This is a genomic window from Kitasatospora sp. HPM-01-4, assembly GCF_051374625.1.
Taxonomy (GTDB): domain Bacteria; phylum Actinomycetota; class Actinomycetes; order Streptomycetales; family Streptomycetaceae; genus Kitasatospora.
Window position 1 is genome coordinate 7,140,873 of record NZ_JBPQGP010000005.1, and the last position, 230,686, is coordinate 7,371,558.

Sequence of the window (230,686 nt, forward strand, 5' to 3'; positions counted from 1 at the left end):
GATGTGGGACTTCGGGCGGACGCTGGTCAAGCAGGCGGTCGGAAACCGGTAGGCGTACCGCTCCGTACCCGGCAGGGGGCGGTCGCGACGGCCCCGCGACGGTCTTGTGGCCGGCCGGCTCCGGGCTGACCTCCCGTCACGACCCGCTCCGGCCTCCCGGCACGGCTTCGGCCGGGCTCCGGTCACAGCTCCGTCCGGCGGCGGCGGATCACCACCCAGAGGTCGATCGACGCCAGCAGCGTGAGCACACCGCAGCACACGGCGAAGAAGGTCAGGGTGCCGCTGCTCGGGGCGGCGGTGGCGGAGCTGTGGGCCGCCCAGACCGCGAACAGGGCGGTGAGCAGGGCGAAGAACGGGGTGAAGGTGACGGACAGCAGGAAGCGCAGCTTGAGGTCGCTCCGGGCCGTGGCGGGCTCGGTGCCGCTGTGCCATTGCCGTGGGGTCTTCGCCGGACGCATACCAGATCGCCTCCACCCCGCCCGGCCGTGGTGGCCGGTCTACGATTCCAGCGTACGTCCGAGGACGTCCGGGGACCCTGGTGACCGTGGGGAGAGCGGCTGTGGACGAGCAGGTGGAGTACGTCGGGATGCCGGTGGAAGCCGCGGAGGAACTGGCGGCCGAGCAGGGGTGGAAGATCGTGCGGGTGCTGGCACCCGGAGAGCTGATCACCCTGGAGTACCGCACGGGCAGGCTCAACCTCGCCGTCCGGGACGGCGTGGTCGAGCGCTGCTGGGAGGGCTGAGGGGCGGGCGCCCCGGGAGCGCGCCGGATGATCGGCCGGGCCGCGCCGGGCATCGCGCGGCCCGCCGCCGAGGCGCACGGCTCCGCGCGCCCGGGAAGCGCCCGCCGCGCTACCGCGCCCCGCGCCAGAGGGCGGTGATGCGTTCGTCCACCGCCGCGATCAGGGGTTCGAAGAGCGGCATCGAGAGCAGGACCAGCGCGCCCGCGGCCCAGCCGGCCAGGACGTCCGAGAACCAGTGGGTGCCCAGGTAGACGGTGGTGAGCCCGATGGACACGGCGGTGAAGGAGGCCAGCAGGACTCCGGAGCGGCGCCAGCGTTCGGCGAGGTAGGCGAGGACGCCCCAGGTCACCACGGCGTTGGCGGTGTGCCCGGAGGGGAAGATGGTGCCGCCGGCGAACAGCTCGGGTGAGCCGAGGTAGTGGGCGTAGTGCGGGCCGAGACGGCCGGTGACGATCTTCACGCCGCCGACCGTGATGTTGAGGAGCAGCAGAGCCGCCCCCATCGCCAGCAGCGGCCGCAGGGTCTTGCGCCGGAAGCAGCGCCACCCCAGCCAGGCGCAGGCGATGATCGCGGAGGGGCCGCGCTGCCCGGCGACGATCCAGACGTTCAGCAGCGGCTGGACCTCGGGCCAGCGCTTGTAGGGCCTGAGTTGCTTGAGCGCCCAGTCGAGCTCGACGAGCTTGGTGTTCAGCACCACGGCGACCACGACCAGCAGGTACGCCAGGCCGGTGAGGCCGAAGACGATCGCGTGGCGGCGGCTCATCGGCGGCCACCCTGCCTCGGCGGATCCCCCGTCCACGGGGGGGTCGGTCCGGTGGCCGGACGGTTCGATATGAGCTTGCACGGCTTCGACATTACCCGCTCCACCTGGGCACTTTTGCCCGGTACCGGTGGTCGCCATCCCGCAGTGACCAATCACTCCCGGCGCACTCCGATGCGCTGTCCGAGAAGGTTTGGGGACGGAGTGCCGCCCGCCTCCGCAGGGTGGGGGGCCTGCGGAGACGGGCGGCGGTGCGGGGTGGCCGTGGGGCGGGCGCCGGTGCGGGGTGGCGGCGGGGGCGGATGGGCAGGTCAGCCGCCGTGGAACCGGGCCCCGGCCGGCCCGTGCGGTCGCCGGTCAGGGCACCGGGCGGGTCGGCCTTCGGATGGACCCGGACCGCGGTCCGGTGCCCGTGGGGGCGGCCGGCCGCCGGCGAAGGAGTGGTGAGGTCCACCGTGTGCGCCGGGCGGCCGCCGACGAGACTGTCACCGAACCGTAGCCGTTCCGCGGGGCCGGCCGGTCACCGGGCGGCCCGACCGCCGACCGCGCTCGCGCCGTCCAGCACCAGCCGGAAGCCGGTCGAGGTGGAGAGCGCCGCCGTCTTCACATGGATCACACCGCCGCGGTCGCCCTGGTCGTACCACCAGCCCTGGCTGGCCCGGTCGAAGGCGGCCTGGCCGGACAGCTTCGGCAGGGCCCGCCCGCCGAGCGCGACCCGCTCCGGCGCGGTGCCGCTGTGCACGGTGAACAGGTACGGCCGAGTGGCCTGCTTGCCCGCGAAGTCGCCCTCGCTCGCCGAGATGTCGATCCGTACCTGGCCCCGCCCGGCGGTCGGCGCGGTCACCCGGGCGGTCTGGGTGGCGTACCCGCCGTCACGGTACTGACGGGTGACCCCGTCGTCCTCGTAGAGGCTGAAGTCGCTGCGTCCCTGCGGGTAGACGTCCCAGGCGAGCGGGGAGTCGGCGGTGCGGTCCTGGTAGGAGCTGATGCCGGGCCACATCGGCACCGTGGCACCGGCCTTGACGAACAGCGGCAGGGTGTCGAGCGGTGCGTGGTACCCGTTGACCGTGGTCGGGCCCTGGTAGCTGCGGCCGGTCCAGTAGTCGATCCAGGTGCCCTTGGGCAGGTAGATGCCGTCGCGCACCGAGGTGTCCGAGTAGACCGGGGCGACCAGGAAGTCCTGGCCGCTGAGGAACTCGTACTTGACCGCGTCGGTGGCCGTCACCGGGTCGTCCGGGTACTCCAGCGCCAGCGGCCGTACCGGGCCGACGCCCGTGCGGTGGGCCTGAGTCGCGTAGCTGTACATGTACGGCAGCAGCGACTCCTTGAGCTTCAGATACGTCCGGTTGATGGTGGTGTACGGCTCGCCGTAGCGGAAGGGCTGCTTGTCGCTGGGTGCCCAGCCGTCCATCGACATGACGGCCGGCAGGAAGGACTTCCACTCCAGGTCGCGGGTGTAGGTCTGCGCACTGCCGCCGAAGATGCCGTCCACGTCACCGGTGTTGTACGCCATGCCGGACATGGTGGAGCCGGCGTAGGTCGGGATCTGCCAGCGGATGTAGTCCCAGCCGCCGGACTGGTCGCCGCTCCACTGGACTCCGCAGCGCTGCGCGCCGGACCAGCTCTCGGGGGCCCAGGTGAAGCCGCGGGCGTCGCTGTTGTCCTCGATGCCCCGGTAGGCGTCCTTGCAGCCGTCGAGGGCGAACTTGTAGCCGTCGCCGACCCAGGCGACGTCGAGTTTGGCCACCCGCTGACCGGCCTTGACCTGGTCGGCCAGCTGGCTGAGGCCGTTCTCGGTCCACAGGCCGAGCTGCATCTTGTGCTGCTGGAGGCCCTGGGCGGTCTGGGCGAGGTTCTCGTAGCCGCAGCCGTAGCCGTCGTTGACCAGCATCCAGCCGGTCGGCATGTCGTTCCTGCGGTAGTCGTCGGCGACCTTCAGCGCGTCCAGGGTGTGCCGCTCGCCCCGGTTGGCGTTGTGCAGATAGCAGTCCGAATCGCCCATCTCCAGACCGTAGATGGGCGGAAGGAACGGCTTCCCGGTCAGCGAGGTGTACTGGCCGATCACATCCTTCAGGCCGGGCCCGGCGAAGTAGTAGGCGTCGAAGCGCTGTTCCTGCTCGGTGGTGGTGACCGGGTCGTCGAAGGCGTAGGTGCCGGGGGCGTAGGTGTTGCGGTAGACGCCGTAGCCGGCCGAAGAGAGGTAGAAGGGAACGGAGTTGGGGTGGCCGCCCTCGTCCCAGTTGTAGTCCACGCCGACCTGGACGGTCTTCCCCCGGTGGGAGAAGGAGCCGTTCTGCTCGCCGCCGCCGAAGTACTGCTCGTCGGCACCGCGGTCGAGGGTCTGGGTGGTGGCCTTGCCGTCCCAGGAGATCGGCTTGGCCTCCTCCCAGACCCTCGTGCCGTCGGACCGGTAGAGCGCGAACCGCAGCACCGACTTGTAGACCCGCAGGGTGACCTTGTCGGTGGACAGTTCGTAGCGGTCGCCCCGGTCACGCCATCTGGTGGCGGGCGCGGTGCCCTGGGGCAGGACGATATCGCTGCCGACCGGGTCGGTGAACGGGCCGGTGGGGGAGAGTTCGATCCGGAAGACCTGGTCGGTGACGAAGCTGACCCGGGCCTTGGCGCTGCCTGCGGAGAAGGTGTAGACGGCGCCCTTGGCGGTGAAGCCGGTGACGGCGCCGGCCGATCCCGCGCCCGCCGTGGCGGCCGGGGCGGCGGCGAGGGCCGGGGTGATGGCACCGGTACCGAATGAGAGGACGGCGGCCAGGGTCAGCACCGCGGTACGGGAGCGTCGGAAGTGTTGTACAGTTCTGCGCATATGAGCTCCTCATCATGCAAGAACGAACACTGATGAGCAGGTATAGCGCAAAGACCTTCGATTGACCACACCCCCGGAATGGCCGGAAAACACTCAGGCCCCCGCGTGGTCGCGGGGGCCTGAGAGGGGGCGGAGATGACCGGACCGACCGGCAACAGGGCCCGCGACGCCGCGGGCCCTGTAGCCGGTCGGTCTCAGGGGCAGAGTCGTTCGACCGCGGCGGCGCCGTACTTCTCCAGGTCCTGCCGGGCCTTCTCGATGAGCGCCGGGGTGGGGGTGCGGCCCGAGGCCATGACCAGGTCCTCCGGGTCCACCGGGTGTTCGCCACCCGAGTGGAGGAGACGGTCCGGCGTCGGGCGGAACTCGCTGTCGGTGGGCTCGTTCGTCATCTGGTGCCTCCCGGAAGATGCGGCCTTCTGATCCCCGAGTCTCCTCCCAGCGGCCGCCGCGCGCATCGTGAGCGGGCGCCCCGCCCGGCGGGGCGGTCAGTCGAGCGGGCCGCCCGCCACGTAGATCACCTGGCCGGAGACGAAGCCGGCCGCCTCGCCCGCCAGGAAGGAGATGGTGTTGGCCACGTCCTCGGGCGCGCCGACCCGGCCCACCGGGATCTGGGTGGCGGCGGCCTGCTTGAAGGCCTCGAACTCCATGCCGACCCGGGCGGCGGTGGCGGCCGTCATGTCGGTCGCGATGAAGCCGGGGGCCACCGCGTTGGCGGTGATGCCGAACTTTCCGAGCTCGATCGCCATGGTCTTGGTGAAGCCCTGCAGACCGGCCTTGGCGGCGGAGTAGTTGGCCTGGCCCCGGTTGCCCTGGGCCGAGGAGGAGGAGAGGTTGACGATCCGGCCGAAGCCGGCGTCCACCATGTGCTTCTGGCAGGCCCGGGTCATCAGGAAGGCGCCCTTGAGGTGGACGCTCATCACGGTGTCCCAGTCCGATTCGGACATCTTGAACAGCAGGTTGTCGCGGAGCACCCCGGCGTTGTTGACCAGGACCACCGGCGCGCCCAGCTCGGCGGCGATGGTCGCCACGGCCGCCTCCACCTGCCCGGCGTCCGAGACGTCCGCGCCCACGGCCAGGGCCCTGCCGCCCGCGCCGGTGATCCGGTCCACGGTGTCCTTGCCCGCCTCGGCCGTCAGGTCCACCACGGCCACCGCGTAGCCGTCGGCGGCCAGTCGCTCGGCGGTCGCGGCTCCGATGCCGCGGGCCGCACCGGTGACGACCGCGACCCGGGGGGTGCTGCTCTGCTCGGTCATGCTCGTACTCGTCTCTCTCGGTGGGGTGACGGACACGGCCGCTGCCGAGAGCGGCCCTGCTCCAAAGGGTGGTCAGGAGGACGCTGCGGCGGACACCCTACCGGCGGGTAGCCTCCCGGACCAGAGCACAGAGTCGCAGGTGACGGAGGGTGAGGGCATTCAGTGAAGATCAATCGCCCAAAACGGTAGTCGCGCCCACGACATACTGCGGAAATATGCCAACTTTGACGAACAGGCGTCTACTCTCGGCCCCTGCCTGCCAGTGCGGGCCCACCGTTTGTATAGTGTGCGCCAGCAGCCACCGGCTGCACGGCTGGCGTGCCTACCCTCACAGCGGGACGCTCACTCGCCGTTACTGCCCCGCCCGGGTGTCCCACACACACCGGGTGTGACATCGGGACGGTTTTCATGGTGCTGGGGGAGATCCCGACGACCCGTGTGCCCGCGCGACTTCAACAGTCGCCCGGTCACCTCATCCGCGTGGCCCAGCAGGTGCACACCCGCCTGTGGTCCGAGTACGTCGGCAGTGAGCTCACGGCTCCGCAGTTCGCGGTGCTGCTCGTGCTGGCGCTCGAACCCGGAGCCGACCAGCGCACGGTCGGCGAGCGGGCCTCGCTCGACAAGGCGACGATGGCGGAGATGGTCGCCCGCCTGGTGCGGCGCGGCCTGGTGCTGCGCCGCCGCGACCCGGCCGACGGCCGCCGCAAGCTGCTCGCGCTCTCGCAGAGCGGTGCGCAGGCGGTGCGCGAGGCCACCGGTGGGGTGGTCCGCGTGCAGCGGACGCTCTTCGAGCCGCTCACCGCCGAGGAGCAGATCGAGATCGTCCGGGTGATGGCGAAGATAGCCCGTCTGGAACCGGCCGCCGTGGCCGTCATGACGGACGCCCGGCCGATGCTGGACGCCCAGCGGGCGATCGGCTATCTGATCCGGGTCGGCCAGCAGATGCACACCAAGCTCTGGTCGGAGAAGGTCGGCGCGGAGCTGACGGCCCCTCAGTACGCGGTGCTGGACGCGCTGGAGACCGAGCCGGGTGCCGACCAGCGCACCGTCGGCGAGCTGGCCTCGCTGGACAAGGCCACCATGGCCGAGATGGTCAGCCGGCTGGTCCGGCGCGGTCTGGTGCTGCGCCGCCGGGACCCCTCGGACGGCCGGCGCAACCTGCTCTCGCTCTCGTCGGCCGGGCAGGACCTGCTGCACCGTTCGGCGGCAGCGGTGCGCGAGGTGCAGGAACTGCTGCTCGCCCCGCTGGAGCCGGAGGAGCACGAGCGGGCGCTGGCGCTGATCGCCAAGGCCGCCAGGCTGTGACGATTCGCCGGTGATCCGGTGGAAGTAACGATTTGCCACCGCTGCGACGGGCTCTGACATCGGAGCGCGTACGGGCATGGCGATATGACGAGCGGCCGGTCGCCTCCGACTCGGGGGAAGTGACCGGCCGCTCGTCGTCCGGCGCCGCCGGTGGCAGGCGCCTTCGAAGGTCAGCTCCAGTCGAAGTCCTGCGGGTCGGGACCGAGGCGCTTGCCCGTCGCCACACCGGCGATCGCGCTCAGGTCCTCGGCGTCCAGCTCGAAGCCGAGGACGTCGATGTTCTCCTTGATCCGGGACGGGGTGACCGACTTCGGGATCGCGATGACGCCGCTCTGCAGGTGCCAGCGCAGCACCACCTGGGCCACCGTGCGGCCGTGCTTCCCGGCGATCCGCACCAGGGCGGGGTCGGTGAGCAGCTCCTTGCCCTGACCCAGCGGGCTCCACGCCTCGGTCGCGATGCCGTGCTCGGCGTGGTACTCGCGCAGCTCGAGCTGCGGGAAGTGCGGGTGCAGCTCGACCTGGTTGAGCACCGGCACGACGGAGCTCTCCTGGCGCAGCGCCTCCAGCTGCTGCTGACCGAAGTTGGAGACGCCGACCGCCTTGACCCGGCCCTCGGCGTACAGCTTCTCGAAGGCCTTCCAGACGTTGAGGAAGGTGCCGTGCATCGGGCGCGGCCAGTGGATCAGGTACAGGTCGAGGTAGTCGAGACCGAGCTTGGCCAGCGACTCGTCGAAGGCGCGGAGCACGGCGTCCTGGCCCTGCTGGCCGGACCAGTCCCTGGTGCCGGAGTTCCACAGCTTGGTGGTGATGAACAGCTCCTCGCGCGGCACCCCGGCCGCCGCGATCGCCTGGCCGGTGCCGGCCTCGTTCTCGTAGATGGCCGCGGTGTCGATGCTGCGGTAGCCCGCCTCGATGGCCGTGCGGACGGCGGTCGCCGCCTCGGCGTCCGGGACCTGCCAGACGCCGAAGCCGAGCTGCGGGATCCGGACGCCGTTGTTCAGGGTGACGCTGGGGATGGTGCTCACGGGGAAGGTGTGCCCTCCGGTCTGACGGATAGTGCCGCTGGGGAGCAACCCTGGACGGAATCAGGATGTTCCCGACCCTCCAAGAATTCACCAAAATTGATGAACCCCTAACCCAAGTTACGCTCCGTGTCCTGATTCTGAGCGCTCGGCGCCGGAAAAACCTGTTGCGTACGTCACAGCGCCACCGGCACGCTCGGTGCCCATGACGTCCTGATGACCAGCACCGCCGTCACCCGGACCGGCCGGCACGCGACACCGCGGGCCCCGTCGCCGGCAGGTCCCGGTCCCGCCCCCCGGCTGATGGATCGCGCCGGGCGGCCCCGCCGCGCCCAGGATCTGGGCCGCGTGCCCGAGCACTCTGCCCGTACCAGCCCCGCAACGGAGCGTCATGTCGCTCAAGTCCCTACCCGTGCCCGATCCGGGCGTCCCCGATCTGAGTTCACCCCCCGCCTTCCTGCGCTGGATGCGGCGCAGCCAGCGGCGCGGCCAACTGCTCGCCACCGGCTGGGGGGTGCTGGAACTCACCTGCCAGGCGGCGCTTCCGCTGGCGCTCGGTCTCGGTATCCAGGCCGCCGCGGCAGGTGACCTGGCCGGGATCTGGCGGGCCGGCGGCCTCGCCCTGCTGCTCGCCGCGCTCCAGTCCCTCGGCGGCGTCCAGTTGCACCGGCAGGCGGTGTGGAACTGGATCACCGCCGCCTCCCAGCTGCGCCAGCTGGTGGCCCGGCAGACCTCCCGGCTCGGCGCGGGGCTGTCCCGGCGGATCGCCACCGGCGAGATCGTCGCGGTCAGCAGCAGCGACGTGGAGCGGATCGGCTGGTACGTCGAACTGCTCGCCCGGGTACGCGCCGCGGTGCTGGTCTGGCTCGGCCTCAGCGCGGTCGTCCTGGCCCGCAGGCCGCTGCTCGGCCTCGCCGTGCTGCTCGGCGTGCCGGTCCTGGCGGCCTCCGTCTGGCCGCTGCTCGCCCCGCTGGAACGCCGCTACAGCACCCAGCGGGCCTTCGCCGGCAAGGCCACCGAGCTGACCGCCGACACGGTGGCGGGCCTGCGGGTGCTGCGCGGCATCGGCGGCGAGGAACTGTTCCTGGAGCGCTACCGGGCGGCCTCGCAGCAGGTCCGCGGCGCCGCCGTGCGCACCGCCAGGATCTGGTCGCTGATGCAGCTGCAGCAGGTGCTGCTGCCCGGCCTGTTCGTGGTCGCCACCACCTGGTACGGCGCCGAGCTGGTGATCCGCGGCCGGATCGGCGTCGGCGAACTGGTCGCCGTGTACGGAGCGACGGCCTTCCTCGCCTCCCCGCTGCGGATCCTCGGCGAGGCCGCGCACGCCTGGAGCGTGGCCCGGGTCGCGGCCGGGCGGGCGGTCCGGGTGCTCGCCCTGAACCGGACGGCGGACGGCGGGGCATTCACCGCCTCCCTCACCCGCCCCGAGCGGGCGGACCTGTACGACCCGCTCACCGGGCTGACCGCCCGTGCCGGCCGGATCACCGCCGTGGTCTGCGGCGACCCGGACACCGCCGGCCACCTGGCCGGACGCCTCGGCGGGCATCTGCCGCTCGCCGAGGACGAGCGGCCCGAGCCCTCCGTACGGCTCGGCGGCACCCCGCTGGACGAGGTCCCGCTGGAGGAGGTGCGGGCGGCCGTCCTGGTCCAGGACAAGGAGCCGGTGCTGCTCTCCGGCACCCTGGCCGAGCTGTTCGACGTCCCGGGCGCCGGGCGGGTCACCCCCGACCGGGCGCTGGGCGCCGCCCACGCCGGGGACGTGCTGGACGCCCTGGTCGACGGCTCGCCCGAGAGCCAGGGCGACCCGATGCGAGCCAAGATCACCGAGAGGGGCCGTTCGCTCTCCGGCGGCCAGCGCCAACGCCTCGCCCTGGCACGCTCGTTGGTGGCCGACCCGGCCGTGCTGGTACTGGACGAGCCCACCAGCGCGGTGGACGCCCACACCGAGTCCAAGATCGCCGCCGGGCTGCGCGAGGTGCGGGCCGGCCGCACCACCGTGCTCTTCGCGACCAGCCCGCTGCTGCTCGACCGGGCGGACACCGTCCTGCTGGTGCACCGGGGCCGGGTCGTGGCCGCCGGTACCCACCGCGAACTGCTGCACGGCTGCCCGCGGTACCGGGCCGTCGTCACCCGCGACGAGGGCGCTGACACCGCCGACGAAGCCGCGGCGGCCGATGCCCCGGCCGCGCCCGCACCTGCCGAGGAGAAGGTATGAAGCCCCCGTCCGTCCGGCAGCACGGGCCCGCTGCCATGCTCCCGGTGGCCTCGCCGGCCACCGTGCGCTCCTACGTCCGGCTGCTGGCCCGCCGGCACCGGTCCGGCTTCGCCGCCGTGATCGCGCTGAACGCCACCGCCACCGTGGCCGGCCTGGTCGGCCCGTGGGTGCTCGGCTCGCTGGTGCAGGAGCTCAGCGCGGGGACGACCGAGCGCCGGATCCTCTCCGCGATCGGGTGGTACCTGCTCTCGCTGCTCGTGCAGGCCGCCTTCATCGGCTGGTCCCGGCTGCGCGGCAGCATGCTCGGCGAGCGGATGCTGGCCGACCTGCGCGAGGACTTCCTGGTGCGCTCGGTCGCCCTGCCGCCCGGCGTCCTGGAGCGCGCGGGGACCGGCGACCTGGTCTCCCGGGGCACCACCGACATCGACCGGCTCGCCAAGTCGGTCCGCGAGGCGGTGCCCGAACTCGCCGTCGCCCTGGTGTCGGTGGTGCTGGTGCTCGGCGCCCTGCTGCTCACCTCGCCGCTGCTCGCCGCCACCGCGGTCATCGGGCTGCCACTGCTGCTGGTCACCTCCCGCTGGTACTTCCGCCGCGCCCCGCAGTCCTACCGCAACGAGTCGGCCGGGTACGCGGCGGTCAACACCGTGCTCGCGGAGACGGTGGACGCCGGCCGTACGGTCGAGGCGCTGCGCCTGGGCGGGCAGCGGGTCGGGCTGACGGACCGCCGGATCGGCGAGTGGGTGGCCTGGGAGCGCTACACCCTGTGGCTGCGCACCGTGTGGTTCCCCAGCGTCGACGCCACCTACGCGCTGGCGGTGCTGGCCACCCTCACCCTGGGCGGCCTGTACACGGCCTGGGGCTGGATCGGCATCGGACAGCTGACCGCCGGGGTGCTCTACGCCCAGGCGCTGACCCACCCGGTGGACCTGATCCTGCGCTGGTACGACGAACTCCAGATCGGCCAGGCCTCCTTGGCGCGGCTGGTCGGGGTCCGCGAGGTGGTGGACCCGGAGACCGACGAGAGCGTGCGCCCGGCCGGGCGCGAGGTCTCGGCGAGCGAGGTCGGCTTCGGCTACCGCGAGGGCCTCGACGTGCTGCACGACATCAGCCTGGACGTCGAGCCAGGCAGCCGGGTCGCGCTGGTCGGCCCGTCGGGAGCGGGGAAGTCCACGCTGGGGCGGCTGTTGGCGGGGATCTACGCGCCGGGGCGGGGCAGTGTCACCCTGGGCGGTGCGCCGCTGGCGCGGATGCCCGCCGAGCGGGTCAGGGCACAGATCGCGCTGGTCAACCAGGAGCACCACGTGTTCGTCGGCACCCTGCGGGACAACCTGCGGCTGGCCCGGTCCGGCGCCGATGACGCCGAGCTGCACGCGGCGTTGGAGGCGGTGGACGCCGGGGAGTGGGTGGCGGCGCTGCCGGACGGGCTTGACACCGAGGTCGGTTCGGGCGGCACCGGCCTGACACCGCCGCAGGCACAGCAGCTGGCGCTGGCCCGGCTGGTGCTGGCGGACCCGCACACGCTGGTGCTGGACGAGGCGACCTCGCTGCTGGATCCGCGGGCGGCCCGGCATCTGGAGCGTTCGCTCTCCCGCGTGCTGGAGGGGCGTACGGTGATCGCCATCGCCCACCGGCTGCACACGGCGCACGACGCCGACGTGATCGCGGTGGTGGAACAGGGGCGGATCAGCGAGTACGGGAGCCACCCGGAGCTGGTGGCGGCCGGTGGGGCGTACGCGGCGCTCTGGCGCTCCTGGCGCGACGAGGGGCAGGAGGCCGTCGGGTAGGCCGGCCGGGCGCGGGGAACTCGGCTCATCGGCAAGGGAGTTCCGCGCGCCCGGGCTCGCGCTGTGCGGGGCGGCGGGGAGCCGATCGGGAGGCCACCGGCAGCGGTGGGTGGTCGCTCCGGTCTGCATCGGGATGTGCCCGCTGCTCTCCTGGCCGGCCCGCCGGGCCGAGAGCGCACCAGGCGCAGTCCCAGGGCCAGGCGCAGTCCCAAGGCCAGGGGCGGTGCCCCGGTCGCCGGGGCGGGAGTGGTGACGGGACTGTCGCCGGAGGCGCAGCAGTAGCCCTGGGATGCCCGGACATCAAAGCGAAGACTGGGGTATTGCGGACGGCACTCCAAAATCTGCTTATGATTCAGGGGTGTTCGACTCACGGCACATCCGGACGTTCCATGAGGTCGTCAGCACCGGATCCTACTCAGCCGCCGCCCGCGCTCTCGGCTACACCCAGCCCGCCATCACCCAGCAGATGAAGGCGCTGGAGCGCGACGTCGGCGTACCGCTGTTCACCAGGTCCGGGCGCGGACTGCGGCTCACCGAGGCGGGCGAGGCCCTCTCCCGGCACGCCCGGACCATCCTCTCCAGCATGGACGCGGCCCAGCAGCAGCTGGTCGCGCTCGCCCGGCTGCGGGCGGGCCGGGTACGGGTCTGCGCCTTCCCGAGCGCCAACGCCACCCTGATCCCGGAGGCGATGGCCCGGCTGCTGACGGAGCACCCCGGGGTCCGGGTCGAGCTGCTGGAGGCCGAGCCGCCCGACTCCGTCCAGCGCCTGCTGCGCGGCGAGTGCGACATCGCGCTCTCCTTCAGCTATCCGGGCGCGCGCATCGACACCCCGCCCGAGCTGGTCGAAGTCCCTCTGATGGAAGACCAGTTGACCGTGCTGCTGCCGGTCGGCCACCAGCTCGCCCGGCGGCACGCGGTACGGCTGACCGACCTCGAGACCGAGCGCTGGATCGCGGGGTGTCCGCGTTGCCGGGCCAACCTGCTCCATGTCTGCGCCGAGGAGGGCTACGCCCCCGACGTGGTCTTCAGCACCGACGACAACCTCGCCGTGCAGAGCCTGGTCGCGGCCGGGGTCGGCATAGCCCTGATGCCCGCGCTGGTGCTCTCCTTCATGTGCCACCGCAAGGTCACCGGCCGCCTGGTCGAACCGCACCTGCGCCGCAAGGTCTGCGCGTACGTGCTGCGCGAGCACCAGCGGATTCCGGCCACCGCGCTGGTCCTGGACGAGCTGCGGCGGGCCGGCGCCGCACGGGTCGGGTGCTGACGGCCGTAGGGCCTGACCGGGGCGGGCGGCGGCCCGGGCACCGATCCATAAGCTGACGTTGGGATAGAGTGAAAAGACTGTCGTTGGACGTAATGGCTTGATCGGCTGACGCTCAAGATATGAACACTTCCGCCACCGTTACCGCCGACCGGTGTACGGAGCGTATGCACCGCCTGATCGGCGCACTGCGCGAGGTCATCGATCGCGGCCTCCCCCCGGACCTGACCGCCTACCTGGTCGGTGAGCAGCTCGCACCGCACCTGGGCACCCCCGACCTGCTCACCCCCGACCAGCAGCTCGGCGACCCCGACCACTACCGCCAGCACCTGATCCACGCCGAGGCCGACGGCAGCTTCTCCCTGGTCGCCCTGGTCTGGCTGCCCGGCCAGCACACCTCCATCCACGACCACGTCTCCTGGTGCGCCACCGGTGTCCACCAGGGCGTGGAGAGCGAGCGCCGCTACCGGCTGGTCTCCGACGGCCGGACCGCCCGGCTGATCGCCACCCAGGACGTCACCAACCCGGTCGGCGCCGTCTGCGGGTTCGCCCCGCCCGGCGACATCCACCAGGTGCGGAACTGCGGCAGTGACACCGCCATCTCCCTGCACGTCTACGGCGCGGACGTCTCGAGGCTCGGCAGCAGCGTCCGCCGGGTCTACCGTCTGCCCGCAGACGAGCGGTGAGCGGGCCCGTGGCACTGACCGTCCGCACCGCCGGAAGCTCCACCGAATCCCCCGCCGGTTCCCCCGCCTTCGGGCCCGCGTTCCGGCGCAACGGCCCGGGTCTGGCGCTCGCCGCACTCGGCGTGGCCGCCGCCTGGGCCGTGCACCAGCTGATCCCCGCCATCCCGCGGCTGACCGCGGCCGTGGTGCTCGGGGTCGCGGTCGCCCACGTACCGTGGCTGCGCCCGCTGGTCAAGGGCCCGGCCAAGGCCGGGCTCTCGCTCGCCGGAAAGCGGCTGATGCGGGCCGGGATCGTACTGCTCGGCCTCAAGCTCAGCCTGGGCGACGTCCTCGGCCTCGGCTGGGCGACCGTCGCGATGGTGTTCGCCGTGGTCACCGCGACGTTCTTCGGCACGCTCTGGCTCGGCCGCAAGCTCGGCCTGCGCGGCGACCAGCCGCTGCTGATCGCCACCGGCTACTCGATCTGCGGTGCCTCCGCGATCGGCGCCGTCAGCCAGGTCGCCGAGAGCGACGAGGAGGACGTCGCCACCTCGGTGGCACTGGTCACCCTCTGCGGAACGCTGGCGATCGCGGTACTCCCGCTGCTGCAGCACCCGCTGGGGCTCGGCGGCGTCGAGTTCGGCCGCTGGGTCGGCGCGAGTGTGCACGACGTCGGACAGGTGGTCGCCACCGCGCAGACCGGCGGAGCGGATGCGCTGCGCGAAGCCGTCCTGGTCAAGCTGATGCGCGTGGTGCTGCTGGCTCCGCTGACCGCGGGTGTGGCGCTGGCCCTCATCCGGCGGCGCTCGGGCGGGAAGGCCGCGCGGGAGAGCGGTGCGAAGCGGCCGCCGCTGGTGCCGCTGTTCGTGCTCGGCTTCCTCGCGATGATCGTGCTGCGTACGGTGGTGACCGTCCCGGCGGAGGTACTGACGCTCGCCCAGAACGGGCAGGAACTGCTGCTGGCGGCGGCCCTGTTCGGCCTCGGCAGCGCCGTCCACCTGCCCACCCTGGCACGGACCGGCGGCCGGGTCGCGGCGCTCGGGCTGGCCTCCTGGGTGATGGTCGCCGGCGTCTCCTACGGCGGAGTGCTGCTCACCACCTGAGCGGGCAGTCGGCGGTGTCCGCCGCGGGTCGGCGAGGACGGGCCTGGCGTAGAGTGGCGCGATACCGCCGACCACGCACGATCTCGCCGACCGCGCACGATGAGGATCACGATGGCTGTGCTGCCCGACCGCGACGGACTGGACGCCCCTGTCACGCTCGACCGGCGTGAGGGCCCGTACGGCGAGGTGGTGCTGCGGCAGCGAGGCGGGCACTTCGAGATCATCGCCAACGGGTGCTTCCTGATGGACACCGCCGACGGGCGTTCCGAGCGGCTGCTGATCCAGGCGGCCCTGGACCGGCTCGGTCCCGTCGAACGCCCTTCGGTGCTGATCGGCGGCCTGGGCGTGGGCTTTTCGCTCGCGTACGCCGCCGCCGAGCCGCGCTGGGGCCGGATCGCGGTGGCCGAGCGGGAGGGCGCCATCATCGACTGGCACCGCACCGGTCCGCTGGCCGTGTTCTCCGGGCACGCCCTGGATGTTGACCCGCGGGTCACCGTGGTCCACACCGACCTGGTCGAGTACCTGAGTGCCGAGGGCGAGACCTACGACGCGCTCTGCCTGGACATCGACAACGGCCCGGACTGGACGGTCACCGACTCCAATCTCGGCCTCTACGGCCCCGCCGGACTGGCTGCCGCACAGCGGCGGCTGACGCCCGGCGGGGTGCTGGCGGTGTGGAGCGCACAGCCCTCCACCGCCTTCGAGGAGGCGCTGCGGACGGTGGGTTTCGCCGATGTGCACACGCTGGAGATCCCGGTGCTGCGCGGTGTGCCCGACGTCGTCCACCTCGCGCGGCGGGGCTGAGGGGCCTCGGGGCCTCGGGCGTCGGCCTTGGGTTCAGGAGGCCTTGGGGTGGCGACGCTTGAGTGTCCGCCAACTGGCGGTCCCCTCAGGGCTGTTCCGGGGGCGCGGATCGGTTGTCGGCGGTATGACCGATGACGGTGGTCGGCGCGGAAGGTCCGGCAGAGCCGGGAACGAGACGGCCGGACTGACCCGGGGACGGGTCCGTCCGGCCGCTGTCGTCTCCGCTCAGCCGAAGGGGTTGTTGGCGGGCGGCTCCGGTGCGGCCGGGGCAGCGGGTTCCGCCGCCGTGGACGGGGCGGAGGCGGCGGCGAACGGGTTGAAGTCCGGCGGGGGAACGTTGACCGGCGTGCCCTTGGTCGGCTGGGCCTGCTCCTCGGCGGCGGCCGGTGCGTCAGCGGACGGCGCCGGGGGCGCGAAGGGGTTGAAGTCGGCCGGCGGGACTGCCACCGGGGTGCCCTTGCCCGCGGACGGGGCGGGAATCGTCGGCGGGTTCGGCGGCGGCGGGGGAACGGTGAACGACTGCGCCTGGGTAGGCGCTGGGGCCGGGGCAGGCGAGGAACCGGTCATCACCGTGCCGAACGGGTCGGCGGGCTGGTTGTTCATCACCGTGCCGAACGGGTCCGCTGTGGCAGCCGGTTGCGGCGCGGGAGCGGGCGCGGCGACCGGCGGAGCGGTGACCGGAGTTGCCGAGGTGTCGGTGGACGGTGCCGGAGCCGCGAAGGGGTTGAAGTCGGCTGGGGGGACTGCGACGGGGGTGCCCTTGCCGGGGGTGGGTGCTTCGGTGGCCGGTGCGGGGGTTGGGGGTGCGAAAGGGTCGAAGTCGGCTGGGGGGACCGCGACCGCAGTGCCCTTGCCGGGGGCGGGGGCTTCGGTGGCTGCTGTGGCTGCCGGGGGTGCAAAGGGGTCGAAGTCGGCTGGGGGGACCGCGACGGGGGTGCCCTTGCCGGGGGTGGGTGCTTCGGTGGCTGCTGTGGCTGCCGGGGGTGCAAAGGGGTCGAAGTCGGCTGGGGGGACCGCGACGGGGGTGCCCTTGCCGGGGGCGGGGGCTTCGGTGGCCGGTGTGGCTGCCGGGGGTGCAAAGGGGTCGAAGTCCGCCGGGGGGACCGCGACCGCAGTGCCCTTGCCCGGGGCAGGTGCTTCGGCGGCCGCCGGGGCAGCGAAGGGGTTGAAGTCCGCTGGGGGGACTGCGACGGGGGTGCCCTTGCCGGGGGCGGGTGCTTCGGCGGCTGCTGCGGGGGTTGGGGGTGCGAAGGGGTCGAAGTCCGCCGGGGGGACCGCGACCGCAGTGCCCTTCCGTGCCACGGACTGCTCAGCGGCCGCTGCCGGAGCGGGAGCGGGAGCGGAAGTGGGAGCGGGCGCGGTGGCGGGAGCGGGCGGGGCCATGGGAGCACTGGCCGGCTGCGGCTGCGGCTGCGGCTGGGCCGGGACGGAGGCGTACGGGTCCGCGGCGGGGGTCTGGGTCCGGGCGGGAGCGGCGGGCTGGGTGGCGTACACGCCGTCCCAGCCGAGCTGGATGCTCTTCAGGACGTCGGCGAACGAGGTCATGTACAGCTCCCAGTCCTCCGGCTGCGCGACGGAGAGCTGGACGACCAGGACGGAAGCACCGTCCGGCAGCGGTATGAGAGCCTGGGCCACCGAGCTGGAAGTCCGGTACGGCTGACCGTCGTTCGACAGCGCGGCCGGGACCGGGGAGGTCCGCCCCTCGACCAGGACGGCGGCCGGACCGGCGGGCAGCAGAACCGTCCACACCTCCGCCTGCGGCCGGGCGTCGGCGAGCTGGGTGGCGAGCTCGGAGATCTGGACCGGCCGGTTCGCCAGCGACACGACCAGTGAGGCGTGGCTCGGGCGATCCGCCACACGCAGCGCGGACACCCCGGCGAACACCGTCCCGGCGGCGCCCAGCTGCCGGGCCAGCGACGCCGTCAGTACCGCCCACTCCTTGCGGGCCCCGGCCCCGGCCCCGGCGAAGAGCTCCTCGGCGACCTCGGCGAGCTGCGCCGCACGGGCGGCGGTGCCGCCCCGGACGGCGAGTGCGTGGAAGACCGAGGGCAGCACCAGCCGGACCTCGGTGCCGGAGCCGGTGGACAGCTCCTCCGGGGCGACCGTGGGGCGGTCGGCGGCAAGCTCGGCGAGGGCGGCGGGGAACGCCGGGCGCGGCGCGTCCTCGCTGCGCTCCACATCGACCGGCAGTCGGAACTGCCCGGCGTCCAGGCCGTGGGCCGGGACGGGGACGCCCCGGACGGCTCCGCCGCCGAAGCGCGCCAGCAGCTCGGCGGCCACGGCGGTGTCCGGGGCGGTCGGTCGGGCGGTGCTGCCCTCGACCACCGTGCCCAGGCCGCGGACCGTCAGGGCGCCCGGGCCGTTGGGGCTCAGCCGCAGGCCGAAGAGGGCGGAGGCCGAGGGGTGGCCGTCCCGGCGGAAGCCGGTCAGGGAGGTGATCGGGTAGCGGGTCGCGCGCGCGTCGAGCAGGGCCGCGGCCAGTACGTCGAGTGTGGCTCCGACCTGCTCCGCGGCCGCGAGATTGTCCTGAGTCATGGTGCTGAGCCCCCCTCACCCGAAAGCCGAAATTCCGTCCACTTTCTATCAGAAACCCAGGACAGTCCGAGACGGGCGCCATGCCGGACAGGGTGGGCTCCGGGCCGGGCGGTAGGGCCCCGCGGGCACCGAGTGCGGGACGGCCGGGACGGGAAGGCGCCGGTGGAGCCCGGGAGGTGCGGGAGGCAGGGCGAGGGCCGGTACCGGTACCGGCCTGAGGGGCGGCGGCTTCGGGCCGGGAGGCCGGTGGCGGAAGCGGCGTCAGGAGGTGGCGAGGCGGGTGAGGTGGGATCCGAGGCCGGGGACGGAGAGGAGACCGGCCAGTTCTCGGACCAGTCGGCCGGTGGGGCCCTCGGGGCGTTCGCCGGCGAAGAAGCCGGCCAGTTCGACGGCGAGGGCGGGCTCGCGGGCGGCGGTCAGGGTCAGTGCGGCCACGAACTCCTGGACCAGCTGGAGTTGGAGCTCCTCGCGCGGTACGGACCGGTCGGTCAGCCAGTCGAGGGAGGTGATCTCCGCGTTGGCGATCCAGGCCCGTACGGTGCGCCGCAGCCCGGCGCTGGGCTCGGCGACCGCCAGGTGCACCAGGATCTGCTCCTGCGCCGCGCGCCGGACCTCGTCGATGACCGCCGTCGTCCCGGGGCTGGCGGCCACCGAACCACCGCGCAGCAGTGCCGCGAAGCCGGGCCCGTGGCTGTCCACGAAGTCCAGGTAGCGGCCCATCACCCGGTACAGCCGCTCGGAGAGCGGGCCCTGGGCGTCCTCCTCGAAGCGGCCGGCCAGCTCCCGCCCGGCGCGCCGCAGCGACTCCTCGTACAGCGCCTGCTTGCCCGGGAAGTAGTGGTAGACCAGCGGTCGCGAGGCGCCGGCGGCCGCCGCGATGTCGTCGATGGACACGTCCTCGGGCGGGTACTTGCTGAAGAGGTCCAGCGCGACCGCGATCAGCTGTTCCCGGCGCTCGTCCACACTGAGCCTGCGCCGCGGAGCGCGTTCGCCGCCGGCACCGGCAGCAGCGGCGGTAGCGCCGGCACCGGCGGCACCGGCACCGCGCCGGGCACGTCCGGTGCGCCCGGCCCGGGCCGTAGCGTGCTCGTCCTCGGCGCGGTCGTCCGACACCGCCGGTGTAGGGGAGGAAGCCATGCCGGTCACCCTATCCGGGCGGGAGACGATCCGGCCGGGAGACGATCCGGGCCGCAATCCCCGCACCCGCCTCCGCGGCCGGGAACGCGGCCCTCGGGTCCACCGGATGCGTCAGACCGGCCGCCGCCGGGTCGGCCGGAATCTCCCGCCCCCGACGGGAGCGCGGTTCGGAAGCCGGCCGGGCGGCTCGGGCCGCGCGGTTCCCCGCGCCTTCGGAGCGTGGCGCTGCGGGCGCTCAGGCCGAGCGGTACTCCAGATAGCGGCGGTAGGCCTCGCGGCCGTCGGAGACGAACTCCCACTCGCCGTCGGCGAGCCGCCGGGCGAGCTCGTCCTCGGTGAGCCAGTCGTGCCAGGCCACCTCCTCGGCCTGCGGGGAGACCGGGCCGTCCCAGCAGGCCTCGTACGTGTCGCACCACCAGGACAGCTTCGATCCGTCCTGGAAGAGGAACTTGAACAGCGGTACCGGCCGGACGCCGCTTACTCCGAGCTCCTCCTCCGCCTCCCGTACGGCGGCGTCGGCGTAGCTCTCGCCGGTGCCGACCACACCCCCGACGAAGCAGTCGTAGGCGCCGGGGGAGAAGAGCTTGGTGTCGGTCCTGCGGTGGGTGAAGATCCGGCCCTGCGGGTCACGGACCAGGATGAAGACGCAACGGTGTGTCAGCCCTTCGCGGTACACCTCGGCGCGGGTGGCGGTCCCGATGACGTGGTCCTGGGAGTCCACCACGTCCAGAAGTTCTTCGGCAGGGTTCGTCATACCGCTCACGGTAGTGGCGTCACGGGGACGCCTGACACCGGCTCGGCAGGGGATCGATGATCCGACTATCGTTCGAGAGGTAGGCGTCGAGCGAGAAGGTGACACGCGGTGGTCGAGATCTGGGGCGAGGCGGCGGAGGGCTTCGAGCCGGTCCGGAAGGCGTTCGCGCAGAACTTCCGCGAGAACGGTGAGCTCGGCGCGGCCTTCGCGCTGTACGTGGACGGCCGCAAGGTGGTCGACCTGTGGGGCGGCGACGCCCGTCCGGAGGTCGGCGGTCGCCCGGCCCCGGCCGTCCCCTGGACGGCCGACACGGTGCAGGTGCTGCGCTCGGTCACCAAGGGGCTGACGGCGGCCACCGCGCTGCACCTGGTCCAGCAGGGGAAGCTCGACCTGGACGCGCCGGTCGCCTCGTACTGGCCGGAGTTCAAGGCCGAGGGCAAGGACCGGGTGCCGGTGCGCTGGCTGCTCTCGCACCAGGCCGGCGTGCCCGCCCTCGACACCCCGCTGCGGGTCGAGGACGTGATCGCCTGGGAGCCCGCCGCCGCCGCCGTCGCCGCCCAGGAACCCGCCTGGGAGCCGGGCACCGCGCACGGCTACCACCCCTTCACCTTCGGCTGGCTGGTCGGCGAGGTGGTCCGGCGGGCGAGCGGGCGCTCGGTCGGCCAGTACTTCGCCGAGGAGATCGCCCGACCGCTCGGCCTGGACCTGTGGATCGGCCTGCCGACCGGGGCGGCTCCCCGGGTCGGCCGGCTGGTGGACCTGCCGGCGCCCCCGGCGGCCCTGAACAGCCCGACCGGGCTCAGGATGCGGCCCAAGCGGTCCGTGGTCGACGCCTACCAGGACCCGCACTCGCTCACGGCGCGCGCCTTCGCCTCGGTGCGCCCTGCGGTGGACCTCAACGACCCCGCGGTGCAGGCGGTGGAGATCCCCGGCGCGGGCGGGATCGGCACCGCGCGGTCGGTGGCCCGGTTCTACGCGGCGCTGATCGGTGCGGCGGACCGGCACGGCGGCACCCCGGGCGAGCTGCTGCCGCCGCTGCTCAACCCCGAGCTGATGGACGAGGCGATGGGTCCGGCCGTCAGCGGACCGGACCGGGTGCTGGTCGTCAGGACCACCTTCGGCCTGGGATTCTTCCGGCACTCCGCCACCGCGCCGATGTCCTCCCCGGCCGCCTTCGGCCACCCCGGGCGCGGTGGGTCGCTGGGTTTCGCGGACCCCGAGCTCGGGATCGGGTTCGGCTATGTCACCAACGGGATGCAGCCCGGGGTCACGGGTGACATCCGGTCGCGGACGCTGATCGCGGCCGTCCGCAAGTGCCTCGGGGTGTGACGGCGGGGGTGGTTCCGCCCGCGCGGGGGAGTCGTGTGCGCGGCCGTGCCGACCGTAGCCGGCAAGTGCGGAGCTGCCTGACGTGCTGTCATATTCCGTATGTAGCGGGAGAGTTGTAGCGAGCTGAGGGCTCCTCTGGAGTGGCGGGAGCGGTCATCGGCCGTTCTCCATGGCCCCGGCCGGTCGGGGTCGGTGTTGCCCGACAGCCGGCTCCGGTCGCCCTCTGTTGCACCCGGCCCGTCCGGGGAGTGTCGCACCGGACGGGTGGTGTGAGCCGGGCTGCGGCCCGGGTGGCCGAGGGTGTCCCGCGGTAGGGCACCGGCCCGCTGTCGATGATCTTCGTATGCCGCCGGTGCCGGGGGTCGGGCGGGACGGTTGCTCTGCGAGCCCGTCCCGGGTGGTGTGACGGCGGCCATAGACAGTATGCGAAGCATCGGGCAAAAATCCGGTCACCCGGCGCCGTCCAGCCCCGAAAGCCAGCCGCCGCGCCGCAGGCCAGGTCGTTCGATCGCCTCCGTGGTGGCTGCGTGGCCGGTCGTGCGCCGGGCCCAGAGGCCCCTGCCCCGGCACCCTCCTGCCCAGTTCCACCCTGCCGTGCCCCACCGTGTCCGCCCAGCGACCCGGAGGCCTATGCCAGAAAGCTCCCGATGCCCGGTTACACCCGTCCACCGTCCCTCGCCCCTCCTGCCCGTGCCACCGCCCTCGGTGTGCTCGGTGTGCTGGCCGTCCTGGTCACCGCCGGCTGCGGCAGTACCGCACTCCAGCTGTCCGCCGCCCCGACCGGCAGCGCCGCACCCCGGCCCGCTGCCGTCCCGGCCGGTAGCGCTGTACCCCGGCCCGCTGCCGCCCCGGCCGACAGTGCTTCGCCCGCGGCCGCCGTCGCGCCAGCCGGAGCCACTGCCTCGGTGCGCCTCTCGGCGGCGCAGCTCCCCAACGGCGCCGCCGAAGGATGGCAGCCGCTCGCCCCGCCCCGCAGTCAGGCGGCGGCCGGCGACATCCAGCTCAACGAGTGCGCGTCCGTGGCCGGTGCCACGACCTGGCAGCAGCAGGGCTTCATCAGCGTGTACCGCACGCCGGCGGAGCAGGACCTGTTCACCTTCCCCGACGGCTCCGCCGCACAGGCCGCCTACCAGCGCGTACTGGCGCAGATGGACGGCTGCCAGAGCCAGTCCCGCGCCCTTCAGGCCAATGCTCTCGGCACCGCGGACGCGCAGGTCACCAGGACCGCCGTGACCGGCCAGGGCGCCGCCTGGTCACGCCAGTGGACCGGCGTCGAGGGCCTGTCCGCGCCCGGCCCGCAGACCGACCACCTGTACGCCGTCCAGCAGGGCGCCGACCTGGCGGTCGTCCACTACGACGAATGGCCCGGCGCCCACGCCGCTCCCTACGACACCCGATCCGACGGCGCCCTGCTCACTGCGGTCGCTCAGCAGCTCGGCTAGCCCACACGCCTGCCCCCTCATTCCCGGAGACTCCCATGCCCAAGTACGGACCGCTCTTCCGCCGCTGCCTCGCCGGCCTCCTCGGAGCCGGCGCCACCTCGCTGATCGTCGCCGCTCCCGCGCACGCGGCCTCCCCCGTCGGCGGCGGCATCTCGCGCGACGAGGTCATCCAGCGGGCCAAGAGCTGGGTCGCCGAGGGCGTGCCCTACAACCAGGGCGCCACGCACACCGACGCCAACGGCAGCTATCGCGAGGACTGCTCCGGCTTCGTCTCCATGGCTTGGCACCTGGGCTCCAGCCTGGTCACCTCCACGCTCCCGAACGTCGCCACCAGGATCTCCACCTCCGAGCTCCAGAGCGGCGACGCCCTCGACTACACGGCCGATCACGTGGTCCTCTTCGGCAACTGGATCGACAAGGCCGCCGGGACCTTCACCTACTTCTCGGAGCAGAACCGCGGCGTGCTCACCAACGAGTACCAGGGCAACATCAACGCCAGCTCGCTGGCCGGCTGGCCCACCAGCTACTACACCCCGCTGCGCTACGAGAAGATCACGGGCTCCGGCACCACGTCGAGCACCTCCGCCGGATCGAGCTCGTCGAGCTCGTCGAGCTCGTCGAGCTCGTCGAGCACGTCGAGCACGTCGAGCACCTCCACCACCCCCGCTCCCGCGTCGGGCTGGTACCACCACGCCCGCTGGTAGCGGGAGCGCGCCTCGCGGTCCTGTGAGGAGCGACACGGTCGAGAGCCGGTCCCCGCGTCATGGGGACCGGCTCCCGGCATGTCCGGGCGCGGCCGCAGGCCGGGCCTGGGGGCCCCGGCCGTCCGCGATGTGAGACGGCGCGGTGTGAGGCCGCTTACAACGGCCCGGCCGGACCGTGGCTCGGCCCGACTGTGATTCGGTCGGAGCGAGTCGGTCGGAGCGAGTCGGTCGGAGCGAGTCGGCCGGGGCGGCCCGGCCGGAGCGAGTCGGCCGGACCGTGATTCGGCGGGGCGCCGGCGCGCGCTCGCGGGATTCACCGCCCGGCGGATCCGGACCGGTGGCAGCTCAGGACTTCGGGCCGAGGCCCTGGTCGCGCAGCCACTCCAGCTGGCGGCGGTCCTGAGTACCCTGGCCGCCGGCGTGGTCGGCGAACTCCCAGACCTGGATGGCCTTTTCGCCTCCGTAGCGGTTGTAGGAGGCGAAGACGGTGGAGGGCGGGCAGGTCGAGTCCATCAGGCCGACGCTGTAGAGGGCGGGGACGGCGGCCCGTCCGGCCAGGTGCACGCCGTCGAAGTAGGAGAGGGTGCGGAAGGTCTGCTCGACCCTCTCCCGGCCGTTCCTGCGCAGATAGTTGACGATCTCCGGGTACGGCCCGGTGCCCGAGATCTCCGTCGCGCGCCGGAAGTGCTGCAGGAACGGCACGTTGGCGATGACCCCGGCCACTGCTTCGCCGGCCAGTGCGGCGGTGGCCAGCGCGACACCTCCGCCCTGGCTGTCCCCGGAGACCACCAGCCGCTCCGGGTCCACCAGGTCGAGACCGCGCACCGCGTCCACGGCCCGGACGGCGTCGGCGAACAGGCGGCGGTAGTAGTAGTTCTCGGGCGCGTCGACGCCCTTGGTCATGAACCCGGCGTACCACTGCGAGGCCGGGCCCTCGTGCCGGTCCGGCGTGTCGTGGCCCTGGCCCCGGGTGTCCATGACGAAGTACGCGTAGCCGGCCGAGGGGTAGAGCAGCCGCTCGGTGGGCAGGCCGCGGCCCTGGCTGTAGCCGAGGTACTCGATCACGGTCGGCAGCGGGCCGGTGGCGCCGCGCGGGGTGAGCAGCCAGCCCGCGATCGGCTCGCCGCGCCAGCCGGGGAAGCGCACGTCGTACGCGTCCACGGTGGTGAGCAGCGAGTCGGTCACGGGCGTCAGCCGTACCTCGCCGCCGGCCGCCCGGGCTTCGGCCAGCGTCCCGGCCCAGAAGGCGTCGAAGTCGGCGGGCTCGGTCAGGGCCGGACGGTAGGTCACCAGGTCCTGGTACGACATGTCGGTCAGTGGCACGGTGGTCTCCTGGAAAGGGGAGTGCGACAGTGACGATCTTGTGCTGGCGCCGTCAACGTCCAAGTGCCACCCGATTGTTCCGAAGGCCTGGGAGGTGCGGTCGGTCGGCGGGGATCAGGCCTGGCCGGTCTCGAAGCGGCTGATCCTGCCGTCGCTGACCACGAAGCGCCAGGCGGTGCGCATCTCGCCCCAGGTCTCGTTGGTGAAGTCGGCGATCAGCGCGCGGCCGCCGTCGGACTCGGTCTGGACCTCCATGTGGCCGTGGGAGGAGAAGATCTCGCGGTCGATCCACGGCAGCAGGTCGCGGTCCGAGCCGTCGTCCGACATCGTCGCGTCATCGGTCAGCAGTGCGAGGAAGGCCTTGCGGTCGTTGGCGTTGATCGCGGCGACCGCGGCGCGGACGGTCGGGTCGGACAGTTTGGCCACGGCGATGGTCATCTGACGGCTCCTCAGATTCGGGAGGGGTTGGACGGATCGCCAGCACTGTCGCACACCGCGGTGGGCCGCGCACTCTCCGTCCGAGGTGTCGTCGCGGGTGCGGCGGACACCTCCGGTGAATCGGCGTAACGGTGTGCTTAGATCCCGATATGGGGTGATTCCGACCGGAAGGGAGCCTCGGATGGGGCCGGCCGAACTGCTCGTTCTGACGTTTCCGCAGGAGACCATCACCGTCGAGGCGGCGTCGGCGCTGTGCAAGCTGCGGACCGGCGGCGACATCCGGGTGATCGACTCGCTGGTCGTCACCCGGCACCCGGACGGCGAGGCCAGCTACGGGGAGCTCGCCGACTTCGAACACCTCAGGGGAGTCGGGGGCGGCGGCCACGCGAACGTGCTGCCGCTGATCGGTCCGGAGGACGCCCAGGTGGCCGCCGGGATGCTGGAGCCCGGCACGGTGGCGCTGCTGGTGCTGATCGAGCACGTCTGGGCGCAGGCCGCGGCGGACGCACTGCGCGGGGTCGGCGGGCGGATCGCCTCGGGCGTGCGGATTCCGCCGGAGAACATCGAGAAGGCCGTGCGGGTGGCCAAGGCCCGTGCGGTGAACGGAGAGTGAGGGAGTCGTGGTCCGTGCACTGGATCCGGTGCGGTCGGTCCGTGCGATGGGGGTCGCCAGGCCGGCGGGGGCACCGCTGATGCGGGGACCGGCCGCCGGCGACCCGGCCGGGCGGCTGGGCGAGCTCGGCAGGCTGGTGGAGCACGGGGTGCTCACCCCGGAGGAGTTCGAGCTGGTGAAGGCGCGGCTCCTGGCGGAGTGAGCCACCGCCGTGCGGGCGGACACGGGCGGGCGGCCGGTGGCGCGGGTCCTCCGTGCCGCCCTGGCCTCAGCCGTCCAGGGCGGCCGCCTCCTCGTCGGTGAGGAGGCGGGAGCGGGTCAGGAAGCGCCGGCCGGTCGGGGACTCCAGGGAGAAGCCGCTGCCCCGGCCGGGCACCACGTCGATGGTGAGGTGGGTGTGCGACCAGTACGCGAACTGGTCCCTGGCCATCCAGACCGGGATCGGGTCGAGCCCGTCCACCTCCAGTTCGCCGAGCAGCCGGTCGGTCTCCGGGGAGACCAGCAGTTCCCCGGCCGGGTAGCACATCGGCGCCGAACCGTCGCAGCAGCCGCCGGACTGGTGGAACATCAGCGGTCCGTGCTCGCCGCCGAGCTGCCGCAGCAGCTCGGCGGCCTGCGGGGTCACCGAGACCCGGGAGGGGCGCATCCTAGAAGAACCCCTGCGCCTGTCCGCTGTAGCTGACCAGCAGGTTCTTGGTCTGCTGGTAGTGCTCGAGCAGCATCTTGTGGGTCTCGCGGCCGATGCCGGAGTTCTTGTAGCCGCCGAACGCGGCATGGGCGGGGTAGTGGTGGTAGCAGTTGGTCCACACCCGTCCGGCCTGGATGGCCCGCCCTGCCCGGTACGCCGTCGAACCGTCGCGGCTCCAGACGCCCGCGCCGAGTCCGTACAGGGTGTCGTTGGCGATGTCGACCGCGTCCTCGAAGTCCTCGAAGCGGGTGACCGCCACGACCGGGCCGAAGATCTCCTCCTGGAAGATCCGCATGTCGTTGGTGCCCTCGAAGACGGTGGGGGCGACGTAGTAGCCGCCGGACAGTTCCCCGCCGAGGTCGACCCGCTCACCGCCGGCCAGCACCTTGGCGCCCTCGGCCTGGCCGATGTCGATGTACGAGAGGATCTTCTCCAGCTGGTCGTTGCTGGCCTGGGCGCCGACCATGGTCTCGGTGTCCAGCGGGTTGCCCTGGCGCATCCCGCGGACCCGCTCCAGGCCGTCGCCGAGGAAGGAGTCGTAGATCGAGGACTGGATCAGCGCCCGGCTCGGACAGGTGCACACCTCGCCCTGGTTGAGGGCGAACATGGCGAAGCCCTCGAGTGCCTTGTCGTAGAAGCCGTCACGCCGGTCGGCGACGTCGGCGAAGAAGAGGTTGGGGCTCTTGCCGCCCAGCTCCAGGCTGACCGGGATCAGGTTGCCGCTGGCGTACTGCATGATCAGGCGGCCGGTGGTGGTCTCGCCGGTGAAGGAGATCTTCCGGATCCGCGAGCTGGAGGCCAGCGGCTTGCCCGCCTCGACGCCGAAGCCGTTCACCACGTTGATGACGCCCGGCGGCACCAGGTCGGCGATCAGCTCCATCAGCAGCATGATCGAGGCCGGGGTCTGCTCGGCGGGCTTGAGCACCACGGTGTTGCCCGCCGCCAGTGCCGGGGCCAGCTTCCACATCGCCATCAGCAGCGGGAAGTTCCACGGGATGATCTGGCCGACCACGCCCAGCGGCTCGTGGAAGTGGTACGCCACGGTGTCCTCGTCGAGCTGGGAGAGACCGCCCTCCTGGGCGCGCAGCGCACCGGCGAAGTAGCGCAGGTGGTCCACGGCCAGCGGCAGGTCGGCGGCCAGGGTCTCGCGGACCGGCTTGCCGTTCTCCCAGCTCTCGGCGACCGCCAGCTCGTCCAGGTGCTGCTCCATCCGGTCGGCGATCCGCAGCAGCAGCCCGGCGCGCTCGGCCGGAGCGGTGCGGCCCCAGGCCGGTGCGGCGGCGTGCGCGGCGTCCAGGGCCGCCTCGACGTCCTCGGCGGTGCCCCGCGCCATCTCGGTGAAGGTCTCGCCGGTGACCGGTGTGGGGTTCTCGAAATACTGCCCGCGGACGGGCGGGGTCCAGGCGCCGCCGATCCAGTGCTCGTAGCGGGGGTGGTAGCCGACGATGCTGCCCGGTCGGCCCGGGGGCTGGTAGACGGTCATGTCGATGGTGCTCCTCGCTGCGTCGGGTGCCGCCCGCGGGTCGGCCGGACGGCGCACGGGCCCGCCGAGCCCGTGCGGACCGGCCGGGCACGTACTCGGAGAACGGCGCCGGCCCCAGGGCTCGGTGCTCTCGCGCTGCACCCTAGCCGTGCCCGGCCCCGGCCGCCATGGTGCGCACTTGATCAAACCAGGGGCGTACAACCGGAGTTGTGCGCCCGATTGCCTCTAAGGGGTGACCGCGGTGAGCCGTGTGGGCGAGCCCGCGGCCGCGGCGGGCGCGGTCGGCCGGACCGCGCCCGGTGCGCCCGGCGGGGTTCAGCAGTGGTGGTAGCGGCCGGTGTGGGACTCCCAGTGGAGGTAGCCCGCGAGCCAGAGCGCCATGCCGTCGGCGTAGCGCTCGGCGGCCAGCCGCTGGGCCGGGTCCAGCGCCATCGAGCGGCAGACGTCCGGGAGTTGGTCGCGCAGGTCGCAGAACCGGTCGGCCATGCGCTGGGCCTCGTCCCAGACCACCGCGCAGGCCTCCTCGGTGGAGCAGCAGCGGTCCCGCCGGACGATCATCACCAGGTTGGCCACGTCGCCGCGCTCGGACTCCTGCGCGAAGGAGCGCACGTCATTGGTGAACGACGGGATGTCGGCCGCGAGTTGGCGAAGCTGCCGGAACAGCGGGTGGTGCATGACGTGCTGCGGCACCTCGAAGTGGCCGAGCCGCTCGATCATGTCGAAGATGCTCTCCATCGCCGCGGTACCGCGTCTGAGCGTGAGATATCCCTCCCGGTCCGGCGGCTGACCGATGGTCCGGCCGGCGGCCTCCGCGGGGTGGCAGGCGAAGTAGTACTCCCAGTTGCAGGCGGCCCGTGCGCGCCAACGGTCCGTCATGCCGAGGGTGATGCGCCGCCAGAGGTCGGCGAAGGCGTGTTCGGAGGGTGAGGTGACAGCCGTGAGGGTGCCGTGCGCGATGGCGGAGAGCCGTTCGCAGATCAGGGCCACCTGCTCGGGGCGGCGCCCGAGCGGGCCGTCGAACTGGTCGTCGAAGAGGAAGTAGAACCCCATGAGGTCGGCGGCCAGGGCCAGGTCCTCGGCGGAGCTCTCGGGGTAGACCAGGGAGGCGAGTTCCGTGATGTCCCAACCGGTGTAGGTTGATCCGCTGACGACGGCGGCCAGCTCGCGGTGGCGTTGGAGCCATTCGAGATGGCGGTCGGCGGCCTCGGTCTGATGGGGGTTGCGGCGGTGGGTGAACGGAAGCTCAAGTGAGGTGTCGTCGGACATCGGACTCCCGGTGCTGCTGGGGTATCGGTGGTGCTCTCTGAGCTGGCGGACCTGCTGGACTCCTGTGCGGTGACGATCGAATGGCGAAGATCAATTGCCATTACCGGGCGGAACAGTAGTCGATCCGATCATCAGGTGTTAGAGATAACAGGGCATTTGCCCTCGCCGCCAGTTTCGAATCCCGAAAGCCCGTCGCAGCCTGCGGGAATGGTCCACACTTGGAGGTTTGCGGGGATAGTCTCGGCAGCGGACCGACAATCAGGTGAGGCGGAGGGGAACGGTGGCCGAACAGCAGAACGGACCGGCGGACGAGGGCGGGTGGGGAGGAGGTGTCCCGCCGGTTGATGCCGAAAGGCCGCAGCCGCTGCACGAGCGCGAGGCCGAACTCCGATCCGCCGAAGAGGCGTTGGACCGGCTCTGCCGCCGCTTCGCGGCCGGCGGCACCGAGATCGGCGAGCTGCTGGTCTACACCGCCCCGGGCGGTGGCGGCAAGACCAGTGTCCTCGACCAGGTCCGGCGGCTGGCCGGACTCCGCCCGGGGTGCACCGTGCTCTCCGGCCGAGGCGGCCAGCGGCAGACGACCGAACCCTTCCACGTGCTGCGGCAGTTGCTGCTTCCGGTGCTCGGCACGCTCGACAAGGAGGACCTGGCCGAGGTCTTCGGGGCCTGGTACGGCATCGTCGGCCCGGCCATCGGACTGGTCCCGCCCTCCGACGAGGTCGAGCGGCTCGACCCGCAGGGCGTGCAGGACGGCCTGGACTATCTGCTCAGCCAACTCGCGCCCCGCCGTGCGCCGTTGGTGATGGTGGTGGACGACCTGCACTGGGCCGACCAGGAGTCGCTCGGCTGGCTGGCCTCCTTCGCGGCCCGCACCCGCCATCTGCCGGTCCTGCTGGTCTTCGCCTACCGCGACGAGTACGCGGACGAGGCCCGGGTCCTCCAGCAGCAGATCGAGGCCCAGGCCACTCGCCGCCACGAACTGCGCCCGCTCAATCCGGCCTCCGTCGCCAAGCTGGTCCGCGCCGCCCTCGGCGAGGACGCCGAGGACGCGTTCTGCCGCCAGGTCTGGGCCGTCACCGCGGGCAACCCCTACGACACCACCGCCCTGCTGCGCGAGGTGCACGACCAGTGCCTCGACCCCGTCGAGGCCAACAGCCCCCAGCTGCGCGACCTGGCCGCCGCCGCCAAGGGCATGACCCTCCAGCACTGGCTGGCCAAGCTCGGCCCGAGCACCCTGCGGTTCGCCTGGGCCGCGGCGCTGCTGGGCACCGACATCAAGCAGAGCTTCGCCGCCAGCATCTCCGCCCAGGGCACGGCCGAGGCCGACGAGTCCGTCCGCCAGCTGCGCAAGCACCGGATCCTCACCAGCACGCCCAGCGGGCGGCTGGAGTTCGTCCACCCGCTGATCGCCACCTCGATCTACCAGTCCATGCCCGCCGGTACCCGCACCGGAATGCACGGCATGGCCGCCACCATCATCGAGAACAACGGCGGCTCCCTGCTGGAGGCCTCCCGCCATCTGCTGGAGACCCACCCCGAGGGCGACGACCGGATGGTCCGCAAGCTGCGCGCCGCTGCCGCCGAGCACCTGGCGATCGGCGCGCCCGAGGCCGCCCAGCGCTGCCTGGCCCGGGCACTCTCCGAGCCACCGGACGACGACGACCGGGCCGAGGTGCTGTACGAGGCGGGCTGCGCCGCCCTGCTCACCGACCCGGGCGCCACCGTCAACCAGCTGAAGCTGGCGCTGTCACTCGATCCGGGCCTCAGCCCCGAGCTCCGGGTGGACGCCGCGTTCCGGCTCTCCGAGGCGCTCGCGCACTCGGGCGAGGTGGTCGAGGCCGCCGAGGTCTGCCGCCGCGAGGCCGAGATCACCGAACCCGGGCCCGGCAAACTCCGGCTCCAGGCCCTGCACTTCATGTGGGTGGCGTGGCAGCGCGACGAGGAGGACGGTCAGGGCCGCTCCCGCAAGCTGAACGAACTGGCCAGCACGCTGACCGGCGACACCGTGCCCGAGCGGGTGGTCCGCGCGATGTGCGCCTGGGACCTCACCCTGCGCGGCGAGTCGGTGACCAAGGCGATCGAGCTGGCCGACCGGGCCCTGGAGAACGGCCGGCTGCCTAAGGAGATGGGCTGGACCAACACCATCTGGGGTTTCGAACTGCCCGGGCTGATCGGCCTGACCTACGCCTACACCGACCAGCTCGCCCGCGCCGAGAAGCTGTTCTCCGACGCCGTCCTCGGCTTCGAGATGTCCGGCTGGAGCGGCGCGCACAAGGGCTTCGGGTACTTCCTGATGGGGATCACCCGGTTCCGGCGCGGCTTCCTGGTCGAGGCCGAGGACTACCTGCGCCAGGGCCTGCGGATCTCCGAGCGGATCGCTCCGGACATCCCGCTGCAGTGGGACGTCGTCGGCGTGCTGGCCGACACCCTGCTGGCCCGCGGCCGCAGTGACGAGGCCTGGCAGCTGGCGCAGAAGTACCACTTCGCGCCGCCCTACCACCCCACCGCGATGGTGCTTCCCGACGCGCCGACCCTCTACGGCAAGCTGCTGCTGGCCAGGGGCGAGCACGCCGCCGCGGTCAAGGTCTTCGAGGAGGTCGGCGAGCAGCTCACCCGGCGCGGCTGGCACAACACGGTCTGGGCGCCCTGGGTCGGGCACCTCGCGCTGGCGCTCTATCCCACCGAGCCCGACCGGGCCCGGGTGCTGGCCGCGCGGGCCGTCGCCCTGGCCGAGGACTTCGGTTCGGCGTCCGCGATCGGCACCGCGCTGCGGATGCAGGCCGGTCTCTGGGAGGGGCACCGCGCCGTCGAGCTGCTGGAGCAGGCCGTCCGCTGGCTCTCGCAGTCCCCGGCCAGCTACGAACTGGCCTGCGCTCTGGTCGATCTGGGCGCCGCACTGCGCAAGGCCGGACAGCTCACCGACGCCGCCGAGTACCTGTACCAGGGCATGGAGCTGGCCCAGACCTGCGGTGCCGACGGGCTGGTCGACCGGGCCAGGGCCGAACTGGCCAGCTCGGTGCTGCGCCCCAACCGCCTGCGCACCCTGAGCAAGGAGGGCCTGAGCGCGCCCGAGTGGGACGTCGCCAGGCTCGCCGTGCGGGGCATCCCGCCGCAGCGGATCGCCGAACAGCTCGACCTCCCGCTCAGCCTGGTGCAGCGCCGGCTGGCCGCCGTGCACCGCAAGGCGGGCAGCGGTCCGGAAGGTCTGGCGGAGGCGCTCGGCCTGTCCGATGCGGAACTGTCGGAGGACGGGCCGGGGAGGGGCGGAGACCAGCCGGGGGAGTAAGACCGATCGGCAATAGGGAGCGTGGGTGAAGGTCGGCACGCGACGCCGCGGGCCCTATTGCCGGTCGGTCTAAGTCTGACGAACCGTCGGGCGCGGGAGGGTCGCAGCCGAGCCGGGTACCGCGGCCGGAGCTAACCTGGCACGCGTACAGGTCCCGAACCAGGGGCGGCCGTCGGGCGGCGGCCGCAGGGAGGAGCGAGCCATGACGGAGTCGTCCGAGACCACCGAGGTCAGCCGGGCGCAGTTCGCCACCGGAGGCGCGGGAGCCGCGATCGAGCGCTGGACGCTGCGCAACGGCCCGATCACGGCCTCCGTGCTCACCCTGGGGGCGACCCTGCACACCCTCACCGCACCCGACCGCACCGGTGCCGACGCGCAGCTCCTGCTCAGCACGGAGGAGCTCGGCGCGATCCTCGGCCCCGCCCGCAACTACGGCACCGTCGTCGGCCGCTATGCCAACCGCATCGCCGACAGCCGGATCACCGTCGACGGCGAGGAGCACCAACTCGCCTCCACCGGCGGCGGAGTCACCCTGCACGGCGGCCCGGACGGCTTCGCCCACCGGATCTGGACCGCCGAGGAGGTGCCCGGCGGCGTCCGGCTCCACCTCCACAGCCCCGACGGCGACCAGGGCTTTCCCGGCGCGCTGGAGGTGTGGGTCAGCTACACCCTCGACGCCGGCGGCGTCACCATCGACTACCGGGCCACCACCAACCGCCCCACCGTGGTCAACCTCACCAACCACGCCTACTTCAACCTCTCCGGCGAGGGCAGCGGCGACGTCCTCGGCCATCTGCTCACCCTGGACGCGGACCAGTACACCCCCGTCGACGAACGGCTGATCCCCTACGGCCCGTGCGAGCCGGTCGCCGGCACGCCGTTCGACTTCACCACCGCCCGGCCGATCGGCAAGGCGATCCACGACGAGCACCCCCAGCTGCGCGCGGGCGGCTACGACCACAACTGGGCGCTCAGGCCCCGTCCCGCCGACGGCACGCCGACCCGCGCGGCCTTCCTGGAGGACCCGGTCACCGGCCGGACCCTGGAGGTGCTCACCACCGAACCGGGCATCCAGGTCTTCACCGCCAACAGCTTCCGTGGTGCGGTCACCGGCGCGAGCGGCGCGCCGTACGGCCGGTACGCGGGCGTCGCCCTGGAGACCCAGCACTACCCGGACTCCCCGCACCAGCCCTCGTACCCCTCCACCGAGCTGCGGCCGGGGGAGGAGTTCCGCTCGACCACGGTGCTCCGGCTGGGCGTGGCCGGGTGAGCGGACCGGGTGCGGGGGAGCGCGCCGGAAGGCCCCGCGCCCGGGAGGCCGCGGTGCGCGGTGGCGCGCGCCCGGGTGCGGGGGCCGCCCGGCCGGCCGCGGCGTCGTGAGCGCCGATGGTCTCCCGGCCCGTCCGCCGTAAGATTGGCTGAATGGAGAGTTCGGACCCCGTTGTGCACAAGGCCCTCGCGTTGCCCGCGCGGCGGGCGCTGCTTGAGGCGCTGACGGATGCGGCCGAGCCGATGGACAACCGGCAGCTGGCCGAGCTGGTCGGGCAGCACGTCACCACGGTCCGCCACCACCTCACCGCCCTGGTCCAGGCCGGTCTGGTCGAAGTGCGGCAGGAGGAGCCGACGGGCGGCCGAGGTCGCCCCCGGCTGCTGTACGCGGCGGCGCCCGCGCGCGAGCAACTGGCCGCCTACCGCACGCTGGTGGAGGTGCTGGCGCTCGGTTTCGGCGGGACCAGCGGCGAGCGGGCCCGGCGGGCGGCGGAGGCCGGGCGGATCTGGGGCGCCTCCGAGGAGGGGGCGGCCGGCTCGCTCACCGAGCAGGTGCTCGCGGCTGCCGACAGCTGGGGCTTCGAGCCGGAACTGCGGACCGACGAGGGCTCGGGCGGCGGCGAGGTGCTGCTGCACGGCTGCCCGTTCCAGCACAACGCGGAGCGCCACCCCGAGGTGGTCTGCTCGGTGCACCAGGGTCTGCTGGACGCGATGGCGGAGCGTGCCGGACAGCCCGGCACGCTCCGTCTGCACCCCTTCGTCGGCCCCCATGTCTGCAGCATCTCGATCGCCAAGCCCGGGAGCTGAGCGTCGGAGCGACCGGCAACGATCGCACCGAACGGCACCGGGGAACGCGGATCGCCGCGTTCCCCGGTGCCGTTCGGTCTCGGTGGATGCTGTGAACCACTCAGGCCGGGGCCCGTACCCCGGCCGGACGGCTCAGTTGCCCGAGGCGAGCCAGAGGTCGGGGCCGAACACCTCGTAGTGGATCGACTGGGCCGGGACACCGCGCCGCAGCAGTTCGGCGCGGGTCGCGCGCATGAAGGGCAGCGGTCCGCACAGGTAGGCGCGGACGCCCTGCGGTATCTCGATCTGCGCCAGGTCGACCAGGCCGGTGCGCACCTCGCCGTCGGCCTCCGCCGGCTGCTCGTACCAGCGGTGCAGCTCGGCCTCGGGCAGGGCGGCGACGAGAGTGCGCAGCTGCTCGGCGTGGGCGTGGTCGGCCGGTGAGCGGTCGCCGTGCACCACGGTGACCGCCCGCTCGGAGCCGGTGGCCGCCAGGTGGTCGAGCATGCCGATCATCGGGGTGCAGCCGATCCCGGCGGAGGCCAGCAGCAGCGGTTCGTCGCCCTCGGCCAGGGTGAGGTCGCCGAACGGGAGCGAGACGGTGAGCAGGTCGCCGCTGTCGATGTTGTCGTGCAGCCAGTTGGAGACCTCGCCCGCGGGGGTGTCCCCGCCGTGCATCCGCTTCACGGTGATCCGCCACTGGGCGCCGTCCGGGCCGGCGGAGAGGCTGTACTGGCGGATCTGCCGTGTGCCGTCGGGCAGTCGGACGGCGACGCTGACGTACTGGCCGGGCCGGAAGGCCGGGGCGGGGCTGCCGTCGGCGGGGCGGAGGGTGAAGGAGACGGCGTCGCGGGACTCCTGGGTACGGGCGACCACGGTCATCCCGCGCCAGGCCTGGCCCGGCTCGACTCCCGCCTCGGAGTACAACTTGGCTTCCAGGGCGATGAGTTCACCGGCCATCAGCCAGTAGACCTCGTCCCAGGCGGTCGCCACCTCGGGGGTGACGGCCTCACCGAGCACCTCGACGATCGCGGCGAAGAGGTACTTGTGCACGATCCGGTACTGGTCCTCGGTGATGCCCAGCGACACGTGCTTGTGCGCGATCCGGGCCAGCATCGCGCCCGGACGCACGTCCGGCTGCTCGACCAGCATGGTCGCGTAGCCGGCGACCGCACCGGCCAGCGCCTTGGGCTGGTCGCCGGCGGCCTGGTTGCCGCGGTTGAAGAGGTCGCGCTCCAGCTCGGGGTGGTCGGCGAACATCCGGCGGTAGAAGAGTGTGGTGATCTCGCCGATGGCGGCGCCGACGGCGGGGAGGGTGGCGCGGACGATCGCGGTCGATTCGGGGGAGAGCACGGATTCCTCCAGCACGGTCTGACGGAGTGGCTGCGGTTCGGCAGCACCATCAATATATAGGAGGTTCATCCTTTTAAATGGAAGCGGGGGCCTGTCTGGCGCCTCACATAGCGCCCTGTGGGGTGGAAAATGCCCTGCAAATCGGACAATTGCCAAGATCTCGCCCGTAGATCGACTACCTTGCGGCAACGCAGAGGACACGCGGGCGTAACGATCGCAGGATCTTGCAGAAACTTGCTGCAAGACCTTTCTTCAGGGATTGCGTCCCTGTTACGTTCCTGCCCAAGCCCGACGGCCGCAACGGCGCAGTCGGCATGGGAGAGCCATTATGCGCGCTCCCTACACCATCTCGGGCACCCCCACCTCCTAGGAGTTCTCATGCGGCGTGGCATCGCGGCCTCCGCCCTCATCGCGGCCCTCGCGGTCACGACTGCTGCGTGCGGCAGCAGCGGCGGTTCCGGCTCGGACGGCAAGGCCGACGGCCCGGTGACCATCACCTACTGGGACACCTCCAACGCCACCAACGAAGCGCCGAACTACAAGGCGCTGATCGACAAGTTCCAGGCCGCGAACCCCGACATCAAGGTCACGTTCGTCAACGTGCCCTTCGACCAGGCGCAGAACAAGCTGCAGACCGCGATGGGCGCCAAGGGTGCGCCGGATGTCTTCCGCTCCGAGGTCGGCTGGACCGCCGCCTTCGCCAAGGCCGGCTTCCTGGCACCGCTGGACGGCACCGACGCCGCCAAGGACGTCTCCGCCTTCCAGCCCAGCCTGATCAAGCAGGCCACCTACGAGGGCAAGCTGTACGGCGTGCCGCTGGTCACCGACACCCTCGGCCTGCTCTACAACAAGGACCTGTTCGCCAAGGCCGGCATCGACAAGGCCCCCGCCACCTGGGACGAGCTGAAGGCCGACGCCGCCCAGATCAAGGACAAGACCGGCGCGGACGGCCTGTTCATGCGGGCCGGCGACGGCTACTACGCGATGCCGTTCCTCTACGGCGAGGGCACCAACCTGGTGGACGCCGCCAACAAGAAGATCACCGTCAACACGCCCGAGGCCGTCAAGGCGATCGACACCTACAAGTCGATGTTCACCTCGCCCGGCACCGTCAAGGCCGACGTGACCACCGACTCCTACGCGCACATGATGGACGCGTTCAACAACGGCAAGGCCGCGATGATCATCCAGGGACCCTGGGAGATCACCAACATCTACAAGGGCTCCGCCTTCGCCGACAAGAAGAACCTCGGCATCGCTCCCGTCCCGGCCGGCTCCACCGGCAAGGCCGGCGCCCCGACCGGTGGCCACAACGTGTCGGTCTACGCCGGTTCGGACAAGGCCCACCAGGCCGCCGCCGAGAAGCTGGCCGCGTTCCTGACCTCCGCCGAGAGCCAGACCTTCCTCGCCCTGAAGAACTCCACCCTGCCGACCCGTTCCGACGCCTACACCGCGGACGTCAAGGCCGACCCGGGCATCGCCGGCTTCCAGACCATCCTTCCGGTCGCCCAGCCGCGGCCCGAACTGCCCGAGTACAGCTCGATGTTCGCCCCGCTCGGCACCGACCTGACCAAGGTCGCGCAGGACCAGGCCACCACCCAGTCCGGCCTGGACACCGCGGCCACCGACTTCGCCAAGCTGCTCCCCGGCTTCAGCAAGTAACGCCATCGGCCGCCCGGTTACACCACCCGCAGTGGTAGGCCGGGCGGCCACTGGGCTCTGCGACACCCGTCCGAGAAGGTGTCACCGGTGACTCCGTCCCGGCCAGGCCGAGGACTTCCACGCGCCGGCCGGAGCCGGCTCCCGGCGGTCAGGGCCTGACCGCCCAACGGCGGGGTTCAGCACACGTATTCCAACCGGCTGAAGTCGGTGGTTCCCGAAAAGAGGATCGATGGCAGTCGCCGTGCAGGGCGCTTCCAGCCAGGGCAGCCGCGACCGCGAACCGCGGCCCGGTCTCCTCCAGCGCGTCAGGCTCTCGTACAGCAGACACTGGTACGCCTACGCGATGGTCGCGCCGGTGGTCATCGTGCTCGGCGTACTGGTCGGCTACCCGCTGGGGCGGGGCATCTACCTGACCCTCACCGACGCCAACAGCCTCAACGTGGGCCGCCAGATCGGCGTCAACCACATCCCGGACAGCTTCAACTTCGTCGGCCTGCACAACTACGCCGACGTGCTCTGGGGCCCGGGCTCCTACGACCGCTTCTGGTCGCACTTCATCTGGACGGTCCTGTGGACGGTCCTCTGCGTCACCCTGCACTACACCCTCGGCCTCGGCCTCGCCATGCTGCTGAACCAGAAGCTGCGCGGCCGCCTGGCCTACCGGATGCTGCTGATCCTGCCCTGGGCCGTGCCCACCTTCGTCACCGTCTTCTCCTGGCGGCTGATGCTCTCCGACAGCGGAGTGGTCAACTCCTTCCTCGGCTTCCTGCACCTGCCGCAGCCCTCCTGGCTCAGCGACCCGCTCGCCTCCAAGGCCGCCGCCGTCATCGTCAACACCTGGTGCGGCGTGCCGTTCATGATGGTCTCGCTGCTCGGCGGACTGCAGTCCATCCCGGCCGAGCTCTACGAGGCGGCCGAGATGGACGGAGCCACCCCCTGGCAGCGCTTCCGCTACGTCACCCTGCCCGGGCTGCGCACCGTCAGCAGCACCGTCGTCCTGCTCGGCGTGATCTGGACCTTCAACCAGTTCGCCATCATCTTCCTGCTGCTGGGCAACGGCTCGCCGGACGCCCAGATCCTGGTCACCTGGGCCTACCGCCTCGGCTTCGGCCAGCAGCCGCGCGCCTACGCCGAGTCGGCCACCTACGGGGTGCTGCTGCTCTCGATCCTGGTCGTCTTCACCAGCTTCTACCGCCGCTGGCAGGTCCGCAACGAGGAGAACGCGTGATGACGCGGACCGCCGCAGTCCCCACCGACCACGACGAGGCAGGCCAGCGAATGAGCGTCTCCACCGAACTCCCCACCGACGCCGCGCAGTCCGCGCCGGCCGCCGAGCCCCCGAGAAGGGCGCGCGGCGAACGCGGACCGGCCCGCACGGCGCTGCTGCACGGACTGCTCACCGTCGCCTCGCTGATCGCGCTCTTCCCGGTGCTGTGGATCGCCTGGATCTCGCTTGGCCCGGACAAGACCGACTACCTGCACCCGGGCGACATCCTCGGCAAGATGAGCCTGACCAACTACGGCTTCGTGCTGCAGCACACCGACTTCCCCGTCTGGTTCGGCAACTCGCTGCTGGTCGCGCTCGGCACCACGGTCTTCTCCGTGCTGGTCGCCGCCACCACCGGCTACGCGGTGTCCCGGATGCGCTTCCCCGGCCACCGCCAGCTGATGTGGACCCTGCTGCTCACCCAGATGTTCCCGATCGCCGTGGTGATCGTGCCGATGTACACCATCCTCTCCAGCCTCGACCTGCTGGACAGCTACCTCGGTCTGATCCTCACCTACGCGGGCACCATCGTCCCGTACTGCGCCTGGCTGATGAAGGGCTACTTCGACACCATCCCGGTGGAGATCGACGAGGCCGGCCGGGTGGACGGGCTCACCCCGTTCGGGACGTTCTGGCGGCTGATCATGCCGCTGGCCCGCCCCGGCCTGGCGGTCGCCGCGTTCTACTCCTTCCTCACCGCCTGGGCCGAGGTCCCGTTCGCCTCGACCTTCATGCTCAGCTCCGACAAGTACACCCTGGCGGTGGGCCTGCAGACCTACATCAGCGAGCACGACGCGCAGTGGCAGCTGATGGCCGCGACCTCGGTGCTGATCGCACTGCCGGCCGCGCTCTTCTTCTACCTGGTCCAGAAGCACCTGGTCACCGGCCTGACCGCCGGTGCCGCGAAGTCCTGATCCCTTACCAGGCCGATCAGCAACCGTTTCCTCTGATTCCTCAAAGGATGACTTGTCCGATGACCCAGAACCTGGCCGACACCTCCCGGCCCGCCGCAGCGCCGACCGCCGCGAACGCCGGTGAGAGCAGAGGCTGGTGGCGCGACGCGGTCATCTACCAGGTGTACCCGCGCAGCTTCGCCGACTCCAACGGCGACGGTATGGGCGACCTGCCCGGTATCCGCAGCCGCCTGCCCTACCTGCGCGACCTCGGCGTGGACGCGGTCTGGCTCTCCCCGTTCTACGCCTCCCCGCAGGCCGACGCCGGGTACGACGTGGCCGACTACCGTGCGGTGGACCCGATGTTCGGCACCCTGCTGGACGCCGACGCGCTGATCCGCGACGCCCACGCACTGGGGCTGCGGATCATCGTGGACCTGGTCCCCAACCACTCCTCGGACCAGCACGAGTGGTTCCAGCGCGCGCTGCGCGAGGGCCCCGCCTCCCCGCTGCGCGACCGGTACCACTTCCGCCCCGGCAAGGGGGAGAACGGCGAACTCCCGCCCAACGACTGGGAGTCCATCTTCGGCGGCCCGGCCTGGACCCGTACCGAGAACCCCGACGGCACCCCGGGCGACTGGTACCTGCACCTGTTCGCCCCCGAGCAGCCCGACTTCAACTGGGAGAACCCGGCCGTCGCCGACGAGTTCCGCTCCATCCTGCGGTTCTGGCTGGACATGGGCGTGGACGGCTTCCGGATCGACGTCGCGCACGGCCTGGTCAAGGCCGAGGGCCTGCCCGACATAGGCGCGGGCGACCAGCTCAAGCTGCTCGGCAACGACGTGATGCCGTTCTTCGACCAGGACGGCGTGCACGAGATCTACCGCTCCTGGCGGAGGATCCTCGACGAGTACCCGGGCGAGCGGATCGGCGTCGCCGAGGCCTGGACCCCGACCGTCCAGCGCACCGCCAACTACGTCCGCTCCGACGAGCTGCACCAGGCCTTCAACTTCCAGTACCTGAGCACCTACTGGGACTCCGCCGCACTGCGCGAGGTCATCGACCTCTCGCTGGACTCGATGCGGCCGGTGGACGCCCCCACCACCTGGGTGCTCTCCAACCACGACGTCACCCGGCACGCCACCCGCTTCGGCAACCCGCCCGGCAATACCCAGATCCGCACCCCCGGCGACCGCGAACTCGGCCTGCGCCGCGCCCGCGCCGCCACCCTGCTGATGCTCGCCCTGCCCGGCTCCGCCTACCTCTACCAGGGCGAGGAGCTCGGCCTGCCGGACGTCACCGACCTGCCCGACGAGGTCCGCCAGGACCCCTCCTTCTTCCGCAAGGCCGGCCAGGACGGCTTCCGCGACGGCTGCCGGGTGCCGATCCCGTGGTCCGGCACCGAGGCCCCGTACGGCTTCGGCCCGACCGCCGGCGGCCCCAGCTGGCTGCCCCAGCCCGCCGAGTGGGCGGCACTCAGCGTCGAGGCGCAGACCGGCGACCCGACCTCCACCCTGGAGCTCTACCGCTCCGCCCTCGCCGTCCGCCGGGCCCAGCCCGCACTCGGCGGCGGCACCGAGGTGACCTGGCTGGACAGCCCCGAGGGCACGCTGGCCTTCCGCCGGGACAGCGCCACGGGCGAGGAGGGCGGCTCCTTCGTCTGCACCGTGAACACCACCGCCGAGGCGGTCACCGTCACCGCGCCCGGCAGGGTCCTGCTCTGCTCCACCGGGAACACCGAGGTCACCGGTGACCAGGCCGTACTGCAGGCGGACAGCACCACATGGTGGGCGGTCTGACATGGTTGCAATAGGCTTCGGGACCGTGACTACGGCGCGACTCTCGGACATCGCGGCGCAGGCGGGGGTCAGCGAGGCCACCGTCAGCCGCGTCCTCAACGGCAAGGCAGGCGTCTCCGCCACCACACGGCAGAACGTGCTGGCGGCGCTCGACGTGCTCGGCTACGAGCGGCCGACCCGGCTGCGCCAGCGCAGTGCCGGCCTGATCGGGCTGATCACCCCGGAGCTGAGCAATCCGATCTTCCCCGCGCTGGCGCAGGTGATCGAGCAGGTGCTCAGCCGCCACGGCTTCACGCCGGTGCTGTGCACCCAGACCCCGGGCGGGTCGACCGAGGACGAACTGGTCGAGATGCTGGTCGACCGCGGCGTCGCGGGCATCGTCTTCGTCTCCGGGCTGCACGCGGACACCACCGCCGACCACGACCGGTACAACAGACTGACCGGTCGCCAGGTGCCGTTCGTCCTGATCAACGGCTACAGCGAGAAGATCTCGGCGCCGTTCATCTCGCCGGACGACCGGGCCGCGATGTGGATGGCCGTGCAGCATCTGGTCGAGCTCGGGCACGAGAAGATCGGCCTGGCCGTCGGCCAGCGCCGGTACGTGCCGGTGCTGCGCAAGATCGAGGGATTCACAGCGGCCGTCCAGGAACTGCTCGGCAGGACCCAGGAGGAGGCCGAAGCCCTGGTCCACCACACGCTGTTCAGCGTGGAGGGCGGGCACGCGGCCGCGGGCGCCCTGCTGGACCAGGGCTGCACGGCGATCGTCTGCGGCAGCGACATGATGGCGCTCGGCGCGATCCGCGCGGTCCGTCAGCGCGGCCTGTCGGTGCCGCAGGACGTCTCGGTGGTCGGCTTCGACGACTCGCCGCTGATCGCCTTCACCGAGCCGCCGCTGACCACCATCCGCCAGCCGGTCGAGGCGATGGCCACGGCCGCGGTGGACGCACTCCTCGAGGAGGTCGGAGGGAACCCCGGGCAGCGCGCCGAGTTCATGTTCCAGCCGGAACTGGTGATGCGCGGCTCCACGGGGGCCAGGGCGCACTGAGGTTCCCGGGAGGTCCCGGACCACGTCGGCCCGTCGGGTGTACTGCCCGGCGGGCCGACGTGCTGCCGTGACGTGCGGATGTGCGGACGTGGGGTTCGGGGATCCGGGGTCGCCCGGATGGAGTAGCGCCGGTCCGCCGGTGTTCGACCGGCCGCTGGGCCCGTCCGCCGTCCTCGGGAGGGCAACGGTCCTCGGCTCGCGCTGCGGGCGGGGGCCGACTGTGGCCAGCATCGAGACATGAGAGCTGGTCGGACTCCCCGGACGGTGGAGAACGCCGCGTGGCCGATCTGGCGCAGGCGGCTGCTGCTCGGCGTGGGACTGGTGGTCGCCGGGGTGATCGTCTACTTCGGCTGGGCCGCGACGGTGCCGCGCTGGTGGTCGCAGCGGGTGGGCTCCATGGTGAACGGGCACCTGAGCGTGGGACTGCTGCTGGGGCTCGTCTTCGGAATCTGCTTCACGCTGCTGCCGCTGCTGGCGGCCTGGGCCGGTCTGCACCGGCGACGGTCCTGGAAGGTGACGCTCAGCTGGCTGATCCTCGCGCTGGTGCTGGCACTGCCCAACCTCTGGACGCTGGGCGTCGTGGTGGGCACCGGCAGCGGAGCACACGCCGGACAGCGGGTGATGGACGTCAGGGCGCCCTGGTTCCGCGGCTCGACCCTGATCGGCGCGGTCATCGCGGCAGTGATCTTCGCGGGTCTCATGGTCTTCACCCGCGCCCGCTGGCCCCGGCACGACAGGAGACGGGGCAAGGGCGGGAGCACGGACCGCGCGGAGGAGGGCGAGGCGGAGCCGGGAAAGGCCGGATGACCGCTGCTCAGCCCTCCTGCGGGGTGCGCCTCTCCTCGCCGACCCGGTGTGCGTCGGCGGCATCGCCGGTGCGGGCCTCGGTACGGCGGCCGGCGGCCAGATAGTCGCGGACGACCAACTCGACCGCATCCTGCGGACTCCTGGTGCCGGTCAGCAGCATGACCTCGATCGCCAGATCGCTGTCGAGACTGATGGTGACCCGTGCCATGGCCGTTCCCCTCCCCTGCGGCAGTTGGGTGCGACCACGCACTCTAGGGGCGCGGGAACCGCTTGGCCAGCCTGCCACCCTGACGCGGACTCGCCGAGTGCCCGCGCTCCCCTCCTCGCAGGGCGCGGGAACCGCCCGGAGGGAGCCCCTGCCCGGGCCGGGGGGCCTTCGTGGGACTCCCCGCGCCGGCAGCCGTACCGGCAGAGGCCGCTGTCCCCGGCGCCGACCAGAGCACCGGGGACAGCGGCCTTGCGGTGGAACCGCTCAGGGAGTGTCCGGAGACCGTCAGACGCGGCCGGCGAAGTCCGGGGCCCAGTTGGCGATGGTCTCGGTCTTCACGCCCGACTTCGGGTTGGCGGCCTCGACGTACTTGCCGTCACCGATGTAGATGGCGACGTGGTAGACGCCCGAGTTGCTGCCGTTGTTGGACCAGAACAGCAGGTCGCCCGGCTGCAGGCTGTCCAGCGAGACGCGGGTGGAGGCATCGGCCTGGTCGGCGGCGACTCGCGGAAGCGAGATGCCGGCCTGGCGGAACGCGGCCTGGGTCAGGCCGGAGCAGTCCCAGCCACCGTCGCTGCTGCCGCCGTAGACGTAGGCCTGGCCGACCTTGGAGAGCGCGAAGTTGATCGCGGCGGCCTTGCTGCCGGTCGCGGGCGCGGCCGGAGCGGCGGGCTTGGCCGGGGCCGGGGCCGGAGCCGGAGCCGGGGTGCTGGGGCTGCTGCTCTGCTTGGGGGCCGGCTTCGGGGCGTCCTGCTGCGGCGCGGCGGTGGCGGTGCCGCCGAGAGCCAGCTGCTGGCCCGGGAAGATGACGTCCGGACCCTGGGTCAGCACCGACCGGTTGAGGTCGTACAGCTTCTGCCAGCCACCGTCGACGCTGTTCTTCGTGGCGATGCTCGACAGCCAGTCGCCGTCCACCACGGTGTACTTGGTGCCGTTCGTGGCCTGCCCGGCGGCGGCCGGGGCGCTCTGCCGCTTGGCGGCGGGAGCCTGCGCGGTCTTCGGCGCGGTGGTCGCGGCGGTGCTCGGGGCGGCGGCCGGAGCGGAGGTGTCGACCTGGGCGGCGGCGCCGCCCTTGGTCAGACCGGCCTTCACCGAGCAGACCGGCCAGGCGCCGGGGCCCTGCGAGGCGAGAACCTTCTCGGCGACGGCGATCTGCTGCGCCTTGGTCGCCTGGTTGGCCTGCGGGGCGTACTGGGTGCCACCGAAGGCGGCCCAGGTGGAGGAGGTGAACTGGAGGCCGCCGTAGAAGCCGTTGCCGGTGTTGATGCCCCAGTCGCCGCCGCTCTCGCACTGCGCGACCTTGTCCCAGGTGGAGACGGAGGCGGCGGACGCGCCGGACGCGACGAGGGCGGGGATCGAGAGGCCGAGACCGACCACACCGGTGGCGGCGATCAGACGGCGGGCACGCTTGTTGGCGTTGATGGGCAGCATGAAGGTGTGCGTTCCTCTCCCACGCCTGCGAGGTGAGCTGTCGGATTCGGGCTGGAGTTGCCCGGCCGTGCTGCGCACGGCTTCACCCCAAGCCCGGAGTCGGCCACTGCTGACCGCCTCTCGGGCGACTTACCTGGTTCCCCCGCCCCTGCCGTAGGTGCGTTCTGCGGTACCAACTGCTCCGGCGGCAGGACTCGGCGTTCCGGATGAGCTGGGTCCGTGTGTCAACGAACGGGGAGCACGTTAAGCAGACTTAAGTTGAAACTGCAAACACCTGTGAGTTCCCTCACAGGCTATTCGCCGATTCCTCAAGATCGAATGCGAATGGACATTTCCTGGAAATTCGATGGGCCTCTCTCAGGCGATCTGCACGGGTTGCGATCTGCCTGCCTTTCAGGTGATGCCACGGCAATTTCGGCCCGGATCGGGCAACCGGTTGTGAAACTTTTGAGAAGTCCCCGGGGGAGCGGAATCCGGGTCGGCGCCGCCCGATGAAGAGGGTGGTGGCAAATGTCCGAATTGTGAGTTGATGGGGTGGATGTCGCAGTGAGTTCACCAACTCTCCACCCGCCCCCGGCCGTACGGCTCTCGGAGGCGGGACCGGCGGACGGGCGCGCCCTTGGGGTCCCGGGTGCCGGATGGCCCCCGGCGGGCCCGGAAACGCCGAGAGGCCCCTCGGAGGGGGCCTCTCGAACGGGTCTGTCGGGCGCTCAGCCGGCGGGCTGTTCCGCGACGGCGGCAGGGGCCTCACCCGGGCCCGGGATGTTCAGTGCGCTCAGGTAGGTGGAGGCGATCAGCTGACCGACGGTCGGGTAGGCGCCGAGCGGGGCCGCGCTCGGGCAGCCGGTCTCCTCGGCCGCCGTGGCCAGCAGCTCGGGGTCGGCCTCCGGGCCGATGACCAGTGGGGCGAGCGCGGGACGCTGTGAACCGGTGGCCTTCAGGTGCTCGACCGCGGCGGCCACCGAGCCCGGTACGTCCAGGGCGGCGGCCACCACGGGCACCGCGAGCCGGGCGGCCAGCAGTACACCGGTGATTCCGGCCGCCGCGGCGGCCTCCTCGCCGCCGACGACGGTCAGTACCACACCGTCGGCCGCGGTGGTGATGGCGAACAGTCGGGCGCGGTCGGCGCGGGCCAGACCGGCCTCGGAGAGCCGCACGTGCACGGCTTCGGCCAGCAGTGGGTGCGGGCCGAGCGCATCGGTGACGGCGGCTCCCGTCTCGTCGGCCAGCCTGTACAGAGCCGTCAGGAAGTCGTGCGGGCCGGCCAGCAGCGGGATCACGACGGGTGCCGGCAGGCCCGCCTCGGCGGCCTGGGCGAGTACTGCGGCCACGGTGGGGGCGGCCTGGTCGCCGTTCTCCGTGTCGCCCTCCGGCGCACCGGCGGCAAGGTGCTCGCCGACCAGGTAGCCGGCGGCGGTCTCGGTGCCCGGCTGCTCGCCGCGCACGATGGACAGCAGTTCCTCGACGATCGGGCTTGCCTCGGGTCCGGCCGCGGCGGGGACGGCAAGCAGCAGGGCCGGGGAACCGGCAGGGACCTCGGGGCGCTCAGGACGGCGGTGGCGCCCCCGCGCACGGGAGCCTGGAGTGCGGACGGGCAGTGGCGCGCCCGGGATGGCTGCGGTGCTCATGGCGGAGATCGTAGGACATTCGGCAGGCAGGACTGCATCCGGATCCCGAGAGTTGACATCGAACCTGCTAGTAACCGGGACAATTACCACCAAATTACCCAATCCTTGCTGACGGTCGGTCGCATCACGCAACCGAAACCCCGTCAGCTCCCGTCCCTGGTGACGTGTCTCACAGGTGATCGCGGGCGGCGGACCGTGCGTCCGACGCCCGGCCTACGAAGATCAACACGGTGGCGCAGGCCCGGTACGGGCAGTCATCGGCCGGGCTCCGATTCGCCGGGCTATGTCCACTTACGTTCCGTCAAAGACGGTCAAGCGGAGTGGTTGGCGTACATTCCGACACGCTCGGCTGCACAAGCAATGTCCCGTGCTGATGCACGTGCACTGGAGCTATCATCGCGTCAAGTAGGGCGTAAGCCCGGCAGGTCTGGAGAATCCGGTGCAAGAGATGCAGGAAACGTACAACGGCATGGCGGCCACGGACCTCGATGGTGTGGTCTGGCAGAAGAGCCGGTACAGCAATTCGCAGGGTAACTGCGTGGAGTTCGCCGCACTGCCGGGCGGTGAAGTGGCGATGCGCAACTCGCGGTTTCCCGAGGGGCCGGCGCTGATTTACACCCGGGCGGAGATCGCCGCGATGCTGCTCGGCGCGAAGGACGGGGAGTTCGACCATCTGGCGGGCTGAACCACCCGTCAACTCTCTTGCTACAGGCCGTCGTGGGATCGATCACCACGGCGGCCTCCATCGTTTCCGGGGGCTGTTCGCTTCGGGGCTGTTCGCTTCGGGGCCGCTCGCCTCGGGGCCGCTCGCCTCGGGGCCGCTCGCCTCGGGGTCGCTCGCCTCGGGGTCGCGCGGAGTCGGCGGTGGCCGTTCGGGGCCGTCCGCGGGCCGGCGTCCGTCCGCCGCCGCGGGTGGCGGTCCCGGGTCGCGGTCGAGGAGGGTGGCCGTGGGCGGTCGGTCGCGGGGTGCACCGGCGTGGTCGGGTGCTCGGGTCGCCGGGGTTGCGCGGGTCCGGTCCTGGAGGCTTCGTCCCGGTCCGGGGATCGGGGTGGCGGCTCACGGGCTACGGCCGCCGGGTTCCGGTGGGCCGCGGCAGAGCGGTGGCTCGCCTCGGCCGGCTCGCCCTCGGCTGTCGTGCCGGGCGGTTCAGGCAGTTCAGGCGGAGCGGCGGTGCCGGCCTGACGGTGCCACAGCCGCGGTCACGGGCTCGGCCTCGAACAGGGCCCAGACCACCTTGCCCGCACCCGCCAGCGGATGCCAGCCCCAGGAGCGGCTGAACGAGTCGACCAGATGCAGCCCCCGGCCGGACTCGGCGACGAAGTCGGGCTCCCGGGCGACCGGTCCGGCGCTGCTCGGGTCGCTCACCGCGCACACCACCTGAGGTGCGCGGTGCACCAGGCTTATTCGGATCGGCAGCGCCCCGTCGGCGACCGGCCGCGTACACGTCGACAGCCGCCCGGGCACAGGGGCGGAGCCCTCGTCCCGGCGGGCGCCGAGCGCGTGGCGCAGCGCGTTGGTCACCAACTCCGAAGCGACCAGGGAGACATCGTCGAACAGTTCGCCAAGACCCCAGCCGTACAGAGTCGATCTGGCGAACTCCCTGGCGGTTCTGACGGCTTCGAAGCGTGGCGCGAGCGTACAGGTGACCACGTGGGGGTCGGCCAGGACAGCCGTACCGGTGCTCATGAAGAGCTCCTCCCATAAGGGGGCGGACACGGCTGGACCCATGGGGGTCATGCCGGTCACCTCCGACTCGCTCGGCCGCGCGCCAGCTTCCTCGACGGTCGCACGCGCGCACGTGCGCCCGACCGCGCGGGGACGCGGCCGAGCGGTTGTGCGGATTCGCGCGCGGGGTCGAACGCGAAGCCCGCGGGATTGCCAGGGACGTGCAGGTGCACGTGCACCATGGTCCTCTGCGCTCACTGCAGATGCAAGAGTCGATTCACGTGCAGTCGCACTATTGGCATATGCAAGCGCCGGATGCACGTGCATCATGGTGTCTCAGCGGAAGATCTGATAGATCGTTCTGCTGGTACCGGCACCCTGAGCGCTCAACTGATGGCAGACTGTGCCCTGTTTGCCCTAGGTGGAGGTTTCGACGGCATGACCACAGCTCAGCCCAACGGTGGCTCGATGGTGCGCCGTATCCTCCTGGGCTCCCAACTGCGCAGGCTGCGCGAGGGGCACGGGATCACCAGGGAGGATGCCGGCTACCAGATCCGGGCCTCCGAGTCGAAGATCAGTCGCATGGAGCTCGGCCGCGTCAGCTTCAAGGAGCGCGACGTGGCCGACCTGCTCACCCTCTACGGTGTGCACGACGGCACCGAGCGGGAGGCGCTGCTCGGCCTGGTCCGCGAGGCCAACAAGCCCGGTTGGTGGCACAGTTACAACGACGTGCTGCCCGGCTGGTTCCAGACCTACGTCGGCCTGGAAGAGGCCGCCGCGCTGATCCGCACCTACGAGGTCCAGTTCATCCCGGGCCTGCTCCAGTCCGAGGAGTACGCGCGCGCCGTCTTCGGCCAGACCCGGCCCGTCCTCAGCGGTGACGAGCTCGAACGGCGGCTCAGTCTGCGGATGCGCCGCCAGAAGCTGCTGACCGAGGGCCAGAGCCCCCGGCTGTGGGCCGTCATCGACGAGGCCGCGCTGCGGCGTCCGGTCGGCGGGCACGGCGTGATGCGACGCCAGGTCCAGTACCTGATCGACGTGGCCGAGACGTCCAACGTGGTGATCCAGGTCATGCCGTTCCGGTTCGGCGCGCACGCCGGTGAGAGCGGCGCGTTCAGCATCCTGCGCTTCCCTGAACAGGACCTGGCCGACGTGGTCTACCTGGAACAGCTGACCAGTGCGCTCTATCTCGACAAGCGCGACGACGTCGACGCGTACGTCCAGGTCATGGAGCGGCTCTGCGTCGACAGCCTCACGCCCGACCAGACCATCGACCTCTTCAAGTCGATCCTCGCCGACAACTGACGTCCTTCTGGGGCGCGGGGTTGCGGTCAGGAGCGCGGGGAAGCGCGTGAGCGACCCCGGATCCGCAGGGAGCCGGCCGTGCGCCCCCCGCGCGGCCCGTCCGGCATCCCGGGGGCTGCGGCGGATCAGGCCCGGACGGACGGATGGGGCCGGGGCGGGGCCTGCGGCTGCGGGGGAGTGCCGAGCTCCCAGGCGAGCCCGTAGCGGGCGAAGAGGTCGGCCCGGATCGGGGCCAGCGGCAGCGCGGCGCCCGGCAGCAGCACCCCGATACAGCCGCCCATCAGCGCGCTGCGCAGCACCGCGTGCTCCGCGACCGGGTCGACCGCGCCCCAGTCGCGCAGCAACTCCCGCAGGATCACACCGAGTTGCCGCTGTTCCGGGTCCTGGACGAAGGCGCCGACGTCCGGGTCGATGATCAGTGCGAGGTGCGAGCGCATCACCCGCGGATGGTCCATCGCCAGGCCGAGCACGGCGTCGATGGCGCGCGCCAGTCGGGCCTCGGGGCTTGAGCCGACGGGCAGCGCGGCCAGCGCCGCGGCGAGCTCCCGGTGCATCAGCTGGTGGGTGGCGGCCTGCATCAGCAGTCGTTTGCCGTCGAAGTAGTACGACAGCAGCCCCCTGGCCAGCCCGGCCCGCGCGGCTATGTCGCTGAGTGTCGTGCCGGCGTATCCGTGCTGGTCGACCAGTTCGATGGTGGCGCGCATGATGCGCTGACGGGAGCGGTGACGCATCTCCTCGTTGACCGATTCCCCGCGAGGTGCCATCGTGTCTGCTCCGTACGTTGACTGGCTCCCGGCCAATATACTGGCGGGGTCAGGTCCGCCGTGCCCGAATCCGGGGAGATCCGTATCCGGAAGGCCCTCGCGGCTTCGAGCAGACCGGACCCGTGCGGCGAGCCGATTCCACCAACACGGGGGTTTGGTGGAATCGGCTCTCAACGTTGGGAAGGCGGGCCGGTGTTCAGGCCCGCACCGTCCGGCGGACCGTTCGTTCGCCGGAGGGCTGCTGCGGCCGCGGTGCGACACCGGGGCGGCCGGAGGGCTGCTGCGGCGGCCCGCCCGCGCTGACGGGCCGCTACGGCGGTGGCCGGTACCACCGACGCCCGTCAGCAGGACGGTGTGACGGAGGCGGCGCGGGAGAGCGGCCGTCGAGCCGTACCCGCGGGCTCGCGTCGCGGCGCCCGGAGCCGGGGCCGACCAAGGCTGTCGGGGCGCCGCAGGATGCTCAGAACAGGGTGGACAGCCCCGGTGTGACGGCCAGCAGGATGGCGGCGGCAGGTGCCGCGAGGGCGGCGACGGTCAGCCGTAGCCGGTGGTGGACGGGCAGCCGTGGCTCGCCGGCCAGCAGACGGTCCACCCGGCGTGGCGACTGGGCCAGTTGCCGGGGCGGACAGGACCCGAACACCCCGCGGCCGGAGTTGATCTCGGCCAGGGCCAGGGCCGTGGTCACCCGGCCGTGACGGCGGGCCGCGCGGTCGTCCGCCGCCAGTTCCACCAGCTCGCCGACCTGGTCGCGGAAGGCGCTGAAGACGCCCACTCCGGGGAATCCGGTGGCCAGTGCCCCGGCGCACTGCGCCAACCAGTGGTGCCTGGCCCGGACATGGCCGCGCTCATGGCTGAGCACGGCGGCCAGCTCGTGGTCGCTCAGCTGCCGGAGCGCGCCCGTGGTCACCACCAGCCGGGCGCCGGGGCCCGGCAGCGACCATGCCTCCGGTCGCGCGTTCTCCAGCACCACCAGCCGCTCCCGGCGGCTCCTGGCCCGGGGCTCGGCCAGTTCGGCCGGCAACTCCGGGGCACGGTGGCGTAGTTGGGCGTGCCGGTAGTCGCGCAGGGCGCGGGCCGAACGTACCTCACGGGTCAGTGAGACCGCCGTCCACAGCCCGCCGAGCGCCAGCAGCCCGGCGCACAGCCGTCCCCAGCCCTCCGCACCCGCCAGACCGTAGGCCGCCTCGACCTCACTCGGCGCCCCCGTGAAGAGCAGCGTACGAAGCTGGGGCAGTGCGGCCGAGGCGGCCAGCAGCAGCCCGAGCACGCAGCAGAGCAGGACGGCGATCACCAGGCACTGCCAGGTCAGCAGGGCCAGCACGGGTTCTCGCTCGGCCCAGCGGGCCCGGGCCAACCGCCCAGGAGCCACGGTGGCCAGCAGTGTTCCGAGCAGCAGCAGGCTGAGCAGGGCCGTCATGTCGAAGTGCTCCCCCAGGAACGCACGGGAGCGCGGCATCGCGCTGTCCCAAACCTATGCGCTGCCGAGCCCTCGGGGAACGCCCTCGCAGCGCAGGTGACCAACACCACTGAGCCCGGAGACCCGGACGTGCGGGTACCGGGGCGCCGACCGCGTCCGGGGCGCCCCGCCCGCGCTCGGCCCGCCCGCGCCGACTGTCAGTTCCGGCGGCAGAGTCCGGTGGCGAACCAGGGCGGCATCCGGGCCGCCGCCGTTCGGGGCGCCCCTCCCGTTCTCCGGTGCGAGCCGGGCGGCAGCGGCGTCGCAGGGCGGCTGCTCCGGCGTCACATGGACAGCAGCATCGCGAACATTCCGACGCCCATGGCCAGTCGACAGGCCCGGGACACCCCGTCGGCGGTATCCGGAGCACCCGCCGACACCACGGTCCCGCTCGGCAGGGTCAGCAGCCGGCTGCCGCCCCAGAGCGCGAAGCCGCCGAAGTAGAGCAGTAACGCTCCGGTCAGAAGCGGCAGTCCGGAAGGTGCGCCGTGGTGCGCATGCATGTGATCGTGCGCGGGCGCATCGCCCATGGCGAGCGTCATGTACGTCATAGCGAGTGCTCCGATCGCATGGTGCAGCCGGTGTACCCGTGAGGACGCGCCGCCGCGGCGGAGAATCGCGAACAGCTGGGCGGCGCCGAGCAGTGCGAACGGCCAGCCCCAGTAGGCACTCGGCCACAGGGCCATGCCGGCCATGCCCAGGCCCATCAACGCCTCGGTGAGGTCGGTCCGGTGGGCGAGCCGGGGGCCGGTCCCGTCGGGCGCTGCGCAGGAGGCGGCCGGGCTGCGCAGGCGGGCCAGGCAGTACGCGCTGGACGCGAGCGCCAGCGCGGCCAGCAGCCAGGTGACGAGGGCGGGTCCGTGCATCGGTGCACCTCTCGGCCGATCACGTGGGTCACCGTCCACGATCACCGATCAGCGGTGGGCGTAGCAGGGCGCGTGCGGGGGCGCACGGAGGTGTGGAGCGCCGGGGGAGTCGGGCAGCGCCTCAGGGGGCGCGAAGTTGCGCCAACGGCGCTGCACAGAGCACATCTGATTTTCCGTCAGAAAAAAACCCCGAAGGGCATGGGGAGCCGCGTGGGAGACCCACCATCGAGTCGTACGGCTCCCCGTGTCCTTCGGGGGGTCGCCCCGGACGGTCGGGAGAGTCAGGGGGTGAGGCGCCCGGCGGCGACGATGCGGCTGAGGAACCGGCGGGTGCGCTCCTGCTCCGGGGCGCCGAAGACCTGCTCGGGCGGGCCCTGTTCGAGGACGACCCCGGCGTCCAGGAAGCAGACCTGGTCGGCGACTTCGCGGGCGAAGCCCATCTCATGGGTGGAGAGCACCATGGTCATGCCCTGCTCCTTGAGGTCCCGGACCACCTCCAGCACCTCACCGACCAGTTCGGGGTCGAGTGCCGCCGTGATCTCGTCCAGGAGCAGCAGCCGGGGTCCGGTGGCCAGGGCCCGGACGATGGCGACGCGCTGCTGCTGCCCGCCGGAGAGCCGGTCCGGGTACTCCTTGGCCTTGGCCGCCAGGCCGAGGCGGTCCAGCAGTTCCCGCGCCCGGTCCTCCGCCTCGGCCTTCGGGACGCCGTGCACCCGGCGCGGGGCGAGGGTGATGTTGTCCAGCACGGTCATGTGCGGGAAGAGGTTGTACGCCTGGAAGACCACGCCGATCCGGCGCCGGACGGTGTCCTGGTCGGCGCGCGGGTCGGTGATCTCCTCGCCGTCGAGGAAGATCGCGCCGTCGTCGATGTCCTCCAGCAGGTTGGCACAGCGCATCAGGGTGGACTTGCCGGAGCCCGAGGCGCCGATCAGCGCGGTCACCGAGTGGGCGGGCACGGCGAGTTCGACGTCGCGCAGCACCAGGTGCTCGCCGAAGCTCTTGCGGACGGCCTCCAGCCGCAGCACGGGCTCGGTCATACGGTGCCTCCCTGGTGCTGGCGGCGGTTCATCCGGGCCGTCGTCCAGTCGGTGAACCGGGTCATCGGGATGGTCAGCACGATGAAGACCAGCGCCGAGACCAGGTAGGGCGTGTAGTTGAAGGTCTGCGCGGTGATGATCTTCGCGGCGTAGACCGCGTCGATCACACCGCCGATGGAGACCAGTCCGGTGTCCTTCTGCAGCGAGACCAGGTTGTTGAGCAGCGGCGGCACCACCCGCCGGACGGCCTGCGGGAGCACCACGTAGCGCATCGCCTGCGCGTTGCTGAGCCCCAGCGACCGGGCGGCGGCGCGCTGGCTGGGGTGCACCGACTGGATCCCGGCGCGGAACACCTCGGAGACGTAGGCGGAGTAGGTGAGCACCAGCGCCGCGCCACCGAGCAGCAGCGGATCGGTGGTGACCCCGGTCAGCCGCAGCGCGGGCACACCGGTGATCATGATGAGCAGGCAGATGATCATCGGCAGGCCGAGGAAGAAGTCCACGTACGCGGTGGCCAGCAGCCGTACCGGCAGGAAGACCGGCCCGCGCAGGGTGCGCAGCACCGCCAGCAGCAGGCCGAAGACCAGGATCAACGTCCCGCAGACCAGCATCAGTTCGAGGTTGACCCGCAGGCCCTTCAGTACCTCCGGCAGCGCCTGCCAGGCGTAGTGCGCGTTGAAGAAGGTATCCCGAGTGCGTTCCCAGCCAGGCGAGTTGACCACCAGCAGATAGAGCATCAGCGCGGTGGCGGCCGTGCTGAGCGCGGCTATCAGCGCCGAGCGCCTGGCCCGCTGCCGACGGTACGTCTCGCGGGCCAGCCGGCGGGCGGACGGGCGGTACGGCTCGGCCGCACCGCCCGTCCGCATCTCACCGCCGGCGTCCGTCTCGCCCTCCGCCGTACGGGTACTCACTTGAGCACCGGTGCCGAGACGGCGTCGGACAGCCACTGCTTCTCCAGCCGGGCGAGCGTGCCGTCGGACCGCAGCGCGTCGACCGCCTGGCTGACGCAGCCGGTCAGCGCGCTGCCCTTGTCCAGTACCAGGCCGAACTGCCCGGCACCGCTGCCGCCTTCCAGCTGCCCGACCACCTTGGCGTCCGTGATCTCGGCGCCGGTGATGTAGAAGGCGGTCGGCAGATCGACCACCAGGGCGTCGATCTGACCGTTCTTCAGCGCGGCCTTCGCCAGACCGTTGTCGTCGAAGACGGCCGGCTGGTCGCTGGGCTTGATCTGCTCGTTGACGGTGGCCAGGCTCGTGGAGCCGACCTGCGCGCCCAGCTTGGCGCCCTTGAGGTCGGCCAGGCTGCCGGCGGACGCGTACTTGGAGCCCTTCAGCGCCACCACCGCCTGCCGGACGTCGTAGTAGCCCGAGGAGAAGTCCACCGACTTCCTGCGGTCGTCGTTGATCGAGACCTGGTTGATGTCGAAGTCGAAGTCCTTGGCGCCGGGCGCGAAGGCCTTGTTGAACGGGCTGACCACCCAGCTGACCTTGTCCTTGGGGTAGCCGAGCCGGTCCGCGACGGCGTACGCCACGGCGGACTCGAAGCCGTTCCCGTTCTCCGGCCGGTCGTCGGAGAACCACGGGGCGTAGGCGGGCTTGTCGGTGCCTATGGTCAGGGTCCCCGCCTTCCTGGTGGCCAGCGCGCCCTTGGCGCACCCGGCCGAGGCCTGCGCGGAGGAGGTGGCGGCCGAGGAGGAGGCGTCGCCGGTCTTGGCGTCCTGCGGGGCGCAGGCGGTGAGCGCCGAGGCTGCGACGAGCAGTGCGGCGAACGGCGCCAGGCGGGCGACGCGCGGGCCGGTGGCAGGGGTCATGACTGGACTCCAGGAGAGGGCGGAGGAGTGAGATCGCGGAAGGGTTGCCTCCGGGACAGAGTGCCCACCACGCGCGCGGTGAATCCCAGTCTCCGGCAGGGGATGCCCCCTCACCGGAAGCCCCCGGTGGCGCCGCTGCAGGGCACGAGGCAAGGTCGGCGTACGGCACCGTCTCCGCGGTGCCTCCCGAACCGTCGTCACCAGCGACAGCTGCAGCAGTCGTATGTGCGGCAACAGGAGCACACCCGGAGCAGGTCGCGGTGGCGGTACGCCACAAGATCCGCCGGGAGCATGGCGGGAGATTCGCATCCCACCAGGACCTTTGTCCACAGCCATCCGCAAGGTGTCCGGATAGCGGACAGCCGGTGCCCTCGCATCCGTCCACCGAACGACCCCCCTTGAACAGGAGAACCTTTCGAATCTATGGTGGCCATGTCGAAATAACTCCTGTCGAAGTGAGTCTGAGATGCAGAATCTTTCGCCTAGGCTCGCTGTGGCGGCCGACCTTCCCGCAGCGACCTCGACCACCGGGCCCTGTGGCCACGCGGCACATCCCGCCTGGCTGCGACTCAAGAACGCCGTCGAGGCCCTGCGCCCCCTCCAGTCCAAGGACGGCTCCATCGACCTCGCCGCAGTCCAGCGGCAGACGGTCGACCCGCTGGTCGACACCGTGCTCAGCGCGATCGAGGAGCTCGCCCCGCTCTTCCCGCACGACGCCGAGTACCTCACCGCGGTCCAGGCGGACCTGCGCAAATGGGCCGACACCGGCTACCGCGAGCCCGACTTCCTGGACTCGCTGCTCGCCTTCCAGCCCGCCGCGCAGCGTGTCGACGGCCTCGAGCACCTCGTGGTCTTCCCGATGTACACCCAGAACGGCAACCCGAACCGCAACCTCGAAGCCGTCCTGCTCCAGGTGGTCTGGCCCGAGTGGCTCGCCGAGCTGGAGCGCACCCGCTTCGACAACCCGATGTTCGTGCCGATCACCTTCGCGGACTTCACCGCCGGGTACGACACCAACTCGGCCGTGCTCTTCCCCGAGACGGTCGCCGTCCGCAAGGCCCCCGAGCGCTTCACCTGGGGCGGCATCTTCTGCGACCGCGAGGCCGCCCGCTTCCGCGCCGTCTCCACCAGCGCCGTCGAGCTGCTCGGCCTGGAGATCCCGGCCGACGCCGAGGGACTGCTCGCCGACCAGGAGCGCGCCCAGCAGACCTTCGTGCTCTGGGACCTGGTCCACGACCGCACCCACAGCCACGGCGACCTGCCCTTCGACCCGTTCATGATCAAGCAGCGCAGCCCGTTCTGGATGTACGGGCTCGAAGAGCTCCGCTGCGACCTGACCGCGTTCAAGGAGGCCGTCCGCCTGGAGGCCGAGGGGTACCCGCAGGGCCGCGACGTCCAGTACGCGATCCTCTTCGACCGCCTCTTCCGCTTCCCGGTCAGCGGCGACCGCGTCCGCAACTACGACGGCATGGGCGGCCAGCTGCTCTTCGCCTACCTGCACAAGCACGACGCGCTGCGCTGGCGCGACAACCGCCTCAGCATGGACTGGGCCCGCGTCGCCGAGGTCACCAACCAGCTCTGCGGCGAGATCGAGGCCCTCTACCGCGACGGCATCGACCGGCCCAAGACCGCCCACTGGATCGCCGCCTACCAGCTGGTCTCCCGCTACCTCACCCCGCACCCGGCCTCCACCTGGGCCAAGGGCCCCGAGGCGCTGCCGCTGGACATCACCGACGGCAAGGCGCTCAACAAGGCACTGTGCGACGCCGTCCTGCCCGACGAGTTCCCGCTCAGCATGTTCTACGAGGCCCTCGCCAAGAAGATCGGCGGCGTCATCGCCGCCACCGCCGGCATCACCGGGGCCGGCATCCAGGGGGCCGCCGCGTGAGCGCCTCCCGTCTCGACGGCAAGGTCGTAGCCGTCGCAGGGGCCACCGGCCCGGCCGGTCGCGCCACGCTGCGCCGCCTCGCCGCCGACGGTGCCACGGTCGTCGCCGCCGGCAGCGACGCGCGCCGACTGGACGCGGCGGTCGACGCCGTCCGCGCCTCGGTCTCCGGCGCCCGGATCACCGGCCAGGTCATCGACCTGCTCGACCCGCAGGAGGTCCACGACTGGGCCGACCACCTGGAGGCCGAGCACGGCCACGTCGACGGCGTGTTCCACCTGGTCGGCGGCTGGCGGGGAAGCAAGACCTTCTTCGAAAGCCGGATAGACGACTGGGACTGGCTGCAGGACCGGGTCGTCCGCACCCTCCAGCACACCTCGCTGGCCTTCCAGCCCGCGCTGGTCCGCAGCGGCTCCGGCCGCTACGCGATGATCTCGGCCACCGCCGCCCACAAGCCGACCGCGGGCGGCGCCGCCTACGCCGCGGCCAAGGCCGCCAGCGAGGCCTGGACGCTCTCCATGGCGGACTCCTTCAAGAAGGAGACCACCTCGGCCGACGGTGTACCCACCGCGGCGGCTGCGATCCTGGTGATCAAGGCACTGGTCACTCCCGAGATGCGGGCCGAGAAGCCGGAGGCGAAGTTCGCCGGCTTCACCGACACCGCCGACCTTGCCGAAACCCTGGCGGGCCTGTGGGACCGCCCCGCAGCAGAACTGAATGGACAGCACCTGTGGCTGACAGCCCGATGAGCACCACCGCCGGCGCCTTCGCCGGCGCGACGGACGCGGTACGGCGGCACGACCCCGCCGTCCGCGGCTTCGCCAGCGACAACTACGCGGGGGTCCACCCCGAGGTCCTGGCCGCGATAGCCCTGGCCAACGAGGGCCACCAGATCGCGTACGGCGAGGACCAGTACACCGAGCACCTCCAGACGGTCTTCCGCAGGCACTTCGGCGACCGCGCCGAGGCGTACCCCGTCTTCAACGGCACCGGCGCCAACGTGGTCGCGCTGCAGGCCCTGCTCCCGCGCTGGGGCGCGGTCATCGCCGCCGGGACCGCTCACATCAACGTGGACGAGTGCGGTGCCCCCGAGAAGGTCGCGGGCATCAAGCTGCTCACCATCCCGACCCCGGACGGCAAGCTCACCCCCGAGCTGATCGACCAGCAGGCCTGGGGCTGGGGCGACGAGCACCGTGCCCAGCCGCTCGCCGTCTCCATCACCCAGAGCACCGAACTCGGCACCCGCTACACCGCCGAAGAGGTCAAGGCGATCTGTGACCACGCCCACGAGCGCGGCATGCTCGTCCACATGGACGGCTCGCGTCTCGCCAACGCCGCCGCCTCCCTGGACCTCCCGTTCCGCGCCTTCACCACGGACGCGGGCGTCGACGTCCTCTCCTTCGGCGGCACCAAGAACGGCCTGATGTTCGGCGAGGCCGTCGTCGTCCTCAACCCGGACCGGGTCCGCGACATCAAGTACCTGCGCAAGATGTCGATGCAGCTCGCCTCGAAGATGCGCTTCGTCTCGGTCCAGTTCGAGGCCCTGCTCACCGGGGACCTCTGGCTGCGCAACGCCGGCCACGCCAACGCCATGGCCAAGCGCCTGGAGGCCGCCGTCCGCAAGATCGACGGTGTGACGGTCGTCCGGCCGGTCCAGGCCAACGCGGTCTTCGCGGTGCTCCCCCGGGAGGTCAGCGAGCGTCTGCAGAAGCGCTACCGCTTCTACTTCTGGGACGAGCACACCGGTGAGGTGCGCTGGATGGCCGCTTTCGACACGACCGAGGCCGACATCGACGCCTTCGCGGCAGCGATCGCGGAGGAGATGAGCCGGGTCTGACCTTCGGGTCGGGCTCGCCGTCGCCCCTGTCCGGGACCCGTGGGGGGCTCCGGGCGGGGGCGATTTGCTTGTCGGGGGCCGTACCCGTAGAGTTCCGGAGTCGCACCGAGAGGGGCGAAGAAAAGCGAGTCCGATGAATGAAACTCCGGAAAACGGAGCGGAAAGCATCTGATAAGCTCGAAACACGAAAGAACGAAGCGCCCGGAGGGCCCGCTGGAAGGCGGCTCGAAGGAAGCGTCCGTTCCTTGAGAACTCAACAGCGTGCCAAAAGTCAACGCCAGATATGTTGACATCCCCGGCGAGACCATCCGGTCTTGTTGGAGATTCCTTTTGTAATACACAGCGAGGACGCAGTGCGCGGGATCACCTCATTCCGGTGGTTGCCGTGCCGCTCAACGCGAGTGTGAACCGGCTGCTTTTAATCGAGCAGGGCCGGGTAATCATTCACGGAGAGTTTGATCCTGGCTCAGGACGAACGCTGGCGGCGTGCTTAACACATGCAAGTCGAACGGTGAAGCCCTTCGGGGTGGATCAGTGGCGAACGGGTGAGTAACACGTGGGAAATCTGCCCTGCACTCTGGGACAAGCCTTGGAAACGAGGTCTAATACCGGATATGACCTTCCTCTGCATGGGGGTTGGTGGAAAGCTCCGGCGGTGCAGGATGATCCCGCGGCCTATCAGCTTGTTGGTGGGGTAATGGCCTACCAAGGCGACGACGGGTAGCCGGCCTGAGAGGGCGACCGGCCACACTGGGACTGAGACACGGCCCAGACTCCTACGGGAGGCAGCAGTGGGGAATATTGCACAATGGGCGAAAGCCTGATGCAGCGACGCCGCGTGAGGGATGACGGCCTTCGGGTTGTAAACCTCTTTCAGCAGGGAAGAAGCGAAAGTGACGGTACCTGCAGAAGAAGCACCGGCTAACTACGTGCCAGCAGCCGCGGTAATACGTAGGGTGCGAGCGTTGTCCGGAATTATTGGGCGTAAAGAGCTCGTAGGCGGCCTGTCGCGTCGGATGTGAAAGCCCGGGGCTTAACCCCGGGTCTGCATTCGATACGGGCAGGCTAGAGTGTGGTAGGGGAGATCGGAATTCCTGGTGTAGCGGTGAAATGCGCAGATATCAGGAGGAACACCGGTGGCGAAGGCGGATCTCTGGGCCATTACTGACGCTGAGGAGCGAAAGCGTGGGGAGCGAACAGGATTAGATACCCTGGTAGTCCACGCCGTAAACGTTGGGAACTAGGTGTTGGCGACATTCCACGTCGTCGGTGCCGCAGCTAACGCATTAAGTTCCCCGCCTGGGGAGTACGGCCGCAAGGCTAAAACTCAAAGGAATTGACGGGGGCCCGCACAAGCAGCGGAGCATGTGGCTTAATTCGACGCAACGCGAAGAACCTTACCAAGGCTTGACATACACCGGAAACTGGCAGAGATGTCAGCCCCCTTGTGGTCGGTGTACAGGTGGTGCATGGTTGTCGTCAGCTCGTGTCGTGAGATGTTGGGTTAAGTCCCGCAACGAGCGCAACCCTTGTTCTGTGTTGCCAGCATGCCTTTCGGGGTGATGGGGACTCACAGGAGACTGCCGGGGTCAACTCGGAGGAAGGTGGGGATGACGTCAAATCATCATGCCCCTTATGTCTTGGGCTGCACACGTGCTACAATGGTCGGTACAAAGGGCTGCGATGCCGTGAGGCGGAGCGAATCCCAAAAAGCCGGCCTCAGTTCGGATTGGGGTCTGCAACTCGACCCCATGAAGTTGGAGTTGCTAGTAATCGCAGATCAGCATGCTGCGGTGAATACGTTCCCGGGCCTTGTACACACCGCCCGTCACGTCACGAAAGTCGGTAACACCCGAAGCCGGTGGCCTAACCCGTAAGGGGAGGAGCCGTCGAAGGTGGGACCAGCGATTGGGACGAAGTCGTAACAAGGTAGCCGTACCGGAAGGTGCGGCTGGATCACCTCCTTTCTAAGGAGCACATAGCCAGATCTGAGCGAATGCCTCAGATTGGTTGCTCATGGGTGGAACGTTGACTATTCGGCACGGTTCGGAATCTTCCGCTAGTACTGCCTCTTGGGGCGTGGAACGTGGTGTGTGACTGGATTGTGTCGGGCACGTTGTTGGGTCCTGAGGGAACGGCTGTATGGCTGTTACCTCGAGGATGCCGGTCTCATGTGATGGAGCCCTGTGGGGTTTCGGAGTGTGGGTGACTGGTCGTTGTTTGAGAACTGCACAGTGGACGCGAGCATCTGTGGCCAAGTTTTTAAGGGCGCACGGTGGATGCCTTGGCACCAGGAACCGATGAAGGACGTGGGAGGCCGCGATAGTCCCCGGGGAGTCGTCAACCAGGCTTTGATCCGGGGGTTTCCGAATGGGGAAACCCGGCAGTCGTCATGGGCTGTCACCCGCTGCTGAACACATAGGCAGTGTGGAGGGAACGCGGGGAAGTGAAACATCTCAGTACCCGCAGGAAGAGAAAACAACCGTGATTCCGGGAGTAGTGGCGAGCGAAACCGGATGAGGCTAAACCTTGAGCGTGTGAGACCCGGCAGGGGTTGCGCTTGAGGGGTCGTGGGTTTTTTCTTGATCGGTCTGCCGGCCGGTCGGCGAGTCAGAAACCGTATGGGTAGTCGAAGGACATGCGAAAGGTCCGGCGTAGAGGGTAAGACCCCCGTAGACGAAATCTGTACGGCTCGCTTGAAGAATACCCAAGTAGCACGGGGCCCGAGAAATCCCGTGTGAATCTGGCGGGACCACCCGCTAAGCCTAAATATTCCCTGGTGACCGATAGCGGATAGTACCGTGAGGGAATGGTGAAAAGTACCGCGGGAGCGGAGTGAAATAGTACCTGAAACCGTGTGCCTACAAGCCGTGGGAGCGTCGTCACTTCGGTGGCCGTGACTGCGTGCCTTTTGAAGAATGAGCCTGCGAGTTTGCGGTGTGTAGCGAGGTTAACCCGTGTGGGGTAGCCGTAGCGAAAGCGAGTCCGAATAGGGCGTTTGAGTTGCATGCCCAAGACCCGAAGCGGAGTGATCTAGCCATGGGCAGGTTGAAGCGTGGGTAAGACCACGTGGAGGACCGAACCCACCAGGGTTGAAAACCTGGGGGATGACCTGTGGTTAGGGGTGAAAGGCCAATCAAACTCCGTGATAGCTGGTTCTCCCCGAAATGCATTTAGGTGCAGCGTCGCGTGTTTCTTGCCGGAGGTAGAGCACTGGATAGGCGATGGGCCTTACCGGGTTACTGACCTTAGCCAAACTCCGAATGCCGGTAAGTGAGAGCGCGGCAGTGAGACTGTGGGGGATAAGCTCCATGGTCGAGAGGGAAACAGCCCAGAACACCGACTAAGGTCCCTAAGCGTGTGCTAAGTGGGAAAGGATGTGGAGTCGCAGAGACAACCAGGAGGTTGGCTTAGAAGCAGCCACCCTTGAAAGAGTGCGTAATAGCTCACTGGTCAAGTGATTCCGCGCCGACAATGTAGCGGGGCTCAAGCACATCACCGAAGTCGTGTCATTGCAGCAATACTCCTAACGGGGGCTGTGATGGGTAGGGGAGCGTCGTGTGCCGGGTGAAGCGGCCGAGGAATCGAGTCGTGGACGGTATACGAGTGAGAATGCAGGCATGAGTAGCGATACAAGAGTGGGAAACTCTTGCGCCGATTGACCAAGGGTTCCTGGGTCAAGCTGATCTGCCCAGGGTAAGTCGGGACCTAAGGCGAGGCCGACAGGCGTAGTCGATGGACAACGGGTTGATATTCCCGTACCCGCTTTGAAGCGCCAACGCTGAACCCTCTGATGCTAAGCCCGTGAAGCCGTCCCGGAGTCTTCGGACAAAGGGAAGTGGTGGAGCCGGTGACCCGAGGTGGTAGTAGGTGAGCGATGGGGTGACGCAGGAAGGTAGTCCAGCCCGGGCGGTGGTTGTCCCGGGGTAAGGGTGTAGGACGTAGGGTAGGCAAATCCGCCCTGCAATAGTCTGAGACCTGATGCCGAGCCGATTGTGGTGAAGTGGATGATCCTATGCTGTCGAGAAAAGCCTCTAGCGAGTTTCATGGCGGCCCGTACCCCAAACCGACTCAGGTGGTCAGGTAGAGAATACCGAGGCGTTCGGGTGAACTATGGTTAAGGAACTCGGCAAAATGCCCCCGTAACTTCGGGAGAAGGGGGGCCATTCCTGGTGATGAGTCTTGCACTCTGAGCTGGGGGTGGCCGCAGAGACCAGCGAGAAGCGACTGTTTACTAAAAACACAGGTCCGTGCGAAGCCGTAAGGCGATGTATACGGACTGACGCCTGCCCGGTGCTGGAACGTTAAGGGGACCGGTTAGTCCGATTTCGGTCGGGCGAAGCTGAGAACTTAAGCGCCAGTAAACGGCGGTGGTAACTATAACCATCCTAAGGTAGCGAAATTCCTTGTCGGGTAAGTTCCGACCTGCACGAATGGCGTAACGACTTCTCGACTGTCTCAACCATAGGCCCGGTGAAATTGCATTACGAGTAAAGATGCTCGTTTCGCGCAGCAGGACGGAAAGACCCCGGGACCTTTACTATAGCTTGATATTGGTGTTCGGTTCGGCTTGTGTAGGATAGGTGGGAGACTTTGAAGCTGTGACGCCAGTCATGGTGGAGTCGCCGTTGAAATACCACTCTGGTCGTGCTGGATGTCTAACCTGGGTCCGTGATCCGGATCAGGGACAGTGTCTGGTGGGTAGTTTAACTGGGGCGGTTGCCTCCTAAAGGGTAACGGAGGCGCCCAAAGGTTCCCTCAGCCTGGTTGGCAATCAGGTGTTGAGTGTAAGTGCACAAGGGAGCTTGACTGTGAGACTGACGGGTCGAGCAGGTACGAAAGTAGGGACTAGTGATCCGGCGGTGGCTTGTGGAAGCGCCGTCGCTCAACGGATAAAAGGTACCCCGGGGATAACAGGCTGATCTTCCCCAAGAGTCCATATCGACGGGATGGTTTGGCACCTCGATGTCGGCTCGTCGCATCCTGGGGCTGGAGTAGGTCCCAAGGGTTGGGCTGTTCGCCCATTAAAGCGGTACGCGAGCTGGGTTTAGAACGTCGTGAGACAGTTCGGTCCCTATCCGCTGTGCGCGTAGGAGTGTTGAGAAGGGCTGTCCCTAGTACGAGAGGACCGGGACGGACGAACCTCTGGTGTGCCAGTTGTTCTGCCAAGGGCATGGCTGGTTGGCTACGTTCGGGAGGGATAACCGCTGAAAGCATCTAAGCGGGAAGCCTGCTTCGAGATGAGCACTCCCACCTCCTTGAGAGGGTAAGGCTCCCAGTAGACGACTGGGTTGATAGGCCGGATATGGAAGCCTCGTGAGGGGTGGAGTTGACCGGTACTAATAGGCCGAGGGCTTGTCCTCAGTTGCTCGCGTCCACTGTGTTGTTCTGAAACAACGACCCCGACCCTGTGTGGGTTGGTGCGGTTGATAGTTTCATAGTGTTTCGGTGGTCATAGCGTGAGGGAAACGCCCGGTTACATTCCGAACCCGGAAGCTAAGCCTTACAGCGCCGATGGTACTGCAGGGGGGACCCTGTGGGAGAGTAGGACGCCGCCGAACAATTTTTCTGAGAAGCCCTTCCCGGGATCCCCGGGGAGGGCTTCTCGCATTTCCGGGTACGACCGACGCGGGAAAGCCCGGGAGGTGCGGTACGGGTCGGCGCGGCAAGCGGGAAGCCGAGCCGGAGCGGCAAAGGGGGCCGAGACTCACCGTGGAAGGAGTCTCGGCCCCGCAGAGGGTTCCGACAGGATGCGACCCGGATGGATCGGACGGGCGGTCAGCGCTGGGCGCGCTGCTCGGCCTTGGCGGCGGCCTTGGCCTCGTCCTCGGCCTCGGCGGCCTCCAGGGTGGGGGCGGTGCCGCCGAGGTGGGCGGGGAGCCACCAGGTGTCGTGGGGGCCGGCGGGCTTGCCGGGGTACTCGCGCTGGGCGCGGTCGAGCATCTCGGACATGACGGACCGCAGACGGCGGGTGACCATGACCGGCCTGTCCTCGGGGGTGAGCTTGATGGGCTCGCCGATCATGATGGTGATCGGGACGTGACGCTTCGTCAGGGTCTTCGGACGGCCCTTCGTCCACAGCTGCTGGGTGCCCCAGAGCACGACCGGGAGCAGCGGGGTGTCGGAGTCGGCGGCCATCCGGGCGGCGCCGGTCTTGAACTTCTTCAGCATGAAGGAGCGGCTGATGGTGGCCTCGGGGAAGACTCCGACGACCTCGCCTTCCTTCAGGGCCTTGACCGCCGCCTCGTACGCGGGCTGGCCGTCGGTGCGGTCCACGGGGATGTGCTTCATGCCCCGCATCAGCGGACCGGAGATGCGGTGGCGGAAGACGTCGTCCTTGGCCATGAAGCGGGTCTTGCGTGCGCCGCCCCGGTAGGCACCCATGCCGGCGAAGAGGAAGTCCAGGTAGCTGATGTGATTGCTCACCAGGACCGCCCCGCCCTTGTCGGGGATGTGTTCGGCGCCTTCGATTCTGATCCGCAGGTCGAGTGCCCGGAAGACGGTGAGTGCCGTTTGGATCACCGGCGGGTACACGAACTCTGCCATGGTCAGCCCTACTTCCCGCGGGCCTTCCGCCCGGTCTGGTGGTACCCGGGGCGTGGGTGGTGGCCGACGGAAAGGGCGGCACGCCGCGTCGGCCACGGGTGATACACGGAGATAATCCCCCGAAGGGGTGCCCTCTGTCATCTGAGGGCGTACAGAGGTGACGAATGCCGCACTCGGGGCGGGCCGGACTGTGGGCCGCAGCGGCGCAGGGTGGTACCGAGGGCGGATCGGCCGTGCGGTGGGAGCGGGGTGTCTCGGCTGTGGAAAGGGGTGTGGCGGTCCACAGCACCTTCTGGGCGCGAGTATCCCGGCGTACGGCACGCCGAGCGCCCGTCGGCGCGGGCCTGGCCGTGGGGTTCCTGCCGGGGCCACCAGGGCGGGCGGGAACGGTGGTGGCGCACACTGGGGCGATGACCGGCTTGGTGATGTGCGGTGCGGTGCTCGCGTCGGCGAGTGCGTTCGGGCGCTGCGGGCCGGACGTGACGGGAGGCTGAGGGTGTTGCAGGGGCGGACGAAGGACGCGGTGGTCCGGCTGTCGGCGGGCGAGCTGGGCCAGGAGCTGGGGGTGCGGGCGACTCTGGTGCAGTTCTCGACGGCGTTCTGTCAACCCTGCCGGGCGACCCGGCGGGTGCTGGCGGAGGTCGCGGGGATGGTGGCCGGGGTGGCGCACGTGGAGATCGATGCCGAGGAGCGTCTGGAACTGGTGCGCCGGCTGGAGATCCTGGGTACGCCGACCGTTCTGGTGCTGGACGCGGACGGTCTGCTGGTGCGCAGGGCCTCCGGCCAGCCGCGCCGGGTGGATGTGATCGCGGCGCTGGGCGAGGCGATCTGAGCGGCCTCCGGAAGTCCCATGGGTCGATCGGCGCCGCCGCCGGGCCCGGCGAGAGGTGCTGCGCGTGCCGGCCGGGGCTCTGAGGTCGGCGCCAGGCGGTACCGGAGCACCCCTGTGCACCATTCGTCCGGTTCTGACGGGCGGCACCCGGGACCCCGCGCACCGCTTGTCCGAGGCGCGGGCGGAGGGCTCCGGGAAGCCCGCGCGCGCAGACCGTCCGGCCAGGTGAATCTTGTCAAGACCGTTCAATCTCACAGTGGATCTGCTGCGCAGTCAGGTGGAGTGGGGCCCGGCCTGGGGCAGGATGGGCGCAGACGGCAGTGCAGCCGTCCCGCACCTCTTCCGGCCAGCGCGCCAGGAGGGTGCGGGACGCTCGGCCGGTGTCCGGCAGCGCTAAGCTACTGGCCAGTAGTGACGGCTAAGCTACTGGCGAGTATGCTGCCAGGAAGTTCCGGACGGGCACAGCTTTACCGCTGCCCGGAGTGGGCACTGGAGTGTGTCTGCAGCCCACTTGCACAGCCGCAGCCGCCGGACGAGACCAGTACAGGAGACAGGCCGTGAGCTTGAGGATCGTTGTCTGTGTGAAGTACGTGCCCGACGCGACCGGTGACCGTCGCTTCGCGGACGACACCACCACCGACCGGGAGGCCGTGGACGGCCTTCTTTCGGAGCTGGACGAGTACGGGGTGGAGCAGGCGCTCAAGATCGCCGAAGCTCACGGTGACGCAGAGGTGACCGTCCTGACCGTCGGCCCGGACGACGCCAAGGACGCGCTGCGCAAGGCCCTCTCGATGGGCGCCGACAAGGCCGTCCACGTCAACGACGAGGACATCCACGGCACCGACGTGATCGGTACCTCGGCGATCGTCGCCAAGGCGCTGGAGAAGACCGGGTACGACCTGGTCGTCTGCGGTATGGCGTCCACCGACGGTTCCATGGGTGTTCTGCCGGCCCTGCTGGCCGAGCGCCTGGGCCTGCCGCAGGTCACCCTGCTCTCCGAGGTCTCGCTGGAAGGCAACACCGTCAAGGGCCGCCGCGACGGCGACGCCGCCACCGAGCAGCTCGAGGCCGAGCTGCCCGCGGTGATCTCGGTGACCGACCAGTCGGGCGAGGCGCGCTACCCGTCCTTCAAGGGCATCATGGCCGCCAAGAAGAAGCCGGTCCAGGAGTACGACCTGGACGACCTGGGCATCGACGCGGACGAGGTCGGCCTGGCCGGCGCCTGGACGGCCGTGGAGACCATCACGGCCCGCCCGGCCCGCAGTGCCGGCACCGTGGTCAAGGACGAGGGCGAGGGCGGCAAGCAGCTCGCCGCCTTCCTCGCCGAGCAGAAGTTCATCTGATCCATCTGACCCATTGACGTGGTGACTGTCCACACTGAGAGTGGCGGGCAGTTCGGAGATACAGGAGACATTGAGCGATGGGTGAGATTCTCGTCCTCGTCGACCACGCCGACGGTGTGGTCCGCAAGCCGGCCCTGGAGCTGCTGACCCTGGCCCGCCGCATCGGCGAGCCGTCGGCGGTCGTTCTGGGTGCTGGTTCCGCCGCCGCCGACATCGCCGCCAAGGCGGGCGAGTTCGGCGCGGCCAAGGTGTACGTCGCCGACGGCGCCGAGTTCGCCGACCAGCTGGTCGTCCCCAAGGTGGACGCGCTGACCCAGATCGCCAAGGCCGCCGGTGCGGCCGCGGTGCTGGTCACCTCCTCCGGTGAGGGCAAGGAGATCGCGGCCCGCGTGGCGCTGCGTCTGGAGTCGGGCATCATCACCGACGCCGTCGACCTGGAGGCCGGCGACGGCGGTCCGGTCGCGACCCAGTCGGTGTTCGCCGCCTCGTTCCAGGTGAAGTCCAAGGTGTCGCACGGCACCCCGGTCATCACCGTCAAGCCGAACGCCGTCGCCCCCGAGGCCGCCCCGGCCGCCGGCGCCGTCGAGAACGTCACCGTCGAGTTCACCGGCAAGGCCGCCAAGGTCGTCTCCCGCACCCCGCGGGTCTCCTCGGGCCGCCCGGAGCTGACCGAGGCCGCGATCGTGGTCTCCGGTGGCCGCGGTGTCGGTGCCGCCGAGGGCTTCGGCGTGGTGGAGGAGCTGGCCGACTCGCTCGGTGCCGCCGTCGGTGCCTCGCGTGCCGCCGTCGACGCCGGCTGGTACCCGCACAGCAACCAGGTCGGCCAGACCGGCAAGCAGGTCTCGCCGCAGCTGTACATCGCGGCGGGCATCTCCGGCGCGATCCAGCACCGCGCGGGCATGCAGACCTCGAAGACCATCATCGCGGTCAACAAGGACGAGGACGCGCCGATCTTCGAGCTGGTGGACTACGGCGTGGTCGGCGACCTGTTCACCGTGCTGCCGCAGCTCACCGCCGAGGTGAAGGCCCGCAAGGGCTGACGGTTCGCCAGGTCGTACCGCGGACTCCGTACGACAGCCGAAGGGCGTGGCCACCCGGGACCCCGGGGGCCGCGCCCTTCGGCGTCGCGGGGCTCCCCGATCATGCTGATCCGGGGCGGCGTAGAGTCCGGGGCATGGGACTGCTGACGGCACTTGAGGGCGGCTACGGCGACGCCGCCGACGCGCTGCGGATCGACGGGTACCGGATGTCGCGCGAGCGGTTGCTGGCCGCCGCGACGGCGGTGGCCGACCGGATAGCCGGCGCGCCGGCGCTGGCGGTGCTCGCCCGGCCGACCGCGGAGACGGTCACCGCCGTGGTGGGCGGGCTGCTGGCGGGCGTGCCCGTGGTGCCACTGCCGCCCGACTCCGGCCCCAAGGAGCGGGACCACATCCTGCGGGACTCGGGCGCGACCCTGCTGGCCGTCCGGCCGGGGGAGGAGCTGCCGGAGGAAGGGGCGGGGGCCGGGATCGAGGTGCTGCCGGTCGAGCTGACGGCGCGGGCCGCGTGGTCGCAGCGCGCAGGCGGCGCCGGGAGCGCGTACCCGGAACCCGCGCCGGAGCGTACGGCCTTTGTGCTGTACACCTCGGGTACCACCGGCGCGCCCAAGGGGGCGCTGATCCCGCGGTCCGCCGTCGCCGCCGACCTGGACGCGCTGGCCGAGGCCTGGCAGTGGACCGCCGAGGACACCCTGGTGCACGGCCTGCCGCTGTTCCATGTGCACGGGCTGGTCCTCGGGGTGCTCGGCGCGCTGCGGACCGGCAGCAAGCTGGTGCACACCGGACGCCCCACGCCAGGGGCGTACGCCCAAGCGCACGGCAGCCTGTACTTCGGGGTGCCGACGGTCTGGGGCCGGGTCGCCGCCGACGAGTCCGCCGCGCGGGCGCTGAGCACGGCCCGGCTGCTGGTCTCGGGCAGCGCGCCGCTGCCGGTGCCGGTCTTCGAACGGCTCGCGGCCCTCACCGGCCAGGCCCCGATCGAGCGCTACGGGATGACCGAGACCCTGATCACCGTCAGCACCAGGGCCGACGGCGAACGGCGGCCGGGCAGCGTCGGGCTGCCGGTCGAGGGGGTGCGCACCCGGCTGGTCGGGGAGGACGGCTCGCCCGTCCCGTCCGACGGCGAGACGGTCGGCGAGCTGCAGTTGTCCGGACCGACGCTGTTCACCGGCTACCTCAACCGGCCCGAGGCCAGCGCCGAGGCATGGACGGAGGACGGCTGGTTCCGTACCGGGGACGTCGCGGTGATCGGTCCCGACGGCTTCCACCGGATCGTCGGGCGCGCCTCGGTCGACCTGATCAAGAGCGGTGGATATCGGATCGGCGCGGGTGAGGTGGAGGCGGCCCTGCGGGACCACCCGGCCGTCGCGGACGCGGCGGTGGTCGGCGCACCCGACGAGGACCTCGGCCAGGCGGTCGTCGCCTTCGTGATCGCCGACGGCGCGGTGACCGGTGACCAGCTGACCGCCTTCGTCGCCGAGCGGCTGTCGGTGCACAAGCGGCCCCGGAGGGTGGTGCTGGTGGAGGAGCTGCCGCGCAACGCGATGGGGAAGGTGCTGAAGAAGCAGCTGCTCGAACGGGTCTGAGGTCCGCCGCGCACTCGGCGGCGGCACCGGCACAGGGATGTGGGGAACCGCGCGGACGGCCGTGCGCCGGTGCGGTTCCCCGAGCCCCGGGTGGTGCCCGCACGCCGTGTGGCCGCCCGCCGGGGCGGGGAACCGGCGGACATGTGCCGAGCGGCCGGGAAGCGACGGTGCGGTAGGGGGCCAGGTATGGCCGGGGCCCCGGCGCGGGTACCACCACGATTGGCGCGAGGCCGGGATCGAACGGACCGCGCCGCCCGGTGCGTACGGCATCGGGCAGCGCCGAAGGCAGGGGACGCTGTGATCGTCTGGGTCAATGGCACATTCGGGGCGGGCAAGACGAGCGCCTGCCGCGAGCTGGTGGAGTTGCTGCCCGGGAGCGTGCTGTACGACCCGGAACTGGTCGGGTCCGGGCTCCGGCGGATGCTGCCCGCGGACCGGATGGCCACGGTCGCCGACTACCAGGACCTGCCCTCCTGGCGGCGCCTGGTGCCCGAGGTCGCGGCGGCGCTGCTGAGCGAGGTCGAGGGGCCGCTGGTGGTGCCGATGACCCTGCTCAGGGAGGACTACCGGGACGAGATATTCGGTGCGCTCGCCGCCCGTGGACTGGCTGTGCACCACTTCGTTCTGGATCCTGCGGAAACGATCCTGCAAAGGCGGATCGACGGACGGGAGGAGTGCCCCGGGGACCCCGAGGCCAGCGCCCGGGTCCGCACCTGGTGCCGGGAGCACCTGCCGCAGTACCGGGCCGCCAGACGGTGGCTCAGCCGCGACGCCCGGCTGATCGACACGGGCGGGCTGACGCCGCGCCAGACCGCGGAGCTGCTGGCCGAGCTGGTCAAGGACGGCGTCGCGCGCTGCCCCATCGTGCAGACCGTCGACACCACCGGGGACACCGTGGCCGCCGCGGTCCTGCTCTTCGACGAACAGGACCGGGTGCTGCTGGTCGACCCCGTCTACAAACCCTCATGGGAGTTCCCGGGCGGGGTGGTCGAACGCGGGGAGGCACCCACGGACGCCGCGCTGCGCGAGACCGCCGAGGAGCTGGGGCTGCGCCTGGAAGCGCCCGCGCTGCGCCTGCTCGCCGTCGACTGGGAACCGCGCACCGGTCCGCGCCGGGGCGGACTGCGCCTGGTCTACGACGGCGGACGCCTGGACGCGGCGGCGTGCGCGTCGCTGCGCCTGCCGCCGGAGGAGCTCCGCGGCTGGCGTTTCGTCACCCTGGACGAGGCCGCCGCCTTACTGCCGCCGGGGCGCCTGCGCAGGCTGGCGGCCGCGCTCGACGCGCGCGAGCGGGGCGAGCTCCGCTATCTGGAGGCGGGGCGCCCGGCCGCGCCGGGGCGCTGGCCGGCCGAGGTCGCCCCGCACCGGCACTGAGCGGGAACGCCTCTAACACCCCTGCCACCAGCCCGGGTTGACGCGCCCGTGGCCGATGGCGAGCCCGGCCGAGCCGCCTGCCTCGAACGGTTCTCCGGCACGGCGCGGGTACGGCCGGCGGATGCCGGAAGCGCCCGGAGACCACGCTGTCCGAGCGCGGATGCGGCTCGGGGCCGGACCGGCGCGCCCGAGGAGGACGCCCCCGTGCGCCGCTTCGGCCCGCCGCGCCCGGTCCACTGACGCACCGGCGGGCGCTCGCCCCGCCCCGAACGCCCCCCTCTCGCCGACGGCGTCATGTCGAGCCGGTGGCGTTATGTCGAGCCGGTGGCGCGGCGCCCGCCCCACCGGCCGCAGCCGGCGCCCGGAGCCCCGAGTGCGCCTTCGCCCTACCGGAACGCGGCCGGGCGCCGCGCACGGCTCGCGGCCGCCGTCCTGCCGCCCCGGCGCGGCCGCTGCCGGGGCGCCCTCGCCGGCGGCCCACGCGTGGCGCTGGTGCGCGGCAACGGCTGAGCCCCGCGCGGGCCGGGCGGAGCCGTGCACCCCGGGCGGAGCCGCGCACCCCGGGACCTCGCGTGCGGACCACCGGGTGCCGATGATGGGTGTGTGCCGTTCACGTTGAGCCATCCCGCCGCCGTGCTGCCGCTGCTGAGCGGCGGACGGGCGCGCGGGCCGCTGGTGGCGGTGGGGCTGGTGACCGGGGCGCTGGCGCCGGATGTGCCGTTCTACGCGGAGTCGGTGCTGCGCGGGACGTACGGAATCGGGGCCCACACGCACCGGTGGTGGGCGGTGCCGACGCTCGACGTGGCCATCGCGGGCGCTCTGGCGGCCGGCTGGCAGTGGCTGCTTCGGGAGCCGGTCCCGGCGTTGCTCCCCGTCTCGTGGGCGGCGGCCGCGGCGGTCACCGCCGACGGCGGGCGCCCGGCGGCCGGCTGGTTCGCGGTGTCGGCCGCGATCGGCGCGGCGACGCACGTCGGGTGGGACGAGTTCACGCACCGGGGCCGGGCGGGAGTGCGGGCGTTCCCGGTGCTGTCCCGGCGGCTCGCCGGGGTTCCGCTCTACCGGCTGCTGCAGTACGGCGGCTCGGTCGTCGGGCTCGCCGAGGTCATCCGGTACGCGGCCGCCCTGCCGCCGACCGGGCAAGGGCCGCTGCCGGTTCTGCCAACCGCCGTACGGCGGGCCGGAGTTGCCGTGCTCTGTCTGAGTGCCGCCGCCGGGGCGGCTCACCGGTTGCTGCGGCGCCACGGGGATTCCCGGCTCGACGAGTGCTGCTTCGGCGCCGGTGCCGGACTCGCGCTCGGCGCGGTCGGCTACGCGCTGGCGGTACGGCTGCTGACCGCGCGCCGCGAGGACGGCGCCGGCTGACGCGCGCACGGCGTACGCGACGGAGCGGGCCGGTGCGGGTCGGCGGGCGGACGGCGCTCTTCCGCACCGCCCGCCCGCACCGGCCCTTCGACGCGTCACGACTCGACGCGTCACGACTCGACGCGTCACGAGTCGACCCGCTACGAGTCCCAGCGCTACGAGGCCGAGCCGGCAGCGTAGTTGCGCAGGAACAGCGCCTCGGTGAGGGCCATCCGCTCCAGCTCCCGCGGGTCCACGCTCTCGTTGACGGCGTGGATCTGGGTGGTCGGGTCCTCGACGCCGATCAGGATGATCTCGGCCTGCGGGTAGAGGGTCCGCAGCGTGTTGCAGAGCGGGATCGAGCCGCCCTCGCCCGAAGCGACCATGTCGACGCCGAAGGCCTCGCGCATCGCCGTGCCCATCGCCTCGTACGCCGGGCCCGTGGTGTCGGCGCTGAACGCCTCACCGCCGCTGATCCGGCTCACCGTGGCGCGGGCACCGAACGGGACCGCCGCCTCCAGGTGGGCGACCAGGGCGTCCTGGGCCTGCTTCAGGTCCGTGCCCGGCGGAATCCGCAGGCTGACGCTGGCCTTGGCGCAGGCCTGCACCGAGGAGGTCGCGCCGACCACCGGGGGAGCGTCGATACCGAGGACCGTCACCGAGGGGCGGGCCCAGAGCCGGTCCGCGACCGTACCGGTACCGGTCAGCGAGACGCCGTCCAGCACCTTGGCGTCGGCCCGGAACTGCTCCTCGGGGTAGGCCACGCCGCCCCAGGTCTGGTCGGCCGTCAACCCGGCCACCGCGACGTCGCCGTGCTCGTCGTGCAGCGTCGACAGCACCCGGACCAGCACCTGGAGGGCGTCCGGCGCGGCACCGCCGAAGGCGCCCGAGTGCAGGTTGCCGGGCAGCGTCTCGACGGCGATCTCGACGACCGTCATCCCGCGCAGCGAGGTGGTGACGGTCGGCAGACCGGGGGCGAAGTTGCCGGTGTCGCCGATCACGATGACGTCGGCGGCGAGCAGTTCGGGGTGGAGCTCGGCGTAGCGCTCCAGACCGCCGGTGCCCTGCTCCTCCGAGCCCTCGACGATCACCTTCAGGCTGACCGGGAGACCGCCGTCCACCTCGCGCAGGGCGCGCAGCGCGGTCAGGTGCATCAGGATGTTGCCCTTGCAGTCCGCCGCGCCGCGCCCGTACCAGCGGCCGTCCCGCTCGGTCAGCTCGAACGCGGGGCTCTGCCAGGCGGCTTCGTCCAGCGGGGGCTGCACGTCGTAGTGGGAGTACAGCAGGACGGTCGGCGCGCCCTCGGGTCCGGGCAGCTCGCCGTACACGGACTGGGTGCCGTCCGGGGTGTCGAGCAGGCGGATGCCCGTCAGGCCCTCGGCGGCGAAGGCGTCGGCGACCCAGCGGGCCGCCCGCTCGCACTCCTCGACCGGGAACTGGCGCGGGTCGGCGACCGAACGGAAGGCCACCAGCTCGGCGAGGTCGGCCTTGGCACGCGGCATCAGGGACCGGACGGCCGCCGCCAGGGATTGCTGGGTCATCAACTTCTCCGAGGGGGTTGCGGGGACTTGCTACAGGGGGCTTCCGATCATAGGTCGGGCCGGGGCCGGTGGCTGAAGGGGCGAACCTGATGGACCGGCGGGTCCGGTGCGCAGACTAGGATTAACAGCCGTGACTGACTTCGGTACCTCCCACGACCAGGCCCGTAACGACAGCCCCGCCGAAGCCGATCCGCTGGGCGGCGTGTGGGACGTGGTGGTGGTCGGCGCAGGGCCGGCCGGGTCCTCCGCCGCACACGCCGCGGCCGCGCAGGGCCGCCGGGTGCTGCTCCTCGACAAGGCCGAGCACCCGCGTTACAAGACCTGCGGCGGCGGCATCATCGGCCCGTCCCGGGACAGCCTGCCGCCCGGCTTCAAGCTGCCGCTGCAGGACCGGATCCACGCCGTGACCTTCTCCCTCAGCGGCCGGTTCAGCCGTACCCGCCGCTCGAAGCGGATGCTGTTCGGCCTGGTCAACCGGGACGAGTTCGACCTGCGTCTGGTGCAGGCCGCCGAGCAGGCCGGTGCGGTGCTGGTCACCGGGGTGACGGTCAGCGGTGTCGAGCAGGACGAGCACGCGCGGACCGCGTTCGTCACCACCGCCGACGGGCGCCGGATCGAGGCCCGCGCGGTGGTCGGCGCGGACGGCAGCGCCAGCCGGATCGGCCGGCACGTCGGGGTGACCTTCGACCAGATCGACCTCGGCCTGGAGGCCGAGATCCCGGTGCCGGACTCGGTCTCCGAGTTCTGGGCCGGCAAGATCCACCTGGACTGGGGCCCGCTGCCCGGCTCCTACGGCTGGGTCTTCCCGAAGACCGACTCGGGCACGCTGACCGTCGGCGTCATCTCGGCGCGCGGCGACGGCGAGGCCACCAAGCGGTATCTGGCCGAGTACATCCGGCGGTTGGGCCTGGCCGGGTTCACCCCGAGCACCGAGTCCGGTCACCTGACCCGCTGCCGGGCCGAGGACTCGCCGCTCTCGCGCGGCCGGGTGCTGGTCGCCGGCGACGCGGCCGGACTGCTGGAGCCGTGGACCCGCGAGGGCATCTCCTACGCGCTGCGCTCGGGCCGGCTGGCGGGCGAGTGGGCGGTCAAGGTCGCCGAGGCGGACGGCATGACCTCCGTGCGGCGGCAGGCGCTCAACTACGCCTTCGCCATCAAGGCCGGTCTCGGGGTGGAGATGCGGGCCGGAAAGGTGATGCTGAACGCCTTCGAGCGGCGGCCGCACCTCTTCCACGCGGCGGTCTGCCTGATCGACCCGGCCTGGCGGGCCTTCGCCCGGACCACCCAGGGCCACACCACCTTCGCCCAGGTGATGCGCGACCACCGGGCGGCGCGCAAGCTGGCGTCCTTCGCCGCGCGCTGAGCCTCGCGGGCCGGTGGGTCATCGGCCGGCGGCCGAACGTCCGGTCCGCCGAGCGTCCAAGTCCGCCGTACATCCGGTCCGCCGAGCGTCCAGGTCCGCCGAGCGTCCGGTCCGCCGAGCGTCCAGGTCCGCCGAGCGTCCAGGTCCGCCGTCGGGCAGGCCCTTGCGCCTCATCCGCTGCCGCAGCGGGTGAGGCGCGGGCCGGCGGATTCGCCCGGGACTCTGGTTCCCGGGCGGGTGGTCGTGCCAGAGTCTGGTTCCGGGCGGCCGCAGCCACCGGCCGTCCGGCAGGGCACGTGCGCACCGGTCGCCTTCCGCGGCCGGGTGCGCGTACGAGCCGACCTCAGGCCGTTTGACCACACCTCAGCCGGAAAGCAGGACCGACCGCGATGACCCGCGAAGTACCGCTCGTCCGCATCACCACCGCCGATGCCGTCACCACCCTGGAACTGGACTCCCCGCACAACCGCAACGCCCTCTCCACCCGGCTGATGGCCGAGCTCGCGAAGGGGCTCGCGGACGCGGCCGCCGACCCCGCGGTACGCGCGGTGGTGCTCGGCCACACCGGCAAGGTGTTCTGTGCGGGTGCGGACCTCTCCGAGGCGACCGGCGCGGACCCCACGGTGGGACCGCGCGGCCTGGTGGACATCCAGCGGGCCGTCATCGACTGCCCGAAGCCGGTGATCGCCCTGGTGGACGGCGCCGCCCGGGCCGGCGGTCTGGGCCTGCTCGGCGCCGCCGACATCGCCATCGCCGGACCGCTCTCCAGCTTCGCCTTCACCGAGGTCCGGCTCGGCCTCGCGCCCGCCGTGATCTCCCTCCCGCTGCGCCCCAAGCTGGACCCGCGCGCGGCCTCCCGCTACTACCTGACGGGCGAGGTCTTCCACGCCGCCGAGGCCGCCCGGATCGGTCTGGTCACCGAGGCGGTGGAGGATCCTCAGGCCGCGCTCAAGACCGTGCTGGACGCCATCCGGCTGGGCTCGCCGCAGGGGCTCGCCGAGTCCAAGCGGCTCACCAACGCCGATGTGGTGGCCTCGTTCGAGCGGGACGCGGACGAGCGGGTCGCCCAGTCGGCGCGGCTGTTCGGCTCGCCGGAGGCGCAGGAGGGCATGCGCTCCTTCCTGGAACGCCGCCCCGCCCGCTGGGCCGAGTAGTTTCCACGGGAGCGGGCGGCCCCGGCTCGGGGGTGTGGGACCTGCACGGCAGTGCGCGGTCGCCCGCGCCCGCGCCCCTGTCCGGAGGCTGCCCGGCCGACTCCTGTGATCTTGGTCCCTCCGCCGTTCTGAGCGTACGGCGGGCCAGCTAGCGTGGGCATATGTCGAATGCCCGTACGTTCCTGAACGCCGCCCGTTCCCGAGGCCGCCGTCTGGCCGGCCGACTGGTGCACCGGGGCTGGAAGTGGGTGCAGGGCGTCGGCGCGGTCTCCAACGACAACCCGGGTCCGTACCGGTTCAGGGAACTCGGCGACGGCACCAAGCTGGCGTTCCCGCTCGGCGCCGTGTTCAACGAGCAGTGGATCACCGTCGGGCCGTTCTCCATCATCGGCGAACGCGTCACCATCTCGGCCGGGTTCCTCCCCGGCCTCGACCTCGGACCCGATCCGATCGTCCGGATCGGCGGCGGCTGCGTCATCGGCCGTGGCAGCCACATCGTCGGCCACCAGTCGATCGTGCTCGGCGACGACGTCTGGACCGGCCCGTACGTCTACATCACCGACACCGCGCACTCGTACCACGACACCGAGCTGCCGATCGGCAAGCAGTGGCCGCGCAACGAGCCGGTCGAGATCGGCTCCGGCACCTGGATAGGCACGGGGGCGGTGATCCTGCCCGGCGCGCGGATCGGCCGCAACGTGGTGGTCGCGGCCGGGTCCGTGGTCCGGGGCGAGATCCCCGACTTCAGCGTGGTCGCCGGCGCCCCGGCCAAGGTGGTCCGCAACTGGACCGCCGACGACGGCTGGCAGCCGCCGCTGCGCCACGAGCCGCCCAACCCCATCCCGGAGGGCATCACCGCCGAGCAGCTCCGCGCCCTGGTCGGCTGGGACCTGCGCCTGCCCGGCGAGCGGGCCGGCGACCAGGGCTGACGCCGGCGGGCGTCCACGGCTCCTGGCGGTCGCGGCGGCCCGGCCGGGCCGCCGCCTGTGCCACCGGACGGAGGCCGGGTCGGGTCGGACGCGGAACTGCAGTGGCGGTCAGGCTATCTGACGTATCGTCACCACGGCCGTGACTCCGTCCACCCGCAGCAGGTCCTCGCCCGGTTCCAGCAGGACGGCGTCGTAGCGGCCCAGCCGGACACCGGCGGAGCCGAGTTCGGCGGTGCCGGCGAGGCAGACCAGCAGGACGACGGCGGACTGCGGCACCCGGACCGCTCGTCGGCGGTCGGCCATCTCGACCTCGGCGCTCGCGCGTCCGCGCCGGGTCATGACGTTGAAGTCGACCACCGGGCCGTCGAGCAGACGGCACCCGGTCTCCGCCTCACCGGAGAAGGCGAACGGCTGGTACGGCCGCGCGATGCGGTGCTCGGCGCCGTCCACCGTCAGGGCCATGCCCGCGCCCTCGACCACGGTGATCACCCGGTCCACACCCTCGAAGCGGGAGAACGGTCCGCCCTGAGCCACGTCCGCGAGGCTCACCCGCCAGGCGAACTCGGTCAGTCCGGCACCCGCCGGGAAGCCGGCCACCTCGCGGGTGACCCCGCCGCCGTTCAACCAGGGCGTCGCGGCCCGTCCGTAGGCCCGCAGTACCCGAACCGCCATCCCTCGCCCCGTTCTTCGCCGGTGGTGCTCCGTGCTTCGCCGTATCCGTGGCCGAGCCTCTCACAGTCGCGGTCGGATCCCGTACCCGCTCGGGTGCGGCGGAGCTCGACCATGCCACGGGCGGTGGGGAGTTGTGGGTTCCCGGCACGGACTCCCGCGCCCGCGAGCGGCGGTGAGCACGTCACGGGTGAGCGGTTTCGGCCATCGCGGACACCCCCGCGACGGGTCACCGTCGGTCGGGAGCCGCACCTTGGCCCCGGACGGTGGGCCGCCGCCCGAGTCCTAGACGAGCGTGGCGCGTTCGCGGCCGCGGCGGGAGCGGACGATGACCGCGAGCAGGCCGGTGGCGGCCGAGGTGGCGGCGACGGTGGTCAGGGCGAGCGGCAGGGTGGTGGCGTCGGCCAGGAAGCCGATCACCGGCGGGCCGATCAGCATGCCCGCGTAGCCGAGGGTGGAGGCGGTCGCGACGCCCCTCGGGCCGCCGATGGCCCCGGCCTGTGCGATGGCGAGCGGGAAGATGTTGGACAGGCCGAGCCCGACCAGAATGAATCCGGCGAGCACCACGGGCACGCTCGGCGCGAGGGCGGCGACCAGCATTCCGGTGCAGGCGGTGAGCCCGCCGAAGAGCACCACCCGGGTCTGGCCGAGCCTGATGGAGAGCCAGGTGCCGCCGACCCTTCCCGCGGTCATCGCGAAGGCGTACGCGGCGAATCCGGTTGCGGCCAGCCCGGCGCTCGCCCTGACGTCGTCGGTCAGATGGAGGGTCGCCCAGTCGGCGAGCGCGCCCTCGCCGTAGGCGTCGCACAGGGCGGTCAGCCCGAGCAGCAGGACCAGCACCCGGGCGGCTCCCGCGGGTACCGAGCTGCGGCTCCTGATCGCCGAACCCTCCCCGGAGCCGGTCGGGGCGCACTCGGTCGCTCCCGTCGCCCGGGGTTCCCCGGCCGCCCTTGCCGCGGGAGAGGCGGCCACGGCCCGGCCGGACAGCAGGGCGGCTCCGGCGAGGGCGGTGACCAGCAGACCGAGCGCCCCGCCGAGGCCGAACGCCCATGCCGTGCTGAGCCGGCCCGCGAGCAGTCCGCCGGCCCCGGCGCCGAGCAGGCCGCCCAGGCTGTAGCCGGCGTGGAAGCTGGGCATCACGGGGCGGCCGAGCTCGCTGACGAGATCGACGGCCGCGCTGTTCATACCGACGTTCGCGGCACCGTAGGCCGCGCCGAACAGGATCAGGACCAGGCCGAGCCCGAGCACCGAGTGCATGTGCGCGGGCAGCGGTACGGAGAGGCTGAGCGCGGCCAGTGCGCCGACGGTGACGGGGCGGCTGCCGAATCTGACGCAGAGCCCGCCGATCAGTGACATGGTGGCGACCGCTCCGGCGGAGATGCAGAGCAGAGCCAGACCGAGCGCGCTGTGCGAGGCGCTGACCTGGGCCCGGATGTCGGGGATCCGGACCACCCAGGTGGCGAACAGGAAACCGTCGACCGCGAAGAAGGCGGTGAGGGCCGTCCGGGCGGCGGGCCAGGCGGCGGACCGGGGGCGGTTGCGGTTGGTGCCGCGGCGGCCGATCGGGTGGTTGTGGGCTTCGGAGCGGGCGCGGGTTTTGTTTAGGAGCGGCACAAAGTCAGAATAGGGGAGTGCCGCACACACCAACAAGTCAGTATCCGGCCGGTGGACCCGAGGACGGCTCCGGCGCACGCCGACCGGTCTCCGAGGACCGGGCGGGCCCCGGGCCCCGTACGGCAGCCGAGGCGCAAGCCGATGTACGCGCCGGTGCGCGCTTTGCCGCACAGTCCGGCGCTCGCGCCGTTGCGCAGTCTCGCGGGCAGTCCGGCGCGCAGAGCGGCCGGCGCTCTGATCCGCAGTCCGGTCCGCACTCGCGCGGGGTGGGCGAGGGGCGTCAGCCGGGAGAGCCCGGCGCGCGTCGCCACGGGGCCGCGGATGCGCGCCGGAGCGCGCCGGACCGTGGCCGTACGCTGCTCGGACCGGCGCTCGCGCTGATCCACACCGGCCAGGCGCCCACCCGTTCCGCGCTCACCAGCGCACTGGACGTCACCCGCGCCACCGCGGGTGCCGTCAGCGGCGAACTGGAAGCGCTCGGTCTGATCACTGTCGACTCCAGCCCGGCCGGCGGCGGACGCGGACGCCCCTCGCACCGGCTGGCCATCGACCCGGCGGGCCCCGTGGTGATCGCCGCCCAGATCCACGCGGACGGCCTGAGCGTGGCGCTGGCCGGGCTCGGCGGCCGGCTGGAACCGCCGGTCCATCTGCCGCTGCCCGCCGCGACCGACCCGGTACGGCTGCTCCGCGCGGTCACCACCGCCGGTGCCGCACTGGCCAGGGCCTCCAGCCGCCGCTGCCTGGGCGCGGCGCTCGCGCTGCCCAACCCGGTGACCGAACCGGACGGTACGGCGCTGGCCGCACTCCACTTCGCCTGGCCGAGCGGCACGCCGGTCGCGGACCTGTTCGCCGAGGAGATCCGCAAGGCCGACCTCGGTCCCGGTGTCCCGCGCCCGTTCCCGAGCGCCGTCGCCAACGACGCCAACCTCGCCGCCCTCGCCGAGCACCGCCACGGCGCCGGTCGCGGCGCCCGGCACCTGCTGCTGGTCACCTCGGGCCACCGGGGCGTCGGCGGTGCGCTGGTCATCGACGGCCGACTGCACACCGGCAGCGCCGGACTGGCCCTGGAGGTCGGACATCTGACGGTCGATCCGCTGGGCCGTCCCTGCCCGTGCGGCAACCGGGGCTGCCTCAACGCCGAGACCGACCCGGAGGCCCTGTTCGCCGCCGCCGGGCGCACCCCCGAGCCGGACCGCCCGCTGTTCGACCAGGCCCGCGAACTGGCCGGGGCCGCCGCCGAGGACCCGGACGCACTGGCGGCCGTCGAGCGCGTCGTGGACCGCCTCGGCCTGGGCCTGGCCGGGATGGTCAACATCCTCAACCCCGACCGCATCGTCCTCAGCGGGCTCCACCGTGACCTGCTGCTCGCCGCCCCCGACCGTCTCGCCTCGGTGGTCGCGGACCGCAGCCTCTGGGGGCGCAGCGGCCGGGTGCCGATCGTGCCTTCGGAAGTCGTCCACGCGGGCCTCGTCGGCGCGGCCGAACTCGCCTGGGAGCCCTACCTGCACGACCCGCAGGCGGTGGCCGCTGTCTGACCTTCCGCGAACGGGGGGCAGTGGGCGCCGGTCGCACGGCCCCACCGGGAGGCTGCCGGCTTCGGGCCGGGCCGCAGTGACCGCGCTCGCCCGGGCACGGTCGTGCCCGGGCGAGCGTACGAGGTCGTCGGCGCGGCGGTCCCGTGGGCAGGCCGGGCGGGGTCCTGGCAGGTCGGGCGGGTCCCCCGCTGTCCGAGCAGAGCCCCGGCAGGTCGGGCAGCAGCCCCGGCAGGCCGGGCCGAGAGCGCGTACCCCGGACACCTCGCTGCCGTCGCGGCACAGGGAATCAACCGCTCCGAGGTGCTGTTCGGGACGGCATGACGATCTCTGCAGAGGTGTTGCGCTACGCGGCGTTCACCACCGACCCCAGCGGCGGCAACCCCGCCGGTGTGGTGCTCGACGCCACCGGGCTGGACGCCGCCGCCCGGCTTTCGATCGCCGCCGGACTCGGCTACTCCGAGACGGCTTTCCTCACTCCGGGGTCCGAACGCTCTTACAGCGTGCGGTACTTCAGCCCCAAGGCCGAGGTGCCGTTCTGCGGACACGCCACGGTGGCCGCGGCGGTGGCGCTGGCCGAGCGGATCGGACCGGGCCGGGTGGTGTTCGAGACCCGCGCGGGCACGGTCCCGGTCGACGTGGCCGCCGGCCCCGGCGGCGTCCCGGAGGCGACGCTCACCAGTGTCGAGCCGCATGTCGAGGAGGTCGCCGACGCGGACCTGGCGGAGGCGCTCGCGGCTCTCGACTGGCACCGCGAGGAACTGGATCCGACCCTGCCGCCGAGGATCGCCTACGCCGGGGCGCGCCACCTGGTCCTCGCCGCCGCGACCCGCGGCCGACTCGCCGACCTGGCATACGACTTCGACCGCCTCGCCGCCTTCATGACCAGGCTGGACCTGACGACCCTCCAGCTCGTCTGGCGCGAGTCGGCCGACACCTTCCACGTACGCGACCCGTTCCCGGTCGGCGGCGTGGTCGAGGATCCGGCCACCGGCGCCGCGGCCGCCGCCTTCGGCGCCTACCTCCGGGAGCTCGGGGCACTCGGGTCCGAGCCGGCCGTACTGACCCTGTACCAGGGCGCCGACCTCGGCCGTCCCGGCCGCCTGCGGGTCGAGCTGCGCCCGGGGGACCGAAGGGTCCGGGTCAGCGGCGCTGCGGTGCGCATCCCGGACGGCGAAGCCGGGTAGGGCGGCGCCGGTGGCGGTCGTGCCGGCCCCGGGCCGGCACGAGCGGACCGGTCCGTCCTCCCGGGAGACGGCGCAGCGAATCGGTGAGGTGGTGTCCGGTGCCGGCCGGCTCGCCTTCGACGTCCACGGCCGGCACCCGGGGCGGCCGAGCCGGAGCCGACCCGTTGGGCCCGCGCCCCGGGCCCGGCGGGTGCCGCAGCGGGAGCCGGGTACTACCGCGGGAGTACGGGACCGCACCGCGCCCGGGTGACGCCCGGTCACCCGGTGCGCCGATAGCCTTCCCCGCATGACCGGTGAACGCCCGCCCCGGCTCCCGCCGCCCCGCCCAAGCTCGTGGGCGGGGCGGCCCGTGGCCTCCTCCGCGCTGATCGCGCTCGTCCAGACGGCCGGGACGACCGGCGCGGCGGGCCATCAGAGCGGTCGGCTCGCGCTGAACGCCTTCGGATACCTCCTGCTCCTGCTCGGCCCCGCGCTGCTGCTGTTCCGCAGGCGGTACCCGGCGGCCGTGGTCGTGGGGGTCTCGGCCGTCACCGTGGTGTACCTGGTGGCCGGGTTCCCGTACGGGCCGGTGTTCCTGAGCCCGGTGGTGGCGCTGTGCGTGGCGGTCCTGCGTGGCCACCGCCGGGCGGCCTGGCTGAGCGCCGGCGCGTTCTACGCCGCGCATCTGCTGCTCGCCTACGTCGTGCCGGGCGGCTGGCAGCACGGGGCGGTCTCCCGGCCCGGCTGGTGGCCCGAACTCGGTATCGCCGCCTGGCTGTCGCTGGTTCTGGCGGTCGCCGAGATCCTGCGCTTCCGGTCGGAGCAGACCGCCGCGCGCCGGGCCGCCAGGGCCGAGGCGGAGCGCCGCCGGGCAGACGAGGAGCGGCTGCGGATGGCCCGCGAGCTGCACGACATCCTCGCCCACAGCATCTCGCTGATCCACCTCCAGGCGGGGGTGGCCCTGGAGCTGCTCGACAGCAGGCCCGAACAGGCCAGGACCGCGCTGGTCACGATCAAGGCCGCCAGCAAGGAGGCGCTGGGCGAGGTGCGCCAGGTACTCGGCCATCTGCGCACCCCGGGTGCGGACGCCCCGCGTAGCCCGGCCCCGGGCCTCGCCAGGCTGGACGAACTGGTCCGGCAGGCCGGTCACGCGGGCCTCACCGCCGCCCTCCGTACCGAGGGCACTCCGGTCGGACTGCCCGCCGGCCTCGACCTGGCGGCCTTCCGGATCGTCCAGGAGGCGCTCACCAACGTGATCCGGCACTCGGCGGCGCGCAGCGCCGAGGTGACCCTCGGCTGGCGGGCCGACGGGCTCACCGTCCAGGTGGACGACCCGGGCCCGGCCGGTCGTGGCGGTGAGGCCGAGGGTTCGGGCAGCGGACTGGTCGGCATGCGGGAGCGGGTCGCCGCCGTCGGCGGCACACTGGAGGCCGGCCCGCGCCCGGACGGCGGCTTCCGCGTCCGGGCCTGGCTGCCGACCGCCGCCGGAGCCGCCGGCGGGAGCGATGACGGGGACGGGGGCGGAGAGTGATCCGGGTGCTGCTGGCGGACGACCAGGTACTCGTACGGGCCGGGTTCCGGGCGCTGCTGGAGGCGCAGCCGGACATCGAGGTGGTCGGCGAGGCGGACGACGGCGAGCAGGCCGTCTCACTCACCTCCCGGCTGGTGCCCGACGTGGTGCTGATGGACATCCGGATGCCCCGGCTGGACGGGCTGGAGGCCACCCGCAGGATCGGTGCCCGGCCTGCGCTCGCGGACGTCAGGGTGGTGGTGCTGACCACCTTCGAACTCGACGAGTACGTCTTCGAGGCGCTGCGTGCGGGCGCCGCCGGTTTCCTGGTCAAGGACACCGAACCGGCCGACCTGCTGCGCGCGGTGCGGGTCGTCGCGGCCGGTGACGCCCTGCTCTCGCCCGGGGTGACCCGGCGCCTGATCGGTGAGTTCGCCGCCCGCTCCAAGGCGCCCGCCCAGGTCGCGGCCGGCCTGGACCGGCTCACCGACCGGGAACGCGAGGTGCTGGCACTGGTCGGCATGGGCCTGTCCAACGAGGACATCGCCCGCCGCCTGGTGGTCAGTCCGCTCACCGCCAAGACCCACGTCAGCCGGGCCATGGTGAAACTCGGCGCCCGCGACCGGGCGCAGCTGGTGGTGCTCGCGTACGAGACCGGGCTGGTCCGGCCGGGCTGGCTCGGCTGACCGGCACGCGCTCCGAGCTCCCCGCCCTTCGTCGGCGGGACCACCGGGGGGCAGCGGTCTCAGCCGGACCGGGGGGCTACGGCATGTGCTCCTCCGCCAGGCACAGCACATTGCCCTCGCTGTCCCTGAACCAGCCGCAGCGCATGCCCTCCGCCTCCGCGACGCCGTTGACCGTCTTCAGCCCCGGCACGTCGTAGTCCTCGAAGACCACCCCGCGAGAGCGCAGGTCGGCCATCTCGGCGTCGAGGTCGGCCACCTTCCAACTCGCCAGGGTGTGGGCCGCCTTGCCGCCGTTGGGCGTCCGGTAGACCGAGAACCCGGTGCCGCCGCTCTCGAAGCGGACCTCCTCCTCGGACTCCAGGGTGAGTTTCAGGCGCAGGGTGTCGCGGTAGAACGCGGTGGCCCGCCCGAGGTCGGTGGCCGGGATCACGGCCTGGACGGGGGAGTCGGTCAGCATCTTCCCCACCTCCTTCTCCCAGGCTATGCGGCCCGGTACCGCCACGCCCCCGGGAGCAACGCAACTGCCGTTTCCCGTACGACGCGTGGCGTCCGTGCGGCGGGATGCCCCAGGTGGCCCGGACCCGGGCCCGCCCGCCAGGAAGCGTCCGGCAGCGTGGGTCCGGTAGTGGGAAGTCCGATAAGCGGAACCTGGGACCTTTAAAACGATTACTTTTCGTAGTCGATTGTTACACTCGGTTGGTCGTACTCGCGGGCATTTCGCCGAGTTCCCACCGATCCGAGAGGGCACCCCAGTGAGCATCGAGACGCTGGACGTGGACCGTTCCGACCTGGACTACCGGGCCTGGCTGAACGAGGCCGTCCGCAGGGTGCAGGCCGATGCCAACCGCTCCGCCGACACCCACCTGCTGCGGTTCCCGCTCCCCGAGCAGTGGGGGATCGACCTCTACCTGAAGGACGAGTCGACCCACCCGACGGGCAGCCTGAAGCACCGGCTGGCCAGATCGCTCTTCCTGTACGGCCTGTGCAACGGCTGGATCAGGCCCGGCAAGCCCGTGATCGAGGCGTCCAGCGGCTCGACCGCCGTCTCGGAGGCGTACTTCGCCAAGCTGATCGGTGTGCCGTTCATCGCGGTGATGGCCAGGACCACCAGCCAGGCCAAGATCGACCTGATCGAGTTCCACGGCGGCACCTGTCACCTGGTCGCCGACCCCGCCGAGGTGTACGAGGTCTCGGCCCGGCTCGCCGAGGAGACCGGCGGCCACTACATGGACCAGTTCACCTACGCCGAGCGGGCCACCGACTGGCGCGGCAACAACAACATCGCCGAGTCGATCTTCGCCCAGCTCCACCTGGAGCCCCACCCCGAGCCCGCCTGGATCGTCGCCACCGCCGGCACCGGCGGCACCTCCGCCACCATCGCCCGCTACGTCCACTACATGCAGTACGACACCCGGATCTGCGTCGCCGACCCGGAGAACTCCTGCTTCTTCGAGGGCTGGGTCAACCAGGACCCGACCGCGACCTGCGACCGGGGCTCCCGGATCGAGGGCATCGGCCGCCCCCGGATGGAACCCAGCTTCGTCCCCGGCGCCATCGACCGGATGATGAAGGTCCCCGACGCGGCCTCGATCGCCGCCATCCGGGTCCTGGAGCACCGGCTCGGCAAGAAGGCCGGCGCCTCCACCGGTACCGGTCTGTGGAGCGCCCTGCGGATCGTCTCCGAGATGCGCGCCTCCGGCCGGCGCGGCAGCGTCGTCACCCTGATCTGCGACCCCGGCGAGCGCTACCTCGACAAGTACTACTCCGACGACTGGCTGGCCGGCCAGGGCATCGACATCGCCCCCTATCAGGACGAGCTGGAGGCCTTCCTCGACGGCACCGGCCTGTTCGGCTGACCGGGCACCACCGGCCGTCCGCGACTGCCGGAACAGTGCCAACAGGCCGGTGAGAAAAGGACGTTGGGGCGGGCCCTGGGCGGCGGCCGGTCCGCCACGGCCGGGCCGGTCAGTCGGCCAGGATGAGCTCCCGCACGTGCTCCCGCGCCGCCGCCGCGGCCTCGGCGGGCAGGGCGGCGTCGGTGACCCAGGTGTCGATCTCGGAGAGGGCGGCGAAGGTGGACAGGCCCACCAGGCCCCACTTGGTGTGGTCGGCCACGGCGATCACGCGGCGGGCGGAGGCGATGAAGTTCCGGTTGGTCTCGGCCTCGGCGAGGTTGGGGGTGGACAGACCCGCCTCGGGGGAGATGCCGTGGGTTCCGATGAAGAGCAGGTCGAAGTGGAGGGAGCGGATCGCCCGGTCGGCGACCGGGCCGACCAGGGTGTCCGAGGGGGTGCGGACCCCGCCGGTGAGGATCACGGTGGGGCCCGGGGCACCGGCCGTGCGCTGCGCCCGGTCGAAGACCTCGGCGGCCCGGACCGAGTTGGTGACCACCGTCAGCTGCTCGATCTCGGTGAGGTGCTGGGCCAGCGCGTAGGTCGTGGTACCGCCGGAGAGGGCGATGGCGCTGCCCGGGGCGACCAACTCGGCGGCGGCCCGGGCGATCTGCTCCTTGGCGGAGAGTTCGAGCACCGACTTGGCCTCGAAGCCGGGCTCGTGGGTGCGGGCCTCCTCGACCATCACCGCGCCGCCGTGCACCTTCTCGATCACGCCGCTGCGGGCCAGCGCGTCCAGATCGCGGCGGATCGTCATGTCGGAGACGTTCAGCCGCCGGGTCAGATCGTTGACCCGGACGCCGCCGCGCCGGCGGATCTCGTCGAGGATCAGCGCGCGCCGCTGCTCGGCCAGCAGATTGCCGTTGTCGGCCACGTCCAGAGCCTCCCCATGAGTAGTCCGATGCCATCCTCGCAGATGGCCCGGGCAGCCCGTCAGGCGGGCAGATCGGCCGGAACGAGCAGCTGGAGGTCCTCGGTGGACGGGTCGGGGAGCTGGGCGACCCGCATCGCATGGCGCTCGACCATGGTCTCGAAGACCTGCCGGGCGGTACGGCCGTTGCCGAAGGCGGGACCGCGGTCCAGCGAGCCGAAGTGGTCCAGCAGGGCGGACTCGGCGGCCTCGGACAGCGCGTACTCGTGCTCGGCGCACTGGGCCCGGGCGATCTGCAGCAGCTCGGGGGCCGAGTAGTCGGGGAAGGTGATGGTCCGGGAGAACCGGGAGGAGACACCGGGGTTGGCGGACAGGAAGCGCTCCATCTCGGCGGTGTAGCCGGCCACGATCACCACCACCTCGTCCCGGTGGTCCTCCATCAGCTTGACCAGGGTGTCGATCGCCTCCCGGCCGAAGTCCCTGGCACCGTCCTCGGGCGCCAGCGCGTACGCCTCGTCGATGAACAGCACCCCGCCCCTGGCCCGGTCGAAGGCCGCCTGGGTGCGGATCGCGGTGGACCCGACGTGCTCGCCGACCAGGTCGACCCGGGCCACCTCGACCAGATGGCCGCGCTGGAGCACCCCGAGCGAGGCCAGGATCTCGCCGTAGAGCCGGGCGACCGTGGTCTTGCCGGTACCCGGGGAGCCGGTGAAGACCAGGTGGCGGCGGAGCGAGGGCGCCTTCAGCCCGGCCTGCCGGCGCCGCCGGCCGACCGAGATCAGGTCGATCAGGGTGCGGACCTCCTGCTTGACCGTGGCCAGGCCCACCAGTGCGTCGAGTTCGGCCAGCGCCTCGTCCGCCGGGCGGCAGTCCGGGATCGGGGCGATCCGCGCGGCCGAGGCGGCGGAGGCCAGCGGGACCGCGGAGGGCTGGGCGACGGAGACCTGGCCGGCGGCCTGGATGGTGGCACCCACCGGGGGAGCGCTGCGCGGCGCCGGAACCTCCGCCGCGGCCGGTACGTCGTCGGAGACGCACCCCTCGGTGACCGGACCGGGTTCGGAGAACTCGAAGCCCGCCCGGCCGTTGTGCTCCGCCCGGCAGCGGGTCAGCACGGTGCGGCAGCCGTCGATGATGTGGAAGCCGAAGCCCTTCCCGTGCGAGACCCGGCAGTCCTCGAACACACCGCGCCCCTGCGCCGAGACGTACACGGCGGCGTCCGCGCTGCCCCGTACGGTGCACCCGCGCAACTCGGGGTCGGCGCCCTTGGTGACGATCACACCGGTGGCCACCTCGGAGATCTCGCAGCCGGTCAGCCGGCCCCCGCTGCCGTGGTCGCGGAACCACAGACCGGTACCGGCCTCCTGGATCCGGCAGTCGGCGAGGTCGACACTCGCGCCGCTGCTGACCGAGACGGCCGAGCTGCGGATCCGGCTGAACGAGCAGTCCTTGGCCTCCGCCCGTGAGTCCCGGTCCAGGACGAACAGGGCGTCGGGCAGGTCGTGCAGCGAGCAGTCGGTGAGGGTGAGCCCGGCGCCGTCGCTGACCCAGATGGCGGGGTAGTCGCCGTCACTGCTGTGGATCTCGGTGGCGAGCGCCTCGGCACGGGTGCCCTGGTCCCAGATCGACAGCGCGCCCCGGCCGAAGTCCCGGACGGTGCTGTGCTCCAGCACCAGCCGGGAGCGGCCGCGCAGATCGGCGGCGTTCTCCGGCAGGTCGTGCACCCGGCAGCCGGTGAGGGTCAGCTCGGCCTCGGTGTCCAGGGAGAGGCCGTTGCCGGAGACCCGGCGGACGGTGCAGTCGGTGAGCCTGCCGACCGCCTGCGCCTCCGCCTGCACCCCGCTGCCCCGGATCTCGTAGATCTCGCAGCCGTTCAGCTCGGCGCTGCTGCCCGGGTCGGCGAGGACCAGCCCGGCGCCGCTCGCGTGGTGCAGCCGGCAGCGGTCCAGCCGGGCGTTCGAGCCGCCGAGAACGGCGAGCGCGGCCTGCCCGGCCTCGGCGATCTCGCCGTCCTCGACCACGACGGCGGCCTGCGCACGGAGCCGCACACCGAGGCCGGAGGGGTTGTGCACGGTGCAGTCGCGCAGGGTGGCGCGGGCCTGGTCGGCGATCTCGACGCCGACCGAGGAGCGCGCCGTCACCCGGCAGTCGACCAGTTCGGCGGCGGCCTCGGGGCCGGTCACCAGCACGGCGGGGACGGAGAGTTCGGCGCCCTCGACCACCAGGTCGCGCATGGTCACGGCGGCCGTGACCAGCAGCGCGACCCCGCCGGGCGGATCGATCCGCACCGTGCCGGGGCCCTCGGCGGCGAGCAGGGTGACCGGCTTGTCGATCACCAGGCCCTCCCGGAAGGTCCCGGGACGGATCGTCAGGGTGTCGCCGGGCTCGGCCGCCGCGAGCGCCTCGCCGAGCGTCTGGTACTCCCCGGCGCGCCGCCGCCACCGAGAGGCGATGTCCTGCGTGACCCGGACCCTGTGCTCACCCATGACGATCCGTCATCCCACCTTCGTCGAACCTGCCGCCCCGTGCCCACGGTAGCGTGCCCGGCCCGGCTCCCCGGACGCTCGACCCTGGTCAACGAGCGAGCGGACCCCGGGTGCCGGTGCCACAGCCGCCATGGTCAGCGTTGGTCCGGCACCGGGCGCGGGCCCTCCTCCAGCACGGTCACCTCGTCACCGATCCGGACGGTGCCCAGCAGATCGCCGGTCACGCCCTCCGGACGCTCCGGGACCAGGTTCTGACCGAAAACCAGCCTCTTCCCGAAACGGCGGTACTTGGCCAGCGTCCGCAGCGGCTCCTGGAAGCGCTCGCCGGTCTCCTGGTCGGTGGTGGTGATCACGCACCGGCCGCAGGGCTTGGCCACCCGGAAGGTCAGCTCACCGACCCTGATCCGGCGCCAGCCGTCCTCGGCCCAGGCCTCGGCGCCGGAGATCACCAGGTTGGGGCGGAATCGCTCCATCGGGAGTGCCGCGCCCTTGACCTCGTCCCCCGGGTACTCGGCGGCGATCAGCTCGTTCAGAGCGGCGAGCGAGTCCGTGGAGGCGAGCAGCAGCGGGAAGCCGTCGGCCATCGACACGGTCTCACCCGACTCGGCGTAGTCCGGGGACACCGCGCGCGCGAGCGGATTGTCCAGGTGCAGCAGCCGGACACCGGGGAGCCGCTCGGCGAACCAGCGCTGCGCCTCGGCGTTCGCGAGCGCCGCCTCGAAGACCGAGCCGAAGATGTCCGCCTTGACCACCTCGGCGCCGGCGGCGCTCGACGGTGCGGGCACCACCAGGCGGGCGCCGTCCGGACCGGTCACGGCCAGCGAACCGTCCTCGCCGGGCAGCACCTTGAACCGGCCGATGCCGGGGTTCTCACGCTGGGTGTACGCCTTGCCCCGTTCGTCGACGAGCATCCAGCGGCGGTCGCCCACCAGGCCCCAGGGTTCGACCCGGGCGCTCTCGGGGCTCAGGCGGTAGGCGGACTTCAACGGGTGGATGTGAAGTGCGGTGAGCTGTGGCATGACGACATCCTGCCAGCATCAGTAGCGCGTATGTGCGAGAGCCGTCCCGGTCACAGGCTTGCTGCGATCGGGACGGCCCTCGTGACGACCCTTGCCCTGCCGGGGCCCGGCGCCCTCGTTCGCCGGGACCTGTGGTTCTCGGGGTACTGCCTGTCGGGTGCCGCCCGGTCGGTCAGAAGGCGTTGGCCTGCCGACCGGTCTGCGGGTTGCCGAACTGCTGGCCCGGAGCCTGCTGGTACTGCTGCTCGCCGTACTGCACCGGACGCTGCGGCTGGACCGGCCGCACGGGCGCCACCGGCGCGGCGGCGCGGAACTGGTTCCCACCCAGGCTCTGGTCGGCGAAACCCTGCTGCGCCTGGCCGCCCATGCCCTGGCCGCCCATCCCCTGGGCGCCGAACGTCTGCCCACCGAAGCTCTGTGCGCCGAACTGCTGGCCGCCCATGCCCTGCCCGCCGAAGCCCTGGCCGTTCTGCGCGGACATCCCGGGAGCGCCGGACGGCTGCCCGCCGAAGCCCTGCGGGGCGGAGGCGAAGCCGTTCTGCCCGCCGAAGCCCTGGCCCGCCTGCGGCTGGAACGGCTGGGCCGGGGCGGGCGCCGGAGCCGCCGGACGCTGCGACGGCACGACCGGCTGCATGCCGCCGTAGCCGGGCGCGGCCGGCTGCGGAGCGGCGTACCCGGCCGGGGCCGGGGCCGACTGCGCGGGCAGGTACGCGGTGGCGGGCCCGCTGTTGGAACCGGGGCCGAGCGCGAGGCGGGCCGGGGGCAGCGCGGGCAGGTTGCTGGTCGGGCTGTCGAGGCCCGACGAGCCGAAGCCCGGCGTCGGAAGGCCGGAGGACGGGATCGCCGGGGCGGGCAGCGCCGGGGCACCGCCGATGCCCTGCGCGCCAGGGCCGTAGCCGGACGCACCGTAGCCGGACGGGAGGGCGGGGGGCAGCGCCGCGGGCACGTTGATCGGCGCGATCTGCGGCACTCCGCGCTCTGCGACGAGGCTGTCGTAGATGGGCGTGCCGGAGGAGAAGGACGGAGAGGGGTAGCCGACTCCGTCGTAGGAGCGGGGCGAGGTCATGGGGCATACCGTAAGCCCAACCATGCCTGCTGAGGAGACTGGGAGGCCGAGGAGTTCGAGTGTTTACAGAGTCTTCGCTCGCACAAATCGCTCGAACATGTTCATATCCGACATTTCGTTGGATCAGATTCAGCCAGACCGTCGTCTGACGGACAGTCGAACAGTGGACGAACGTCACCTTCTGGATCTATTCCGGCGCTCTCGTTGTGAGCCGAGGGCGTGCGGATGTACGTGGCAAGCCCCCGGCGCCCGTATCCTGGTCACAGGCGATGGCCGCCGGGGCTTGAGTGCCCGTCAGCGGGCGTTGGCTGTGGTCAGTGGCTCTGCACCGCCTGGGCGGGAAGTCCGGGCCGGCCGGCCAGTTCCGAGGTGCAGTGGGCGCAGCGGGTGGCGGCGACCGGCACCGAGCTCAGGCAGCGCGGGCAGTCGGTCATGGCGACCGGGGCGTCCTTCATCGGGCGGAAGCGGTTCTGCAGCCGGCCGACCGGCACCACCACGAGGAAGTAGATCACCGCGGCGATCAGCACAAAGCTGATCAGGGCGTTCAGGAACGCACCGTACGGGAAGGTGGTGCCCGCGACCGAGAAGTGCTTCTGGCTGTAGTCTCCGACGGCGCCGGTCGCGACCCCGACCAGCGGGGTGAGGAAGGCCGTGACGAACCCGGTGACGACGGCGGTGAAGGCCGCGCCGACGACGATGCCGACGGCCAGGTCGACGACGTTTCCGCGCAGCAGGAAGCTGCGGAATCCCTTGAACACCGGGAACTCCAAACTCGGGGGAGTGGGCATGGGAGCGGGGCCGACGGGCCCGGCTGCCGATCTTGCCGAGTCGACGAACCCTCGGTCCAGCCGAGTTCACCCGATCCGGTTAATCGTCGCTGCGGTGTCCCAATGTCGAATGCGCGTACCGGAGTTCGGTCGGGGCTGACCCGAACGCGGTTGCCCCGGTGCCTGTTTGACCTCTCACGGATGCACGGGCCCGCGGACGGGCTTCATGGCCCCGGCGACGCCCGGAGCCGGCCGGATCGACCACTGCCGACCGGGTCGGCCGCTGTCGGCAGGTGTCGATCGGGCCGTCGGCCGATGGGATCGGCCCGTACGGACATACCGGCTGACATGTCTTCAAACTACGCTGATCGGGTGAATGGGCTCCAGTGCCCCGGCCGGTGGCTGGCTGGTCGCTCTCCGTGACTGGCAGGCTGGCGTCCGTGAACTCTCTGCTGCGCACTGCCGCCCTGCTCGCCCTCGCCGGTGGACTGCTCACCGGCCCCACCGCTGCCGCCGCCGTGCCCGGCGTCCCGCACGACGGCGCCCGGTCCGACCGCCTCGACCACCCCCGAGCGGTCCGGACCATGGAACGCCAGGAGGCCGTGGAGTTCTTCTGGTACGGCTGCAGCCACTCCCTCCGGCTGGAACGGCCGCTGGAGCAGTGGGCCGCCAGGCACCACGGCGACGTGACCCTGCGCCGGATCCCCGCGGTCTGGCGCGGCGGCCCCGACGAGCGGGTCCAGCTGGCCCACGCCCGGCTGTACTACACGCTGGAGAAACTGGGCCGGGTGGACCGCCTGCAGCTGGCCGCCTTCCGCGCCGTGCAGGAACAGGGCGAGCGTCTGACCGGTGAGGACCAGGCCGCCGACTGGGCGCGGCGCCACGGCATCGACCGCGCGGCGTTCCGCGCCGCCTACCGCTCACCGGAGGTCGGCCGGGCCGCCGAGGGGGCGGCCGACCTGCTGGTCCGGTACCAGGTGAAGGAAGTACCGACCGTCCTGGTCCAGGGCGGCCGCTTCCGCACCTCACCGACCGCCGCGGGCGGCGTGGAGCGGATGCCCGAAGTGCTGGACGGCCTGGTCGCCAAGTCCTGAGCGCCGCGCCCCGGGCTAACGGACGGTACCGCCCGTGCGCCGCGCCCCGGGCTAACGGACGGTACCGCCCGTGCCCGGGCCGGCCGTCCGCCGCACGGCCAGGGTGACGAACCCGAGCGTGCCCCGGTAGCCGCCGAGCCACCCCGCGCGGTGCTCGGCGGCCACCGCCGCCGCCTCCGCGCCGTCCGGATCCTCGGGGTGGTCCAGCGCCCAGGCCGCGAGCGAGCCGGTCCAGCAGAACTCGTAGTCGTCCCACTCGGACAGGCTGCTGACATGCCCGTACACCGGTGTCCACCCGGCGGCCGCGACCCGGTCGACGGTGCCCGCCAGATCGTCGTGGTCGGCGGCGGCCGCGCCGCCCAGGCCCGCCAGTACCGCCGCGGTCGGCTCGTGCTCCCAGAACCCCTCACCGACCAGCGCCACACCGCCCGGCGCCAGATGCCGGTCGATCGCGGCGAGGGCCGGCAGCAGACCGCCGAAGGCATGCGTGGCACCCACGCACAGCACCGCGTCGAAGGGCTCCGGGTGGCTGAACTCGCGGGCGTCCTGGTGGTGCAGCCCGAGCCGCTGGGACACCCCGAGTGCGGCGGCCGCCCGCTGGGCCTGCTCCAGCGCCCGGGTGTCCACGTCCACGCCGACCGCGCGCAGCTCCGACCGTGCCGCCAGCGCCCGCAGCAGCCAGGCGCCCTCGCCGCAGCCGAGGTCCAGCACCCGGCGGGCGCCGGCACCGAGGACGCGCTCCAGCAGCCGTCCTACCGACTCGTCCGAGAGCGGCGCCGCGACGGGGTGGTCGGAGTGGGTGATACGGGAGATCCGGTCACGGTCCATCAGGTCAGTGTGCGCCGGTACGGCCTCGGCTGTGAACAGTGCGGCGCCCCGGGAACCGGGCGGCGGGCCGCACGGCCGGACGCTTGGGCGTGCGCGCGCGACTTCCCGAGCTGGCGGACGCGGGCTTCCCGCCGCGGGGGTCCGGCCAACCCGGCTCCCCGTACCCCTGAAGGCCTCAGCGGTACGTCCGGCCCTTCCACGCCGCACCCCGGCCGCGCCAGTGCTGGACGGCAGAGTCCACCGTCATCAGCAGGTAGAGGAAGGCCGTGAACGGGAGCAGCAGCGCCGACCAGGCGGGCTGGCGGTAGTACCGCAGCATCGGCAGGAAGGTGCCCGCCATCAGCGCCCAGGCCGCCCCGCCGGTCGCGGCGAGGGCGGGCCGCCCGGCGGACAGACCGGTCAGCAGCGCCGCCGGCGGCAGCAGGTAGACCAGCCCGAGCCCGGCCACCGTCCCGGCGAGCAGCAGGGGTGAGCGCCGCAGCTGGGCGTACGCGCTGCGGGAGACCATCCGCCACAGCTGGGCCAGTCGCGGGTAGGGGCGGACGCTCTCCACCCGGTCGGCCAGCCCCAGCCAGATCCGGCCGCCCGTGGACTTCACCGCCCGGGCCAGCGAGACATCGTCGATCACCGCCCCGCGGATCGCCGCGATCCCGCCCGCCCGTTCCAGCGCCTCCCGCCGTACCAGGGAGCAGCCGCCGGCCGCCGCGGCCGTCCGGGCACCCGGACGGTTGCTCCACCGGAACGGGTACAGCTGTGCGAAGAAGTAGACGAACGCCGGGACGATCAGCCGCTCCCAGCCGGTGGCGACCCGCAGCCGGGCCATCTGCGAGACCAGGTCGAGACCGTTGGTCTCGGCGGCGGCGACCAGTTCGGCGAGCGAGTCCGGGCCGTGGGCGATGTCGGCGTCGGTGAGCAGCAGGTGGTCCACCGGCCCGGCCAGCTCGACGCCGTGCCGCAGCGCCCAGAGCTTGCCCGTCCAGCCCGGCGGCAGCGGGGGAGGCGTGGTGACCGTCAGCGGTAGTCCGCCGGCCTCCGCCAGCCGCCGGGCGAGCGCGCCGGTGCCGTCGCCGCTGTGGTCGTCCACCAGGATCACCCGCGCCCGACCCGGGTACTTCTGCGCCAGCAGGCTCGGCAGGCTCAGGGGCAGCACCTCGGCCTCGTCGCGCGCCGGGACGACGATCGCCACCTCCGGGCGGCGGAGGGGCGGTTGACGCGGCGGCAGCCGCTGATCGGTCCGCCAGAACAGACCGTGGCCACCGGCGAGCCAGAGCCAGCCGAGCAGGGACACCACCGACAGCCAGAGCAGTACGGTCACCCCGGCAGTCTGCCCCACCCCGGCTCAGGCCCACCCCAACCGTCGACCGCGGCTGCGTGTCGTTCCCGGCGGGTCCGGCCGCCGTGGGACGCACCGCTCCGGCGGTGTCCCGGAACGGTCTGGACCACTGGCGGGCCGAAGGGCCGGGCAAGGGCGTCCCGGGAGGGGGAGCGAGGAGTCCAGTAGAGTCGTCCCCTGTGAAGATCGCACTGATGGACTCCGGAATCGGCCTGCTCGCCGCTGCGGCAGCCGTGCGACACCTGCGGCCCGACGCGGACCTGGTGCTCTCCTCAGCCCCCGCCACCATGCCCTGGGGCCCGCGCACTCCGGAGTACGTCACGGCGCACGCCCTTGCCTGCGCGCGGGCCGCCGCCGCGTACCACCCGGACGCGCTGGTGGTCGCCTGCAACACCGCCTCCGTGCGCGCCCTGGAGGCGCTGCGGGCCGAGCTGGAGCCCGAGCTGCCGGTGATCGGCACCGTACCGGCGATCAAGCCGGCCGCCGCGGGCGGCGGACGGGTCGCGATCTGGGCCACGCCCTCGACCACCGGCAGCCCGTACCAGCGCCGGCTGATCGAGGAGTTCGGCGGTGCGGCCCAGGAGGTCACGGAGATCGCCTGCCCCGGGCTGGCCGACGCCGTCGAACACGGTGACGACGCCGCCATCGACGCCGCCATCGCGAACGCCGCCTCGCGCACCCCCGCCGGCACCGACACCCTCGTGCTCGGCTGTACCCACTACGAACTGGTCGAGGACCGGATCCGGGCCGCCATCGGCCGGGGCACCCCCGGACCGGTCTGCTTCGGCTCGGCCGCCCCGGTCGCCGCCCAGGCCCTGCGACGGATCGGCGCCGCCGCGTCCACCACCGGCGGCGGCACCCTCACCGTCCTGCACAGCGGCCGCGTCTCCGCACTGCCCGTCGCGGCGGCGAACTACGCCCAGGGCAGGGCCCTCGCCGACGCCGTCCTCGCGGCCGGCTGAACACGCGTTCCCCCAAGCGGGCCGACCGCGCTCGCGGGCCGGCCACGGGAGCCCCGCCTCACTCCCCGGCGGCGTGCCCGCGCCAGCGCTGCACCGCCGGTTCGAGCCCCGACAGGATGGTGTCGAACCGGCGGGTGGAGGTCGTCGAGTCCACCTGCAGCCGGCTGATCCGCAGCGGATGGACCGGCAGCCGGGGGCCGAGCCGGTGGTCCGAGAGAAAGCCCAGTCGGTAACCGAGCCCCCGCAGCACCGAATCCGCCCGGGGCTCGTACCCGCCGTTGGGGTAGGCGAAGGCCGTCGGAGGTTCGCCCAGCCACTGGGTGAGCGACCGGTGCGCGCCCACGATCTCGGCGGCGACCGTCGCGTCGTCGCACCGGCTCAGACACGGGTGGCCCATGGTGTGGTTGCCGATCGCCACCTTCGCCGCCCGCAGCGCCCGCAGGTCCTCCGGGCCGAGCTGCTCCTGCCCCGGGGGCCGGCGCCTGGCACTGACCCGCAGCTCGTGCAGCGTCCGCCGGCGGTCCGGATCCGGCAGCGCCTTCAGCCGCGCCAGCAACTGGCCGGGGTGGCCGCCGACCGGAAGCGAACGCGCCTGACCGCCGTGCTGCGCCAGGAACGCGGCCTCGTGCCACCAGAACGGGCGGTCGGTGCCGATCAGCTCGGCGATCACGAACGCCGCCGCCGGGATCCGCCGCGCCGCGAGCGCGGGCAGCGCATGCGTCAGCACCGTACGGTCGGCGTCGTCGAAGGTGATCAGCACACTGCGCGGCGGCAGCGGCCGACCCTCGGAGATCGCCCGCTCCACGGCCTGCAGCGAGACCGGTGTCGCCAGCCGGCGCAGCCGGTCCAGCTGGGCGCCGAAGGAACGAGGGTCGGTCACTCCGTGGTACGCCAGCACGGCCAGACGCTGTGCGGCGCGGGCGCGGAAGAACGGCTGGACGGGGGAGAAGCGCAGCCAGCCGCCCCGGTCCCGCTCGGGCAGGGGGGCAGTGGAGAGGGCGGACGGCGGCGAGCCGCCGGGGCGGGTGCTGACAGTGGTGGATTCGGGATACGGCACAGGTCCCCCTCGGTCGCCGATGCGGAGTGGTGGCGCCGCCGGAGCGCCGCACAAGGCCTCCGGCACCAGGGCGCGGCGGCTCCGCACCCGAGGTCTCCGGTCCACGGCAGGGGCGACTCCCAACCCTCGCCGGGGACGGTCCTGGACGGTCCAGCTGATGCAGTGGTTCTGCCTGATGCGGTCGGAGCGGTCGGAGCGGTCGGGTAGGTCGGATCGGTTGAATCGGTGGTCAGGCTCGGTCGATGTAAGGGAGACCACCGAGGTCCGCCGATGGTTGTACTGCGGACCATGGATTTTTACGGCGGTGTGCGGGCCGCTCAAGGGGCGTGCCACGGCTCATCGGGTCCCACCCGGGGGCGCGCGGCACCACCATCGGTGCGCCGGGGCCGTGGCAGCGCCGGGTCGAACAGGCCGCGTCGGCCGGGATACCGTGGGTGCCATGGGAGAGACCCAAGGTGAGCAGCCGGGAAGCCGTCTCACCCGGCTGTTCGGCGGCTGCGCCCTGGAACGGCACCGGCTGCTGCTCGGCCTGGTCGGCGCGGCCTGTGTAGCCGTCGGGATCCTGGTGGCGGTGGCCGTTCCCGAGAGCGACGGGCCGGCCTGGGCGATGGCGGTGGCCGGCTGCCTGGCCGCGGGGGTACTGCTGCTCGTCCGGGTGGCGCTGGCCCTGTTCCGGAGCACCGGACCCTGAGCCGCTCCTGCCGGCCCGTTCCGCCGTCCCACGGGTGACGGGACGGGGACGCGGGCGAGAGGCTTGCGGCCGCCGTGGCGGGCTGGGGCGGGTGCGCGGGGCGCGAGGACGGCGTACCGGGCGCCGGGGGCCGCGGGAGTACCGGGACCGCCCGGCGCGTAAAGTCGGCCCATGGCCATCCCACCCTTCCTCGCCGAGCTCCGCTCCTTCGTGGGGACCCGTCCGCTCTGGCTCTCCGCCGTCACCGCGGTGATCGTCGACGAACAGGGCCGGCTGCTGCTCAACCGCAGGTCCGACAACGGCCGCTGGGCGTTGATCGGGGGCATTCTCGACCCGGGGGAGGAGCCCGCCGACGGGATGGTGCGGGAGTGCCTGGAAGAGACCGGTCTGACGGTGCTGCCGGAGGCGCTGACCTCGGTGACGGTCTCCGAGCTCCTGCACTACCCGAACGGGGATCAGGCCCAGTACCTGGACCTGACCTTCCGCTGCCGTCCGGTGTCCGGCGAGGCCCGGGTGAACGACGACGAGTCCTTCGAGGTCGGCTGGTTCCGGCTGGACGCGCTGCCCGAGCTCGACGAGTACAGCCGGCGCAGGATCGACGTCGCCCTGGCTTTCGACGGCACGACCGCCTTCGCCTTCTCGGGCGCCTGAGCACCCCTTAGGGCGGCTGACCGGTCGCGGCCGGACGGCGGAGCCCTCAGATCTTGTGCTGGCGGTACATCTCCTCGGCCGCGTCCAGGACCGCCGCGAGGTCGCCGCCGGCGGTGGCGGTGGCCACGGCGGCGACCGCGCCCTCGACGAACGGGGCGTTGGCGAAGCGGACCGGGAAGGGCAACCCGTGCTCCTCCGCCTCGGCCAGCAGCGTCCGGACGGTGGTGACGGCGCTGCCCAGGTCGGAGAGGACGGCGACCCCGTGGCCCTGGTCGACCCGGCGGGCGGCGGCGGCGATCAGGACCGCACTGGTCCCCGGGCCGTCGCCCAGACTGCCGCCGGTGGTGGCGACGGGGGCCGGGTCCTCGCTGTGCGCCAGGGCCACCGCCAGCGCGCCGGTGGCGGCGGCGAGTTCGGCGCTGTGCGAGACCAGCACCACACCGACCCGGCCGTGTCCCGCCGGCCGGGTCGACCGGGCGGCCTGGGTACCGGCCTGCGGTGCGGATGGCGCGGTAGAGATCGGGATGACGTCGGCCTGGGGGGCGTCCCGGCGGTCCATCGGCTGCTCCTGTCGGCCAGGGCGAGGAAGGGCCCGGCTGGTGGGCGGGTCTGGGCTGGTGCCAGCTGGGGCTGGTGGGGGTGGTGGGGGTGGTGGGGGTGGGGCTGTTGAGGCAGGGCGGTCGCGCGGGCCGAGTCGGTCCGGTGGTGCGGAGCCGGACCGGTGGTGCGGTACTGGACCGGTGAGTGCCGGATCGGAGGGGGCTTGATCGGCGCGGGGCGTGAGAGCAGGGGCGTGAGAGCAACACTCTCGCAGCCCGGCGTGCCCGCCGGGGCGAACCCGGGCCGTGTCCCCCGTTAGCACAGTCCCCGCCGGGCCACGGCCGGAACCGGCTTACTCGCACCCGTCGGAGGAGACCTGGGTACAACGCCTTCCGCCTTGGGTGGCTATGGCTACGCTGGGGCTTCGAATGTCGTCGGGAGGAGCGCAGAAGTGGCCACAAGCGGGGCGAGCACGGAGAGCGGTGGCACGGGGACCCTGGAGGGCGGTCGGAAGCCGAAGTTGGACCTCACCGACGCCGAGTGGCTCTCCAGCAGCCAGGGGGTGGGTGATGTGCAGATCGCCTTCGTCGAGGGGTACATCGCGATGCGGGACGGACGGCAGCCGGAGGGCCCGGTGCTGGTCTTCACCCCGGCGGAGTGGCGCGCCTTCGTGCTCGGGGCCAGGGACGGCGAGTTCGACCTCACCTGACCGGTCGGCCTGGTCAGGGTGAACCGATCCGGAACGCTCCGGTCCCGGCAAGGATCGATCTGATCCGGCCGGGATCGGAGCGTTCCGGCCGGAGCCGGAGCCGGAGCCAGAGCCGGAGCCGGAGCCCAAGCCGAAGCAGCGGGGCGGAGGCCGGAACACACCGGTCGGATCGGATCCGACCGGATCCGGCCGGCTGGTGGCGTGTCAGTTCCGGTCTGCCCCGGGAAGATCGGGGAGCCTGCTCCGCCCGGCCGTCTCCGGCCGGGCCGGGAGCCGTCGGCGATATGAGCCGAGACTGAGAATAAATCTGGCGGCCCGAAACTCGTTGACTGCTGGACAAGTAACGGCCCACAGTAAGAGCAGACAACAGACGCCGTGCCGACCGCCCCCACGCGGCCGTACACGGCGCCTGCTGTGCAGCCCGGCACGAGTGCCGAGCACCTCCCGTAGGTGAAGCCCCGAACGCACCCGGGTGCGTCGGCCGGTCCCGGCCTCCGAAGAGGCCGGCAGTCGCCGGGAGGCGTGGCCCCAACGGCCCGAGAGCGACTCGGGTGGTGGAACCGGTGCCCGGGATCCGCACGCCCCCACGCGGCGGTGTCCCGGGCAGGTCCGCGAGTGCGACGGGCCTGGGGCCCCGCGAACCTGGCTTCTGGTGTTGTGCGTTGCTGCTGAGTGGTCTGTGGACAGCTGGAAGTGATCCGGCGGTTCTGGTGAGTGTCGCATGGCATGTGCAGTGAGGAAACGCGCACGCGGGCGCGCTGCGACATGCCGCCCCCCGGTGGATCGACTCCACAGCGGCTGCCGTGCAGAACCGAACGTAGCCCGGGTGGTTGCTCAGAGTCAACATTGGTCTCTGAGCGTGGATCTCGGCCGAGCCCCCACCCGCCCCGTGAACCGGCCGCTGACAGGCACGTACGATGGGTGCCATGTCATTTCTCCGCCGTCGCTCCGGCTCGCCCACAGGACCGGACTTCGACGTGCTCGCAATGGACCCGGGGGACTGGCCCGGCCACTTCGGCGCCATGATGATGAGCGCCCCCGACGGCTCCTGCCAGGGCATCTTCCTGCGGTACGACCTGTTCGGCGGTCGCGGTCCGGCGATGTTCATCGGCAACCTGCCGGAGGGCTCCCCGGCCAGGGACACGGCCGACGGGGTGCCGTTCGAGGTCCACCAGCTGCTCGAGGCGCTGGAGAACGACGAACCGGTCGAGTTCGTCTCGGCGGAGGACTTCCCGGTCATGCTCGGGGACGATCTTCTGATCGTCAGGAAGGTCAAGGTCAGCGAGGAGCGGGTGTTCTGCGCCCAGTTCGGGCGCAGCGACGGAGTCCAGGTCACCATCGCCTCCTGGGACCGACCGATTTCGGACGATCTCTACCAGCTGCTGAAGCCGCTGCCCGCGGACATGTTCCAGCAGGGCTGATCCGCCCCCGGAGCCGCCGTGGTGGCGCCGGCCGGTGGGTGCTCCGTCCCGGTCCGGGCGTGCTTGACGGGTTCGATCAACGCTTCGTACAGTCGCGGGCATGTCGTGTCGCCGCCTGCTGCTGACCCGTCGCAGCTATCTCGACCTGCGGCGCACCGCGAGCGCGGTGTGTCCGGACCGCTGAGGGGGAACCGTCCGTTCCCCCGGCGGCGCGAGCCCGGCTGATCCGATCGGCCGGGCTGCCACGTTCAAGGCCGCCGCGTCCGGAATCGCACACCCGTCGGTGTGCCGCCCGCAGTCTGCCGAGCTTCACGCTGCCGCCCCGGAGGCCCCAGCATCATGAGCACCCGTTCCGCCGATCCTTCGACCGACGGCCCGGCAGGTGTCGCCGAGGCACTGGCCCGGCTGCCCCGGGTGGTCGACCTGCTCGCCGCCCGCGCCGAGGAGCACGACCGGGACGCCACCTTCCCCTACCAGGGCGTCGAGGCGCTGCACGAGGCCGGCCTGCTCACCCTGACGGTGGCCCAGCGGTACGGCGGCCCGGGCGGAACGCTCACCGACACCGTCCGGGTGCTCTGCCAACTCGGGCGCGGCGACGCCTCGGTGGCCGTCCTCGCCGCCTTCACCCTGCTCCAGCACGCCGAGCAGGCCAGGGCCGCCCGCTGGCCGACCCCGGTCTACCGCAGACTGCTCGCCGAGTCCCGGCGCGGGCCCGCGCTGGTCAACACCCTGCGCACCGAACCCGGTGGCGCGGCCGGCCTCCCCGCCACGGTGGCCCGGCGCGAGGCCGACGGCAGCTGGGCGCTCCATGGCCGGAAGACGTACTGCACCGGTTCCGAGGCACTGGCCTGGATGGCGGTCTGGGCGAGGACGGACGAACCGGTCGCGCGGACGGGCCTGTTCCTGGTCCGCGGTGACACCGAGGGCATCGAGATCGACCCGGTCTGGGACCAGCTCGGGCTGCGCGCGAGCGCCGGACACGACGTGCTGCTCAGCGGCGTACGGGTGCCGGCCGATGCCGTGATCGGGCTGGCCGAGGCGGACGGACCTCGCTCGGAGGCCCAGCTCGCCGCCGAACGGCTCGACCAGGCCTGGCAGGACCTCGCGCTGTGCGCCGTCCACCTGGGTGTGGCGCGTGCCTCGCAGGACTGGCTGGTGCGCTTCCTCGGCCAGCGGACCCCGGCCAACCTGACCGAGCCGCTGGCCGGCCTTCCCCGCTACCGGAGTGCCCTCGGCGAGATAGAGAGCTCACTGATCGCCGCGGAGGAGCTCGTGGCCGGCCTGGCCGCCGCGGTCGACCGGGGTGACCCGACGGCGGTTGCCCGCAGCTCCGCGGCCCAGTTGATCGTCAACCGCTCCACCACCGCGGCCGTCCAGCAGGCCGTCACCCTGACCGGGAACCCCGGTCTCAGCCGCCGCCACCCGCTGGAGCGCTACCTGCGCGACATCCTCAGCGGCCGGGTGTACTTCCCGGCCGACGAAGTGGTGCTCGATGCCGTCGGACGCGCCGCCCTGGAGCGCGGCACGCGCCGGGCGCACTGAGGCACACAGAGGCGCACGAAAATCCTTTCGGGGGCGCGAAGTTGCTTTCGGGGGGTGCGGGAGGGCAGCGCCCCCAACGGGCGGAAGACCGCGCGAGCCGGTTGCAGACCCGAGGGAGCGGATCGCACCGGCCAGGGGCGCGGGGAGCCGCGGATCCGGAAGGCCGTCGCAGTCAGCCGAGGGCGGTGGGCGGCGACGCCCGCGTACCGCCCGATGGGCGGTACGACCCGACCTCTCCGGTGACGTGCGAATCCCCGGCCTTCCGTCCCGCGCGGTGCCTCGCACCCCTGGAGGCGCTGCCCTCCCGTACGGCCGCTGAGCAACTCCCGTCAGCGAGTGCCAACCGCCGCGCGGACCGCTCGGCGGGCGAGCGCGGCGTCGTCGTACAGCCGCCGGATCATGATGCGCTGCTCCTCGCCCGCACCCGGCAGGTCGTGCAGCCGGATCTCGCGCATCAGCACCAGCACCAGGTTCACCAGGAACGCGTCCCGCGCCACCGTCCCGCCGGACTGGGCGAGTTGGCTGATCTGGCGACGGGCGGCGGTGTCCCCGGAGAGGACGCTCCACAGCACCGCGAGGTCGTACCCGGGCAGGTACCAGCCGGCCTGCTCCCAGTCGAGCAGGACCGGGCCCGAGGGGGCGAGCAGGATGTTGCCCAGCAGTGCGTCACCGTGGCAGAGCTGCCAGGAGGTGTGCTGGACCCCGTGCAGCAGCTGGCGCAGGTCGCCCGCGTCGCGGTCGGTCAGCAGCCCGACCGAGTGGAACCTGGCGACCTCCAGCTGGTAGTCGAGCGGCCTGCCGAAGACGTCCGCCGGCGGACGCCACAGGTTGAGCGTCCGGACCGCGCCGAGCACCGCGCGCACCTCGCCGGGCGTCGGAGCGTTGACCGGGTGCCGCTCCCTCGAGGCGGGCCGGCCGGGAACCCGCTCCAGCACCAGGACGCAGCGGTCGTGGTCGGCCGCGACCAGCCGCGGCAGCCGGACCGGCGGACGGTGCCGGACGAAGGCCCGGTAGACCGCCACCTCGTGGTGGAAGCGTTCGACCAGCTGGACGTGCTGCTCGCTGCGCAGGGCCTGCGGCGCCAGGCACTTGGCGACCACGGGGGCCCGGCCGATGGTGCCGGCGATCAGGATGTGCTGGCTGCCCTCCCGGAGCACCTGGCGGGGGAGGAAGGCGGGACATATCCGCGAGATGTTGGCGAGCACCGCCCGCACGGCGGGCGTCTGCAGGGCGGCCGGGTCGACCCGGTCCACCGAGGGGTCCAGGTGCCTGCCGCGCAGCAGCCGGTCGGCCCCGACGCGCCCGGCGAGCTGGTCGGCCGGCCGGAGCGGGACCTGCCCGACCGGGCCGCGGCCTGCGAGCGCGCGCGGGTCGCGGAGTTCGGCACCACGCGGGACCGGGCCCTGCCCTGGTCGGCCGCCGGGCACTGCGTTGGGGGGACGCAGCGCGGTGCGGGTCTGGGTGGTGCCGCTGGTGGCTGAGGAGTACATGGGGTGGTGAGAATCCCTTCCTGGCCGTTCGGTGGCCCCTGCCGGTGAGAGCCGACGCCCTGACGTGTACGGAGTGCCCCGGTGGCGCGGGTTCCTGGCGCACCGTCAGGGCCTCGGACCGACCGCCGGCCGGTCCGAGGGGTGGAACGCAGGCGCCGGGCACGGACGGTGCGGCTTCGGAAGCCCGCAGCGGCGGTGGCGGACCTCCGCACCCTGGGGAAGTGCGGAGGCCGCGACCGCCGTGGCCGTGCCCGGCGCCTGCGCGCCACCCGGCCGCGCCACCCCCACGGACGAGGCCGACGGAACGGTCGCCGACGAGCGGTCAGGAGGGTGTCCTGGCCGGTCGTCGGCCGTCCCGACCCGGAGTCGAGGTGGCGCACTCCTACCTGACACCAGATGGCCACTGGTACACCATGTGGCGGACCCTGGCGAAGCATGGCGAATGGTCGCGTGGCACATGACGGAGCTACTACTGTCGGGGCAGCCGAGGAATTCCTGGGGGCTTCACGTGAGCAAGGGGCCGAACACCAGACTCGCCGACTTGTTCGCCCTGACCGGCTGGTCCAAGGGCGAGTTGGCCAGGCTGGTCAACCGGCGCGGTGCGGCGATGGGCCAGCAGCAGCTGTCCACCGACACCTCGCGGGTGCGGCGCTGGATCGAGCAGGGGGAGATCCCGCGCGATCCCGTGCCGAGACTGCTGGCAGCCGTGTTCACGGAGCGGCTCGGCCGTGTCGTCACCACTGAGGACCTCGGTCTGGAACGACACCGGCGAACCAGGTCCGGTACGACGCCGCCGGCAGAACCCTGGGAGTCGGATCGGACGGCCGCGGTCCTCACCGAGTTCACGGGAATGGACCTCATGCTCAACCGACGCGGATTTGTGGGGGCGTCAGCCGCGCTCACGGCCGGTGCCGTCATCGCCGACAACCTGTACGACTGGCTCAGCGGCCCCGACGTGGCGTACGCGGCGGAACGCCCGGGGCCCCGGAAGGTGTTCGCCCGGGGCGGCCCCGACCCGGTGATCGACGTCTATGAACCCGGACCGGTGGGCACCGACGAGGTGGCCGCGCTGGAACACTCGGTCGAGGTGTTCCGGGCCTGGGACGCCTCCCGCGGCGGCGGCCTCCAACGCAAGGCGGTGGTCGGCCAGTTGAACGAGGTCGGGGGCCTGCTGACACACGATCTGAACCCGGCGGTGAAGCAGCGGCTGTGGACGGTGGCCGCCAACCTGTCGGTGCTGGCCGGCTGGATGTCGCACGACGTGGGCCTGGAGCCCACCGCACAGCGGTACTTCGTGATCGCCGCCCAGGCCGCCAGGGAGGCCGGGGACCGTCCCCGGGCCGGCGAGGCGGTCTCCCGCGCGGCCCGCCAGATGCTGCACCTCGGCCGGGCCGACGACGCCCTGGAGCTGATGCAGCTCGCCCAGGCCAGCAGCGGCGACCGCGCCCTGCCGCAGACCAGGGCCATGCTGCACACCATCGAGGCCTGGGCGCAGGCCTCGCTCGGCCACTCGGAGGCGACCAGGAGGGTGCTGGGCGAGGCCGAGAGGCTCTTCGTGCAGCGCGCCGACGAGCCGGCGCCGAGCTGGATGCTGCTCTTCGACGAGGCCGAACTGCACGGTATGCAGGCCCTGGTCTACCGGACGCTCGCCGAACACGACCCGGGCGCCGCCAAACTGGCCGAACGGCACGCCTGCCTGGCGATCGAGCAGCGGGCCAGGAGCGGACGGGAGCGCTCCGTCCTGCTGGACCGGATCACCCTCGCCTCGGTGTACTGGATCTCCGGCGAACCGGACGAGGCCCAGGTCCAGGCCAAGATGGCGCTCGCGGCGATCAACCAGACCTCCTCGATGCGGACCTGGGACCGGCTGCGCGAGATGTACCGGCTGTCGGCGAGGTACCAGGGCGTCCCGGCGGTGGCAGAGCTACGTGACGAGATCCACTCGGTGATGCCGCCGAAGCCCCGCGCGATCTGACCGGATCCGCGGCGGACTCACGGAGCCGGCGCGGCGCGGTGGTGGCTTGATCAGGTCGCTGCCGCGCCGCGCCGTACGCCGAGTTGTGTGCAAGCCGGGTGCGGCATCGGGAGATTTCGGTACCGTTCCGGGTGGAACCGGCACGTACCATCCGGCTCCGGTGTCATGGTGGCGGAGTGTGGGTAGTCCTGCTCGGTCCTGTGTGCGTAAGGGGCGCCCAGGCGGTAACCTTCGGTGATTCCGGCGCCCGGGGCGCCCACGCAGGACCGACCAGTAACCCCCGGCGACGGAAATCCCGTTGCCCACGACGACCGCCGCAACGGATGCTGACCTCATGTTCGAGCCAGTGATAGCGCCCAGCGCCAGCCTCCTCGGCCTCCTCCAGCGAGGCCGCGGTGACGGGCAGCTGCATGCGCTGGCAGCCGACCGCGCCGAGGCGCTCGCCGCCCTTGAGGAATGCGTCACCAGCGACCCGCGCGCTGACTGGCAGGTCGAGAACCGCTCGCTCTACTACGCCCGGCTCTACATGGAGCTCGAAGCTCCACTCAGCGGCCTTGAGCAGCATCTTCACCACCCCGCCGACGTCTACGACCAGGACGAGGGCCGCACCGGCCTCGCCCTCGCCGTGCTCGGCCACCTCGCCGCCTACGGGCGCCGCGACGCCCTCGACCTGCTGCGCGGGTACGTCGCCGTCGGCACCAACTGGGCCTGGGCCCTGGACGAGCTGGCGCTGCGCGACGACGACCGCTCACTGCTCTCGCTCGCCCCCGCCGTCCTGGCCCGGTTCCCGGAGGACGAGCGCGGCGAGGCCGAGCTGCGGGCCGCGATCCGCTCAGCGTACGAACCGAGGCCGTGGCGGCTGTGGGCCGCGCAGTACCCGAGGATCGCCGCCGCGAGCGAGCAGTCGCCGTTCGACCTCTGGCAGCGCCAGCTCAACCGCAGCGGTGTCACCCCGGGCTGGAGCACCGCCGATGTGCTCGCCTGGGCCGACCGCTCCGAGCCGGGTACGACCGCGGCGGACGACGGCATGTCGGGCGACGGGGAGCCGTACCGCGGAGCCGTGGCCCGCCGGGCCGCCGCCGCGGCGCGCTGTCTGGCCGCCGTGGTACGCCGCCCGCAGGACCGCGAGGCCGTACTCGAGGCCGCCCTCGAAGGTGCCCCCGGTGCCCGGATCGCCGCCCTGCGCTACCTGGTCGACCAGCAGGATCCCGAGGCGGCGGCCCTCATCGAGGCCGCCGCCGGCGACATCGACGAGCGCGTCGTCCACGCCGCCCTGGAGCTGGTCGGACGGATGCGCGGCCCCGAGGTCCTGAACCACGCCCGCCGCTGGGCCGACCCGGACAGCGGCGGAGCCGACAGCGCCCTCGGCGAGGCCGCCGTCCAGCTGCTGGCCGACACGGGGGAGCCCTGCGACAGCCCGCTGGTGGTCGCCGCGCTGCGCCGCTGGCTCTCGGTCCGCGGGGTCAGCGGTGCCGGGCTCGGCACCCTGGTGGACGGAGCGGGGCGGCTGGCCGCCGCGCACGCCGTACCCGCCCTGCGCCATATCTACGGTGAGGCGGCCTCCTCGGAGCTGCGCGGCCGCGCGGCCCGGGCCCTCGCCGTGACCGATACGCACTTCGCCCGGGGCATCGCCGTCGAGTGCCTCTGGGACTGCGAGGAGACCACCCGCGAACTCGCCGCCCGCCATGTCACCACCACCGGCGACGTCCGGGTCCTGGAGCGGCTGCGCCACCTCGCCGCCGACCCGGCGGAGGAGGCCGAGGTGCACGCGGCGGTGCGCGGGCGGCTGACCGCGCGGGACCGTACCTAGTGCCCTGAGGTCCCTCGCCGGGTCCAACCGTGGCCGCCCGCATCGGGCCGTCACGGTCGCCCGGCCGGATTCCGCCCTGGCCGCGCGGCGCGCGGAGGCCCTGTTTCCGGTCCGGTGCCGGGTGGGGCATGATGGCGGGGCCGTTCTGCCGCCCGCCGTCGTGCGCTCCGCCGTTCCGTGCCGCCGTCGTGCCTCCGTCCCCCTGGAGCAGCCGTGTCCCTGCGCCGTTTCCGTATCCCGGCCCGTGCCGCCGTGCCGATCGCCGCTCTGGCGAGCGTGCTCGCGCTGGCGAGCCCCGCGCTGGCCCACGTCGAGGTCGAGTCGGACGGGGCGCAGGCGCTGGCCGTCGGCGCGGTCGTCTCCTTCAACGCGGAGGGCGAGTCGGACACGGCCGGCATCAGCCAGATCCGTGTGGCGCTGCCTTCGGGCATCGCGCCCGGGGACGTGACGCTCGCCGACGGTCCCCAGGGGTGGACGCTCGCGCCCGCCGCCGACGGGTACACCGTGGCCGGCCCCGCGCTGGCACCGTCCAAGGCCGCCGCGTACAGGATCAAGGTGCGGCAGCTGCCGGACGCCAAGGAGCTGGTGTTCAAGTCGCTGGTCACCTACACGGACGGCCATGTCGACCGCTGGATCGAGCTGCCGCAGGCCGGGGTCACCCCGGAACACCCGGCGCCCGTACTCAAGTTGGCGGCCGCGGCCCCCGGGGCGACCCCGCTGCCGGCCGACCCGTCGGCCACGCCCGCCACACCGACCGCTGCCGCCACCGCCACGGCCACCGGACCGGCGAGCGCCCCCGCTTCCGCGCCCGCGCCCGCGTCCGGGTCCGCGTCGGCCTCGGCCTCGGCGAAGGCGTCCGACAGCACTTCGTCGTCCGGCAGCCTGCCCGTGGTCGTCACGGTCCTGGTGGTGCTGGCGGCGGCCGTCGGCGGCGTGGTCTGGTGGCGCCGGCGCTCCGCCGCGAGCTGAGCCACGGGCGTCGGCGGGCCGGGTGCGGCCGAGCCGGGCGCGTCGGGGTGTCCCGCGGCGGTCGCGTTCCGGTGCGGCCACCGGCCTGCGGGGTGCGCGGAGGCGGTCACGGGCGTCGGAAGCGGTCGAAGGCGTATGTAGCGCGTATGGACTGTTCGAACCCTCATTCCCTTGACTGACGGCGTGAGAGGCTGACGAGGTGACTACCTCCGACTTCCCACTGCGCTACGACAGTTGGTTCCTCCTGCCGGCCACCGTGCTCGGTCTCGGGCGGCGCTGGGCGGGTGTCCGGGTCGGGGACGGGATGGTCACGGTGCGGATGGGCTGGGCCTTCCGCGCGCGGATCCCGCTGAAGGCGATCCGCTCCGCCGGACCGGACAGTGGCGGGGTCACCGGCTGGGGCGTGCACGGCTTCGCGGGGCACTGGCTGGTCAACGGCTCGTCCAAGGGCCTGGTCCGGCTGGAGCTGGACCCCGCGGTACGTGCCTATGCGGTCCAGTTCCCCGTACGGCTGCGGGAGTTGCGCCTGAGCCTGGAGAAGCCCGACGCCTTTCTCGCCGTCCTGCGGAAGAACTGAGCGCCGCTCGGCGGGAGTTGCGCGTCCCGGTGGGTCGGGCCCGGTCGGCCCGGTGTCGGACCGCCTGTGATCGGCGCCAAGGGCCGACGGCGGTGCGATCGGGTGGCGCCGGGCGGCGGACCGGCCTGTCGAGGGCGGTTCGGCGGGCGGGGTCGGTAGCCTGCGGCCGGGTCTCGGTACCGCCACGGCCGGCCCGCCGTAGGCCCGGGACCGGGAGCCAAGCGGTGCCGGCCGTTTGTTCGACGATCTCACCAGCGGATTTCCGAGAATCCGAAAAAAAATCTTTCCGGAGGTGTCGAATCCGGCCAACCTGCGGCGTCGTCCTGGACGAGGCCGCCGAACGAGCGGCCGATGCCGATCAGGCCTACACCGATGAGGCCGATACCGACCGAGGAGTCACGATGCCCAGGTACATGCTGTTGAACTACCTGCCGACCGAGGGCGGCCCCGCGCCCGAGGAGATGCGCGAGCAGCACGCCCGGTGGATGCGGTACGACCAGGACCTCAAGGAGGCCGGCCTGTTCCTCGCCAACGACGGGCTCGCCGGGCCGGACGCGGCGACGACCGTCCGGGTGCGGGGCGGCGAGACGCAGCTGACCGACGGGCCGTTCGCGGAGACCAAGGAGTACCTGGCCGGTTACTTCCTGATCGAGGCGCCCGATCTCGACGTGGCGCTGGAATGGGCGGCGCGGATGCCGAGCAGCGTCTACGGCTCGGTCGAGGTGCGGCCGGTCTGGGGTCAGCCCGAGGCCGCCGGCAAGCGGGCGGGACAGGAGCGGGACCGGGCGTGAGCTCGAACGACGAGTGGCGGCCGGCGGCGGAGCCCGAGGCGCCGCCTGGACCGGCCGCCACCGTCGAACGCACGTTCCGCGCCGAGCAGGGCGCGGTGCTCGCCACACTGATCCGGCACCTCGGCGACTTCCAGCTCGCCGAGGACGCCGTCCAGGAGGCCTTCGCGGCGGCACTCGACACCTGGCCCGAGAACGGGATCCCGGCCAACCCCGCGGCCTGGATCACCGTGACCGCGCGCCGCAAGGCGATCGACCGGCTGCGGCGGGAGCGGGCCATGGCCGACCGCGCCGCCCGGCTGGCCGAGCTCGCACGCCTCGACGCACAGGAGCACCCTGCCGAGAGTGAGGGCGCCGAGTTCACTGACGACCGGTTGCGGTTGATCTTCACCTGCTGCCATCCCGCACTCGCACTGCCCGCCCGGGTGGCGTTGACGCTGAAGACGCTCGGCGGCCTGAGCACCGGGGAGATCGCCCGGGCCTTCCTGGTCGCCGAGACCACCATGGCCCAGCGCCTGGTACGGGCCAAGCGCAAGATCGCCGAAGCCGGCATCCCGTACCGCGTGCCGGGTGGTGAGGCGCTGCCCGGCCGGCTGGACGGCGTCCTGTCCGTGCTGTACCTGATCTTCAACGAGGGTTACGGCGCGTCCGGGGGCGACCGGCTGGTCCGGGGCGAGCTGTGCGGTGAGGCGATCCGGTTGGGGCGGCTGCTGAGTGCTCTGATGCCCGAGGACGCCGAGGTGAGGGGCCTGCTGGCGCTGATACTGCTCCACGACGCCCGCCGGGCCGCCCGGATCGACGCACACGGCCGCTACGTCCCGCTGGACCGGCAGGACCGCTCCCGCTGGGATCGGGCGCGGATCCGGGAGGGGCTCGATGTGCTGGACGCCGCGATGGCGCTGCGCCGCCCCGGCCCGTACCAGCTGCAGGCCGCGATCGCGGCGCTGCACGTCGAGCCGCCGAGCGCCGAACAGACCGACTGGGCGCGGATCGCCGGGCTGTACCTGGCGCTCGGCCGGCTGTCACCCTCGCCGGTGGTCGAGGTCAACCGCGCGGTGGCCCTCGCCCGGGCCAGCGGCCCGCAGGCCGGACTGGAGGTGCTGGCGCCGCTGCTCGACGACCCCCGGCTGGCGCGCTACCAGCCGCTCTACGCGGCCCAGGCCGAGCTGTTGCGGCAGACCGGGGACCGTGAGGGTGCGGCCAGGGCGTACCGGCGGGCCCTGTCGCTGACCGGCAACGCGGTCGAACGGGCCGAACTGGAGCGTCGGCTGGCGGAGTTGGAGGGCTAGAGGGTGCCGCGCGGGGCCCGGTGTTCCTCCGTCGGGGCTCGGCCGCACCGATGCGGCGGGGGCGGATCCGACCGCTCGACGGAGCGCGCCCGTCGGGTGGCGGGTCGTCGCCGGCCGCGTCAGCGGGCGGAGCGGCCGTGGAGCAGGGAGAAGCGCAGCGGGGTGCCCGGGCGGGCCTGCGCGGCGGCGGCGAGGTCGGGAGCCGGGACGACGCCGATCACCGGGTAGCCGCCGGTGGTCGGGTGGTCGGCGAGGAAGATCACCGGAAGGCCGTCCGGCGGGACCTGGACCGAGCCCAGCATCATGCCCTCGCTGGGGAGTTCGCCGTCCCGGACCCTGGTCAGTGCGGGTCCTTCCGTGCGCAGTGCGATCCGGTTGCTGGCCGCCGCCACCCGGTAGCGGGCACGCGCCAGCCCGGTCAGCGCCTCGGTGGCGAACCAGTCGGACCGCGGGCCCGGCCGCAGGCGCAGCACCAGCTCGGCCGGGGGAGCGGGCAGCGGTACCAGGTCCGCCGCCGGACGCCGTCCGGCGACAGGGCCGACCGGCAGCATCTGACCTGCCGTCAGCGGGGCGGGGCCGAGCCCGGACAGCAGATCGGCCGAGCGGCTGCCGAACACCTCGGGCACCGCGAGTCCGCCCGCCACCGCCAGATAGCTGCGCACCCCGTACGTGGCGGGGCCGACCTCGACCACCGCGCCCGCGGGTACCGCGACCGGTGCGCCCCACGCGGCCGGGCGCCCGTCCACCCGCACGGGTGCGGGCGCGCCGGTCACCGCGACCAGCAGCGGAGCGAGCGCCTCCAGCGCGACGCCGCCCACGGTGGTCTCCAGGGCGGCCGTGCCCGGGGGATTGCCGACCAGCCGGTTCGCCGCGCGCAGGGCGGGCTCGTCCAGTGCGCCGCCGCGCGGTACGCCGAGGTGTGCCGCGCCTCGCCGTCCGAGGTCCTGGACGGTCGTCAGCGGGCCAGGGCGCACGACGAGCAGGCCGCCCGTCGACCGTTCGCGGCCGGGACGCCGGGACGGCTCGTTCGCGACGGCGCCCGGGGCGGGGGCGGTGCCCGGGGCGGGAGCGCTGCTCGGGGCGGGGACGGAGCTCGGGTCGGGGGCGGTGCTCGGGGCGGGGACGGAGCTCGGGTCGGGGGCGGTGCTCGGGGCGGGGACGGAGCTCGGGTCGGGGGCGGTGCCCGGGGCCGGGACGGAGCTCGTGCGGACGGGACCGTGGGGTCCGACTCCCTGGGGCGCCGTCGACGGGCCGGGACGTGCCGCCGGCAGGCCGCTCACCGGCCGCCCCCCGGCAGGATCCGACCGCTGTCACGGGCGTCCCCGACCGGGACGAACCGCACCCGGACACCGGGGGCGAGCAGCGCCGGAGGGTCGCGCCGGACGTCCCACAGGGCGAGTGCGGTGCGGCCGAGAAGCTGCCAGCCACCGGGGGAGGAGCGCGGATAGACCCCGGTGAACGAGCCTGCCAGCGCGACCGATCCGGCCGGTACGGAGCTGCGCGGGGTCTCGCGGCGGGGCACTTCGCAGCGTTCGGGCAGCCCGGTCAGATAGCCGAAGCCCGGGGCGAAGCCGCAGAACGCCACCCGGTACTCGGGCTCGCTGTGGATCCGGACCGCCGCCTCCGGCGAGACGCCCCACAGTTCCGCGACCTCGGCCAGGTCCGCGCCGTCGTAGACCGTCGGGACCTCGACCAGCGGACCCTCGGCGGACGGCTGCAGCGGTACCGTCCACTCGCTCAACTTCCGCAGCAGCAGCGGACGGTCGGCGACACCGTCGAGCAGCACGGTGCGCGCGGCCGGCACGATCTCGGCTATCTCCGGGAGTTCGTGCCGCCGGGCCAGCAGTTCGACGTACAGGGCGGTCACCCGCTCGATCCGGTCGGTCTCCACCAGCACCGCGTCCTCGCCGACCTGGCGCACTGCCAAACCTTCTGCCATGTTTCGCCACCCCCTGCTAGCGTCACTGCCCCCCGGCCGCGCCCGGGCCCGCAACCGGTCCGCTCTGTGTCAAGTCCCGTCAGGTGAAGGCTTCGACCCGTACACCGGCCGAGGCCAGTGCGCCGCGTACCCGCCAGGCGAGCTGTGCCGCGCCCGGGGTGTCGCCGTGCACGCAGAGCGAACGGGCCTCGACCGCGACCGGTTCGCCGCCGACCGCGGTGACCAGGCCGTCCCTGGCGATGCCGACGGCGCGTGCGATCACCGCTTCCGGTGCGTGCACCACGGCGTCCGGGTCGCCGCGCGGCACCAGGGTGCCCGCCCAGGTGTAGGCCCGGTCGGCGAAGGCCTCGGCGACCACCGGCAGTCCGACGCCCTCCGCCACCGCCAGCAGGCGCGAACCGGGCAGCCCGAGCACGGGCAGCGGCCCGTCGCACACCGCCCCCGCCCGCAGCACCCCGGCCACCACCGCCTCCGCCTGGTCGGAGTCGCCCACCACCTTGTTGTAGAGGGCACCGTGCGGTTTCACGTACGAGACCCGGGAGCCGGCCGCGCGGGCGAAGACCTGGAGTGCGCCGATCTGGTAGGCGATCTCGTCGGCCAGTTCCTCCGGCGGTACGTCCATCGCCCGGCGTCCGAAGCCCGCCAGGTCGCGGTAGGAGACCTGGGCGCCGATGCGCACGCCGCGTTCGGCGGCCAGCGCGCAGACCCGGCGCATGATCGAGGGGTCACCGGCATGGAAACCGCAGGCCACGTTGGCGCTGGTCACCACGGAGAGCAGGGCCTCGTCATCGGTCAGGTTCCAACGTCCGAACCCCTCACCGAGATCCGCATTGAGATCGATCACCGCATCAGCCACGCCACGCCCGCCTCCCGCGTCATGCTGCCGTGCCTGCCCATGCCCGCTGTTCGGGTTGATCGTAGGGCCTGTCCGGTGGCCGGGGTGAGTGTGACCCGGCGGTGGAGCGCGCACCGGGGCGTCACGCGCTCCGCCAACCGGTGGAAAGCCGCCCAAAGGCACGGGCCACCCCGCCTCGCAGGACCTCGGGCGGCGCGTCGGCTGTCTGGTTCCGCGTGGGCGTGTGAACACCGGCCGTGCGGTTCCGCGTGGGCCTGAGGACGCCTTGCGGGAAGCCGGGCCGCTTCGTGGCGGGTTGGGGGCAGGTGCGCTTGATCGGGCGGTGTCCCGTGCTCCGGGTGACCCGTCAGGCCGGTCACCCCGGGGTCAGGCCGCCACCGGGCCGGGCGGGAGCGCGGTGATCCGTTCGAGCCGCTGGATCCCGCGCAGCACGATCAGCAACGGGACCACGCCCACCACGCCGAACGACATGTCGATGAATCGCCAGCACAGCGGAATGTCGCGCAGCGGACCGCAGATCAGCGCCAGCGGGATGACCCCGGCGCAGGCGATCATCGCCCACCTGATCACCCAGACGTTGCGCACCGGGTCCTGGATCGGTCCCCAGAAGGCCACCGCGATCACCAGGTGCGCGAAGGCGAGCCAGTCGGTGCCATAGGCGAGGAAGGGGTAGTGGGCGTTGGTGTCGGCGATCCCGTCGCGGATCCGCTCAGCCCAGGCGGTCGCGGCCGGGAAGGCGTGGCCGACCGGCGAGCCGGCGATCGACTCGGCCAGCCACCGCGACTCCGTCTGCAGCGGGAAGGCGGTCAGTCCGCTCACCACCAGGCAGACCACGAAGATCCACAGCCAGGCCCTCACCCGGCGCAGCTCACGGGCCCCGGCGGCGCCGCCCCCGGCCGCGTGGTCACCGGCGGTACCGGCTCCACCTCGCCGGTCCCCGCCCGCGCCGCCGCCTCCGCGGCCCTCGTCCGGTCCGTCCCCGCCCGCGAGGTCACCACGCCCGCGGCGCTCGCCGCTGCGGCCTCCGCCCGAGCTCGGTCCGTCGGCGGTCCCGATGGCTCCCGGGTTTTCCATGCCAGGCCCCCACATGTCCGAATGGCGGCCGGAGACCATCGTCCGGCCGTTCCGCGACCGACTGTAGACCTGGAACTGAACGCGTTCAACTCTGCCGCGGCCCCCTTTCGCGGCCCCGGCGGCCGGGGCAACCGGACTCGTTTCGAATCTTGCCGGTGTGAACCTCTAATCTTGTCCCCCGTGACCGCCATCGCAGATCAGAGCGCCGAGGCCGAGCTCCGGCCGCCCGCCGCAGCCGCCCGGCCCGCCCCGGGCCCGGCCGCCGACGAAGGGCTCGCCCGCCGCCTCAAGGCGCTGGCCTGCACGGCCCCGCTGCACGACCTCGACAGCCGCAAGGTCAACCTGGCCGGCGAGTACGGTTCGTACACCATGGCCGAGATCGGCCTGGCCGTGATCGACCTGGTCACGCTGAACATGGACTTCGACACCGGGGCGGACCGGGACGCCGTGCTCGCCCGCCTGCTGCCCCGGGTCGCCGCGCAGAACCCCGGCCGCACCGGCGCCGAGCACGAGCGGGTCGCCCGCTGGGTGCTGGAGTCGCTGATCAACGTCGGCAGCGTCGACCGCGGCTTCCGCATGGTCTACGGCACCTTCGGCAGCGACGGCGAGTACGTCAGGCGCGACTACGACTTCAAGCTGATCGAGGAGGTGCCGGGCCCCGACGGCGGCGTCTACCTGCGCACCACCGACGAGGCGGTCAACGTCCTGGTCGGCGCGCTCGACACCGACGTGACGTCCGCTCAGATCGCCGCCGAGGTCAAGCTGGAGGTGCTGATCAGGCGCGGCCGTCTCGCCGACGCCCAGCTCGCCGCCGAGCAGGCCCGCTACCGCACCGTCCAGTACGCCGAGACGCTGCGCCGCGCCCTGGAGGCCACCCGGCGCAACGTCCGCGCGGTGGACTGGATGCAGGCCATCCCCGACCTGATCGACGAGGCCCTGGACCACATCTCGGACCGCTACCGGCACGAGAACGCGATCCTCACCAACATCCGCAAGGCCCGCGACGAGGCCGAGGGGCCGGAGCACAAGCGCCGCGCCGCCGAGCTGGTCGACATCGTCAAGGACTGCATCCGCCGCCACACCCAGCTGCAGACCCGTCTGCTGGAGGCCGGTCCGCTGTTCCGCGCCGAGCAGGACCGCCAGGCCTTCGCCACACCCGGTGCCCGCAGCGGCATCGACCTCTACGGCCAGCTGTTCGCCCCGCTGCTCGGCCTGCCGATAGCCGAGGCCACCCGGCCGACCGACGCCTTCTTCACCCGGGGCATCGGTCTGCGCACCCCGGTCTCGGTACGCGTCGCCGACCTGGTCGACCTGCTGCTCACCCCGCCGGTCGAACGCGAGCACCTCGGTGCCGAGCTGCCCGACCCCGACCTGGTCGCCACCCCCGACGACAGCCGCTTCTCCGAGGCCCAGCTGGAGGCGGCGCTGGAGCTGCTCGACCTCCCGGCCGACGCGCCGCGCCGCCTCTCCGGCCTGCTCGCCGAGGCCCGCCGCCAGGACCCGGAACTCCCTTATCTGGTCGCCCTGTTGGCCGTGCACGCCGCGAGCCCGCCGGTCGGCACGGCGTACCGCCAGGGCGAGGAGCGCCTGCTCTTCGCGGTCGACGACGGCACCCGGCTGGACGATCCGGAGTTCGGCGGCGCCGACCTGATCGTCGGCAGCGCCCTGCTGGACGCCGTGGGAATGGCGGCCGACCGCAAGGATGCGAGCTGATGACGTACCGTCAGCTCCTGGCGTGGCCGCCTCCGCACCTGGTGTGGCCGCCTCCGCGCACCTTCCCGCGCCCGAGACGGCCCGCCGCCACTCCCTCGCACCCCTGAAAAGCCCCGAAGGCAGTTCAGTTCCGCCCGCACCATCCGCAAGGAGCACCGCCCGTGATCACTCACCCGGACGCGACCTGGGCGCCCGACCCCGAGCCCGCCCCGGCACCGATCACGCCCGCCGACGTGGCCGACGCCGCGCGGCTGGTCTCCTTCGGGCTGCAGGCCAAGCTGCTGCCGGCCCGTGACGCGGAGTACGCCGAGCTGATCCGCCGCCACCGCGAGGATCCGCCGTTCGCGCGGCTCGCCGACGCCGTCGCGACCGGCATGGGCCTGGTGGTCCTGGAGGTCTCCCCGCGCGCGGGCATGGCCGTCGCCGCCGCCGAGGAGTCGGTCTTCGCGGTCCGGATGGGCGACTACTCCCGCCGCGCCGCAGCCGAGTCCACCGACCGCTTCCTGCACGGCCTGGCGCACCTGGCCGTCGCCGCGATGGCCTTCCCGCGCCCGGAGGACCTGGCCGACGACGGCTACCTCGGCCGGGTCAGCGTCAACGGCGTGGACGCCTTCGTCCGCCAGGCCTGCCGACGGCTGGAGCAGCAGGCCGAGGCCGCGGGCGCCAACACCGACCCGGCCAGCGACGCGCCCGGGCTGGAGTCCGCCTGGCGGGTCTGGGCCCGCCGCAGCGCCACCGGCGCCACCAAGGACGCCCGCAGGCTGGCCGGTTCGACCATCGGCATCGTCTCCAAGGCGGTGCTCTTCCTGGTCGACTCCGGCTTCCTGCAGAAGGTCTCGGACGACTCCGGCGGCACCTACCGCACCACCGCGCGCTACCAGCTCCAGGTCCGCGACCTGGCGGGCAGCGCCGCGATGGCCGAACTGCTGGACCTCGGCGTGGTCGCCGTCAGCGACGGTACCGCCAGCCTGCTGCCCGCCGACGACAGCGAGGAACTGGTCGCCGACGCGGGCCTGCCGTTCCACGCGCTCTGAGCCCCGGGCGCCCCGCCCGCCACGTGCCCGGAGTTCCACGCGCTCCGGGCACGGTGCCCCCACCGATCCCTGACCACCCCGACCCCCTGTCACTGGAGAACCGCCGCACATGTACGAGCTCAACCGGGTCCGCCTCTACTCGATCGGACCGGCCGGCGCCCGCTACGCCGACACGGTGCTCGACCTGCGCGGCGTCGGCGAACCGGTGCCCGAGCCCGCGCCGCAGCAGATCGGCCTGTTCGGCGAGGACCAGGAGGGCCCGCAGCGCCGCCCCGCCCCCGCCGGTGTGCTCTTCCTGGAGAACGGCGGCGGCAAGTCCGTCCTGCTCAAGCTGATCTTCTCGGTGATGCTGCCCGGTCACCGCAACACCCTCGGCGGGGCCAGCTCCGGCGTGCTGCGCAAGTTCCTGCTCGCCGACGACTGCGGGCACGTCGCCCTGGAGTGGCAGCACACCCGCACCGGCGAGCTGATCGTGGTCGGCAAGGTCAGCGAGTGGCGCGGCCGCCAGGTCTCCTCCGACCCGCGCAAGTTCGCCGAGCTCTGGTACTCCTTCCGCCCCGGCCCCGGCCTCACCCTGGACTCGCTCCCGGTCGCCGAGCGGATCAACCTGGCCGACCAGAAGGCCCGCGGCCGCCGCCGCACCATGAAGGGCTTCCGTGACTCCCTCACCGAGACCGGCAAGGCCCACCCGTACCTCGACCTCACCTTCGAGGACGGCCACGACCGCTGGACCGAGCACCTCGGCGAGCTCGGCCTCGACCCCGAACTCTTCCGCTACCAGCGCGAGATGAACGCCGACGAGGGTGAGGCGGCCGGCCTCTTCGCGGTCAAGCACGACTCCGACTTCACCGATCTGCTGCTGCGCGCCGTCACCGACACCCGCGACACCGACGGCCTCGCCGACCTGGTCCACGGCTTCGCCGCCAAGCTCGGCCGCCGCTCCGAACTCACCGCCGAACGCGACTTCACCGCGGGCTCGCTCGACCTGCTGCAGCGGATCGCCGACTGCACCACCGCCCGGGAGAGCGTCCGCGAGACCCACCGCACCGCCGAGCGCCGTACCCGCCGCCTCGCGTACGCGCTGGCCACCCGCGCCGCCGCCGAACGCGACCGCGCCCAGGACCTCGCCGTCGAGGTCGCGGCCGCCGCGAGCGCCGTCACCGCCGCCGAGACCGACCGCACCCGGCACTCGCTGATCGTCGCCGAACTGACCCACCGCCATGCCACCCTCGGGCTCGCCGCCGCCACCGGCGAAGCCGCCGCACTGCGCCGCGAACTGACCGAGGCCCGTACGCTGCACTCCGCCTGGCAGGCCGCCGAGGCCGTGCTGCGCCACCGCGCCGCCGCCGACCGGGTGGCCCGGGTCGCCGCCGCGATCCGCGAGGCCGAGCTGGACGCCGCGCCCGCGCTCGCCGCCCGGGCCAAGGCCGCCGGCGCCCTGGCCCGCGCGCTGGAGAGCGCCGCCGTCGCCGCCGAGACCCGCGCCGACCAGGAGGAGACGCGCGCCGAGGAGCTGCAGTCCGACGGCGCCGCCGCACAGGCCGAGGCCACCGCCGCCGCCACCGCCGCGCAGAAGGCCCGCAGCGAGGACGAGCACCTGCGCCAGCGCCTCGCCGAGGTCGAGCAGGAGACCCAGGCCGCCGTCGAGGCCGGCTGGATCGACGCGGACGCCGAGTCGAACGGTGGAGGTGACCCGGCCCGGGCCGCCCTGTTCGCCTCCGACGCCGAGAAGGCCGCCACCGCCGCGCTGGAGAAGGCCCGCGCCGCCGCCGAGCAGACCGCCGCCCGGGTCCGCGAGACCTCGACCCTGGCGGCCAAGGCCGAACTCGCCGCCGCCCGCGCCGCCGACGCCCACACCGCCGCCCGCCGCGCCCTGGCCGCCGAGCAGCGCACCGCCGCCCTGCTCGCCGCCGAGGAGCGCCTCGCCGACCTGCTCTCCCTGACGCCGTACCAGGAGGGCGCCGACGAGGGCGAGGGCTTCCTCACCCCCGCCGTACTCGACGCCAACGCCGACGACCTGCGCGAACAGCTCGACCAGGCCATCGCGACCGCCGAGCGCACCCTCTTCGACCTCCGTACGGCCGCCGCCGACGACTCGCGCATCCTCGCCGCGCTCGGCGACGGCGGTCTGCTGCCGCCGGGACCCGACGTGCTCGCCACCGTCGAGTACCTCGGTGAGCACGGCATCCCGGCCCTGCCCGGCTGGCGCTACCTGGCCCAGTCCGTCGACCCGGCCGACCACGAGGCGATCCTCGCCGCCCGGCCCGAACTGGTCGACGGCGTGGTCGTCACCGACCCCGGTGCGCTGGACCGTGCCCGCGAGGCGCTGGGGAGCGCCGCACTGCTGCCGCGCTCCACCGTCGCCGTCGGCACCGCCGCCTCGCTGATCGCCCCGATCGCCGAGGAGCCCCCGTTCTTCCTGGTGCCGCCGAACCCGGCCATGCACGACGAGAGCGCCGCCGACGACGAGCGCCGCGAACTGCGCGCCCGGGCCACGGCCCGCGAGGAGCACATCCGCGAACTCGCCGCCCGCCTCGGCCACGACCGCGCCCTCGCCGCCCGCCTCGCCTCCTGGCACGCCAGCTGCCCGCCCGGCACCCTCGCCGAGCTCGCCGAAGCGGTCCAGGCCGCCGCGCTCGCCGAGGAGAGCGCCGCCGCCGGACTCACCACCCTGCGGGCCGAGCACGCCGAGGCCGAGACCGACCACGCCGGCGCGGCCGCCGTCCACGAGGAGCACCGCGAGAGTGCCCAGCGCGCCCGCCGCCGCGCCGACGCCCTGGCCGGACTCGCCTTCCGGCTGCGCGAACGCGCCAACTGGGCCCGCCGCCGCCGCGAACTCACCGAGGACGCCGCCGAGTGCGACCGCCGCCAGGCCGTCTGCGCCGAGCGCGCCCGCACCTGCGACGAGGACCGGCGTGCCGCCCAGCGCGCCGCCGACGACGCCCGTCGCACCGCCCGCACCCTGCGCGCCGAGCGTGCCGAGATCTCCGCCGGCACCGAGACCGTCGAACCCGACGAGACCCCCGCCTCGCTGCCGGCCCTGCGCGAGGCCTACCGGGCCGCCTCCCAGCTGTACGAGAAGGTCGGGGTCGGCGCCGACCTGCGCGCCGAACAGGCCCGCGCCGAAGGCGACGAGGCGGCCGCCGCCGCTGAGCTGGACCGCCTCACCAACAAGGTCCGCACCCGCGCCGAGGAACTGCTCTCCAGCCCCGACGGCGCCGACGGCCCCGCCCGCCAGGCCGCCGCCACCCGCGCCGAGGAACTGGTCGCCACCATCGAGGCCCGCTCCGCCACCGCGAGCGAGCAACTCGGCCGCCTGCGCGGCGAGGCCGAGCGCTCCGCCCCCGCCGACGGCGCCGAGGCCCACACCGAACTGCCCGAGGACCTCGTCCCCACCGACCCCGAGCACGCCCAGACCCTGCTGCGCACCGCCACCTCGCTGCTGGCCGAGCGCCGCGAGCAGGTCGAAACCGCCCGCACCGAGTACGCCGACCTCCAGCGCACCCTGGACTCCGCCCAGAGCGCCGCCACGGACTTCGACGAGGTGGCGGCCCAGCTCCGCGACGGCCTGCGGGACAACTCCGAGGAGGGTGAGCAGAGTTCGGACCCGTACCTCGGCAGCCTCGCCGAGGCCCGCAGCTCGGCCACCGAGACCCGCCGCGCCCTGCGCGCCGCGGCCACCGAGCTCACCGCCGCCGAACTCGCCGTCCGGGACGCCGCCGACGCCCTGATCCGGCACGCCAACGCCGCCCGTTTCGAGGCCGTCCGCACCCCCGCGCGGCAGCAGATCCGCGAACTCCCGGCCGCCACGCTGCCCGACCACGCCGCCGCCTGGGCCACCGCCTTCGCACCCCGACTGCGGGTCCTCAGCGACGAGTTGGCGCAGCTGGAGCGCAACCGGGGCTCCATCGTGGACCGCCTGCGCGGCCTGGTGGAGAGTTCGCTGGCCACCCTGCGCGCCGCCCAGCGCCTGTCCCGGCTGCCCGAGGGCCTGGGGGAGTGGTCCGGTCAGGAGTTCCTGCGGATCCGCTTCGAGGACCCGGACCACGCGGTCCTGGTCGAACGCCTCGGTGAGGTCATCGACGAGGCCACCCGGGCCGCCGTCAAGAAGAACTCCGACCTGCGCCGGGACGGAATGTCCCTGCTGCTGCGCGGAGTCGCCGCCGCCATCGGCCCCAAGGGCGTCAGCGTCGAGATCCTCAAGCCGGACGCCGTGCTGCGCGCCGAACGCGTCGGTGTCGGCCAGATGTCCGACGTCTTCTCCGGCGGCCAGCTGCTCACCGCCGCCATCGCGCTCTACTGCACCATGGCCGCACTGCGCGCCAACGACCGCGGCCAGTCCCAGCTCCGCCACGCCGGAACGCTCTTCCTGGACAACCCGATCGGCCGCGCCAACGCCACCTACCTGCTGGAGCTCCAGCGCGCGGTGGCCGACGCGCTCGGCGTCCAGCTGATCTACACCACCGGCCTGTTCGACACCACGGCGCTGGCCGAGTTCCCGCTGGTCATCCGGCTGCGCAACGACGCGGACCTGCGGGCCGGCCTCAAGTACATCTCCGTCGAGGAGCATCTGCGCCCCGGCCTCCCGGCCCCCCAGGACCCGGAAGGCCCGACCATCCACGGCGAGATCACCGCCACCCGGATGTTCAAGCGGCCGGTGGAGGCGGCAGCCGTCTGAACGGCGCCCCTGCGATGACGGGCGGCCGGCGGCCGGGCACCGCGCCCGGCCGCCCCCGGCCTGGGGCCGCCGCTCCGGCGGCCGGATGAACCGGCAGGTCGCAAAGGTATGCGGCCGCCCTTGGCGTGATGGCGTACGGCCGTCCTCGAGCCGTCGCGAAGCGCGGCCGCGGGATCCCCGGCGGGCTGTCCGCCCCCCGCCCGGCACCCCGGCTTCGAGGTCCGGGCCCTCGGCGGTCAACTTGAAGAATTCTTCACATTCATAGATCCTGTACGCGTGACCGACGTGTTCGCCGAGGAACTGCGCGACCAGCTCGCACAGGCAAGGCTCGACCTGGCGGCAGCCCGCGAGGCCGGGGACGACGACGGTGCCGACGCGTACCGGGGCCGGATCACGGCGCTGCTGCGCATCGCCGCCCGCCACAGCATCAAGGTCGCGCGTGAACCGGACGACGACCTAGAGGACGAGGACTGAAGCATGCCGGTACCGCTGTACCAGGCCAAGGCGGACTTCTTCCGCACCCTCGGTCACCCGGTCCGGATCCGCGTACTCGAACTCCTCCAGGACGGCCCGCGCCCCGTCCGTGAACTCCTCACCGAGATCGACATCGAGGCCTCCAGCCTCTCCCAGCAACTCGCCGTACTGCGCCGCACCCAGCTGGTCACCGCCACCCGCGAGGGCAACACCGTGGTGTACGAGCTGAGCACCCCCGACGTCGCCGAGCTGCTCAGCGCCGCGCGCCGCATCCTCACCGACCTGCTCGCCGACCAGGGCACGCTGCTGGCCCAGCTGCGCGGCGGCCCGGCCGCAGAACCCCAGGGAGTCCCCCGATGACCGACGGCAGGACCGAGGAGAAGAGCCGCCGCAGGGCGATGCTGACCCGGGCGGTCATCTACATCGCGGCGACCCACATCTGGGCGGGCTTCATGATTCTGCTCTTCACCCTCGGCAAGCGCTGACCGGGCTCCCGCCCGGCCCGCCGGGCCGGTGGCCGGGCGGGCCCGTACGGTTACGCGGCCGGGGTGATGGACTGCGGGTGACAGAAGACGCCGTGGGGGTCATAGGCGGCCTTGACCCGTTGCAGACGGGGGTAGTTGGCGCCGTAGTAGAGGGTGTACCAGGGGACGCCCGAGCGGTTCAGGGCCGGGTCGGTGATGTCGGTGTCGGCGTAGTTGATGTAGCAGCCGTCGGTCTGGGCGCCGGGGACGGGGTAGCCGCCGGTCGAGGCGAAGACGTCGTGGTAGACCTCGCGGGTCCAGGCGATGTTGGCGGCGTCGTCGGCCTGGTCGGGCCACAGGCTCTGGAACAGCGCCTTGAACTTGGAGTCGCGTTGGACCGACGCGGTCTCCTCGGGCCGCACCGAGTTGATCCGGCCCCCGTACGAGAGCAGCGAGACCGTCGAGGTCGGGTTGTGGTGGTCGGTGCGGGTCAGGTGCCGGTAGAGCGCCGCTGTCTGCTCGTCGGTGAAACCCTGCCGCAGGTAGACGGACTTGTGGGCACCGCGCAGCGTGGGGTTGGCGAGCGCGGAGTTGTTGGAGCCCAGGTACTTGGTGGCGGTGAGCCACGGCAGCCGGCGCGGGGTGAACAGCTCCGGCATCGCCCGGTCCTCGCCGGCCGGCCGGGTGAGCGGCCTGACGGTGAGCCGCCCCCCGTCGGTGAGTTCGGCGAGGTAGTCGGCCAGCAGCCGTTCCGCGTCGGGCAGGGTGCCGTCGATCTGGGTCAGCAGACTGATGGTGCCGTTGGACTGGTGGCAGAGCGTCAGGAAGCTGCACAGGGTGGCGTACGGCGAGTCCGGGTCGCTGTTCCGCTCGTGCCAGCGCCCGTAGTTGCGCACCAGGGCGGTGAAGCCGGCGAGATCGAGGCCGCTCCACGGCAGCGCCGCCGCGTTGACCAGCACCTCCTTCGGCGGGCGTACCAGCAGCCCCGCCGGGTCGGTGCCCCGGGCACCGGGCGTACGGAACCAGAACCTGGTCACCACACCGAAGTTGCCCCCGCCGGCCCCGGTGTGGGCCCACCACAGGTCGCGGTGCGGATCGTCGGGCTCCCGGGTGGCCACCACGCTGCGGGCCCGCCCGTCGGCCCCGACCACCACGACCTCGACCGCGTACAGGTGGTCGGTGGTGAGGCCGTGCTTGCGGGAGAGGAAGCCGTACCCGCCGCCGGTGACATGGCCGCCGGCGCCCACCGAGTAGCAGCGGCCGCCGGGGATGGTCACGCCCCAGTTCTTGTACAGCTCCTCGTACGCCTGGAGCAGGGTCGCACCGGCCTCGACGGCGAAGGCCCGCCGCTGCTCGTCGAAGTACACGGCGTGCATGGGGGTGGTGTCGATGACCAGCTGGACGGCCGGGTTGAAGACGAAGTCGGCGTAGCAGTGGCCGCCGCTGCGCACCGAGATCCGCTTGCCGCCGTCCACGGCCTCCTGCACCGCCCGGACGACCTGCTCGGTGCTCGACACCAGCCGGACGGCTTCGGGGCGGCCCACCCAGCGGGCGTTGTTGCCCACCACCAGAGCTTCGTAACGGGGATCGCCGGGGAGCACGGTGACGGCGTCCTTCGGGGTCCGTCTGCCGGCCGGGGCCTCGGACGCGCCGGCCGGCTCGGGGTCGGCCAGGGACACCACGGTTCCGCTCGCCGCCAGCGCGACGGTGCCGGTCAGCAGGGAGCGTCGGTTCATGTCGGTCATCTCCGGTGTTCTGGTCAGTTGGCGGCGGGCAGCCAGACGGGCGCGGAGGAGCCGCGCGGGACGAGGATGTGGCGGTAGCGGCCGGGAGTGGCCGACATGGCGACCTGGTCCGTGACGCCCTGGTAGTGCCCGAGCGGGGTGTCGGCGGTGAAGGTCTCGGGGTCGAGGTAGGCGTGCTCGACTCCGGTACCGGCGACCGAGCGGGCGTAGCCCTGGTCGAAGATGCCCAGGCTGAGGATCCACAGGGCGGCCCGGACCAGTGAGACGTGCACCCGGTAGCTGCCGCCCTCGCGGGCCCGCCGGGACAGCGCCGCCACGATCCCGGCCGTGGTCAGCCAGGAGGTGATGTAGTCGTTGACCACCATGACCGGCGGAAGGGCGGGGACGCCGTTCTCCCCTTCGAGGTTCATGATGCCGACCAGGCTGCCCGCGGTCTGGTCGAAGCCGATCCGGCCGGCCCACGGCCCCTGCTCGCCGGCCAGCGAGTTGGTCGCGTACACGATGCCGGGGCGGACGGCGGCGGCCTCGGCGGCGGACAGTCCGATCCCGGCCAGGTAGCCGGGGCGCCGGTTGGCGTAGAACACGTCGGCGTCCCGCAGCAGTTCGCGGACCAGGTTCCGGCCCTCGGCCCGGTACGGGTCCAGGAAGGCCGAGCGGACGCCGACGTTGGCGCTGATGTAGCTGCGCTCGTGCTCCAGTTCGTCCGGGCGCCAGAGGTTGAGCACGTCGGCGCCGTGCAGGGCGAGCGCCCGGCCGACCCCGGCACCGGCGATGACATGGCCCATGCCGAGCGCCCGGACGCCGTCCAGCGGGTTCTCCAGACCGGCGAGCGTGGGTGGCAGGGGCTCGGGCTCGCTGTCGCCGATCTTCTCGATCTCGATCAGCGGCAGGTGCGCCAGCACGTCCCGGTACTGGGGCTCGGCCAGGAACTCCCCGGTCTCGCGGAGCATCGCCATCACGACCCCGGCCCGGTTGCCGGCCTCCTCGAGCTCGCGGCCGTCCCAGCGGGCGATCGCGGCCGCGACCGCGTCCGAGTCGTCGGGGACGCCCAGCAGCTTCTGGGCGGCCACCTTGATCTTGGGGTACATGTTCTGCGGCATCATCCACCGGCCGTCCCGGCTGCGGTAGAAGGACCAGCCGAGCGCGTTGCTGGGGTTGGAGGACTCGCTCAGCGGGGAGCCGTTGATCAGCTCCCACTTGCGGTCGTAGAACGGGCAGAGCCGGTGCGGGGCGACCCGCAGGTCCACCGAGATGTCCTGGCCCGAACCGCCGCGCAGGCGCCGGAGTCCGGCCACCGCCGCCGACTTGGCGACCAGCGCGATCCCGGCGGCGGCGCCGAGGCGGAGCGTGCTGGGCACCACCGGGTCGGCGCCGCGGAAGGTGATGCCGCCACCCGTGTCGGCGGCCGTCATGCCGATGTCGCCCAGCACCTCGTCGAGTGCGGCGTGGACGTCGAAGGCGTCGTCGGTGGCGGGCTTGGATATCGCCGCTTCGATCCGGTCGGTGAGTGTCATGCCCGGCCTCCTTCCGTGGTCCGGGCAGGCCCGGTCTGAGCGGACTCTGTCAGGGCAGGCGCTGTCAGGGCAGGCGCTGTCGGGGCCGGTCCGTGGCCGGTGGAGGAGGCCAGCTCGCGCCAGGCCGCGATCTCCTGCGCGACCTGGGCGAGCTTGGCCTCGATCCGCTCCAGGCTGTCCTGGCCCAACGGCAGCCGCAGTGGCGGGTGTTGGGCCCTGGTCAGGGCGACGACGGCGCGGCCGGCCTTCGCCGGGTCGCCGAGCTGGTGACCGCTGACATCGGCGAACTGGGTACGCCGGGCGCCCGCGGTGCCGGCGTAGTCGTCGATGGTGCGGGCGGCCTGGCGCAGGCTGGCCGGGTCGAGGAAGTCGGTCCGGAACTGGCCGGGTTCGACCACCGTGACCGCGATGCCGAGCCCGGACAGCTCGGCGTGCAGAGCCTCGGTGATGCCCTCCACCGCGAACTTGCTGGCGCCGTAGATCCCGGAGCCGGCACCCTGGCTGAACCCGCCCACCGAACCGATGTTGACGAGGTGTCCGCGGCGCTGCGCCCGCAGGGTGGGCAGGACCGCCCTGGTGACGTTGAGCAGTCCGAACACATTGGTGTCGAACAGGCTCCTGGCCTCCTCGTCCGAGGTCTCCTCGACGGCTCCGGCCACGCCGTAGCCGGCGTTGTTGACCAGGACGTCGATCCGGCCGAAGCGCTCGAGGGCGCGGGCGGCGGCGGCCTCGGCGGCGGCCTGGTCGGTCACGTCCAGCGGCAGCACCAGCAGGCCGTCCTGGTCCGCCGGCAGGGCGCGTCGCGCGGAGTCGGCGTCCCTGGCCGTGGCGACGACCCGGTCTCCGGCCGCCAGGGCGGCTCGGGCGATCTCCAGACCGAGGCCGCGGGACGCCCCGGTGATGAACCACACCGTCATCTTGCTCTGCTCTTTCGGTTGGTGGTGGGCGAGAAAAATCGTGGCCGGGGCTCCGGCCGGTGGTCAGCCGGGGCACCGACCGGCGGCCAGCCGGGGCTCCGGCCGGTGGTCACCCGGGGCACCGACCGGCGGCCAGGAAGGTCACCGGTCGGTGGCCGGTCGGGTCGCCGGCCGGCGGTCAGAGGTTCCCGCGGCGGGCCTGCTCGCGCTCGATCGCCTCGAACAGCGCCTTGAAGTTGCCCTTGCCGAAGCCCTTGGAGCCGCGCCGCTCGATGATCTCGAAGAACACGGTCGGGCGGTCGACCACCGGCTTGGTGAAGATCTGCAGCAGGTAGCCGTTCTCGTCGCGGTCGGCCAGTACGTTCAGCTCCCGCAGCTCCCCGATCGGCACCCGGGTGGGGCCGACCCGCTCGGCGAGGGTGTCGTAGTAGGCGTCCGGCGTGGTCAGGAACTCCACGCCGTGCGCCGCCATCAGGCGCACGGTGGCCGCGATGTCGTCGGTGGCCAGCGCGATGTGCTGGACGCCCGGGCCGCCGTAGTACTCCAGGTACTCCTCGATCTGGGACTTCTTCTTGCCGATGGCCGGCTCGGTGATGTTGAACATCACCCGGTTGGAGCCGTCCGCCAGTGCCTTGGAGGTCAGCGCCGAGTACTCGGTGGCGATGTCGTCCTCGGTGAACTCCTGGATCTCGGTGAAGCCCATGGCGCGCCGGTAGAAGTCGGTCCAGGCGTTCATCTCGCCGAGCTCGACGTTGCCCACGCAGTGGTCGACGTACTTGAAGAGGTCGCCCGAGCCGTCGCGCGGCTCACCGGCGGCCGGCTCGACCGGGACGTACCCGGGCAGGTACGGGCCCTCGTAGCGGGAGCGGTCGACGAAGGTGTGCCGGGTGTCGCCGTAGACGGCGATGCTGGCGAGCACCACGGTGCCGAACTCATCGGTCAGCTCGTACGGTTCCTCGATGCCCTTGGCGCCCCGGGCCACGGCGTGCGCGTACGCGGCGCGGGCGTCCGGCACCTGGAGGGCTATGTCGGTGACGCCGTCGCCGTGGACCGAGACGTGCTCGGCCGTCCGGCGGGCCCGCTCGGTGGACGGGGTGACCACGGAGGTCAGCACGAACCGGGCCTTGCCCGACTCCACCACGTAGGAGGCGAGGTCGGAGGCACCGGTCTCGGGGCCCGAGTAGGCGGTGACCCGCATCCGGAAGGCCGAGCGGTAGAAGTGCGCCGCCTGGCGGGCGTTGCCAACGGCGAAGACCACGGCATCGGTACCGAGTAGCGGGAACGGGTTCGTCGACAGATCGGTCGTGGCGGAAAGAGTCTGCACAGCGCTCATGGAAGGTCTGATCCTTTGTTGGACGAGGTATTTCCGGGCAGCCGGCGGAGTGGGGGATCCGAAGCGCGGGACCCGGAATACGGGACCCGGAATACGGAGCAGATGGCGCGGGCTTCGCTTAGAGGAATCAGGAGTGGATCCGCGACCAGCGCACGGGGAGTTCGTCCACCCAGCGGACGACCATTCCCTTCTTCCAGGACAGGCTCTCCTCGGGGACCGCGAGGGCGAGGTCGTCGACCCGCCGGGCGAGCGCCTCGATGGCGACCTGGAGCTGCATCCTGGCCAGGTGGGTGCCGGGGCAGTAGTGGTGGCCCTGGCCGAAGCCGAGGTGCGGGTTGGCGGGCCGCTCGAAGTCCAGTTCCTCCGGAGCGGAGAAGACCTCGGGGTCGCGGTTGGCCGAGCAGAGCGAGCCCACCACGGCCTCGCCGGCCCGGATCACCGTCCCGCCGAGCTCGACGTCCTCCACCGCGTAGCGGGGGAACATGGTGGAGGTGTGGAACGGCGTGTAGCGGACCAGTTCCTCGATGGCGGCCGGGACCAGCTCGGGGTGCTCGCGCAGCCGGGCCAGCTCACGCGGGTGTTTCATCAGCACCTGCAGGAAGTTGGCCAGCGTGAGCACGGTGTTCTGGGCGCCGGGAGCCAGCAACCGGACTGCCACCAGGACGAGTTCGTCCTCGCTGAGCCGGTCCGGGCTGGTGTCCCGGACCTTGATCATGTCGCTCAGCATGCCGTCGGCCGGTTCCTGGCGGCGCAGTTCGACCAGCTTCGCCATGTAGCGGTTCAGGTTCTCCAGGTACTCGTTGATCTGCGCGGGCTCCATCGAGGTGGTGGCCACCACGGCCTGCGACCACTTCTGGAAGTCCTCGCGGTCCTCGTACGGGACGCCGAGCAGCTCGCAGATGACGGTGACCGCGAGCGGGGTGATGAACTCGGCGATCAGGTCGACCGGTGGCTCCAGGGTGGCCAGCCGGTCGATCAGCTGCTCGGTGATCTCCTTGGTGAGCGGCCGCAGCCGGTCGGACTGACGGGGGGTGAGGCCCGCATTGGCCACCCGGCGCAGCCGGGAGTGGTCCGGCGGGTCCATCGACAGCAGACCGCGGTCCACCACCTCGCTGCCGATCCGCGGCTCGTCCCGCTTCAGGGTCTCCGCCCGGCTGAACCGGGTGTCGGAGAGCACCGTGCGGACGTCGTCGTAGCGGGTGCACAGCCAGGCCTCGTCGCCGTACGGCAGTTTCACCCGGCTCAGCGGTTCGTTCTCGCGTAGATGGGTGTAGAACGGATCGAGTTCGAGCCCCGTGGGCTCACTGAACGGATAATTCCGGACCTGACGCGTTCCGTCGGCGTTCACGTTCGGGTTCGCCTTTCCGAAGGCCGATTTAGCCGGAACGGTATCCGGGGGCCGGATGGTCGCGTCAACAACCTTTTCTTCTGGGCTTTTCCAGTTGTGCTTATCCCCGCTGCTGGGCGGTGCCGGAGGTCCGGTCCGGTCCCGATCGCACGGATGTTCTATGTCAGGTCGTCAGCTCGCGGCCGCCCCCGGCGGGACACTGCCGTACCCGGTCAGCCGGGCCCGGCTCTCCCGCGCCAGCGAGACGAAGCGGCGCACGACCGGCTCCGGCTCCGCCGCCCGCCAGGCGATGGCGATCCTCGTGGTGGGGACGGGCGCGGTGAACCGGCGGATGACGGTGCCGTACGGGGAGTACCGCTGCGCCACCCGCCGGTCCATCACCGCCAGCGCGGTGCCGCTCGCGACGGAGAGGCAGAGGTTCTCGTAGTCGGGTTCCTCCTGGACGACGACGGGCGGCGAACCGCCCCAGACCTGCGCCATGATGCGGTCGTACAGCTCGGGCGCCAGCTTCCGCGGCCACATCGCCACCGGCTCGCCGCGCAGGGCCCGCGGGGCGAGCCGGACGGCGGAGGCGAGGCGGTGGCCGCGCGGCAGCACGACCACCAGTTCCTCCTCGGCGAGCGGCAGCGACTCGATGTCGGGTGCCCGGCCGGTCTCGCGCACGAAGGCGGCGTCCACCGCCCCGGAGCGCAGCAGCCCCAGGTTGCCGGCGGTGCAGCCGGAGTCCGTGTTGATCCGGACGTCGGGGTGGCGCCGCCGGAACTCGTCGACCAGGTCGCGCTGGCCGAGGGAGGCGCCGGAGAGGCTGTAGGAGAGGTTGAGAGTGCCGCCGTTCCCCTCCGCCGCCTCGTGGATCCGGTCCCTGAGGCCGTCGTGCATGGCGAGGATCTGCTCCGCGCCCTCCAGCAGAACGGTCCCGGCCTTGGTGAGTCCGGCCCCCTTGGCCCCGCGGCTGACGATCAGAGTGACGCCGAGCTCGCGCTCCAGGGCCTTGATCTGCTGGGACAGCGCGGACTGGGTGATCCCCAACTCCTCGGCGGCCCGGCCGAAGTGGAGCTGTCCGGCGAGCACACTGAAGTACTTCATCCGACGCAGTGACATCATCGGGAATTCCCCCCTCGCCCGTGCGGGTCGGGCCCGCCGGGCGGATCCGACGGCTCGTCAGCGGGCTTGGGCGGCACCGTCGCGGACCGCGGGCTCGGACGGTACGGCCGGCGCCGCGGCGCTGCGGCGCTGCGCGCTGGCACCGGCCAGCAGCGCGAGCCCGGCCAGCACCTCGGCCCCGGCGCCCGCCAGGGGGAGCCTGCCGAGCTGGCCCGCGCCGGCCAGCACGCCGCCGAGGACGGCGGCCAGCGTCTGCCCGATGTAGACGGCGCTGTTGTTGAGCGCGAGCAGCATGTCGCCGTTCTTGCCGCCGATGCTCAGCAGGCGGTGCTGGATCAGCGGGAAGCTCGCCCAGTGCACCAGCCCCCAGAGCAGCAGGCCCACGGCGGCCCCGGCGACGGAGTGCACGGCGAGGCCGAACAGTGCCAGGACCACGGCGAGCAGTCCGATGGTGGAGCCGAGTCCGACGGTCGGGTTGATCCGGTCGGCTAGCCGTCCGCCGCCCATGACACCGGCGAAGCTGCCGACACCGAAGAGCAGCAGCAGCCAGGTCCGGGTGGACTCGCCGGCATGGGTGACGTCACCCAGCATGGTGCCGAGGTAGGTGTAGACGGTGAAGGTGCCGAGGACCCACAGCAGGGTGGTGAGCATCGCGGTGGGGGCGTGCTTGGCCCGGATCGCGCCCAGCCGGGTGGCGACACTCACACCGGGCGAGCCGGGGACCGACGGAATGCTGCCCCACAGGCCGGCCATGGTGACGACCGCCAGCAGGGCGACGAACCCGAACGCCCAGCGCCAGGAGGTCAGGTTGCCGATCTCGTTGCCGATCGGCACGCCGAGGGCGATCGCGCTGGTCATTCCGGCGTAGACGATCGCCAGGGCCCGTCCGCGCCGCTCGGGCGAGGTGATCCGGGCGGCCACCGCCGAGGCCGTGGCCGCGTACAGTGCGGCGCCGGCGCCGGTGATCACCCGGCTGATCAGCAGGATCGTGTAGGTCGGGGCCAGCCCGGAGAGCGCGTTGCCGACGGTGAAGACCGCCAGTACGGACAGCAGCAGCACCCGCCGGTCCAGTCGGGAGGTGACGCTGGCGAGGATCGGCGCCGCGATCGCGTAGGTGATCGCGAACACGGTCGAGGTCTGACCGGCGGCCTCGGTCGAGAGCTTCAGGTCCCGGCCCAGTTCGGGGAGCAGCCCCGAGACGATGAACAGGTCGGTGCCGATCGCGAACATGCCGAGGGCCAATAACCAGACCCGACCGTTCACCGACCGTCCTCCCGCTTCCAGCCCCTGTGACATCGGTGTGCCTCTCTCTTCGCGGTCCGCCCGCTGCCTGTGGTCCGCACGGTCCGTGGCCCGCAGGGTCCGTGGCGACAGGCCAGGCGGAAAGTAACCGGTTATGGGGTTATCAGCCAGCTAACCTAGCATATGGTTATGACGACGGAGGGCGTGTGGCTATGACAACGGAGGAAAGAGACCCGGACTATGTCTGGTACGGCGGTCGGCCCAGCATCGACTTCGTGAACACCCGCAGGTACCGGTTCGAGGGCGGCAGTGAACTGCTCCGCGAGCCCGCCGACTTGGGCCGCTGGTTGGCGGCCGCCGAGCTGACCCCCGGTCGGGTCGGCGTGGACGAGGCGCTGCTGGCGCAGGCCGTGCAGCTACGCGAGGCCATCGACCTCGCCCTGGTCGCGGTGGTCGCGGGCGAGCCCCTGGCGGCCGCGCAGCTGGCGGTCGTCAACAGCTGGCTGGCCCGCGCGGCGCAGCACCCGCCGCACCTGGACCTGGACGAGGGCCTGCCGGTGTTCCGGCTCAACACCGTTCCGGCGGACGCCTTCGGCGCGCTCTGCCGGATCGCCGTGGACGCGGCCGAGATACTCGGCAGCGAGCAGCGCACCCGCCTGCGGATCTGCGCGGGGGCCGACTGCAGCGCCCGGTTCATCGACAACTCGGCCGGGCGGCGCCGCCGTTGGTGCTCGATGGCCGGCTGCGGCAACCGGGCCAAGGCCTCCCAGTACCGCCAGGCGGCGGCCGCCCGGGCCCGGACCGGCGGACGGCCGGGGACGCGGGGCGCCGCCCCGTCAGCCGTGTAGGCGGGCGGCGGTCCATCGGCGTAGGACGTTTCGGCGAACAGCCCGACCGTGCGCCATGGCGGGACGCGGCAGCCCGCGCGAGAACCCTCCGCGACTCTGCGAGGCCACTCGCGCGGGCCGCCACCCGAAGTCGGCGGCCCGGACGCGGTGTCCCGCACTCCGGGGCGCTCCCGGTCGGCCTCCGAATCCCGTCAACTCGCCGTCACCAAGCGGCTGCTGTCAATCCGCCGCAGTCCATCCGCCGCGGTCGGTCCACTGCCGTCGGCTCACCGCTGCCAGCCCTGCTGCGGCGCCCGGCCCATCTCCGGGTGCCGTTTCGCATAGCGGCTACCGGCCATCGGCGAGGCCGAGTTGGGCCCGCGCACCCGCTGCGCCGCGATCTGGCGCGAGATGAAGATCTCCAGCAGGCACCACGCGGTACCGAACACGCCCAGCGCGGTGGCCAGCAGCGCCGGCGCGAGCAGCCAGCTCCCCGCGTACGAGGCCAGCGTCGCCACCATGAGTGTGACCAGGGTGCAGGAGAAGCTCAGCCAGGCCCGAACGGCGGCCGACCGTACCTCGTCCGGCAGGCGGCGGCGTGCAGCGGACATCCAGGACCCCCAAGCGCGGACCGACGGCAACCGACAACCGAGCCGGCGCACTCCTCGCCACAATGCGCCCCTCGTGTGCGCACTGCATCCCTCGCGGGGATGACGCGCCCCTCATGTGAGCGGCGCGCCCCTTGTACAGACGGCATGCGCTGCGCCACCCGAGCCACACACTGCCCCGTCCGACGCCGTTCATGCCCGGAAACCGTCGAATCGTGTCCAAACCGGGCATCAGGGCAGAGCGGGTCGGATCAGTCCAGGGTGGCGTCCAGCTCTTCCATCGCCCCCACCACGATCGTGCGCATCGCCTGCTCGGCCAGTGCGGCGTCGCCCGCGCAGATCGCGTCCGCCACCTCCCGGTGCAGCCGGACCGCGTACGGCCTCGGCTGATGCGGCATCAGCTGATGCTCCGTCCGGCCGGTCAGCACCGCGCCGACGGTGTCGCCGAGATGTGCGAACATCTCGTTCCCGGAAGCCTTCAGGATGGTCGCATGGAAGGCGATGTCATGCCGCAGAAAGGTCTTCAGGTCGGCGGCGCGGGCGGTGACGGTCAGTTCGACGGCCAGCGCGCTCAGCTCGCGCCGCTGGTCGTCGGTGGCATGACGGGCCGCCAGCGCGGCGGCGGCCGGCTCGACCGCCACCCGCAGCGAGCCGAGTGAACGCAACTGGGCCGAACGGTCCGCCCCGGCGAGCCGCCAGCGGATCACCATCGGGTCGAAGACGTCCCAGCCGGACTTCGGCTGCACCGTGATGCCCACCCGGCGCTTGGGGGCGACCATCCGCATCGATTCCAGGATCCGCACCGTCTCGCGGACCACCGTGCGTGAGACGCCGTACCTGGCCTCCAGCTCCTCGCTGCGCAGCACGGTGCCGGCCGGGATCTCGCCGGAGGCGATGGCTGGTCCTAGGTCTGCGAGGAGTCGGCCGGGCAGGCCCTGGATTTCCATCCGTCCAGGGTAGAGGGCGCCGGGGCGGCGGCAGACGGCCAGGCATAGAAAGTATGACGATTGCGTTTCGGCCACTTGAATAAGTCATATCTTTGCGTGAAGGTTGCACCCGAGCAGGCAGAACAGGAGCACTACCCCATGGCTCTCAGCGTCGAGATCCAGCACCGGACAGCCCCCCGGCCCATCGTGGTCGTCATGGGCGTCTCCGGCGTCGGGAAGACCACCGTCGCCCGGCTGCTGGCGGAGCGGCTGGACCTCCCCTACGCCGAGGCCGACGACTTCCACCCGCCGGCCAACATCGCCAAGATGACGGCGGGCATCCCGCTGGACGACGAGGACCGCCGTCCCTGGCTGCACGCGCTCGCCGACTGGCTCGGCGAGCGTGCCGAGGCCGGTACCGGCGGCGTGGTCACCTGCTCGGCGCTCAAGCGGCAGTACCGCGACATCCTGCGCACCGGCTGCCCCAAGGCGTTCTTCCTGCACCTCAGCGGCGGCCACGGCCTGATCGAGGACCGGCTCACCCAGCGCACCGGTCACTTCATGCCCACCTCGCTGCTCGACTCCCAGTACGCCACTCTCGAACCGCTCCAGCCGGACGAGCGCGGCGCGGTACTGGACGTCGCCCACACCCCCACAGAACTCGTCGAGATGGCCGAGGAACTGATTCGGCCTGTCAATGGAGACCTCGCGTGACGCCCACCCTCCTCGCGGCCGCCCCACCGGCCCTGCCCCACACCGCCAACGACGGCCTGCTCCTGGTGGCCGTGCTGCTCAGCATCGGGGTGATCGTGCTCCTGATCACCAAGCTGAAGCTGCACCCCTTCCTCGCCCTGACCGTCGGCTCCGGGGTGCTCGCCGCCGTCGCCGGTGCGCCCTTCGACAAGCTGACCAGCAGCTTCGTCACCGGCTTCGGCGCCACGGTGAGCAGCGTCGGCCTGCTGATCGGCCTGGGCGCGATGCTCGGCAAACTGCTCGCGGACTCCGGTGGGGCGAACATCATCGCCGACACCGTGCTGGCCCGCTCCGGCAAGCGGGTGCTGCCCTGGTCGATGGCGCTGATCGCGGCCGTGCTGGGGCTGCCGCTGTTCTTCGAGGTCGGCGTGGTGCTGCTGATCCCGATCGTGCTGCTGGTCGCCCGGCGCGGAAACGTGCCGCTGATCCGGATCGGCATACCGGCGCTGGCCGGACTGTCCGTGCTGCACGGTCTGGTGCCGCCGCACCCGGGACCGCTGGTCGCCGTCGACGCGCTGAAGGCCGACCTCGGCGTGACCCTCGCCCTCGGCCTGCTGATCGCCGTCCCGACCCTGATAGTCGCCGGACCGCTGTTCGCCCGCGTCGCCGAACGCTGGGTCGGCCCGCTGGCCCTCCCGGAGGAGACCACCCCGGCCGGGACCGCCCAGGCCGAGAGCGGGCGTCCCGAGCACACTCCGCGGTTCGGCGCGGTGCTCGCCACCATCCTGCTGCCGGTCGTGCTGATGCTCGGCAAGGCCCTCGCCGACGTGGTGGTGGACAACCCCTCGGCCGGGACCCAGCGCTTCCTCGACTTCATCGGCTCGCCGCTGATCGCCCTGCTCGCCGCGGTACTGCTCGGCATGCTGACCCTCGGCAAGGCCGCGGGCTTCGACAGGGCCCGGATCGCCGGTACCGTCGAGAAGTCGCTCGGCCCGATCGCGGGCATCGTCTTCATCGTCGGCGCGGGCGGCGGCTTCAAGCAGACCCTGATGGACGTCGGCGTCGGCAACGCGGTGAGCACGTGGTCCGGCAAGTGGCACATCTCCGCGCTGCTGCTGGCCTGGCTGATCGCCGTACTGATACGCCTCGCCACCGGCTCGGCCACCGTCGCCACCATCACCGCGGCCGGCATCGTCGCCCCGCTCGCCGCCGACATGTCCAGCACCCACTCGGCCCTGCTGGTGCTCGCCATCGGCGCCGGCTCGCTCTTCTTCTCGCACGTCAACGACGCCGGATTCTGGCTGGTGAAGGAGTACTTCGGGATGAGCGTCGGTCAGACGCTGAAGTCCTGGTCGGTCATGGAGACGGTGATCTCGGTGGTCGCCATCGCCCTGATCCTCCCGCTCAGCCTGGTCATCTAGCGCCGCCCTCACCCGAGTCGGCCCCCTCCGGGACGGCCTCCGCGAGGAACGCATCCCCCGGGGTGGACTCCCCGGCCCCGGACGCGCGCAGTGCCCGGCCGAGCGCACTGTCCTCGGGCAGGTGCCGGACCAGCACCCGCAGCCGCCGCGCCGACATCGAACCCCGGTGGTAGTCCAGCAGGTCCAGCCGGTAGTACCGCAGCAGATCCGCCTCGATCGCCTCGGCGTGCTCGCTCAGGAGCACGCCGAGGTCGCGGATTCCCCCAGGCTCATACCGGTCTCCGCACCGTAGGCCGACACGATCGCGCTGACGTCCTGCACGCTCATCTCATGGCGGCCTAGCCGCTCGAACTGGCCGTCCCCGAGCAACAGCCGCAGCAGGCCGTCGAGATCGGTGCCCTCCAGCCGGGCGAACTGCTGCGCCGCCGTCCTCGGCAGCTCGGTCGGCAGCACGAACACCTCGCCGTCCACCTCGAACTCCCAACGCTCGCCCAGTGCTTCAAGCCGCTGTGCACGGGCCGCGTTGACGTTGAAGCGCGTCATCGTCCGTCTCCTCACCCCACCCGTGGCCGGAGGCCGGCCTTCTCCACGGCCGGATGCCGGGCCGTTCCGTCACCGGACACCGGCCCGTTCCACCGCCGACGATCGGTGACGTGCTGCCCGATGGCCCGGCGCACTAACCTCACGATGCATTCTTCGGACCATCCGATATCAGGTGGTCCGACATCGGACCATCCGGCGGTCCGACGTCGGACTGCCCGTTCATATGACGTCGGACGGTATGTTCAGCCGAGATCGGATCGTCCGTTCATTCGACATAAGGCGGTCCGTTCATCAGGCATCGGACCGTCCGTTCACCGGGCATCGGACCGTCGGTTCATCGGGCATCGGACCGTCCGTTCATCGGACCTCGGATTGCCGGTCCATCCGACATCAGATGATCTGCTCATCGGCGCCGGGGCAGTCCGTCCAGCCGTCGAGCCCGTCCGCACCCGTTCGCATCCGTCCGCGCCCATCCGCGCCCGGCCGGGGCCGGTCCGGGCCAGTCCGCTGGACAGGCCAGGTCACCACCTCCCGGACATGCCGAAGGGCGGGCACCCACTCCCGGGTACCCGCCCTTCGACCAGGAACTCGGCCGTCCGGCGCTCATCGGCCGTCCGGCATCAGCCCCTCGGCATCAGCCCCTGGGCACTCAGCCCTGCCGGCGCTTGGCCAGGAACGTCTCGACCTGCTCCCGGATCTCCGGGGTGTCCAGGCCGCGCACGGTCATCGTGGTACGGCGGCGCAGCACGTCGTCGGCCGTGTAGGCCCACTCGCTGTCGGCGGCGTAGGCGACCTGCGCCCAGACGTCCGGGCCGTCCTCGTGGATCGGCTCGCCCAGCTCGGGGTTCTCGGCGATCAGGTGCGCGATCTCGAAGGAGAGCGTGCCGTAGTGGGAGGCCAGGTGCTTGGCGACCAGCGGCTCCATCCGCGAGCCGGGCTCGCGGTCGATCAGCAGGCGGTGGGCGACGGCGTTCGGGGTGCCGACACCCGGCAGCGGAACGGTCCGGGCGATCGGCGACATGTCGTCCGCCAGGCCGGTGCCGGAGACGTGCGCCAGCTTCTCCAGCACGGTGCGGCCGATGTGGCGGTAGGTGGTCCACTTGCCGCCGGCGACCGAGAGCATGCCGCCCCGGCCCTCGGTGACGACCGTCTCGCGCTTGGCGGCGGCGGTGTCGCCCGGGCCGCCGGGGAGCACCCGCAGACCCGCGAAGGAGTAGGTGATCAGGTCGCGGTCCAGGTGCTCGTCGCGGATCGCGTGCGAGGCCTCGCCCAGGATCTGGTCGATGTCGGCCTCGGTGGCGCGCACGTCGCGCGGGTCACCGGTGTACTCCTCGTCCGTGGTGCCCAGCAGGACGTGGTCCTCCCACGGGATGGCGAAGGAGACGCGGTACTTGTCGATCGGGATGGTCAGCGCGGCACGCCACGGGCTGCGGCGCTTGACCACCACGTGCGCGCCCTTGGACAGGCGGATGCTGGGCGCGGCGCCCGCGTCCTCCATCTTGCGCAGGTGGTCGACCCACGGGCCGGTGGCGTTCAGCACCAGACGGGCGTCGACACCGAACTCGCTGCCGTCCAGGCGGTCGCGGATCTCGGCGCCGGTCACCCGGCCGCGGGTGAAGCGCAGGCCGGTGACCTCGGCGTGGTTGAGCACCACGGCGCCCGCGTCCACGGCGGCGCGCACCGTCATCACGGCGACGCGCGAGTCGTTCATCTGGTGGTCGCCGTAGACCGCGACCGAGCGCAGGCCCTCGGTCCGCAGCGCGGGCACCTGCTGGGAGGCGTGCGCGGCGGTGGAGACCCGGCCCATGCCGTCGCGGAAGGCGGACAGCGCCGAGTACAGGAAGACGCCGGCACCCAGCTTGGTGGCGCCGTGCGGGCCGCCCTTGTAGACGGGCACGAAGAAGGTCAGCGGGTTGACCAGGTGCGGGGCCACGTCGGTGGCCAGGGCCCGGCGCTCCTTGTGGTTCTCGGCGACCAGCTTGACCGCGCCGGTCTGCAGGTAGCGCAGACCGCCGTGGACCAGCTTGGAGGAGGCGCTGGAGGTGGCACCGGCGAAGTCGCCCGCATCCACCATGGCGACCTTGAGACCCGCCTGCGAGGCGGTCCAGGCCACGGCCGTGCCGAGGATGCCGCCGCCGATCACCAGCAGGTCGTAGGTCGCCTTGCCCAGCAGCTCGCGGGTCTCGGCGCGGGAGGCGGTGCGTCCGGCGGTGCGCTCGGCGCCCAGGGTCGGAATGGTTGCCATGGTGTGTGTACGGCGCACGGTGCGGGCGGCGCCGTGTCTCCTCTCGGTGTGCGGTCCGGCCTCTGCTGGGAGACCGGGGGGCCGGCCCTTGGGTCAGGGCCGGTTCCCTTCAGGTGATGCCCCGGACGAAGCCCTGGTCGAGGCCTCGCACGAAGCGCCGATGGCCGGCCGGGGCCCTGGGGCCCCGACCGGCTTCGGTTCAGTTCTGCTCGTCTTCCTCCACCCAACCCATGGTGCGCTCCACGGCCTTGAGCCACTTCTTGTACTCACGCTCGCGGGTGGCGTCGTCCATGCGCGGCGTCCACTCGGCGGCGCGGTGCCAGTTGGCCCGCAGGGTGTCCAGGTCCGGCCAGAAGCCGACCGCGAGGCCTGCCGCGTACGCTGCGCCGAGCGCGGTGGTCTCGGCCACGTACGGGCGCTCGACCGGGGCGTTCAGCACGTCCGCGATGTTCTGCATCAGCAGGTTGTTGGAGGTCATACCGCCGTCGACCTTGAGGGCGGTGAGCTCGACCCCGGAGTCCTTCTCCATGGCGTCGACCACCTCGCGGGTCTGCCAGGCGGTGGCCTCCAGGACGGCCCGGGCCAGGTGGCCCTTGGTGACGTACCGGGTCAGACCGGCGATCACACCGCGGGCGTCGGAGCGCCAGTACGGGGCGAACAGGCCGGAGAAGGCGGGGACGAAGTAGGCGCCGCCGTTGTCCTCGACGGTGCTGGCGAGGGTCTCGATCTCGGCGGCGGTCGAGATGATGCCGAGCTGGTCGCGCAGCCACTGCACCAGCGAGCCGGTGACGGCGATCGAGCCTTCCAGGGCGTAGACCGGCTTCTGGTCGCCGATCCGGTAGCCGACCGTGGTCAGCAGGCCGTGGTAGGAGTTGACGACCTTCTCGCCGGTGTTCAGCAGCAGGAAGGTGCCGGTGCCGTAGGTCGACTTGGCCTCGCCCTCGTCGAAGCAGGTTTGGCCGAAGAGCGCGGCCTGCTGGTCACCGAGCGCCGAGGCGACCGGGACGCCCTCCAGGTCGCCGACCGCGTGGCCGTAGACCTCGGCGGAGGAGCGGATCTCCGGCAGGACGGCCATCGGGACGTCCATCGACTCGGCGATCTTCTCGTCCCAGGCCAGGGTGTGCAGGTTCATCAGCATGGTGCGGCTGGCGTTGGTGACGTCCGTGACGTGCTTGCCGCCGTTCGTACCGCCGGTGAGGTTCCAGATGACCCAGGTGTCCATGGTGCCGAAGAGGATCTCGCCGCGCTCGGCGCGCTCGCGCAGGCCCTCGACGTTGTCCAGCAGCCAGCGGATCTTCGGGCCGGCGAAGTAGCTGGCCAGCGGCAGGCCGGTCTCGCGGCGGAACCGGTCCTGGCCGACGTTGCGGCCCAGCTCGCGGCAGAGCGCCTCGGTGCGGGTGTCCTGCCAGACCAGGGCGTTGTGCACCGGCTCACCGGTGTTCTTGTCCCACAGGACGGTGGTCTCGCGCTGGTTGGTGATACCGATCGCGCGGATGTCGTCCTTGGTGAGCCCGGCCTTGTCCAGCGCGCCGCGGACCACGGACTGCACGCGGGTCCAGATCTCGGCGGCGTCGTGCTCGACCCAGCCCGGCTGCGGGAAGATCTGGCGGTGCTCCTGCTGGTCGACGGCGACGATCCGGCCGTCCGCGCCGAAGATGATGCAGCGGCTGGAGGTGGTGCCCTGGTCGATCGCGGCGATGTAGTTGGCAGTCATGGGGGTCCTCGGCTGGGATGAGAGGTTCTGGGTCCAAGGGGTACCGCGCCTGGCGCGTCCTTGGAGGGTGGTGGCGGGGCGACGGGGGCCTGGTGCGTGTGACCCAGTCTCAGTCCCCGTCAGGGGGTGCGGGGCAAACCCGGCGCTGTCTCGAAGGGCTCCGTCAGAACGCGGCGTGGTAGAGCGCACCGGCGAGCAGACCGCCGATGACCGGGCCGACCACCGGGATCCAGGCGTACGACCAGTCGGAGCCGCCCTTGTTCGGGATCGGCAGCAGCGAGTGCACGATGCGCGGGCCGAGGTCGCGGACCGGGTTGATGGCGTAGCCGGTCGGGCCGCCGAGCGAGAGGCCGATGCCGACCACGGTGAAGGCGGTGATCAGCACGCCCATGCCGGAGAGGCCTATGCCCTTGGTCAGGCCCTGGGTGAGGATCGCCATGCAGAGCACCAGGGTGCCGATGATCTCGGTGAGCAGGTTCTGGACCGGGTTCCGGATCTCGGGGCCGGTCGAGAAGATGCCGAGCGTCGGCTCCTCGTTGGCCTGGAACTGGCCGAAGTAGGTGAGCCACACCAGTACGGCGCCGATCATCGCGCCGAGCAGCTGGGAACCGAGGTAGACCGGCACCTTGCTCCAGTCGCCGCTGTCGACGGCGAGGGCCAGGGTGACGGCCGGATTGAGGTGGGCGCCGGACTTCGGGGCGACCATGTACGCGGCGATCATGACCGCGAAGCCCCAGCCGAAGGTGATGGCAAGCCAGCCGGCGTTGACGGCCTTGGACTTCTTCAGCGTCACGGCGGCACAGACGCCGCCGCCGAGCAGTACCAGGGCGGCGGTGCCGAGGGTTTCGCCGACGAAGATGTCGCCGTTGGAGAAGGCGGACACTAAGACTCCTTTGTCCGTATGGCGTCCGTGTTGCCCGGAGCAGGTGGGGGAAGGGCATGTCGCGGCGGGGGAGTCCGCAACGGGGTGAGTGCGTCCCGTCCTTGGGCCGCACCCTGGCGATGGCGTTCCGGTTCTCGCGGACGCTGTTCGACAATGTCGACCGCCATGCGGAAGAGCTTCCCCCTCATATCGCCACTACGTCAAGGCGGGTGACCGACCTGTGACCCATCACTCCCAGTGGTCGGGTGATGCCTGGGAATCCGGCGCCCGGACGGTGTGAACGGCAACGGAAAAGCCGGAGCGCGGACAGGCTTCGGCCTGCCCGCGCTCCGGCACGCGGTGAAGGGGGCGAGGGGTCAGAAGCGACCGGCGCCCAGGTCCCGGGAGATCGCCCGCGCGGCGCTGCGCACCGAGGCGACCAGCGAGGGCTTCACGAAGCCGTCCTCGCAGACCCGCTCCACCGCGCCGCTGATGCACACCGCACCGACCGGATTGCGCCGCCGGTCCTGGATCAGCGCGCCGATGGAGGCCACGCCCTCCCAGGTCTCCTCGATGGCGTCCGCCCAGCCGCGCTCCCTGATCAGCGCGCACTCGGCGTCGATGTCGCCGAGGTCGGTCAGCGTCCGCGAGGTGTACGCCTCCAGCGGGCCCTCGCCCAGCTCCCCGCGCGCCACCGGGTCGTAGGCCGTCAGCACCTTGCCCAGCGCGGTGCCGTGCAGCGGCTGCATCGAGCCGACCTCCAGCACCTGCCGGGTGTCGTCGGGCCGGAAGACATGATGGACGATCAGCACCCCCTGCTGGTGCAGCACGCCGAGGTAGACCGTCTCGGCGGACGCCCTGGCCAGGTCGTCGGCCCAGACCAGGGCCCGGGCGCGCAGCTCGTGCACGTCCAGGTAGCTCTGGCCGAGCCGCAGGAGTTCCGCGCCCAGCTGGTACTTCCCGCTCTCCGGATCCTGCTCGACGAAGCCCTCCTGCTGCAGGGTGCGCAGGATGCCGTGCGCCGTCCCCTTGGCCAGATCGAGCGCCGCGGCCACCTCGGAAAGGCCGAGCCGACGCTCACCGCCGGCCAGCAGGCGCATGATCGCGGCGGCCCGGGAGAGCGACTGGATCGGGCCGGGCATGTTCACCTCCGCTGACTGGCGGTCGACATTGTCGACCGAGTGGTATCGCCATGAGTGTGCCAGGCCTATGGCCGGGCGCGCACGTTCCCCCGGAGTTGTGGCGGCTTCACCGGGTGTGCGCTCACGCCCGCAGGGCGCGTACGGCCTGCGCGAGCCCCGCGATCTCCGCTTCGCCCACCCGGCAGCAGCCGCCGACCAGCCGCGCGCCGTCGGCCAGCCAGGACGCCACCCGGTCCGACCTGAAGGTCGACTCGCCCTGCCAGCCCCGTTCGACCCAGCGCTCCCCGCTGTTCGGGTACACCACCACCGGCTTGCCGCTCACCTCGGCGGCGAGCCGTACGGCCCGGTCCGCGTCCTGCGGGCTGCAGCAGTTCACGCCCACCGCCAGCACCTCGGGGACCTCGGCCGCCAGCGCGAACGCCTCCGCCAGCGGCTGCCCGGCCCGGGTCCGCCCACCCTCGACACTGAACGACAGCCACGCCGGCACCCCGAGCCCGCCGAGCAGACCCAGCACCGCCTCGGCCTCGTCCGTGTCCGGCACCGTCTCGACCGCCAGCACGTCGGGACCGGCCGCCGCCAGCGCCTCAAGCCTCGGCCGGTGGAACGCCGCCAGTTCCGCCACGCTCAGTCCGTACCGGCCCCGGTACTCCGAACCGTCCGCCAGCACCGCACCGTACGGCCCCACCGAAGCCGCCACCCACAGCGGGCGCTCCACCTCCGCCTGCCGCGCCGCCTGGCGGGCCAGCTCGACACTGCGCGCCAGCAGCCGCCCGGCCTGTGCCCGCCCGACCCCGCGCCGGGCGAAACCCTCGAAGCTCGCCTGGTAGCTGGCCGTGATCGCAACACTCGCACCCGCCCGGAAGTACCCGAGGTGGGCACGGGTGATCGCCGCCGGATCGTCCGCCAGCAACCGCGCGGACCACAGTTCGTCCGACAGATCGTGTCCGGCGTCCGCCAACTGGTTCGACAACCCGCCGTCGAGCACCAGCGGACCGGCGGCGAGCGCCGCGGCGAAGTCGTCCGGCCGGGCGGGGGGAGTGACGGACACGGCGGCCTCCTGACAAGTGCCAACTGGTGCCTGCACTCTAGGACGCCCCAGGTCAGCGCCGCCCACCAGCCCCACCCGCCATGATCCCGCCTCCGTCCCCGCTGCCCACTTCCCCTACCGACGCTGCCCACTTCCCCTACCGACGCGCACCGACCCGACCCGCACCGACCCGGCGCGCGCCGCCGCACGCCGGAAAAAAATGGTTGGCCGGTTGTCAGGGGTGTGCGCTAAGTTCTGCTCAGCTGGAGAACGACCGGTTCCTCGGGGGGAGGCGCGGTATGTCCACAACAACGGGGACAGCGGAGCAACAGTGGCTGGCGGCCTACCGCCCAGCCGCCTATCCGCCGGTCGCCGTCACCGTCGACGTGGTCGCGCTGACCCTCTGCCAGGGCAGACTGCACGTCCTGCTCGTCCGGCGGGGCGAGCCGCCCTACCAGGGCTGCTGGGCACTGCCCGGCGGCTTCCTCCGCTCCGGAGCGGAGAGCCTGGAACAGGCCGCGGTCCGGGAGCTCGCCGAGGAGACGGGCCTGCGGCTCGGCTCCGACCCGGGAAGCAATCTGGGCCGGATCCACCTGGAACAGCTCGGTACATACGGAGACCCGGGCCGCGACCCACGGATGCACGTGGTCTCGGTCGCGTACCTGGCCTTCGCCCCAGATCTGCCGGCCCCCGAGGCCGGTACGGATGCGGCAGCCGCCGCCTGGCACCGGGTCGACTCGCTCGACCTCGCTGCCGCCCGGGCCTCCGGCCCGTCCGCCGAGGCCCACGGGGGTGGCGTCGGCGGACGGACCGGAGCCCGGTCCACCACCCAGCCCCCGGCGACCACCCTCCAGGCGGCCGACCCAGCCGCCGGCACCTCCACCACGGAGCGCACCGCCCTCGCCTTCGACCACGCCCGGATCCTCGCCGACGGCCTCGGCCGCGCCCGCGCCAAGCTGGAGTACAGCCCGCTCGCCACCGCCTTCCTCGGCCACGACTTCACCATCCCCGAGCTGCGCGCCGTCTACGAGGCGGTCTGGGACGAGAAGCTCCACCCGGGGAACTTCCACCGCAAGGTCCTCTCCGTCCCCGGCTTCGTCGAGGGCACCGGCACCACCGCCGACCGCGGGGGAGCCCGCGGCGGCCCCAAGGCCCGCTGCTACCGCTCCGGCGACGCCCAGTACCTCCACCCACCGCTGCTCCGCCCCACCCGCGAAGACGAACCCGCCGGACCCGGAGCCCCGGAGCCCTCCGCGCCACTACCATCCACCTCATGACCACTCACCAGGCCGACCACCCCGCCGAGCACCGGCCCTTCGGCCCGGGCACACACTGCCACTGGTGCGGTACGGCCTACCCGTCCGGCACCGTCGCCTGGCCCCGCACCTGCCCTGGCTGCGGTGAGATCAGCTACCGCAACCCGCTGCCCGTCGTGGTCACCCTGCTCCCCGTCACCACCCCCGGCGGCCAGGCCCTGACCGTCATCCGCCGCACCATCGAGCCCGGTTACGGCAGACTCGCCCTCCCCGGCGGCTATGTGGACTACGGCGAGAGCTGGCAGCAGGCCTGCGTACGCGAACTCCGGGAGGAGACCGGCATCGAGGCCGACGCCGAGCAGATCACCCTGGTCACCACCGACTCCGACCGGGCCGGCGGCTTCCTCTGCCTCTTCGGCCTGCTGCCCGCCCGCGACCTCGCCGACCTGCCGCCCTCGAAGCCGACCGACGAGACGGACGGCTGGCAGCTGATACCCGGCCCCGTCCAACTCGCCTTCCCCTTCCACACCCGGGTCTCCACCGCCTGGTTCCAGGGCGCCTACGCCCACCTCTGACCCGGACCGTCCGGACTCCCCGGACCACCGCTCCCAAGGAGACCCTGGCGCAGCCGACGATCACATGGCATGGTCTGCACCGTCAGTGCCAGCCGGACGGGATCCGCCATAAGCACCCCGTCCCCACCCCAGGCCGGGAGACCACCGTGAGCACCCCTACCCAGGACCAGCCGCTCTGGCGGCCCGCCCCCGCTCGCGCCGCCGCCACCCAGCTGGTGGCCTTCCAGACCTGGGCAGCCGAACACCACGGCGCCCCGGCCGCGCCCCTCGCCCCGACCAGCGACGACGACCAGGCCGCCACCCGCTACGCCGCCCTGCACACCTGGTCCACCGAGGACCTGGAGCGTTTCTGGACGGCCGTCACCGAGTGGTTCGACGTCCGCTTCTCCACCGCGCCCGAAGCCGTCCTCGCCGACCAGTCCATGCCCGGCGCCCGCTGGTTCCCCGGCGCCCGCCTCAACTACGCCGAGCACGCCCTCCGTTACGCCGACGACCCGGCCCATGCCGACCGCCCCGCGATACTCCACCTCGACGAGACCACCGAGCATCCCACCGAGCTCAGCTGGGCCGAACTGCGCCGCCAGGTCGCCTCCCTCGCCGAGGCCCTCCGCGCCCAGGGTGTACGCCCCGGCGACCGCATCGGCGCCTACCTGCCCAACATCCCGCAGGCCGTCGTCGCCCTGCTCGCCACCGCCGCCATCGGCGCCGTCTGGACCTCCTGCGCCCCCGACTTCGGTGCCCGCAGCGTCCTCGACCGGCTGCAGCAGATCGAGCCCGTCGTCCTGTTCGCCGTCGACGGCTACCACTACGGCGGCAAGGACCACGACCGCACCGAGGTCGTCGTCGAACTCCGCCGTGAACTCCCCACCCTGCGGGCCGTGGTGCACGTCCCGCTGCTCGGCGCCCCCGCCCCCGATGGCGCCCTGCACTGGGACGATCTGGTCGCCGCCACGGTGGCATCGGAGAGCGGGGCGTTCGCCTACGAGCAGGTCCCCTTCGACCACCCGCTCTGGGTGCTCTACTCCTCCGGCACCACCGGCCTTCCCAAGGCCATCGTGCAGAGCCAGGGCGGCATCCTGGTCGAGCACCTCAAGCAGGCCGGCCTGCACCTCGACCTCACCCCCGGGGACCGCTTCCTCTGGTACACCTCCACCGGCTGGATGATGTGGAACTTCCTCGTCGCCGGCCTCCTCGTCGGGTCCACGATCGTCACCTACGACGGCAGCCCCGGCCACCCCGACACCGGCGCCCTCTGGTCCGTCGCCGCCCGCACCCGCGCCACCGTCCTCGGCACCTCCGCCGCCTACGTGATCGCCAGCCGCAAGGCAGAGCTGCACCCCGGCCGCGACCTCGACCTCGGCGCGGTGCGCTGCATCGGCACCACCGGCTCCCCGCTCCCGCCCGACGGCTTCCAGTGGATCTACAACGAGGTGAAGCACGACGTCTGGCTCGCCTCCGTCAGCGGCGGCACCGACGTCTGCAGCTGCTTCGTCGGCGGCGTCCCCACCCTCCCGGTGTACCTCGGCGAGATCCAGGCCCCCTGCCTGGGCGCCGCCGTCGAGTCCTGGGACGTCCAGGGCCGCCCGCACACCGACCAGGTCGGCGAGCTGGTCGTCACCAAGCCGCTTCCCTCCATGCCCACCGGCTTCTGGAACGACCCCAACGGCCAGCGCTACCACGACAGTTACTTCGACATGTACCCCGGCGTCTGGCGCCACGGCGACTGGATCACGGTCACCTCCCGCGGCACCGTCGTCATCCACGGCCGCTCCGACTCCACCCTCAACCGCCAGGGCGTCCGGATGGGCTCCTCCGACATCTACGAGGTCGTCGAGCGGCTGCCCGAGATCGCCGAATCCCTGGTCATCGGCCTGGAGGAGCCGGAAGGCGGCTACTGGATGCCGCTCTTCGTCGTCCTCGCCCCCGGCGCGGAACTTGACGACGACCTCCGCGCCCGGATCCGCACCTCCCTGCGCGAACAGCTCTCCCCGCGCCACGTCCCCGACGAGGTCATCGCGGTCCAGGGCATCCCGCACACCCTCACCGGCAAGCGGATCGAGGTCCCCGTCAAGCGCCTGCTCTCCGGCACCCCGCTCGACCAGGCCGTCAACCCGGGCTCCGTCGACAACCTCGACCACCTGCGCTTCTTCGAAGCCCTCGGCCGCGAACGCCGCGCCTGACCACACCGCGGACACGGAAGGGGCGCCCGCCCGGGCGCCCCTTCCGCACACTCTCACCTCACTCGCCGGAGAGCACCTGCTGCGCCGCGGCCCGCGCCTCCTCGGCGGTGTCGGCGGCCCGAGCCGCCTCAGCCGCCCGCTGACACTGCGCCAGCGTGTACTTGGCCAGCGCGCTGCGCACATACGGGATCGAGGCCGCCCCCATCGAGAGGCTGGTCACCCCGAGACCGGCCAGCACACAGGCCAGCAGCGGGTCGGACGCGGCCTCACCGCAGACACCGCAGCTCTTGCCGGTGGCCCGGCCCGCGTCCGCCGCCGCGGCGACCAGGTCGAGCAGCGCCGGCTGCCACGGGTCCTGCAGCCGGGCCAGCGCACCCACTTGGCGATCAGCCGCAAAGGTGTACTGCGCAAGGTCGTTGGTCCCCAGCGACAGGAACTCGACCTCCTGCAGGATCGAGCGGGCCCTGAGCGCGGCCGACGGAATCTCCACCATCGCACCGAACTTGGCCGGCAGACCCGCCTCCCGGCAGGCCACGGCGAAGGCCCTGGCATCCACCCGGTCGGCCACCATCGGCGCCATCACCTCAAGGTGCACCGGCAGACCCTCGGCCGCCTTGGCCAGCGCACGCAGCTGGCCCCGCAGCACCTCGGGGTTGTCCAGCAGCGTGCGCAGACCGCGCACGCCCAGTGCCGGGTTCGGCTCGTCCGCCGGGGTCAGGAAGTCCAGCGGCTTGTCCGCGCCGGCATCCAGCACCCGCACCACGACCCGGCGCTCCGGGAACGCCTCCAGCACCTTGCGGTACGCCTCGACCTGCTTCTCCTCACTCGGCGCCTTCGCCGAGTCGTCGAGGAACAGGAACTCGGTACGGAACAGCCCGACACCCTCGGCGCCCGCCTCCAGCGCGGCCGGCAGGTCGCCCGGGCCGCCGACGTTGGCGAGCAGCGGGACCTTGTGCCCGTCCGAGGTCTGTCCAGGACCGGAGGCAGCCGACAGCGCGGCCTTCCGCTCGGCGGCGGCCTGCCGCAGCTCGGCCTGCTTCTCCTCGGACGGGTTCACGAGCACCTCACCGGTGCTGCCGTCCACCGCCACCAGCAGGCCCTCGACCAGCTCGGTCGCACCCGGCAGTGCGACGACCGCCGGAACCCCCATGGCCCGCGCCAGGATCGCGCTGTGGCTGGTCGGCCCGCCCTCCTCGGTCACGAAGCCGAGCACCAGCGTCGGGTCCAGCAGCGCGGTGTCGGCCGGAGCCAGGTCCCGGGCGAACAGCACGTACGGCTCGTCGCTGTCCGGCACACCCGGCATCGGCACACCCATCAGCCGGGCGACGATCCGGTTGCGGACATCGTCCAGATCGGCGACCCGCCCGGCCAGATAGTCACCGGCGGCGGCCAGCAGCGCCCGGTACGCGGCGAAGGCGTCGTAGATGCCACGCTCCGCACTGCTCCCGACGGCGATCCGGCGGCTGACATCGGCCATCAGCTCCGGATCCTGCGCCATCAGCGCCTGGGCCTCCAGCACCGCCTGGGCCTCGCCGCCGGCCAGGTTGCCACGGGCGATCAGATCCGCCGCCACGGCATCCACGGCCGCCTGCGCGCGGGCCTGCTCGCGCGGCGCGTCCTCGGTCGGAATCCGGGTCGCGGGCGGTTCGAGAGCCGCAGTACCCATGTGCCGGACCTCACCGATCGCGACACCATGACTGACACCTACGCCGCGCAGCGCCTGTTCCATCTTCTTGGGTTCCTTTCACCCGTACTCCGGCCGTTCACCACGCCTGGCGGCAGTCGTCGGGGCCGGACCGGGCTCGTCCGTCTCGGGATCACTACGGGTGGGCGGCCGCCTCGCGGCCTGATAGTGCGGTGCGCCGTCCCACGCGAGCACGCAGGACGGCGCACGGTGCGCATGTACCCGGGATCAGTTCCAGGTGAACAGCTCGCCGCCGGTGACGACCTCACCGCTCTCGACCACCCCGCCGAGCTGTTCGGCGGAGGCTTCCAGCGCGACGATCGGCGAGATCGGGGACTTGCCCGCCGCCTCGACGGCCGCCGGGTCCCACTTGATGACCGGCTGGCCACGCTTCACCTGGTCGCCCTTGCTGACCAGCAGCTCGAAACCCTCGCCGTTCAGCTGCACGGTGTCGATCCCGAGGTGGACCAGGACACCGTGGCCGTCCGCGTCCATCACCACGAACGCATGCGGGTGCATCGACACCACCAGGCCGTCCACCGGGGCCACGGCGGCGGTGGGCTCCCGAACCGGGTCGACAGCAGTGCCGGGACCCACCATGGCGCCGGCGAAGACGGGGTCGGGCACATTGGCGAGCCCGACAGCGCGACCGGCCAGCGGCGAGGTCACAGTGGTCATGGTGGAGCCTCCCAAGTACGGAGTACAACGTGCCGCCGCAGGCAGCGACGGAGACATCGACTGAAGCCTAAATCATGCCTAGTTGGGACATATCGCAAGAGCCCACGGGTGATCCAACGGCGTCCGCCCGGCATCCGCCGCGCGCCACACCGGGAGAGTCGGCCGCCGTGCCGGCGTCGACGGTCCCGCGAGCCCAAGTGGTCTAGTCCTCTTGGCTGACGCGCCGCACTCTACGGCATGCGGGTGACCCCCGACGATCGCGGCGACCGGGATCCTGCGCGGCATCCGGGCGGCCGATCGGGTGACAGCCGACGCGCCCCGATTAGGCGCTGACGCCGGAACGGGCTATGGTTGCTCAGGTCGCCGCACCTCAGCGGTGAACAGAGCAAGTCGATTCGGTAAATTGCTGGACAACAGCAGGAAAACGAATCTGGTAAGCTCGAAACACGAAAGAACGAAGCGCCCGGAGGGCCCGCTGGAAGGCGGCTCGAAGGAAGCGTCCGTTCCTTGAGAACTCAACAGCGTGCCAAAAGTCAACGCCAGATATGTTGACATCCCCGGCGAGACCATCCGGTCTTGTTGGAGATTCCTTTTGTAATACACAGCGAGGACGCAGTGCGCGGAATCACCTCATTCCGGTGGTTGCCGTGCCGCTCAACGCGAGTGTGAACCGGCTGCTTTTAATCGAGCAGGGCCGGGTAATCATTCACGGAGAGTTTGATCCTGGCTCAGGACGAACGCTGGCGGCGTGCTTAACACATGCAAGTCGAACGGTGAAGCCCTTCGGGGTGGATCAGTGGCGAACGGGTGAGTAACACGTGGGAAATCTGCCCTGCACTCTGGGACAAGCCTTGGAAACGAGGTCTAATACCGGATATGACCTTCCTCTGCATGGGGGTTGGTGGAAAGCTCCGGCGGTGCAGGATGATCCCGCGGCCTATCAGCTTGTTGGTGGGGTAATGGCCTACCAAGGCGACGACGGGTAGCCGGCCTGAGAGGGCGACCGGCCACACTGGGACTGAGACACGGCCCAGACTCCTACGGGAGGCAGCAGTGGGGAATATTGCACAATGGGCGAAAGCCTGATGCAGCGACGCCGCGTGAGGGATGACGGCCTTCGGGTTGTAAACCTCTTTCAGCAGGGAAGAAGCGAAAGTGACGGTACCTGCAGAAGAAGCACCGGCTAACTACGTGCCAGCAGCCGCGGTAATACGTAGGGTGCGAGCGTTGTCCGGAATTATTGGGCGTAAAGAGCTCGTAGGCGGCCTGTCGCGTCGGATGTGAAAGCCCGGGGCTTAACCCCGGGTCTGCATTCGATACGGGCAGGCTAGAGTGTGGTAGGGGAGATCGGAATTCCTGGTGTAGCGGTGAAATGCGCAGATATCAGGAGGAACACCGGTGGCGAAGGCGGATCTCTGGGCCATTACTGACGCTGAGGAGCGAAAGCGTGGGGAGCGAACAGGATTAGATACCCTGGTAGTCCACGCCGTAAACGTTGGGAACTAGGTGTTGGCGACATTCCACGTCGTCGGTGCCGCAGCTAACGCATTAAGTTCCCCGCCTGGGGAGTACGGCCGCAAGGCTAAAACTCAAAGGAATTGACGGGGGCCCGCACAAGCAGCGGAGCATGTGGCTTAATTCGACGCAACGCGAAGAACCTTACCAAGGCTTGACATACACCGGAAACTGGCAGAGATGTCAGCCCCCTTGTGGTCGGTGTACAGGTGGTGCATGGTTGTCGTCAGCTCGTGTCGTGAGATGTTGGGTTAAGTCCCGCAACGAGCGCAACCCTTGTTCTGTGTTGCCAGCATGCCTTTCGGGGTGATGGGGACTCACAGGAGACTGCCGGGGTCAACTCGGAGGAAGGTGGGGATGACGTCAAATCATCATGCCCCTTATGTCTTGGGCTGCACACGTGCTACAATGGTCGGTACAAAGGGCTGCGATGCCGTGAGGCGGAGCGAATCCCAAAAAGCCGGCCTCAGTTCGGATTGGGGTCTGCAACTCGACCCCATGAAGTTGGAGTTGCTAGTAATCGCAGATCAGCATGCTGCGGTGAATACGTTCCCGGGCCTTGTACACACCGCCCGTCACGTCACGAAAGTCGGTAACACCCGAAGCCGGTGGCCTAACCCGTAAGGGGAGGAGCCGTCGAAGGTGGGACCAGCGATTGGGACGAAGTCGTAACAAGGTAGCCGTACCGGAAGGTGCGGCTGGATCACCTCCTTTCTAAGGAGCACATAGCCAGATCTGAGCGAATGCCTCAGATTGGTTGCTCATGGGTGGAACGTTGACTATTCGGCACGGTTCGGAATCTTCCGCTAGTACTGCCTCTTGGGGCGTGGAACGTGGTGTGTGACTGGATTGTGTCGGGCACGTTGTTGGGTCCTGAGGGAACGGCTGTATGGCTGTTACCTCGAGGATGCCGGTCTCATGTGATGGAGCCCTGTGGGGTTTCGGAGTGTGGGTGACTGGTCGTTGTTTGAGAACTGCACAGTGGACGCGAGCATCTGTGGCCAAGTTTTTAAGGGCGCACGGTGGATGCCTTGGCACCAGGAACCGATGAAGGACGTGGGAGGCCGCGATAGTCCCCGGGGAGTCGTCAACCAGGCTTTGATCCGGGGGTTTCCGAATGGGGAAACCCGGCAGTCGTCATGGGCTGTCACCCGCTGCTGAACACATAGGCAGTGTGGAGGGAACGCGGGGAAGTGAAACATCTCAGTACCCGCAGGAAGAGAAAACAACCGTGATTCCGGGAGTAGTGGCGAGCGAAACCGGATGAGGCTAAACCTTGAGCGTGTGAGACCCGGCAGGGGTTGCGCTTGAGGGGTCGTGGGTTTTTTCTTGATCGGTCTGCCGGCCGGTCGGCGAGTCAGAAACCGTATGGGTAGTCGAAGGACATGCGAAAGGTCCGGCGTAGAGGGTAAGACCCCCGTAGACGAAATCTGTACGGCTCGCTTGAAGAATACCCAAGTAGCACGGGGCCCGAGAAATCCCGTGTGAATCTGGCGGGACCACCCGCTAAGCCTAAATATTCCCTGGTGACCGATAGCGGATAGTACCGTGAGGGAATGGTGAAAAGTACCGCGGGAGCGGAGTGAAATAGTACCTGAAACCGTGTGCCTACAAGCCGTGGGAGCGTCGTCACTTCGGTGGCCGTGACTGCGTGCCTTTTGAAGAATGAGCCTGCGAGTTTGCGGTGTGTAGCGAGGTTAACCCGTGTGGGGTAGCCGTAGCGAAAGCGAGTCCGAATAGGGCGTTTGAGTTGCATGCCCAAGACCCGAAGCGGAGTGATCTAGCCATGGGCAGGTTGAAGCGTGGGTAAGACCACGTGGAGGACCGAACCCACCAGGGTTGAAAACCTGGGGGATGACCTGTGGTTAGGGGTGAAAGGCCAATCAAACTCCGTGATAGCTGGTTCTCCCCGAAATGCATTTAGGTGCAGCGTCGCGTGTTTCTTGCCGGAGGTAGAGCACTGGATAGGCGATGGGCCTTACCGGGTTACTGACCTTAGCCAAACTCCGAATGCCGGTAAGTGAGAGCGCGGCAGTGAGACTGTGGGGGATAAGCTCCATGGTCGAGAGGGAAACAGCCCAGAACACCGACTAAGGTCCCTAAGCGTGTGCTAAGTGGGAAAGGATGTGGAGTCGCAGAGACAACCAGGAGGTTGGCTTAGAAGCAGCCACCCTTGAAAGAGTGCGTAATAGCTCACTGGTCAAGTGATTCCGCGCCGACAATGTAGCGGGGCTCAAGCACATCACCGAAGTCGTGTCATTGCAGCAATACTCCTAACGGGGGCTGTGATGGGTAGGGGAGCGTCGTGTGCCGGGTGAAGCGGCCGAGGAATCGAGTCGTGGACGGTATACGAGTGAGAATGCAGGCATGAGTAGCGATACAAGAGTGGGAAACTCTTGCGCCGATTGACCAAGGGTTCCTGGGTCAAGCTGATCTGCCCAGGGTAAGTCGGGACCTAAGGCGAGGCCGACAGGCGTAGTCGATGGACAACGGGTTGATATTCCCGTACCCGCTTTGAAGCGCCAACGCTGAACCCTCTGATGCTAAGCCCGTGAAGCCGTCCCGGAGTCTTCGGACAATGGGGAGTGGTGGAGCCGGTGACCCGAGGTGGTAGTAGGTGAGCGATGGGGTGACGCAGGAAGGTAGTCCAGCCCGGGCGGTGGTTGTCCCGGGGTAAGGGTGTAGGACGTAGGGTAGGCAAATCCGCCCTGCAATAGTCTGAGACCTGATGCCGAGCCGATTGTGGTGAAGTGGATGATCCTATGCTGTCGAGAAAAGCCTCTAGCGAGTTTCATGGCGGCCCGTACCCCAAACCGACTCAGGTGGTCAGGTAGAGAATACCGAGGCGTTCGGGTGAACTATGGTTAAGGAACTCGGCAAAATGCCCCCGTAACTTCGGGAGAAGGGGGGCCATTCCTGGTGATGAGTCTTGCACTCTGAGCTGGGGGTGGCCGCAGAGACCAGCGAGAAGCGACTGTTTACTAAAAACACAGGTCCGTGCGAAGCCGTAAGGCGATGTATACGGACTGACGCCTGCCCGGTGCTGGAACGTTAAGGGGACCGGTTAGTCCGATTTCGGTCGGGCGAAGCTGAGAACTTAAGCGCCAGTAAACGGCGGTGGTAACTATAACCATCCTAAGGTAGCGAAATTCCTTGTCGGGTAAGTTCCGACCTGCACGAATGGCGTAACGACTTCTCGACTGTCTCAACCATAGGCCCGGTGAAATTGCATTACGAGTAAAGATGCTCGTTTCGCGCAGCAGGACGGAAAGACCCCGGGACCTTTACTATAGCTTGATATTGGTGTTCGGTTCGGCTTGTGTAGGATAGGTGGGAGACTTTGAAGCTGTGACGCCAGTCATGGTGGAGTCGCCGTTGAAATACCACTCTGGTCGTGCTGGATGTCTAACCTGGGTCCGTGATCCGGATCAGGGACAGTGTCTGGTGGGTAGTTTAACTGGGGCGGTTGCCTCCTAAAGGGTAACGGAGGCGCCCAAAGGTTCCCTCAGCCTGGTTGGCAATCAGGTGTTGAGTGTAAGTGCACAAGGGAGCTTGACTGTGAGACTGACGGGTCGAGCAGGTACGAAAGTAGGGACTAGTGATCCGGCGGTGGCTTGTGGAAGCGCCGTCGCTCAACGGATAAAAGGTACCCCGGGGATAACAGGCTGATCTTCCCCAAGAGTCCATATCGACGGGATGGTTTGGCACCTCGATGTCGGCTCGTCGCATCCTGGGGCTGGAGTAGGTCCCAAGGGTTGGGCTGTTCGCCCATTAAAGCGGTACGCGAGCTGGGTTTAGAACGTCGTGAGACAGTTCGGTCCCTATCCGCTGTGCGCGTAGGAGTGTTGAGAAGGGCTGTCCCTAGTACGAGAGGACCGGGACGGACGAACCTCTGGTGTGCCAGTTGTTCTGCCAAGGGCATGGCTGGTTGGCTACGTTCGGGAGGGATAACCGCTGAAAGCATCTAAGCGGGAAGCCTGCTTCGAGATGAGCACTCCCACCTCCTTGAGAGGGTAAGGCTCCCAGTAGACGACTGGGTTGATAGGCCGGATATGGAAGCCTCGTGAGGGGTGGAGTTGACCGGTACTAATAGGCCGAGGGCTTGTCCTCAGTTGCTCGCGTCCACTGTGTTGTTCTGAAACAACGACCCCGACCCTGTGTGGGTTGGTGCGGTTGATAGTTTCATAGTGTTTCGGTGGTCATAGCGTGAGGGAAACGCCCGGTTACATTCCGAACCCGGAAGCTAAGCCTTACAGCGCCGATGGTACTGCAGGGGGGACCCTGTGGGAGAGTAGGACGCCGCCGAACAATTATTCTGAGAAGCCCTCTTCCGGTTCGGAAGGGGGCTTCTCTGTTGTAGGGTCAATGCCGCACAGTTGTCGTACCATCAGGAGGCCCCGAGTGGAGGTCCAGGAGACGCGCGTTCAGACCGACCGCGTCCTCACCATTCCCAACCTGCTCAGCATGGGGCGGTTGGTCGGGGTGCCGATCTTCCTGTGGCTGATCCTCTGGCCGGTCTTCGGGGGGCCGAGGAACGACGGTTGGGCGATCGTCGTGCTGATGCTGAGTGGGATCAGCGACTACCTTGACGGGAAGCTGGCGCGGCGGTGGGGGCAGATCAGCCGGCTCGGGCAGATTCTGGATCCGGCGGCCGACCGGCTTTATGTGATCTCGACGCTGGTCGGGCTGACCTGGCGGGGGATCCTGCCCTGGTGGGTCACGGCAATTCTGGCGGCGCGGGAGCTTTTCATCGCCTCGCTGCTGCCCATTCTCAGCCGGCACGGGTACGGTCCGCTCCAGACGAGTTTCCTCGGGAAGGCCGCGACCTTCAATCTGATGTACGCGTTCCCGCTCCTGCTGCTCGGCAGTGGCACGGGTTGGCTCGCCACTGCGGCCGGGATCGTGAGCTGGGCGTTCATTTGGTGGGGGACGACGCTCTACTGGTGGGCCGCGATCCTGTATGCGGTACAGGCCCGGCAGATCGTCAAGGCGGATGCTCTGGCGCGCTGAGAGCGTTCCGGTGACGCATACTGACGGTGCGGTGGGCTCAACGGCCGGGAGTATGCGAGTCGCGGCATACGTCTGGGACGCAGTGTGCAGGTGGGCCGTGTGATTGAGACCAGGCCCACGCCACCACGGTGAGTCGGACGTAATCGTCCGGGTAGAGATGCTCTGAAACGGTTTGATGGATCCCAGGGTCCACCACCGCGAAGGAGGACGCACCCGTAATGAAAGCCGTTGTGATGGCAGGGGGCGAAGGTACCCGCCTCCGGCCGATGACGTCGAGCATGCCAAAGCCGCTGCTGCCGGTCGCGAACAGGCCGATCATGGAGCACGTGCTGCGGCTGCTGAAGCGGCACGGCCTCACAGACACCGTTGTCACCGTGCAGTTCCTGGCCTCGTTGGTGAAGAACTATTTCGGCGACGGTGAAGAGCTGGGTATGCACCTCACATATGCCAATGAGGAGGTTCCGCTCGGTACCGCCGGAAGTGTGAAGAACGCGGAGGACGCGCTTCGGGACGACTCGTTTCTGGTGATCTCCGGGGACGCGCTCACCGACTTCGATCTCTCTGAGCTGATCGCTTTCCACCGCCGTAAGGGAGCACTGGTCACCGTCTGCCTGACCAGGGTGCCCAACCCGCTGGAGTTCGGGATCACCATCACGGACGACAGCGGACGGGTCGAGCGGTTCCTGGAGAAGCCGACCTGGGGGCAGGTGTTCTCCGACACGGTCAACACCGGTATCTACGTCATGGAGCCGGAGGTCTTCGACTACGTCGCGGCCGGCGAACCGGTGGACTGGTCCAGCGACGTCTTTCCACAGCTCCTCAAGGAGGGCAAGCCGGTCTACGGCTATGTCGCGGAGGGCTACTGGGAGGACGTGGGCACGCACGAGAGCTACGGCAAGGCGCAGGCGGACGTCCTCGAGGGCAAGGTGGACGTCGAGCTGGACGGCTTCGAGATCTCGCCCGGCGTGTGGGTGGCCGAGGGCGCGGAGGTGGACCCGGAGGCGGTGCTGCGCGGGCCGCTGTACATCGGTGACTACGCCAAGGTGGAGGCCGGGGTCGAGCTGCGCGAGCACACGGTGCTGGGCAGCAACGTGGTGGTGAAGCGCGGGGCGTTCCTGCACAAGGCGGTCATCCACGACAACGTCTACATCGGTCCGCAGAGCAATCTGCGGGGCTGTGTGGTGGGCAAGAACACCGACGTGATGCGGGCGGCCCGGATCGAGGACGGGGCGGTGATCGGGGACGAGTGCCTGATCGGCGAGGAGTCGATCATCTCGGGCAACGTCCGGGTGTACCCGTTCAAGACCGTGGAGGCGGGTGCCTTCGTCAACACCTCGGTGATCTGGGAGTCGCGCGGCCAGGAGCACCTGTTCGGGGTGCGCGGCGTCTCCGGCATCCTCAATGTCGAGATCACCCCGGAACTGGCGGTGAGGCTGGCCGGGGCGTACGCCACGACGCTCAAGAAGGGGGCCACCGTCACCATTGCGCGTGACCACTCGCGCGGTGCGCGTGCGCTCAAACGGGCGATGATCTCGGCGCTGCAGACCAGTGCTATCGATGTCCGGGACCTGGAGAACGTCCCGATGCCGGTGGCCCGCCAGCACACCGCACGGGGCAGCGCGGGCGGAATCTTCCTGCGGACCACCCCCGGGGTGCCGGACTCGCTGGACATCCTCTTCTTCGACGAGCGCGGGGCGGACCTCTCCCAGGCCGGGCAGCGCAAGCTGGACCGGGTGTACGCCCGGCAGGAGTACCGGCGGGCCTTCCCCGGCGAGATCGGGGATCTGACCTTCCCGTCCAGCGTGTTCGACTCCTACGCGGGCAATCTGCTCCGGGTGGTGGACACCACGGGGGTGCGGGAAGCCGGGATGAAGGTGGTGGTCGACGCCGCGCACGGCAGCGCCGGGCTCGTGCTGCCCAGCATCCTCGGGCGGCTCGGCGTCGAGGCGCTGACGGTCAGTACCGGCCTGGACGAGGGCCGGCCGACCGAGGACGCGGAGGAGCGGCGGGCGGGGCTGGCCAGGCTCGGTGAGCTGGTCTCCTCCTCGAAGGCGGCCTTCGGGGTGCGGTTCGACCCGGTCGGCGAGCGGGTGGCCTTCGTGGACGAACTCGGCCGGGTGATCGAGGACGACCGGGCGCTGCTGGTACTGCTGGACCTGGTCGCGGCCGAGCGGCGCAGCGGGCAGGTGGCGCTGCCGGTGACCACCACCCGGATCGCCGAGCAGGTGGCGGCCTACCACGGCACCCAGGTCTGCTGGACCACCACCTCGCCGGACGATCTGGCCAAGGCGGCGGCCGCCGAGGGCACGGTCTTCGGCGGGGACGGCCGGGGTGGCTTCGTGGTGCCGGAGTTCAGCGGAGTGCTGGACGGTGCGGCGGCCTTCGTACGGCTGGTGGGCCTGGTGGCCCGCACCCAGCTGACGCTCAGTCAGATTGACGCGCGGATCCCGCAGGCGCACATCCAGCGGCGGGACATCGCCACGCCGTGGGCGGCCAAGGGCATGGTGATGCGTTCGGTGGTGGAGGCGGCCGGCAACCGTCGGCTGGACACCACGGACGGGGTCCGGGTGGTGGAGGCCGACGGTCGCTGGACGCTGGTGCTGCCGGACCCGGCGGAGGCGGTGACCCATCTCTGGGCGGAGGGCCCGGACGATGCGGCCACCGAGCAGCTGCTGGAGGAGTGGGCCGCGGTGGTTGACGGGGCCGGACGCTAGCTCAGCGATCGGCTGCCGGGGCCGAGGGGGCCGGATGGTTCCCCCGGCCCCGGCAGGCTCTTACCGGCGCGCTGGAGGGGCTGGACGGCGGTCCGCGGCCCGGAGGGTGGGTGCCGGGCAGCGGTAGGGGTTGTGCATTCTTCGGATCCGCGACGTGGGACGATGTACCGCATGCCAGCACCGAGGACTCCGAGTGACCGAGACGGACGCTATTCGCGTCCGGACGCCTCGATGTCCCTGCTGACCAGTGTGATGGACCACAGCCTTGACGACGGTTACGCCGAGGCGGCCAGGGCCCGCGGTGCCGAGGGGGTCAGCAGGCTGCCCGGCTCACTGCGCGGACGCCTGACGCTGGCGCTGGGCCTGGCCCTCGCCGCCACGGTGGTCACGGTGGGCGCGGTCAACAACGAGGAGGCGGCGCCGACTCTCGCCAAGGAGCGGGACGCGCTGATCCACCGGGTGAACGATGCCACCGGCAACGCCGACAAGCTGCAGAAGCAGGTCGAGACTCTGCGCGACAAGGTCGGGCGGACGCAGCAGCACGCCCTGAGCACGCAGGGCGACGGCGGACTCGCGGCGATCGCCGGGCGGGCGGGCACGGGGGAGGTGTCGGGTCCCGGGGTGAAGCTGGTACTTGAGGACGCCTCGGGTACCGGGGCCGGCGGCTCGGCCGGCAACCCGCGTCAGGCCGACGGCTTCCAGAACACCGGGCGGCTGCGGGACCGTGATCTCCAACTGGTCGTGAACGGGCTGTGGATCGCCGGTGCGGAGGCCGTCGCGATCAACGGGCAGCGGCTGACGGTGCTTTCGGCGATCCGGGCGGCGGGCGATGCGGTGCTGGTCGACAACCGGCCGCTGGTGCCGCCGTACACGGTGCTGGCGATAGGGGACGGGCAGCAGTTCGCCACGGCGTTCCAGAACGCGGAGGCCGGGCACTACCTGCGGCTGATCCAGGACGCCTACGGCATCAAGTCCAACCTCTCCGTGCAGAAGAAGGTGACGCTGCCGGGGGCGCTCGGCATCACGCTGCGGTACGCGCAGCCGGTCACCGCGGCACCGTCGCCCACGCCTTCGGGGTCCGCCCGGACCTCCTCCTCCGCTTCGCCGTCGTCGAGTGCCTCGCCCTCGTCGAGTGCCTCGCCGGCATCCGGCGGCGCGGCCGGGTCCAGCAAGAGTCCGTCCACCCCCCCAGGGACAGGAGCAGCTACACCGTGATTGCCGTACTTGGTCTCGTGATCGGGGTGCTCGTCGGCGTCTTCGTACAGCCCGAGGTGCCGGACGCCGTCGTGCCCTATCTGCCGATCGCGGTGGTGGCGGCGCTGGACGCGGTGTTCGGCGGTGTCCGGGCGATGCTGGACGGGATCTTCGACGACAAGGTCTTCGTGGTCTCCTTCCTCTCCAACGTCGTGGTCGCGGCGCTGATCGTCTTCCTCGGTGACAAGCTCGGGGTCGGCTCGCAGCTGTCCACGGGTGTGGTGGTCGTGCTCGGCATCCGGATCTTCTCGAACGCCGCCGCGATCCGACGGCACGTGTTCCGGGCCTGAGAGGGGGAGGGATGAGCGAGGACGAGCGGAAGCCCGAGCCGGAGAACCGCGGGGCGGTGACCGAGGCGGCCCCGCCGGCGGTCGCGGCAGCCGACCTTCGGCCGGTCGAGGAACCGGTCGGGGAACCGGTCGGGAGACCCGTCGAGCCGCCGGCTGCGGAGCCGGTGGCCGAGCAGGCCGAGCAGGCCGAGCAGGCCGAGCAGGGCGGTCAGGGCGGTCAGGACGGCTCCGCGGATCACCCGGTCACGGCGCCCGACGACGCCAGACGGCGGCTCAGGGCGGCGCTCTGGCCGCCACGCCTCTCGCGCGGTCAGCTGGTGGTGGCCGTGCTGCTGTTCTCGCTCGGTCTGGCGCTGGCCATCCAGGTTCGTTCGACCAGCGACCACAGCCAGCTGCGAGGTGCGCGCCAGGAGGATCTGGTCCGCATCCTCGACGAACTGGACAGCCGTCAGCAGCGTCTCCAGCAGGAGAAGACACAGCTCGAGCAGTCCCTCACCCAGTTGGAGAACAGCTCCAACCAGGCGAAGGAGGCTCAGGAGCAGACCAGGAAGAAGGCGACGGAGCTCGGAGTGCTCGCCGGCACCGTCAAAGCCACAGGTCCGGGCATCGTACTGACGGTCGATGATCCCCAAGGGCAGGTGAAGGCGGATATGCTGCTGGACACCCTGCAGGAACTTCGAGCGGCGGGGGCGGAGGCGATTCAGATCAACGATGTGCGCGTGGTGGCGGGCACCTACTTCACCGATGCGTCGGCGGGTGGTGTGCAGATCGATGGCAGGAAGGTGTCGCAGCCGTTCCGGTTCACCGTGATCGGGAACCCACAGGATCTGACGCCCGCTCTCAACATCCCGGGTGGTGTGGTGCGCACCCTGGAGAAGCAGCAGGCACAGGCCACGATCTCCACGCCGCAGTCGGTGACCGTGGACGCGCTCGCCACCCAGAAGTCCTCCCAGTACGCCACACCGGCGGCGAAGTGACGGAGTCACGGCCGTACGGTCCGTCAGCTGCGCCGCGCCCCAGACGGGTGCGCGGCGACTGTCGGCGACAATGGGACGTACCACTTGATCAGCGCCGGCGGTTCGCCGGGTCAGCTGCCTGTCCGAGCCTCTCACCCTGCCCCGCGGGCGGGTCTGTTACATGCAAGGAGACTCGCCCGTGAGTCTGTTCTCGAAGCTGTTCGGTCGTAACAAGCGCCGGGCCGAGGCGGCGGAGGCGCCCACGGCGCGCCACCGGATGTCCGACGACGCCTCCTTCCCCGGGACGCGGGGTGCGAACGAGCAGGGCCAGCACACCGAGCGCCCGCTGTTCCGCGACGGCGGTGGCAATCAGGCGCAGTACGGCGCGTCGGTTGATTCCTCAGGCGCGGCGCGCATAGGTTTCCAGTCGGGACCCTCAACCTCTGGTGGAGGGTTTGCTCCGGATCCGTACGCCGGGCACGCCCCGTCGGGCGTGCCGAGCCAGGAGGCTGTGAACATGACTGCCGGTGCCCTTCCCTGTCCCCGGTGCGGGAACCAGAACCCGGCGGCCGCCCGCTTCTGCAACAACTGCGGTACGGCGCTGCGCGGCGGGGTGCTGCCCGAGGGTGCGGCGGAGACCACGTCGACCATCTCGATCTCGGGCCTGGAGTCGTACGACCCCACGGCCACCGGGACGGGTGCCACCCCGGCGCTGTCGGCCGAGGTGCTCTCCGCGATCGACGCGCTGCCGCCGGGTTCCGCCCTGCTGATCGTGCAGCGCGGCCCGAACTCCGGCAGCCGCTTCCTGCTCGACTCGGACGTCACCACGGCGGGTCGCCACCCGGAGGGGGACATCTTCCTCGACGACGTCACCGTCTCGCGTCGCCACGTCGAGTTCCGCCGGACGTTCGGCGGCTTCTCGGTGGCGGACGTGGGCAGCCTCAACGGCACCTACGTCAACCGGGAGCGGATCGACGAGGTGTCGCTGAACAACGGCGACGAGGTGCAGATCGGGAAGTACCGGCTGGTGTTCTTCGCCAGTCCGCAGCGGGGGTTCTGAACCACACCGGGGGTACTGAACACGACGTCGACAGGAGCCCCGAGTGACCGCGCACACCCCTTCGTCCGTCGACTCCCTCCCGGTGCCCGCCTCGCGTCGGGTGGTCGGGCAGCGGCGACGCGGAGATGAACTGCTCAGCATCGGTGCGGTGCTGACCTTCCTTCGGGACGACTTCCCGGAGGTGACCATCTCCAAGATCCGCTTCCTGGAGGCGGAGGGGCTGGTGGAGCCGCAGCGGACACCGTCGGGCTACCGCAAGTTCAGCCCGGCCGACGTCGAACGGCTCGCGTACGTGCTGCGGATGCAGCGGGACCACTACCTGCCGCTGCGGGTGATCCGGGAGCACCTCGACGCCATGGAGCGCGGCGAGGCGCCCCCGGCGCTGCCGGCCCCGGACACCCGGCCCGGTCCGCTGGAGGAGGCGGACCGGGAGCTGGTGGCGGCCTCCGGCGCGGCGAGCGGGGTCCGGCTCGGCCGGGCCGAGCTGCTGGCGGCGGCGGAGGCCGGTGAGCCCGAGCTCACCGAGTGGGAGTCGTACGGGCTGCTCGGTCCGGGGCCGGACGGCGGGTACGACGCGGAGGCGCTGCAGATCGCCCGGCTGGTGGCGGAACTCGGGCGCTTCGGTCTCGAACCGCGCCACCTGAGGGCCGTGAAGGCGGCGGCGGACCGGGAGGTGGCTCTGGTCGAGCAGGTGGTGGCGCCGCTGCGGCGGCACCGGAACCCGCAGACCCGGGCCCATGCCGAAGCCACCGCGCGCGAGCTGGCCACTCTGGCGGTGCGGCTGCACGCCGCGATGGTGCAGGCGGGGCTGAGGGCCCGGCCGGGCCAGTGAGCGGCCGGGGCGGGAGCGCCCGGACCGGCTGCGCTTTCATATCCGGGGCAGGGGTCATAGGGTTGCCACTGTGAATGAGCTCGACGTCGTGGGTGTCCGGGTGGAGATGCCTTCCAACCAGCCGATCGTGCTGCTGCGGGAGGTTGGGGGCGATCGGTATCTGCCGATCTGGATCGGTCCTGGTGAGGCGACCGCGATCGCCTTCGCCCAGCAGGGCATGACTCCGGTGCGGCCGCTGACTCACGACCTGTTCAAGGACGTGCTGGACGCGCTCGGCCAGCAGCTCACCGAGGTCCGGATCAGTGACCTCAGGGAGGGCGTGTTCTACGCCGAGCTGGTGTTCTCCGGTGGTGTCGAGGTCAGCGCGCGTCCGTCGGACGCGATAGCCCTCGCCCTGCGGACCGGTACGCCGATCTACGGGAGCGAGGAGGTGCTCGCCGAGGCGGGCATCGCGATCCCCGACGAGCAGGAGGACGAGGTGGAGAAGTTCCGCGAGTTCCTCGACCAGGTCTCGCCGGAGGACTTCGGCGGCGGCCAGCAGTAGCGGCGTCCCGCCGCTGTGAGGCAGCGGGCCGGTGCCTCCGTTCCGGGCGCCGGCCACATGTCGGGTTTTGCCAAAGCGCGTCGACCTACCCACACTTAAGGCACGAAAAACCACACCATCGAGTTACCTCGGTGGTGAGCCTCGGCGTGGCGATCGTTGACGGGTCAATGGCGACTGCCTACCGTCAGGAGTGGCTCCGCTGAGTTACTCCACCCGGGGCCTGACGGCTCACGGACGAGCGGACGGAGGTAGGCATGAGCGGCTTGGGCGACGAAGCAGCCGTTGGAGGCCAGTGCTCCGTGCACGTCCCGCGCTCGGGGCGGAAGCTGCTGCTGGAGCGGGCCTGGGAGGCCACGGTCGTCGAGCAGCAGGAGCGGGAGCTGCCGAGGGTCGGGCGGTTCCCGGCCGTGCAGCCCGGGCAGCCGGCGATCGAGCGGCTGGCGCCGACCTCCGAGCTGGTGGGCTACCGGGGGCCGACGGCCTGCGCCGCGGCCGGGATCACCTACCGCCAGCTGGACTACTGGGCCCGTACGGGGCTGCTGGAGCCCAGTGTGCGCAGCGCGTACGCGGCCAGTGCGCAGCGGCTCTACAGCTTCCGCGACATCCTGCTGCTCAAGATCGTCAAGCGTCTGCTGGACGCCGGCGTCTCGCTCCAGAACATCCGGGTCGCCGTGGCCCATCTGCAGAGTGCCGAGGTCGCGGACCTGGCCGGGCTGACCCTGATGTGCGACGGGGCCACGGTGTACGAGTGCACCTCGCCGCAGCAGGTGGTGGACCTGCTGAAGGGTGGTCAGGGGGTCTTCGGCATCGCGGTCGGCGTGGTCTGGCAGGACCTGGAGGCCACGCTGGGGCGGCTGCACGCCGAGCGGACCGACACCGGGGAGACGCTGATCGGGCACGACCCGGGAGACGAGCTGGCCCAGCGCCGCAACCGGGCCGGCTGAGCCGGCGGCCGGTTTTCCACGAGGGCCCGGACGGGGAACCGTCCGGGCCCTCGGTGTCGTCCGGCCAGATGAAACGATCAAGAGGGGGACTTGATGGGACGGATCCCGCGGCCTCGGCTGCCCCGGGCGCGCGTGCTGCGGACGAGACGGGGGCAGCGGCGGGCGTTCCAGGCGGTCACGCTGCTGTGCGCGCTGGCCCTGGCCCCGAGTACCTGGCTCTGGCTCAGCGAGACGGACCGGGTCGGCACCGTGCGGAGTGCGCCGAGTGCCCCGGTGGCCGTGGTCTTCGGCGCCGGGCTGTTCGACGGTGAACCGTCCCCGTATCTGGCGCACCGGCTGGACGCGGCGCTGGCGCTGTACCGGGAACACAAGGTCGAGGCGATCCTGGTGACCGGTGACAACAGCCGGGACGACTACAACGAGCCGGGCGCCATGCGCCGTTACCTGGTCGGCCACGGGGTACCGCAGATCAGGGTGGTGGAGGACTACGCGGGCTTCGACACCTGGGACTCGTGCACCCGGGCCCGGCGGATCTTCGGGGTGGACCGGGCGGTGCTGGTCAGCCAGAGCTTCCATGTGCGGCGGGCGCTGGCGCTCTGCCGGGCGGCGGGTATCAGCTCGTACGCCGTCGGCGTGCCGGAAGCGGAGGACGAGACCTGGTACTACGGCGGGCTGCGGGAGATCCCCGGTGCGGGCAAGGCGGCGCTGAACGTCTGGCTGCGGCCGGATCCGCAGTTCCTCGGCGCCCCGGAGGACGGGATCGCCCGGGCACTGGCGGACGCGGCCGGGCACTGAGACCGCCCGGCGACAGGGCCCGCGGCGTCGCGGTCCAAGCCCGCCCGGGGCTCCGGGAGCGCTGATCGGGAATTGTCGGACGCCTGCGGGATGATCGGCAGGTGCGGACAGTGCCGAGCATCATCCACCTCGACATGGACGCCTTCTTCGCCGCGGTGGAGCAGGCGGCCAAGCCCAGCCTGCGCGGCAAACCCGTGGTGGTCGGCGGACTGGGCGGCCGCGGCGTGGTGTCGACCGCCTCGTACGAGGCGCGGCGGTTCGGGGTGCACTCGGCGATGCCGATGGCGCAGGCCCGGCGGCTGTGTCCGAACGCGGCCTTCCTGGCCGGGCGGTTCCCCGCCTACCGGCAGGTAAGCGACATCGTGATGGGCCTGCTGCGGGAGCTCTCGCCGCTGGTGGAGCCGCTCAGCCTGGACGAGGCCTTCGTGGACCTGGAGGCGGGGCCGTACGGTCCCGCGCTGGCCGCGGCCGACCCGCAGGAGGGGGCCCAGCTGGTGCTGGCGATCGCGGAGGACCTGCGGGCGGACATCCGGGAGCGGACGGCGCTGACGGGTTCGGTGGGCGCGGCGGGGTCGAAGCTGATGGCGAAGATCGCCTCCGAGCAGGCCAAGCCGGACGGCCTGGTGATGGTCGGGATCGGGGCCGAGCGGGCGGTGCTGAGCCGGCTGCCGGCGCGGGCGCTGCCCGGTGTCGGCCCGGCCACCGAGCAGGTGCTGCGGCGGACCGGCCTGGTGACGGTGGCGGACCTGGCCGAGGCGGGGGAGGAGGAGCTGGTCCAGCTGCTCGGCCGGGCGCACGGGGCGGGTCTGTACGCGATGTCCATAGGACTGGACGAGCGTGCGGTGGTGGCGGACCGCGATGCCAAGTCGGTCTCGGTGGAGGACACCTTCGAGGTGGACCTGGCCGACCGGGACGTCATCCTGCACCAGGTGGAGGTGCTGGCGGCGCGCTGCGTCCAGCGCCTGCACGCGGCGGGCCGCTCCGGGCGGACGGTGGTGCTGAAGGTTCGGCGGTTCGACTTCTCGACCCTCACCAGGTCCGAGACCCTGCGGGCGCCGACCGACGACGAGGCCGTGATCGCCGAGACGGCGCGGCGCCTGGCGATGCAGGTGGACGTCACCGGCGGGGTGCGGCTGCTCGGGGTCGGAGTGTCCCAGCTGGCCGACTTCACCCAGGAGGACCTCTTCGCCCAGGCCGCGGCGGAGGCGCAGGCGGCCGCCAGGGCCCAGGCGGAGGCAGAGGCGGAGACGGAGGCAGAAGAGGCCGCGAGCGCGGGGGAGCCCGAGCCGACCGGGGCGCGGGCGGAGGAGGCGGGTGCGGCGGCCGGGCGGCAGGAGGCCGGCCCGCCGGCCGGGCGGCGCTGGCTGCCCGGTCAGGACGTGACACACGCCCAGTACGGTCCGGGCTGGGTCCAGGGCAGCGGGGTCGGCCGGGTCACCGTACGGTTCGAGACACCGTACAGCCCGCCGGGGCGGGTCAGAACCTTCTTGATCGACGACCCCGAGCTCGCTCCCGCCGAACCGCTCCCCCTACGTCCGGAGCCGTAGACCCCGGCCGTCAGAGGGTGGGTGCAGGAACGTTTCGGCCTGCAAACGCTGTGGCCCCGTACCCGGAATCCATCCGGGTACGGGGCCACCTGTCGGGCTGGGCCTCGGGCGGGGCGCGATGCCCTCACCGCCCGCCGGGGCCCAGTCCCCTCGCGCACTGTCCCTGAGCGCGAGGGCTGGCGCCTTGTCAGGCGCCGGTCTTGACCGGCTCCGGGTTGGAGCGGTCCGCCACCGGAACGGCGGTGGCGGGCTTGACGCGCCGGATCGCGAACGGCACCACGGCGGCCACCAGGCACATCGCGGCGGCGACCCAGAACGCGTGCTTGTAGGCGTCCAGCGTGGGCAGCTGGATCGGCAGCGGGATCGGGAACTTCATGGTGTCGCCGGTCAGGATCGCGCCCATCACGGCGGTGCCGATGGCGCCGCCGACGGTGCGCAGCACGGCGTTCATGCCGTTGGCGATACCGCTCTGCTCGGCCGGGACGGCGCCGTTGATGTAGGCGGGCATGGCGGCGTAGGCGAGGCCGACGCCGAGGCCGAAGACGGCGGAGGCGAGGTAGATGTCACCCTCGGCGCTGTGGCGGACGGCCAGGTAGGCCATCGAGACCGCGCCGAGCGCACCACCGAGGACCAGCGGCAGGCGCGGGCCGCTGCGGGCGATCAGCAGAGCGCCGACCGGGGCGGCGACCATCGAGCCGATGGCGGACGGCAGCAGCATCACGCCGGCGTGCAGCACGGTGGCGGTGAAGCCGTAGTGGGCGAACTTCGCGGGGGTCTGGGCGAAGTTGCTGATCACCATGAAGGAGCCGTACATCCCGAAGCCGATGAGCAGGCCGGAGACGTTGGTGAAGGCGACGGCCGGGCGGGACATCATCTTCATGTCCACCAGCGGGTGGCTGACCTTGGCCTCGATGGCGATCCAGATCAGGGCGACCACGGCGGCCACGGCGAACAGACCCAGGGTCTTGGTCGAGGTCCAGCCCCAGTGGTTGCCCTGGCTGACGGCGATCAGCAGGGCGGAGAGCCAGCCGGCCAGGGTGAGCGCACCGAGCGGGTCGGCGCCGCCTTCCTTGTCGACGACCGGGTCCTTGGGGACGCGCAGGGCGACCAGGGCGACCGCGATGAGACCGAAGATCAGGCCCATCCAGAAGATGGACTTGTAGCTCCAGTGCTCCAGCAGCAGACCGGTGGCGACCAGGCCGAGGCCCGAGCCGACGCCCATCGAGGCGGAGATCGCGGCGACGCCGCCGGTGACCTTCTCCTTGGGGAGCTCGTCACGGACGATGCTGATCGCCAGCGGGAGCACACCACCGCCGGCGCCCTGCAGGACGCGGGCGATGACCAGCCAGGTGAAGGAGTGGGTGCAGACCGCCAGGGCGGAGCCGGCGACCAGGCCGGCCAGCGAGATCAGCAGCATCGGCTTGCGGCCGCGCAGGTCGCCGAAGCGGCCCAGCAGGGGGGTCAGCACGGCGGCGGAGAGCAGGTTGGCCGTCATCAGCCAGGTGATGTTGGAGCCGGCGGTGTGCAGCTCCTTGGCCAGCGACGGCAGGATCGGGACGACCGCGGTCTGCACCACGCTGAACGCCAGCATCGCCAGGATCAGAGCGGGTAGCACCCGTGCGCTGCTCGGCTTGTCGGCCGCGGAGCTGGGCTGTGGTGCCTCACTCACGGTTCTTCCTCCAGTTCAGGTCCCTCGGGCAGCCAGTTGCCCGGGGCGAAAGTCAACGAACTGAAGTAACGATGCAGGTGGATAGTTCAGCATGTCAAATATCTACTGGTGAAAACTAGGCAAAGCGGTACCCCGGGCTCCGGTCTGTCGGAACCCGGGGTTCCCGATGTGAAGTGCCGGTTCAGGCCTGGCGCAGCGGCTCGGGACGGGCGGGCGGCGGGGCGGAGGGCGCCACGGCCGGGGAATCCGGGCCGGTGCCGTCGTGGACCTCGACCCGCTCCCGGCGCAGCTCCTCGCGGATCACCACCTCCTCGGTGTACCGCTCGACCACCAGGCGCACCCGCTCGACCGGGGCCAGGTACTTGCGCACCACCGGCCGCTCCTCGCGCAGCGTCACCTCCTCCACGGCTTCGACGATCTCCTGGTCGCTGAGCGCGGCCCGCTCGGACTCCGTCACCGGTACCCGCTCCACCCGCACCCGCTCCCGGGTGACCTGCACCCGGCGCTCGACCGGCTCGGTGGCCACGTACTTGCGCAGCCTGGCGGTGCCGAGGACGTGCCACTCGGTGCCGATCTCGAGGCGCTCCTCGCGGCAGGTGATCTCGATCGCTCCCGTCGGGGGCCGGCCGGCCGCGGCCGGGTGGTCCACGGTCGGCGCGTGCCCGGCCCGCCCGTTGGACTCGGTGGCCCTGGGGGCGGGCTTGTCCAGCGCGGTGGGGCTCTTGGCGTGCTCGACGGGCGGTGTGCCCGGTGCCGCCGGCGGCGGGGCGAACGCGGTCGGGGTGCGCTCCGCGGCGGCGGGTGCGGCCGAGGCGCGCTCCGTGGCGGTGGGCTTGGCGGGCGCTACGGGCGCTACGGGCGCTACGGGCGCCGCAGGAGCGGCGGGCGGTGCGGGGGCGACCCGGTCGGGCGGCGCGGGGGGTCCGGCCGCTCCGGCGGTGCCGAAGTCCAGGTCTGCGGCCTTCGGGGTGCCGTTGGTGGGCGGTGCCGGGGGAGTGCCCCCCGCGTCCAGGCCGTAGTAGCGGTAGAGCTGGAGCTCCTGCGCGGGCGAGAGGTGCTGCCCGACGCCGAAGTCGGGTGAGTCCTTGATGAGCGACTTGTCGTACGGGACCCGGAGTTCGTCGCCCGAGAACTCACTGGTGGTCAGCGGGACGAAGGCGTCCCGGCCGAAGATCCCGGTCCGCACCGCGGCCCATTCGGGCTCACCGGTCGCGTCATCGAGATACACCTCGTCGACCGTGCCGATCTTGTCCCCGTTCCGGTCGACCGCCTTGTGCCCGATCAGGATTCGCGGATCGATGTCGGTCTGCACGCAGTCCTCCACTACACGTGCTCCTGGGAAATTCCGTCTGAGGGGCGGACGGAGGAGCTACCCGATCGCCACTTCATACGAAAAGCCATCAATCGGACAGCGGCGACCCGGAGGCATCCGTACGGGAGGGTGTTGGGCCGTCCGGGACCGGGTGGATCCCGCCCGATCTCCCTTGCCCGGCCGGTGATCCGGAGGGTTTGCGCTGGTACCCTGGGCGCGACCGCCGAGCCTGCTCGGGAGAGTCCCCAACCCCCGTGAACTGCGGGAAAAGGGGCGCCGAAGGAGCAAACCCTCCCCGGAATCTCTCAGGCATCCGTACCGTGTGGGCTAGGTCACTCTGGAAAGCAGGGCAGGACTGTTGGCGCGGGAGCCGGCGGCACCACCCTCACCGACGGTGCAAGCCGATGGAAGCCCCCCGGGGTTTCCGCGCGGCGAAGCTCTCAGGTCCCGATGACAGAGGGGGAGGCCTGTCGGGTTCACGCGCACTTCGGTCCACCGCTCCCACAGCGGCGGGGCCCAACGGCGTGTGTACCCTCGCCGGTCCGTGACCAGGAGGCCTCGACCCCCATGAACGCCCAGCCGACGCTCGCCGAGCTTGAGCAGGCCAGCCCCTTCGAGACCCGCCACATCGGCCCCGACGCCGCCGCCCAGGACAAGATGCTGGCGCAGGTCGGCTACGGCTCGCTGGACGAGCTGTCCGACGCCGCCGTACCGGGCGCCATCCGCAGCCTCACCGCACTCGGCCTCCCCGCCGGTCGCAGCGAGGCCCAGGTGCTCGCGGAGCTGCGTGAACTCGCCTCGCGCAACCAGGTCCTGCAGCCGATGATCGGTCTCGGCTACTACGGCACCTTCACCCCGCCGGTGATCCTGCGCAACGTGCTGGAGAGCCCGGCCTGGTACACCGCCTACACCCCGTACCAGCCGGAGATCTCCCAGGGCCGGCTGGAGGCGCTGCTCAACTTCCAGACCCTGGTCTCCGACCTGACCGGGCTCGCCACCTCCGGCTCCTCGCTGCTGGACGAGGGCACCGCCGCCGCCGAGGCGATGGCGCTGGCCCGCAGGGTCACCAAGGTCAAGGGCGGTGTCTTCCTGGTCGACGCCGAGGCCCTGCCGCAGACCGTCGCGGTGATCAGGACCCGTGCGGTGCCGACCGGCGTCGAGGTGGTCGTCGCCGACCTGTCCGAGGGCATCCCGGCCGAGATCGCCGAGCGCGGCGTCTTCGGTGTGCTGCTCCAGTACCCCGGTGCCACCGGTGTGGTCCGCGACCTCGCTCCGGTGATCGAGCAGGCGCACGGCCTGGGCGCGGTCGTCGCGGTCGCCGCCGACCTGCTGGCCCTCACCCTGCTGAAGTCCCCGGGTTCGCTCGGCGCCGACATCGCCTGCGGCACCTCGCAGCGCTTCGGCGTGCCGATGGGCTTCGGCGGCCCGCACGCCGGCTACCTGGCCGTGCGCGCCGAGTACGCCCGCAACCTGCCCGGCCGCCTGGTCGGCGTCTCGGTCGACGCGGACGGCAACCGGGCCTACCGCCTGGCGCTGCAGACCCGTGAGCAGCACATCCGCCGCGAGAAGGCCACCAGCAACATCTGCACCGCCCAGGTGCTGCTGGCCGTGATGGCCTCGATGTACGCCGTCTACCACGGCCCCGACGGCCTGGCCGACATCGCCCGCCGCACCCACCGCTACGCCGCCGCGCTGGCCGAGGGCCTGAAGGCCGGCGGTGTCGAGCTGCTGCACGGCGAGTTCTTCGACACCGTCAGCGCCCGGGTCCCGGGCCGGGCCGCCGCCGTGGTGGACGCCGCCCGGGCGGGTGGCGTCAACCTCCACCAGGCCGACGCCGACACCGTCTCGATCTCCTGCGACGAGACCACCACCCGCGAGCACCTGGCCGCCGTCCTCGCCGCCTTCGGCATCGAGGGCGTCGAGCCGGACGAGAGCGCCGAGGCGCTGCCCGCCGCGCTGCTGCGCGAGGACGAGTACCTCACCCACCCGGTCTTCCACAGCCACCGCTCGGAGACCGCGATGCTGCGCTACCTGCGCCGTCTCTCGGACCGGGACTACGCGCTGGACCGCGGCATGATCCCGCTGGGCTCCTGCACCATGAAGCTCAACGCCACCACCGAGATGGAGCCGGTGACCTGGCCGGAGTTCGGCCAGCTGCACCCCTTCGCGCCGGTGGACCAGGCCGAGGGCTTCCTCACCCTGATCCGCCAGCTGGAGCAGCAGCTGGTCGAGGTGACCGGCTACGACGCCGTGTCCATCCAGCCCAACGCCGGCTCCCAGGGCGAGCTGGCCGGTCTGCTCGCGGTGCGTGCCTACCACCACGCCAACGGCGACACCCAGCGCGACGTCTGCCTGATCCCCTCCTCCGCGCACGGCACCAACGCCGCCTCGGCCGTGATGGCCGGGATGCGGGTGGTCGTGGTCAAGACCCTGGTCGACGGTGACGTGGACGTCGAGGACCTGAAGGCCAAGATCGAGCAGCACCGCGACCAGCTCTCGGTGCTGATGGTCACCTACCCGTCCACCCACGGTGTGTACGAGACCCGGATCACCGAGATCTGCGGCCTGGTGCACGAGGCCGGCGGCCAGGTCTACGTGGACGGCGCCAACCTGAACGCGCTGGTGGGCCTCGCCAAGCCGGGCAAGTTCGGCGCGGACGTCTCGCACCTGAACCTGCACAAGACCTTCTGCATCCCGCACGGCGGTGGCGGCCCGGGCGTCGGCCCGGTCGCGGTGCGCGCGCACCTCGCGCCCTACCTGCCGAACCACCCGCTCCAGGCGGAGGCCGGACCGGCCACCGGTGTCGGCCCGATCTCGGCCGCGCCCTGGGGCTCGGCGGCCATCCTGCCGATCTCCTGGGCGTACGTCCGGCTGATGGGCGGCGAGGGTCTCAAGCGCGCCACCCAGGTCGCGGTGCTGAACGCCAACTACATCGCCAAGCGCCTGGCCCCGCACTTCCCGGTGCTCTACACCGGCCCCGGCGGCCTGGTCGCGCACGAGTGCATCATCGACCTGCGCCCGCTCACCAAGGAGACGGGGGTGAGTGTGGACGACATCGCCAAGCGGCTGATCGACTACGGCTTCCACGCCCCGACCATGTCCTTCCCGGTGGCCGGCACGCTGATGATCGAGCCCACCGAGTCCGAGGACCTGGGCGAGATCGACCGCTTCTGCGAGGCGATGATCGAGATCCGGGCGGAGATCGACAAGGTGGGTTCGGGCGAGTGGGCGGCCGACGACAACCCGCTGCGGAACGCCCCGCACACCGCCGCCAACCTGGCCGGTGACTGGACGCACCCGTACAGCCGGCAGGAGGCGGTCTTCCCGGCGGGCGTCAATCCGGCCGAGAAGTACTGGCCGCCGGTGAGCCGGATCGACGGTGCGTACGGCGACCGCAACCTGGTCTGCTCCTGCCCGCCGCTGGACGAGTACGGAGTCTGAGCAACGGCGCGAGGGCCCTTCGAAGGAGTGTTCCTTCGAGGGGCCCTCGCGCTGTCCTGCCTCCGGGCCGCTCAGGCCGCGGCCAGGGCCCGGTGCGGTGCGATCACCTGCCCGTCGGGCAGCAGCTCGCCGGTGTCTTCGAAGATCAGGACGCCGTTGCAGAGCAGGCTCCACCCCTGGTCGGGGTGGGAGGCCACCGGGACGGCCGCCTCGCGGTCGGCGGACTCCGCTGTCGGGCACTCAGGACGGTGCTGGCACATGACTCGTACCCTCGCTTCGCTCGCGACGATCCGCTTCCGCCTGACGGCCTCCCCCGCGGGCCGGTCGGCGACCGGGCCGGTGGCGTCGCGTGCCGGGACCTCCCGTCCGGACGCGCATCCCCGACGCGTGGCGCCGTCAGGCTCGCCGGCGGAGTCGGCCGTGGTGCCGGGCCATGGAGCCGGCCGATGCCACAGTGTGCGCTCCGCCTCACGACGCGTGTCCAGACTGGACTCCGGCCCGCTCCTTCCCCCGCACTCCCGGTCACCGGCCGGTCCGGGCGTCCGCCCCGCCGGTCGGATCTCCTGTCGGCCCCGGCCCATGTGTGAACCGGTGCTTCGGTGGGTAAGACTGCTGCCTTTCCCACCTGCTTCCCAGTGTCGGCATCCCGGGGCGATCGCGCAGCGATTTGGTGACATGCGCCACAACTGGCCGCCCTACATCACCCATTCAGGCGGCGGAGGCCGACCGGGACAGCCCGACGGGCCAACCGGGACCTGACTCGGCCGAGTCAGGTCCGGATGGCCCGTTCGGGTGATGCGCCTCAGGAGATTCCGGCCGTCAGCCGCCTCGGGACCGCCGCGCGCTCCAGCATCGCCAGCAGCTCGACCGCCGGGTAGACCCGGTGCGCGGTCACCCCGCAGGGGGCGGGCGCCAGCGGGATCAGCAGATCGGTGGCCGGGCCGGGTTCGGGGTGGTGCAGCCAGAGCGCGGTGGCGTAGTGGCCGGGCATCGACAGCAGTCGCGGCTGGTGCCGGGAGCGCGAGGACTGGGCCAGCTGCCAGGCCTGGCGCAGCGCCCGGACCGTGGAGTCCAGGTACGGCCCCGCGGTGAAGTGCGAGAAGGTGTGGCCGTCCGCCGTCTCGACCACCTCGGCCGCCGCCGCCACCTCGGCCGCCGGCTCCACCGGGGCCGTCGCCGAGCCGCGCTTGATCAGGAAGCGCCACCCGGTGCGCCTGGCCGTGGAGAGCCCGGCGCCGGGCCCCTCCAGGACGTGCACCGCGAGTGGATGGGAGGGCAGCAGCGGGCCGCCGGCGCCGCGCAGGGCGCTCGCGGCGGGTTGGCACAGTGCGGCCTCGGAGTCGAGCGCGGCAAGGACCGCGCGCAGGGCACTGGGCGGGGGCTGGGGCGTCTGCATGGTCATGGCGGGTCGCCTCTCCGTGCGAGATCGGCGTGCGAGTGCGGCATACCGGCGTGGCGTCGGTGTGACGGGACCTGGGCCGTGTCCGGTTGGGCATGATCGCGGTGCTGGCGCGGAACCTGCCGACGATGAGATTCGGAGCGGCATGGCACCGGGCAGGAGCGCAGTGCGAATTCTACTCGAACAGGTGCGCAGGGTGACCTTCTTATCACGTTCCGTGGCCCGTGGCAAGCTGGGATACGGCTGACGGTTCGTCAGAAACCTTCTGTCGTCAACCTGTTCGGGTGAGCGGCTATCGATCTTCCGGTGGGGCATGATGCAGGAACGATCGGCCGAAGGATCGACCAAAGGTGAAGGGGCACCCATGGGCGAGAAGGTCGTGGCGACTCGGGCGGAGCTTGCCGACCGGCAGCTGTACCGCCGGAAGCTGCAGTCCTGCCTGGACGCACTGGAGCGGATGCTGCGGGAGGAACGCTTCGACCGCCCCAAGGCCATGATGGGCCTGGAGATCGAGCTCAACCTGGCCGACGAGCAGGGCGGCCCGCTGATGTACAACGAGGAGGTGCTCGGTTCGATCGCCTCCAACGACTTCCAGACCGAGCTCGGCCAGTTCAACATCGAGGTCAACATCGCGCCGCACCGGCTGACCGGCCACGTCCTGGAGGACCTCCGCGAGGAACTCGACACCTGCCTGCGGTACGCCGACCGCAAGGCGGCCGAGGTCGGGGCCAGGATCGTGATGGTCGGCATCCTGCCGACCCTCGGCCTGGACCACACGGGCCTGGACGCCATGTCGCACAACGACCGCTACACCCTGCTCAGCGACCAGATCCTGGCCGCCAGGGGAGAGGACATCGCGATCGACATCCAGGGGGTGGAGCAGCTGTCGATCGAGTCGGTCTCGATGGTCGCCGAGGCCGCCGCCACCTCGCTCCAGCTGCACCTCCAGGTCACCCCCGAGCGCTTCGCCTCGGTCTGGAACGCCGCCCAGGCCTTCGCCTCCGTACAGGTGGCGCTCGGTGCCAACTCCCCGTTCCTGTTCGGCCGGGAGCTGTGGCGGGAGACCCGGCCGGTGCTCTTCCAGCAGGCCTGCGACACCCGTTCGGCCGAGCTCAAGACGCAGGGCGTGCGGCCGATCACCTGGTTCGGGGAGCGCTGGATCGACTCGGCGCTCGACCTCTTCGCCGAGAACCAGCGGTACTTCCCCGCGCTGCTGCCGATCTGCTACGACGAGGACCCGGGCAAGGTGCTGGCCTCCGGGGGCGTCCCCAGGCTGGGCGAGATGCGGCTGCACAACGGCACCATCTACCGCTGGAACCGCCCGGTGTACGACGTCGCGGGCGGCGTACCGCACCTGCGCGTGGAGAACCGCTGCCTGCCGGCCGGGCCGACCGTCGCCGACACCCTGGCGAACGCCGCCTTCTTCTACGGCCTGGTCCGGGCGCTCGCCGAGCAGCCGAGGCCGATCTGGACCAGGCTGGCCTTCGCCCAGGCCGACGAGAACTTCCACAACGCCGCGCGGTACGGCATCGAGACCGTCCTCCAGTGGCCGAAGAGCGGGCGGGGCGCGCGCGGTACCGTCCCGGTCGCGGCCACCGAACTGGTGCTGAGCGAACTGCTCCCGCTGGCGTACCAGGGGCTCGGCGAGTGGGGCGTGGCGGCGGGCGACCGGGACCGCTACCTCGGCATCATCGAGCAGCGCTGCCTGCGCCGGACGAACGGCGCGGCGTGGCAGAGCGCCACCGTGCACCGGCTGCGCGAGCAGTACGGGATGGACCGGGCGGCGGCGCTGGCGGCCATGACGCGGCGGTACATGGAGTACTCGCGGGCGGGCGAGCCGGTGCACACCTGGCCGGTGGGGTAGTTCCCGGATCCGTTCCACGGGTGCGGGGGCCGAGCGGAGGATCCTCGTGCTCCCGGACGGTGCGCATCCCGGTGCCCCGGGGCTCTCCGGGTCGGCGTTGCGGTTCCCCCGTGGCCGGGGGCGCCGTCCACCCGGTGTCTGGGTGTTCAGAGGCTGATATGCGAGGATGATCCGCCCGGCGGCAGGATCGGTCGCCGGACCGGAGCCGTGTGCTGGAGAGACCTGGTGACCACCGTTTCGACCGAGCCCGAACCCGGGACCGCGACCCCGTCCCGCCGACTGCTGGCGGTCGAGCTGCTGATCGTGCTCGGTCTCTCGCTCGGCGCCAGCGGCATCAGCGCGGTGATCAGCTTCCTCGGGTCGCTCACCCAGCCCATCGCGCTCGGCCAGCAGGTCGCGACGCTCAACGCCTCGCGGGCGCCCGGCCGGCCCTGGCTGGACCTGGCCTGGCAGGTGTACTACATCCTGCGCGCACTGGTGCCGGTCGCCCTGGTCGGCTACCTGCTGGTCCGGGAGGGGAGCTCGCTGCGGCAGCTGGGCTTCGACCTCCGCCGCAAGCTGGGCGACCTGGGGCGGGGGGCGGTCGTCGCGGCCGCGATCGGCGGCTCGGGACTGCTGCTCTACCTCGGCTCACAGGCGGTCGGCGCCAATCTGACGGTCGCGCCCTCCGGGCTGCCCGCCGTCTGGTGGCGGATCCCCGTGCTGGTGGCCTCCGCCTGGCAGAACGCCGTCCTGGAGGAGGTGATCGTCGTCGGGTACCTGCTGCGCAGGCTGGGCCAGCTGGGCTGGGGGCTGCCGGCGATGATCGTCACCAGTGCGGTGCTGCGCGGTTCGTACCACCTGTACCAGGGCATCGGCGGCCTGGTCGGCAACATGGTGATGGGCGTGGTCTTCTGCCTGCTGTACCGGCGCTGGGGCCGGGTGATGCCGCTGGTGGTCGCGCACGCGCTGATCGACACCGTCGCCTTCGTCGGGTACGCGCTGCTGGCCGGCCATGTGAGCTGGCTGCCCGCGGGGTGAGCCCCGTTCGGGGGCGGCCGGAGGGGTGCCTCGCGTCCTGAGGGCCATTCGGGTCATCCGCTGTTCCCGGTGCGCCGTGCCCACGCCGGCGTGGAGGGGCCCGATCGGGGTCCGTTGATCCCGCCGCCGACCCACCAGGCACGGAGTCCTGATACGCAGTCCGCTTGGGAACGCAACCCGCGCTGATCCGGGGCGACTTCGGGACGGGTGCGTCCGGACGCCGGTCCGCTCCGGCCGCGATCGGCCGGGAGCGGACCGGCCACCAGGAACCCCGGTCGGCTCTCAGCTCCGCGCCGGCTCGGGACCGCTGTGCAGGGTGCCGTCCAGGACGGTGACCGCCCGGCCGGAGAGCAGGACCCGGTCGCCGGAGAGCTCGCAGGTCACCAGGCCGCCCCGGCGGGAGGCCTGGTACCCGGTCAGCCGGGTGCCGCCCAGCTGCTTGGCCCAGTAGGGGGCCAGTGCGGTGTGGGCGCTGCCGGTGACCGGGTCCTCCGGGATGCCGCAGGCCGGGGCGAAGAAGCGGGAGACGAACTGGTAGTCCCCCGAGGGGTCGTCGGCCACGGCCGTGGCCAGGACGCCCCGGGTGGGCAGCGCGGCGACGGCGGTGAGGTCGGGGGCGAGCGAACGCACGGTCCGCTCGTCCGCGAGGCGCACCAGCAGATCGCCGAGCGGCCCGGTGTCGAAGCTTTCGAGCACCGGGGCGCCGAGGGCTTCGGTGAGCCCGGCGGGGTCGGGGACCGGGGTGTGCGGGTTGGCCGGGAAGTCCAGGGTGTAGCCGCCGAGTTGCTCCCGGCGGGCGACCAGGGTGCCGCTGCGGCTGGTGAACCGGACCTGGTCCGTGCCGAGCAGTCCGTCGGAGTGCATGGCGTGCACGGTGGCCAGGGTGGCGTGCCCGCAGAGGCCGGCCTCAAGGGTGGGGGTGAACCAGCGCAGCCACCAGTCGGCCTCGCCACCGCTCGGCAGTGGCAGGGCGAAGGCGGTCTCCGAGAGGTTCATCTCGGCGGCGACCCGCTGCATCCAGTCCTCGTCGGGCCAGTCGGGGCCGTCCAGCAGGCAGACGGCGGCAGGGTTCCCGGAGAACGGCCGGTCGGTGAAGGCGTCGATGATTCTGATCCGCATGCCGTCAACCGTACGGGCCCGCCGGGGCGGCGGCCATGGCCAATTCACGGTAGGCGGACTGACAGTGCCTCAGGACGGCTCAGCGTGGCCGCCGGGCGACCGGCGGGCGGCGCAGCAGCCGGTCCACATGGTGGCGCTGGAGGCCCTGGCCGGGGTCGACCGGTACCAGCAGCCGGTCCCGGCGCAGCAGGGAGTTGCGGACCAGCCGACGCGGGATCATGTCGTCCACCCAGGCGAACGGCCGTCCGTCCGCGTACCGCAGCAGTGGTGCCCACTTGAACGCCCGGAAGAGGTCCATCAGCGGCACTCGCGGATCGTCGGGCTGCGGGACGTAGTCGGAGAAGCGCACCACCGGGAGTTCGGGGAGGCCGAGCAGCGGCGAGATGTGGATGTTGGCCTGCTCCTCCCAGGTGGTGGCCCAGCAGAGCTGGTAGCTTCCGGCGAGTTCGCGCAGCCACTCGCCGTGGCGGTCGGAGAGCAGGACGGCGTAGCCGAGCAGGGTGTGGGTGTCGAAGTCGGCGTCGGGGTGCGGGTGGACGGGGTTGAGCACTCCGTCGACGTCCAGGAACAGCAGAGGTTCGGGCACTGGGCTCCCCCCAGGGTGGCGACCGTGTCACCCAGGGGGACGAACGGCGTCCGGTCGCGGTTTCCGGTACCGGAGCGGTCAGCCGGCGGCGACCTGCTCCGGGGCGGGGCTCACCGCAGGGGTGGTACGGGCGAGCCGGCGGACCTCGGGGACCAGCAGGGCGGCCGCTGCGAGCAGCAGGGTGACCGCCGCGCAGGCGAAGAGCGCGCCGTCGAGGCCGAGTGCGCCGGCGGCCGGTCCGGCCAGCGCGGTGCCGAGCGGGGTGAGCGCGAGTGAGCCGACGGTGTCGTACGCGGAGACCCGGGACATCAGCTCGTCGGGGATCTCCTGCTGGAGGGCGACCATCCAGTTGACCCCGAAGACGGTGACCGCGGCGCCGTCGGTGAACATCGCGGCGGCGACCAGCGCCGCCGGGGCGTGCAGGGCGAGGGCGAGGGCGGGCAGGGCGAACAGGAAGACCGCGTAGTTGCCGGTCAACAGGATCCGGCGCGGCTGCCACCGGGCCATCAGGAAGCCGGTGGAGAGCAGTCCGACACCGAAGGCGGCCATCGCGATGCCCCAGCTGCGTGCTCCGCCCAGCCGCTGCTGGGCGGCCACCGGGCCGTACACGCTCTCGATCGCGGTGATGCAGGTCATCACCACCGAGAACTGCAGCACCACCGCCCACAGCCACCGGCGTCCGACGAACTCCCGCCAGCCCTCCCGCAGTTCGCGGACCAGGCTGGGCCGGTGGGAGGAGGCGGCGGCGGGCTCGATCCGCAGGAGGACCCGCAGGCCGGCGGCGAGGGCGTAGGCGAGGGCGTCGACGGCCAGTACCCAGCCTGGGCCGATCGCGGCGACCAGCGTGCCGCCGAGGGCGGCTCCGCCGATCTGGGCGCCGTTCTGCGCCATCCGGAAGACGGCGAACGCCCTGGCGGCGCTCTCCGGCGGCACGCTCCGCATCAGCAGCCCCTGGGCGGCGGGCGTGTAGAACGCCTGGCCCGCGCCGCCGGCGGCCGCGAGCAGCGTCAGCTGCCAGATCCGGACGCCGCCGTCCAGGACCAGTACGGCCAGCACCAGTTGGGAGAGCGCGTTGAACAGGTTGGCGGTGACCATGACGCGGTGGCGCGGCAGCCGGTCCGCGAGGGCGCCGCCGAGCAGCAGCAGGAGCACCAGCGGGACCAGCCGGGCCGCCGTGACGTACCCGACGTCGGTGGTGTCACCGCCGCTCTCCAGCACCGCGAAGGCGGTGGCGATCGGGGCGCCCGCGTTGCCGAGGCCGCTGACCACCGTGGCGGCGGTCTGGATCCGGTAGTTGCGGTCGGCCCAGGCGAACGGACGGCCGGGTACCTGTCGGCTGTTCATCTCCCGGACTATGGGGGCCGAGGCATCGAGATGTCCATCCGATTTCCGGTGCCGGGACGGGGGACTACCCGAGGTGGCCCCAGAGGAAGCTGAGCGTGCGCCGCCAGGCGATCCGGGCCTGCAGCGCGTCGTAGGTGCCCAGCAGGTTCTCCTCGTTCATGAAGGCGTGGCCGGCCGGATAGAAGTGGATCTCCGGGCGGCGGTCGGTGGCCTCGCCGATCCGGATCGCGGCCTCGTCCACGGTGGCCGCCGGGAGGGAGCGGTCCCGCTCGCCGTAGTGGCCGAGCACATGGGCGGTGAGCCCCCGGTAGTCATAGTCCGGGTCCGGCGGCAGCCCGTAGAACGGCACCACGGCCGCGATCCGGTCGCCCTCCTGGGCGGCCAGTACCAGTGCGAAGCCGCCGCCCATGCAGAAACCGACCGCGCCGAGCGAGTCGCCGACCACCTGGGGCTGCCGCAGCAGGAAGTCCACCGCGCCGCGCAGGTCCGCCGCGGCCTGCTCGACCGGCAGCTGCCGCAGCAGCCGGGCCGCCTCGTCGCGGTCGTGGGTGGTCCGGCCGCCGTACAGGTCGGGAGCCAGGGCGACGAAGCCCTCGGCGGCGAACCGGTCCACGGTGTCGGCCAGTTGGGAGGTGAGGCCCCACCACTCCTGGACGACCACCAGTCCCGGGCCGACTCCCCGGGGCGGCAGGGCGAGGTACCCGTGTGCCGTCCGGCCGTTGCTGGGGAAGGTGACGTTCTGGCGGGAACCGCCCATGGCCTGGACTCCGTCGGGTGGGCCGCGTGAGCGGCGGGCAGCGGACTCGGGTTGGGCCCGAGGGCAGCATGATGCAATGCAGGGGTGGGGCTTGGCCAGGTAACGGGCCCGGGCCGATCGGGTGAGCGGCGGGCGGCCCGGTCCTGCCGCGGGCCGGTCGGTGCGGCGGTCCGCCCGGTCGGTCTCAGCCCATCTCCTCCAGGGGGCGGCCCTTGGTCTCCCTGATGCAGAAGGCGACGAAGGGGATGGAGAGCAGCGCGAAGCAGGCGTATATGACGTACGTCGCCGACAGGTTCCAGTGGGAGAGGGTGGGGAAGCTCACGGTGATGGCCCAGTTGGCGATCCACTGGGCCGAGGCGGCGACCGACAGGGCCAGCGCCCGGATCCGGTTGGGGAACATCTCGCCGAGCAGGACCCAGACGACCACGCCCCAGGAGAAGGCGAAGCAGAACACGAAGACGTGCGCGGCGATCAACGCCGTTGTGGCGTAGGTGCTTTCGAGGGTCGCGGTGGAACCCCTGCCCATCCGGTGGGAGAAGGCCCAGGCCGCGGCGGCGAGCGAGAGCGCCATACCGGTCGAGCCGGCCAGCGCCAGCGGCTTGCGGCCGATCCGGTCCACCAGCACCATCGCGACGACGGTGCCGAGCACGTTGATGATCGAGGTGGAGAGGCTGATCAGCAGCGAGTCGCTCTCGTTGATACCGACCGACTGCCACAGGAACGACGAGTAGTAGAAGATCACGTTGATGCCGACGAACTGCTGGAACACCGAGGCACCGATGCCGATCCAGACGATCGGCAGCAGGCCGAACCGCCCGCCCGTCAGGTCCTTCGCCCGGGGTCTGCGAGCGGCCGTCAGGACCGAGCGGATCTCCGCCACCCGGGCGTCCAGGTCGATGCCGGGGCCCTCCAGCTCGGCCAGGACCGCGCGGGCCCGGTCCTCCCGGCGGTCGGCGATCAGGTAGCGGGGGGACTCGGGAATGGCCAGCGCCATCAGCCCGTAGACGAGCGCCGGGATGGCCTCCACGCCGAGCATCCACTGCCAGGCCTGGATCCCGCCCAGATGTCCGGTGGACTCGCCGCCGGCGGCCTGGTTCAGCGCCCAGTTGGCCAGCTGGGAGACGGTGATACCGAGTACGATGGCCAGCTGCTGGAAGGAGGCCAGGCGGCCCCGGTAGGCGGTCGGGGAGACCTCGGCGATGTAGGTGGGGGCGATCACCGAGGCGATGCCGATCGCGATGCCGCCGACCACCCGCCAGAAGCCCAGCAGTTGGATCGAGGGCGGGAACATCGAGCCGATACCGCTGACCGCGAACAGGAAGGCGGCCAGCAGCATGGTCCTGACCCGGCCGAGGTGGTCGGCCAGCCGGCCGGCGACCACCGCGCCGAGTGCCGAGCCCAGCAGCGCGATCGCCACCACGAACGCGGTCTCGCCGTTTCCCACCCTGAAGTGCTTCTGGATGCCCGTCACCGCGCCGTTGATCACGGCGCTGTCGTAGCCGAACAGGAAGCCGCCCATCGCGGCCGCCGCCGAGATGAAGACGACGTGGCCGAGGTGGGACTCGGCGTGCTGGGTGGGAGTGGTGCTGGACAGGACGAGCTCCCGGGGGTCGGCGGCCCGCCCGTGCGGCCGGACGGAACGGGTCCACCGCTCATTTCACCAGCCGGGCACACCGATTGCGCGCTGTGCGGCCTTCAGGGTGAACCGCCGGATCCGCCGTGGTCCGCCGGTGTCACCGCTCGAGCGGGCAGCCGGTCCGGAGCGCGTTGCGGCGCAGCAGCTGGGCCCGTACGGCCGCGTCCAGGCCCTGTGCCCGCTCGGCCAGCCGGTCGGCCAGGGCGGCCTGCTGCTCCACCGGCTTCTTGTCGTCGTACTTGAACTTCGCCCTGACCTCGTGGACGGTCAGCCGCAGTCCGCGCAGTCCGGAGAGCTGCGGGCCGTACGGCTCCTGGCCCGGGACCACGCTGACCTCGGGGGTCTCCGGCTGGAAGTGCGCGAGCTGGCGGTTGAGGATCTCCGCCTTGCCGGCCGCGTCCTCGACGATCTCGGCGCTGCAGTGGAACTGGACCGAGGCGTAGAAGCTGGTCGGCACGCCGGTGCGCCAGTGGCCCGGGGCGAAGGCGTAGTCGTCGGTGACCGAGAGGGTCACCCGCGGATCGGCCCGGACGGCGGCCCAGAGCGGGTTGGGCGTGGCGAGGTGCAGCAGGATCTCGCCCCGGTCGGCGTCCAGCAGGAAGTGCGTGGGCACCAGCACCGGGCCGCTGCCCGCCGGGCCGTTGGCCGCCAGGGTGCCGAAGTCGCGGCCGGCGGCGAGCCATTCGCGCCACTCGGCCTCGGTGCCGCGGTCCCAGGACCTGATCAGCATCACAAGCCCCTTTCTGTTCGGGTGGGTTGCCGGGGCGACGTCAGTGGAGGTCGCGCAGGTACCCGGGCAGCGGGCCGGTGGTCGAGGAGTGCGGCACCGGGGTGCCGTACGTGGTGGCCACCGGGATGACGCCGGACCAGTGCGGCAGGCCGAGGTCCGCCTCGTCGTCCTGCGCCTCGTCGTCGCGGGTCTTGGCCGAGACCTCGTCCAGTACCAGGCGCACCACCGCCGTGCTGGCCAGCTCCTTGGCGTTCGCCCTGCGGACGTCGCCGGAGCGGCCCGGCACCGCCTGGTCCACCAGCGCGTCCAGGGCGACCGTCAGCTCCTCGGGATCCGTCACCTGGTGGGCGATGCCGTGGGCCACCACCGAACGGAAGTTGACCGAGTGGTTGAACGCGGACTTGGTCAGCACCAGGGCGTCCACCTGGGTCACCGTGACGCAGACCGGCATGCCGTCGTCGGCCCCGGCACCGCGCATCGGGCGGCTGCCCGTCGAGCCGTGCAGGTAGAGGCGGTCGCCGACCCGGGCGTAGATGGTCGGCAGCACCACCGGGGCGCCGTCCGCCACGAAACCCAGGTGGCAGATGTACGAGCTGTCCAGGATCGCGTGGATCGCCTCCCGCTCCCAGGTGGCCCGCTCGCGGTAGCGGGTCGGCGTGGTGCGCCGGTTGCGGGTGTACGCCGTGTCCGCGGCGTCGCCCGTGGTGCCCGTGGCCTCCGCGGTGGCGGAAGTGCTGTCCGACATGGCGTCCCCCTATGTACTAGTGCATAATTGCTTTTGTGCTAGGAGACTATCGGATCAGAGGCCGCCGTGCCAGTGACATCGCGGCCGACATCGAACGCGCGGTCGGTACCGGTGAGCTGCCACCGGGCGCCGCCCTGCCACCCCTGCGCGACCTGGCCGAGGAGCTGGGCGTCAACCCCAACACCGTCGCCGCCGCCTACCGGCTGCTGCGCGACCGAGGCGTGATCGAGACCGCCGGGCGGAAGGGCAGCCGGATCCGCCCCCGGCCCGTCACCACCCCGCGCGACCAGATCCACATCCCGGTCCCGCCCGGTGCCACCGATCTGTCCAGCGGAAACCCCGACCCCGCGCTGCTCCCCGCGCTCGGCCCGGCGCTCGCCGTCGCCGCCGCCCGCTCGGACCACGGCCCCGTGCTGTACGGGCACCCCGCCGCCGACCGGGACCTGCTCGACCTGGCCGGCGCGGCCTTCGGTGCCGACGGGGTGCCGGACGGCCGACTCGCCGTCTGCTCCGGCTCGTTGGACGCGATCGAACGCATCCTCGTCAGCCGGCTGCGCCCCGGCGACCCGGTCGCCGCCGAGGACCCGGGCTGGGGCAGCCTGCTCGACCTGCTGCCCGCACTCGGGCTGCGCCCCGTACCCGTCAGGATGGACGACGAGGGCCCGCTGCCCGACTCGCTCGCCGCGGCACTGGCCGCCGGCGCCCGCGCGGTGGTGGTCACCGTCCGGGCGCAGAACCCGACCGGGGCCGCGCTCACCGCGGAGCGGGCCGCCGAGCTGCGCACCGTGCTCGCCGGGTATCCGGACGCCCTGCTGATCGAGGACGACCACGGCCACGGCATGGTCGACCAGCCCTACCGGCCGCTGGTCGGCACCGCCACGCACTGGGCGGTGGTGCGCTCGGCCTCCAAGGCGTACGGCCCCGACCTGCGGGTCGCGCTGGCCATCGGCGACCAGGAGACGATCGGCCGGGTGCTGGGCAGGCAGCGGCTGGGCGCCGGCTGGGTCAGCCTGCTGCTCCAGCGCACCGTCGCCGAGCTGTGGCGCTCCGGTGCCGCGCCGGCCGAGCGGGTGGCCGCCGTGTACCGGGAACGCCGGGACGCGCTGCTGACCGCACTGGCGGCGCACGGGATCGAGGCGCACGGCGCGAGCGGGCTCAACGTCTGGGTGCCGGTGCCGGACGAGCCCGGGGTGGTCGCGGCGCTGGTGCAGTCGGGCTGGGTGGTCGCGCCCGGCACGCGCTTCCGGATGCAGTCCCCGCCCGGGATCCGGATCACCACCGCCGCCCTCGACCCGGCCGGAGCCCGCAGGCTGGCGGCCGACCTGGCGGGCATCCTGCACGCCTCGGCCGGCCGCTCGCCACTGGTCTGAACCCGCCGGGGAGCGGTGACCCGGCCGCCGGGGGAGCGGCCGGGCACAGCGGGCTCAGGAGCGCACGGCGCCGCGCACCAGCTTCCCCTCGGTCGACAGCAGGCCGGTGCGGTAGTCGAAGCGCGGCGCCGCCGCGAACATCAGATAGAGGTACTTGAGGTTCTCCGCGAACCAGTACCCGGGCATCAGGTCTCCGAGCCGCACCGGCGAGGTGGTGACGTCCTCGGCGACGGTGTACCCGCCGGGGACCTTGTGCCTGGCCCGCACGGCCTGGAAGTAGCGGTAGGCGGTCTGCCGGTACTCGTCCGCGCCGGTCAGCCGCCAGAGGTCGAAGGCGGAGTTGGCGTACTCGGGCCGCAGGTCGTTGCGGGCGCTGCGGACCTGGCCGCTCGCGTAGTCCACCACCTCGGGCAGCAGCTGGTACCTGTCCAGCAGGCCGGTCCAGGAGCGGTAGTAGTCGCGGCCGGCCGCCAGGTCGCCGCCCTTGCCGAGCAGTCCGGCGTAGAACGACGCGAGCTCGGACTGGTCGTGTCCGGTGGTCTTCCCGGTGCCGAAGTCCACCTGCCGGAACCAGAGCGCGCCGTCCCTGCGCTCCGCCTGGTACTTGAGCACGGCATCGGTCAGCATCCGGTACCAGCCGCGCAGATCGGCGTCGTCCAACAGCTCGCCGCCGTCCCAGAGGTACTCGTAGAAGGAGTCCACCGGCGGGTTGGGCTCGATCGCGTGGGTGTCCGTCCAGCGGCCCGACTCGATGTCCAGCTCGGTGCCGAGGAGATCGAGCGAGGAGCGCCTGGTGACCACCGCGCGGGCGGCCCGCTTGGCCGCGCTCCAGTAGCGGCCGTCGCCGGTGAGCCGGCTCAGCAGGCCGAACTCCACCGCGTTGGTGCCGACTTCGGCCAGCGGGCTGACCGATCCGGAGACCGCACCGGTGCGCAGATTGACGTAGCGGTAGGGGAGATGGGAGGGGGAGCGGGTGAAGGCGGGCAGCAGCCGGTCGGCCAACTCCCGGCAGCGGTCCAGCAGTTTCGTCCGTCCGGTGCACAGGTAGCCGGCCAGCAGGCCGCCGACCAGGCGGATCACCGCCTCGAAGACCTGGATCTCGGCGTCGACGACCGGGTCGAGGTGTTCCTCGATCCAGTCCGCGGCCAGTCGCACCTCCTCGTCCTGCTCCATCAGCCACAGGGTGTCCAGCGCCTCGACGATGGACAGGCCGAAGGTGTGTCCCTTGGCGAAGAAGTCGTCCCGCCCGCCGGAGACCGGGCGTGCCTCGTCGTAGCCCCAGGCCACCCGCTTGTAGCCCTCCCAGCCGTGCAGGTACTCGGCTCGGACCTGTTCGGCGACCTCGGCGTCGGACGGCAGCCCGGCGGTGGCGTCCGCTCCGTGCTCCCGGTCCGTTCTGTCCGCGCCGGCGGCGTGGGCGGCGGCGGACGGGAGAGCGGCAGTCGTGGCGGCCATGGCGGCGGCGCCGAGCAGGGTGCGGCGGCGGGGCAACGGGGCAGATCGCATGGCGCAGGACGCTAGTGGTCCGGCGGGCTGCGGCCGCCCAGGTGCTCTGTCCGCGTGTCGGCGCTCCCACGCAGGTCAGCGGGGGAGCGCTGGTGTCAGGTCGGTGCGCCGGTTTCACTCGTACGGGTGGTGCTCCTCGGGTGCTCCGCTTGCCGGGCGGTCAGCCCCTCGTCAGCAGCGACTGGGCGTGCTGACGGACCTGGTCCCTGGTCAGATACGCGTCGGTGTACTCGAAGTCGCGCAGCCGGGCCGGCTGGCGGGCCAGGAATCCGGTCCGGACGAAGTCGTCGCCGGCGGTCGCGTTCAGCAGCCAGTTGGCGCCGACCCGGAACTTGGCGACATTGGTCCGCATCGCCATGATGTGGTAGCCCCGCGCCACCAACTGGGCCGGGATGCCCTTGAGTTCGACACCGATCGGCTTGGAGACCGCGTCCTTGCCGCCGAGGTCGACCACCAGGCCGAGGTCCCGGTGGTAGTACGGCTGCAGGGGCTGGTTGTGCAGTGCCGCGACCAGGTTGTCGGCCACCCGCCGGCCCTGGCGGGCGGCGTGCTGGGCCGTGGGCGGGCAGACCGCGCCGTCCCCCTTGGCGAGGTCCGGTACGGCGGCGGAGTCGCCGATCGCGAACACGGAGTCGAACTGGGGCACCCGCATCTCGGCGTTGACCGCGATCCGGCCGCGGACCGTCTCGGCGTCCAGCGTCCCGATCAGCGGGCTGGCGGCGACCCCGGCGGTCCAGATCAGGGTGCGGCAGGGCAGCACCCGTCCGTCGGTGAACTTCACCGTCTCCGCGCCCACTTCGGCCACCGAGACGCCCAGCGAGACCTCGATCCCGCGTGCCCGCAGCACCTGCAGTGCGGTGTTGCCCAGCTTGTCGCCCAGCTCCGGCATCAGCTTCGGGGCGATGTCGATCAGGTGCCACTTGATCAGGCCAGGGTCCAGCCGGGGGTAGCGCCTGGTCGCGGCGGTGGTCAGGCGCTGGAGGCAGGCGGCCGTCTCGGTGCCCGCGTAGCCGCCGCCGACCACCACGAACTGCAGCCGGGACTCCCGCTCGCCCTGGTTGAGGGTGGTCGAGGCGAGGTCGAGCTGGGCGATCACGTGGTCGCGGATGTAGGCCGCCTCGGCGAGGGTCTTCATGCCGCGCGCGTAGTCGGTGAGGCCGGGGATGTCGAAGGATCGGGTGATGCTGCCGGGCGCCAGGACCAGGAAGTCGTACTTGAACGCCGTCACCTCGTCGGTGATCTTCCGGACAACGCACACCTTGGCGGGCGGGTCCACCCCGATCGCGCCGCCGGGGATGATGTGGGTGCGGTGCAGGCTGCGGCGCAGCGAGACGGCGACCGACTGCGGGGTGAGCACCCCGGCCGCCACGTGCGGCAGCAGTGGCAGGTAGAGCTGGTAGCTGAACGGCGTGACCAGGCTGATCTCCGCCTCCGAGGCCGCGAGCTTGTGTTCCAGGCGGCGTGCGCACTCAAGACCGGCGAAGCCGCCGCCGACTATCAGGATCCGAGGTCGCTCCATCGTTCGTCCCTTGCCTGCCGGGGTCCGTGCGATATCAGGACAACTCTGACAACTGTTCGACACGGTCGCACGGTCGTTCGGCATCTGCCACCGCAGCGGGCCCGGCCGGGGGAACCTCCGGGGCACCGGGGACGGGCCGCGGCGGGGCCGGTGCGGGGCGGGACCGGTCCACCGGGGCGGGTCCGGCACCGGGGGGCGCGTGCGCGAGGACGGGCCGGGTGCCGGGCCGGGCGCTGGACCGGGTACGGCTGACGGGTCGGTAGGCTGACGGGATGCTCTCCGAGGTGACGGCGGTCCGCTATGTGACGCCACTGCGAGAAGGCGGCTCGATGCCGGGCCTGGTCGAGGCCGATGACCATCGGCTCTATGTGCTCAAGTGGTCCGGCGCGGCCCAGGGGCGCAAGGCGCTGGTCGCCGAGGTGCTGGCCGGTGAACTGGGCCGGCGGCTCGGGCTGCCGGTGCCCGAGCTGGTCCGGCTCGACCTGGACCCGGTGCTCGCGCGCAGCGAGCCCGAGCCGCAGATCCAGGAGCAGATGCGCGCCAGCGGCGGTGTCAACCTCGGGATGGCCTTCGTCAGCGGTGCGCTCAACTTCGACCCGCTCTGCTACGAGGTGGACCCCGAACTCGCCGCGCGGGTGCTCTGGTTCGACGCCCTGATCGGCAACGTGGACCGCTCCTGGCGCAACCCCAACCTGCTGATGGCCACCGGCGGCCTGCGGCTGATCGACCACGGCGCCTGCCTGATCTTCCACCATCACTGGGCGGGCTCGGCCGGCTGGCCGGGCAAGCCGTACGACGCCTCGGACCATGCCCTGCTGCGCTCCGCCGGGGACCTGAAGGCCGTCGACGAGGAGCTGGCCGCACTCGCCGGGCAGGCGCTGCCGGCGGCCATCGCGCAGATCCCGGAGGAGTGGCTGACCGACGAGCCGGGCTTCGAGAGCGCCCAGGCCGTCCGGGACGCCTACCAGGAGCGGCTGACCGCCCGGCTGGCGGGGCCGCGCGACTGGCTGCCGAAGCCGCCCGGAGCGGGGGCGGCCGGATGACGCCGAACGGGACGACGGGCGCGGAGCGGATGGGCAGGGAGCGGATGAGCGGGCAGGAGAGCGCGGGCGTGGAGCTGCACGACTACGAGTACGCGGTGATCCGCGCCGTACCGAGGGTCGAGCGGGGCGAGTGCGTCAACATCGGCGTCCTGCTCTACTGCCGCCACACCGCGCACCTGGGGGCCCGTACCCACCTCGACCAGGGACGGCTGCTCGCACTGGACCCGGTCGCGGACGTGGCCGGGGTGCGGCGGGCGCTGCGCGGGATCGAGACCGTCTGCGCGGGCGGTCCGGAGGCCGGACCGGCCGCCTGGGACAGCCCCGGGCAGCGGTTCCGGTGGCTGACCGCGCCGCGCAGCGCGATCGTCCAGCCGGGACCGGTGCACACCGGGCTGACCGCCGATCCCGAGGCGGAGCTGCGCCGGCTGTTCGAACAGCTGGTGCTCTGAGGGCCGCTCCCGACGGGGGACGGCCGGGCGCGTCAGGGAACGGTTTGATTACGGAGAGTCGCTTGCGGTGATCAAAGCTGGAGTAACTGAAGCATGTGTGCGTACCCTGACCACCATGGGCTCCACAGCGACCAGCACCGTACCGACCACCGCCGACCTGATGGAGGTCGTGGCCGCCGTCGGCACCGCGTACTTCCAGGACTTCGCGGCCGCCGCCGCGCGGCACGGCCTCAACTCCTCCCAGGCCAAGGCACTCAAGTCGGTCCAGGAGCCGGTGCCGATGCGTGCGCTGGCCGGCCGGCTCGGCTGTGACGCCTCCAACGTCACCGGGATCGTGGACCGGCTGGAGGCGCTGGGGCTGGCGCAGCGCGAGGCGGCGGCCGCCGACCGGCGCGTGAAGATCGTCGCGATCACCGAGCAGGGGCGCGCGGTGCTCGGCCTGATCCGCGAGGACATGACCCGCGCCCGCGCCGCCTTCGCCAGCCTGGACGACGAGCAGCGGGTCGCCCTGGACGCGCTCTGCCGCAAGGTGCTCCCGCTGCTCTCCGGGCAGTGACCGGCCGGTCCCGGCCGGTGCCGGGCCGCGGTCAGGCGGTGCTCCGGGCGGGCGCCGGCGGCTGCTCGCTCCCGCAGTAGCGGCACTTGGACGCGGCCGCCGGGATGTCCTCGGAGAGGCAGGCCGGGCAGGTCCTGGCCGGTGGGGGGTCGCCGAAGACGGTGATCCCCCGGTGGCGCTGGAAGGACCGGTACGGGACCACGATCAGGAAGTAGACCACCGCCATGAAGATCACGAAGTAGATCAGGGCGGAGATGAACGCCCCGATGTCGACATAGGTCGCCTTGTTCCCGGGTGCGCCCAACTGCCAGCCGAGCGCGGCCGAGTGCCCGCCCTGGGCCCGGGTGATGATCGGGTTGATGACGCTGTCCGTGAACGCCTTGATCAGCGTGCTGAACGCCAGTGCGACGATCAGCCCCACTGCCACGACGACGACGTCACCGCGCATCAGGAAGTTCTTGAAGCCCTTGAGCATGGCCGCTCCTCGTCCGCTCCGCCGGCTCTGCCAGGCGCCTCGGGGCGCCTGGATCCAGGCGAGCCGATCCGGCCCCGGTCCGCAATCAGAGCGGCGCCGACCGGGGGACCGGCACGGGGAGGTCAGAGCGTGACGAAGGTGTAGCCCTTGGCCTTGAGCGCGGGCAGCACGGTGCGCAGCGCCTCGACGGTCTGCGAGCGGTTGCCGCCGCCGTCGTGGCAGAGCAGGATGTCGCCCGGCTTGGCGGCCAGCAGCTTCTCGGTGATCGTCTTCACACCGGGGCGGTTCCAGTCCCTCGGGTCGACGTCCCAGTCGATGGGCGTCATGCCGTACTTGGCCACGGCGGCGAACACATCGGGGGACCAGTCGCCGCCGGGGGAGCGGAAGAGCTTCGGCTCGGGAGCCCCGGCGTCCACGATCACGGACTGGGTGTCGGCGATCTGCTGCTGGATCTGCGCCGCGCTGCGCCGGGAGAAGGGCTGCGGGTGGGTCATCGTGTGGTTGGCGATGGTGTGCCCGTCCGCGGCGATCCGGCGGATGAGGTCCTTGTCGGCATGGGCCTCGATGCCGACCACCGAGAAGGTCGCCCGGATGTCGTACTTGCGCAGCAGCTGGAGGACCTCCGGCGTGTAGGTCCGGCTCGGACCGTCGTCGATGGTCAGCGCCACCGCGTGCGCCGGGGCGTCCGGCAGCAGGTCGTGCACCTTGAAGACGGGCTTGCTGCGCGCCGCCACGGGGGAGGACGAGGGGTTCGGCAGGCCGGAGACGCTCGGGGGCTCGGTGGGTGCGGCCGGGGAGAAGGAGTCCGAGGGGCTGTCCGAAGGCGGCGGCGGTGCCGAGGCGGCCTGGTTCGAGGAGCTGCTGCAGGCCGTCAGCGCGCCGCCCGCCCCGACCGCCGCCGCACCCGCGGCGGTCAGCCTGATCAGCCGCCGCCGGGTCAGCCCGCCCTGATCGCCCGGGTGCTCCGCGCGCTGCTCTGCCATGATGACGCCTCTCCTCCAGGTGGTCCGCCGGGACGGTGACCGTGTCCGGCCGCGGTGTCGTGGAGGTCCGCGCCGGTGGCGTGCCACGGCGGTCCCCCCACTGTCCGCCTCAACCGACGTGGACCGGCAGGGTGCGGTTCCGCCGCTCCGATTTCTTGGCCAGGTCTTGGACTTCTTTTGCCGACAGGCCCGTTGAGCAGGGGGAACGGTGCGGCGGCCACGGGGCGACGGTGGTGCGGTGCCGGGCGGGCGGCCGGACCCGGGGAGCGCGTCGGCGCAGGTCCGTCCGCACCCCGGCGCCGGCGTCAGAGGTTGGTGAGCCGCTCCCCCTCGCGGTCCTGCAGGATGTGGTCCACGCAGACCGCCAGGATCACCAGCAGGGTGGCGTCCTGCGGGCTCATCACGTCGACCGCGTACGCGTCCCGGATGGTGAACCAGCGCCGGGATATGTGGGCCAGGGTGGTGCCCTGGTGCTGGATGTCGAACTCGTGGTCCCACAGGTTGCCGGCTATCCGCAGCCGCCGGCCGTCCCGCAGCCGGACCTTGAACCGGTCCCCGAGGATCCGCAGCGCCCGCTTGCTGATCCGGGCGGCCACCACGCCGTCCTGCTTGATCAGGATGGTGTGGTGGAGGGTGAGGGCCTTCTTGGTGATGGTCGCCACCTTCGCCCCGTGGCTGTCCACGAAGTCGAAGGTGGTGCGCAGCCGCAGGAACCTCCGGTTGACCCGGTAGAGCTTCTCCCGGTGCTCGGTCTCGATCCACGCCTCCTCGTGGAAGGCGAACATCCGGTCGCGTATCAGGTAGCGCATCCAAACCCCCCGTCAGCATCGCCGCCGGCCGGCGGATCGGTGTCGCCCAGAGCGTAACGGGGGCCGGTGAAGGGCCGGTAGCAACCCGGCCGCTCCCGGGCACCGTGGCCGGCCCGGGCGGACGCCGAGCCCGGCACCGGCGAGCCGCGTCCCCGGCCAGGCGGAGCACCTGACGCCGCGTCCGGCCCTCCCCGTGATTCCCTGGGCCGACAGGGTGTCTGACGTGGCGTTTGAATGGCCGAGCACTGATGGGGGCTCAGATGTTAACGTCTGCACCGCCTGCTCGGATCGGGTGCGATCGGCCCGGTGACCTGGGCTGTTCGGATCCGGCGATTCGGGCGGTTCCCATCGATTCCAGCACGAAAGGTCAGCGGACTCCGTTGATATCCAGCTCCCGGCGCTCCCACCGCACCGCGCACGGCCTGCCGCGCCTCGCCACCGCCGTCGCCGCCTCCGCGACCGGTGTGGCGCTGGTCACCGGCATGACCACCGGCGCCGTCCCCGCGTTCGCGGCCACCCCGGCCCAGAACGCGCTGCAGCGTCAGTTCGGCGCCGCGGCAGCCGAGTTCCACGTCCCGGCCGGCGTGCTGCTGGCCGTCTCCTACCAGCAGACCCGCTGGGACTCCCACCAGGGCGCGCCCAGCACCACCGGCAACTACAACGTGATGGGCCTGACCCAGGTCGACGCGGCCGCCGTCACCGCCGCGCTCGCCAAGGGCCCGGGCCCCGAAGCCGACGGACGGGGCGATGGCACCGAGCCGAAGCCGGCCAAGGGCGCGCCGGTGCGGCCCAAGGTCCAGGACGGCCCCGCGCTGCACACCCTGGACGCGGCCGCCAAGCTGATCCACCGTCCGGCCGCCGACCTCAAGCGGGACGCGGCCCAGAGCGTGCGCGGCGGCGCGGCCCTGCTGGCGAAGTACCAGAAGGAGGCCGGGAAGGCCGCCTCCGCCGACCCCGGTGCCTGGTACCAGGCCGTGGCCAGGTTCAGTCAGGCCGGCGACCCGGCGGGTGCCGACGCCTTCGCCGACCGCGTCTTCGCCACGATCCGTACGGGCGCCGCCCGGCACACCGACGACGGCCAGTCGGTCGTCCTCGCCGCGACCCCCTCGCTCAGGGTGGACCGCCCGGTGGCGCGCATGAGCGCCGCCGCCGTGGCCCCGGCGGCGGACGACACCACCCCCGAGTGCCCGGTCGAGCTGGACTGCGACTTCAAGCCGGCCGCCTACGCGCTGACCAACCCGAGCGACCTCACCTCGTTCGGCAACTACAGCAAGGCCAACCGCCCGGACGACGGCGACAAGATCCAGTACATCGTCATCCACGACACCGAGGGCGGCTTCGACTCCTCCATCGGGCTCTTCCAGAACCCGGCCAACCAGGACAGCTCGCACTACATCGTGCGCTCCTCGGACGGCCACGTCACCCAGCTGGTGCACACCAAGGACATCGCCTGGCACGCCGGGAACAAGTCCCTCAACATGCACGGCATCGGGATCGAGCACGAGGGTTACGCGCTCCCCACCGACCGCCCGACCTGGTACTCGGAGCAGCTGTACCAGTCCTCGGCCGCCCTGGTGCGCTACCTGGCCGCCCGCTACGACATCCCGCTCGACCGCCAGCACATCATCGGCCACGACGACATCCCGGGCCCGATCCAGTCGTACGTCGCCGGTATGCACTGGGACCCCGGCACGTTCTGGGACTGGTCGCACTACATGGACCTGCTGGGCGCCCCCGTCTGCGCGAACCTCGGCGGCCCGCTCACCGTCGGCGGCGTGGTCACCATCTCGCCAGCCTTCGACGCCACCAACCAGCCCCCGGTGACCGAGACGGCCGACCGGCCGGAGAACTTCGTCTACCTGCGCACCCAGCCGGACCCGAACGCCCCGCTGATCAACGGCGCCACCACCCAGGCCTCCGACTGGCACGACAAGGCCGTGTACGGCACCAGCTACGTCGTCGCGGACATCCAGGGTGACTGGACCGCCATCTGGTACGACGGCCAGAAGGCCTGGTTCTACAACCCGTCCGGCCAAACCGGCGGTGCCGACAACCGGCCCGGCCGGACCGTGCTCACCCCCAAGCCCGGCCTGGCCTCGATCCCGGTGTACGGCCGCAACTACCCCGAGGCCGCCGCGTACACGCCGTACCCGGGGATCGCCCCGCAGTCCGTGGTGCCGCTGACCGCCACCGTCCCGGCGGGCCAGTCCTACGTCGCCGGCAGTGACGCGCCGGTGCAGTCGGACTTCTTCTACTCGCACACCATCGACGACAGCTCGCCGAACGACTGGACCCTGGTGGTGGGCAAGGACACCTACTACCCGATCCGCTACAACCACCGGCTCGCCTATCTGAAGGCCTCCGACGTCCAGGTCGGCACGGCCGTCACGCCGGGCGGCAGCACCGGCCAGAACAACAACTCCTGACGATCCGTCAGAAGGTCTCCCGCAGTCGGTCCGGTACCGGCTGCGGGAGACCGCGCACCTGTGGTCACCGCTGACCGGCAGTCCGCGAAGGACGGTTGGGGACCGAGGCCCTCAGCCGGCGGCCCGCCGCGCGTACACCTCGATCTCGATCTTCATCCGGGGGTCGGCGAGGCCGCACACCATCATCGTGGCGGCCGGCCGCACCTCACCGAAGCAGCGGCGCAGGACCGGCCAGCAGGGCTCGAAGTCGGCCCGCTCGGGCAGCAGATACCGCACCCGTACGACGTCGGCGAAGGTGCACCCCGCCTCGGCCAGCGCGGCCCCGATGTTGCGCAGGCACTGCTCGGCCTGCTCCACCACGTCCTCGGAGATCGTCATGGCGGTGTAGTCGAAACCGGTCGTCCCGGACACATGGACCCAGTCCCCGTCGACCACGGCACGGGCATAACCGATCTGCTCCTCAAAGGCCGAGCCACTGAGGATCGCACGTCGCTCTGTCATGCGGGGAACGCTAGGCGGACGGTCGCGATACGTCTAATACGGTCACCGGCATGACCTGATATCCCTGGGCGTATGGACCGTCCCGAACTTCCCCTCCCGCAGCTGCACGCCTTCGTCGTCCTCGCCGAGGAACTCCACTTCGGCCACGCGGCCGCACGCCTCGGCATCGCGCAGCCGCCGCTGAGCCAGCAGATCCGCAGGCTGGAGGAGAAGGTCGGCCATCCGCTGTTCAGCCGGGAGCCGGGACGCGTGGAGCTCACCCCGGCGGGCCGGGAGCTTCTGCCGGTCGCCCGGCGGGCCCTCACGGATATCGCCGACGGACTGGCGGCGGCCCGGGCCGTCGGCAGCGGCCGGGCGGGCCGCCTGCGGATCGGCTTCGCCGCCTCCCTCGCCCTGACCGTCCTGCCCGGCCTGCTGCGCACCTTCCGGGAACGCTGCCCCGATGTGCACCTGGACATCCACGAGATGACCTCCGCGCCGCAGCTCGCCGCCCTGCGCGAGGGGGCCATCGACATCGGCCTGCTGCGTGAACCGCCCGCCGAAGATGCGGAGTTGGGCTTCAGAACGGTGCTGACCGAGCCTTTCGCGGCCGTACTGCCGGCCGCGCACCCGCTGGCGTCCCGGCGGACCGTCCCGCTCGCGGCGCTGGCCGACTCGCCCTTCGTACTGCTGCCCCGCGCGGTCGGCCCTCAATTGCACGACCAGATCACCAGCCTGTGCGCCGCGGCGGGCTTCGCGCCGCAGGTGGCCCAGCGGGCGGTGGAATGGCAGACCGTCTGCGCCCTGGTGGAGACCGGGCTCGGGGTCTCGCTGGCCCCCGCCAGCATCCGGCGCATCCGTCTGAAGGGCGTCGCCTTCCGCGGGATCGAGCCGGACGACGTCCGTACCCGGGTCGCCGTCGCCTGGCGCAGGAACGACCGGGACCCCCTGGTCGCCCGCCTTCTCGCCACCGTCAGCCAGGACCGGCCGGGCGGGTAGGACCGGCCGGGCGGGCCGTCGGCTCCGGTAGCGCCACCGGTCGCAGGGGCCGCGGGCCGGGCCCGCCGGTCGGCTCCGCCACCGTCGCCGACCGCCGCCACTGCGAGGAGCCCGGCCTGGTTCGTGTACTCGCGTTGCCGGTGGGCGCCGGTCGCAGGCTTCGGACACGGCGGTCTTTGGATGTTTCTACAACAGGGAATGCGCCCGACGTCAGGACCGTTGTGCGCACCTTCAACAAGGTCGTTCGCACTAGCTTTCTGTCTACGTATGAGCGAGCATTGACGGTCGGGTGCGGGGCGCCCGAGTGCGCCCGCGCGGTTATCCGCAGTCGCACCCGAGGTGTAATTTCTCCTAGCCAGAGAGCCCTATTCATGCGCTTCCTGAACGACCTCAAGCCCGCGTACGACCTCACGTACGACGACGTCTTCATGGTCCCCAGCCGCTCCGCCGTGGGCTCCCGGCAGGGCGTCGACCTCTCCTCCAACGATGGGACGGGCACCACGATCCCGCTCGTCGTCGCCAACATGACCGCGATCGCCGGCCGTCGGATGGCCGAGACCGTGGCCCGCCGCGGTGGTCTGGTGGCCATTCCGCAGGACATCCCGACCGAGGTCATCGCCGAGGTGATCGACTGGGTCAAGCAGCGCCACCTGGTGTACGACACCGCCCTCACCCTGGCTCCCGGCGACACCGTCGCGGACGCGCTGTCCCTGCTGCCCAAGCGCGCGCACAACGCGCTGGTGGTGGTCGAGGACGGCAAGCCGGTCGGCGTGGTGACCGAGGGCGACTGCCAGGGCGTGGACCGCTTCACCAGCCTGTCCGAGGTGATGTCCCGCGAACTGCTGCTGCTGGACGAGGGCATCGACCCCCGCGCGGCGTTCGACAAGCTGAACGAGGCGCACCGCAGGCTGGCCCCGGTCGTGGACGCCCAGGGCCGGCTGGTCGGCATACTGACCCGCAAGGGCGCCCTGCGCGCCACCCTCTACACCCCGGCCGTCGACGCCGCCGGCAAGCTGCGGATCGCCGCGACCGTCGGCATCAACGGCGATGTGGCCGGCAAGGCCAAGGCGCTGATCGAGGCCGGCGCGGACGTGCTGGTGGTGGACACCGCGCACGGTCACCAGGAGTCGATGATCAACGCGCTGCGCGCGGTGCGCGGGCTCGACCCGCAGATCCCGATCGTGGCGGGCAACGTGGTCTCCGCCGCCGGTGTCCGCGACCTGGTCGAGGCCGGCGCGGACATCCTCAAGGTCGGTGTCGGCCCCGGCGCGATGTGCACCACCCGGATGATGACCGGCGTCGGCCGCCCGCAGTTCTCCGCCGTCCTGGAGTGCGCCGCACAGGCCCGCGAGCTCGGCAAGCACGTCTGGGCCGACGGTGGTGTCCGCCACCCGCGCGACGTCGCCATGGCGCTGGCCGCCGGTGCCTCCAACGTGATGATCGGCTCCTGGTTCGCCGGGACCCTGGAGTCCCCGGGCGACCTGCAGACCGCCGCCGACGGCCGCCAGTACAAGGAGAGCTTCGGCATGGCCTCCGCGCGCGCCGTCAACAACCGGACCGTGGGTGAGTCCGCGTACGACCGCGCACGCAAGGGCCTCTTCGAGGAGGGCATCTCGCACTCGCGGATGTTCGTCGACCCGGCCCGTCCGGGTGTCGAGGACCTGATCGACTCGATCATCGCGGGTGTCCGCAGCTCCTGCACCTACGCGGGCGCCAGCAGCCTGGAGGAGTTCCGGGAGAAGGCGATCGTGGGTGTCCAGAGCGCGGCCGGCTACGCCGAGGGCAAGCCGCTGCACTCCAGCTGGGCGTGACGCCCACCGGCACTCGTGACCGTCGGCCGGCCTCCCGCACGCTGCGGGAGGTCGGCCGACGGCGTGTCCGGGCTCAGTTCAGCGGCGTCAGCAGGGCTCGGCTGACCATGCCGACCGAGCCGGAGAGCGCGCGGGTCACCGCCTCGTACGCCAGCGGGGCGCGCCGCAGCTCCCAGAGGCCGAGGACGCTGGCCCAGGCCGCCTCCCGGGCGCGGTCGATGCTCCACACGCCGATCACATGCAGCAGCGGGTCGGCGATCCGCAGCGCCTCGGGCCCGGGCAGCAGCTCCTCGCGGATCCGCGACTCGGCCTGGGCGAGCAGGTCGTTGATGCGGTGGTAGTCGGCCTCGGCCTGCCCGGGCTCCAGACCGAGGGCCTGGCAGCAGTCGAGCACGGACAACGGCAGATCGTGCTCGATGTGGGTGTTCATCCCGGCTAGCGCGAACTGGATCGGGTGGACGCCCGGGTGGCCGCGCAGTTCGAACAGCGGGCGCCAGCAGGCCTTCGGCACGCAGCCCGAGTCTGCGGTGTCGACCGCGTCGAGGAAGCGGGCGGCGAAGACGGCGTCCAGCCGGGCCACTCCCGCGGGATCGTCGAAGTAGGACGCCGCCAGCCGGTCGCGGACCAGCTCGGTCACCGTCAGATACATCGAGTTGAAGACCTCGACGCCGTCTCCCGGGGGGAGCCTCACGGCCAGGTCTCGCATCCGGTCGATCACCTGATCTACCGTCAGGACATCGGTGGTTGTCATCGTGTCCGCCCTCCACGGGTCGTGTCCCTGGGCGTCCACGCTGCCAGTCGCCCGGCGCGCGCGGAATCCGCCGGGCGGGCTACCCGGCGCGTGCGGCGCGGTGCGGGACAGGGTGGACCTGGGGCGGGGCCGGGCGGAGGCCGCCGTGGGGGATCTGCGCGCGGTCGACGGCCGGGCGTGCGCGCGGTCGAAGCCGCAGCCGCGCGGGGGCGTACCCGGTCCGGATCTCCCGGCGCCGGGGTGGCCGGGGCGGGCGGTCCGCCGGCGGCGGCAGGCCCTGCGGTGACGAAATAGGCCGAATGGGTCCAAAATTCCTAAGCAGGGCATATATCTCAGGATGAGCCCTCGAAGGGAGGCCCTCGATGTTCTTCCTCGGACTGCTGCTGCTCGTCGTGAGCGCCGCCTTCGCCGCGCTGATGATCTCGCAGAACCTCGAAGCAGGCTCCAATTACTCGATCATGCTGTTCGGCAACCACATCGCGACCATGAACGCGCTGGAGATCTTCCTCGCCGGTATCGCGCTGACCCTGCTGTTCGCGCTGGGCTGGCTGATGGCCTCCTCGGGGATCCGTCGCCACCGCCGCCGGGCCGTCGCGCGGAGGGCGGACAAACGTGCCGACAAGCTGGCGGCCCGGGAGGCCCGACGAGGGCCGACCGGTGATCCGGAGGTGGACGACGCCGTGCGCGACCTGGACGCCGGGAAGTCGCCACCGGCCACCCGCCGCCACCGCTTCGGCCACTGAGCGGCACCGCCCCGGCCGGGCCCCGGTCCTCGGGGTGCTCGCGCGCCGACCGGACGCGGGCCCGGCACGGCCGGTCCCACGGGTCCCGCCGTGCCGGTACCGGCCGGCAGCGGGGCCCGGCGGCCCTCGCCGCGCGCTCCCCGCCGCCGGCCGGTGAAATTGCGGTGCGCGGCGCGGGCGGGAGTGACACGATGGCCGGGTTCGTACGGCCCCGGTCAGGAGAGTCAGATGCGCCAGGTTCTCGGAAACCCCAAGCTCCCCGTTCTTTCGAGCGTTTCCGAGGATCCCGCCACTCATGAACACCCTGAACATCGGCATTCTGGCGCATGTCGACGCCGGTAAGACCAGCCTGACCGAGCGCCTGCTGTTCGAGACCGGAGCGATCGACCGGCTCGGTTCGGTGGACGCCGGTACCACCCAGACGGACACCGGCGACATCGAGCGCGAGCGGGGCATCACCATCCGCTCGGCAGTCGCCTCCTTCACCACCGCGGGCCCCACGGGCGCGCTGCAGGTCAACCTGATCGACACCCCCGGCCATGTCGACTTCATCGCCGAGGTCGAACGGGCGTTGCGGGTCCTGGACGCGGTGATCCTGGTGGTCTCCGCCGTCGAGGGCGTCCAGGCGCAGAGCCGGGTGCTGATGGCCACCCTGCGCAGGGCGGGCATCCCCGCGCTGATCTTCGTCAACAAGGCCGACCGTACCGGTGCCCGCCACCACGAGCTGCTGGCCGCCATCCGCAGCCGGCTCGCACCCGGGATCCTCACGCTCAACACGGTTGCGGGCATCGGCACTTCACAGGTCCGGGCCAGGCCGTACGCGCTGACGGACCCGGAGTTCCACACCGCTGTCACGGACCTGCTCTCCGTGCACGACGAGGAGCTGCTGACCCGTCTCGTCCTGGACCGGCCGCCGTCCCACGGGGAACTCTGGGAGGGCATCGCCGGCCAGACCGCGAAAGGCCTGGTCCAGCCGCTGATCCTCGGGTCGGCCCGCACCGGTGAGGGGATCTCGACCCTGCTCGACGGCATCACCAGGCTGCTCCCGGTCCCGCCCCGGCCCTCCGGTACCGCGCCGCGCGGCACGGTCTTCGCCGTCGAACGCGGCAGCGCCGGCGAGAAGATCTGCTGCGTGCGCCTGTTCGCCGGCACGGTGGCCCGGGGCGACCGGCTCACTCTCCACCGGCGCGGGGCGGACGGCCGGATCCACCGGTACCAGGCGCGTGTCACCGAGCTGACCGTGGTCGGCCCGCCGGCCTCGGCGGCCCGGGCCGGAGCCGGGAGCATCGTACGGCTGCGCGGCCTGTCCGAGACCCGGGTCGGCGACCGGCTGGGCGCTCCGGGCGGGTCGGAACAGCGCGAGGAGCGGGCCGCCTTCACCCCGCCCGCCCTCGAGACCGTGGTCCGCCCGGCGCGGCCCGATCTCGCGCCCCGGCTGCACCGGGCACTGACCGCGCTCGCCGAGCAGGACCCGCTGATCCAGGTCACGGTGCTGCCCGGCGGCGGGATGTCGGTACTGCTCTACGGCGAGGTGCAGCGGGAGGTGATCGCGGCCAGGCTGCGCGACGAGTTCGCGGTCGAGGCCGTGTTCGAGCCGTCCCGGCTCCGGTACGTCGAGCGGCCGACGGGCAGCGGCGAGGCGTACGAGGAGATCGACCGGCGCGGGCGCAACGAGTTCTTCGCGACCGTAGGGCTGCGGGTGGAGCCCGCGAGCCGGGGCTCGGGGGTGGGCTTCCGCTGGGAGACCGAACTGGGCGCCCTGCCAAGGGCGTTCCACCGGGCCATCGAGGACACCGTGCACGAAAGCCTCCAACAGGGCCTCCACGGCTGGCCGGTGACCGACTGCACCATCACCCTGACCCGTAGCGGCTTCGCGAGCCCCGTCAGCACCGCCGCCGACTTCCGCGACCTGACCCCGCTGGTCCTCATGCGGGCACTCGCGCTGGCCGGGACCAGGCTCTACGAGCCCTGCCACGACTTCGATCTGGAAGTTCCGGCCGAGGCCGTCAACCCGGTCGTCGCCCGGCTCACCGGGCTTGAGGCCGAGATCAGGCAGTCATCCGCCCAGGGGGAGGGCTGGCTGCTCTCCGGCGGCATCCCGCTGCGTCAAGTGCCGGTCTTCAAACGGCAGCTCGCCGCGCTCTCCAACGGCGAGGGTGTCTGGTGGTCCCGCCCCGGTGGCGACCGGCCGGTCACCGGGAAGTCGCCGGGAGCCCACTCGGCCGGCCGGCGGACGGACGGAAACCCGCTCAACCGCGCGGAGTACCTCCGCCACCTGGCACAGCGGGGCGGGCAGGCGGGGTGAACGCCGGCCTCCGGTGCCGCCGGGTCGGCGGCACCGGAGGCGCTGCCGACCCGGGCGGGCAACCGCCCGGGACAGCCGGAGGGACCTGCGGCGGGTGGCCGGCGTCCGAGCGGTCACGCCTGGCGGCGGGCCGGGCGGTAGAAGGGCAGCAGGGCCAGGGCGTAGAACGCGGCGCCGACCGTCATCAGGTCCATCGAGGCGGCCATCGCGACCACACCGGCCAGGGCGGCCAGCGGGCTCCAGAACGGCAGGCGGCGGCGGAGGGCCAGTACGGTCACCAGGGCCAGCAGTCCCAGGTGGAAGAAGACCGGGAGCACCTGGTAGAAGACCGGCAGCACGCCCGGGTGGCTCTGCACCTCGGCGAAGATCCGGTTCTGCTCGGCCAGGGTGTCGGCCCGGAAACCGCTGTAGAGGTCGATCAGGGCCTGGCCCACGGCGGTGACCACGCCGGTCATCGCCGTCCCGTAGCCGAGTACCGCCGCCACCCGGCCGCGCTGGGCGAGCGGCCGGTACAGGTCGCGGAAGACCACGCCGAAGGCCAGCAGCGCACCGAGCAGGCACAGGTGCCCGATGGTCCAGTCGGCGCCCGGCTGGCGCGACCCGGGCAGCAGGCGGACCAGGCCGTACACGCCGAACAGCGCCGGGGCGGCGAGGCGGGCGAGCGGCAGTAGGCGGTGCGTCGAACCGGTGGAGGTGGCGGACAGGGCGGGGGCGGAGGCGGCGATGGTCACGGTGGCGGGTCCTTCGGGGGAGTTCTTCCGGTGCGGCTCGGCGACAGAATGAATCCTGCTCCGTTCGCAGTGGCCTGGGATCGGCGGCGAGGGGGAGTGCGCCACCCAGATCGCTCGGGGGAGGCACGGGCCCCGACTGGGGGGAGGAGTAGGGGAGCGTCCCCTAGGGGCAGCCGCCGGGGCGTCGGCGAGGCCGGGGGCAACGCGCCGGGACCGTCGAGGTCAGGGCGGTGCGGAGGCCGGGACCGGGGCACCGGGGGGCGTGACGAGGGCGGCACGCCCTTCGACCGGATCCGGCGGCCGGGCCGCGCGGTGGCGACGGTCGCTCGGCGGCGGTGTTCCGGTGCCGGTGTAACCGACGGCACAGCCTGCGGTGAACCGCCGGACAGGATCACCGGATCGTACGGCCACAGGCCCGAGTTGACCACCCATCCGCCCAGGGGGACCCGCTGGACCTGGGCGGATGGCCACCCGTCCGGCGGCGGAGCTTTTGCATCGGGGGCGCGTGGTGTGGTCCGCTGTTGGCCTGATGTGCCCGCATGGGCGTTCCCATTGCCGACGAGGAGAGTGACCCATGGCGGGCTTCGGCTGGAAGCTGCACGGCGACGGAAGAAGCCCGGCGCCCGGCGCCGTGGTGAAGCCGGACGAGCGGCTCAGCTGGGGGCGCACCATCGGGCTCGGCGCCCAGCACGTGGTGGCGATGTTCGGTGCGACGTTCGTGGCGCCGGTGCTGATGGGGCTGGACCCCAACCTGGCCGTGATGGTCTCCGGGGTTGCGACCGTCTTCTTCCTGCTGGTCACCGGCGGGCGGATCCCCAGCTACCTGGGCAGCAGCCTGTCCTTCGTCGGCGTGGCCGCCGTGATCAAGGCGCAGGGCGGTGACGCCGCGACGCTGACGGGCGCGCTGCTGGTGGTCGGGGCGGTGCTCGCGGCCTGCGGTGCGGTGGTCCAGGCGGCGGGCGCGAAGGTGATCCACATGGTGCTGCCGCCGGTCGTCACCGGCGCCGTCGTGATGCTGATCGGCTTCAACCTGGCGCCGGTCACGGCCGGGACGTACTGGCCGCAGGACCAGTGGACCGCGCTGCTGACCATGCTGTTCACCGGTCTCGCCCTGGTGGTGCTGCGCGGGTTCTGGTCGCGGATCGCGATCTTCCTCGGCCTGGTGTTCGGGTACGCGCTGTCCTGGGCCTCCGACCGGATCTTCGGCCAGATCCACTCCGCCAACGGCGCCGGGGTGGTCACCGACCACTGGCGCCTCGACCTCTCCGGTGTGAGCAAGGCCGACTGGATCGGCCTGCCGACCCTGCACGCCCCGAGCTTCTCCGCCTCCGCCGTGCTGGTGGCGCTGCCCGTCGTGGTCGCGCTCATCGCCGAGAACGCCGGTCACGTCAAGGCGGTCGGCGAGATGACGGGCGATCCGCTGGACGACCGGCTGGGCGTGGCGATCATGGCGGACGGCGCCGCCACCATGATCTCCACCAGTGTCGGCGGCCCGGCCACCACCACCTACGCCGAGAACATCGGCGTGATGGCCGCGACCCGGGTCTACTCCACCGCCGCGTACTGGTGCGCCGCCGGGTTCGCGATCCTCTTCGGCCTCTGCCCCAAGTTCGGCGCGGTGATCGCCGCGATCCCCGGCGGGGTGCTCGGCGGGATCACCGTCGTCCTCTACGGCATGATCGGCCTGCTCGGCGCCCAGATCTGGGTGCACAACCGGGTGGAACTGACCAACCCGCTGAACCTGGTCCCGGTGGCGGCCGGTGTCATCGTCGGCATCGGCAACGTCTCGCTGAAGATCAGCGACAACTTCTCGCTCAGCGGCATCGCCCTCGGCACCCTGGTGGTGCTGCTCGGCTACCACGCGCTGCGCCTGATGGCCCCGGCGCACATGAAGCAGCCGCAGACCCCGCTGCTGGACGCGGGCACCAGCGAGTACGACGGGGAGTCCCCGGAGCGGTAGGGCGACGTCCCCGGCGCGGGTCCGGCGCGGATCCGCCGATCGGCCGGGGCCCGTACGACATCGCCGTAGCAGAGCTCGTGGCGCCGGCCCGCACGGCCTCCATCCGATGGAGGCCGTGCGGGCCGGCGCCGTACGTTGGTCGAGCCCGGCTCCGCAGCCGTCGGCCGCGATGAGGATCGCCGGCAGCCCGAGGCCGGCCGGGCTCGCATCATGGCCGTCTACCCACCCGACGGGCCGTGCAATCCGGAGCAGGCGGACGAGGTGGCCACTCTGTACGGCGGCGCAGCCTGCCGCCCCTCCCGGACGGACCAGGACACCGGCCGTCGATGGGACCAACTTCCCTTCGGCCGGGCCGGGTTGGCGGCCGGGCGGATGAGGACGGGAACGGGCCGCGCCGGGTGTGCCCCGACTCCCGGTTCCGGGCGGCCGTTTCGAGCCGCAATCCGGGTGCCAGCCGCACCGGCAGTGTCCGCCCGCGCGGCAGCGGACGTCAGCTCCCCTGGTACGCGGGCCAGTTGCGTCCCGTCCGGCTGTCGGGCCGGTCTGCCGGCCCGCTCCGTGGTATTCCCGGTGGTGACGAATCCGGCCAGTGAATCAGGCCACAGCCGGGCCCTCTCCTCCTCCCCCGGGGAGCATGGCAGAATGACGGCAGTAGCAGTGACGTTCAGCGCACTCCGGGGTCGGTGAAACTCCGAACCGGCGGTTACAGTCCGCGACCCGTCCGCAGCCAGCGGCCGGTTGACCAGGTGAAATTCCTGGACCGACGGTTAAAGTCCGGATGGGAGGCGTGCGCGGGCGGACAAGCAGTGCCACGGCCCCACCCGAAGGGCCGTGAAAGGTGTGCCGGGAGGACTCTGTCCCCGGCTCCGGTTCTGTGGCCGGTGCCGAGGAGGGCCCCCGACACCCGGGTGTGTCCCCCTGGGCACCCCTGGGCCTCGCTGTCCGTGTCATCTCCCATGCCACCCCGGAGTCCGCGCCCCAAGCGCGAGGAGAACCCGGGTGTTCACCGGCATCATCGAAGAGCTCGGCGAGGTCGTCTCCATCGAGGAGTTCGGCGACTCCTCGCGAATCCGTCTGCGCGGCCCGGTGGTCTGTTCCGGTGCCCGGCACGGCGACTCCATCGCGGTCAACGGCGTCTGCCTCACCGTTGTCGACACCCCCGATCAACTGGCCGCCGCCAGCGGCGAGTTCAGTGCCGACGTGATGGCCGAGACGCTGAGCCGCTCCAACCTCGGCACCCTGAAGCCCGGTTGCGGGGTCAACCTGGAACGCGCCATGGCACTCGGCGACCGGCTCGGCGGGCACCTGGTCCAGGGCCATGTCGACGCCACCGGCACCCTGCTCTCCCGTGAGCCGGGTGAACGCGACGCCGAGGGCAACCTGCGCTGGGAGGTGCTGCGCTTCTCGCTGCCGCAGAGCATCACCCGGTACCTGGTCGAGAAGGGCTCGATCACGGTGGACGGTGTGAGCCTCACCGTGGTCGAAGCCGCCCTCGACAGCTTCACCGTCAGCCTCATTCCGGCCACCCTCGCCCTCACCACCCTTGGCGGCAAGGGCATCGGCGAGCCGGTCAACCTCGAGGTGGACGTCCTCGCCAAGTACGTCGAGCGGCTGCTCGACACCCGCACGCTGCCCACGACCCCCGCCGCACCGGCGACATCGAAGGACGCCTCGTGAACTGGCTCAACGACACCGCCTTCTCGGTTTTCGGCCAGTCGGTCAAGTGGACGGACATGGCCGGCAACCTGCTCGGACTCCTCGCCCTCGCGCTCGGCTGGCGCCGCTCGATGTGGACCTGGCCGATCCAGCTGCTCTCCGGTGCCGTACTGATCGCGGCCTACCTCTCCGGCCACCTGGCCGGGCTGGTCGGCAAGCAGGGCATCGTGATCGTCACCGCGCTCTGGGGCTGGTACCAGTGGCAGCGCGGCCGCCGCAGGACCGGCGACATCGAGGTCCGCTTCGCCAGCTGGAAGGAGCGCGCGCTGCTGGCCGGCGCCACCGCGCTGGCCACCGTCGGCCTGGCCGAGCTCTTCCTCGCCTTCCCCAAGCTGTCCTGGAGCCCGTGGGCCGACGCCTACATCTTCGTCGGCACGCTGGCCGCGATGTACGCCCAGGCCAGGGGCTGGGTCGAGTTCTGGCTCGCCTGGATCGCCGTCGACATCGTCGGTGTCCCGCTCGCCTTCTCCAGCGGCTACACCTTCTCCGGCCTGACCTACGTCATCTACTTCGCGCTGGTGCTGCTCGGCCTGCGCGCCTGGTGGCTGCGTACCCGCCTTCCCCGTGCCACCGGCACGGCCGTCCTCCAGGGAGCCACGGCATGACCATCCAGCCGGTCCACGACCTCCACCCGGTGCTGGACGACAGCCTCGCCCTCGACCCGGTGGAACACGCCATCACCGACATCGCGCTCGGCCGTCCGGTGATCGTCGTCGACGACGAGGACCGCGAGAACGAGGGCGACATCATCTTCGCCGCCAGTGCCGCCACCGCTGAGCTGATGGCCTTCACCATCCGCTACAGCTCCGGCGTGATCTGCGTGCCGATGACCGGCGCCGAGCTCGACCGGCTCAAGCTCCCCCCGATGACCCAGGTCAACGAGGACCGCAAGGGCACCGCGTACGCGGTCTCGGTGGACGCCCGCGACGGCGTCGACACCGGCATCTCGGCCGCCGACCGGGCGCGCACCGTCAGACTGCTCGCCGCCGAGGCCACCGGGCCCGGCGACCTCACCCGGCCCGGGCACGTCTTCCCGCTGCGCGCGGTCGAGGGAGGTGTCCTGGTCCGCCCCGGCCACACCGAGGCGGCGGTCGACCTCGCCCGGCTGGCCGGACTCCCGCCGGCCGGTGCGATCGCCGAGGTGGTCAACGACGACGGCACCATGGCGCGGCTGCCCGAACTGGTCGCCTTCGCCCGCCGGCACGGTCTGTCGATCATCTCCATCGAGGACCTGATCGCCTACCGCCGCCGCACCGAACTGCACGTCTCCCGTGCCGCCGTCACCGCCCTGCCCACCGAGCACGGCGACTTCACCGCCGTCGGCTACCAGGGCACCCTGGACGGCGTCGAGCACATCGCCCTGGTCGCCGGCGGCCTCGGCGCCGACGGCAAGGTCCCGGACGGCGACGACCTGCTGGTACGGGTCCACTCCGAGTGCCTGACCGGCGACGTCCTCGGCTCGCTGCGCTGCGACTGCGGCCCCCAGCTCCAGGCCTCGCTGCGGGAGATCGCCACCGCCGGCCAGGGGGTGCTGCTCTACCTGCGCGGTCACGAGGGCCGGGGCATCGGGCTCGCCCACAAGCTGCGCGCCTACGAGCTCCAGGAGCAGGGCCGGGACACCGTGGACGCCAACCTCGAACTCGGTCTGCCCGCCGACGCCCGCGACTACAGCATCGGCGCGCAGATGCTCACCGACCTCGGGGTGCGCTCGCTGACCCTGCTCACCAACAACCCGGACAAGATCGCCGCACTCGCCGAGTACGGCCTCGTCGTCAACGGACGGCAGCCGGTCGCCGTCGAGCCCGGTGCCCACAACACCGCCTACCTGCGCACCAAGCGCGACCGGATGGGCCACGAGCTGCCCTGGCTCGACGCCAACTCCTGAACTTCCCTACCAGCAGAAGGACGTACGAACGTGAGCGGCCACGGAGCCCCCGAACTGACCATCGAAGGCGCCGCCGACCTGCGGGTCGCCGTCGTCGCCGCGCAGTGGCACGAGCAGGTGATGAACGGCCTGCTGGGCGGAGCCCACCGCGCGCTGAAGGAGCTGGGCGTCGCGGAGCCCACCGTCATCCGGGTGCCCGGCACCTTCGAACTCCCGGTCGCCGCCAAGCGGCTGGCCGAGCACGGCTACGACGCGGTGATCGCACTCGGCGTGGTCATCCGCGGTGGCACCCCGCACTTCGACTACGTCTGCGAGGCCGCCACCCTCGGTCTCACCCAGGTCGGCGTCGACACCGGTGTCCCGGTCGGCTTCGGCGTCCTGACCTGCGACAACGAGCAGCAGGCCATCGACCGCGCGGGCCTGGAGGGCTCCGCCGAGGACAAGGGGCACGAGGCCGTCACGGCTGCGGTGGCCACGGCGGTCACGCTGCGCGCACTCGCCCGGTAGCGCGGAACGGGGGCGCCGGGCCCGCCCGGCCGGTCGGATACGACCGGCGGCGAACGGCTCGCGCCCCCGGCGCCCGGCCGGTCGGTCGGGCCCTCGCGCGGGCGGTTCCCGGCACCCCGGGAAGGCCGCGGCGGCGTCCAACCGACCGTCCAAGGTCCAAGACCGTTTACCGTCTGTCAGTCCGCAAGCCGTAAGGTGAGCTCATCATGGCTTCCAAGACATTCGAGGAGCTCTTCAACGAGCTCCAGCAGAAGGCCGCCGACGGCGACCCCTCGTCCTCCCGTACCGCGCAGCTCGTCCAGCAGGGCGTCCATGCGATCGGCAAGAAGGTCGTGGAGGAGGCCGCCGAGGTCTGGATGGCCGCCGAGCACGAGAGCGACGAGCGGACCGCGGAGGAGATCTCCCAGCTCCTCTACCACCTTCAGGTGATGATGGTCGCCCGTGGCTTGACGCTCGACGACGTCTACGCCCACCTCTGATCCGTTCCCGTTCACCCCAGACGCACCACAACCCCCTCCACAACGAAGGATTCCTCTCTCATGCTGCGCATCGCCCTCCCCAACAAGGGTTCGCTCTCGGGTCCGGCGGCGGAGATGCTCCATGAGGCCGGCTACCGGCAGCGCAAGGACCCCAAGGAACTGGTGCTGGTCGACCCGGAGAACCAGGTCGAGTTCTTCTTCCTGCGCCCGCGCGACATCGCCGTCTACGTCGGCTCCGGCCGCCTCGACGTCGGTATCACCGGCCGTGACCTGCTGCTGGACTCGGGCGCGGACGCCGAGGAGGTGCTCGCGCTCGGCTTCGCCGGCTCGACCTTCCGCTTCGCCAAGCCGGTCGGCGCCGGGATGAAGGACGTCCGGGACCTGGAAGGCCTGCGGATCGCCACCTCCTACACCGGCCTGGTCGAGAAGCACCTGGCCGAGCAGGGCGTCAAGGCGACCGTCACCAAGCTGGACGGTGCCGTCGAGACCGCGGTCCAGCTGGGTGTCGCCGATGTGATCGCCGACGTCGTGGAGACGGGCACCAGCCTGCGCAACGCCGGTCTGGAGGTCTTCGGCGACCCGATCCTGGTCTCCGACTCGGTGGTGATCCGGCCCAAGGGCGCGGGGGAGGACTCGGGGGTCGAGCAGTTCCTGCGCCGCCTCCAGGGCGTGCTGGTGGCCCGCCGCTACGTGCTGATGGACTACGACATCCGCGCCGAGAAGGTCAGCGACGCCGTGGCGCTCACCCCGGGCCTGGAGTCGCCGACCGTCTCCCCGCTGCACACCGAGGGCTGGGTGGCCGTCCGTTCGATGGTGCTCCGCAAGGAGGCCCAGCGGATCATGGACGACCTCTGGGCGATCGGCGCCCGCGCCATCCTGGTCACCAACATCCACGCCTGCCGGCTCTGACCCCGTCGCCTTGGGCGGATCAGCGGTCGGTACAGTCGGTTGACCCAGCTGTTCGATCCAGCCGTTCGAGTCAGACGATCCAGCGGGCGGCGGTCCGGTCCCGGGCCGCCGCCCGCGCTCGGGAGAACCACCGTGACCACCTCCACCCAGTCCGCCACCACGCCGGTCGAGTCCGTCGCGCTCCCGGTCACCTGGGCACCGCACCGCAACCGGGCCGTGCTGCTCACGCTCTGCTCGGTGCTGCTGGTGCTCTTCACCACGATCGCCTTCGCGATGCCGGACAACTGGCAGCTCAACGACCGGGTGGCGATGGCCTTCAGCGGCCTGCTGTTCGCCGCGGTCGGCGGGATGCTGGCCCGGCCCAGGGTGAGCGCGGACGAGCAGGGCGTCACGGTGGTCAACTTCGTCCGCAGCCGCCGGCTGGCCTGGGCCGAGATCGTCCGGGTCAACCTGCGCCAGGGCGACCCGTGGGTCACCCTCGACCTGGCCGACGGCACCGCGCTGGCCGCCGTCGGCATCCAGCCCGCCGGCGGTCGCGAGCAGGCGGTGCGCGCCGCCCGCGCACTGCGCGACCTGGTCGAGGAACGCGGAACCTCCCGCTGAGGGATCCTTGAAGGGACGGAAGGACACCCCCGGGAACCAAGGAAGCCCGAAGCAGCCGCCAGGACGCCCAAGGGACCTGGGGAAACCTTTCGTCAACCAGCTGGTCATACGCCCGTACAAGATCCTTGTCACGGTGCCGGTATCGTCTACGCTGGTAAAGCCGGGGCAAAGGCCCCGCCGGTCTCCGTCATGCCTCGGGCCCGTGGTCCACCCACGGTCCCCGACGGTACGACCGCGAACCCACGACCTGAGGAGTGACACCTCCCCTCGATGGACGATCCGTCCGGTAGTACCCGCGCCGCCTCACTTCCGACCCCCGGAAGGCAGGCGGCACTGTGATCACCGCCTGGCTGCTGCTTTTCGCGGCCTTCCTGCTCATCCTCGCCAACGGCCTCTTCGTGGCCGCCGAGTTCGCCCTGATCACCGTGGACCGCGGCAGCGTCGAGCGTGCCGCCAAGGCCGGTGACCGACGGGCCGAGAACCTGGCGAAGGTCCTGCGCAAGCTCTCCTTCCAGCTCTCCGGTGCCCAGCTCGGCATCACCGTCACCTCCCTGGTGGTCGGTATGCTCGCCGCGCCGGCGCTCTCCACGCTGCTCACGCCCGTGCTCACCGGCCTGGGACTGCCCGGGGCGGCCGCCACCACCGTGGCCGTGGCCGTCGGCATGGTGCTGGCCACCGTGCTGCAGATGGTGATCGGCGAACTGGTCCCCAAGAACTGGGCGATCTCGCGGCCGCTCCAGGTCGCGTACGCCGTGGTCGGCCCGCAGCGCCTGTTCTCGGCCGTCTGCCGCCCGGCGATCGCCTTCCTGAACGGCTCCGCCGACCGCATCGTGCGCGCGCTCGGCATCGAGCCGCAGGAGGAACTCGGCCACGCCCGCACCCCCGCCGAGCTGGTCTCGCTCGCCCGGCACTCCGCCAGGGCCGGCGTGATGGACGAGGAGTCGGCCCGGCTCTTCGTCCGCACCCTGGGCCTCGGTGAACTCACCGCGGAGAGCGTGATGACCCCGCGCGTGGACGTCGTCGCCCTGCAGCGCGGCGCCAGCGCCGCCGACGTCGTCAACCTCACCCGGGCCACCGGCCTGTCCCGCTTCCCGGTCTACGGGGACGGACTGGACGAGGTCAGCGGCACCGTCACCCTCAAGGACGCCCTCGCCGTCCCCGCCGACCTGCGCGCCCAGGTCAGGGTCGGCGACCTCGCCTCGGCACCGCTGCTGGTCCCCGAGACGCTGCCCGCCGAGCGCCTGCTCGACCAGCTGCGCCACCAGCAGCCGATGGCCATCGTGGTCGACGAGTACGGCGGCACCGCCGGCGTGGTCACCATCGAGGACATCGTCGAGGAGATCGTCGGCGAGGTACAGGACGAGCACGACCCCGAGGACATCCCGGAGCTGCGCCAACTGCCGCTCGCCGACGGCCACCCGGCCTGGGAGGCCGACGGCCGCGCCCGGCTCGACCAGCTGGAGAGCATCGGCCTGCAGGCCCCGGACGGGCCGTACGAGACACTCGGCGGCCTGCTCGCGGACCTGCTCGGCAAGCTGCCCGACCCCGGCGAACACGCCGGCCTGCCCGGCTGGCGGTTCACCGTGCTGGAGGTCGAGCGGCACCGCACCAGCCGGGTGCTGATCGAGCGCCGCCCGGACGCCCGAGTTGAGGAGACCGACCGATGAGCGCCCTGCAACTGGTCGCCGCCCTGCTGCTCCTGCTCGGCAACGGCTTCTTCGTCGGCGCCGAGTTCGCGGTGATCTCGGTCCGGCGCAGCCAGATCGAACCGCTCGCCGAGGCGGGCGACAGGCGCGCCCGGACCGTGCTGCACGCGCTGTCCAACGTCTCCGCGATGCTGGCCGCCGCCCAACTGGGCATCACCGTCTGCTCGCTGCTGCTCGGCGCGCTGGCCGAACCGACCATCGCCGGACTGCTGGAGGGCCCGTTCCACGCGGTCGGCATGCCCGAGTCGCTGATCCACCCGGTCGGCTACGTACTGGCGCTGGCCCTGGTGGTCTTCCTGCACATGGTGATCGGCGAGATGGTCCCCAAGAACATCTCGATCTCCGGACCCGAGAAGGCCGCGCTCTGGCTCGGCCCGCCGCTGGCCCGCCTCGCCCGCTGGCTCGGCCCGGTCATCCGGCTGCTGAACGCCTTCGCCAACGGGGTGCTGCGCCTGGCCAAGGTCGAGCCCAAGGACGAGGTCGCCTCGGTCTTCACCGACGAGCAGCTGCTCCACCTGCTGGCCGACTCCCGGGAGGCGGGTCTGCTGGACGAACGCCGCCAGGAGCGCCTGGAGGACGCCCTGGAGCTCGGCCGCCGGCCGGTCACCGACGTCCTGCTGCCGAGCGAGCAGCTGGTCACGGTCGGTCCCTCGGTGACCGCCCTGGAGATCGAGCGGCTGGCCGTGCGGACCGGTTTCTCCCGGTTCCCGGTGGTCGACAGGAGCGGCACCCTGCGTGGCTACCTGCACGTCAAGGACGTTCTGGACGCCGACGACCCGTCGGCCCCGCTGCCGGCCCGCCTCTGGCGACCGGTGACCGTGCTGCGCGGCACCATGCCGCTGGACGACGCGCTCGGTGCCATGCGCCGGGCCGCCGCCCACCTGGCCGCCGTGGTCGACCAGGACGGCCGCAGGCTCGGCCTGGTCACCCTGGAGGACGTCCTGGAGGAGCTGGTGGGGGAGATGCACGACCCGGACCACCGCCAGGCGGCCCGCGCCTGAGACCGGACCGCTCCCCGGGGCCCGGCGGCCCCCGGGGAGCGGCGGTGGCGGACGGCGGCGGCCAGGGCACGGTCCCGCTCGGTCCGAGTCCCGGACGCCGTGGCGTACTACCGTCGGCCGTCGATCAGTTCGCCGTAGGCCTGGAGCAGGTCGGGCAGGCGGAGGGTGGCCAGGTCCTCACGGGTGGGCTGACCGCGGAGGGAGGAGAGCCGCAGGTCGCGGTAGGCGCAGGACTTCTCGTACAGGGTGCGGATGAAGCGCCCGTTGCCGAGTTCGTCGATCCAGCCCTCGCGGACCACATGGCCGCAGATGCTGGCGAGTTCCTCGGCGGCGTCCTGGTCCCACCCGTCGCCCCCGGACGCGGCCAGGGCGCGTCCGATGGCGGTGAGCTCGGCGGGCCGGTAGCTGGGGAAGTCGACCCGGGTGGTGAAGCGGGAGTTGAGCCCGGGGTTGGTGGCCAGCAGGCGGTTCATGCCCTCGGGGTAGCCGGCCAGGATGACCACCAGCCGGTCGCGATTGTCCTCGGCACGCTTCAGCAGCACCTGGAGCGCCTCGTCCCCGTACGCGTCGCCCTTGCTGTAGCCGGAGTTGGAGAGGCTGTACGCCTCGTCGATGAAGAGCACGCCGTCCAGTGCGGAGTCGATCAGCTCATTGGCCTTGACCGCCGTCTGACCGAGGAACTCGCCCACCAGGTCGGCTCGTTGGGCCTCCACCAGGTGGTCACCGGAGAGCAGGCCCAGGGAGTGGAAGACCTGTCCGAGGATACGGGCGACGGTGGTCTTACCCGTCCCCGAGGGGCCGGAGAACACGAAGTGGCGTTTCGGCGGCTGCACCGGCAGGCCCTGCTCGGCGCGCAGCCGCGACATCCGTAACTGTGCCGACAGCGCCCGCACCTGGCGCTTCACCGGATCGAGGCCGACCATCTGCTCCAGTGCGTCGAGCGCCGCGTCGACCCCCTGCTGACCGCGCGGCCCGCCCCGGTGCGGGGAGGCGGCCGGCGGTGCGGCGCGTTCACCGCCCTCGCCTCTGGGCGGCGCCCCGGAGGCGGGACCGGTGACCCCGCCGGACCGTTCGGCGGCCGCCCTGGGCGTGGGCAGCCCGGTGGCGGCCGGACCGGCCCCCGCCTCGCCGATCCGGCGGTCGGCCTCCATGCCGTACTCGCCGCCCACGCCGTACTCGCCGCCCACGCCGTACTCGCCGTCAAGGCCGTACTCGTCACCGCCGAAGGCGCCGTCGTACCCGCTCTGCCCGTCGTACCGCTTCCCGCCGCCGAAGGCGCCGTCGCGGTCGTACCCGCCCTCACCCTCGTACCCCGACTGGTACTCCACGTCCGGCCCGAACTCGCCCACGGGCTCGACATCCTGGGCCTCGGCCGACTCGAAGGCGGACCCGGCGAGCGTGAGCCCGCCCGGCAGCCGGGGGTCGTCCCGGCCGTCGAGCAGGCCCTCGACCACCCCGTCCTCGGTGGTGATCGCCGCCAGCCGGGCCGCGGTGTCCATGAAGGCCGGATCTGCCCGGTGCACCGCCCGGTACAGCGGCAGGGCCGCGGCGCTGCGTCCGGCCCCCTCGTACGCGCGGGCCAGCCAGTAGCGCAGCTCCTTGCGCTGCGGCTGCTCCGAACGGCAGCGGGCCAGCGAGGCGGCCAGCGGACGCTGCGCCTGGGCGCACATGTCCAGACGGACCCTGGCCATGCCGCCGAACAGCCCGGCCTCGATGCCGAGCATCGCGTCGTCCAGCAACTGGTCGGTGTCGCGGATGAGTTGCTCCCAGTCCTTGAGCAGGTAGGAGCGGCAGGCGTGCAGGAAACGCACCGACGGATCCCCCTCGGGCGGCGGGCAGGCCGCGAGCGCCCGGTCGAGCTCGGTCAGGTGGCGGCCGTCCAGCCAGTGCGAGGCGTGGGCCAGGGCCAGGTCGCGGGTGTCCTCCAGGACCGGCTGGACCCACCAGCCGAGCCAGTACCAGGAACTGAGCGGCCGTTGGTGCCTGGACCGCTGCTCGCCGAAGCGGTCCTGGTGGCGGTGCATCGCCAGCAGGGCGCCCGAGGTGTCGCAGCGCAGGGCGTGCAGCCCGAGCCAGGCGTCCGCCATACCGGGGTCCAGCCGTACCGCGGTACGGAACTCCTCCTCCGCCCTGACGTACGCGCCCGCGGCATAGGCGTCCATCGCCCGCAGCCAGGCACGGTCGGCGAGCCGGTCCGGCCCGGTCGTGCTGGAACTCTCCACCGTCACTCACGCCCCCCGCTCGATGCACAGAGGCTCGGCGGCCGAGGGGCGTGACCAGGGTGGTGCCCGCCCACGCCGACGCCCCCGGCACGCATCCGTGCCTGTCACGAATCGTACCGGCGCAGGGCTGATCCGGAAGAGTGTCGCACGGTGTCAAATCGCAGTACCCGCCGGGTTGTTGGAGTCCGACCGGAACCCGACGGTCGGCCGCGATCGCAGCAGGTGGGGAGAGCGGCGCGACGGAGGCGGAGGGCGACGCCTCCGGCTCACGGGGGAACGAGTCGGAGGCGTCGCGTCCACTGTCGCGAGATCATCAGGCCTTGCGACGGGGAGAACCTACGGGTTGGAGACATCCCAGGTCAAGGATCAGGCAAGGGTTCACCAAGGGTGGTGAAAAGGATCCGGCCAGTGAGCCCGTCCACCCGCAGATTCGCGTACGGACGGCTGGGGTCGGCGGCGAAGTGCCGCTGCTCCGCCGCGGCCCAGCCGACCCAGAATTCGGCCAACTCCGGTCCGTCGCGCCGCTCTCCGCGCTCCCTGGCGGCCGCCGCGTCCAGCTCCATCCAGATCAGGTGGGCCAGCCGCGGCCGCAGCTCGCGCCGGCCGGATCCGACCCCCTCGATCAGCACCACCGGCGCGGGCGGCACCCGGCGGTGCTCCGCGAAGCGCCGCAACGTCCAGTCGTAGACGCGGTGTTCGGCCATCCGCCCGGCCGCCAGCGGCTCGAGCACCTCGGTTCGCAGCCGTTCCACCCAGCCGAACGGCTCGGCGTGGGTGGCGAGATCGTCCAGGTGCACCACCGGTGCCCCGCCGAGCGCGGCGGCCAGCCGGGCGGCGAAGGTCGTCTTCCCGGCCCCGGCGTGACCGTCCACGGCCACCAGCCGGACCGGGCCGCAGGACGGCGGTAGTGCGAGCAGCCGCCGGGCGAGCCGCGCGGGGACGTCCTCCTCCGCCGCGGCGCTCTCTCCCGTGACGACCGCCCGCGGGACGGCCCCGGCCCCGGTTCCGGCCGGGCCGTCGCCGAGTCCTGCGTAGTCGTCCCGATCAGCCACGGGCCCACTCTACGTGCGGAGCGTTCTCGCAGGTCGTGACGGACTGGCCAGTATCGGGCATACTCGCTTCGCCACGCCCGTGAACGACCGTTCACCACACCCGGTGCCAGGTCCGACACGCCTGCCGTGCCGCTGCCCTGCCACCCGTGGGGCCGGCACCCCGACCGAGGAGGCCCGACCGTCATGAGCCCCGCTCCCGTCAAGCCCGTCGACCGCCAGCTGCCCAGCGACGAGGCCCGCGAACTGCTGAGCCTCACCAGGGACCTGGTCCAGCGCGAACTGAGGCCGCGCGCCGCCGAGGACGAGGCGGCGGGCCGCTTCCCCCGCGAGGTCTTCCGCACCCTCGGCGAGGCCGGCCTGCTCTCCCTCCCGTACGAGGAGCGCCACGGCGGCGGCGAGCAGCCGTACGAGGTCTACCTGCAGGTTCTGGAGGAGCTCGCCGCCGGATGGCTCGCGGTCGGCCTCGGTGTCAGCGTGCACACCCTCGCCTGCTACGGGCTGGCCGCCTTCGGCACCGACGAGCAGCGCAGGCGCTGGCTGCCCGGGATGCTCGGCGGCGAACAGCTCGGCGCCTACTGCCTCTCCGAGCCGCAGTCCGGCTCCGACGCCGCCGCCCTGCGCACCCGGGCCGAGGCGGACGGCGACGAGTACGTGGTGAACGGCACCAAGGCGTGGATCACGCACGGGGGGCGTGCCGACTTCTACAGCACCATGGTCCGCACCGGCGACGACGGCTCCCGGGGCATCAGCTGCCTGCTCGTCCCGGCCGACAGCGCGGGGCTCTCGGCGGCGCAGCCCGAGCACAAGATGGGCATGAACAGCTCGCCGACCGCCCAGGTGCACTTCGACGGCGTCCGGGTGGCCCGGGAGCGGCTGATCGGCGAGGAGGGCCAGGGCTTCCAGATCGCGCTCTCCGCGCTGGACTCCGGCCGGCTCGGCATCGCCGCCTGTGCGATCGGTGTCGCCCAGGCCGCCCTCGACCTCGCCGTCGACTACGCGGGCACCCGGCAGCAGTTCGGCCGCCCGATCGCCGACTTCCAGGGGCTGTCCTTCATGCTGGCCGACATGGCCACCCAGATCGAGGCCGGCCGTGCGCTCTACCTGGCCGCCGCCCGCCGCCGCGACAGCGGACTGCCCTTCTCCAAGGAGGCGGCGATGGCGAAACTCTTCTGCACCGACACCGCGATGCGGGTCACCACGGACGCGGTCCAGGTCCTCGGCGGCTACGGCTACACCCAGGACTACCCCGCCGAGCGCTACATGCGCGAGGCCAAGGTCCTGCAGATCGTTGAGGGCACCAACCAGATCCAGCGCCTGGTCATCGGCCGCCACCTGACCCGCTGAGGGCCGGCCGGCCGCGGTGGGCCGACAGGGGTGCGGGGCCCTGTCGGCCCACCCCCGCCCTGTCGCCGGTCGGTCCAGGGGGTTCCGTGCTCACCGGCAGCGGGGCCGCACCGTCCGGGGCGGCTCACCCCCGTGGCGAGGGGTGCCGCCGCACGGAGCGGACGGGCGTCAGCGCCGGACCAGGCGCCCGTGGCGCACCGGCACCGCCCCGGGCCCGCCCACGTGCGAGAACGGCTGGGTGCGCCAGTCCAGTTCGGCCGGCAGGGCCAGCAGCGCCTCCGCGCCGGGAGCGGCCGGGTTCGCGGTCGGGTCGTCGCACTCGGCCAGGTCCTCGGTGGGCGCACCGGAGCCGGGGCAGAGGGCGGGGGAGAAGGGGTGCCAGGCGGTCGGCAGTACGGCGTGCTGCGGGAGCCGCTCCTCGTCGCCGATCAGGGCGATCGGGCGGTCGCACGCGGGGCAGTGCACCCGGGCGATCTCCCAGCTGTCGATGTCGCCCGGGTCCACCCCCGGGAAGCCGGACCCGGCGGCGTCGAAGTCGCTGTCGTGGTCGAGGCGTTCGTCATCCTCCACGACGTGGGGACGCTGGTCAGTAGCAGGCATCTTGATCCCCCTCGGATCGGACCGGGCTCGCGTCGGCCCTGGCCACAAGCAGCACTTCCCTCCGACAGAGCGTCATAACCCTGCACTGCGATGCACCGTGATGCACGCGATGTGTCGTTCGCCACATTCCAGCGGCACATGCCCCGCTCATGCGCCGCGCCCGCCAGGGGCTCGCACGCCGGTCGAACTGCGGTGGCGCACACCGGAGGCGCCGGGCCGCCGGTGCGCGGCGGCGAGCACCGTCCGAAAACGGAAGAGCGCGGACCGGGTCGGCAAACCGGACCGAGGGGCAGTAGGTTTGCGCCTTGTGGAGGATCTCGATCAGCGCATCGTCCAGCTGCTCCTCCAGGACGGCCGGATGAGCTACACGGACCTGGGCAAGGCCACCGGCCTGTCCACCTCGGCGGTGCACCAGCGAGTGCGCCGGCTCGAACAGCGCGGTGTCATCCGCGGCTACACGGCGATCATCGACCCGGACGCGGTCGACCTGGCGCTGACCGCCTTCATCTCGGTCAAACCGTTCGACCCGAGCGCGCCCGACGACACCCCGGAGCGGCTGGCCCCGCTGCCCGAGATCGAGGCGTGCCACAGCGTCGCGGGTGACGAGAACTACATCCTCAAGGTGCGGGTCGGCGCCCCCGGTGACCTGGAGGACCTGCTGGCGCGCATCCGCAGCGCCGCGGGGGTCTCCACCCGCACCACGGTGGTGCTCTCCACCCCGTACGAGGCACGCCCCCCGAAGCTCTGACCGCACTCGGCCGGGTGCAGACTTGGGCCCATGACCGAACGCACCAACCGGACCGTGCTCCTCCGCGGCGGCGCCGTCTACAGCCCCGCCGACCCGTTCGCCACCGCGATGCTGGTCGAGGGCGAACACATCGCCTGGGTCGGCAGCGACGGCGCCGCCCAGGCCTACGCCGAGAGCGCCGACGAAGTGGTGGAGCTGGGCGGTGCCCTGGTCACCCCCGCCTTCGTGGACGCCCACGTCCACGCCACCTCCACCGGTCTGGCCCTGACCGGTCTCGACCTCACCGGCTGCCCCTCGCTCGCCGAGGCACTGGAGCGGATCTCCGCCTTCGCCCGGTCCGTGGCCGGTGCCCACTCCGGTGGCGTCCTCATCGGCCACGGCTGGGACGAGAGCGGCTGGCCCGAGGGCCGTCCGCCGACGCTCGCCGAACTGGACTCCGCCGCCGACGGCGCCGCCGTCTACCTCTCCCGCACCGACGTCCACTCGGCCGTGGCCAGCAGCGCGCTGCGCGAGCTGACCGAGGGCCTCACCGGGCTGACCGGCCACCACCCCACCGCGCCGCTCACCCGCGACGCCCACCACGCCGTACGGCAGGCCGCCCTCGCCCACCTGACGCCGGACCAGCGCCGCGCCGCCCAGCGCGCCACCCTGCGCCGGGCCGCCGAGCTGGGTATCGGCTCCCTCCACGAGTGCGCCGGGCCCGAGATCTCGTCGGCCGAGGACCTGGCGGCACTGCTCGCCCTCGCGGCGGAGGGCGAAGGACCCGAGGTCTTCGGCTACTGGGGCGAACTCGGCGGCGTCGAGACCGCCCGCCGCCTGGGCGCCGTCGGCGCCGGCGGAGACCTCTTCGTGGACGGCGCACTCGGCTCGCGCACCGCCTGCCTGCACAGCCCCTACGCCGACGCCGAGCACACCGGCACCGCCTACCTCACGGCCGAGCAGGTCGCCGACCACGTCGCCGCCTGCACCGAGGCCGGCCTGCAGGCCGGATTCCACGCGATCGGGGACGCCGCGCTGACCGCCGTCCTGGACGGCGTCCGGGCGGCGGCCGACCGGGTCGGCATCGCCCGCGTCCGCTCGATGCGCCACCGGGTCGAGCACGCCGAGGCCCTGGACGACAGGACCATCGCCGCCTTCGCCGAGCTCGGCCTGACCGCCTCCGTACAGCCCGCCTTCGACGCCTGCTGGGGCGGCCCGGACGGCATGTACGTCCAGCGGCTCGGCGCGGAACGGGCCGCCGGACTCAACCCGTTCGCCGCCATGCTGCGCGCCGGGGTCCCGCTCGCCTTCGGCTCGGACGCCCCGGTCACCCCGCTCGACCCCTGGGGCACCGTCCGGGCGGCGGCCTTCCACCGGACCCCCGAGCACCGGATCTCGGTCCGTGCGGCGTTCACGGCGCACACCCGGGGCGGCTGGCGCGCGCTCGGCCGTGACCAGGACGGCGTGCTCGTTCCCGGCGCCGTCGCCAGCTACGCGGTCTGGGAGGTGACCGACCTGGTCGTCCAGGCTCCCGACGACCGCGTCGCGGGCTGGTCCACCGATCCCCGCTCCGGCACCCCGGGCCTCCCCGACCTCACCCCGGGCGTCCCCCTTCCGGCCTGCCTCCGCACGGTCGTCCGCGGCCGTACCGTCCACCAGCGCTGAACCGTCACCGCGTGGCCGGCCGTACGGCATCGGGGGGCGCCCCGAGCCGCCGGGCCGGCCACGTGGGACCGGGGTGCGGGGCCTCGCGGGGAGTCCCGGTCGTTCGGGCACCCTTGAGGCGAGGCCGCCACCTGTACGGGGTACCTTTCTCCGACGGCGCTCGGTGACGAGTGGCCGGTCGATCAGACGGCACTCGCGGCGCGAGCGAACGGCACAGCCAGAGAGGTGGTGCGCAGGTGGCACTGCCCGAGAAGCAGGAGCAGCCGACGGCGGACTCGGAGGCGGCGACGCCCGGGCAGCGCCAGGGACGGCTGAGGCGCCGCTGGGCAAGGATCCGCGCGGGTCTGCCCAGAACCGCCCTGGCCGTCGCCGCCGGGCTGATGCTGGCCCTGGCCTTCCCGCCGTACGACCTCTGGCCGCTGTCCATCCTCGGCGTGGCCTGCCTCTCCCTGCTGACCAGGGGGCGGACGGCCCGCCAGGGGGCGTGGACGGGGTTCGCCTTCGGGTACCCGTTCTTCCTCCTGCTGCTCGACTGGATGTGGGTGATCGGTCCGGACGCGATGGCCGGGCTGGCGGCGATCGAGGCGCTGTTCGTCGTCGCGCTCGGAGCCGGTCTCGCCGCCACCTCCCGGCTGCGTGCCTGGCCGCTGTGGGCGGCCTGCCTCTGGGTCGCCCAGGAGTGGGCCCGCGACCGGCTGCCGCTGGGCGGCTTCCCGTGGGGGCGGCTGGCCTTCGCCAACACCGCGAGCCCCTTCACGCCGCTGGCCGCGCTCGGCGGCGCCCCACTGGTGACCTTCGCCGTCGCCCTCGCGGGTGCCCTGCTCGCCTACGCCGCCGTCCGCCTGAAGCCGGCCCCCGCCCCCGCCTCCGCACCCGCCCCCGACGACCGGGGCGCCGAGGAGGTTCCGGCCGCCGACGCCGACTCTCCGAAGACCCCCCGCCCCGCCCGAGCCGCGGTGCTGGCCGGTGCCGGGACGGTCGTGGTGGTGCTCGCCGGGTACCTGGTCCCGGTGCCCAACGGCGCCCGGGCCGCCGACACCGTCAAGGTGGCCGTCATCCAGGGCAATGTGCCGCGGCCGGGCATGGACTTCCTCGGCCGCCCGATGATGGTGCTCGACAACCACGCCTCGGCCACCGAGCGGTTCGCCGCCGACGTGGCGGCCGGCAAGGCCGAGCGCCCGGACGTGGTGATCTGGCCGGAGAACTCCTCCGACCTCAACCCGTTCGCGGTCCCGGAGGCGTACGACCGGATCGACCGGGCCGTGAAGGCCGTCGGCGTGCCCACCCTGGTCGGCGCCCTGGTGGACGGCCCGGACAGCCAGCACGTCCAGAACGAGGGCATCGTCTGGGACCCGAGGAGCGGCCCCGGCGAGTTCTACACCAAGCAGCACCCGGTGCCGTTCGGCGAGTACGTGCCCTTCCGCGCCGAGCTCTCCAAGATGATCACCCGCCTGCAGCGGGTGGCCCGTGACTTCTACCCGGGCACCCACGACGGTGTGATGCAGCTGGGTCCGGCCCGGATCGGCGACGTGATCTGCTTCGAGGTGGCGTACGACGAGATCGTCCGCGACACCGTGAACGACGGTGGCCGGGTGATCGTGGTCCAGACCAACAACGCCACCTACGCCAGGAGCGGGCAGCCCGAGCAGCAGCTGGCGATGTCCCGGCTGCGCGCGGTCGAGCACGGCCGGGCGGTGCTGATCGCCGCGACCAGCGGGATCAGCGCGATCATCGCCCCGGACGGCTCGGTGGTCAGCCGCACCCAGGAGCTCACCCCGGCCGAACTCAGCGCCACGGTGCCGCTGCTCGATGGGAAGACGGTGGCCGACCGGGTCGGTGCCGCACCCGAGTGGGCGCTGTCCGTCGCCGGCCTGCTGGCCTGCGCCGCGGCGGCGGCTGGCGGGATCAGGCGCCGCCGCAAGGGCGGGGACGGGGCCGGAACACCGGCCGAGGCCGAACCGTTGAGCGAGATGGGAGCGGCAGCCGCGGCCGCCGTCACCCCCTAGGCCTGTCGCCGATCTGCGCGGAGAGCGCCGCGTTGGAGTGATTCGTACCGTGACCCAGCAAGATACCCAGGTCCATCCGGCCCCGCGCAGTCGTCTGCGGCGGGTGCTGCCGTTGCTGATCGCCGCCTGGCTGGTACTGGAGATCTGGCTGCTGACCGTCGTCGCGGGCGCGGTCGGCGGGCTCACCGTGGTGCTCCTGCTGGTCGCCGGGGTCTTCCTGGGCGGCTCGCTGATCAAGCGGGCCGGTCTGAAGGCCCTCTCGGCGGCCTTCGAGCAGAGCCGCGACCCGCAGTCGCAGCAGCCGCAGACCGGCACCAGCCTGACCGTGCTGGCCGGCCTGCTGCTGATCCTGCCGGGCTTCCTGTCCGACCTGATCGGGCTCACCCTGCTCCTCCCGCCGACCAGGGCGCTCTGGCGGACGCTCGGGCGCCGGTTCACCAGGACGGCACTGCGCTCCACCGCCCGGCCCGGTGCCGACCGCTTCGCGGACGCCATGCGGATCCAGGAGCAGCTGCGCATCCACCGCCCGGACGGCAAGGTCATTCAGGGCGAGGTCGTCGATCCGCCGGCCGGCCCCACCGGACCGGACACCGACTACCGTCCCCCGATCGCCGGCTGACCACCGGGCTCGGAACCTCCCGGGTGACCGGGCGGGCGCCGTCGAGGCGCTCGCCCGGCTGACCGCGTGTCACGGGGCGCGGACCGTGCCGGAGTGCCGGCCGCGGTCGAGCGCCGACCGGAGCAGGAGCGCAAACCGAAGGGGCCCCGGGCAGCTGCCCGGGGCCCCTTCGAAGTCCTCCGCCGAGGCGGAGGATGTGATCACGCGCTCTTGCGGGTGTCGCGCGGGTGGACCGCCAGGTTCATCCCACCGGAGCGGAGCACTGCCAGCCGCTCGGCCAGCACCTCCTCCAGCTCCTCCCGCGTGCGACGCTCCATCAGCATGTCCCAATGGGTGCGCGTCGGCTTGGTCTTCTTCTCCTCCGGCTCGTCTCCGTCGAGCAGGACTGCCTCCTGGCCGCAGAAACGGCATTCCCACACCGAGGGAATCTCCGCCTCAACGGAGAAAGGCACCTCGAATCGGTGTCCGTTCTGACATGCGTACTCAACGGTCTGGCGGGGAGCCAGATCGATTCCACGGTCGGTCTCGTAGCTAGTGGCCCCGAGTCGCGTGCCGCGGAGAGCTCGCTCGCTCATGAATCGTGCCTCCCGGGCTTATGGCCCACAGGACTAGTGGTCGCTGTCATCGTCGTTCGGTCAACGCTCGGCCGCCGACGAAGATTCCCGTCCCGGGACATGCGTCGCCTGTCGTGCCGCCCCTGTTTGTACCCATCTCCGCCCGATTTGTCACATCTGGACTCGAATGTCACCCAGAGTGTCACTAATTGTGCACAGTGCTAGCAATTCACCCCGGTGGCGGCCGCTCAAGTTTATCCGGCTCCGTTCACCAGACCGGCCGCGGGCGCACCGAAGCGGCGTCCTTCGTCAGCTCGACCACCGATCCCGCGACCGGGCCCCCGTCCACGGCCGCCTCCGCCGGTGCGGGTGTCTGTGCGGGAGCCGTCGCGGGCGCCTCGGGGGACGCCGCCCCGGCCCCGGTGTCCCGGTGCGGCAGCAGGGCGATCACCGCGTCCCGCAGCCCGGCCGGTGCCTCCTCGTCCAGCGGGTCCACGGTGGCCGGGACCTGGAGCCGTACGGGTGCCGCCGTGCCGAGCCGGGCGTAGCCGCGTCCGGGCGGCATCTGCGCGGCGGGTGCGATGTCCAGGGGGACGCCCAGCGCCAGCTGGGCCAGGTCGGCGCCGGCCGGGCCCAGCACCACGCGGGCCCTGGTGGTGGCCCACACGGTGGCGGAGAGCCGGTCCCGCGCCTGGAGGTCGTCGGCGATCACCACCGTCACCCGGGCGGCCCGGCCCTGCCGCAGCGGGACCTCCAGCAGGTCCTGCGGGTCGAGGCGGCCCTCCGCGTGCGCGAGTTCGCTCAGCTCGGTGGGGTGGTCGAGCAGCAGCCAGAGCGGGCGGGTGACGTCCTCGGGAGGGGTGACGCCGTGGTGGCGGGCGGTGTTGAGGGCGGCGATCCGGCGCTCGGTCTCCCCGGCGGCCCACTCCAGCGCGGCCAGCGCGCCGTGCAGGCTGGTCTCCACGGTGTGCACGCCGGGGCGGTTCACCAGGCAGGCGTGCTCGCCGGTGCCCGCGCCGTCGATCAGCATCAGGTCGCCGTACGGCAGTGCCTGGAGCGCGATCGAGCGGATCAGCGTGGAGGTCCCCTGGCCGGCCGTGCCGAGGGCCAGCAGGTGCGGCTCGGCGGAGCGGGGGCCGGTCCGCCAGATCACCGGCGGCTGCTGGGAGGTGCCGCCGCCCCGGTGCACCGGGATGGTGCGGTGGCTGCCGAGTTCGTCCGTGAAGCCGAGCACGATCTCGCCGGGTGTGGTGACGAAGGGCTGGGCGGCGATGTCGGTGGGCAGCGGGGCGAGGGTGGTGACCCGCAGCCGGTTGGACTCCTCGTCCCAGTCGAAGCGGTACTCCCTGGCCCGGCCGGCCTTGCCCTGGATCACCTGCTCGATCCTGGCCCGGGCGGTCGGCTCGGTGTCGGTGAAGTAGGCCGGATAGGCCAGGTCGAGGTCGGTGAGGCGGCCCTCGGCGTCGAACTCCCAGGCGCTGAAGGCCGACCTGTAGTGTCCGCCCAGGCTGTAGAGCGGGCAGGGCTCGTCCAGTCCGCCCAGGTAGGGGGTGAGCGCGGCGTACAGGGCGGTCAGCTTGACGTCTGCGACGTCCGGCCGGGGTGCGGCGGGGGCGGCCCTGGGGGCGCGGCCGACCCAGGCGGCACTGGCCATCAGGGCGATCAGGGCGACCAGCGGGCCGTGCGGCAGCAGGTAGATCCCGGTGAGGATCGCCGCGGACAGGA

189 protein-coding genes, 6 rRNA genes, 2 pseudogenes and 4 riboswitches (2 of these 201 only partly in view) are annotated in these 230,686 nt (G+C 71.9%); of the genes and pseudogenes, 111 read left to right on the forward strand and 86 right to left on the reverse strand.

Going from position 1 to position 230,686, the window contains the following annotated elements:
• Positions 1–52, forward strand: partial view of an aspartate aminotransferase family protein gene (locus ACSMTC_RS31200; protein WP_436563076.1) — the 3' end only. It extends 1,334 nt beyond the left edge of the window; only the last 52 of its 1,386 coding nucleotides appear in the window; its start codon lies off the left edge, out of view; the stop codon is at positions 50–52.
• Between the two features lie 130 nt (positions 53–182).
• On the opposite strand, the gene ACSMTC_RS31205 is transcribed toward ACSMTC_RS31200, so the two are convergent.
• A complete protein-coding gene (locus ACSMTC_RS31205; RefSeq protein ID WP_436563077.1) occupies positions 183–458 on the reverse strand; it encodes a DUF6343 family protein in 276 nt (91 codons plus the stop codon).
• A gap of 101 nt (positions 459–559) precedes the next feature.
• Here ACSMTC_RS31205 and ACSMTC_RS31210 point away from each other — a divergent pair, with 101 nt between their 5' ends.
• Positions 560–742, forward strand: coding sequence for an I78 family peptidase inhibitor (locus ACSMTC_RS31210; RefSeq protein ID WP_436563078.1), 183 nt, complete (start codon positions 560–562; stop codon positions 740–742).
• A gap of 109 nt (positions 743–851) precedes the next feature.
• On the opposite strand, the gene ACSMTC_RS31215 is transcribed toward ACSMTC_RS31210, so the two are convergent.
• The 4 genes and pseudogenes from ACSMTC_RS31215 to fabG all read right to left on the reverse strand — a co-directional run bounded on the left by ACSMTC_RS31215 (position 852) and on the right by fabG (position 5,573).
• Positions 852–1,505: a phosphatase PAP2 family protein gene (locus tag ACSMTC_RS31215; protein ID WP_436563079.1), complete on the reverse strand. Its 654-nt coding sequence runs from the start codon at positions 1,503–1,505 to the stop codon at positions 852–854.
• Between the two features lie 523 nt (positions 1,506–2,028).
• A pseudogene (locus ACSMTC_RS31220) lies at positions 2,029–4,320 on the reverse strand (glycoside hydrolase family 31 protein); the annotation flags it as partial.
• A 194-nt stretch (positions 4,321–4,514) separates the two neighbouring features.
• Positions 4,515–4,709 (reverse strand): hypothetical protein, encoded by a 195-nt coding sequence (locus ACSMTC_RS31225; RefSeq protein WP_436563080.1) that lies wholly within the window; start codon positions 4,707–4,709, stop codon positions 4,515–4,517.
• A gap of 96 nt (positions 4,710–4,805) precedes the next feature.
• A complete protein-coding gene (fabG, locus tag ACSMTC_RS31230; protein WP_436563081.1) occupies positions 4,806–5,573 on the reverse strand; it encodes a 3-oxoacyl-ACP reductase FabG in 768 nt (255 codons plus the stop codon).
• A 480-nt stretch (positions 5,574–6,053) separates the two neighbouring features.
• Between fabG and ACSMTC_RS31235 the strand changes: the two genes are divergently transcribed.
• Entirely contained in the window at positions 6,054–6,878 is an 825-nt protein-coding gene (locus tag ACSMTC_RS31235; RefSeq protein WP_436563082.1) for a MarR family winged helix-turn-helix transcriptional regulator, read from the forward strand.
• A gap of 170 nt (positions 6,879–7,048) precedes the next feature.
• Here ACSMTC_RS31235 and ACSMTC_RS31240 read toward each other — a convergent pair whose 3' ends face one another.
• A complete protein-coding gene (locus tag ACSMTC_RS31240; RefSeq protein WP_436563083.1) occupies positions 7,049–7,903 on the reverse strand; it encodes an aldo/keto reductase in 855 nt (284 codons plus the stop codon).
• A gap of 388 nt (positions 7,904–8,291) precedes the next feature.
• Here ACSMTC_RS31240 and ACSMTC_RS31245 point away from each other — a divergent pair, with 388 nt between their 5' ends.
• From ACSMTC_RS31245 to ACSMTC_RS31270, 6 genes are all read left to right on the forward strand, one after another.
• Positions 8,292–10,115 carry an ABC transporter transmembrane domain-containing protein gene (locus ACSMTC_RS31245; protein ID WP_436563084.1) on the forward strand — a complete coding sequence of 608 codons (1,824 nt, stop codon included), beginning with the start codon at positions 8,292–8,294 and terminating at the stop codon, positions 10,113–10,115.
• Complete coding sequence (locus tag ACSMTC_RS31250) at positions 10,112–11,899, forward strand: ABC transporter ATP-binding protein (protein ID WP_436563085.1); 1,788 nt, start codon at positions 10,112–10,114, stop codon at positions 11,897–11,899. Before ACSMTC_RS31245 ends, ACSMTC_RS31250 begins: the two co-directional genes overlap by 4 nt.
• Before the next feature lie 358 nt (positions 11,900–12,257).
• Entirely contained in the window at positions 12,258–13,163 is a 906-nt protein-coding gene (locus tag ACSMTC_RS31255; RefSeq protein WP_436563086.1) for a LysR family transcriptional regulator, read from the forward strand.
• A 164-nt stretch (positions 13,164–13,327) separates the two neighbouring features.
• On the forward strand, positions 13,328–13,846 hold the full coding sequence (locus ACSMTC_RS31260; protein ID WP_436563087.1) for a cysteine dioxygenase family protein: 519 nt from the start codon (positions 13,328–13,330) through the stop codon (positions 13,844–13,846).
• Between the two features lie 14 nt (positions 13,847–13,860).
• Positions 13,861–14,928 carry a YeiH family protein gene (locus ACSMTC_RS31265; protein WP_436564864.1) on the forward strand — a complete coding sequence of 356 codons (1,068 nt, stop codon included), beginning with the start codon at positions 13,861–13,863 and terminating at the stop codon, positions 14,926–14,928.
• 111 nt (positions 14,929–15,039) lie between these two features.
• Entirely contained in the window at positions 15,040–15,732 is a 693-nt protein-coding gene (locus ACSMTC_RS31270; protein ID WP_436563088.1) for a spermidine synthase family protein, read from the forward strand.
• 225 nt (positions 15,733–15,957) lie between these two features.
• On the opposite strand, the gene ACSMTC_RS31275 is transcribed toward ACSMTC_RS31270, so the two are convergent.
• The 3 genes from ACSMTC_RS31275 to ACSMTC_RS31285 all read right to left on the reverse strand — a co-directional run bounded on the left by ACSMTC_RS31275 (position 15,958) and on the right by ACSMTC_RS31285 (position 20,158).
• Positions 15,958–18,267 carry a hypothetical protein gene (locus ACSMTC_RS31275; RefSeq protein ID WP_436563089.1) on the reverse strand — a complete coding sequence of 770 codons (2,310 nt, stop codon included), beginning with the start codon at positions 18,265–18,267 and terminating at the stop codon, positions 15,958–15,960.
• A gap of 261 nt (positions 18,268–18,528) precedes the next feature.
• The gene (locus tag ACSMTC_RS31280) at positions 18,529–19,404 is read right to left on the reverse strand and encodes a TetR/AcrR family transcriptional regulator (RefSeq protein ID WP_436563090.1); all 876 of its coding nucleotides are present in this window, start codon (positions 19,402–19,404) and stop codon (positions 18,529–18,531) included.
• Positions 19,405–19,639: 235 nt separating this feature from the next.
• Positions 19,640–20,158: an NUDIX hydrolase gene (locus ACSMTC_RS31285; protein ID WP_436563091.1), complete on the reverse strand. Its 519-nt coding sequence runs from the start codon at positions 20,156–20,158 to the stop codon at positions 19,640–19,642.
• Between the two features lie 108 nt (positions 20,159–20,266).
• On the opposite strand from ACSMTC_RS31285, the gene ACSMTC_RS31290 reads away from it, so the two are divergent.
• The 3 genes from ACSMTC_RS31290 (at position 20,267) to ACSMTC_RS31300 (ending at position 23,633) form a co-directional block, all read left to right on the forward strand.
• Positions 20,267–21,487 (forward strand): serine hydrolase domain-containing protein, encoded by a 1,221-nt coding sequence (locus tag ACSMTC_RS31290; RefSeq protein ID WP_436563092.1) that lies wholly within the window; start codon positions 20,267–20,269, stop codon positions 21,485–21,487.
• A gap of 647 nt (positions 21,488–22,134) precedes the next feature.
• Complete coding sequence (locus tag ACSMTC_RS31295) at positions 22,135–22,929, forward strand: hypothetical protein (RefSeq protein ID WP_436563093.1); 795 nt, start codon at positions 22,135–22,137, stop codon at positions 22,927–22,929.
• Between the two features lie 35 nt (positions 22,930–22,964).
• Entirely contained in the window at positions 22,965–23,633 is a 669-nt protein-coding gene (locus ACSMTC_RS31300; RefSeq protein ID WP_436563094.1) for an NlpC/P60 family protein, read from the forward strand.
• A 345-nt stretch (positions 23,634–23,978) separates the two neighbouring features.
• Here ACSMTC_RS31300 and ACSMTC_RS31305 read toward each other — a convergent pair whose 3' ends face one another.
• Positions 23,979–24,956, reverse strand: a complete 978-nt coding sequence (locus tag ACSMTC_RS31305) for an acetylxylan esterase (protein ID WP_436563095.1) — start codon at positions 24,954–24,956, stop codon at positions 23,979–23,981.
• Positions 24,957–25,070: 114 nt separating this feature from the next.
• On the reverse strand, positions 25,071–25,394 hold the full coding sequence (locus tag ACSMTC_RS31310) for a nuclear transport factor 2-like protein (protein WP_436563096.1): 324 nt from the start codon (positions 25,392–25,394) through the stop codon (positions 25,071–25,073).
• Positions 25,395–25,575: 181 nt separating this feature from the next.
• On the opposite strand from ACSMTC_RS31310, the gene ACSMTC_RS31315 reads away from it, so the two are divergent.
• Entirely contained in the window at positions 25,576–26,007 is a 432-nt protein-coding gene (locus tag ACSMTC_RS31315) for a DUF6325 family protein (RefSeq protein WP_436563097.1), read from the forward strand.
• Between the two features lie 7 nt (positions 26,008–26,014).
• Positions 26,015–26,209, forward strand: coding sequence for an SHOCT domain-containing protein (locus ACSMTC_RS31320; RefSeq protein WP_436563098.1), 195 nt, complete (start codon positions 26,015–26,017; stop codon positions 26,207–26,209).
• A 66-nt stretch (positions 26,210–26,275) separates the two neighbouring features.
• Here the strand turns inward: ACSMTC_RS31320 and ACSMTC_RS31325 are convergent, their stop codons facing one another.
• From ACSMTC_RS31325 to ACSMTC_RS31335, 3 genes are all read right to left on the reverse strand, one after another.
• Complete coding sequence (locus tag ACSMTC_RS31325; protein WP_436563099.1) at positions 26,276–26,653, reverse strand: DUF779 domain-containing protein; 378 nt, start codon at positions 26,651–26,653, stop codon at positions 26,276–26,278.
• A 1-nt stretch (position 26,654) separates the two neighbouring features.
• The gene (gene exaC / locus ACSMTC_RS31330; protein ID WP_436563100.1) at positions 26,655–28,178 is read right to left on the reverse strand and encodes an acetaldehyde dehydrogenase ExaC; all 1,524 of its coding nucleotides are present in this window, start codon (positions 28,176–28,178) and stop codon (positions 26,655–26,657) included.
• A 315-nt stretch (positions 28,179–28,493) separates the two neighbouring features.
• A complete protein-coding gene (locus ACSMTC_RS31335; protein ID WP_436563101.1) occupies positions 28,494–29,444 on the reverse strand; it encodes a terpene synthase family protein in 951 nt (316 codons plus the stop codon).
• Positions 29,445–29,724: 280 nt separating this feature from the next.
• Here ACSMTC_RS31335 and ACSMTC_RS31340 point away from each other — a divergent pair, with 280 nt between their 5' ends.
• The 3 genes from ACSMTC_RS31340 (at position 29,725) to ACSMTC_RS31350 (ending at position 34,806) form a co-directional block, all read left to right on the forward strand.
• On the forward strand, positions 29,725–32,730 hold the full coding sequence (locus ACSMTC_RS31340; protein WP_436563102.1) for an ATP-binding protein: 3,006 nt from the start codon (positions 29,725–29,727) through the stop codon (positions 32,728–32,730).
• A gap of 202 nt (positions 32,731–32,932) precedes the next feature.
• Entirely contained in the window at positions 32,933–34,000 is a 1,068-nt protein-coding gene (locus ACSMTC_RS31345; protein WP_436563103.1) for an aldose epimerase family protein, read from the forward strand.
• A 152-nt stretch (positions 34,001–34,152) separates the two neighbouring features.
• Complete coding sequence (locus ACSMTC_RS31350) at positions 34,153–34,806, forward strand: helix-turn-helix transcriptional regulator (protein ID WP_436563104.1); 654 nt, start codon at positions 34,153–34,155, stop codon at positions 34,804–34,806.
• A gap of 132 nt (positions 34,807–34,938) precedes the next feature.
• Here ACSMTC_RS31350 and ACSMTC_RS31355 read toward each other — a convergent pair whose 3' ends face one another.
• The gene (locus ACSMTC_RS31355; protein ID WP_436564865.1) at positions 34,939–36,138 is read right to left on the reverse strand and encodes a globin domain-containing protein; all 1,200 of its coding nucleotides are present in this window, start codon (positions 36,136–36,138) and stop codon (positions 34,939–34,941) included.
• 378 nt (positions 36,139–36,516) lie between these two features.
• Between ACSMTC_RS31355 and ACSMTC_RS31360 the strand changes: the two genes are divergently transcribed.
• The 6 genes from ACSMTC_RS31360 to ACSMTC_RS31385 all read left to right on the forward strand — a co-directional run bounded on the left by ACSMTC_RS31360 (position 36,517) and on the right by ACSMTC_RS31385 (position 43,611).
• On the forward strand, positions 36,517–37,800 hold the full coding sequence (locus ACSMTC_RS31360; RefSeq protein ID WP_436563105.1) for an extracellular solute-binding protein: 1,284 nt from the start codon (positions 36,517–36,519) through the stop codon (positions 37,798–37,800).
• Positions 37,801–38,029: 229 nt separating this feature from the next.
• Entirely contained in the window at positions 38,030–39,028 is a 999-nt protein-coding gene (locus ACSMTC_RS31365; RefSeq protein WP_436563106.1) for a carbohydrate ABC transporter permease, read from the forward strand.
• 50 nt (positions 39,029–39,078) lie between these two features.
• Positions 39,079–39,981, forward strand: coding sequence for a sugar ABC transporter permease (locus tag ACSMTC_RS31370; RefSeq protein WP_436564866.1), 903 nt, complete (start codon positions 39,079–39,081; stop codon positions 39,979–39,981).
• A 59-nt stretch (positions 39,982–40,040) separates the two neighbouring features.
• Positions 40,041–41,759: a glycoside hydrolase family 13 protein gene (locus tag ACSMTC_RS31375; protein ID WP_436563107.1), complete on the forward strand. Its 1,719-nt coding sequence runs from the start codon at positions 40,041–40,043 to the stop codon at positions 41,757–41,759.
• Position 41,760: 1 nt separating this feature from the next.
• Positions 41,761–42,804 (forward strand): LacI family DNA-binding transcriptional regulator, encoded by a 1,044-nt coding sequence (locus ACSMTC_RS31380; protein WP_436563108.1) that lies wholly within the window; start codon positions 41,761–41,763, stop codon positions 42,802–42,804.
• Positions 42,805–43,041: 237 nt separating this feature from the next.
• The gene (locus tag ACSMTC_RS31385; protein ID WP_436563109.1) at positions 43,042–43,611 is read left to right on the forward strand and encodes a hypothetical protein; all 570 of its coding nucleotides are present in this window, start codon (positions 43,042–43,044) and stop codon (positions 43,609–43,611) included.
• A 7-nt stretch (positions 43,612–43,618) separates the two neighbouring features.
• On the opposite strand, the gene ACSMTC_RS31390 is transcribed toward ACSMTC_RS31385, so the two are convergent.
• The 3 genes from ACSMTC_RS31390 to ACSMTC_RS31400 form a co-directional block, all read right to left on the reverse strand.
• Positions 43,619–43,819, reverse strand: a complete 201-nt coding sequence (locus ACSMTC_RS31390; protein WP_436563110.1) for a hypothetical protein — start codon at positions 43,817–43,819, stop codon at positions 43,619–43,621.
• Between the two features lie 285 nt (positions 43,820–44,104).
• On the reverse strand, positions 44,105–45,250 hold the full coding sequence (locus ACSMTC_RS31395; RefSeq protein WP_436563111.1) for a transglycosylase family protein: 1,146 nt from the start codon (positions 45,248–45,250) through the stop codon (positions 44,105–44,107).
• 7 nt (positions 45,251–45,257) lie between these two features.
• Positions 45,258–45,429, reverse strand: a riboswitch (cyclic di-AMP (ydaO/yuaA leader).
• Positions 45,430–45,960: 531 nt separating this feature from the next.
• Positions 45,961–46,878 (reverse strand): sirohydrochlorin chelatase family protein, encoded by a 918-nt coding sequence (locus ACSMTC_RS31400; RefSeq protein ID WP_436563112.1) that lies wholly within the window; start codon positions 46,876–46,878, stop codon positions 45,961–45,963.
• Between the two features lie 448 nt (positions 46,879–47,326).
• On the opposite strand from ACSMTC_RS31400, the gene ACSMTC_RS31405 reads away from it, so the two are divergent.
• Positions 47,327–47,563, forward strand: coding sequence for a DUF397 domain-containing protein (locus tag ACSMTC_RS31405; protein ID WP_436564867.1), 237 nt, complete (start codon positions 47,327–47,329; stop codon positions 47,561–47,563).
• A gap of 471 nt (positions 47,564–48,034) precedes the next feature.
• Here the strand turns inward: ACSMTC_RS31405 and ACSMTC_RS31410 are convergent, their stop codons facing one another.
• Positions 48,035–48,565 carry an ATP-binding protein gene (locus tag ACSMTC_RS31410; RefSeq protein WP_436563113.1) on the reverse strand — a complete coding sequence of 177 codons (531 nt, stop codon included), beginning with the start codon at positions 48,563–48,565 and terminating at the stop codon, positions 48,035–48,037.
• A 417-nt stretch (positions 48,566–48,982) separates the two neighbouring features.
• Here ACSMTC_RS31410 and ACSMTC_RS31415 point away from each other — a divergent pair, with 417 nt between their 5' ends.
• Complete coding sequence (locus ACSMTC_RS31415) at positions 48,983–49,849, forward strand: helix-turn-helix domain-containing protein (RefSeq protein ID WP_436563114.1); 867 nt, start codon at positions 48,983–48,985, stop codon at positions 49,847–49,849.
• 125 nt (positions 49,850–49,974) lie between these two features.
• Here ACSMTC_RS31415 and ACSMTC_RS31420 read toward each other — a convergent pair whose 3' ends face one another.
• The 6 genes from ACSMTC_RS31420 to ACSMTC_RS31445 form a co-directional block, all read right to left on the reverse strand.
• Entirely contained in the window at positions 49,975–50,613 is a 639-nt protein-coding gene (locus tag ACSMTC_RS31420; protein ID WP_436563115.1) for a TetR/AcrR family transcriptional regulator, read from the reverse strand.
• 460 nt (positions 50,614–51,073) lie between these two features.
• Positions 51,074–52,069 (reverse strand): M56 family metallopeptidase, encoded by a 996-nt coding sequence (locus ACSMTC_RS31425; protein WP_436563116.1) that lies wholly within the window; start codon positions 52,067–52,069, stop codon positions 51,074–51,076.
• 284 nt (positions 52,070–52,353) lie between these two features.
• Complete coding sequence (locus ACSMTC_RS31430) at positions 52,354–52,935, reverse strand: DUF5134 domain-containing protein (RefSeq protein ID WP_436563117.1); 582 nt, start codon at positions 52,933–52,935, stop codon at positions 52,354–52,356.
• A gap of 281 nt (positions 52,936–53,216) precedes the next feature.
• Positions 53,217–53,972, reverse strand: a complete 756-nt coding sequence (locus ACSMTC_RS31435) for an amino acid ABC transporter ATP-binding protein (RefSeq protein WP_436563118.1) — start codon at positions 53,970–53,972, stop codon at positions 53,217–53,219.
• The gene (locus ACSMTC_RS31440) at positions 53,969–54,838 is read right to left on the reverse strand and encodes an amino acid ABC transporter permease (protein WP_436564868.1); all 870 of its coding nucleotides are present in this window, start codon (positions 54,836–54,838) and stop codon (positions 53,969–53,971) included. The genes ACSMTC_RS31435 and ACSMTC_RS31440 overlap by 4 nt, the downstream gene beginning before the upstream one ends.
• 41 nt (positions 54,839–54,879) lie before the next feature.
• Entirely contained in the window at positions 54,880–55,782 is a 903-nt protein-coding gene (locus ACSMTC_RS31445) for an ABC transporter substrate-binding protein (RefSeq protein ID WP_436563119.1), read from the reverse strand.
• Positions 55,783–56,248: 466 nt separating this feature from the next.
• On the opposite strand from ACSMTC_RS31445, the gene ACSMTC_RS31450 reads away from it, so the two are divergent.
• The 6 genes from ACSMTC_RS31450 (at position 56,249) to rrf (ACSMTC_RS31475) (ending at position 65,065) form a co-directional block, all read left to right on the forward strand.
• Positions 56,249–57,670 carry a DUF6421 family protein gene (locus ACSMTC_RS31450; protein ID WP_436563120.1) on the forward strand — a complete coding sequence of 474 codons (1,422 nt, stop codon included), beginning with the start codon at positions 56,249–56,251 and terminating at the stop codon, positions 57,668–57,670.
• Entirely contained in the window at positions 57,667–58,416 is a 750-nt protein-coding gene (locus tag ACSMTC_RS31455) for an SDR family NAD(P)-dependent oxidoreductase (protein ID WP_436563121.1), read from the forward strand. Before ACSMTC_RS31450 ends, ACSMTC_RS31455 begins: the two co-directional genes overlap by 4 nt.
• Complete coding sequence (locus tag ACSMTC_RS31460; protein ID WP_436564869.1) at positions 58,413–59,504, forward strand: threonine aldolase family protein; 1,092 nt, start codon at positions 58,413–58,415, stop codon at positions 59,502–59,504. The genes ACSMTC_RS31455 and ACSMTC_RS31460 overlap by 4 nt, the downstream gene beginning before the upstream one ends.
• Positions 59,505–59,947: 443 nt before the next feature.
• Positions 59,948–61,471, forward strand: a 16S ribosomal RNA gene (locus ACSMTC_RS31465).
• 285 nt (positions 61,472–61,756) lie between these two features.
• Positions 61,757–64,867 (forward strand): 23S ribosomal RNA (locus tag ACSMTC_RS31470).
• Between the two features lie 81 nt (positions 64,868–64,948).
• A 5S ribosomal RNA gene (gene rrf, locus ACSMTC_RS31475) occupies positions 64,949–65,065 on the forward strand.
• The 16S, 23S and 5S rRNA genes sit together here, the layout of an rRNA operon.
• A 217-nt stretch (positions 65,066–65,282) precedes the next feature.
• Here rrf (ACSMTC_RS31475) and ACSMTC_RS31480 read toward each other — a convergent pair.
• Positions 65,283–66,191 carry a lysophospholipid acyltransferase family protein gene (locus ACSMTC_RS31480; RefSeq protein ID WP_436563122.1) on the reverse strand — a complete coding sequence of 303 codons (909 nt, stop codon included), beginning with the start codon at positions 66,189–66,191 and terminating at the stop codon, positions 65,283–65,285.
• 269 nt (positions 66,192–66,460) lie between these two features.
• Between ACSMTC_RS31480 and ACSMTC_RS31485 the strand changes: the two are divergent.
• From ACSMTC_RS31485 to ACSMTC_RS31510, 6 genes and pseudogenes are all read left to right on the forward strand, one after another.
• Positions 66,461–66,882 (forward strand): annotated as a pseudogene (locus ACSMTC_RS31485) (TlpA family protein disulfide reductase).
• Between the two features lie 557 nt (positions 66,883–67,439).
• A complete protein-coding gene (locus ACSMTC_RS31490; protein WP_436563123.1) occupies positions 67,440–68,225 on the forward strand; it encodes an electron transfer flavoprotein subunit beta/FixA family protein in 786 nt (261 codons plus the stop codon).
• 77 nt (positions 68,226–68,302) lie between these two features.
• On the forward strand, positions 68,303–69,265 hold the full coding sequence (locus ACSMTC_RS31495; RefSeq protein ID WP_436563124.1) for an electron transfer flavoprotein subunit alpha/FixB family protein: 963 nt from the start codon (positions 68,303–68,305) through the stop codon (positions 69,263–69,265).
• A 134-nt stretch (positions 69,266–69,399) separates the two neighbouring features.
• A complete protein-coding gene (locus tag ACSMTC_RS31500) occupies positions 69,400–70,848 on the forward strand; it encodes an acyl-CoA synthetase (RefSeq protein WP_436563125.1) in 1,449 nt (482 codons plus the stop codon).
• Between the two features lie 297 nt (positions 70,849–71,145).
• Positions 71,146–72,222, forward strand: a complete 1,077-nt coding sequence (locus tag ACSMTC_RS31505) for an NUDIX hydrolase (protein ID WP_436563126.1) — start codon at positions 71,146–71,148, stop codon at positions 72,220–72,222.
• Positions 72,223–72,825: 603 nt separating this feature from the next.
• Complete coding sequence (locus ACSMTC_RS31510) at positions 72,826–73,584, forward strand: DUF4184 family protein (RefSeq protein WP_436563127.1); 759 nt, start codon at positions 72,826–72,828, stop codon at positions 73,582–73,584.
• A 155-nt stretch (positions 73,585–73,739) separates the two neighbouring features.
• On the opposite strand, the gene ACSMTC_RS31515 is transcribed toward ACSMTC_RS31510, so the two are convergent.
• Positions 73,740–75,104: a dipeptidase gene (locus tag ACSMTC_RS31515; protein WP_436563128.1), complete on the reverse strand. Its 1,365-nt coding sequence runs from the start codon at positions 75,102–75,104 to the stop codon at positions 73,740–73,742.
• A gap of 130 nt (positions 75,105–75,234) precedes the next feature.
• On the opposite strand from ACSMTC_RS31515, the gene ACSMTC_RS31520 reads away from it, so the two are divergent.
• From ACSMTC_RS31520 to ACSMTC_RS31530, 3 genes are all read left to right on the forward strand, one after another.
• The gene (locus ACSMTC_RS31520) at positions 75,235–76,467 is read left to right on the forward strand and encodes a geranylgeranyl reductase family protein (RefSeq protein ID WP_436563129.1); all 1,233 of its coding nucleotides are present in this window, start codon (positions 75,235–75,237) and stop codon (positions 76,465–76,467) included.
• 389 nt (positions 76,468–76,856) lie between these two features.
• Positions 76,857–77,621, forward strand: coding sequence for an enoyl-CoA hydratase family protein (locus tag ACSMTC_RS31525; RefSeq protein WP_436563130.1), 765 nt, complete (start codon positions 76,857–76,859; stop codon positions 77,619–77,621).
• A gap of 161 nt (positions 77,622–77,782) precedes the next feature.
• Entirely contained in the window at positions 77,783–78,550 is a 768-nt protein-coding gene (locus ACSMTC_RS31530) for an acyltransferase (RefSeq protein ID WP_436563131.1), read from the forward strand.
• A 108-nt stretch (positions 78,551–78,658) separates the two neighbouring features.
• Here ACSMTC_RS31530 and ACSMTC_RS31535 read toward each other — a convergent pair whose 3' ends face one another.
• Both ACSMTC_RS31535 and ACSMTC_RS31540 read right to left on the reverse strand, forming a co-directional pair.
• Positions 78,659–79,222 carry a HutD/Ves family protein gene (locus tag ACSMTC_RS31535; protein WP_436563132.1) on the reverse strand — a complete coding sequence of 188 codons (564 nt, stop codon included), beginning with the start codon at positions 79,220–79,222 and terminating at the stop codon, positions 78,659–78,661.
• A 282-nt stretch (positions 79,223–79,504) separates the two neighbouring features.
• Complete coding sequence (locus ACSMTC_RS31540; protein WP_436563133.1) at positions 79,505–80,833, reverse strand: MFS transporter; 1,329 nt, start codon at positions 80,831–80,833, stop codon at positions 79,505–79,507.
• A gap of 266 nt (positions 80,834–81,099) precedes the next feature.
• Between ACSMTC_RS31540 and ACSMTC_RS31545 the strand changes: the two genes are divergently transcribed.
• The 4 genes from ACSMTC_RS31545 (at position 81,100) to ACSMTC_RS31560 (ending at position 85,727) form a co-directional block, all read left to right on the forward strand.
• A complete protein-coding gene (locus ACSMTC_RS31545; protein ID WP_436563134.1) occupies positions 81,100–82,368 on the forward strand; it encodes an ROK family protein in 1,269 nt (422 codons plus the stop codon).
• Positions 82,369–82,685: 317 nt separating this feature from the next.
• Complete coding sequence (locus ACSMTC_RS31550) at positions 82,686–83,552, forward strand: PhzF family phenazine biosynthesis protein (RefSeq protein WP_436563135.1); 867 nt, start codon at positions 82,686–82,688, stop codon at positions 83,550–83,552.
• Between the two features lie 286 nt (positions 83,553–83,838).
• Positions 83,839–85,062 carry a sensor histidine kinase gene (locus ACSMTC_RS31555; RefSeq protein ID WP_436563136.1) on the forward strand — a complete coding sequence of 408 codons (1,224 nt, stop codon included), beginning with the start codon at positions 83,839–83,841 and terminating at the stop codon, positions 85,060–85,062.
• On the forward strand, positions 85,059–85,727 hold the full coding sequence (locus tag ACSMTC_RS31560) for a response regulator (RefSeq protein WP_436563137.1): 669 nt from the start codon (positions 85,059–85,061) through the stop codon (positions 85,725–85,727). Before ACSMTC_RS31555 ends, ACSMTC_RS31560 begins: the two co-directional genes overlap by 4 nt.
• A gap of 76 nt (positions 85,728–85,803) precedes the next feature.
• Here ACSMTC_RS31560 and ACSMTC_RS31565 read toward each other — a convergent pair whose 3' ends face one another.
• On the reverse strand, positions 85,804–86,184 hold the full coding sequence (locus tag ACSMTC_RS31565; RefSeq protein WP_436563138.1) for a VOC family protein: 381 nt from the start codon (positions 86,182–86,184) through the stop codon (positions 85,804–85,806).
• A 295-nt stretch (positions 86,185–86,479) separates the two neighbouring features.
• Here ACSMTC_RS31565 and ACSMTC_RS31570 point away from each other — a divergent pair, with 295 nt between their 5' ends.
• Positions 86,480–87,583, forward strand: coding sequence for a PLP-dependent cysteine synthase family protein (locus ACSMTC_RS31570; RefSeq protein WP_436563139.1), 1,104 nt, complete (start codon positions 86,480–86,482; stop codon positions 87,581–87,583).
• Positions 87,584–87,692: 109 nt separating this feature from the next.
• On the opposite strand, the gene ACSMTC_RS31575 is transcribed toward ACSMTC_RS31570, so the two are convergent.
• From ACSMTC_RS31575 to mscL, 5 genes are all read right to left on the reverse strand, one after another.
• Complete coding sequence (locus ACSMTC_RS31575) at positions 87,693–88,493, reverse strand: DeoR/GlpR family DNA-binding transcription regulator (protein ID WP_436563140.1); 801 nt, start codon at positions 88,491–88,493, stop codon at positions 87,693–87,695.
• 59 nt (positions 88,494–88,552) lie between these two features.
• Entirely contained in the window at positions 88,553–90,973 is a 2,421-nt protein-coding gene (locus ACSMTC_RS31580) for a right-handed parallel beta-helix repeat-containing protein (protein ID WP_436563141.1), read from the reverse strand.
• 134 nt (positions 90,974–91,107) lie between these two features.
• Positions 91,108–91,992, reverse strand: coding sequence for an MOSC domain-containing protein (locus tag ACSMTC_RS31585; RefSeq protein ID WP_436563142.1), 885 nt, complete (start codon positions 91,990–91,992; stop codon positions 91,108–91,110).
• Positions 91,993–92,164: 172 nt separating this feature from the next.
• Positions 92,165–93,058: a DUF6643 family protein gene (locus ACSMTC_RS31590; protein ID WP_436563143.1), complete on the reverse strand. Its 894-nt coding sequence runs from the start codon at positions 93,056–93,058 to the stop codon at positions 92,165–92,167.
• A gap of 314 nt (positions 93,059–93,372) precedes the next feature.
• A complete protein-coding gene (mscL, locus tag ACSMTC_RS31595) occupies positions 93,373–93,816 on the reverse strand; it encodes a large conductance mechanosensitive channel protein MscL (RefSeq protein WP_436563144.1) in 444 nt (147 codons plus the stop codon).
• Positions 93,817–94,265: 449 nt separating this feature from the next.
• Between mscL and ACSMTC_RS31600 the strand changes: the two genes are divergently transcribed.
• On the forward strand, positions 94,266–94,919 hold the full coding sequence (locus ACSMTC_RS31600) for a thiol:disulfide interchange protein DsbA/DsbL (RefSeq protein ID WP_436563145.1): 654 nt from the start codon (positions 94,266–94,268) through the stop codon (positions 94,917–94,919).
• 51 nt (positions 94,920–94,970) lie between these two features.
• Here ACSMTC_RS31600 and ACSMTC_RS31605 read toward each other — a convergent pair whose 3' ends face one another.
• The gene (locus tag ACSMTC_RS31605) at positions 94,971–95,747 is read right to left on the reverse strand and encodes an SAM-dependent methyltransferase (protein ID WP_436563146.1); all 777 of its coding nucleotides are present in this window, start codon (positions 95,745–95,747) and stop codon (positions 94,971–94,973) included.
• A 175-nt stretch (positions 95,748–95,922) separates the two neighbouring features.
• Positions 95,923–97,062, reverse strand: coding sequence for a glycosyltransferase (locus ACSMTC_RS31610; protein ID WP_436563147.1), 1,140 nt, complete (start codon positions 97,060–97,062; stop codon positions 95,923–95,925).
• 197 nt (positions 97,063–97,259) lie between these two features.
• Between ACSMTC_RS31610 and ACSMTC_RS31615 the strand changes: the two genes are divergently transcribed.
• Positions 97,260–98,042: a glutamate racemase gene (locus tag ACSMTC_RS31615; RefSeq protein WP_436563148.1), complete on the forward strand. Its 783-nt coding sequence runs from the start codon at positions 97,260–97,262 to the stop codon at positions 98,040–98,042.
• 58 nt (positions 98,043–98,100) lie between these two features.
• Here ACSMTC_RS31615 and ACSMTC_RS31620 read toward each other — a convergent pair whose 3' ends face one another.
• Complete coding sequence (locus ACSMTC_RS31620; RefSeq protein WP_436563149.1) at positions 98,101–99,099, reverse strand: polysaccharide deacetylase family protein; 999 nt, start codon at positions 99,097–99,099, stop codon at positions 98,101–98,103.
• Between the two features lie 439 nt (positions 99,100–99,538).
• Here ACSMTC_RS31620 and ACSMTC_RS31625 point away from each other — a divergent pair, with 439 nt between their 5' ends.
• Entirely contained in the window at positions 99,539–99,790 is a 252-nt protein-coding gene (locus ACSMTC_RS31625; protein ID WP_436563150.1) for a hypothetical protein, read from the forward strand.
• 171 nt (positions 99,791–99,961) lie between these two features.
• On the forward strand, positions 99,962–100,441 hold the full coding sequence (locus tag ACSMTC_RS31630; protein ID WP_436563151.1) for an NUDIX hydrolase: 480 nt from the start codon (positions 99,962–99,964) through the stop codon (positions 100,439–100,441).
• 46 nt (positions 100,442–100,487) lie between these two features.
• On the opposite strand, the gene ACSMTC_RS31635 is transcribed toward ACSMTC_RS31630, so the two are convergent.
• Positions 100,488–101,000 (reverse strand): PTS-dependent dihydroxyacetone kinase phosphotransferase subunit DhaM, encoded by a 513-nt coding sequence (locus tag ACSMTC_RS31635; RefSeq protein WP_436563152.1) that lies wholly within the window; start codon positions 100,998–101,000, stop codon positions 100,488–100,490.
• 432 nt (positions 101,001–101,432) lie between these two features.
• Here ACSMTC_RS31635 and ACSMTC_RS31640 point away from each other — a divergent pair, with 432 nt between their 5' ends.
• From ACSMTC_RS31640 to ACSMTC_RS31650, 3 genes are all read left to right on the forward strand, one after another.
• Entirely contained in the window at positions 101,433–101,690 is a 258-nt protein-coding gene (locus ACSMTC_RS31640) for a DUF397 domain-containing protein (protein ID WP_436563153.1), read from the forward strand.
• Positions 101,691–102,616: 926 nt separating this feature from the next.
• Positions 102,617–103,111 (forward strand): hypothetical protein, encoded by a 495-nt coding sequence (locus ACSMTC_RS31645; protein ID WP_436563154.1) that lies wholly within the window; start codon positions 102,617–102,619, stop codon positions 103,109–103,111.
• 339 nt (positions 103,112–103,450) lie between these two features.
• Complete coding sequence (locus ACSMTC_RS31650; RefSeq protein WP_436563155.1) at positions 103,451–104,653, forward strand: acyl-CoA dehydrogenase family protein; 1,203 nt, start codon at positions 103,451–103,453, stop codon at positions 104,651–104,653.
• Between the two features lie 329 nt (positions 104,654–104,982).
• Here the strand turns inward: ACSMTC_RS31650 and ACSMTC_RS31655 are convergent, their stop codons facing one another.
• Entirely contained in the window at positions 104,983–106,143 is a 1,161-nt protein-coding gene (locus tag ACSMTC_RS31655) for an aminoglycoside phosphotransferase family protein (protein WP_436563156.1), read from the reverse strand.
• Between the two features lie 508 nt (positions 106,144–106,651).
• Here ACSMTC_RS31655 and ACSMTC_RS31660 point away from each other — a divergent pair.
• From ACSMTC_RS31660 to ACSMTC_RS31685, 6 genes are all read left to right on the forward strand, one after another.
• Positions 106,652–108,118, forward strand: a complete 1,467-nt coding sequence (locus ACSMTC_RS31660) for a DNA-binding protein NsdB (protein ID WP_436563157.1) — start codon at positions 106,652–106,654, stop codon at positions 108,116–108,118.
• A 334-nt stretch (positions 108,119–108,452) separates the two neighbouring features.
• Complete coding sequence (locus ACSMTC_RS31665) at positions 108,453–109,928, forward strand: HEAT repeat domain-containing protein (RefSeq protein WP_436563158.1); 1,476 nt, start codon at positions 108,453–108,455, stop codon at positions 109,926–109,928.
• Positions 109,929–110,141: 213 nt separating this feature from the next.
• Positions 110,142–110,897, forward strand: coding sequence for a DUF1775 domain-containing protein (locus tag ACSMTC_RS31670; RefSeq protein WP_436563159.1), 756 nt, complete (start codon positions 110,142–110,144; stop codon positions 110,895–110,897).
• 199 nt (positions 110,898–111,096) lie between these two features.
• A complete protein-coding gene (locus ACSMTC_RS31675) occupies positions 111,097–111,474 on the forward strand; it encodes a hypothetical protein (protein ID WP_436563160.1) in 378 nt (125 codons plus the stop codon).
• A 401-nt stretch (positions 111,475–111,875) separates the two neighbouring features.
• A complete protein-coding gene (locus tag ACSMTC_RS31680) occupies positions 111,876–112,265 on the forward strand; it encodes a YciI family protein (RefSeq protein ID WP_436563161.1) in 390 nt (129 codons plus the stop codon).
• Positions 112,262–113,551 (forward strand): RNA polymerase sigma factor, encoded by a 1,290-nt coding sequence (locus ACSMTC_RS31685; RefSeq protein ID WP_436563162.1) that lies wholly within the window; start codon positions 112,262–112,264, stop codon positions 113,549–113,551. Before ACSMTC_RS31680 ends, ACSMTC_RS31685 begins: the two co-directional genes overlap by 4 nt.
• A 119-nt stretch (positions 113,552–113,670) precedes the next feature.
• On the opposite strand, the gene ACSMTC_RS31690 is transcribed toward ACSMTC_RS31685, so the two are convergent.
• From ACSMTC_RS31690 to ACSMTC_RS31705, 4 genes are all read right to left on the reverse strand, one after another.
• Positions 113,671–114,534: a 5-oxoprolinase subunit C family protein gene (locus tag ACSMTC_RS31690; RefSeq protein ID WP_436564870.1), complete on the reverse strand. Its 864-nt coding sequence runs from the start codon at positions 114,532–114,534 to the stop codon at positions 113,671–113,673.
• A gap of 293 nt (positions 114,535–114,827) precedes the next feature.
• Positions 114,828–115,490 carry a 5-oxoprolinase subunit PxpB gene (gene pxpB / locus ACSMTC_RS31695; RefSeq protein ID WP_436563163.1) on the reverse strand — a complete coding sequence of 221 codons (663 nt, stop codon included), beginning with the start codon at positions 115,488–115,490 and terminating at the stop codon, positions 114,828–114,830.
• A gap of 79 nt (positions 115,491–115,569) precedes the next feature.
• The gene (locus tag ACSMTC_RS31700; RefSeq protein ID WP_436563164.1) at positions 115,570–116,346 is read right to left on the reverse strand and encodes a LamB/YcsF family protein; all 777 of its coding nucleotides are present in this window, start codon (positions 116,344–116,346) and stop codon (positions 115,570–115,572) included.
• A gap of 366 nt (positions 116,347–116,712) precedes the next feature.
• The gene (locus ACSMTC_RS31705; protein ID WP_436564871.1) at positions 116,713–117,213 is read right to left on the reverse strand and encodes a hypothetical protein; all 501 of its coding nucleotides are present in this window, start codon (positions 117,211–117,213) and stop codon (positions 116,713–116,715) included.
• 387 nt (positions 117,214–117,600) lie between these two features.
• Here ACSMTC_RS31705 and ACSMTC_RS31710 point away from each other — a divergent pair, with 387 nt between their 5' ends.
• The 6 genes from ACSMTC_RS31710 (at position 117,601) to ACSMTC_RS31735 (ending at position 125,804) form a co-directional block, all read left to right on the forward strand.
• Positions 117,601–119,133 (forward strand): hypothetical protein, encoded by a 1,533-nt coding sequence (locus tag ACSMTC_RS31710; RefSeq protein ID WP_436563165.1) that lies wholly within the window; start codon positions 117,601–117,603, stop codon positions 119,131–119,133.
• A 161-nt stretch (positions 119,134–119,294) separates the two neighbouring features.
• Positions 119,295–120,167 (forward strand): hypothetical protein, encoded by an 873-nt coding sequence (locus ACSMTC_RS31715; protein WP_436563166.1) that lies wholly within the window; start codon positions 119,295–119,297, stop codon positions 120,165–120,167.
• A gap of 109 nt (positions 120,168–120,276) precedes the next feature.
• The gene (locus ACSMTC_RS31720; protein WP_436563167.1) at positions 120,277–124,845 is read left to right on the forward strand and encodes a hypothetical protein; all 4,569 of its coding nucleotides are present in this window, start codon (positions 120,277–120,279) and stop codon (positions 124,843–124,845) included.
• 276 nt (positions 124,846–125,121) lie between these two features.
• Entirely contained in the window at positions 125,122–125,319 is a 198-nt protein-coding gene (locus ACSMTC_RS31725; protein WP_436563168.1) for a hypothetical protein, read from the forward strand.
• A 3-nt stretch (positions 125,320–125,322) separates the two neighbouring features.
• Entirely contained in the window at positions 125,323–125,679 is a 357-nt protein-coding gene (locus ACSMTC_RS31730; RefSeq protein WP_436563169.1) for an ArsR/SmtB family transcription factor, read from the forward strand.
• Positions 125,676–125,804 carry a DUF6126 family protein gene (locus ACSMTC_RS31735; protein ID WP_436563170.1) on the forward strand — a complete coding sequence of 43 codons (129 nt, stop codon included), beginning with the start codon at positions 125,676–125,678 and terminating at the stop codon, positions 125,802–125,804. Before ACSMTC_RS31730 ends, ACSMTC_RS31735 begins: the two co-directional genes overlap by 4 nt.
• A gap of 50 nt (positions 125,805–125,854) precedes the next feature.
• Here the strand turns inward: ACSMTC_RS31735 and ACSMTC_RS31740 are convergent, their stop codons facing one another.
• The 7 genes from ACSMTC_RS31740 to ACSMTC_RS31770 form a co-directional block, all read right to left on the reverse strand.
• Entirely contained in the window at positions 125,855–127,528 is a 1,674-nt protein-coding gene (locus ACSMTC_RS31740; protein WP_436563171.1) for an FAD-binding oxidoreductase, read from the reverse strand.
• Between the two features lie 14 nt (positions 127,529–127,542).
• Positions 127,543–129,042, reverse strand: coding sequence for a CoA transferase (locus ACSMTC_RS31745; protein ID WP_436563172.1), 1,500 nt, complete (start codon positions 129,040–129,042; stop codon positions 127,543–127,545).
• Positions 129,039–129,959: an oxidoreductase gene (locus tag ACSMTC_RS31750; protein WP_436563173.1), complete on the reverse strand. Its 921-nt coding sequence runs from the start codon at positions 129,957–129,959 to the stop codon at positions 129,039–129,041. The genes ACSMTC_RS31745 and ACSMTC_RS31750 overlap by 4 nt, the downstream gene beginning before the upstream one ends.
• Positions 129,960–130,137: 178 nt before the next feature.
• Positions 130,138–131,292, reverse strand: a complete 1,155-nt coding sequence (hppD, locus tag ACSMTC_RS31755) for a 4-hydroxyphenylpyruvate dioxygenase (RefSeq protein WP_436563174.1) — start codon at positions 131,290–131,292, stop codon at positions 130,138–130,140.
• A gap of 127 nt (positions 131,293–131,419) precedes the next feature.
• A complete protein-coding gene (locus ACSMTC_RS31760) occupies positions 131,420–132,640 on the reverse strand; it encodes a cytochrome P450 (protein WP_436563175.1) in 1,221 nt (406 codons plus the stop codon).
• Positions 132,641–132,811: 171 nt separating this feature from the next.
• Positions 132,812–133,726, reverse strand: a complete 915-nt coding sequence (locus ACSMTC_RS31765) for a LysR family transcriptional regulator (protein WP_436563176.1) — start codon at positions 133,724–133,726, stop codon at positions 132,812–132,814.
• Between the two features lie 75 nt (positions 133,727–133,801).
• Positions 133,802–135,007, reverse strand: a complete 1,206-nt coding sequence (locus ACSMTC_RS31770) for an MFS transporter (RefSeq protein WP_436563177.1) — start codon at positions 135,005–135,007, stop codon at positions 133,802–133,804.
• Positions 135,008–135,198: 191 nt separating this feature from the next.
• Between ACSMTC_RS31770 and ACSMTC_RS31775 the strand changes: the two genes are divergently transcribed.
• Positions 135,199–135,834: a CGNR zinc finger domain-containing protein gene (locus ACSMTC_RS31775; RefSeq protein WP_436564872.1), complete on the forward strand. Its 636-nt coding sequence runs from the start codon at positions 135,199–135,201 to the stop codon at positions 135,832–135,834.
• Between the two features lie 266 nt (positions 135,835–136,100).
• Here the strand turns inward: ACSMTC_RS31775 and ACSMTC_RS31780 are convergent, their stop codons facing one another.
• Together ACSMTC_RS31780 and ACSMTC_RS31785 are read right to left on the reverse strand one after the other, a co-directional pair.
• The gene (locus tag ACSMTC_RS31780; RefSeq protein WP_436563178.1) at positions 136,101–136,424 is read right to left on the reverse strand and encodes a hypothetical protein; all 324 of its coding nucleotides are present in this window, start codon (positions 136,422–136,424) and stop codon (positions 136,101–136,103) included.
• A 248-nt stretch (positions 136,425–136,672) separates the two neighbouring features.
• A complete protein-coding gene (locus ACSMTC_RS31785; protein WP_436563179.1) occupies positions 136,673–137,368 on the reverse strand; it encodes a FadR/GntR family transcriptional regulator in 696 nt (231 codons plus the stop codon).
• Between the two features lie 138 nt (positions 137,369–137,506).
• Here ACSMTC_RS31785 and ACSMTC_RS31790 point away from each other — a divergent pair, with 138 nt between their 5' ends.
• Together ACSMTC_RS31790 and ACSMTC_RS31795 are read left to right on the forward strand one after the other, a co-directional pair.
• A complete protein-coding gene (locus ACSMTC_RS31790; protein WP_436563180.1) occupies positions 137,507–138,061 on the forward strand; it encodes a gluconokinase in 555 nt (184 codons plus the stop codon).
• Positions 138,058–139,461, forward strand: coding sequence for a GntT/GntP/DsdX family permease (locus ACSMTC_RS31795; protein ID WP_436563181.1), 1,404 nt, complete (start codon positions 138,058–138,060; stop codon positions 139,459–139,461). The genes ACSMTC_RS31790 and ACSMTC_RS31795 overlap by 4 nt, the downstream gene beginning before the upstream one ends.
• Here ACSMTC_RS31795 and ACSMTC_RS31800 read toward each other — a convergent pair.
• The 7 genes from ACSMTC_RS31800 to mmuM all read right to left on the reverse strand — a co-directional run bounded on the left by ACSMTC_RS31800 (position 139,454) and on the right by mmuM (position 147,015).
• Positions 139,454–139,705, reverse strand: a complete 252-nt coding sequence (locus tag ACSMTC_RS31800) for a hypothetical protein (protein WP_436563182.1) — start codon at positions 139,703–139,705, stop codon at positions 139,454–139,456. The genes ACSMTC_RS31795 and ACSMTC_RS31800 overlap by 8 nt on opposite strands.
• Complete coding sequence (locus tag ACSMTC_RS31805; protein ID WP_436563183.1) at positions 139,696–140,004, reverse strand: hypothetical protein; 309 nt, start codon at positions 140,002–140,004, stop codon at positions 139,696–139,698. Before ACSMTC_RS31805 ends, ACSMTC_RS31800 begins: the two co-directional genes overlap by 10 nt.
• A gap of 649 nt (positions 140,005–140,653) precedes the next feature.
• A complete protein-coding gene (locus tag ACSMTC_RS31810; RefSeq protein ID WP_436563184.1) occupies positions 140,654–142,249 on the reverse strand; it encodes a glycerol-3-phosphate dehydrogenase/oxidase in 1,596 nt (531 codons plus the stop codon).
• 199 nt (positions 142,250–142,448) lie between these two features.
• Positions 142,449–143,963: a glycerol kinase GlpK gene (gene glpK / locus ACSMTC_RS31815; protein ID WP_436563185.1), complete on the reverse strand. Its 1,515-nt coding sequence runs from the start codon at positions 143,961–143,963 to the stop codon at positions 142,449–142,451.
• A 163-nt stretch (positions 143,964–144,126) separates the two neighbouring features.
• A complete protein-coding gene (locus tag ACSMTC_RS31820; RefSeq protein ID WP_436563186.1) occupies positions 144,127–144,846 on the reverse strand; it encodes an MIP/aquaporin family protein in 720 nt (239 codons plus the stop codon).
• Positions 144,847–145,202: 356 nt separating this feature from the next.
• On the reverse strand, positions 145,203–145,967 hold the full coding sequence (locus tag ACSMTC_RS31825; protein WP_436563187.1) for an IclR family transcriptional regulator: 765 nt from the start codon (positions 145,965–145,967) through the stop codon (positions 145,203–145,205).
• A 121-nt stretch (positions 145,968–146,088) separates the two neighbouring features.
• Entirely contained in the window at positions 146,089–147,015 is a 927-nt protein-coding gene (gene mmuM, locus ACSMTC_RS31830) for a homocysteine S-methyltransferase (protein WP_436563188.1), read from the reverse strand.
• A 278-nt stretch (positions 147,016–147,293) separates the two neighbouring features.
• On the opposite strand from mmuM, the gene ACSMTC_RS31835 reads away from it, so the two are divergent.
• The 3 genes from ACSMTC_RS31835 (at position 147,294) to ACSMTC_RS31845 (ending at position 151,005) form a co-directional block, all read left to right on the forward strand.
• Positions 147,294–148,271 (forward strand): NUDIX hydrolase, encoded by a 978-nt coding sequence (locus tag ACSMTC_RS31835; RefSeq protein ID WP_436563189.1) that lies wholly within the window; start codon positions 147,294–147,296, stop codon positions 148,269–148,271.
• Complete coding sequence (locus tag ACSMTC_RS31840) at positions 148,268–148,825, forward strand: NUDIX domain-containing protein (RefSeq protein WP_436563190.1); 558 nt, start codon at positions 148,268–148,270, stop codon at positions 148,823–148,825. The genes ACSMTC_RS31835 and ACSMTC_RS31840 overlap by 4 nt, the downstream gene beginning before the upstream one ends.
• 146 nt (positions 148,826–148,971) lie before the next feature.
• Positions 148,972–151,005: an acetoacetate--CoA ligase gene (locus ACSMTC_RS31845; RefSeq protein WP_436563191.1), complete on the forward strand. Its 2,034-nt coding sequence runs from the start codon at positions 148,972–148,974 to the stop codon at positions 151,003–151,005.
• Between the two features lie 58 nt (positions 151,006–151,063).
• On the opposite strand, the gene ptsP is transcribed toward ACSMTC_RS31845, so the two are convergent.
• Entirely contained in the window at positions 151,064–152,734 is a 1,671-nt protein-coding gene (gene ptsP / locus ACSMTC_RS31850; RefSeq protein ID WP_436563192.1) for a phosphoenolpyruvate--protein phosphotransferase, read from the reverse strand.
• Between the two features lie 183 nt (positions 152,735–152,917).
• Positions 152,918–153,367 carry a PTS sugar transporter subunit IIA gene (locus ACSMTC_RS31855; protein WP_436563193.1) on the reverse strand — a complete coding sequence of 150 codons (450 nt, stop codon included), beginning with the start codon at positions 153,365–153,367 and terminating at the stop codon, positions 152,918–152,920.
• Positions 153,368–154,072: 705 nt separating this feature from the next.
• On the opposite strand from ACSMTC_RS31855, the gene ACSMTC_RS31860 reads away from it, so the two are divergent.
• From ACSMTC_RS31860 to ACSMTC_RS31925, 14 genes are all read left to right on the forward strand, one after another.
• Positions 154,073–155,596 (forward strand): 16S ribosomal RNA (locus tag ACSMTC_RS31860).
• Between the two features lie 285 nt (positions 155,597–155,881).
• A 23S ribosomal RNA gene (locus ACSMTC_RS31865) occupies positions 155,882–158,992 on the forward strand.
• 81 nt (positions 158,993–159,073) lie between these two features.
• Positions 159,074–159,190: ribosomal RNA gene (gene rrf, locus ACSMTC_RS31870) — 5S ribosomal RNA — on the forward strand.
• A 93-nt stretch (positions 159,191–159,283) separates the two neighbouring features.
• Entirely contained in the window at positions 159,284–159,892 is a 609-nt protein-coding gene (locus ACSMTC_RS31875; RefSeq protein WP_436563194.1) for a cardiolipin synthase ClsA, read from the forward strand.
• Between the two features lie 218 nt (positions 159,893–160,110).
• Positions 160,111–162,606, forward strand: a complete 2,496-nt coding sequence (locus ACSMTC_RS31880; RefSeq protein WP_436563195.1) for a sugar phosphate nucleotidyltransferase — start codon at positions 160,111–160,113, stop codon at positions 162,604–162,606.
• Positions 162,607–162,837: 231 nt separating this feature from the next.
• Complete coding sequence (locus tag ACSMTC_RS31885; RefSeq protein WP_436563196.1) at positions 162,838–163,821, forward strand: DUF881 domain-containing protein; 984 nt, start codon at positions 162,838–162,840, stop codon at positions 163,819–163,821.
• Positions 163,818–164,150: a small basic family protein gene (locus ACSMTC_RS31890; protein ID WP_436563197.1), complete on the forward strand. Its 333-nt coding sequence runs from the start codon at positions 163,818–163,820 to the stop codon at positions 164,148–164,150. Before ACSMTC_RS31885 ends, ACSMTC_RS31890 begins: the two co-directional genes overlap by 4 nt.
• 11 nt (positions 164,151–164,161) lie before the next feature.
• Positions 164,162–165,127 carry a DUF881 domain-containing protein gene (locus ACSMTC_RS31895; RefSeq protein ID WP_436563198.1) on the forward strand — a complete coding sequence of 322 codons (966 nt, stop codon included), beginning with the start codon at positions 164,162–164,164 and terminating at the stop codon, positions 165,125–165,127.
• 178 nt (positions 165,128–165,305) lie between these two features.
• Positions 165,306–166,166 carry an FHA domain-containing protein gene (locus ACSMTC_RS31900; protein WP_436563199.1) on the forward strand — a complete coding sequence of 287 codons (861 nt, stop codon included), beginning with the start codon at positions 165,306–165,308 and terminating at the stop codon, positions 166,164–166,166.
• A gap of 82 nt (positions 166,167–166,248) precedes the next feature.
• Positions 166,249–166,998, forward strand: a complete 750-nt coding sequence (gene ftsR / locus ACSMTC_RS31905; protein ID WP_436564873.1) for a transcriptional regulator FtsR — start codon at positions 166,249–166,251, stop codon at positions 166,996–166,998.
• A 70-nt stretch (positions 166,999–167,068) separates the two neighbouring features.
• On the forward strand, positions 167,069–167,542 hold the full coding sequence (locus ACSMTC_RS31910; protein ID WP_045304014.1) for a bifunctional nuclease family protein: 474 nt from the start codon (positions 167,069–167,071) through the stop codon (positions 167,540–167,542).
• Positions 167,543–167,796: 254 nt separating this feature from the next.
• The gene (locus ACSMTC_RS31915) at positions 167,797–168,486 is read left to right on the forward strand and encodes a MerR family transcriptional regulator (protein ID WP_436563200.1); all 690 of its coding nucleotides are present in this window, start codon (positions 167,797–167,799) and stop codon (positions 168,484–168,486) included.
• Between the two features lie 93 nt (positions 168,487–168,579).
• On the forward strand, positions 168,580–169,281 hold the full coding sequence (locus tag ACSMTC_RS31920) for a SanA/YdcF family protein (protein WP_436563201.1): 702 nt from the start codon (positions 168,580–168,582) through the stop codon (positions 169,279–169,281).
• 101 nt (positions 169,282–169,382) lie between these two features.
• On the forward strand, positions 169,383–170,828 hold the full coding sequence (locus ACSMTC_RS31925) for a DNA polymerase IV (RefSeq protein WP_436563202.1): 1,446 nt from the start codon (positions 169,383–169,385) through the stop codon (positions 170,826–170,828).
• 187 nt (positions 170,829–171,015) lie between these two features.
• Here ACSMTC_RS31925 and ACSMTC_RS31930 read toward each other — a convergent pair whose 3' ends face one another.
• Positions 171,016–172,497, reverse strand: a complete 1,482-nt coding sequence (locus tag ACSMTC_RS31930) for an MFS transporter (RefSeq protein ID WP_436563203.1) — start codon at positions 172,495–172,497, stop codon at positions 171,016–171,018.
• Between the two features lie 181 nt (positions 172,498–172,678).
• On the reverse strand, positions 172,679–173,809 hold the full coding sequence (locus ACSMTC_RS31935; RefSeq protein ID WP_436563204.1) for a PRC and DUF2382 domain-containing protein: 1,131 nt from the start codon (positions 173,807–173,809) through the stop codon (positions 172,679–172,681).
• Between the two features lie 224 nt (positions 173,810–174,033).
• A riboswitch (glycine riboswitch) is annotated at positions 174,034–174,140 on the forward strand.
• A 1-nt stretch (position 174,141) separates the two neighbouring features.
• Positions 174,142–174,273, forward strand: a riboswitch (glycine riboswitch).
• A gap of 103 nt (positions 174,274–174,376) precedes the next feature.
• Here ACSMTC_RS31935 and gcvP point away from each other — a divergent pair.
• Positions 174,377–177,250, forward strand: coding sequence for an aminomethyl-transferring glycine dehydrogenase (gene gcvP / locus ACSMTC_RS31940; protein ID WP_436563205.1), 2,874 nt, complete (start codon positions 174,377–174,379; stop codon positions 177,248–177,250).
• Between the two features lie 71 nt (positions 177,251–177,321).
• On the opposite strand, the gene ACSMTC_RS31945 is transcribed toward gcvP, so the two are convergent.
• Together ACSMTC_RS31945 and ACSMTC_RS31950 are read right to left on the reverse strand one after the other, a co-directional pair.
• Positions 177,322–177,510 (reverse strand): DUF5999 family protein, encoded by a 189-nt coding sequence (locus tag ACSMTC_RS31945; protein WP_436563206.1) that lies wholly within the window; start codon positions 177,508–177,510, stop codon positions 177,322–177,324.
• Positions 177,511–178,052: 542 nt separating this feature from the next.
• Entirely contained in the window at positions 178,053–178,652 is a 600-nt protein-coding gene (locus tag ACSMTC_RS31950; RefSeq protein ID WP_436563207.1) for a hypothetical protein, read from the reverse strand.
• A gap of 361 nt (positions 178,653–179,013) precedes the next feature.
• Between ACSMTC_RS31950 and ACSMTC_RS31955 the strand changes: the two genes are divergently transcribed.
• Both ACSMTC_RS31955 and ACSMTC_RS31960 read left to right on the forward strand, forming a co-directional pair.
• On the forward strand, positions 179,014–180,513 hold the full coding sequence (locus ACSMTC_RS31955) for a glutamate-cysteine ligase family protein (protein WP_436563208.1): 1,500 nt from the start codon (positions 179,014–179,016) through the stop codon (positions 180,511–180,513).
• A gap of 225 nt (positions 180,514–180,738) precedes the next feature.
• A complete protein-coding gene (locus tag ACSMTC_RS31960; protein ID WP_436563209.1) occupies positions 180,739–181,533 on the forward strand; it encodes a CPBP family intramembrane glutamic endopeptidase in 795 nt (264 codons plus the stop codon).
• 282 nt (positions 181,534–181,815) lie between these two features.
• Here ACSMTC_RS31960 and ACSMTC_RS31965 read toward each other — a convergent pair whose 3' ends face one another.
• The 7 genes from ACSMTC_RS31965 to ACSMTC_RS31995 all read right to left on the reverse strand — a co-directional run bounded on the left by ACSMTC_RS31965 (position 181,816) and on the right by ACSMTC_RS31995 (position 188,450).
• The gene (locus tag ACSMTC_RS31965; RefSeq protein ID WP_436563210.1) at positions 181,816–182,652 is read right to left on the reverse strand and encodes a PhzF family phenazine biosynthesis protein; all 837 of its coding nucleotides are present in this window, start codon (positions 182,650–182,652) and stop codon (positions 181,816–181,818) included.
• A 79-nt stretch (positions 182,653–182,731) separates the two neighbouring features.
• On the reverse strand, positions 182,732–183,238 hold the full coding sequence (locus ACSMTC_RS31970; RefSeq protein ID WP_436563211.1) for an HAD domain-containing protein: 507 nt from the start codon (positions 183,236–183,238) through the stop codon (positions 182,732–182,734).
• 78 nt (positions 183,239–183,316) lie between these two features.
• Complete coding sequence (locus ACSMTC_RS31975) at positions 183,317–184,582, reverse strand: MFS transporter (protein ID WP_436563212.1); 1,266 nt, start codon at positions 184,580–184,582, stop codon at positions 183,317–183,319.
• A gap of 64 nt (positions 184,583–184,646) precedes the next feature.
• Complete coding sequence (locus tag ACSMTC_RS31980; RefSeq protein ID WP_436563213.1) at positions 184,647–185,339, reverse strand: dienelactone hydrolase family protein; 693 nt, start codon at positions 185,337–185,339, stop codon at positions 184,647–184,649.
• 184 nt (positions 185,340–185,523) lie between these two features.
• Positions 185,524–186,858, reverse strand: a complete 1,335-nt coding sequence (locus ACSMTC_RS31985) for a sugar porter family MFS transporter (protein ID WP_436563214.1) — start codon at positions 186,856–186,858, stop codon at positions 185,524–185,526.
• Between the two features lie 214 nt (positions 186,859–187,072).
• A complete protein-coding gene (locus ACSMTC_RS31990; protein ID WP_436563215.1) occupies positions 187,073–187,705 on the reverse strand; it encodes an FMN-binding negative transcriptional regulator in 633 nt (210 codons plus the stop codon).
• A gap of 40 nt (positions 187,706–187,745) precedes the next feature.
• Entirely contained in the window at positions 187,746–188,450 is a 705-nt protein-coding gene (locus ACSMTC_RS31995) for a pyridoxamine 5'-phosphate oxidase family protein (RefSeq protein WP_436563216.1), read from the reverse strand.
• Between the two features lie 35 nt (positions 188,451–188,485).
• Here ACSMTC_RS31995 and ACSMTC_RS32000 point away from each other — a divergent pair, with 35 nt between their 5' ends.
• On the forward strand, positions 188,486–189,820 hold the full coding sequence (locus ACSMTC_RS32000) for an aminotransferase class I/II-fold pyridoxal phosphate-dependent enzyme (RefSeq protein ID WP_436563217.1): 1,335 nt from the start codon (positions 188,486–188,488) through the stop codon (positions 189,818–189,820).
• A 54-nt stretch (positions 189,821–189,874) separates the two neighbouring features.
• On the opposite strand, the gene ACSMTC_RS32005 is transcribed toward ACSMTC_RS32000, so the two are convergent.
• Together ACSMTC_RS32005 and ACSMTC_RS32010 are read right to left on the reverse strand one after the other, a co-directional pair.
• A complete protein-coding gene (locus tag ACSMTC_RS32005; protein ID WP_436563218.1) occupies positions 189,875–191,326 on the reverse strand; it encodes a glycoside hydrolase family 47 protein in 1,452 nt (483 codons plus the stop codon).
• Between the two features lie 160 nt (positions 191,327–191,486).
• Positions 191,487–192,845: an NAD(P)/FAD-dependent oxidoreductase gene (locus ACSMTC_RS32010; RefSeq protein ID WP_436563219.1), complete on the reverse strand. Its 1,359-nt coding sequence runs from the start codon at positions 192,843–192,845 to the stop codon at positions 191,487–191,489.
• Positions 192,846–193,117: 272 nt separating this feature from the next.
• On the opposite strand from ACSMTC_RS32010, the gene ACSMTC_RS32015 reads away from it, so the two are divergent.
• The 3 genes from ACSMTC_RS32015 to ACSMTC_RS32025 all read left to right on the forward strand — a co-directional run bounded on the left by ACSMTC_RS32015 (position 193,118) and on the right by ACSMTC_RS32025 (position 194,893).
• Positions 193,118–193,888, forward strand: coding sequence for a HipA family kinase (locus tag ACSMTC_RS32015; RefSeq protein WP_436563220.1), 771 nt, complete (start codon positions 193,118–193,120; stop codon positions 193,886–193,888).
• Between the two features lie 44 nt (positions 193,889–193,932).
• Entirely contained in the window at positions 193,933–194,337 is a 405-nt protein-coding gene (locus ACSMTC_RS32020; protein ID WP_436564874.1) for a DUF3037 domain-containing protein, read from the forward strand.
• A 115-nt stretch (positions 194,338–194,452) separates the two neighbouring features.
• Positions 194,453–194,893, forward strand: a complete 441-nt coding sequence (locus ACSMTC_RS32025; protein ID WP_436563221.1) for a MarR family winged helix-turn-helix transcriptional regulator — start codon at positions 194,453–194,455, stop codon at positions 194,891–194,893.
• A 31-nt stretch (positions 194,894–194,924) separates the two neighbouring features.
• Here ACSMTC_RS32025 and ACSMTC_RS32030 read toward each other — a convergent pair whose 3' ends face one another.
• The 3 genes from ACSMTC_RS32030 to ACSMTC_RS32040 form a co-directional block, all read right to left on the reverse strand.
• Complete coding sequence (locus ACSMTC_RS32030) at positions 194,925–195,368, reverse strand: large conductance mechanosensitive channel protein MscL (RefSeq protein WP_436563222.1); 444 nt, start codon at positions 195,366–195,368, stop codon at positions 194,925–194,927.
• 122 nt (positions 195,369–195,490) lie between these two features.
• On the reverse strand, positions 195,491–196,351 hold the full coding sequence (locus tag ACSMTC_RS32035) for a polysaccharide deacetylase family protein (RefSeq protein ID WP_436563223.1): 861 nt from the start codon (positions 196,349–196,351) through the stop codon (positions 195,491–195,493).
• A 305-nt stretch (positions 196,352–196,656) separates the two neighbouring features.
• Complete coding sequence (locus ACSMTC_RS32040; protein WP_436563224.1) at positions 196,657–197,160, reverse strand: LURP-one-related/scramblase family protein; 504 nt, start codon at positions 197,158–197,160, stop codon at positions 196,657–196,659.
• Positions 197,161–197,540: 380 nt separating this feature from the next.
• Between ACSMTC_RS32040 and ACSMTC_RS32045 the strand changes: the two genes are divergently transcribed.
• Positions 197,541–199,586 (forward strand): N-acetylmuramoyl-L-alanine amidase, encoded by a 2,046-nt coding sequence (locus ACSMTC_RS32045; protein ID WP_436563225.1) that lies wholly within the window; start codon positions 197,541–197,543, stop codon positions 199,584–199,586.
• A gap of 111 nt (positions 199,587–199,697) precedes the next feature.
• On the opposite strand, the gene ACSMTC_RS32050 is transcribed toward ACSMTC_RS32045, so the two are convergent.
• Positions 199,698–200,087: a RidA family protein gene (locus ACSMTC_RS32050; protein ID WP_436563226.1), complete on the reverse strand. Its 390-nt coding sequence runs from the start codon at positions 200,085–200,087 to the stop codon at positions 199,698–199,700.
• A gap of 72 nt (positions 200,088–200,159) precedes the next feature.
• Here ACSMTC_RS32050 and ACSMTC_RS32055 point away from each other — a divergent pair, with 72 nt between their 5' ends.
• Together ACSMTC_RS32055 and ACSMTC_RS32060 are read left to right on the forward strand one after the other, a co-directional pair.
• Positions 200,160–201,065, forward strand: coding sequence for a LysR family transcriptional regulator (locus ACSMTC_RS32055; protein WP_436563227.1), 906 nt, complete (start codon positions 200,160–200,162; stop codon positions 201,063–201,065).
• Positions 201,066–201,436: 371 nt separating this feature from the next.
• The gene (locus ACSMTC_RS32060; protein WP_436563228.1) at positions 201,437–202,876 is read left to right on the forward strand and encodes a GuaB1 family IMP dehydrogenase-related protein; all 1,440 of its coding nucleotides are present in this window, start codon (positions 201,437–201,439) and stop codon (positions 202,874–202,876) included.
• A gap of 73 nt (positions 202,877–202,949) precedes the next feature.
• On the opposite strand, the gene ACSMTC_RS32065 is transcribed toward ACSMTC_RS32060, so the two are convergent.
• Positions 202,950–203,627, reverse strand: coding sequence for a DUF5995 family protein (locus tag ACSMTC_RS32065; protein ID WP_436563229.1), 678 nt, complete (start codon positions 203,625–203,627; stop codon positions 202,950–202,952).
• Between the two features lie 362 nt (positions 203,628–203,989).
• Between ACSMTC_RS32065 and ACSMTC_RS32070 the strand changes: the two genes are divergently transcribed.
• Both ACSMTC_RS32070 and ACSMTC_RS32075 read left to right on the forward strand, forming a co-directional pair.
• The gene (locus ACSMTC_RS32070; RefSeq protein ID WP_436563230.1) at positions 203,990–204,370 is read left to right on the forward strand and encodes a hypothetical protein; all 381 of its coding nucleotides are present in this window, start codon (positions 203,990–203,992) and stop codon (positions 204,368–204,370) included.
• Positions 204,371–204,665: 295 nt separating this feature from the next.
• Positions 204,666–206,675 (forward strand): GTP-binding protein, encoded by a 2,010-nt coding sequence (locus ACSMTC_RS32075; RefSeq protein WP_436563231.1) that lies wholly within the window; start codon positions 204,666–204,668, stop codon positions 206,673–206,675.
• Between the two features lie 113 nt (positions 206,676–206,788).
• Here the strand turns inward: ACSMTC_RS32075 and ACSMTC_RS32080 are convergent, their stop codons facing one another.
• Entirely contained in the window at positions 206,789–207,406 is a 618-nt protein-coding gene (locus tag ACSMTC_RS32080) for a hypothetical protein (RefSeq protein ID WP_436563232.1), read from the reverse strand.
• Positions 207,407–207,980: 574 nt separating this feature from the next.
• Here ACSMTC_RS32080 and ACSMTC_RS32085 point away from each other — a divergent pair.
• The 10 genes from ACSMTC_RS32085 (at position 207,981) to ACSMTC_RS32130 (ending at position 218,172) form a co-directional block, all read left to right on the forward strand.
• Complete coding sequence (locus tag ACSMTC_RS32085) at positions 207,981–209,366, forward strand: uracil-xanthine permease family protein (protein ID WP_436563233.1); 1,386 nt, start codon at positions 207,981–207,983, stop codon at positions 209,364–209,366.
• A 666-nt stretch (positions 209,367–210,032) separates the two neighbouring features.
• Positions 210,033–210,160, forward strand: a riboswitch (FMN riboswitch).
• A gap of 205 nt (positions 210,161–210,365) precedes the next feature.
• Positions 210,366–211,043 carry a riboflavin synthase gene (locus ACSMTC_RS32090; protein WP_436563234.1) on the forward strand — a complete coding sequence of 226 codons (678 nt, stop codon included), beginning with the start codon at positions 210,366–210,368 and terminating at the stop codon, positions 211,041–211,043.
• Between the two features lie 56 nt (positions 211,044–211,099).
• Positions 211,100–211,687, forward strand: coding sequence for a nicotinamide mononucleotide transporter family protein (locus tag ACSMTC_RS32095; RefSeq protein ID WP_436564875.1), 588 nt, complete (start codon positions 211,100–211,102; stop codon positions 211,685–211,687).
• Positions 211,684–212,967, forward strand: coding sequence for a bifunctional 3,4-dihydroxy-2-butanone-4-phosphate synthase/GTP cyclohydrolase II (locus ACSMTC_RS32100; RefSeq protein ID WP_436563235.1), 1,284 nt, complete (start codon positions 211,684–211,686; stop codon positions 212,965–212,967). The genes ACSMTC_RS32095 and ACSMTC_RS32100 overlap by 4 nt, the downstream gene beginning before the upstream one ends.
• Before the next feature lie 30 nt (positions 212,968–212,997).
• Entirely contained in the window at positions 212,998–213,474 is a 477-nt protein-coding gene (ribH, locus tag ACSMTC_RS32105) for a 6,7-dimethyl-8-ribityllumazine synthase (protein ID WP_436563236.1), read from the forward strand.
• A gap of 206 nt (positions 213,475–213,680) precedes the next feature.
• Positions 213,681–213,953, forward strand: a complete 273-nt coding sequence (locus tag ACSMTC_RS32110) for a phosphoribosyl-ATP diphosphatase (protein ID WP_436563237.1) — start codon at positions 213,681–213,683, stop codon at positions 213,951–213,953.
• Positions 213,954–214,013: 60 nt separating this feature from the next.
• Positions 214,014–214,862 (forward strand): ATP phosphoribosyltransferase, encoded by an 849-nt coding sequence (hisG, locus tag ACSMTC_RS32115; RefSeq protein ID WP_436563238.1) that lies wholly within the window; start codon positions 214,014–214,016, stop codon positions 214,860–214,862.
• A 132-nt stretch (positions 214,863–214,994) separates the two neighbouring features.
• Positions 214,995–215,465, forward strand: coding sequence for a PH domain-containing protein (locus tag ACSMTC_RS32120; protein WP_436563239.1), 471 nt, complete (start codon positions 214,995–214,997; stop codon positions 215,463–215,465).
• A gap of 335 nt (positions 215,466–215,800) precedes the next feature.
• Positions 215,801–217,132, forward strand: coding sequence for a hemolysin family protein (locus ACSMTC_RS32125; RefSeq protein ID WP_436563240.1), 1,332 nt, complete (start codon positions 215,801–215,803; stop codon positions 217,130–217,132).
• A complete protein-coding gene (locus ACSMTC_RS32130; RefSeq protein WP_436563241.1) occupies positions 217,129–218,172 on the forward strand; it encodes a hemolysin family protein in 1,044 nt (347 codons plus the stop codon). Before ACSMTC_RS32125 ends, ACSMTC_RS32130 begins: the two co-directional genes overlap by 4 nt.
• Before the next feature lie 107 nt (positions 218,173–218,279).
• Here the strand turns inward: ACSMTC_RS32130 and ACSMTC_RS32135 are convergent, their stop codons facing one another.
• Positions 218,280–220,334, reverse strand: a complete 2,055-nt coding sequence (locus ACSMTC_RS32135) for an AAA family ATPase (protein ID WP_436564876.1) — start codon at positions 220,332–220,334, stop codon at positions 218,280–218,282.
• Between the two features lie 419 nt (positions 220,335–220,753).
• The gene (locus ACSMTC_RS32140) at positions 220,754–221,311 is read right to left on the reverse strand and encodes a uridine kinase family protein (RefSeq protein WP_436564877.1); all 558 of its coding nucleotides are present in this window, start codon (positions 221,309–221,311) and stop codon (positions 220,754–220,756) included.
• Between the two features lie 318 nt (positions 221,312–221,629).
• On the opposite strand from ACSMTC_RS32140, the gene ACSMTC_RS32145 reads away from it, so the two are divergent.
• Positions 221,630–222,790 (forward strand): acyl-CoA dehydrogenase family protein, encoded by a 1,161-nt coding sequence (locus ACSMTC_RS32145; RefSeq protein WP_436563242.1) that lies wholly within the window; start codon positions 221,630–221,632, stop codon positions 222,788–222,790.
• 168 nt (positions 222,791–222,958) lie between these two features.
• Here the strand turns inward: ACSMTC_RS32145 and ACSMTC_RS32150 are convergent, their stop codons facing one another.
• Positions 222,959–223,390, reverse strand: a complete 432-nt coding sequence (locus tag ACSMTC_RS32150) for a hypothetical protein (RefSeq protein WP_436563243.1) — start codon at positions 223,388–223,390, stop codon at positions 222,959–222,961.
• 307 nt (positions 223,391–223,697) lie between these two features.
• Between ACSMTC_RS32150 and ACSMTC_RS32155 the strand changes: the two genes are divergently transcribed.
• The 4 genes from ACSMTC_RS32155 (at position 223,698) to fxsA (ending at position 228,407) form a co-directional block, all read left to right on the forward strand.
• On the forward strand, positions 223,698–224,138 hold the full coding sequence (locus ACSMTC_RS32155; RefSeq protein WP_436563244.1) for an Lrp/AsnC family transcriptional regulator: 441 nt from the start codon (positions 223,698–223,700) through the stop codon (positions 224,136–224,138).
• Between the two features lie 30 nt (positions 224,139–224,168).
• A complete protein-coding gene (locus ACSMTC_RS32160) occupies positions 224,169–225,782 on the forward strand; it encodes an amidohydrolase (RefSeq protein WP_436563245.1) in 1,614 nt (537 codons plus the stop codon).
• A 236-nt stretch (positions 225,783–226,018) separates the two neighbouring features.
• Positions 226,019–227,788, forward strand: a complete 1,770-nt coding sequence (gene lnt / locus ACSMTC_RS32165; protein WP_436563246.1) for an apolipoprotein N-acyltransferase — start codon at positions 226,019–226,021, stop codon at positions 227,786–227,788.
• Positions 227,789–227,837: 49 nt separating this feature from the next.
• Positions 227,838–228,407 (forward strand): FxsA family membrane protein, encoded by a 570-nt coding sequence (fxsA, locus tag ACSMTC_RS32170; protein ID WP_436563247.1) that lies wholly within the window; start codon positions 227,838–227,840, stop codon positions 228,405–228,407.
• Between the two features lie 200 nt (positions 228,408–228,607).
• Here fxsA and ACSMTC_RS32175 read toward each other — a convergent pair whose 3' ends face one another.
• Positions 228,608–228,982: an RNA polymerase-binding protein RbpA gene (locus ACSMTC_RS32175; protein ID WP_436563248.1), complete on the reverse strand. Its 375-nt coding sequence runs from the start codon at positions 228,980–228,982 to the stop codon at positions 228,608–228,610.
• 247 nt (positions 228,983–229,229) lie between these two features.
• Positions 229,230–230,686: the 3' portion of a P-loop NTPase family protein gene (locus tag ACSMTC_RS32180; RefSeq protein ID WP_436563249.1), read on the reverse strand. The gene runs 175 nt beyond the window's last position; 1,457 of the gene's 1,632 nt are visible here — the last part of the coding sequence; its start codon lies off the right edge, out of view — the gene reads right to left on this strand; its stop codon occupies positions 229,230–229,232.

Coding starts and splice junctions, on each gene's coding strand:
- ACSMTC_RS31205 (WP_436563077.1), bottom strand. CDS start 458: ATGCGTCCGGCGAAGACCCCACGGCAATGGCACAGCGGCACCGAGCCC.
- ACSMTC_RS31215 (WP_436563079.1), bottom strand. CDS start 1,505: ATGAGCCGCCGCCACGCGATCGTCTTCGGCCTCACCGGCCTGGCGTAC.
- ACSMTC_RS31225 (WP_436563080.1), bottom strand. CDS start 4,709: ATGACGAACGAGCCCACCGACAGCGAGTTCCGCCCGACGCCGGACCGT.
- fabG (WP_436563081.1), bottom strand. CDS start 5,573: ATGACCGAGCAGAGCAGCACCCCCCGGGTCGCGGTCGTCACCGGTGCG.
- ACSMTC_RS31245 (WP_436563084.1), top strand. CDS start 8,292: ATGTCGCTCAAGTCCCTACCCGTGCCCGATCCGGGCGTCCCCGATCTG.
- ACSMTC_RS31250 (WP_436563085.1), top strand. CDS start 10,112: ATGAAGCCCCCGTCCGTCCGGCAGCACGGGCCCGCTGCCATGCTCCCG.
- ACSMTC_RS31260 (WP_436563087.1), top strand. CDS start 13,328: ATGCACCGCCTGATCGGCGCACTGCGCGAGGTCATCGATCGCGGCCTC.
- ACSMTC_RS31270 (WP_436563088.1), top strand. CDS start 15,040: ATGGCTGTGCTGCCCGACCGCGACGGACTGGACGCCCCTGTCACGCTC.
- ACSMTC_RS31275 (WP_436563089.1), bottom strand. CDS start 18,267: ATGACTCAGGACAATCTCGCGGCCGCGGAGCAGGTCGGAGCCACACTC.
- ACSMTC_RS31280 (WP_436563090.1), bottom strand. CDS start 19,404: ATGGCTTCCTCCCCTACACCGGCGGTGTCGGACGACCGCGCCGAGGAC.
- ACSMTC_RS31285 (WP_436563091.1), bottom strand. CDS start 20,158: ATGACGAACCCTGCCGAAGAACTTCTGGACGTGGTGGACTCCCAGGAC.
- ACSMTC_RS31295 (WP_436563093.1), top strand. CDS start 22,135: ATGCCCGGTTACACCCGTCCACCGTCCCTCGCCCCTCCTGCCCGTGCC.
- ACSMTC_RS31300 (WP_436563094.1), top strand. CDS start 22,965: ATGCCCAAGTACGGACCGCTCTTCCGCCGCTGCCTCGCCGGCCTCCTC.
- ACSMTC_RS31310 (WP_436563096.1), bottom strand. CDS start 25,394: ATGACCATCGCCGTGGCCAAACTGTCCGACCCGACCGTCCGCGCCGCG.
- ACSMTC_RS31315 (WP_436563097.1), top strand. CDS start 25,576: ATGGGGCCGGCCGAACTGCTCGTTCTGACGTTTCCGCAGGAGACCATC.
- ACSMTC_RS31325 (WP_436563099.1), bottom strand. CDS start 26,653: ATGCGCCCCTCCCGGGTCTCGGTGACCCCGCAGGCCGCCGAGCTGCTG.
- exaC (WP_436563100.1), bottom strand. CDS start 28,178: ATGACCGTCTACCAGCCCCCGGGCCGACCGGGCAGCATCGTCGGCTAC.
- ACSMTC_RS31335 (WP_436563101.1), bottom strand. CDS start 29,444: ATGTCCGACGACACCTCACTTGAGCTTCCGTTCACCCACCGCCGCAAC.
- ACSMTC_RS31345 (WP_436563103.1), top strand. CDS start 32,933: ATGACGGAGTCGTCCGAGACCACCGAGGTCAGCCGGGCGCAGTTCGCC.
- ACSMTC_RS31350 (WP_436563104.1), top strand. CDS start 34,153: ATGGAGAGTTCGGACCCCGTTGTGCACAAGGCCCTCGCGTTGCCCGCG.
- ACSMTC_RS31360 (WP_436563105.1), top strand. CDS start 36,517: ATGCGGCGTGGCATCGCGGCCTCCGCCCTCATCGCGGCCCTCGCGGTC.
- ACSMTC_RS31365 (WP_436563106.1), top strand. CDS start 38,030: ATGGCAGTCGCCGTGCAGGGCGCTTCCAGCCAGGGCAGCCGCGACCGC.
- ACSMTC_RS31370 (WP_436564866.1), top strand. CDS start 39,079: ATGAGCGTCTCCACCGAACTCCCCACCGACGCCGCGCAGTCCGCGCCG.
- ACSMTC_RS31375 (WP_436563107.1), top strand. CDS start 40,041: ATGACCCAGAACCTGGCCGACACCTCCCGGCCCGCCGCAGCGCCGACC.
- ACSMTC_RS31380 (WP_436563108.1), top strand. CDS start 41,761: ATGGTTGCAATAGGCTTCGGGACCGTGACTACGGCGCGACTCTCGGAC.
- ACSMTC_RS31385 (WP_436563109.1), top strand. CDS start 43,042: ATGAGAGCTGGTCGGACTCCCCGGACGGTGGAGAACGCCGCGTGGCCG.
- ACSMTC_RS31390 (WP_436563110.1), bottom strand. CDS start 43,819: ATGGCACGGGTCACCATCAGTCTCGACAGCGATCTGGCGATCGAGGTC.
- ACSMTC_RS31395 (WP_436563111.1), bottom strand. CDS start 45,250: ATGCTGCCCATCAACGCCAACAAGCGTGCCCGCCGTCTGATCGCCGCC.
- ACSMTC_RS31400 (WP_436563112.1), bottom strand. CDS start 46,878: ATGAGCACCGCAGCCATCCCGGGCGCGCCACTGCCCGTCCGCACTCCA.
- ACSMTC_RS31405 (WP_436564867.1), top strand. CDS start 47,327: ATGCAGGAAACGTACAACGGCATGGCGGCCACGGACCTCGATGGTGTG.
- ACSMTC_RS31410 (WP_436563113.1), bottom strand. CDS start 48,565: ATGAGCACCGGTACGGCTGTCCTGGCCGACCCCCACGTGGTCACCTGT.
- ACSMTC_RS31415 (WP_436563114.1), top strand. CDS start 48,983: ATGACCACAGCTCAGCCCAACGGTGGCTCGATGGTGCGCCGTATCCTC.
- ACSMTC_RS31420 (WP_436563115.1), bottom strand. CDS start 50,613: ATGGCACCTCGCGGGGAATCGGTCAACGAGGAGATGCGTCACCGCTCC.
- ACSMTC_RS31425 (WP_436563116.1), bottom strand. CDS start 52,069: ATGCCGCGCTCCCGTGCGTTCCTGGGGGAGCACTTCGACATGACGGCC.
- ACSMTC_RS31430 (WP_436563117.1), bottom strand. CDS start 52,935: ATGCACGGACCCGCCCTCGTCACCTGGCTGCTGGCCGCGCTGGCGCTC.
- ACSMTC_RS31435 (WP_436563118.1), bottom strand. CDS start 53,972: ATGACCGAGCCCGTGCTGCGGCTGGAGGCCGTCCGCAAGAGCTTCGGC.
- ACSMTC_RS31440 (WP_436564868.1), bottom strand. CDS start 54,838: ATGCGGACGGGCGGTGCGGCCGAGCCGTACCGCCCGTCCGCCCGCCGG.
- ACSMTC_RS31445 (WP_436563119.1), bottom strand. CDS start 55,782: ATGACCCCTGCCACCGGCCCGCGCGTCGCCCGCCTGGCGCCGTTCGCC.
- ACSMTC_RS31450 (WP_436563120.1), top strand. CDS start 56,249: ATGCAGAATCTTTCGCCTAGGCTCGCTGTGGCGGCCGACCTTCCCGCA.
- ACSMTC_RS31460 (WP_436564869.1), top strand. CDS start 58,413: ATGAGCACCACCGCCGGCGCCTTCGCCGGCGCGACGGACGCGGTACGG.
- ACSMTC_RS31480 (WP_436563122.1), bottom strand. CDS start 66,191: ATGACAGAGGGCACCCCTTCGGGGGATTATCTCCGTGTATCACCCGTG.
- ACSMTC_RS31495 (WP_436563124.1), top strand. CDS start 68,303: ATGGGTGAGATTCTCGTCCTCGTCGACCACGCCGACGGTGTGGTCCGC.
- ACSMTC_RS31500 (WP_436563125.1), top strand. CDS start 69,400: ATGGGACTGCTGACGGCACTTGAGGGCGGCTACGGCGACGCCGCCGAC.
- ACSMTC_RS31515 (WP_436563128.1), bottom strand. CDS start 75,104: ATGACCCAGCAATCCCTGGCGGCGGCCGTCCGGTCCCTGATGCCGCGT.
- ACSMTC_RS31525 (WP_436563130.1), top strand. CDS start 76,857: ATGACCCGCGAAGTACCGCTCGTCCGCATCACCACCGCCGATGCCGTC.
- ACSMTC_RS31530 (WP_436563131.1), top strand. CDS start 77,783: ATGTCGAATGCCCGTACGTTCCTGAACGCCGCCCGTTCCCGAGGCCGC.
- ACSMTC_RS31535 (WP_436563132.1), bottom strand. CDS start 79,222: ATGGCGGTTCGGGTACTGCGGGCCTACGGACGGGCCGCGACGCCCTGG.
- ACSMTC_RS31550 (WP_436563135.1), top strand. CDS start 82,686: ATGACGATCTCTGCAGAGGTGTTGCGCTACGCGGCGTTCACCACCGAC.
- ACSMTC_RS31555 (WP_436563136.1), top strand. CDS start 83,839: ATGACCGGTGAACGCCCGCCCCGGCTCCCGCCGCCCCGCCCAAGCTCG.
- ACSMTC_RS31565 (WP_436563138.1), bottom strand. CDS start 86,184: ATGCTGACCGACTCCCCCGTCCAGGCCGTGATCCCGGCCACCGACCTC.
- ACSMTC_RS31580 (WP_436563141.1), bottom strand. CDS start 90,973: ATGGGTGAGCACAGGGTCCGGGTCACGCAGGACATCGCCTCTCGGTGG.
- ACSMTC_RS31585 (WP_436563142.1), bottom strand. CDS start 91,992: ATGCCACAGCTCACCGCACTTCACATCCACCCGTTGAAGTCCGCCTAC.
- ACSMTC_RS31590 (WP_436563143.1), bottom strand. CDS start 93,058: ATGACCTCGCCCCGCTCCTACGACGGAGTCGGCTACCCCTCTCCGTCC.
- ACSMTC_RS31605 (WP_436563146.1), bottom strand. CDS start 95,747: ATGGACCGTGACCGGATCTCCCGTATCACCCACTCCGACCACCCCGTC.
- ACSMTC_RS31625 (WP_436563150.1), top strand. CDS start 99,539: ATGGGAGAGACCCAAGGTGAGCAGCCGGGAAGCCGTCTCACCCGGCTG.
- ACSMTC_RS31630 (WP_436563151.1), top strand. CDS start 99,962: ATGGCCATCCCACCCTTCCTCGCCGAGCTCCGCTCCTTCGTGGGGACC.
- ACSMTC_RS31635 (WP_436563152.1), bottom strand. CDS start 101,000: ATGGACCGCCGGGACGCCCCCCAGGCCGACGTCATCCCGATCTCTACC.
- ACSMTC_RS31645 (WP_436563154.1), top strand. CDS start 102,617: ATGTCATTTCTCCGCCGTCGCTCCGGCTCGCCCACAGGACCGGACTTC.
- ACSMTC_RS31650 (WP_436563155.1), top strand. CDS start 103,451: ATGAGCACCCGTTCCGCCGATCCTTCGACCGACGGCCCGGCAGGTGTC.
- ACSMTC_RS31655 (WP_436563156.1), bottom strand. CDS start 106,143: ATGTACTCCTCAGCCACCAGCGGCACCACCCAGACCCGCACCGCGCTG.
- ACSMTC_RS31665 (WP_436563158.1), top strand. CDS start 108,453: ATGTTCGAGCCAGTGATAGCGCCCAGCGCCAGCCTCCTCGGCCTCCTC.
- ACSMTC_RS31680 (WP_436563161.1), top strand. CDS start 111,876: ATGCCCAGGTACATGCTGTTGAACTACCTGCCGACCGAGGGCGGCCCC.
- pxpB (WP_436563163.1), bottom strand. CDS start 115,490: ATGGCAGAAGGTTTGGCAGTGCGCCAGGTCGGCGAGGACGCGGTGCTG.
- ACSMTC_RS31720 (WP_436563167.1), top strand. CDS start 120,277: ATGTACGAGCTCAACCGGGTCCGCCTCTACTCGATCGGACCGGCCGGC.
- ACSMTC_RS31730 (WP_436563169.1), top strand. CDS start 125,323: ATGCCGGTACCGCTGTACCAGGCCAAGGCGGACTTCTTCCGCACCCTC.
- ACSMTC_RS31735 (WP_436563170.1), top strand. CDS start 125,676: ATGACCGACGGCAGGACCGAGGAGAAGAGCCGCCGCAGGGCGATGCTG.
- ACSMTC_RS31740 (WP_436563171.1), bottom strand. CDS start 127,528: ATGACCGACATGAACCGACGCTCCCTGCTGACCGGCACCGTCGCGCTG.
- ACSMTC_RS31745 (WP_436563172.1), bottom strand. CDS start 129,042: ATGACACTCACCGACCGGATCGAAGCGGCGATATCCAAGCCCGCCACC.
- ACSMTC_RS31750 (WP_436563173.1), bottom strand. CDS start 129,959: ATGACGGTGTGGTTCATCACCGGGGCGTCCCGCGGCCTCGGTCTGGAG.
- hppD (WP_436563174.1), bottom strand. CDS start 131,292: ATGAGCGCTGTGCAGACTCTTTCCGCCACGACCGATCTGTCGACGAAC.
- ACSMTC_RS31765 (WP_436563176.1), bottom strand. CDS start 133,726: ATGAAGTACTTCAGTGTGCTCGCCGGACAGCTCCACTTCGGCCGGGCC.
- ACSMTC_RS31775 (WP_436564872.1), top strand. CDS start 135,199: ATGACAACGGAGGAAAGAGACCCGGACTATGTCTGGTACGGCGGTCGG.
- ACSMTC_RS31780 (WP_436563178.1), bottom strand. CDS start 136,424: ATGTCCGCTGCACGCCGCCGCCTGCCGGACGAGGTACGGTCGGCCGCC.
- ACSMTC_RS31785 (WP_436563179.1), bottom strand. CDS start 137,368: ATGGAAATCCAGGGCCTGCCCGGCCGACTCCTCGCAGACCTAGGACCA.
- ACSMTC_RS31790 (WP_436563180.1), top strand. CDS start 137,507: ATGGCTCTCAGCGTCGAGATCCAGCACCGGACAGCCCCCCGGCCCATC.
- ACSMTC_RS31805 (WP_436563183.1), bottom strand. CDS start 140,004: ATGACGCGCTTCAACGTCAACGCGGCCCGTGCACAGCGGCTTGAAGCA.
- ACSMTC_RS31810 (WP_436563184.1), bottom strand. CDS start 142,249: ATGGCAACCATTCCGACCCTGGGCGCCGAGCGCACCGCCGGACGCACC.
- glpK (WP_436563185.1), bottom strand. CDS start 143,963: ATGACTGCCAACTACATCGCCGCGATCGACCAGGGCACCACCTCCAGC.
- ACSMTC_RS31825 (WP_436563187.1), bottom strand. CDS start 145,967: ATGCCCGGCCCGATCCAGTCGCTCTCCCGGGCCGCCGCGATCATGCGC.
- ACSMTC_RS31835 (WP_436563189.1), top strand. CDS start 147,294: ATGTCCACAACAACGGGGACAGCGGAGCAACAGTGGCTGGCGGCCTAC.
- ACSMTC_RS31840 (WP_436563190.1), top strand. CDS start 148,268: ATGACCACTCACCAGGCCGACCACCCCGCCGAGCACCGGCCCTTCGGC.
- ptsP (WP_436563192.1), bottom strand. CDS start 152,734: ATGGAACAGGCGCTGCGCGGCGTAGGTGTCAGTCATGGTGTCGCGATC.
- ACSMTC_RS31855 (WP_436563193.1), bottom strand. CDS start 153,367: ATGACCACTGTGACCTCGCCGCTGGCCGGTCGCGCTGTCGGGCTCGCC.
- ACSMTC_RS31880 (WP_436563195.1), top strand. CDS start 160,111: ATGAAAGCCGTTGTGATGGCAGGGGGCGAAGGTACCCGCCTCCGGCCG.
- ACSMTC_RS31885 (WP_436563196.1), top strand. CDS start 162,838: ATGTCCCTGCTGACCAGTGTGATGGACCACAGCCTTGACGACGGTTAC.
- ACSMTC_RS31895 (WP_436563198.1), top strand. CDS start 164,162: ATGAGCGAGGACGAGCGGAAGCCCGAGCCGGAGAACCGCGGGGCGGTG.
- ACSMTC_RS31915 (WP_436563200.1), top strand. CDS start 167,797: ATGAGCGGCTTGGGCGACGAAGCAGCCGTTGGAGGCCAGTGCTCCGTG.
- ACSMTC_RS31920 (WP_436563201.1), top strand. CDS start 168,580: ATGGGACGGATCCCGCGGCCTCGGCTGCCCCGGGCGCGCGTGCTGCGG.
- gcvP (WP_436563205.1), top strand. CDS start 174,377: ATGAACGCCCAGCCGACGCTCGCCGAGCTTGAGCAGGCCAGCCCCTTC.
- ACSMTC_RS31945 (WP_436563206.1), bottom strand. CDS start 177,510: ATGTGCCAGCACCGTCCTGAGTGCCCGACAGCGGAGTCCGCCGACCGC.
- ACSMTC_RS31950 (WP_436563207.1), bottom strand. CDS start 178,652: ATGACCATGCAGACGCCCCAGCCCCCGCCCAGTGCCCTGCGCGCGGTC.
- ACSMTC_RS31955 (WP_436563208.1), top strand. CDS start 179,014: ATGGGCGAGAAGGTCGTGGCGACTCGGGCGGAGCTTGCCGACCGGCAG.
- ACSMTC_RS31965 (WP_436563210.1), bottom strand. CDS start 182,652: ATGCGGATCAGAATCATCGACGCCTTCACCGACCGGCCGTTCTCCGGG.
- ACSMTC_RS31975 (WP_436563212.1), bottom strand. CDS start 184,582: ATGAACAGCCGACAGGTACCCGGCCGTCCGTTCGCCTGGGCCGACCGC.
- ACSMTC_RS31980 (WP_436563213.1), bottom strand. CDS start 185,339: ATGGGCGGTTCCCGCCAGAACGTCACCTTCCCCAGCAACGGCCGGACG.
- ACSMTC_RS31985 (WP_436563214.1), bottom strand. CDS start 186,858: ATGGGCGGCTTCCTGTTCGGCTACGACAGCGCCGTGATCAACGGCGCG.
- ACSMTC_RS31990 (WP_436563215.1), bottom strand. CDS start 187,705: ATGCTGATCAGGTCCTGGGACCGCGGCACCGAGGCCGAGTGGCGCGAA.
- ACSMTC_RS31995 (WP_436563216.1), bottom strand. CDS start 188,450: ATGTCGGACAGCACTTCCGCCACCGCGGAGGCCACGGGCACCACGGGC.
- ACSMTC_RS32005 (WP_436563218.1), bottom strand. CDS start 191,326: ATGCGATCTGCCCCGTTGCCCCGCCGCCGCACCCTGCTCGGCGCCGCC.
- ACSMTC_RS32010 (WP_436563219.1), bottom strand. CDS start 192,845: ATGGAGCGACCTCGGATCCTGATAGTCGGCGGCGGCTTCGCCGGTCTT.
- ACSMTC_RS32015 (WP_436563220.1), top strand. CDS start 193,118: ATGCTCTCCGAGGTGACGGCGGTCCGCTATGTGACGCCACTGCGAGAA.
- ACSMTC_RS32020 (WP_436564874.1), top strand. CDS start 193,933: ATGAGCGGGCAGGAGAGCGCGGGCGTGGAGCTGCACGACTACGAGTAC.
- ACSMTC_RS32025 (WP_436563221.1), top strand. CDS start 194,453: ATGGGCTCCACAGCGACCAGCACCGTACCGACCACCGCCGACCTGATG.
- ACSMTC_RS32030 (WP_436563222.1), bottom strand. CDS start 195,368: ATGCTCAAGGGCTTCAAGAACTTCCTGATGCGCGGTGACGTCGTCGTC.
- ACSMTC_RS32035 (WP_436563223.1), bottom strand. CDS start 196,351: ATGGCAGAGCAGCGCGCGGAGCACCCGGGCGATCAGGGCGGGCTGACC.
- ACSMTC_RS32040 (WP_436563224.1), bottom strand. CDS start 197,160: ATGCGCTACCTGATACGCGACCGGATGTTCGCCTTCCACGAGGAGGCG.
- ACSMTC_RS32050 (WP_436563226.1), bottom strand. CDS start 200,087: ATGACAGAGCGACGTGCGATCCTCAGTGGCTCGGCCTTTGAGGAGCAG.
- ACSMTC_RS32055 (WP_436563227.1), top strand. CDS start 200,160: ATGGACCGTCCCGAACTTCCCCTCCCGCAGCTGCACGCCTTCGTCGTC.
- ACSMTC_RS32060 (WP_436563228.1), top strand. CDS start 201,437: ATGCGCTTCCTGAACGACCTCAAGCCCGCGTACGACCTCACGTACGAC.
- ACSMTC_RS32065 (WP_436563229.1), bottom strand. CDS start 203,627: ATGACAACCACCGATGTCCTGACGGTAGATCAGGTGATCGACCGGATG.
- ACSMTC_RS32070 (WP_436563230.1), top strand. CDS start 203,990: ATGTTCTTCCTCGGACTGCTGCTGCTCGTCGTGAGCGCCGCCTTCGCC.
- ACSMTC_RS32075 (WP_436563231.1), top strand. CDS start 204,666: ATGAACACCCTGAACATCGGCATTCTGGCGCATGTCGACGCCGGTAAG.
- ACSMTC_RS32085 (WP_436563233.1), top strand. CDS start 207,981: ATGGCGGGCTTCGGCTGGAAGCTGCACGGCGACGGAAGAAGCCCGGCG.
- ACSMTC_RS32095 (WP_436564875.1), top strand. CDS start 211,100: ATGGCCGGCAACCTGCTCGGACTCCTCGCCCTCGCGCTCGGCTGGCGC.
- ACSMTC_RS32100 (WP_436563235.1), top strand. CDS start 211,684: ATGACCATCCAGCCGGTCCACGACCTCCACCCGGTGCTGGACGACAGC.
- ACSMTC_RS32110 (WP_436563237.1), top strand. CDS start 213,681: ATGGCTTCCAAGACATTCGAGGAGCTCTTCAACGAGCTCCAGCAGAAG.
- hisG (WP_436563238.1), top strand. CDS start 214,014: ATGCTGCGCATCGCCCTCCCCAACAAGGGTTCGCTCTCGGGTCCGGCG.
- ACSMTC_RS32130 (WP_436563241.1), top strand. CDS start 217,129: ATGAGCGCCCTGCAACTGGTCGCCGCCCTGCTGCTCCTGCTCGGCAAC.
- ACSMTC_RS32135 (WP_436564876.1), bottom strand. CDS start 220,334: ATGGACGCCTATGCCGCGGGCGCGTACGTCAGGGCGGAGGAGGAGTTC.
- ACSMTC_RS32145 (WP_436563242.1), top strand. CDS start 221,630: ATGAGCCCCGCTCCCGTCAAGCCCGTCGACCGCCAGCTGCCCAGCGAC.
- ACSMTC_RS32150 (WP_436563243.1), bottom strand. CDS start 223,390: ATGCCTGCTACTGACCAGCGTCCCCACGTCGTGGAGGATGACGAACGC.
- ACSMTC_RS32160 (WP_436563245.1), top strand. CDS start 224,169: ATGACCGAACGCACCAACCGGACCGTGCTCCTCCGCGGCGGCGCCGTC.
- ACSMTC_RS32175 (WP_436563248.1), bottom strand. CDS start 228,982: ATGAGCGAGCGAGCTCTCCGCGGCACGCGACTCGGGGCCACTAGCTAC.